The sequence below is a fragment of the Clavibacter sp. GW821-FHT01D01 genome, assembly GCF_059422605.1.
This window is the reverse complement of sequence record NZ_JBWKXC010000001.1, coordinates 440,291-662,428: the sequence shown is the minus strand read 5'-3', so window position 1 is coordinate 662,428 and position 222,138 is coordinate 440,291. Positions and strand designations below refer to the sequence as shown.

Here is a 222,138-nt window from a genome sequence, read left to right as displayed (position 1 = left end):
GCGCGACGACTTCTGGTTCGCCTGCTCGCGAGCGAGATCCTTGTTGGTGATGTCGCCCTTGTAGACCCAGACCTTCACGCCGATGCGGCCGAAGGAGGTGCGGGCCTCGTAGAAGCCGTAGTCGATGTTCGCGCGGAGGGTGTGCAGCGGCACGCGTCCCTCGCGGTAGAACTCCGACCGGCTCATCTCGGCGCCGCCGAGGCGGCCCGACACCTGGATGCGGACGCCCTTGGCGCCGGCGCGCTGCGCGCCCTGCAGGCCCTTGCGCATCGCACGGCGGAATGCCACGCGACCCGCGAGCTGCTCGGCGATGCCCTGGGCGACCAGCTGCGCCTCGGCCTCGGGGTTCTTCACCTCGAGGATGTTCAGCTGGATCTGCTTGCCCGTGAGCTTCTCGAGGTCGGCGCGGATGCGCTCGGCCTCGACGCCGCGGCGGCCGATGACGATGCCCGGGCGGGCCGTGTAGATGTCCACGCGGACACGGTCACGGGTGCGCTCGATCTCGATGCGCGCCACGCCGGCGCGGTCGAGGCTCGTCTTGAGCATGGTGCGGATGCGCACGTCCTCGGCGACGTAGTCGCTGTAACGCTGCCCCTTCTTCGTGCTGTCCGAGAACCAACGCGACACGTGGTCGGTGGTGATCCCGAGACGGAACCCGTACGGGTTGACCTTCTGTCCCATTACTTGCTCGCCTTCTTCGTGGTCGACGCCACGTCCGCCTCGTCCGGCGTCGCGAGGACGACCGTGATGTGGCTGGTGCGCTTGTTGATACGGAATGCGCGACCCTGTGCGCGCGGCTGGAACCGCTTGAGGGTGGTGCCCTCGTCCACGAACGCCTTGGCGATGTAGAGGTCCTGCTCCGCGAGGAAGCTGTTGGACGCGTCGGCCTTGACCCGCGCGTTCGCCATGGCCGAGGCCACCAGCTTGTAGATCGGCTCGCTCGCGCCCTGCGGCGCGAACTTCAGGATGGCCAGGGCCTCCTCGGCCTGCTTCCCGCGGATCATGTCCACGACGCGACGGGCCTTCTGGGGGGTGACGCGGATGTGACGCACGCGTGCGATCGACTCCACCATTTCTCTCCTCCTTCTCGTCGCCGCGCTAGCGGCGACGACCCTTCTTGTCGTCCTTCACGTGGCCGCGGAAGGTGCGCGTGAGAGCGAACTCGCCGAGCTTGTGGCCCACCATCGACTCGGTGACGAACACCGGGACGTGCTTGCGACCGTCGTGCACCGCGATGGTGTGACCCAGCATCGCCGGGATGATCATCGAGCGGCGCGACCAGGTCTTGATCACGTTCTTGCTGCTGGCCTCGTTCGCCGAGATCACCTTGCGGAGCAGGTGGTCGTCGACGAAGGGGCCCTTCTTCAGACTGCGTGGCATCTTCTACAACTCCTACTTGCGCTTCTTGCCGGCGTTGCGGCGGCGAACGATGAGCTTGTCGCTGGGCTTGTTGATGTGGCGCGTGCGGCCTTCCTTCTGGCCCCACGGGCTGACCGGGTGGCGTCCACCGGAGGTCTTGCCCTCACCACCACCGTGCGGGTGGTCGACGGGGTTCATCGCGACACCGCGGACGGTCGGGCGGACGCCCTTCCAGCGCATGCGGCCGGCCTTGCCCCAGTTGATGTTCGACTGCTCGGCGTTGCCGACCTCGCCGATGGTCGCGCGGCAGCGCGCATCGACGTTGCGGATCTCGCCGGAGGGCAGGCGCAGCTGGGCGTAGGGGCCGTCCTTCGCCACGAGGCGAACGGAGGCGCCGGCGGAGCGGGCCATCTTCGCGCCGCCGCCGGGGCGGAGCTCGATGGCGTGGATGACGGTACCCGTCGGGATGTTGCGCAGCGGCAGGTTGTTGCCGGGCTTGATGTCGGCCGTGGCGCCCGACTCGATCTTGTCGCCCTGCTTCAGCTTGTTCGGCGCGAGGATGTAGCGCTTCGTGCCGTCGATGAAGTGCAGGAGCGCGATGCGCGCCGTGCGGTTGGGGTCGTACTCGATGTGGGCGACGGTCGCGATGACGCCGTCCTTGTCGTTGCGCTTGAAGTCGATCACGCGGTACTGGCGCTTGTGGCCACCACCGATGTGACGGGTCGTGATGCGACCCTGGTTGTTGCGGCCACCGGTCTTGGAGAGCGGGCGGAGCAGCGACTTCTCGGGCGTCGAGCGCGTGATCTCCACGAAGTCGGCGACGGACGAACCGCGACGACCCGGGGTCGTGGGCTTGTACTTGCGAATAGCCATTGGTGTTTTCCTAGTCCCGGTCTCAGCCGACAGTCGTGAAGATGTCGATGGAGCCCGACTTGAGGGAGACGATGGCGCGCTTGGTGTCCTTGCGCTTGCCCATCCCGAACTTGGTCCGGCGGGTCTTGCCCTGCTTGTTGAGCGTGTTGACCGACGCGACCTGCACGCCGAAGATCTTCTCGATCGCGAGCTTGATCTCGGTCTTGTTCGAGCGGGGGTCCACGATGAACGTGTACTTGCCCTGGTCGATCAGGCCGTAGCTCTTCTCGGAGACGACCGGCGCGATGATGATGTCGCGGGGGTCCTTCTGGGTGGCGCTCATGCGGCAACCTCTTCCTTGGCCGTCTTCGACTCGACGAACGCGTCGAACGCGCCCTTCGTGAAGACGATGTCGTCGCTCACGAGCACGTCGTACGCGTTGAGCTGGTCGTAGGACAGCACGTGGACCGTCGGGATGTTGCGCACGCTGCGGAGGCTGACCTCGTCGGTGCGCTCCAGGACGATGAGGACGTGCTTGCTCGTGGCGATGCCCTCGAGCAGCGCGACCACGGTCTTCGTCGAGGGGACGTCTCCGGCGGAGAGGCTCTCGATGACGTGGAGGCGGGCGCCGCGCGCGCGGTCGGAGAGGGCGCCGAGCAGGGCTGCGGCGATCATCTTCTTGGGGGTGCGCTGCGAGTAGTTGCGGGGCGTGGGCCCGTGGACGATGCCACCGCCGGTCATCTGGGGTGCGCGGATCGAGCCCTGACGAGCGCGACCGGTGCCCTTCTGCTTGAACGGCTTGCGGCCGGCGCCGGAGACCTCGCCGCGGCCCTTGGTCTTGTGCGTTCCCTGGCGCGCCGCGGCGAGCTGGGCGACGACGACCTGGTGGATGAGCGGGACGTTGGTCTGCACGTCGAAGAGCGACGCGGGCAGGTCGACGGAGCCGGTGACTGCACCGGTCGCGTCGAGGACGTCGAGCTGGGTGTCGGTAGCCATGACTACTTCCCCTTCACTGCGTTGCGGACGAAGACGATGCGGCCACGCGCGCCGGGCACTGCGCCCTTGACGAGCAGGAGGCCCTTCTCGGCGTCCACGCTGTGGACGACGAGGTTCAGCACGGTGACGCGCTCGCCGCCCATGCGACCGGCCATGCGCATGCCCTTGAAGACGCGGCTGGGGGTCGAGGAGGCGCCGATGGAGCCGGGCTTGCGGTGGTTGCGGTGCGAACCGTGCGAGGCGGAGACGCCCTTGAAGTTGTGGCGCTTCATGACGCCCGCGAAGCCCTTGCCCTTGCTGGTGCCGACGACGTCGACCTTGGTGCCGGCCTCGAAGGCGCCGACCGTGATCTCCTGGCCGAGCGAGTACTCGGCGAAGTCGGCGGTGCGGACCTCGGTGAGGTGGCGGCGCGGCGTGACGCCGGCCTTGTCGAAGTGGCCGGTGCTCGGCTTGTCGGCCTTGCGGGGGTCGATCTGGCCGTAGGCGATCTGGATGGCGCCGTAGCCGTCCACCTCGGGCGTGCGCACCTGGGTGACAACGTTCGGGGTGATCTGCACGACGGTCACGGGGATGAGCTTGTTGTTCTCGTCCCACACCTGCGTCATGCCCAGCTTCGTGCCGAGCAGACCGGTGAAAGTCCTGTTAGCGGTAGACATGGGTTCCCTTAGAGCTTGATCTCGATGTTGACGTCGGCCGGGAGGTCGAGTCGCATGAGCGAGTCGACCGCCTTCGGCGTCGGGTCGACGATGTCGATCAGACGCTTGTGCGTGCGCATCTCGAAGTGCTCGCGGCTGTCCTTGTACTTGTGAGGGGAGCGGATCACGCAGATCACGTTCTTCTCGGTGGGCAGCGGCACCGGGCCGACGACCGTGGCGCCCGCGCGGGTCACCGTGTCGACGATCTTCCGGGCCGAGGAGTCGATGACCGAGTGGTCGTACGACTTAAGTCGGATGCGGATCTTCTGTCCCGCCATGTGTGACTCTCTCTCTTTCGTGCGTCATGCGGCCTCGGACCGTATTGGACGCGTGTGTCCCTCGCTCGGACCGGGCGCCTCGTGGCGCCGTGATCCGTGGTGCACCCGGGCGCGCATCGTGGGACGCGGCCTCGGGCAGCTCGTGCACCCGCCCGCATGCGGGCGCGGACGAGCGGTGCTCATCCGGTGGGTGTCGTGTGCCTCTGCTCTGCTGCCCGCGGCCTAACCTGCTCCGGGAGCGACGTGCGCTCCGGGCGGCTATGCACTGCCTGGCAGTGATCCGGTGTCTCGCGCGCAGGGCGGCGTGCACCGGAATGTTGAACTAGACGAGTTTGTCATAGTCCGGGCATGCGTGCAACCCGGGCGTGTCGCGCCCGCTCCCCTGTGTTTCCGGGCCTCTCGGCGGCTCCCGCGGGCTCCTCGGAAGGCGCCGGATCACCGGAAGAGGAGGTTGCGGAGCTCCGTCTCGCCGGACGCCAGGCGCTGCGGGTCGATGGTGCGACCGTGCAGGTACTCGTCGACGAGGCGCGGGTCCACGTAGCTGGTCTTCGCGATCGTCGGGGTGTTGCTCAGCACCTCCGCGGCGTCGCGGTACGCCTGGGCGAGCGCCTTCTGCCGCTTGCCCTTGGTCTCCTCCGGGCCGTGCTTGGCGAGGCTGATCGCCGCGGCGACGGTGCCGTGCAGCGTGCGGAAGTCCTTCGCGGTGAAGTCGCCGCCCGTGCGCTCGCGCACGTAGTCGTTGATGTCGGCCGCCCCCAGGGGATGCCAGTCGCTCCCGTCCCGGTAGGCGAGGAGCCGCGCGTTGGGCCCGCGGCGCGTCAGGCCGCGGATGGCCTTGACCAGGTCCGCGTCCCGGATGTCGCTCGACCACTCCTGCCCGCTCTTCGCGGGGAACTCGAGGTGGACCGTGTCGTCGTGGATCGTGACGTGCGAGCACAGCAGCGTCGACAGCCCGTGGCTGCCGTTCGACTCGGTGTACCGCTCGCTGCCGACGCGGAGGCTGCCCGTGTCGAGCATCCGGAAGCCGGCGGCGAGGGCCCGCTCGCGCGTGAACCCGTCCTGACGGAGGTGCATGGTGACCTGGCGACGGGCAGCCGGCAGCGACTCCGCCAGCTGCAGGGCGCGGTCGAACTTGATGCGGTCCTTCTGCTCCCGCCAGGTCGGGTGGTAGATGTACTGCCGGCGCCCGGCGCTGTCCACGCCCGTCGCCTGCACGTGCCCGTTGTCGTAGGGGGCGATCCAGACGTCGGTCCACGCGGGCGGGATTCCGAGTCCCTCCATCCGCGCGCGGAGCTGCCGGTCGACGACCCGGTTCCCGTCGGAGTCGAGGTACGTCCAGCCCCTGCCGGACCTCTTCCGCGTGTAGCCCTTGCCGTTGGCGTCGCTGCGCCGGAGTCTGACCATCCCTCGAACCTACGCGCCGCGGCGCGAACCGTTCGCCCACTACCGATCCGGGGACGCCATCCGCAGGCAGCCGTGAGACGGATGCGCCGGTTAACGGCCGACAGGGCCGGGCCATGACGGCCCGACCCTGTCGGAGGTGGTGCTGGTGGAGCTGGTGCTACTTGACGATCTTCGTGACCGTGCCGGCGCCGACGGTGCGGCCACCCTCACGGATGGCGAAGCCGAGGCCCTCCTCCATGGCGATCGGCTGGATCAGCGCGACGTTCATGTCGGTGGTGTCGCCGGGCATGACCATCTCGGTGCCCTCGGGCAGCGTGATGACGCCGGTGACGTCGGTGGTGCGGAAGTAGAACTGCGGACGGTAGTTCGCGTAGAACGGGTTGTGACGCCCGCCCTCCTCCTTGGAGAGGATGTACGCGGTGCCCTCGAAGTCCGTGTGCGGCGTGACCGAACCCGGCTTGACGATGACCTGGCCGCGCTCGACGTCCTCGCGCTTCGTGCCGCGGAGCAGGAGCCCGCAGTTCTCGCCGGCCCAGGCCTCGTCGAGCTGCTTGTGGAACATCTCGATGCCCGTGACGGTGGTCTTGACGGTGGGACGGATGCCCACGATCTCGACGTCCGAGTTGATGGCGAGGGTGCCGCGCTCGGCGCGACCCGTGACGACGGTTCCACGACCGGTGATCGTGAACACGTCCTCGACGGGCATGAGGAACGGCTTGTCCTTGTCGCGGACGGGCTCGGGGATGGACTCGTCGACCGCCTCCATGAGCTTGACGATCTGCTCGACCCACTTCTCGTCGCCCTCGAGCGCCTTGAGGCCGGAGACCTGGACGACGGGGGCGTTGTCGCCGTCGAAGTCCTGGCTGGAGAGCAGCTCGCGGACCTCGAGCTCGACGAGCTCGAGGATCTCCTCGTCGTCGACCATGTCGGACTTGTTGAGCGCGACGAGCAGGTACGGCACGCCGACCTGCTTCGCGAGCAGCACGTGCTCGCGCGTCTGGGCCATGGGGCCGTCGGTGGCGGCGACCACGAGGATCGCGCCGTCCATCTGGGCCGCGCCGGTGATCATGTTCTTGATGTAGTCAGCGTGACCCGGGGCGTCGACGTGAGCGTAGTGACGCTTGGGCGTCTCGTACTCGACGTGCGAGATGTTGATCGTGATGCCGCGCTGGCGCTCCTCGGGAGCGGAGTCGATGGACGCGAAGTCGCGCTGCACGTTGGTCGCCGACGGGTACTTGTCCGCCAGGACCTTGGAGATCGCTGCCGTCAGCGTCGTCTTGCCGTGGTCGACGTGACCGATCGTTCCGATGTTGACGTGCGGCTTGGTCCGCTCGAACTTGGCCTTACCCACTGTGGGTCCTCCTCAGGACTCGGTGGCAGGGCGTCCGGTTGTTCCTCGGACGCCCTGCGGATTGGAGATGGTGCTTATGTTACTGAAACGGCGGATGCCGCTCGAACTGGAGGGCTACTCGCCCTTGTTCTTCTGGACGATCTCGTCGGCGACAGCCTTCGGGACCTCGGCGTAGCTGCCGAAGCTCATCGAGTACACCGCGCGGCCCGAGGTCTTGCTCCTCAGGTCGCCGACGTAGCCGAACATCTCCGACAGGGGGACGTTCGCCGTGATGACCTTGACGCCGCTGGCGTCCTCCATGGCCTGGATCTGGCCGCGGCGGGAGTTCAGGTCGCCGATGACGTCGCCCATGTACTCCTCGGGCGTGCGGACCTCGACGGCCATGAGCGGCTCGAGCAGCACGGGCTTCGCCTTGCGCGCGGCCTCCTTGAAGGCCATCGAGCCGGCGATCTTGAACGCCATCTCCGAGGAGTCGACGTCGTGCGCGGCGCCGTCGAGCAGCGTCGCCTTCACGCCCACCATGGGGTAGCCCGCGAGGACGCCGACCTGGAGCGCGTCCTGGATGCCCGCGTCGACCGAGGGGATGTACTCCCGCGGGACGCGACCACCGGTGACCTTGTTGTCGAACTCGTAGGTCTTCTCCGCGGTCACCTCCATGGGCTCGATCTTGATCTGGATCTTGGCGAACTGGCCCGATCCACCCGTCTGCTTCTTGTGGGTGAAGTCGTGCTTGTCGACGGTGCCGCGGATGGTCTCGCGGTACGCGACCTGCGGCTTGCCGACGTTCGCCTCGACGTTGAACTCGCGCTTCATGCGGTCGACCAGGATGTCGAGGTGGAGCTCGCCCATGCCCTTGATGACCGTCTGACCGGTCTCCTGGTTCTGCTCCGTGCGGAAGGTCGGGTCCTCCTCGGCGAGCTTCTGGATGGCGACACCCAGCTTCTCCTGGTCGGCCTTCGTCTTCGGCTCGATCGCGACCTCGATGACGGGCTCGGGGAACGTCATCGACTCGAGGACGATCTGGTCCGTCGGGTCGCAGAGCGTGTCGCCCGTGGTCGTGTCCTTGAGGCCGATGACCGCGTAGATGTGACCGGCGGTGACCGAGTCGACCGGGTTCTCCTTGTTGGAGTGCATCTGGAAGATCTTGCCGATGCGCTCCTTCTTGCCCTTGGTCGAGTTGATGACCTGGGAGCCGCCCGCGATGGTGCCCGAGTAGACCCGGACGTACGTGAGGCGACCGAAGAACGGGTGCACCGCGACCTTGAACGCGAGAGCCGAGAACGGCTCGGTCGCGTCGGGCTTGCGGATGATGATCTTCTCCTCGTCGCGCACGTCGTGGCCCTCCATGGGGGGCACGTCGAGCGGGCTGGGGAGGTAGTCGATGACCGCGTCGAGCATGGGCTGGACACCGCGGTTCTTGAACGCGGAGCCGCACAGCACGGGGTAGATCTCGCTGTTGACGGTGAGCTTGCGGATGGCGGCCTTGATCTCCGCCACCGTCAGCTCCTCGCCGCCGAAGTACTTCTCGAGCAGCGCGTCGTCGGTCTCGGCGACGGTCTCGAGCAGCTTGGCCCGGTACTCGTCCGCCTTGTCCTGCAGATCCGCGGGGATCTCCTCGATCTCGTACTTCGCACCGAGCTCGACGTCTCCCTTGGAGTCGCCGCGCCAGGTGAGCGCGCGCATCTCGACGAGGTCGATGACGCCCTCGAAGCCGCCCTCGGCGCCGATGGGCAGCTGGATGACCAGCGGCTTGGCGCCGAGGCGGTTGACGATCGTGTCGACCGTGAAGTAGAAGTCGGCGCCGAGCTTGTCCATCTTGTTGACGAAGCAGATGCGCGGCACGTCGTACTTGTCGGCCTGGCGCCACACCGTCTCGGACTGGGGCTCGACGCCCTCCTTGCCGTCGAACACGGCGACCGCGCCGTCGAGGACGCGGAGCGAGCGCTCCACCTCGACGGTGAAGTCGACGTGCCCGGGGGTGTCGATGATGTTGATCTGGTTCTTGTTCCAGAAGCACGTCGTCGCGGCGGACGTGATGGTGATGCCGCGCTCCTGCTCCTGGGCCATCCAGTCCATCGTGGCGGCGCCGTCGTGGACCTCGCCGATCTTGTGAGTGATGCCCGTGTAGAACAGGATGCGCTCGGTGGTGGTGGTCTTGCCGGCATCGATGTGAGCCATGATGCCGATGTTGCGGACCTTGTTCAGGTCGGTGAGCACGTCCTGTGCCACAGGTTCCTCCGAAAGGGGTTGGTGGTGCTGTCGAACGAGGTGGTCGACTACCAGCGGTAGTGCGCGAACGCCTTGTTCGACTCGGCCATCTTGTGGGTGTCCTCGCGGCGCTTGACCGCGGCACCGAGGCCGTTGGATGCGTCGAGGATCTCGTTGGTGAGACGCTCGGTCATGGTCTTCTCGCGACGCGACTTGGCGTACGTCGTGAGCCAGCGGAGCGCGAGCGTGTTCGCGCGGTGCGGCTTGACCTCGATGGGCACCTGGTAGGTGGAGCCACCCACGCGGCGCGAGCGGACCTCGAGGGCCGGGCGGACGTTGTCGAGCGCCTTCTTCAGCGTGACGACGGCGTCCTGGCCGTTCTTCGCGGCGACGCCGGCGAGGGCGTCGTAGACGATCTTCTCGGCGAGGCCCTTCTTGCCGTCGAGCAGGATCTTGTTGACGAGCTGGCTGACGATCGGCGCACCGTAGACGGGATCTGCGACGACAGGGCGCTTGGGGGCGGGACCCTTGCGAGGCATTACTTCTTCTCCATCTTCGCGCCGTACCGGCTGCGAGCCTGCTTGCGGTTCTTCACGGCCTGGGTGTCGAGCGCGCCGCGGACGATCTTGTAGCGCACGCCGGGGAGGTCCTTCACGCGACCGCCGCGGACGAGCACCATGGAGTGCTCCTGGAGGTTGTGGCCCTCACCGGGGATGTAGGCCGTGACCTCCTGGCCGTTGCTGAGCTTGACGCGGGCGACCTTGCGGAGAGCCGAGTTCGGCTTCTTCGGGGTGGTCGTGTAGACGCGGGTGCAGACGCCGCGCTGCTGGGGGTTGGCCTTCAGGGCGGGCGCCTTGGTCTTGACGACCTTGGGCGTGCGGCCCTTGCGGACCAGCTGCTGGATGGTTGGCACTACGGGACTCCTCGATGCTGCACGGTGACAGCGGGTTGATGGTCAGCATTCGATGCCCGCGGACGGGATCGAGTTCAACTGGACCCGCGCATCCGCCGACCACGGGAGTGGGAGGCGCCGGCGGGTATGCCGTGGGGGCCGGCCGAATGGCCGAACCCTGGTCGGTGCTCTCGTGGCCGGCTCGCGCGCCCCGACTTCACGGCACGACACGAGCGCACGACGAAGCGCACACCCCCGTTACGATACAGTTCCGCGACTCGCCGGTCAAACGGTGGACGAGGGCCCCCGGGCGGCCAGCGCGACGGCGCCGAGGCCGAGGAGCGCCGAGACGCCGAGCACGGCGATCCCGAACGGGTCCACCAGGTGCCGCAGGGCGAAGGCGAGGCTCGCGAATACGTCCGCGCCGCTGAGCAGGTAGACCACGGCTCCTACCAGGCCGTAGGCGAGCCAGGCCGCGGCGCCCCATGCGACCACCGGCAGGACCGGGATCCTCCGGTCGCGGTCCGCCTCCCGGGCCGTGCGCACGAGCCCGCCGGCGAAGACCAGCGTGGAGCTCACGACCATGAGCGGCCCGAGCAGCACGCCCGCGTCCCGCTCCGGGATGACGTCGTCGCCGCCGAGGAGGGCGACGAAGCCGAAGATGCAGACGACGAGCGCGACGTGCATCACCGCGGCCAGGAGGGGGATCACTCCCCCAGCCTGACACGCGTCAGCGGTGGTCCGGCTGCTCTGCCAGCTTGCGGTCGTACTCGGCCCGCGCCTCGACGTTCCTCGCCTTGACCCGGCGGCCGCGGGCGCTGATGCCGGCGCCGAGCCATGTGACGAGCTCGCGGGCGAGGAAGGCGGCCAGGATCCCGTCGGGGAACGTCACCGTGCGCTGGAGGAGCAGCGCCTGCTCCGACGGGGCGAGGTCCATGACGCCGCCCTGCAGCAGGCGCGTGCCGATGTACGCCGCGTACACGAGGATCGCGACGGGCAGGCCGCCGAGCACGAACGCCCACCACCTGCCGCGGTTCACCAGGAGCGCGAGCAGGACGAAGAAGACGAGGAAGGCGAGGGTCGGCACGTAGAAGACCGGCGACAGCAGGTACCGGCCGAACACGTCGCCGAACGCGTCCGGGTTCCGGACCGAGGCGAGGAGGGCGGTGCCCAGCGAGTAGAGCAGGGCGAAGAGGATGGCGGCGACGACGGCGATCAGCACGCCGAACCCGCGGTTGCCGCGCTTCTGCGGCGGCGTGGGCGCCTGCACGTAGATGGGCTGCGACGACGACTGACGGGCACCCTCCTCGTCGCGGGCACGGCGGTCGCGCTCGTCGCGCTCGCGGGCGTCGGCCTCGCGGGCCTCGCGCTCGCGGCGCTCCCGGTCCTCGACGTCGCGGCGGCGCGCGTCGGCCTCACGGGCCTCCGCCTCGCGGGCGTCGCGCTCCCGCGTCCCCGCCTCACGGGCCTCCACCTCACGCGCCTCGGCGTCGCGGGCGTCGCGCTCGCGGGCCTCGCGCTCGCGGACATCCGCCTCGCGGGCCTCGCGCTCGCGGGCGTCGCGGTCGTCGTCGACGGGAGCGGCGAACGCGGTCTCGTCGAAGGCGGACGTGTCCGCGTCGGACCGGTCCGCGGGGCCGTCGTCGAAGGCGGCGGCGGCGCGCTCGTCCGGGGTGCGGGGGTCCCGCGGCTGGTCGGCCTCGTCGGGCTGTCGGTGCGGGGCGGGCCTGTCGTCGGTCATGGCACGAACCTACCTCCGGGGGCCTCCGCCGCCGGGGCGCCGTGCCGGTGAGCGGCTAGAAGGGCTCGAGGAGCCGCTGGAGGAACCGGCGGGTGCGCTCCTCGGCCGGGTGCTGCAGCACCTGGGAGGGATGGCCGCGCTCCACGACGACGCCGCCGTCCATGAAGACGACCTCGTCGGCCACCTGGCGGGCGAAGGCCAGCTCGTGCGTGACGATCACCATGGTCCACGCCTCGTCGGCGAGCTCCTTGATGACGCTCAGCACCTCGCCCACGAGCTCCGGGTCCAGGGCCGAGGTCGGCTCGTCGAAGAGCAGGACCTGCGGCCGCAGCGCCAGCGCGCGCACGATGCCCACGCGCTGCTGCTGCCCGCCCGAGAGCTGGAACGGGTGCTGGTCGCGCTTGTCGGCGAGGCCCACGCGGGCGAGGAGCTCCTCGGCCTCGCGGGTCGCCTCGGCCACGGGCCGCCGCTGCACCTGCACGGGGCCCTCGATCACGTTCTCCAGCACCGTGCGGTGCGGGAACAGGTTGTACTGCTGGAAGACCATGGCGCTGCGGTCGCGCAGGGCCAGCAGCTCCCGGGAGCGCGGCTTCGCGCCGAAGTCGACGCGGAGCGCCCCGGTGGTGCCCGCCCGCGAGTCGGCGTCGGCCGCGGCGACCTCCACGACGCCGGCCTCCGGCACCTCGAGCCCGTTGAGGGACCGCAGGACGGTGGTCTTGCCGGACCCGCTGGGGCCGATGAGCGCGGTCACGCCGCCGCGTCGGACCTCCAGGTCGATGGAGCGGAGGACCTCGTTGTCGCCGAACGACTTCCGGAGTCCCCGGACGGTGAGGACGGGCTCGCCGGGCGTGCGCGGGGCGACGGGTGCGGGATCAGTGGGCGACATACCGGTCGAGCCTCCTCTCGAGGCGGGTCTGCGCGAAGGAGAGCACGAGGCAGACGAGCCAGTAGATCAGCGCCGCCTCCAGGTACAGGAGCATGTACTCGAAGGTCGACGACGCGATGAGCTGCGCCTGCTTGAAGAGCTCCGTCACGAGGATCACCGAGGCGAGGGAGGTGTCCTTCACCAGGCTGATGAACGTGTTGGACAGCGGCGGGACGGAGACGCGCGCCGCCTGCGGGACGATGATGCGCCGGAGCGTCATCGCCCGCGACATGCCGATGGTGTGCCCCGCCTCCCACTGCCCGCGCGGGACGGAGAGGATCGACGCCCGGATGATCTCGGCCGCGTACCCGCCCACGTTCACCGACAGGGCGATGACGGCGCTCGGCCACGGCGGCAGCACGATCCCGATGGACGGCAGCCCGTAGAAGATCACGAACAGCTGCACCAGGAGCGGGGTGCCGCGCACCACCGAGATGTAGGCCCGCGCGATGCCCGAGACCAGGCGGTTGCCGTACAGCCGCATGAGCGCGAGGCCGAGGGCGAGGGCGAGGCCGAGCGCGAAGGTGACGAGGGCGAGCGGGATGGTGCCGCGGATCGTCTCGAGCGCGAGCGGCCCGATGGACGACCAGAACAGGTCCCACTCCCTCGACATGCGATCCCCTCGTCCGGCTCTACGTCAGCGTACGCGGAGGACTACTGCGAGACGTCCGCGCCGAAGTACCGGTCGGAGATCTCGGCCAGCGTGCCGTCGGCGCGGAGATCGGCGAGGGCCTGGTCGACCGCGGCCACGAGGTCGTCGCTGCCCTTGCGGAAGACGAACGCGTTGAGCGACGGGTCGTCGGTCTCGGCCGCGACCCGCAGGTCGGAGTCGCCCTGCTGCTTCTGGTAGTCGAGGAGCGTGAGGCGGTCGTTGATGGTCGCGTCCACGCGGCCCTGCTGCAGGAGCGTCACGGCCTGCGCGAAGCCCTCGACGGCCTCCACGCGGGCGCCGCTCTCGGTGGCGAGCTCGTTCCAGTTGCTGGTGAGCGACTGGGCCGTGGTCTTGCCGGCGAGGTCGTCGAACGAGGAGATGCCCGAGTCCGCGCCCTTGACGATGATCACGCCGGGCGACACGGTGTACGGCTCGGAGAAGTCGTAGACGGCCTCGCGCTCGTCCGTGATGGAGATCTGGTTCGCGATGACGTCCCAGCGGCCCGCCTCGAGGCCGGCGAAGATCCCGTCGAACTGGGTCTCCTCGAAGACGGGCTCGACGCCGAGCTCGCCCGCGACGGCGGTGGCGATGTCGACGTCGTAGCCGGTGAGGGCGCCCGAGCCCGATCCCTCGTGGAAGGAGAACGGCGAGTAGGTGCCCTCGGTGCCGATGACGAGCTCGCCCGCGGCCTGGACGTCGGAGAGGCTCGTCGCGGCGGCCGGCGAGGCCGACGCGCCGTCGGTGGACCCGGCGGTGCCCGCGTCGCCCGAGGCGCAGCCCGCGAGGCCGAGGGCCGCGACGGCGACGAGGCCCGTGAGGGCGAGGGAGGGGCGGATGCGGGACAGGCGGCTCATGGGGGTCCTTGCGGTCACGGCGGATCCTCGTGCGCGGGATCGCCTCGTGCGGTGCTGTGGGGGTGCGGGATGCGTCGGTGCGGGATCCGTCCGGGATCGCCGACCGCCATGGTCTCAACGCCCGCCGGGGACCGGTATTCCCATGTCGCCGGATGACGGCGACGACGCGGGCGGCCGCGCGCGACGCGGCTAGAAGAGGGGCTCGGGACCCGTGCCGTCGCGGCCGTCGGCCATCGGCCCGATCTCGCCCTCGAGCTCGAGGAGCCGGAGGTTCACGAAGCGGTCGAGGGCCTGCCGGATGACGGGGGCCAGCGGCGCCAGCTCGCGCGCGAGGGCCTGGTCCACGACGTGCTGGATCTCCTCGCCGCGCTCCCCGTAGTCCACGAAGGCGGGCATGCCGAACGGGTGGTCCCGGTACACGGGGCCGCGCGTCTCGCGATAGAGGCGCTCCCGCGCGTCGAGCCCGGCCTCCTCGCGCGCCGTCTCGAGCGCGGCGATGAGCGGGTGGATGGCCGTGTGGGGCGCATCCCGGGGGATGGCCTCCTGGTCCGTGAAGAACGAGGCGTCGCAGGCGGGGCACGATCCCGAGCCGCTGCCCGGGGAGGACGGCGACTCCGTGGCGTAGCGCAGCGCGTGCGCCCGCCAGGCCAGGACCACGTCCTCCAGCATCCGCACGTCGACGCCTCCTCGGGTCCCGGCGAGGACCGCCGTCGGGATCCCCACTGTATCGCCGCACCGCCCCCGGATCGGGAGCACGCGGCGGCGAGGAGCCGGAGCGGCATCCGCGGGGCGCACGCGCCGGGGACGAGGAAGGGCCCCGCCGGAGCGGGGCCCTTCTCATCGTGCGCTCGCGCGCCGGTCGACCTAGTTGTAGGTGCCGGGCGTGTAGTCGTCCGAGCTGAAGCTGTCGAAGTCGACGAAGCTCAGGTCGGACTCGTTGAACACCGACTCATCCGTGAAGATGCGGTTCGGGTAGCGCTCGGCCTTGGCCTCCTCCGTCGCGGTGACGGTGACGTCGCGGTACTTCGCGAGCCCCGTCCCGGCCGGGATCAGCTTGCCGATGATGACGTTCTCCTTGAGGCCCATCAGCGGGTCGGACTTGCCCTCCATGGCGGCCTGCGTGAGCACGCGGGTCGTCTCCTGGAAGGACGCGGCCGACAGCCACGACTCGGTCGCGAGCGAGGCCTTGGTGATGCCCATGACCTCCTGGCGGGCGGAGGCGGTCTTCTTGCCCTCCGTCAGCGTGGCGCGGTTGACCTCGTTGTAGCGGGCCCGGTCGACCAGCTCACCGGGGAGGAGGTCCGTGTCGCCGTGCTCGACGACCGTGACCTTGCGCAGCATCTGCCGCACGATGACCTCGATGTGCTTGTCGTGGATCGGGACGCCCTGCGAGCGGTAGACGCCCTGGACGCCGCCCACGAGGTGCTTCTGCACCTCGCGCACGCCCTTGACCCGGAGGACCTCCTTGGGGTCGATGGCGCCGACGTGCAGCTGCTGCCCGAGCTCGACGTGCTGGCCGTCCTCCACGAGGAGGGTGGCCCGCTTGAGCACCGGGTAGATGTGCGGCTCGTCGCCGTTGTCCGGGGTCAGGATCACCTTGCGGCTGCGATCCGTGTCCTCGATCGTGATGCGGCCGGCGGCCTCCGCGATGGGCGACGCGCCCTTGGGGGTGCGCGCCTCGAAGAGCTCCTGCACGCGGGGGAGACCCTGCGTGATGTCGTCCGCCGATGCCACGCCACCGGTGTGGAAGGTGCGCATCGTGAGCTGCGTGCCGGGCTCGCCGATCGACTGGGCCGCGATGATGCCGACGGCCTCGCCGATGTCGACGAGCTTGCCGGTGGCGAGCGAGCGGCCGTAGCAGGCCGCGCACACGCCGACGGCGGACTCGCAGGTCAGGACCGAGCGCACCTTGATCTCGTGCACGCCGGCAGCGATCAGGTGGTCGATCATGACGTCGCCGACGTCGCTGCCCGCGGGGGCGACGACCTCGCCGGCCTCGTTGACCGCGTCGGCGGCCAGCGAGCGGGCGTACACGGAGTTCTCCACGTTGGAGTCGCGGACCGACGTGCCGTCCGCCGCCTGCGTGGCGATGGGCAGGTCGAGGCCGCGGCCGGTGCCGCAGTCGTCCTCGCGGATGATGACGTCCTGCGACACGTCCACCAGACGACGGGTGAGGTACCCGGAGTCGGCGGTGCGCAGCGCGGTGTCGGCCAGTCCCTTGCGGGCGCCGTGGGTGGAGATGAAGTACTCCGCCACCGTCAGGCCCTCGCGGTACGAGTGGACGATCGGGCGGGGGATGATCTCGCCCTTCGGGTTCGACACGAGGCCGCGCATGCCGGCGATCTGGCGGACCTGCATCCAGTTGCCTCGTGCCCCGGAGGACACCATGCGGTTGATGTTGTTGTCGGCGGGGAGGTTGTCCTCCATCGCCTTCGCGACCTCGGCGGTGGCCTTGTTCCAGATCTCGATGAGCTCCTGACGACGCTCGGCGTTCGTCGTGAGGCCCTTCTCGAACTGGCCCTGGACCTTCGCGGCCTGCTTCTCGTAGCCCGACAGGATGGCCGCCTTGGTGGGCGGGGTCAGCACGTCGGAGAGGGCGACCGTGACGCCGGAGCGCGTGGCCCAGTAGAAGCCCGCGTCCTTGATCCGGTCGAGCGCCGCGGCGACCTCCACCTTGGGGTAGCGCTCGGCGAGGTCGTTGACGATCTCGGAGAGCTTGCCCTTGTCGGCGACGGCCTCGATGTAGGGGTAGTCGACCGGCAGGGTCTCGTTGAACAGCGCGCGACCGAGGGTGGTCTCGAGCAGCACGGGACCGACCGTCTTGCCCTTCTCGTCGAGCTCGACGCCCTCGGGCGTCTCGCCCTCGGCGAAGTAGAGGTCGTGCAGGCGGATGCGCACCTTGGCGTTGAGGTCCAGCGAGAGCTGGTCCTTCGCCAGGATGGCCTCGGCCACCGAGCTGAACGCGCGACCCTCACCGGCGACGCCCTCCTTGAGGGTGGTCAGGTGGTGCAGGCCGATGATCATGTCCTGCGTGGGCAGGGTGACCGGGCGTCCGTCCGACGGCTTGAGGATGTTGTTCGAGGCGAGCATCAGGATGCGCGCCTCGGCCTGGGCCTCGACCGACAGGGGCAGGTGGACGGCCATCTGGTCGCCGTCGAAGTCCGCGTTGAACGCGGCGCAGACGAGCGGGTGCAGCTGGATGGCCTTGCCCTCCACGAGCTGGGGCTCGAACGCCTGGATGCCCAGGCGGTGGAGCGTGGGCGCGCGGTTGAGCAGCACGGGGCGCTCGCGGATGATCTCCTCGAGCACGTCCCAGACCTGTCCGCGGCTGCGCTCGACCATGCGCTTGGCGGCCTTGATGTTCTGGGCGTGGCTCAGGTCGATCAGGCGCTTGATGACGAACGGCTTGAACAGCTCGAGCGCCATCTGCTTGGGCAGACCGCACTGGTGCAGCTTGAGCTGCGGTCCGACGATGATGACCGAGCGGCCCGAGTAGTCCACGCGCTTGCCGAGCAGGTTCTGGCGGAACCGGCCCTGCTTGCCCTTCAGCATGTCGCTGAGGGACTTGAGCGCGCGGTTGCCGGTGCCCGTGACGGGACGACCGCGGCGGCCGTTGTCGAACAGCGCGTCGACGGCCTCCTGCAGCATGCGCTTCTCGTTGTTGACGATGATCTCGGGGGCACCGAGGTCGAGCAGGCGACGGAGGCGGTTGTTGCGGTTGATGACGCGGCGGTACAGGTCGTTCAGGTCGCTGGTCGCGAAGCGGCCGCCGTCGAGCTGCACCATGGGGCGCAGCTCCGGCGGGATGACCGGGACGACCTGCAGCACCATCGCGGCCGGCGAGTTGCCGGTCGCGAGGAAGGAGCTGACGACGCGCAGGCGCTTGATGGCGCGGATCTTCTTCTGGCCCTTGCCGGTGGCGATCTGCTCACGGAGCAGCTCCCCCTCGGCCTCGAGGTCGAAGGCCTCCAGGCGCTTCTGGATCGCCTCGGCGCCCATGTGGGCCTCGAAGTAGATGCCGAAGCGGTCCTGCAGCTCGTGGAAGACGGCGTCCTCGGGCTTGAGCTCGCCGACCTTGAGGCTGCGGAACTCCTCCCAGACGCGCTCGAGGCGGGAGATGTCCTCGTCGAACGCCTTGCGCGTCTGACCCATCTCCTTCTCGGCGCCGTCCTTCGCGCGACGCTTCTGGTCGCTCTTGGCGCCCTCGGCCTCCAGCGCGGCCAGGTCGGTCTCCAGGCGCCCGAGGCGCTCGGCGATCTGGGAGTCGCGCTGGTCCTGCAGGGTCTTGATCTCGAGCCGGAGCTCGTTCTCGAGGCCCGGCATGTCCTCGTGACGGGCGTCCTCGTCCACGCTGATCACCATGTAGGCGGCGAAGTAGATGACCTTCTCGAGGTCCTTCGGCGCCATGTCGAGCAGGTAGCCGAGGCGCGAGGGCACGCCCTTGAAGTACCAGATGTGCGTGACGGGCGCGGCGAGCTCGATGTGGCCCATGCGCTCGCGGCGGACCGCGGACTTGGTGACCTCGACGCCGCAGCGCTCGCAGACGATGCCCTTGAAGCGCACCCGCTTGTACTTGCCGCAGGAGCACTCCCAGTCGCGGCTGGGTCCGAAGATCTGCTCTCCGAAGAGGCCGTCCTTCTCGGGCTTCAGCGTGCGGTAGTTGATGGTCTCGGGCTTCTTGACCTCACCGTGCGACCAGCGGCGGATGTCGTCGGCCGTCGCGAGGCCGATCCGCAGCTCATCGAAAGTTGTTACGTCGAGCAATTTTCCTTCTCTCCTTGGAAAGCTTCGAGTCGAAAGTCTTGAGCGGGCTTAGATGTCGTCGATGCTGGACGACTCGAAGCGGGTGGAGATGTTGATGCCGAGCTCCTCCGCAGCGCGGAAGACCTCGTCATCCGTGTCGCGCAGGCTGACCGCCTGGCCGTCCGCCGAGAGGACCTCGACGTTCAGGCAGAGGGACTGCATCTCCTTGATCAGGACCTTGAAGGACTCGGGGATACCCGGTTCCTGGATGTTCTCGCCCTTGACGATGGCCTCGTACACCTTCACGCGGCCGAGGATGTCGTCCGACTTGATGGTGAGGAGCTCCTGGAGCGCATAGGCCGCTCCGTACGCCTCGAGCGCCCACACCTCCATCTCGCCGAACCGCTGGCCGCCGAACTGGGCCTTACCGCCCAGGGGCTGCTGCGTGATCATCGAGTAGGGACCCGTCGAGCGCGCGTGGATCTTGTCGTCCACCAGGTGGTGCAGCTTCAGGATGTACATGTAGCCGACCGAGACGGGCTCGGGGAACGGCTCGCCGGAGCGGCCGTCGAACAGGCGCGTCTTGCCGCTGGACCCGATGAGGCGGTCGCCGTCGCGGGTGACCGTCGTCGAGTCGAGCAGGCCGGCGATCTCCTCCTCGAGCGCTCCGTCGAACACCGGGGTGGCGACCTTCGTGCCGGGCGCGGCCTGGCGGGCGTGGTCCGGAAGGCGCTCGGCCCACTTGGGCTTGCCCTCGACCTCCCAGCCCTGCTTGGCGATCCACCCGAGGTGGGTCTCCAGGACCTGGCCGAAGTTCATGCGGCCGGGGATTCCGAGCGGGTTGAGGATGACGTCGACCGGGGTCCCGTCGGCGAGGAACGGCATGTCCTCGACCGGCAGGATCTTGGAGATGACGCCCTTGTTGCCGTGACGGCCGGCGAGCTTGTCGCCCTCGGTGATCTTGCGCTTCTGGGCGATGAACACCACGACGCGCTGGTTGACGCCCGAGCCGAGCTCGTCGTCGCCGTCCTGCGAGTCGAAGACCTTGACGCCGATGATCGTGCCCTGCTCGCCGTGGGGCACCTTCAGGGACGTGTCGCGGACCTCGCGGCTCTTCTCGTTGAAGATCGCGCGCAGCAGGCGCTCCTCGGCGCTGAGCTCGGTCTCGCCCTTCGGCGTGACCTTGCCCACGAGGATGTCGCCGGGGCGGACCTCGGCGCCGATGCGGATGATGCCGCGCTCGTCGAGGTCGGCGAGCAGCTCCGGGCTGACGTTGGGGAGGTCGCGGGTGATCTCCTCCTTGCCGAGCTTGGTGTCGCGCGCGTCGACCTCGTACTCCTCGATGTGGATGGAGGAGAGGGTGTCGTCCTTGACCAGGTTCTGGCTCAGGATGATCGCGTCCTCGAAGTTGTGGCCCTCCCACGGCATGAACGCGACGAGCAGGTTCTTGCCGAGCGCGAGCTCGCCGTTCTCCGTGGCGGGGCCGTCGGCGATGACCTCGCCGGCCTCGATGCGGTCGCCGGCCGAGACCAGGACGCGGTGGTTGTAGCTCGTGCCCTGGTTCGAGCGGTCGAACTTGCGCAGGTAGTAGGTCTGCGTGCCGCCCTCGTCGAGCTGGATGGTGACGACCTCGGCCGACACCTCCTGCACGACGCCCGAGGCGTCGGCCGTGAGGACGTCGCCGGCGTCGACCGCCGCGTAGCCCTCCATGCCGGTGCCGACGAGCGGGCTCTCGCTGCGCAGCAGCGGGACGGCCTGACGCTGCATGTTCGCGCCCATGAGGGCCCGGTTCGCGTCGTCGTGCTCGAGGAAGGGGATGAGCGAGGTCGCGACCGACACCATCTGGCGCGGGGAGACGTCCATGTAGTGGACGTTCTCCTTCGCGACGAGCTCCACCTCACCGCCCTTGGGGCGGACGAGGACGCGGTCCTCCGCGAAGCGGAAGTCCTTCGTGAGGGGCGCGTTGGCCTGGGCGACGAGGAACTCGTCCTCCTCGCTGGCCGTGAGGTAGTCGATCTGGTCGGTGACCACGCCGTCGACGACGCGACGGTACGGGGTCTCGATGAAGCCGAAGGAGTTGATGCGGGCGAACGACGCCAGCGAGCCGATCAGGCCGATGTTCGGGCCTTCCGGGGTCTCGATGGGGCACATGCGGCCGTAGTGCGACGGGTGGACGTCGCGGACCTCGACGCCGGCGCGCTCACGGGACAGACCACCCGGGCCGAGCGCCGAGAGGCGGCGCTTGTGGGTGAGGCCCGCGAGCGGGTTGTTCTGGTCCATGAACTGCGACAGCTGGCTCGTGCCGAAGAACTCCTTGATCGCGGCGACGACCGGGCGCACGTTGATCAGGGTCTGGGGCGTGATGGCCTCGATGTCCTGCGTGGTCATGCGCTCGCGGACGACGCGCTCCATGCGGGACAGGCCGGTGCGCACCTGGTTCTGGATGAGCTCGCCGACCGCGCGGATGCGGCGGTTGCCGAAGTGGTCGATGTCGTCCACGTCGAGGCGGAGCTCGACGGGCTTGCCGTCGCGCGTGCCGCCCATCTTCGTCTCGTTGGCGTGCAGCGAGACGAGGTACTTGATGGTCGCGAGGATGTCCTCGACCGTCAGCACCGAGTCGGTGAGCTGCTTGTCGATGCCGAGCTTGCGGTTGATCTTGTAGCGACCCACCTTGGCCAGGTCGTAGCGCTTCGGGTTGAAGTAGAAGTTGTCCAGCAGCGCGCGGGCGGCCTCGGCGGCGACCTGCTCGCCCGGACGGAGCTTGCGGTAGATGTCCTTGAGGGCCTCCTCCTTGGTGAGGATGGAGTCCTTCTCGAGCGTGAGCTCGATGGACGCGACGCCCTTGAACTCCTCGAGGATCTGCTCGCTGGTGAGCCCGAGGGCCTTCAGGAAGACCGTGACCGACTGCTTGCGCTTGCGGTCGATGCGGACGCCGACCTGGTCGCGCTTGTCGATCTCGAACTCGAGCCAGGCGCCACGGGAGGGGATGACGCGGGCGGAGTAGATGTCCTTGTCGGACGTCTTCTCCTGCTGGCGCTCGAAGTACACGCCCGGGGAGCGGACGAGCTGGGACACGACGACACGCTCGGTGCCGTTGATGATGAACGTGCCCTTCTCCGTCATGAGGGGGAAGTCGCCCATGAACACCGTCTGGGTCTTGATCTCGCCCGTGAGGTGGTTCATGAACTCGGCCTCGACGTACAGGGGGGCGGAGTAGGTCTTGCCGCGCTCCTTGCACTCGTCGATGGAGTACTTCTGCTCCTCGAGGTACGGGTTCGTGAACCCGAGCTGCATGGTCTCGCCCAGGTCCTCGATGGGGGAGATCTCCTCGAAGATCTCCTCGAGGCCGGAGTTGAGGGCCAGGTCGGTGCGGCCCTGTGCGGTGCCCTCCTCGACGCGCCGCTTCCACACGTCCGAGCCGACGAGCCAGTCGAAGCTCTCGGTCTGCAGGGCGAGCAGGTCGGGGACGGTGAGGGTGTCAGTGATCTTCGCGAACGAGAGCCGCGATGCGTCGCGACCGTTCTGGGGAGTGGGAGTTGCGTTGCGCGCAGCAGCCAAGGAAATTACCTCCGTGGGCCCCGTCGGGCTCCGATGTCGTCGATACGCCGAGACCGACCCGGGTTGTCACCCGTGCCGATCCTGATGGAAGTTGCTCGCCACACCTCGCGGGATGGGCTCGGGACGGACCCGAGCGCACACGAATGACCGACCGCAATATGAAGGCAAAGGGAGTGGGAGCGCAAAGGATCACCATACGGGTCGCGACGCGCCATGTCCAGCGGAATCTTGCATCCTCGGCGTGTCTCGGTGTATAACGTCCGGTTGCCCGGATCCGGACCGTCCCGCCGCGGGTAGCGTCGGAGCATGAGCGCTCCCTGGCACGTGACCCCCGGCGGCCCCTCCCACGTGCACCGGGCGGGCGACGTGGAGATCCGGAAGGCGTCCGTCGGCCCCATGGACAACGCCGCGTACCTGCTCACCGACCTCGACTCCGGCGAGCGCCTGCTCGTCGACGCGGCGGCCGACGTCGACCGGCTGCTCGCCCTCGTGGCGGAGCCGGATCCCGTCGGCCGGCTGGCCGTCGTCGTCACCACGCATGGCCACCTGGACCACCACGGAGCGCTGGCGGCCGTGCTCGACGCGACCGACGCGGTCGCGGCCGTGGGCGACGCCGACGCGGGCGACCTGCCCGTCGACCCCGAGCGGCGCCTCGTCGACGGCGACGAGGTGGCCTTCGGCGGCGTGACGGCGCAGGTGGTCGCGCTCCGCGGGCACACCCCGGGCGGCGTGGCCCTGGTGCTGCAGCCGGGCGACGGGAGCACGCACCTCTTCACGGGCGACTCGCTCTTCCCGGGAGGGGTCGGGAACACGGGCGGCGACGCGGCGCGCTTCCGGCAACTCATGGACGACGTGGAGGAGCGCCTCTTCGCCCGCTTCCCCGACGAGGCGCACGTCCACCCCGGCCACGGCGACTCGACCACGCTCGGCGCTGAGCGCGGCTCCCTCGGCGGGTGGCGCGAGCGCGGCTGGTGACGGGACGCCGGGCACCCTGCCGCGACCGGGCCGTGCGCGCGGGGCTCGCCTAGGCTGAGGAGATGCCCGAGCACCCGTCGACCGTCCTCGCCCTGAGCGGGCACCGGGCCGTCATCGAGCCCGACCGCTTCGTGCCGGGCGCGTACCAGCTCGTGGTCGACGGCACCCCGCAGTCGCACGTCAACATGGACGACCCGGGCGAGCTGTTCTTCGAGTACGTCCAGCGCATGGGGCACGTCATCGACCTCGTCGGGGAGCCCGGCGAGGCCATCACCGCGCTCCACCTCGGCGCCGGGGCGCTCACCATCCCCCGGTACGTCGAGGCGACGCGGCCCGGATCGCGCCAGCAGGTGATCGAGCTCGAGCAGGACCTCGTGGACCTCGTGCGGGAGCACCTGCCGTGGTCGCGCCGCGCCTCCATCCGGCTGCGCTACGGCGACGCGCGCGAGGTGCTGGGGCGCCTCCCGCAGGGGCTCCGCGGATCCGTGGACCTCGTGGTCGTGGACGTCTTCAGCGGCGCGCGCACGCCCGCCCACATCACGAGCCGCGAGTTCCACGCGGAGGCCGCGGCGTTCCTCGCGCCCGGGGGCATCCTGACGGTCAACGTCGCCGACGGCCACGGCCTGGCCTTCGCCCGCGGGCAGGCCGCCACCATCCAGGACGTGCTGCCGCACGTGGCCGCGCTCGCGGAGACGCAGGTGCTGAAGGGCCGCCGGTTCGGCAACGTCGTGCTCGCCGCGTCCGCCACGCCGCTCCCGCTGGACTTCGTGCCGCGGCTGCTGGCGGGCGGCCCCCACCCCGCCAAGGTCGTCGAGGGCCGCGAGCTCGCCGACTTCATCGCGGGCGCCTCCGTCGTCACCGACGCCACCGCCGTGCCCTCGCCCTCCCCCGCCCGCAGCATCTTCCAGACGAGGCCCTGACCGGCCCGCCGGTCGCCGACGCCCGCCGATCCACCGGAGTCACCATGAACCGCCGCTCCCGCACCCGCCCCGCGCGCCTCGCCGTGCTCGGGATCGCCGCCCTGGTCGCGCTCACGGGCTGCACGAACGACGACGGCTCCCCCGTCGACGTCCGCGCGACCGAGCCGCCCGCGCCCTCCCCCACCAGCACCGACGCCGCGCCGGCGGGCGTGGCGCCCTCGGGGACGCCGACCGCCGTCACGACGGGCCTCGTCTCGCCGTGGTCCGTCGCCCAGCTGCCCGCCGGACCCCTGCTCGTCAGCGAGCGGGACACCTCGCGCATCGTCGAGGTGCTCGACGACGGCACCACCCGGGTCGCGGGCACCGTGGCCGGGGTGGGCCCGCAGGGCGAGGGCGGCCTGCTCGGCATCGCGACGCGCGAGGCGGACGGGCGCACGCAGCTGTACGCGTACTTCACGAGCGCCATGGACAACCGCATCGTGCGCATGGACGTCACCGGCGCCCCGGGGTCGCTGGGGCTCGGCGCGCCCGAGGAGATCGTGACGGGCATCCCGCGCGACAGCAACCACAACGGCGGGCGCATCGCGTTCGGGCCGGACGGGATGCTCTACGCGACCACGGGCGACGCGAACCTCCGCGACGCCGCGCAGGACCCGATCTCGCTGGCGGGCAAGATCCTCCGCCTCACCCCCGACGGTCAGGGCCCCGAGGACAACCCCACGCCGGGATCGCCCGTCTACTCGATGGGCCACCGGAACCCGCAGGGCATCGCGTGGGACGCCGAGGGCAACATGTGGTCGGCGGAGTTCGGGCAGGACACCTGGGACGAGCTGAACCTCATCGAGCCCGGCGGGAACTACGGTTGGCCGGTCGTGGAGGGCGCGACGGACGACGCCGCGGACGACATGTACATCGACCCGGTCCGGCAGTGGGCCACCGACGACGCCAGCCCGAGCGGCATCGCCGTCTCCGGCGACACCATCTTCATGGCGGGCCTCGGCGGCGAGCGCCTCTGGGTGATCCGCCCGGGCGCCGTGCCCACCGACCCCATCCCGGACGACCGCGTGACGGAGTTCTACACCCGCGAGTTCGGGCGGATCCGGGACGTGCAGGCCGCCCCGGACGGCACGCTGCGCATGCTCACGAACAACACCGACGGGCGCGGGACGCCGCGCGAGGGCGACGACAAGCTGCTCCGGGTCGAGCTCATGCCGATCCAGGCGGGATAATCTCTTCCTCGTGACAGGCACCGCGATCATCATCGGCTACGACAGGGACACCCTCCGGGAGAAGGTGGACCTGCGGGCTGCCGGCGATCGGCTGGACGAGCTCGAGAACCTCCGCAGCCTCTCCGCCATCACCGAGAAGGTCGCGCTGCTGCGCATGCTCGGCCGCCTCGACGAGGCGTGGGACATGGCGAACGCGGCCGTGCGTCAGGCGCGCTTCACCGGCGACCGGGAGACGCTGCTCGCGTGCCGCATCCGTCGCGCGCAGGTGCAGCAGTACCAGGGCAAGCTCGACATCGCCCTGCAGGACCTCGGCGGCTGCGTCGACGAGGCCCGCGCGCACGAGTGGTTCGCGCTGGAGGCGTTCGCCCTGCAGCACCGCGGCAAGGTGCACTTCGACCGCGGCGACTACCGCCACGCGCTCAGCGACTTCGAGGACGCCTACACGCTGCGCACGCGCGAGGGCCTGCCGAGCGACCAGCTCGAGAGCTCGGCGCTCGCGATCGACGTCGCCAAGGAGCGCATCGCCGCCCAGCCCGCGTGATGGGCCCGAACCCTCCCCGGCCGCGGACGGCCGGCCGTGGCTGACCTCGCCCGCGTGCGGATCTGGGCCGACGCCCTGATCGCGCTGCACCTCGACCCGTCGTGGTCGTTCGACTTCGACCACGCGCGCACGCGCGCGGGCGCCTGCCACTACGGCGACCGGCGCATCACCGTCTCCCGGCACCTGGCCGGGCGCTTCGCGGACGACGAGATCCACCAGGTGCTGCTGCACGAGGTCGCGCACGCGCTCGCCGGGTCCCGTGCCGGCCACGGCCCGCGGTGGAAGGCCCAGGCGGCGGAGCTCGGCTACGAGGGGTCGCGGCTGCACTCCGGCCAGGTGGCCGAGGAGCTCGCGCCCTGGGTGGGCGCGTGCCCCGCCGGGCACGCGCACTTCCGCTACCGGAAGCCCACCCGCCCGCTCGCCTGCGGGGTGTGCTCGCGCCGCTTCGAGGCCGCGCACCTCATCGCCTGGACTAGGCGCGCGGTGCCGTCCGGCGCCGCCGCGTCGTCCGCGCGGGAGGGCGCCGCGTGAGCCGGGCGCCGGGATCGGAGCGGCCGACCGGCCAGTGGATCACCGACCCCGACGGCCTGCGCTGGTTCCTCGACACGGGCGCCGTGAGCCTCGACCTCGCCTACACGGGGGCGCTCGGGGATCCCGCGCCGCGCGAGGCGCTGCCGGACGCCGCGGCCCTCGGCGCGTGGCTCGGCGAGCACCTCGCGGCCGTCTCCGAGCCGACCGAGCGCGACCTCGCGGACGCCCGCACGCTCCGGCAGGCCGTCGGCGACATCGCGTCCGCCCTGGCCGACGGCGGCGAGCCGGCGCCCCGGGACGTGGACGTCCTGAACCTGTACGCGGCCACGCCCGACCTGCCGCCCGCGCTCGGGGGCGGATCCCGCCAGGCCGGCCGCGCGCTCGCCCGGCCCGCGCAGGCCCTGGCTACCGCGGCACGCGACGCGGTCGCGGTCTTCGGGGCGGGATCCGAGCGGATCCACCGCTGCTCGGCGGAGGACTGCACCGTCCTCTACCTCGACACGACGCGCTCGGGGACGCGGCGCTGGTGCTCGATGCGGCGCTGCGGGAACCGCGCGAAGGTGCGCGCCCACCGCGCACGGCAGCTTCGGGAGCGGCGCACGGGGATCCCGGCGCGCGTGGTGCCGCAGCGATCCACCGACCCCGCCGCCCCCCGCCCGGCAGCGCCCGCGGACGGCGACGGCCCGGGAGCCTGAGCCCCCGGGCCGTCGCGGCCGATCCGCGTCACTCGCCGACGCGGACCTCCTTCCAGAACGCGACGTAGCCGCTGTAGTCGCGGCCGACGCGGTCGAACGACGACGGGATGGGCGTCGGGTACGACCAGGCGCGGTCCTGCAGCAGGGTGTCGCCGTCCTTCACGGAGTAGTACTGCGTGTCGCCCTTCCACGGGCAGTGGTAGGGCGTGGAGCTCTCGGTGAGGAGCGACATGTCCACGCTCTGCGGCGGGAAGTACCAGTTGCCCTCGATCTCGATGAGCTCGTCCTTCGGGGCCTCGGCGACGGTGACGCCGTTGAGCTGTGCCTTCATGTGATGACCTTCCGGTTCCGGTTCCGGGCGTCGTGACGGTGCGGCGCCTGCTGCACAGGGGAACACACGCTCCTGGGCGCCCATTCCGCGACGACCGCGAGCGGATGCCGACGCCGGGCGCGGCGCGGCCCTCCGCGGCCCGCGACCGCTCAGGCGTCGCGGTGGAGGCGGTGCACGACGACGTCGGCGGGTCCGGCGGCGAGGGACGCGGACACCAGCTCGCCGTGCCCGGCCGCCTCGAGGCGGCGGGCGGAGACGCCCGCGGTCACGAGGTGCCCGACGGCCGGGCGCAGCTGCTGGTACGCGGCGCACGCCACGGCCGCCTCCGGGGACGACGCGTCGAGGCCGAGGGCGGCGAGCGCGTCGACCACGGCGCCGGCCGCGAGCTGGTCCTCGGCGCACGCGCGCCACGACCCGTCGGCCTCGACCGCTCCCGCGGGGACGACGGCCACGTACGCACGCCGGCCGAGCGCCTCCTGGAGCGCGAGGATCCACGCGGCGACGGGGGCCGCGTCGGCGAGCCCCGCGCTCACCACGGCCGGACGCGCCGGCATGGTCGCGAGCACCTCGTCGCGGCGGGCCGCGGTGGGCGGCGGGACGGAGGGCAGGGCGTCGACCCAGACGATGACGTCGGCGCCGCCGGCAATGCGGCGGGCGCCGGCCACGCCGCCGTCGAGCCGGACCTGGTAGCGGGCCTGCGTCGACGGGTCGGGGTGCGCGGCGTCAGCGGAGGAGGTCACGATCCGATGCTACGGGCGTCCACGGGCCCGCACCTCCGCGGATGACGCGGCGGGACGGCTCGGGCGTCCCGCGGCGCATGGCCTGGCGGATCACCTCGAAGTCGTCGCGGGAGATCTCGAGGAGCCCGGGCGCGAGCTTCCGGCCCCACTCGAGGGCGTCGCGCGTGAAGTCGAGCACGGGGACGAGCGGGCGGATGGGGGCGTCGACCGCGCCGAGGTCCCAGTCCATCCGCCGCCGCCACGGGCGCCACTCGCCCACGCGGCCCTGGTACGGGGCGGCGTCGGCGACGCGGCCGATGGCGGTGAAGGAGCGGAGGAGCTGCCCGTCCGGGTAGGACTCTCGCGGCGAGTAGTAGACGAAGCCGTCGGCCTCGCCGAGCCGCTCGACGGGCTCGCGCGCCCCGCGGTTGACCTGCGCGATGCCGAGGTCCAGGCCGTCGAGCACGCGGTCGCGCGAGACGACGCCCACCCAGTACCTGATCATGTCCGTCCCATCCTGTCCCACGGCGGCCGGCCGTCGGGCACGCCCAGCCGCGCGGAGCACACTGGGGTCATGCGCGTGCTGCTGAAGACCATCCTCGACTGCGATCCCGACGCCGCCTGGCGCGCGCTCCACTCGCCGACCGTCATGCGGGAGGTCGCGGGCCCGCTCGTCGACTTCGTCCCCCTCGAGGACGGCGGGTTCCCCTCCAGCTGGGACGGCCGCGAGCACGTCGCCGCCATGCAGGCGGGCCCGGTCACCGCGGGACGTCAGAGCATCCGGCTGCGCGACATGAAGCCGCGCGTCGAGGGCGTCCGCATCGTGCGGGACGACGGGCACGGGCTCTCCGGCCTCATGGCGATCCCCACGAGCATGCGGCACAGCATGGCCGTCTCCGCGGATCCCGCCGGCCCCGACGCCGACGGCCGCCTCAAGACGCTCTTCCGCGACCAGCTCGAGTTCGAGGCGGGCCTCCTCGGCCCCGCGATGTGGCCCACCTTCTGGGCGTTCTGGCAGTGGCGCGCGTTCCGCCTGCGGCAGCTCGCGCCCACGTGGGCGTACGACTGGGAGCCCGAGGCCGGGCCCGACGGCGACGCCTCCCCCGCCGCGGACGTGTCCGCGGGCTGACGTCCCGCGCCGCCGGATCCGAGGCGGACCGCCCGTCCGCGTACGGTGGCCCCATGCCCTCCGCCGCCACCGCCCTCCACGTCGCCGACTGGCGCCGCCGCACGCACGAGATGTACGCGGAGGTGCGCTGGCTCGCGCAGACGGATCCCGCCGGCGCCCACGCGCTCTGGCGCCGCACGCGCGACGACATGTTCCGCAGCCACCCCGCGACGCCGCTCCTGCCCGAGCACCGCGCCGACTTCGAGCGGCTCGACGTGGCCGCCTACGACCCGGCCTGGCGGTTCGAGCTGGAGGTCCACGACGACCGGGGCGACGAGCGCCACGAGGTCGAGACCGGCACGGACGGCGTCGTGCCGTTCGAGCTGCTCGGCTCCGTGCACCTGCCGGCGGCCGACGGCCGTGACGGCGGGAGCCTCGACGTGTGGCGCCTCGCGAGCTACGGCGGCGGCCTGCACCTGCCCGTGAAGGACGCGTCGCACCGGCGCGAGGGCGGCACCTACGGGGGCGGCCGCTACCTGCTCGACACCGTGAAGGGGTCGGACCTCGGTTCCGCCGCGCCCGGCGCGATCGTCGTCGACCTGAACTTCGCGTACAACCCGTCGTGCGCCTACGACCCGGCCTGGGCCTGCCCGCTGGCGCCGCCCGGGAACGTCCTCGACTTCGAGGTGCCCGTGGGCGAGATGGCGTTCTCCCAGGACTGACGCTAGGGTGGGGGTACTTGCGAGCACATCATCGTGCTCCCTGCGTCGAGAGAACGCGTTCCCTCCTCGCCCCGATCAGATCGCCGACACCGGCCGACGGGTGCGGGTGACATCTTTCTTTTGGCGAACGGATGCGCCCATCGGCGCCTTCGCCATCCTCCGCTTCCGTGCGTGTCCGCCCACCGGCTGACCCGCACGCCGGGGCGGACCCCTGCCTGGAAGGCAACTCCCCCGCATGTCCACTGACACCTTCGGCGCGCTCGGCGTGCCCGCTCCCCTCGTCTCGGCCCTCACGGCGAACGGCATCACCACGCCGTTCCCCATCCAGGTCGACACCCTCCCCGACACCCTGAACGGCCGCGACGTGCTCGGCCGCGGGAAGACGGGCTCCGGCAAGACGCTGGCGTTCGCCATCCCGATGATCGCCCGCCTCGGCGGCGGGCTCGCCGGCGGCCGTCGCCGCCCGGGCCGCCCGCTCGGCCTCATCCTCGCGCCGACCCGCGAGCTCGCCACGCAGATCACGGCCGCCATGGCGCCGCTGGCCGAGGCGTACGACCTGACGACCACCACGATCTTCGGCGGCGTCTCGCAGCAGCGCCAGGTCGCGGCCCTCAAGGCCGGCGTCGACGTGGTCGTGGCGTGCCCCGGCCGCCTCGAGGACCTCATGAAGCAGGGCTTCGTGAACCTCGACGCCGTGGAGATCACGGTCCTCGACGAGGCCGACCACATGGCCGACCTGGGCTTCCTGCCCGTCGTCACGCGGATCCTCGACAAGACCCCGAACACCGGCCAGCGCATGCTGTTCTCCGCCACGCTCGACAACGGCGTGGACAAGCTCGTCCGCCGCTACCTGCACGACCAGGTGCTGCACTCCGTGGACGAGGCGAACTCGCCCGTCGCCGCCATGACGCACCACGTCTTCGAGGCGTCCGACGTGGAGGCCAAGCGCCTCCTCGTGCAGAAGCTCGCGGGCGGTACCGGCCGCCGCATCCTCTTCATGCGCACCAAGCACCACGCCAAGAAGCTCGCGAAGCAGCTCACCGACGCGGGCATCCCGTCGGTGGACCTGCACGGCAACCTCTCGCAGGTCGCCCGCGACCGCAACCTCGCCGCGTTCGCCGCGGGCGACGTCAAGGTCCTCGTGGCCACCGACGTCGCGGCGCGCGGCGTGCACGTCGACGACATCGAGCTCGTGATCCACGTCGACCCGCCGGCCGAGCACAAGGCGTACCTGCACCGCTCGGGCCGCACGGCGCGCGCGGGGTCCGCGGGCGACGTCGTCACGATCATGCTGCCGGCGCAGCGCAAGGACGTGCAGCTCCTCATGCGCAAGGCCGACATCCACGTCACCCCGCAGCAGGTCACCCAGACCTCGCCCGCCGTGGCCGAGCTGACGGGCGCCGTCGCGGCGTACGTGAAGCCCGCGTCGCGCGAGACGAAGTCGGTGCGCGAGGCCACCCAGCGCCAGTCGCAGGGCGGCCGCGCCAACGGCGGCGGACGCTCGCAGGGCGCCAACGCGCAGCGCAAGCGCGCGGCCCGCGACGGTGCGCCCGTCGGCGGCCGCCGCGAGGGCGCCGCGTCGGGTCGCCGCGACGGCGCCTCGGGCGGACAGCGCGGCGGTACGCCCCGCACCTTCAGCACCTCGTCCGAGGGCTTCGGCGGCGGCTCGTCCGCCGCTCCCTCGCGTCCCCGCCAGGACCGCCCCGCGGCCGCCGGCGGCGCAGCGGCCGGCGGCCGGGCGCGCACCCACCGCCGCGTCTCCAGCGGACGCTAGACCGCACGACGCGCAGCGCGCGTCGGCATGAGGCCGAGGGCCCCCGTCACCGACGGGGGCCCTCGGTCGTGTCGAGCCGGGCCGTCCCGACGCGGGCGCGCCCCGGCCCCGCGGGCCTGCCTGGGGACGGTCGCCGGGGCCCGCGGCGGCATCCGGATATCTTGTGCGGATGACACGCGCCGCCCTCGCCACCCGTGGCCCCTACCGCAAGGGCCTGGAGCGCAGGGAGCTCCTCATCCGCACCGCCATCGAGGTGTTCGCGGAGCAGGGGTACCGCGGCAGCTCCCTCCGGGAGATCGCCGCGCGGGCGCAGATCACGCCGGCCGGCCTCCTGCACCACTTCACGGGCAAGGAGGAGCTGCTGCTCGCCGTGCTGGAGCGCCGCGAGGAGCGCCTCGCGTCCGCCGTCGAGACCCACCGGCCGCGCAGCGTCGCCGAGCACGCGGCCGTCGTCATCGCCGACGGGGAGCAGAGCGCGTGCCTCACGCGCGTCATCGCCGTCGTCTCCTCGGAGGCCTCCGCATCGGGCCACCCGCTGCACGACCTGTTCCGGGAGCGCCGGTCGCGCGAGCTCGAGCGCATCACGGCGGGCGTGGTCGTCGACCAGGCACGCGGGCTCATCGACCCGGAGCTCGACCCGGGATCCGCCGCGGCCGTCGTGCTGTCCGCCATGGACGGCCTGCACGTGCAGCGCTGCTACGGCGTGGGCGCGGGGGCGAGCGCGGCCTTCGAGGACCTGCGCCGCCACTACCTCGAGCCGCCGTCCGCGACGCGGGCCGCCGCGGTCTGAGCGGCTGGAGCGGCCGGATCGGGCGGATCGGGCGGATCGGGCTAGGGCAGCACGCCCACGGAGGCGAGGGCCGCGCGGAGCAGGGCGCCGCGGCCGCCCTCCATGTCGGCCGAGACGGCGTCGGAGGCCGCCTCCTCCGGGGTCATCCAGGTGATCTCGAGGGCGTCCTGGCGGGGATCGCACGTGCCCGTGACCGGCACCACGTACGCCAGCGAGACGGCGTGCTGCCGCTCGTCCGTGAACGGGCTCGCACCGGGGAACGGGAAGTACTCGGCCACCGAGAACGGCGTCGGGCTCGCGGGCAGCTGCGGGAACGCCATCGGCCCGAGGTCCTTCTCGAGGTGGCGGAAGAGCGCGTCGCGCAGGGTCTCGCCGTACATCACGCGGCCCGAGACGAGCATGCGCGTCATCTGGCCGGTCGCCGTCGCGCGCAGCAGCACGCCGATGTCCTTCACGCGGCCCACGCCGTCGACCCGCACGGGGACGGCCTCGACGTAGAGCAGGGGCAGGCGCTGCCGGATCTGCGCCAGCTCCACGTCCGACAGCCAGCCGGAGTTCGGGTCGGGGATGTTCGGGTCCGGGGTGCGAACGGTCATGGTCCATTGTCACCCACCGCCGGAGCGCGGCGGCCACCCGGCGCGCGGACCGGATCCACGGGGGCGGATGCGAGGATGGGCGCGCCGGACGACCCCGCGTCCGCCCATCCGCCGCCGCCCCCGAGGACACCGTGACCGCACTGCCGCTGGATCCCGACGCCGTCCTCTGGTCGGCCTCCACCGCCGAGCTCGCCGACCGGCCGCTGCTCGTGCTGCTGCACGGGTACGGGTCGCACGAGGGCGACCTCTTCGGGCTCTCGCCGTACCTGCCGCTCGGGCCGGTGGTCGCGTCGCTGCGGGCGCCGATCGCCCTGCAGGGCGGCCACGCGTGGTTCCCGATCGTGCCGGGATCGACCGGCGACCCGGATCCGGCCGCCGCCGACGCCGCCGCGCAGGGGGTGCTCGACTGGCTCGACGGGCTGCCCGCGACGCCGCGCTCGGTCGGCCTCCTCGGCTTCAGCCAGGGCGGCGCGACCGCGCTCCAGCTCCTGCGGAACGCGCCCGGGCGCTTCTCCTACGCCGTGCAGCTCAGCGGCTTCTCCGTACGCGGCGAGCACGCGGGCGACGTCGCGCTGGCGGCCGACCGCACGCCCGTCTTCTGGGGCCGTGGCACCGCCGACGCGGTGATCCCCGACTCCGCCGTCGCCCGCACGCGCGCCTGGATCGGCGGCCACACGGACCTCACCGAGCGCATCTACGAGGACCTGCCGCACTCGGTGTCCGCGCCGGAGCTCCGGGACGTGTCCGCGTTCATCCGGGAGCACGCGGGCTGATCGGCCCGTCGGGCGCGCGGCGGTGGCGCCGCGCGCCCCGGCGTCCGGCCCCATCCGCCGAGTCCGGCCCCGTCCGCCGAGCGCAGGCTCGTCCGCCGAGCGCGGGCCCGCGGTGGATGTCGGTGGCACGGAGGAGGATGAGCGGATGGATGACGTCCTCGCGCGCTTCTCGCCGGCCACCCGGGAGTGGTTCCAGGGCGCGTTCCCCGGCCCGACCGCCGCGCAGACCGGTGCGTGGGACGCGGTGCAGAAGGGGTCGCACGCGCTCGTCGTGGCGCCCACCGGATCCGGCAAGACGCTCGCGGCGTTCCTCTGGTCCATCGACCGGCTCGCCTCGCGACCCGCGCCGGAGGATCCGATGCGGCGCACGCGCGTCCTCTACATCTCGCCCCTGAAGGCGCTCGCGGTCGACGTGGAGCGCAACCTCCGCTCGCCGCTCGTGGGCATCGTGCAGACCGCGAAGCGGCTGGGGGCCGAGCCGCCCGAGGTCACCGTGGGCGTGCGCTCGGGCGACACCCCGGCCGGCGACCGCCGCGCGCTCGCGAGGACGCCGCCGGACATCCTCATCACCACGCCCGAGTCGCTGTTCCTCATGCTCACCTCGGCCGCGCGGGAGACGCTCGCGGGGGTCGAGACGGTCATCGTCGACGAGGTGCACGCGGTCGCCGCCACCAAGCGCGGCAGCCACCTCGCGCTGTCGCTGGAGCGGCTCGACGCGCTGCTCGAGAAGCCCGCCCAGCGGATCGGGCTGTCGGCCACGGTGCGGCCGCCCGAGGAGGTGGCGCGGTTCCTGGGCGGGCGCTCGCCCGTCACCATCGTGTCGCCGAGGAACACCAAGGAGTTCGACCTCCGCGTCGTCGTGCCGGTCGACGACATGACCGAGCTCGGCACCACCGCGCCGCTCGAGGGATCGGCGGCGCAGGGCGAGCCGCAGCAGGGGTCCATCTGGCCGCACGTGGAGGAGGGCATCGTCGACCTCGTGCTCCAGCACACGTCGTCCATCGTCTTCACGAACAGCCGGCGGCTCGCGGAGCGGCTCACGGCCCGCCTCAACGAGATCTACGCGGGGCGCATCGAGGACGGGCGGATCGACGCCCAGGGACGCGCGATCGTCGCCGGGTCCGCGGGCGCCGAGGCCGACGCCGTGCCCGTGCTGGCGGGTGCGGCGGCCGCGTCCGGGGCGTCCCGGCCCGTCGACGCCACCGCCTCCTCCGCAACCCGGCGCGCACCTGCCCGTCCGCCCGCGGAGGTCATGGCGCAGGCCGGGAGCACCGAGGGCGCGGATCCCGTGCTCGCCAAGGCGCACCACGGGTCCGTCTCGAAGGAGCAGCGCGCCCTCATCGAGGACGACCTGAAGTCGGGGCGGCTGCGGTGCGTGGTCGCCACCTCGAGCCTGGAGCTCGGCATCGACATGGGCGACGTCGACCTCGTCGTGCAGGTGGAGGCCCCGCCGTCGGTCGCGAGCGGCCTGCAGCGCGTCGGCCGCGCCGGGCACCAGGTGGGCGAGGTCTCCCGCGGCGTCATCTTCCCCAAGCACCGGGCCGACCTCATCCACTCGGCCGTCGCCGCGGAGCGCATGGCGAGCGGGCAGATCGAGTCGCTGCGCGTGCCCGCGAACCCCCTCGACGTGCTCGCGCAGCAGACCGTCGCGGCCGTCGCGCTCGAGTCGGTGGGCGTCGAGGAGTGGTTCGACACCGTCCGGCGCAGCGCGCCGTTCGCGACGCTGCCGCGCTCGGCCTACGAGGCCACGCTCGACCTGCTGAGCGGCCGCTACCCGTCGGACGAGTTCGCCGAGCTGCGGCCCCGCATCGTCTGGGACCGCGACGAGGGCACCATCGAGGGGAGGCCGGGCGCGCAGCGGCTCGCCGTCACCTCCGGCGGCACCATCCCCGACCGCGGCCTGTTCGGCGTGTTCATGGTGGGCGAGAAGGCGTCGCGCGTGGGCGAGCTCGACGAGGAGATGGTCTACGAGTCGCGCGTCGGCGACGTGTTCGCGCTCGGTGCCACGAGCTGGCGGATCCAGGAGATCACGCACGACCGCGTGCTCGTCACGCCCGCGTTCGGCGAGCCCGGCAAGCTGCCGTTCTGGAAGGGCGACGGCCTCGGCCGGCCGCTGGAGCTCGGCCGGGCCATCGGCGCGTTCGTGCGGGAGCTCTCGGGATCCGCGGTGGACGACGCCCGGGCGCGCGCCGGCCGCGTCGGCCTCGACGACCGCGCCGTGAACAACCTCCTCGCGTTCCTCGACGACCAGAAGAAGGCCACCGGCCACGTGCCGAACGACCGCACGCTCGTGGTCGAGCGCTTCCGCGACGAGCTGGGCGACTGGCGCGTGGTGCTGCACTCCCCCTACGGCATGCAGGTGCACGCGCCGTGGGCGCTCGCGGTGGGCGCGCGCGTCACCGAGCTGTACGGGATCGACGGCGCGACCATGGCCAACGACGACGGCATCGTGGTGCGCATCCCCGAGACCGACGGCGAGCCGCCGGGGGCCGACCTGTTCGTGTTCGAGCCGGACGAGCTCGACGCCATCGTCACGCGCGAGGTCGGCGGATCCGCCCTCTTCGCGTCCCGGTTCCGCGAGTGCGCCGCCCGCGCCCTGCTGCTGCCCCGCTACAACCCCGGCCGCCGGTCGCCGCTCTGGCAGCAGCGCCAGCGCGCGTCCCAGCTGCTCGACGTCGCGCGGAAGTACCCCGCGTTCCCCATCGTGCTCGAGACCGTGCGCGAGGTGCTGCAGGACGTCTACGACCTGCCCGCGCTCACGTCGCTCGCGAAGGACATCGAGGCGCGGCGCATCCGCATCGTCGAGACCACCACGGAGGACGCGTCGCCGTTCGCGCGCAGCCTCCTGTTCAGCTACGTGGGCGCGTTCATGTACGAGGGCGACAGCCCGCTCGCCGAGCGCCGGGCCGCCGCGCTCTCGCTCGACGCGGGCCTCCTGTCGGAGCTGCTCGGCCGCGCGGAGCTGCGCGAGCTGCTGGATCCGGGCGTCATCGAGCGCACCGAGCTGGAGCTGCAGCGCCTCGCGGCCGACCGCCGCGCGAAGGGCGTCGAGGGCGTGGCCGACCTGCTGCGCATCCTCGGGCCGCTCGACGCCGAGGAGGTCGCGGCGCGCCTGGAGCCCGAGGAGTCCGCGTCCGCCGGCGACCACCTCGACGCGCTCGTCGACGGCAAGCGCGCGCTCCGCGTCTCGTTCGGCGGGCGTCCGCGCGTCGCCGCCATCGAGGACGCGAGCCGCCTGCGCGACGCCCTCGGGGTGCCGCTGCCCATCGGCACGCCGCTCGCGTTCGTCGAGCCCGTGGCCGATCCCCTGGGCGACCTCGTGGGCCGCTACGCCCGCACGCACGGCCCCTTCACCATCGCCGACGCGGCCACGGCCATCGGGCTGGGGTCCGCGGTCATCGCCGACACCCTCGCGCGGCTCGGCGCCCAGCGGCGCGTGGTGGAGGGCGAGTTCCGGCCGGGGGCGTCCGGCAGCGAGTGGTGCGACGTGGAGGTGCTCCGGCGCCTCCGCAGCCGGTCGCTCGCGGCGCTCCGCAGCGAGGTCGAGCCCGTCGAGCGGGCCGCCTTCGCGCGCTTCCTGCCGGCGTGGCAGCACGTGGCCGGCGCCGACCGCGAGCGCGGGCTCCGCGGCGTCGACGGCGTGCTCCAGGTCATCGAGCAGCTGGCCGGCGCGCCCGTGCCCGCCTCCGCGTGGGAGACGCTCGTGCTGCCGGCCCGGGTGCGCGACTACACGCCCGCCTTCCTCGACGAGCTCACGTCCACGGGCGAGGTCATCTGGTCGGGCGCCGGCACGCTCGCGGGCGCCGACGGCTGGGTCAGCCTGCACCTCGCCGACCAGGTCGCCCTGACGCTCCCGGAGCCCGACGTGCACGACACCGACGAGCTGCAGCGCGAGATCCTCACGACGCTCGGCACCGGCGGCGGCTACTTCTTCCGGCAGCTGAGCGACGCCGTGGGGTCCACGGACGACAAGGCCCTCGTCACCGCCCTCTGGGACCTGGTGTGGGCGGGGCTCGTCACCAACGACACGCTGTCGCCGCTGCGGGCGCTGCTCGCGGGCGGATCCACGGCGCACAAGACGCCGCAGCGCGCGCCCCGCGGCCGCATGTACCGGGGCGGGCGCATGCCGCGCGCCGAGATGCCCACGCGCACCGGCCCGTCGACGGCGGCCGGGCGCTGGTCGATCGTGCCGCTCGCCGAGACCGACGCCACCGTGCGCGCGGCGGGCACCGCCGAGCTGCTCCTCGAGCGGTACGGCGTGGTCACGCGCGGCTCCGTCATGACCGAGCGCGTGCCCGGCGGCTTCGCGCTCACCTACAAGGTGCTCGCGGGCTTCGAGGACACCGGGCGCGCCCGGCGCGGCTACTTCATCGAGACGCTCGGCGCGGCGCAGTTCTCCACGGGCGGCACGGTCGACCGGCTGCGTGGCTTCACCCGCGACCCCGACGCGGGCGAGCCGCCGCGGAACGCGCTGACGCTGGCGGCGACGGATCCGGCGAACGCGTACGGCGCGGCGCTGCCGTGGCCGCGGCTCGACGGCTCGGCACCCGACTCGGGCGACGACGCGGACCCGACGGCGGGCCCGGGCGCGGGCGGCGGGACGGGTGCGACGCCCTCGGGGACGACCGCGAGCGCGACCGCGGTCGCCGCCGCCGGGAGCGTCGACGCGCGCGGCGAGCGTCCCACCGGCCACCGCGCGGGACGCAAGGCCGGGGCGCTCGTGGTGCTGGTGGACGGCGAGCTGGTGCTCTACGTCGAGCGCGGCGGCAAGACCGTGCTGCTGTTCGACGGCGACGAGGCCGTGCTGCGCGCCGCTGCGGAGTCGCTCGGCCAGGTCGTGCGGCGCGGCGGCGTCGCGAAGCTCGCGATCGAGAAGGTCAACGGCGCCTTCATCCTCGGCACGCCGCTCGGCACGGCGCTGCAGGAGCACGGGTTCTCCGCCACCCCGCGCGGGCTCCGGATGCGCTCGTGACGGGGGCAGCGCGTGCCTGAGGGCGACACGGTCCACCGGACCGCCGCCCACCTGCAGGAGGCGATCGGGGGGCAGGTGCTGACGCGCACCGACTTCCGCGTGCCGGCCTTCGCGACGCTCGACCTCACCGGCCGGGAGGTCGACGAGGTCGTGAGCGTGGGGAAGCACATCCTGCACCGCATCGGCGACCTGACCGTCCACAGCCACCTCAAGATGGAGGGGTCCTGGCACATCTACCAGCACGGCACCGCGTGGCGCCGGCCGGCGTTCGAGGCTCGGGTGGTGCTCGAGACGGCGGAGCGGGTGACGGTGGGGTTCGCGCTCGGGGTGCTGGAGGTGATCCCGCGCGACCAGGAGCACACGGTCGTGGGGCACCTGGGTCCCGACATCCTCGGGCCCGGCTGGGACGGCGCGCAGGCCGAGGAGGTCGTGCGCCGGATCTCGGCCCAGCCCGACCGCGCCATCGGCCTCGCCCTGCTCGACCAGCGGAACGCGGCCGGCATCGGCAACGTGTACCGCGCCGAGCTCTGCTTCCTGCGCGGCGTGCTGCCCACGCGTCCCGTGCGCGAGGTACCGGACCTGCCCGCCATGGTCGCGCTCGCCCGCCGCACCATGCGCGCCAACCGCGACCGCATCGAGCGCACCACCACGGGCGACCTGCGCCGCGGCCGCACCGACTGGGTCTACGGCCGCACGGGCAAGCCGTGCCTGCGGTGCGGCACGCGCATCCAGCAGGGCCAGCTCGGCGATCCCGTGCGCCCCGGCATGGGCGCGCAGGACCGGGTCACCTACTGGTGCCCGCGCTGCCAGACCTGATGCGGATCGCGGGTCCCGGCGCCCGACCGGGCCCGGGGCCGGACCGACGCGGGACGAACCCCAGCGCCGGACCGGCCCCAGGCGCAGGGCCGACCGCGCCGGCCGGGCCTCAATCCCGCGGCGTGGACGCCGAGGGCAGCTCGGGCGCCGGGTCGCCGCCCGCCCGGAGGCGCGCCTCCTCCTGGCCGAGCACCGAGTGGCGGCGTCCGTAGAGGAAGTAGACCGCGAAGCCGAGCGCGAGCCACACGAGGAACCGGACCCAGGTGAGGGTCGTGAGGTTCAGCATCAGCCAGATGCAGAGCACCGCCGAGAGGATCGGCAGCCACGGCATGAAGGGCACCCGGAAGGACGCGCGGATGTCGGGGCGCTTGCGGCGCAGCACGATCACGCCGATGCTCACGAGCACGAACGCGGACAGCGTGCCGATGTTGATCATCTCCTCCAGCACGCCCACGTCGGTGAAGCCGGCGAGGGCCGCGACGACGACGCCCGCGATGATCTGCACCCGCACGGGCGTGCGGCGCTTGGCGCTCGTGCGGCTGAGGCCGCGGGGCAGCAGCCCGTCGCGGCTCATCGCGAAGACGACGCGGGCGAGGCCGAGCAGCAGCACCATGAGCACGGTGGTGAGGCCGAGGAGCGTGCCGATGGAGATGACCTGCGCCGCCCATCCGGCGCCCACGGCGGTGAAGGCGGTGGTGAGCGACGGGTCCTCCGCGTCGGCGAGCACGGTGTACGGCACCATGCCGGTGAGCACGAGGGTCACCAGCACGTAGAGGACCGTGACGACCGCGAGGCCGGCGAAGATGCCGCGCGGGAGGGTGCGCTGCGGGTCCTTCACCTCCTCGGCGCTGGTGGCGACGACGTCGAAGCCGATGAAGGCGAAGAAGACGAGCGAGGCGCCGGCGAGCAGGCCGTAGAGGCCGTACTGCGTGGGCTCCTGCCCGCTCGCCCAGGAGAAGAGGGACTGGGTCCACACGTCCGCGGAGGCGCCCTCGGCGGGACGCTGCGGCGGGATGAAGGGCGAGTAGTTCTCCGCCTTCACGTAGAACGCGCCGACGACGATGACGAACAGGACGACCGCGACCTTGAGCACTGTGAAGACGCTCGAGACCCGGCTGGAGAGCTTGGTGCCGAGCACGAGCAGCACGGTGAAGACGGCGGTGATGAGCACGGCGCCCCAGCTGATGCCGAGGCCGAACACGGTGATGGTGGAGGGGATGTCGAGCCCGGCGAGCTGCAGAGCCGACTCGAGGTAGATGCCCCAGTACTTGGCGATGACGGCCGCCGCGGTGAGCATCTCGAGGATGAGGTCCCAGCCGATGATCCAGGCGAGCAGCTCGCCCATGGTGGCGTAGGTGAACGTGTACGCGCTGCCCGCCACGGGCACGGCGGAGGCGAACTCGGCGTAGCACATGATGGCGAGGCCGCACGTGACCGCGGCGAGCACGAACGCGAGCGTGACCGACGGACCGGCGTAGTTCCCGGCGGCCTTCGCGCCGACGGAGAAGATGCCGGCGCCGACCGCGACCGCCACGCCCATCAGCATGAGGTCCCAGGTGCCGAGGGAGCGCGTGAGGCTGCGCTCGCCTCCCGCGGCGTCGGCGAGCGACGACTCGATGCTCTTCGTGCGGAACAGGCTCATGGGGCGTCCGTTCGATCGGGTTGGCGGCGGGGAACGGGGACCGAGCCTACCGGCGGTCCGGTGGCGCCCCCGCCCGGGGGCGCCGCACCCCGCGGATCCGCAGGCCCGCGCATGCCGACACGCCCGGGGCGACGGAGGAGCAGGAGAAGCAGGAGGAGAAGTGCTCCCCCGACCTAGGCACCTCGGAGAAGCAGTGCTTCTCTGGAGGAGCGGTCAAGCAGCGTGCCGCATCCGTCTCGTCCGGAGGGTCCCCAGTGACCGAAACGCTGCGCTCGCGCGCCCGCGCCGCCGTCCCGCCCGTGCCCCTCGGCCGGGCCGCCCACGGCACCGCCCCGGCCGTCCGCCCGCCGGTCGCCCTCTCCCGCACGGCGGAGCCGCCGACGGGGCTCGCCGCCGTCCGGGACGAGAAGCGCCGGGTGACGCAGGACCGCTTCGAGCGGGCCGCGGCCGCCGCGGAGGGCCCCGCGGGGGACGCGGAGCGCCGGCGCCTCCACGAGCGGATCGTGCTCGACCACCTCGAGCTCGCCGACCGGATCGCCCGCCAGCACTCGGGCCGCGCGCACGACTGGAGCGACCTCCGCCAGGTCGGGTACCTCGGGCTCGTCAAGGCCGCGCGCCGCTACGACCCGGGGTTCGGCGCGCCGTTCGTGTCGTTCGCGATCCCGACGATCTCCGGTGAGATCAAGCGGCACCTGCGCGACAACGGCTGGGTCGTGCGGCCGCCGCGCCAGGTCCAGGAGCTGCGGCACGCACTGCTGGCCGTGGTGCCCGCGCTCACCCAGCGCCTCGGCCGCACCCCGACCGACCAGGAGCTCGCGACGCACACCGGCCACCCGCGGGAGGCCGTCGTCGAGGCGCTGGCCGCCCACACGAGCCTGCGGCCCGTGTCGCTCGACTTCACCGTGCAGGAGGAGGAGGGCACGTCGCTCGCCGACACCCTCGGGGCGGAGGACCCGGGCTACGTGCGCGCCGAGCGCACCCTGCTGCTGGACGCGGCGCGCGGGATCCTCAGTGACCGCGACCGGCGGATCCTGCACCTGCGCTTCGTCGACGAGTGCAGCCAGAGCGAGATCGCGGCCGAGCTGGGCGTGACGCAGATGCAGGTCTCGCGGCTGCTCGCGCGGATCCTCGGCCAGCTGCGCACCGAGCTGACCCGCGGCGAGCCGGCCGCCCTGCCGGAGGTCGCGCCGCTCGCAGCGGTGTCGCCCATCCACCCGAGCGGGGTCGCCCGGCGGTCCGCGTAGGGCGGGACGCGCAGCGCGCCCGTGCGGCGCGGTCCCTGCACGGCGGGCGGCGTGACTCGGGCCGCCCGACCGGTCAGACGGTCGGCAGCGCGCCCGTCTGCACGACCCGGCGCGCGACCTCGACGAGCTTCACGTTGCCGTCCTGCGAGTAGCGGCGGAGCACCTGGAACGCGCGTTCGGCGTCGAGCGAGAAGCGCTCCATGAGGATGCCCTGCGCCTGGCCGATGAGCGTCCGGGACGCGAGGCCGCGCTCGAGCTCCTCGGCGGTGTCCCATGCGGCGAGCGCGATTCGCGCGTGCAGGGCGATCTCCTCCGCGGCGTCCCGGTCGCGCGCGTCGAGCGGTCCGGAGGCGCGGTGCAGCGCGACCGCACCGGCGCGGTCGCGCCGCGCGTCGGACGGCTCGGCCAGGGGGATGCGGATGACGTCGGCCTCCTCGGAGTCGACGCCGGCCGGATCCGCCGTCGCGAGCAGGGCGCCGAGCACGGGCCCGCTCTCCCCCGCGACGACGACCCCCGCGGCGCGCGGCAGCACGACCGCCGCTCCCGTGGCCGACGAGGCGGACAGGAGCGCGGCGAGCACGCGGTCGAGGCAGGCGGTGCGGTCGCGCGCGGCGTGCAGCGCGGCGACGACGTCGGCGGTCAGCGCCGATCGATGCGGGTCCATGGGCTCCTCCCGGTCTCCGGGGGCTCCGACGGCGTCGCAGCACGGAGCCGCCCGTGATCCGCGGCACCGCGGGCACACGCCGAGCCCCGGCTCGTCCCCTCGAGTATCGCACCATGGGTTTGGGCCCAAAGTCTCCATCACGGACTCTCGGGAAGCCGTCGGATTCGACCGGGGGACGGCGCCGCGGAGCGCCCACGGCCAGACCGCAGCCCCAGCCCACGGCTCGGCAGGCGATCCCGACCGGCGACCCGGATCAGGCGGCGACGGTCGTGCTGCGCCAGGCGAGCGAGTCCGGACCGACCTGCCAGACCACGGTGACCGCGTCGCGGCCGTCGTCCTCGTCGCTCCACCCGGACGTATCGAGCACGAGCTCCCGGCTCGCCGACCGGCCCACCACCTCGACGGGTACCTCCGCGCCGTCGACCCAGGCCCATGCCGCCTCCGGGAAGCCGACGAGCCCGCCGTCGCCCTCGGGGACGGCGAACGACAGGGTGATCGGCTGGGAGACGTCGACGGGCGGGGTCGGGCCGCTCGACTCCTCGGGCCCGGCGGCGGGGTTCCGCCACTCGTAGGGCGTCGCCCCGGTCGCGGGGACCACGTGGTCGTCGAGCCGGAGGCCCTGGTCGGTGTCGCGCACGATCCACGCGTCGGCGATGTCGCGGTCGACGGCGGAGACCAGGGTGAACGCCCCCTCGGGGCCCTCCGCCACGGACGGCTCGACGGCGCGCAGCCGCTCCGCCTCCTCCGGCGACACGGTGCCCTGCCGCCCGAACGCCCCGGAGTACGACGCGAAGGACGCGGCGGACTCCTGCGCCTCCGGCGTGAGCATCTCCCACGCGGCGGCCGCGTCGCCCGCCGCGACGGCCGCGAGGTAGTCGGCGACGAGCGCGGTCTCCGCGGAGGACGCGTCGGCATCGGCGCCGGCCGGCTCCGTGGACGCCGTGGGCTCCGTCGTCGTGACCGCCGTCGGGGCCGGCAACGGGACGGCATCGCCCCCGTCCGACGCCGTGCACGAGCTCAGCACCACGGTGGACGAGGCGATCAGGACGAGGGGCAGGCTTCGGATCCTCATCCATCGACGCTAATTCCGGCATGCGAGGAATCGCACGCATTCCCACGGAGCGCCCAGGTGGCGTGCGGCGACGAGCCGATCCGCGCACGGACCGCCACCACGGGGGCGCGCGCCCGGCATCGTCGCAGCCGCCCCTGGCATGCTCGGTGCATGGCCACCCTCATGCGTCCCCGCAACGGCAAGATCATCGCCGGCGTCTGCGCCGCCCTCGCGAACCGCTTCGGCATCAGCGCGTTCCTCGTGCGGTTGATCTTCGTCCTCTCCATCGTGCTGCCCGGTCCGCAGGTGCTGCTGTACCTGATCCTCTGGATCGTCTTCCCCAAGCAGCGCTGACCCGGCGGATGGGGCTCCTGCCCGCCGCCGCGCGGCACCCGGACGCGGGATCGTCCCGCGCCCGAAACGCCCTCGCAACACCCGGTTTCCAGACTGGGGAGACACCTCTCCCCCACCTGGAGGACCCCGCATGGCCGCTGGCCGACGCCGTCCTGCGCACGTCCGCGACCGTTCCGGCCTCCGCCGCGCGCGCGGCGGCATCGGGCGCGCGGTCGCGGCGTCCTCCGTGGCCCTCGCCCTCCTGGTCGGCGCCGACGCCCTCGGCGCATCCGCGGCCCGGGCCCTCGCGGACCGCCCCGCGGCGGACGCGGCCGTGACGACCCCCGCGGTCGTCGACCTCGGGGTGGCCGACGCCGTGGCGCTCCTCGACTCGGGAGCCACCACGTCCGTCGCGCTGACCCGCGCCTACCTCGCGCGCATCGACGCCTACGACGACCGGCGCGACGACCGCCCCGGGCTCCAGGCAGTCATCACGACGAACGACGCCGCGCTGGCGACCGCCGCCGAGCGCGACGCGGAGCGGGCGGCGGGCACGATCCGCGGACCGCTCCACGGCGTCCCGATCGTCGTCAAGGACAACCTCGCCACGTCCGACATGCCCACCACGGCCGGCAGCGCGGCCCTCCGGGACTACCGGACCCGGGACGACGCGACGGTCGTCGCACGGCTGCGCGCCGCCGGCGCGATAATCCTCGCGAAGACCAACATGTCCGAGTTCGCCTGGCACGGCACGTACACGCTGAGCTCCGCGCGCGGGCGCACCGCGAACGCGTACGACCTCTCCTGGAGCGCGAGCGGATCCAGCGGGGGCACGGGGGCGGCGGTGGCGGCGGCGTACGCGCCGGCCGGGATCGGCACCGACTCGTGCGGATCCGTGCTCGGGCCCGCCGCGCACCAGGGCCTCGTGGGCCTCCGGCCGACGATGGGCCTCACGAGCACCGCCGGCGTCGTGCCGCTCTCGCCGCGGCAGGACGTGGTCGGCCCGCTCACCACCACCGTCGCCGACGCCGCCCTCCTCCTCGAGGTGCTCGCGGGGCGGGACCCCGCGGATCCGCTCACGGTCGCCGCCGACGCCCAGGACACCGGCGCCTACGTGGCCGGGCTCCGCCCCGACGCGCTCGCGGGGAAGCGGATCGGCGTGGTGCGCTGGTCGTTCGAGGAGGACCCCGGGAAGCCCGGCCTCGCCGAGACGACCGCGCTCATCGAGCAGGCCGTGCACGACCTCGAGGCGCAGGGCGCCGAGGTCGTGGAGGTGCCGCTGACGCGCGGGTTCGTGGAGGGGACGCTCCGCAGCGGCGGCTGGATGGACATGCGCCCGTCCATCGACCGCTTCCTCGCCGAGACCCCGGCCACCTGGCCGGCGCGCGTCGCCGCCCGCACGGAGCCGGCGGACGTGCTCTCGTTCGCCGACGCGATGGCCGACCGCCCGAGCGCGCTCACCGACGACGACATCGCCCACTTCCTCGGCCAGCCCGACGTGCCGAACGCCGAATACGACGCGCGCGTCGCCGCCCAGGACGCGGGGAAGGCGGCGATGGACGCGTTCTTCGTCGAGCACGCCGTCGACGCCCTCGCGATGCCCGTGAGCGCCACGAGCGCGACCGCGGAGTGGGCGGGGACCACCTTCTGCGACGTCGGCGCGAACACCGGGATCCCCACGATCTCCGTGCCCGCCGGGTTCACGTCGCGGGGCGCGCCCGTCGGGCTCGAGCTCGCCGCTCCCCGGCACCGGGACGGCGAACTCCTGGCGATGGCGTACGCCTACGAGCAGGCGACGCGGCACCGGGTCGCGCCCGCGTCGACCCCGGAGCTGCCGGCGCTGCCGGACGACGCGGCCGCGGTCGACCCGTCCGCGGAGGACGCGGCGTCGCCGGCCGCGGCCGCGTCGTCCGCCCCGGGATCCGTGCCGCAGGCCCTCGGCGCCGCGCGCGTCGCGGGGGTGGGCACCAACAGCGGCGCGCAGAACCTGCGCATCTCCTCCGGCCTGGCGCTCGCCGGCGGAGTGGTCGCCGCCTGCGCGATCGGCCTCCTCCGCGGGCGCCGCCGTGCGTCCGCCGTGCGCCCGGGCTGATCCTCGGGGAGTCGCCCGGGCGATTCCGGACGTGTCGGCTCGCGTGACCGCGGACCCTGGGCGCGGACGCACCGCACGACGCGACGGGCCTCGTCATGGCGCACTGCACGCCCGACGCGTGGGCGGACACGGTGGGCGCGGCGCAGGCCGCGCGTGCACTGCCCAGGAAGGGGCGGGCGGTCATCGACCGCCCGCCCCCTCGCTCCTCGCGCCTGCGGACGCGCGTCAGCGGATCGGCTTGGCCGCGCTCGTCGACGTCGCCGGGACGTACCCGGCCTTGGTGCCCGTGACGGAGACGGATACCGACCGGCCCCGGTCGGCGGACGTGGGGACGTAGCCGCTGGCGGTGGCACCGGCTATGGCGACACCGTCCCGCATCCACGCATAGCGGTAGGCGACGGGTGCGGGCCCCCAGGCGCCCGGGACGGCGACGAGCCTCTGCCCGACGACGCCGGATCCGGTGATGGTCGGGGTTACGCCGATCACGGCCTTCGAGACGACCTTCGCGAGAGGGGCGCTCGTGCGCGTGACGGCTGCGTAGCCCGCCTTGGAACCGCTGACCGAGAGGGTCAGCTGCGTGCCCGCGTCAGCCGCCGAGATGACGTAGGTCGCACCCGTGGCACCCGCGATGGGGGATCCGCCGCGGTTCCACTGGTAGGCGAGGGCCACGGGCGCGGGCTGCCACGTGCCCGCCCGGGCCGTCAGGGTCTGGCCGACCGTCGGCGTCCCGAGGATCGTCGGCGTCGGCGTCGAGGACAGCGGACGGGTGGCGGCGGGGACCGGGACGGTGGCGGTCGCCGGGCTGGAGCGGGAGACCGGCGCGTAGCCCGCCTTCGATCCCGTCACCGTCAGGGTGATCTTCCGGCCCGCGTCCGCCGCGGTCACCGCATAGGTCGACGACGTCGCACCCGGGATGGCGACGCCGCCGGAGAACCACCGGAACGCGAAGGAGACCGGGGACGGCGCCCAGGCGCCGGTCACCGCCGCCAGCGTCGCGCCCACCGTGGCGGGGCCGCTGATGGCGGGAGCCGGGCTCGCGGTGAGCGGGAGCAGGACCGTCGAGGGGACGGGGACCGTCGCCGTGGCCGGGCTGGAACGGGCCAGGGACGTGTATCCGCTGCGCGAGCCGACGACGGTGAGCGTGATCTTCGCCCCGGCGTCGACCGGGCGGACGACGTAGGTCGACGCGGTCTGCCCGACGACCGGGACACCGTTCGAGTACCACGTGTACGCGAACGAGATCGGGGCAGGCGCCCATGCGCCGGGGACCGCCGTCAGGGTCGAGCCGACCGCGGCGGTCCCGTCGATGGTCGGGGCGACACCGGTGACGGCCGCCGCCCCTGGGGCGTGCAGGAGGCGGTTGACCGACCCCTGCGGGTCGATGACCGCATCGCGGGTGGCATCCGCCGCGAGTCGCGCGTCGATGGCGGCAGGGGTCGCGGCCGGCTGCTCCTGCAGGATGCGCGCCACGACACCCGCCACATGCGGCGCGGCCATCGACGTCCCGCTCATCAGGGTGGTGGCGGTGTCCGAGGTCGGGTACGCCGACAGGACCCCGGCGCCCGGCGCGAAGAGGTCGACGCACGAGCCGGAGTTCGAGAACGCGGCACGCGAGTCGCCCTGCGCGGTGGCGCCGACCGTGATGGCGGACGGCGCGGCAGCCGGTGTGCGCGTGCACGCGTCCGTCGTCTCGTTGCCGGCGGAGACCACGACCGGGATGCCGGCTGCGGTCACACGCGCCACCGCGTCGACGTAGAGCCGGTTGTACGCGCTGCCGAGGCTCATGTTGACGACGGAGGGACCGGCGGGCTCGTTGGCGATCACCCAGTCCATCGCCGCGATGATGTCGCTGGACCAGCCGCGGTTGTCGCAGCCCAGCACCCGGAGCGAAACGAGTCGGACGTCGCTGGCGACGCCGAAGGTCGATCCGCCTACTGTTCCGGCGACGTGCGTCCCGTGACCGGCGCAGTCGTCGGCATCCGTGTCGTAGTCCACGAAGTCGTATCCGCTCACCGCACGACCACCGAACTGCGCGTGGGTCGTCCGGATCCCGGAGTCGATGATGAAGGCGGTGACGCCTGCGCCGGTCGTCGAGTACCGGTAGACGCCGTCGCCGACGGCCGCCCGCTGGTCGATGCGGTCGAGGCCCCACGGCGGCGAGGTGCGCTCGGCATCCGCCGTCACGATCGTGTCCGCCGTGACGCTCTTCACGCGCGACGAGGCGCGCAGCTGCGCGACCTGGGATCCGTCGAGCTCGGCGGCGAAGCCGTTCAGCGCGAAGTCGTACTCGCGGATCGTGTCGATCGGCGCCACCCGGGCCGAGGAGAGGTCGTCGGCGTCGACGCCGTCCTGCAGCTCGACGATGTAGCGGCCCGACGGCGCGTCCGCCGCGGCCGGCGCGGACGCGGGAGCGGCGGCAGGCGCGGGCGCCGCGTGAGCCGGGATGGTCGTCGCCGTGCTCGTGACGACCAGGACGGCCAGGAGGCCGAGGAGGCGGGACGCGCGTCGGCCCCGACCATCGGCCGTGCTCGAGGAGGCAGCGGTTCGGGTGCTCGCGGGTACGAGGGACGGCATGGATGGACCTCACGGGTGTGGGCGCCGCCGTCGGGTCGGCAGGACGCGGATGGGCATCGCATCGGGCCGCGCCCGACCCCCGAAAGCTATCCAGCCGGCGCCCGCGCCGCTATCACCCGTCCAGGGGGCGATGGCGGCGCGGGGACGCGCAGAGGTCCGGCGTCCGCCCGCGTTGCGGTGCGGATCCGGTCAGCGCCTCCCGGTCGCGACCAGCGACACCGTGCCGTCGGCCGTGACGACGACCTGCGCGGCCATGGCCGCCGCGAGGTCGATGCGCTGCCAGCTGCCCTCGGTGCCCGCGTCGAGCGGCTCGCCCGAGTCGATGGCGGTGAGTGCGAGCACCTGGCGGCGCTGCTCCGTGGTGAGGTCCGGGTGGCTGGAGATGAGCAGCGACTCGGCGCCGGTGGGCACCGTCATCGGCTCGCCGCGGTTGCCGACGACCGGGAAGCCGTAGCTCATGCGCTGCTCGTAGACCGCGAGCGCCTGCGGGGTGGGCAGGTACGGCTTGTCCTTCGCGATGCAGACCGCGAGGGCGGCGCCGCACTTGGCCTCCAGCACGGTCCGCAGCTCGGTGGACGCCTGCTCGAACAGGGTGCGGAACTCGGGGTCCGACCAGCGGCGCTCCACGATCTTCTGCCCCATCATGCGGCCGGCCATCACGTCGAGCGGGTAGTGGGCGCCCATGATGATGCGGTTGTTGCTCGCGTCGGACGCGCGGGCGAGGATCTGCGGCGCGAGCTCCGGCAGCATCGTCGCGAGCGACGTGCCCTGCCAGAACGCCTGCGACGTGTGGCCGCTGGGGTACGAGCCGTCCTGGCCGTTCCAGGCGTTGCCGCCGACCTTGTCCCGGTACTTGAGCATCAGCGGGAACGCGACGTAGGGCCGCGGGTTGTCGAAGTGCTGCTTCGGCGGGTTCGACGAGGAGTACCTGCCGACCAGGCCGCCGCTCTTGGCGAGGAGCGCCGCCGTCTTGGGGAGCTGGCCCGCCTCGCGCGCCGTGCGGTAGATCGCGCCGAGGTCGCGGCCGAGGCCGTCCGACATGGTGATCGACATGTCGGCGTACTGGTCGACGATGGCCCGGGCCGACTGCGCCTTGGTGGCGGCCTGGTTGATCGTGATGGTCTTCCTGTCGTTCATCTTCATGATGTCCGGACGGGTCGCCTTCAGCGCGGTGAACGCGTCGAGCATCGGCACGAAGTCGTAGACCGCGTTCGACGGGTAGGGCGCGTCGAGGACGGCCGGGTCGAAGGGCGCGATGGGCGCGGGGACGACCGGCGACGCGGACGCGGCCGGTGCGTCGGCGGCGGTCGCGGCGGTGGCGCCGGTGCCGGTCAGCAGGAGGCCGAGGACGGTCGTGGTCGACAGCAGGGTCGCGGTGCGGGTGCGGGTGCGGGGACGCCGGAGCGGGGTGCGGATGATGGTGCCTCTCGTCGGTGCGGGCGGCCGGGCGGCCTCCGGAACCGTAGGCACCGCGCGTGACGCGGACGCCGCCGGGAGGTGGATCGGAGGTGTCCGGGCGGTGCGTGCGGCGGTACGCGCGCCGGTGCGAGCGCCGGTGCTCGCGCCGGTGCTCAGCCGCGCGACCTCGGTCCCCATGCCCGCGTCCACGGCTCCAGCGTCATGCCGCCGCCCGCGCGGATCCGGTCGACCGATCCATCGGCGGCGCGGTCCGCCGTGACCTCCTCGCCGACGGATCCGAACCCGTCGCCCGCGACGACGCGCGCCGAGGACTCCCCCGTGCGCTCGAGCACGTCCACGGCGTCGAGGGGGTGCTCGGCCGCCGGGTCGATGCGGAGCAGCCGGTCGCCGACGACCTGGATGTCCTGCATCCCCCACATGTTCGCGAAGCGCCCGGTGAAGGGCGCGGCGACCGCGGCGCGCTCGGCGCCGGTCGCGGCGGAGTCGGCGAGCAGGAGCTCGAGCACGCCCGTGCTGAGGGCGGCGGCCGGCCCGTCGATGGCGTTCGTGAGGACGCTGACCGCCCAGCCGCTCGCCGGGTCCACCGCCGTGCGCGTGATGTGGCCGGGGTACCCGCCGGAGTGGCCGAGCACGGTGGTCTCGGGGGCGCCGGAGGAGACGCGGTCGAGGATGAGGCCGTAGCCGTAGCGGCGGGTGACGCCCGGATCCGCGCTGGTCGCGTAGCGCGGCCGCTGCTGGATCCGCTTCGACGCGGCCGACAGCAGCCGCTCGTCGTCGGGCAGCACGAGCGCGGAGAAGAAGGCGACGAGCTCCGCGGCGGTGCTGGTGACGCCGGTGGCCGCGGCCATCGCCCGGGTGTCCACGTGCGTCAGCACGGCGCGCTCGCGGGAGGTGCGCAACGACGTCGACGCCGCCGCGTACTCGTCCGCGCGCTCGGGCAGGTACTCGGCCGCGGTGTCCCGGAGGCCGAGCGGGCCGACGATCCGCTCCGCGAGGTAGGCGGCGTAGGAGAGGCCCGACGCGGCCTCGACCACGAGGCCGAGCAGCGCGTAGCCGACGTTGGAGTAGGCGAAGGCGGTGTCGGGCGCGGCCTTCGCGACGCCCGGCGTGGACGCGATCGCGACGAGGTGGCGCCGGTCGGGGAACGGGCCCGCGTGCTGCCAGTGGTCGCCGTCGGGTCCGTCGCGGAGCACGCCCGCGCCGTGCTCGAGGAGCGCGGCGAGCGTGACCTCGGCCAGCTCGGATCCCCCCTCCCGGAGCTCCGGCACGTGCCGGCCGAGCGGGTCGTCGAGCCGCAGGGCGCCCTGCTCGGCGAGCTGCAGGATCGCGGTGGCGGTGAAGGACTTCGAGTGCGACGCCACCCGGAACAGGTGCGCCGGGGTGAGGGGCGCCCCGGTGGTCGGATCGGCGACGCCGTACGCCTCGGACAGCACGAGCTCGCCGTGCCGGGCGACGGCGACCTGCGCGCCGGGCACGCGGGTCTGCCAGACGCGGTGGTCGAGCCAGGTGCGGACGTACTCGAGGATGTCGCTCACCTGCCGGAGCCTACGCGCGCGGGCACAGCGACCTGCGACCGCTCAGCGCGCGTGCCACCCGCGGTAGTACTCGTAGGTCCAGCCGACGAGCGCGATGACGAGCAGGATCCCGCCGAACAGCGCCACCCAGATGCCGACGGCGAGGCCGAGGAACACCAGGGCGCCGCCGCCCGCGAGGGTGATCGGCCACCAGCTGTGCGGGGAGAAGAAGCCGAGCTCGGGGTCGCCGTCGTCGATGTCGGCGCTCTCGATGTCCTGCGGCAGCTCGCCCGCCTGGGCCGTGTGGACGCGCTGGAGGAAGAAGCCGATGAGCCCGGCGAACGCGGCCGCGAGGAACAGGGCCGTGGTGCCCACCCACTCGACGACGGAGGCGCCCTGACCGCTGTTCGGGTCGGTGGCCAGGCCCTGCGCCTCGTAGGCGATGTTCCAGACCACGTAGGCGATGCCGGCGACCACGAAGAACGCGGCCAGGACGAACATCAGTCGGACGTTGGCGCGCATGGTCCCCCTCGGAACGGTCGGTGTGGATCGAGCGCACACCCGCCGTCGGCGAGCGCCCAGGTGGTTGACCGGCGTCGCCCGGCTGCGCTAGCGGGGGCGCGACCGGGTCGACCGACCTCGGGCCGCCGCCTCGGGCCGCCGCCTCGATCGCGCCCCGCTCCGGCGTCCGGCATGTCCGGCGGGCGAAGCGCGCGGCCCGCCCGCTGAGGACCAGCTGGACCGGGAGGACACCCGGCGCCCGGGTCTCGTCCACTGGATGACGCGCTCGCGTTCCGGAGGCCCCTGGCACCGGAGCGCCGGCGCCGCAACCGCATCCGCACGACCCGCAGGAGGAGCAGCCATGAGCGAGACGACCCGAGCATCCCGGACCGGGGCCCGACCATGAGCGCGCGCGTGAACGGCGCTCGACGCCGCCGGCCGCGGGCCGTCTGGGCCGCGACCGTCACGGGCGCCGTGATGAGCGGGATCGTCGTGATCGGCGTGCTGCTCCCGGCGCTCGGCCTCGTCGGCGCCGCGGACGCCACCACCGTCGGCCAGCTGGACGTGCCCGCCGGCCTCATCGCCCTGGGCATCGTGATCTCGTTCGCCGTCGGGCTGGCCATGCTGGCGGTCGCCGCCCTCACGCGCAACGGGGTCGTCGCCTGGGTGGCGGCGGTCGCGGCCGTGGTCGCGACGCTCGTCGGATCCGTCTGGCCGCTCGTCGCGACCACCATCGCGAGCGTCGACCAGGCGCAGGACGCGATCCCGTTCGTGCAGGACCTCATCGGCCGGGTCCTCGGGGGCTGACGCGGCGCACGACCGACCCCGCGCACGACGGAGGCCGCCGACCCGAGGGTCGGCGGCCTCCGTCGTGCGCGGCGGGACTACGCGCGGGCGAGCACCAGCTCGGACAGCGGCAGGCGCGTGCGCGGAGCGGTCTCGCGCTCCGCGAGCGGCCCCTCGAGCGCGTCGGCCGGGGCGACGACGCCGACGGCCGTGACGGTGAGGGGCTCCTGGTTCTCCGGCAGGTCGAAGGCGGCGGAGAGCTCGCCGAACTCGACGCCCGCCATCTGGTGCGTGTGCAGGCCCTCGGCCTGCGCCTGCACGGAGAGGTGGGCGACGGCCTGGCCGAGGTCGTAGGCGGCGTACGGGCGCTTGTCGCCCTCGACCGTGGACGTCTCGGCGATCGCGACGACGAGCGCCGACGCACTCGCGGCCCAGGCGGCGTTGAAGCCCACGAGCGTGCCGACGATGGTGTCGAACACGTGCGTGCCGCGGCGGCCGACGATGAAGCGGCGCGGCTGGTGGTTGCTGGCGGACGGCGCCCAGCGGGCGGCCTCGAGGAGCGCGTCGAGCTGCGCGTCGGAGACGGTGGCGGACGCGTCGAAGGAGCGCGGGCTCCATCGGGCGTCGAGCTCGCGGACGATCGGCACGGCCGTGTCGGCGGTGCGCTCGGTGGTCGCAGGCGTGGTGGTGTCCTCGGTGAGGGTCATGGTCGTTCCTCCGGTCGATGGCGGTGGGTCGGCACGACGTCGGGCCTCGCGGATCACAATGCGGCACGGCGCCCGGCTATTCCTGCATGACGGCGCACCGGGACGACCGGCACCTGTGCGGTGCGGGCCCGCCGGCACGCGAGCGCGGATACCGTCTGCCTCCATCAGCACGCACGCACCGTGCGGCGTCCACGGCCGGTCGGCCGGCTCCTCCCGGGCGCACGATGCCGGATCCCGGCGCTCCCTCCCTGCTCCTCTCCTCCCCCTTCAGAACGGACTCCCCCATGCCTGCCCTCCTCCCGCCGCACCACCCCGTCGCGTCCGCTCCGTCCCGCAGGGGAGGTCGGCTCCGCCGGGCGCCTGTCGCCGGGATCCTCACGACCGCGGCCGTGCTCGCCGCCCTCACCGCCACCCCCGCCCAGGCCGCCGAACGGCAGACGCCCCCCACCGTCGCCGCCTCGACGCAGCAGGGCACCCTCCTCCCGGACATCGTCACCGGACGCATCACCATCGACCAGCTGGTCGACGCGGACATCGAGGCCCACCTCATCGCCGACCCCACCGCGCCGGCACCCACCCGGGCCGAGGCGACCCGGCTGATCACCGCCGAGGTGCAGGCCCTCCGCGACGAGACGACGGCGGCGGGCTTCACCGCGTCCGACATCGCCGCGTCGACCGGCCCCGAGGGCTCCCTCAGCGCGATCGGCCGGTGGTTCAAGCGGCACTTCACCAACTGGACGACCCTCCAGGTGTCCCGGCTGTCGGGCGCCGTCATCGGCGGTGCCGGCGCGTTCGCGCAGACGGTGCTCTTCGGGGTCTGCACGCACTACGCGCAGATCGTCTGCGCGGCGCTCGCGGCCGCGTTCGCGGTGTCCGCCGCGTACATCTTCGCCACGGCCCTCAAGTGCATCAAGCTCGGCAGGCCGACGCTCTACGTGACGATCCCGAACGTGTCCAGCAGCTACTGCGGCTAGAGCCGTCGTCCGGGCCGCCCGAGCCCGGACGACGGGGCCCCGTGCGGTGCGGGCTCGCCGGGATCGGAGCGCGGCTGGCCTCGGGCTCGGCGGAGCCGCGACCGGCCCCGCCGGGACGGGGGCGGTCATCTGCCTGGCCATCGGCAGCGTCGCGTGCGCGGCCGTGTTCGCCGCCGGCGCCGCGATCCTCGCCGGTCTCGCCTCCACGGCCGGGCTGTGCGTCACGCAGCGTCACCGGTACCTGTACGTCAAGATCCGCGACTTCGGGAACAGCCACTGCGGCGACCAGCCGCTGCGATGGCCATCCCTCGACCGGTCAGCGTGGGAGTCGGACCGACCTACCCCGCCAGCGGGTGCCGGACGTCCTCGAAGGCCCCCGACTCGGCCGAGCGCCCCGCCGCCTCCATGAGCGCCAGGCTGCCGAGGTTGTCGCGGCCGCTGGTCTCCGGGGGCGTCCCACCGAGGATCGACAGGGCGAAGGCCCGGAGGCCCGCGGCGCGGCCGATCAGCGGCAGCGTCTCGAGGTCGAGGTCGCGCTCGGATCCGGCGGCGTCGCGGATCCCGACCCGGTCGGCCGATGCGCCGTCGCCGCCGCGGCTGGTGAAGGTCAGCTCGCCGTCGGCGCCCGCGATGCGCCACTCGCCCGCCCACGGCGTCGCCGGCCCGCGGTGCAGCCAGCTGCCGCGGTAGTCCACGATCAGCCCGCCCTCCAGCTCGATGACCATGGAGGCCACCGCGGGATCGCGGTAGTGGCTGAACGACGGCCGGCTCGTGCGGGCGAACACGCGCACGGCCTCCCGTCCGGTGACCATGCGGATCAGGTCGAAGTGGTGGATCGCCATGTCGTTGATGATCGGCTGGGGGAACGTGTAGTGCGGGTAGCCCTCGGGCTGGTCGTTGTCCCACTGGCGGAAGTCGATCTCGATCGTGGCGACCTCGCCCACGGCGTCGGCGGCGAGCAGCTCGCGCACGCGACGCGGCGCCGGGTACCAGCGGTAGTTCTGGCTGACCTGCACGAGGAGCCCGAGCTCCTCCCCGCGGCGCACGACCTCCGCCGCGTCGGCGGTGGAGTTCGCGAAGGGCTTCTCCACGATCACGTGCTTGCCCGCGGCGAGCGCCTCCAGCGCGAGCGGGGCGTGCGTGACGGCCGGCGCGGTGATGATGACGGCGTCCGCCTCGACGGCGGCGAGCGCGTCGGCCAGCGAGGCGAACGCGATCCCCGCCGGCAGGCCGAGCAGCGTCCGCACCCGCTCACGGGTCGGCTCGCTCGGGTCGACGATGGCGGCGACCTCGATCTCGTCCACGGGCGGGACGGCGTTGCGGGCCCAGTCCCCGCCCCAGCCGCCGAGGCCGACGTGGATCACGCGGACGCGGGGGCCGTCGTAGGCCTTCGTGGTCGGGGCCGCGGCGGTCGCGGTGGGCTCGGCAGCGGGTGCCGCCGGCATGGCGGGCGCGGCGGGGGTGGCGGGCGCGGCGGGCTCCGCGGGCACGGCGGGCGTCGCCTTCGCGGCGCTCATCGGGCGAGGAACCAGTCGCGCGGGTGCTGGTCGGCCGTGAGGTCGGCGCGGCCGGCGGTGGGGGCGACCCAGCGGGCGGCGTTCGCGAGCACGCGGCGGATGTCGGGGTGGTGGTACACGGGGTACTCCTGGTCTCCGGGCGAGAAGTAGAAGACGCGGCCGCGTCCGCGGTGGTACGCGACGCCGGAGCGGAACACCTCGCCGCCCGCGAAGGTGGAGAGGAACACCTCCTCGTCGGGGCGCGGGATGTCGAACTGCTCCCCGTACATCTCCTGGCGGTCGATGACGATGGGGTGCGGCACGCCCTCGGCGATGGGGTGCTGCGGCGCGATGGTCCAGACGAGCTCTCGCTCTCCGTCGTTCCGCCACTTCAGCGAGCACGTGGTGCCCATCAGGCGCGTGAACACCTTCGAGTAGTGGCCGGAGTGCAGGACCACGAGGCCCATGCCGGCGTGCACGTGGCGGATCACGCGCTCGACGACCGCGTCGTCCACCTCGCCGTGGGCGACGTGGCCCCACCAGTAGAGGACGTCGGTGGCCGCGAGGCGCTCCTCGCTGAGGCCGTGCTCGGGGTCCTGCAGCGTCGCGGTGCCCACGCTCGCGTCGTCGCCGAGGAGCTCGCGGAGCCCGTCGGCGACGACCTGGTGGATCCCGTCCGGGTAGTGCGACAGGACCGTCGCGTCCCCTCTGCTCTCGTGCACGTTCTCGTTCCAGACGACGATGTCCATGGCGCTCCTCGTTCGGCGGTGATCGCGGGGTGGGGGATGCGGGCGATCCGTCCGCGTCGGACCGGACCGGACGGGGTCGGCCGTGACGCGGCGGCATGCCCGCCCGTACGATCGTACGCATGCCCCGCGCCGATGCGGGCGACACGGGAGGCCCGCATGACCGTCGACGACCACGCCACCGGACCGGCCGGAACGACCGGCAGCACCCGCCCGACCGACAAGGCCGTCCACGCCTGGTCGCTCGACGGGACGCTCGGGCATCCGCGCGTCGCCGGGCCGGACGGATCCGGTCCCGTCACCCCCGGGGGCCGCGCCGCCGAGGCCCTCGACCTCCTCGACCTCCCCGCCGAGCTCGCGCGCCGCGGCTACGCGGCCGTGCAGCTCGCGCACTTCCAGCTGCCCACGCGCGACGCCTCCTACCTGGAGGAGCTGCGGGCCTCGCTCGAGTCGTCCGGGATCGTGCTCGACGCGTTCCTCGTCGACGACGGCGACCTCGTGCACCCCACCGAGGCCGACCTGCACGAGCGGTGGATCTCCGGCCTCCTCGACGACGCCCTCACCCTCGGCGCCCACCACGCGCGCGTGGGCGCGGGCCGGAGCGCGCCCACGCCGGAGCTGCTCGCGGCGAGCGCCCGGCGGCTGTCGCGGCTCGCGGACGGGCACCCGGGGATCCAGGTGGTCGTCGAGAACTGGCGCGAGATGATGCCCGACGCGGATGCCGTGCTCGCGCTCCTGGCCGACGCGGGCGACGTGCGCCTCCTCATCGACCTCGGCAACTGGACCATGCCCGACAAGCACGAGCAGCTGGCCCGCATCGCCGAGCACGCGGTGACGTGCCACGCGAAGGCGCACCGCCACGACGACGGCAGCCTCGACGACGTCGACTACGCCCGGTCCCTCCGGGTGCTGCAGGACGCCGGGTACGGGGGCGCGCTCGCGATGGTCAACGAGTCGGCGCGCCCCGACGGATCCGACGAGTGGGACGGCCTCGAGGAGGAGCACGAGGTGGTGCGCCGCGTCTTCGGGTGACGCGCGGCGTGGTCCGCGGGTCGGACGACGCTGCATCGCGCGGGCGATCCTCGCGCGCGGGGATGCGGCCTCGGGCTCGCGCACGTCACCCTGCCGACGGGCGAGGCCGGAGGGCGCCCGCTCCTAGCGTCGGGCCATGACCTCGATCACGCGCACGACGAATCGACCCCAGCCGGGCCTCGCCCGCACGCCCCGCATGGCGACCGCGGCGGACTGGATCGCCCACTTCCAGCGGAACGCCGACGGGCACCTGACGCCGGAGGAGTTGATCCCCGCCGGTGCGCCCTCCCCGATGGACGCCCGCACCCGGCGCGCCTTCGTGCGCTCGTTCCAGCGATTCGCGCTCGGCGAGAGCGGCGACGGCGCGCACCTGCTGCGGATGGCCACGGACGCGGGCGACCCCGTCTACACGCACGCGCTGGCGCTGCTCGTGCAGGAGGAGCGGAAGCACGCGGCCCTGTTCCTGCGGGCGCTCGACCACCTCGACGCGCCCGCGCTGCCCGAGCACTGGACGGACGCGGCGTTCACCCGGCTCCGGCACCTCATCGGGCTGCGGACGGAGATCAGCCTGTTCCTCATCGCGGAGACGGTCGCGACGGGGTACTTCCACGCGCTCGCCGACCACGCGCCGGATCCCGCGCTCCGCGCCCTCGGGCAGCGCATCGCCTCCGACGAGCGCGACCACGTGCGCTTCCAGGTCGACCGCCTCCTCACCGGCTTCCGCGACACCCCCGCTCCCCTGCGCGCGCTCGTCGGGGCGGCCTGGACGGTCGTCGCCGCGGGTGCCGCGACCGTGATCGTCGTCGACCACCGCGCGGCGCTGCGCGCGTGCGGCATCGCACCCGGCGCCTACTGGCGGGAGGCGATGCAGGGCTTCGCGGCCGCCGCCCGCTCGGCGCTCCGGGATCCACGGGCGCCGCTGCTGGGCCCGACCGTCCCCGGCCATCGCGCGACCGGCGGGTGATCCCCGCGCACGACGGAGGGGCGGGTGGCCTCCTCGGCCGCCCGCCCCTCGTCGTCTCCGCTACCGGCTGTCGTCAGGTGCGCGCCAGCGCATCGACGGGTCGCCCGGCCGTGTTCAGCGGCGCACGGACTTGCGGCCGCCGACCTTCACGTAGACGAGCAGCACGATGATCGCGCCGATGATGGAGCCGATGATGCCGGCGGGCTGGAAGAAGCCGTCCATCGCGTCGCGCTGGAACAGCAGGAAGGCGAGGAACCCGCCGACGAACGAGCCGACGATGCCGAGCACGATCGTCATGAGGATCGACAGGTGCTGGCGGCCGGGGACGACCGCGCGGGCGATGAAGCCGGCGATCAGGCCGATGACGATGAGGCTGATGATGAGTCCGAGCATGGGGTTCCCTCTTCTGTGCGAGCACGTCCAGGAGACGCACGGTGGATGCCCGTATCGGGCGATGGATCCAACGTCCCACCCCGCAGGGTGTGGCGGCACACCCCTGGGGGTGGGATGGTGATCCCATGCCCGCCACCCGCACCCGTCCCGTCACGATCGCGCTCGTCGACGACTACGACGTGGTGCTGAAGGGCCTCGCCCACATGTTCGACGACTACCGCGACCGGGTGGTCGTGGCCGAGATCGACGCGAACGCGGCCCTCTCCGACGAGATCGACATCGTGCTCTACGACTCGTTCGCGCAGCCGGAGTCGGACCACCACGAGATCGCGGAGCTGGTGCGGAACCCGCGGGCGACCCACGTCGTCGTCTACACCTGGAACTTCCAGCCCGAGCTCATCGCCGACGCGCGCCGGCAGGGCGTGCACGGCTACCTCTCCAAGGCGCTGCCGGCGCGGGAGCTGGTGGAGGCGCTGGAGCGGATCCACGCCGGGGAGGAGCAGTTCTCCACGGCACCGCTGCGGGCCGCGAGCGCGCCCTCGCTCGACTGGCCCGGCAAGCGGGAGGGGATCACGGACCGCGAGTCGGAGATCCTCGCCCTCATCACGCAGGGCAAGAGCAACCAGGAGGTGGCGGCGCTCACGTACCTCTCCCCCAACACGGTGAAGAGCTACATCCGCTCCATCTACCGGAAGATCCAGGTGCAGAGCCGCACCCAGGCGGTCATCTGGGGCGTCGGGAACGGCTTCAGCCCCGACCACCACCGCATCGACCACTGGCTGGGCGGGCCGTAGGGCGGGACGCCAGCCGCACCTGCTTGCATGAGCGCATGATCCCCTCCACCTCCTCCCGGTTCCGCAAGGCCGTGCCCAAGGCGGAGGCGGGTGACCGGGTCGCCGTGCTGTCGCCCGCGTCCGCCGCCCCCGGCGTCGCACCCGAGATCCACGAGCAGGCGATGCGCCGGCTCCAGGAGGCGACCGGGCTGGTCCCCGTCGAGTACCCGACCACCCGGCGGGTCGGGGCGAGCGCGGAGGACCGCGCCGCCGACATCACGGCCGCGTTCGCCGACGACTCCATCCGCGCGGTGCTCGCCACCATCGGCGGGGACGACCAGGTCACGGTCATCCCCCACGTCGACATCGAGGAGCTGGCCCGGAACCCCAAGCCGTTCCTCGGGTACAGCGACAACACGAACCTGCACAACCTGCTCGCGGGCCTCGGCATCCCTTCCTTCCACGGCGGATCCACCCAGGTGCACCTCGGCGCCGGCGCCGGCATCGACGACGTGCACCTGCGGTCGCTCCGTGCGGCGCTGATCGAGGGCGGGGAGCTGGAGATCACCGAGCCCGGGGAGTCGGAGGACTTCGGGGTCGACTGGGCGGATCCTCGCGCGCTCACCGAGCACGGGCAGCGCGACGCGACCGAGCCGTGGATGTGGGCCGGACCCGCGGCCACGGTGGAGGGACCCACCTGGGGCGGCTGCATCGAGGTCATCGACCAGATCGCGATGGCCGGGCGCATGCCCGAGGTCGCGCGGCTGGAGGGCGGGATCCTGCTGCTCGAGACGAGCGAGGAGGTGCCGTCGGCCGCCAGCGTGAGGCGGTGGGTGCGGGCGCTCGGCGAGCGCGGGATCCTCGACGTCGTCGCCGGCGTGCTCGTGGCCCGCCCGCCGACTTCCGTGCTCGGCGCGCCCGTGCCGTCCGCCGGGGAGCGGGCCCGGCTCCGCGCCGAGCAGCGCGACACCGTCATCGAGCAGATCGCCCGCTACAACCCGCGCGCGGTCGTGTGCGTGGGCGTGCCGTTCGGGCACACGCGGCCGCAGTGGATCCTGCCGCACGGCGGCACCATGCGGCTCGACGGGGCGGCGAGGACGGTGTTCGCGGACTACAGCTGACCTACGCCGGCCCGCACCGGGTCGGCGCCGATCCGCCCGCTGGCTAGGCTGCGGGCGTGACGCTGCAGAACCACCCCGGCGAGACCGAGTTCCCCGTGCGCGCGCGGTTGCGCCACGCCCGCATGCTCGACGCGCAGCGGTCGAGGCCCGGCGGCGGGAAGGAGAGGCGCGCGCTCCTCGTCACCGCCCTGGCGCTGCCCTTCGGAGCGGCCGGCGTGGCGCTGGGGATCGTGGTGGCGACGTCCGGCGAGCCGGAGGGCGGCCCGGCCATGCCCATCGTCCTGTTCGCCCTCGGGATGGGCGTCGGCCTGCTCGTCGCGGCGGTCGTCTTCCAGCAGATCGACGCGCGGGCTCCGCGACGCGACCAGCTGGCGTACGTGGCCGAGGCGCGGATCCGGCCGCTGCTCCTCGAGGAGCAGCAGCTGCTCGCGCTCGACGCGGTGAGCGACCACTCCTTCGGCGGCTGGAACTCGTCGCTCGCGTTCCAGCCGACGTGGGCCGAGATGCCCGCGGATCTGCGTGCGGAGCATGCCGACGGGGCGACCGGGTACGAGTGGGCGGGCCTGCCGATGACGACGCTCGCCCAGCACCGCGCCGCCCTCGACACGCAGTTCCGCATCGCGTCGCGCGACGACATCGAGCTGTTCGTGGCGGATGCGCGGACGCTCGGGCCGATGTCGGCGCGCTTCGCGGAGGCGGCCGCGTCCGACGACGCGGAGCGCATGGTGTCGCGCATGGCGGCGCTCACCGGCCGGAGCGAGTTCGAGATCATCGACCTGACGAGGCCGCACGACGGCCGGCCGCCCGTGCTGCTGCTCGCGGGCGACAGCGAGCGCACGATCGGGGCCATCCGCTACGCCTACGTCGCCGGGTACCTCCCCGCGGACGACGCGTGGGCGCTCATCCGGCAGGTCGGCGCGCGGGTCCTCGCGACCTACGACGGCTGGGACGCGTACTGGGCGGACGTGTCGCTCGCGCTCGCCTTCCGCACCGACAGCCTCGACGCGGTGCAGTCGCAGCGCCGGGTGCGGGATGCGCTCGTCGCGTCCGCGTGGCCGGCGGCGACGGTGCCGTGGCCGGGGGTGCAGCCGGCCACGGGCGCAGCTGTCAGCTGATCCGGGCGGGAGCGGGCGCCTCGTCCTCGGCTGCGCCGTCCTTGTGGGCGGATCCCGCCACGCGCTCCGCCGCACGCTGCTCCCTCCGGCGCTGACGACGGGTGCGGGTGCTGCGCGACAGCGGGTAGCGCGCATCCAGCCGGGGCTCGAGGAGGAGCCGGCGCAGGGCGACCGCGATGAGGGTGCCGCCCAGCCAGTAGGCGAGGAACAGGGCCAGCCCGTTCGGGATGGTGAAGGCCACGAGGGTCAGCACGACCCCGATGCCGACGTAGAGCAGCAGCCAGGCGCGCGTGGTGCGGTCGCGGGCCGCCTGCTGCTCGCTCGCGCGGGCCTCGAGGGAGTCGACGCGGCTGGTGAGGTCGGCGTCGTCGATGGTGGAGAAGAGGTCGCGGACGGGGACGCGCAGCGCCTCCGCCACGAGGGAGAGCGTCTCGAGGCTCGCGTCCTCCCCGGCCTCCAGCCGCTGGACGGTGCGGACGCCCACGCCGCTCTCGGTGGCGAGGCGCTCCTGGGTCCAGCCCTGCGCCTGACGTAGTTCGATGATCCGTGTCGTGTTCATGCGTCCCATGCTCGATGCGCCCCTCCCGACGGCACCACGCCAGCGACCCGCCGGTGACCCGCCAGCCGGCCGCCACCGACCCGCCAGCCCATGCTCGCAGGGATCGGCGGTCGCGTCGGGCCCCGGTTCGGGGCGGGCGGATCAGTCCGGAGGATCAGTCGCGCGGCTCGCCGGTGAGCGGCCGTACCACCCGGTGCCCGTCGAGGGAGCGGGCCGCCTCGAGGACGTGGGCGGGCGTGATCGCGAGGAGGGCCGGATCCGGGATGGCGGAGAAGGTGTCGCCGAGACGCTGGGACGCGTCGGTGAGCACGATGTGCGGGCCGGTCGCGGGCGGGCCCCACTCCTCGGGCGGGGCCGGGCCGAAGATCACGACCGAGGGGATGCCGTAGGCGCTCGCGAGGTGCGCGGCGCCCGTGTCGGCGGAGATGACGAGGTCGGCCGCGGCGATGATCCCGGCGAACGCGTCGAGGGCGAGCTCGCCCGCGAGCACGGTCTCCGCGGGCATGCCCGCGAGGGCGGCGACCTCCAGGGCGCGCTCGCGCTCCTTGTCGCTGCCGGTGAAGACGACCGTGCGGCCCTCGTCGGCGAGCGCGCGGGCGACCTCGGCGAAGCGGTCGACGGGCCACTGGCGGGATCCGTAGGCGGCGCCCACGTGGATCACGACCGCGTGCTCCGCGACGGGCGGCTCGGCGGGCACGAGGATGCCGACGTCGTCCGGATCCGCGGGCATGCCGTGCCACGACACGAGCCGCGCCCAGCGGTACCGCTCGAGGACGTGGTCCTCCCACGCGGGGCCGTCGGCGGCGGGCATGCCGTCGAGCTCGGGTGCGGCGTGCCCGAGCGTCCGGTGCGCGCGCAGCTCGTGGAGCAGGGTGCGGCTCTCGATGCCCGCGCCATGCAGGTTGATCGCGAGGTCGACCGTGCCGGGCTCGCGGGCGATGGGGTGGTCGAAGCCCTGCTGCGGGAGGTGCTCGTCGACCATGCCGAGCAGGCGCACGACGGGGGCGAGCCAGCCGGTCGTGGCGAGCAGGATGCGCGCGTCCGGGTGCGCCCGGCGGATCGCCCGGAGCGCGGGCACGGCCACGAGGATGTCGCCGAGCTTGATGGCGCGGAGGACGAGGATCTCGGCCGGATGCGCCGACCCCTCCGGGGACTCGGCGCGGGCGTCGTCGGGGAGGGCGGCGCGGTCGCCGGGGGTCTGCATGGTTCCCAGCCTGGCAGAGGGGAGGCGCGGCGGTGGGGGCCGACGGCGCGAGGCGCGGGGCGCGGGCTACCGCACCCATCCGTCCGCGCCGAGGTCCTCGCTCCGGAGCACGTCGCCGACGAGGTCGAGCCTGGTCGCGAGGCGGCGCCGGGTGTCGACCGTGAGGGATCCGCGCAGGTGCGGGTCGCCGGTGCTCGCCAGCTCCACGACGATCTCGTCCCCGAGGCGGACGGCGCCGGTCATCCGGTGCTCCCCGGAGCGCCCCCACACGGGCAGGCGCTCGGGGAACGCGAGCCGGGCGGGCAGGGGGACGGACGGCACCTGGTGGGCGGCGATCTCCTCCGGCTCGCCCCCGACGAGGCGCACCCGCGAGACCCCGTCGGAGGAGTCCACGCGGCCGGTGGCGAGGTCGGTGCAGACGTAGGAGCCGGTGAGGGGGCGCACGACGACGTCGTGCTGCGTCACGGCGCCGCCGAAGACGCTGACGACGCGGCACCGGCACGGCGGGCGCCGCACCTGGTCCAGGAGGATCGCGACGGCCTCCATCACCAGGTCGAACGGGGCGACGGCCGGATCCGGGCGAGGCGGCGTGCCGGATCCGGCCACGTAGGCGAAGTCCGTGCCGCGGGAGTCGGGGTCGGGCACCTCAGGCCGTCCGCACCCGCCGGATCAGCCGCGTGACCACGAACCACAGCACCAGCAGCGCGATGACGCCGACGGCCGCGTAGGAGATGAGGCCGCTCCACTCCTCCAGCACCGGGCGGATGGCGGGGCCGAACGCGAAGCCGAGGCCCACCCAGATGCCGTTCCAGGCGGCGGATCCGGCGACCGTGTAGAGCGAGAAGCGCCACAGCGGCATGCGCTCGATCCCCGCCGGGATGGAGATGAACGAGCGCACGAGCGGCACGCAGCGGCCGACGAGCACCGCGGTGCCGCCCCAGCGGAGGAAGAACGCCTCGGCCTTGTCGAAGTCGGCGTGGTCGAGCAGCGGGATCCGGCCGACGAGGCGGCGGGTGCGGTCCCGGCCGAGCGCGGCGCCGATCGCGTACCAGATGAGGGCGCCGACGAGCGCGCCGACCGTGGCGGCGGCCCACGCGCCCCAGGCGCTCATGCGGCCCTCGTAGGCGAGGAAGCCGGCGACGGGGAGGATCGCCTCGGAGGGGATCGGCGGCACGAAGGTCTCGATGAGGACGGCGAGGCCGACCCCCACCTCCCCCAGCACCTCGATGAGCGAGAGGACCCAGCCGACGAAGCCGTCGTATCCCTCGCTCGGGTGGATCTCGCCGGGGGTCACTGCTCGGATGGCGCTCATGCGGCCTCTCGTTCTGTCGGGGGGTCGGGCGTCAGGATCCGTCGGGCGCCGGCCGCGCGGGCCGCGCGATGCCCGGTGCGGACCCCGCGAGTGTAGGGAACGGAATTCGGCATCCGCTGAATCGCCGGTGCGGCGGGGTACCGGGCGCCGGGCGGGGCGCTGGGAGCGCGCGGATCGGGCGCCGGCGCGCCGTGATCCGCGCGGCGGACCGCCGTCGCCCGAGCGGAGGACGCCCGGAGCCCGCCCGCGCGGGAGGCTGGAGGCACGGCCGCCGGCCGTCCCGCTCCCGCACGACGTCCCGGAGGATCCCCGTGAGCCGCCCGCCCCTCGCCCGCGCCCTGGTCCTGCCCCTGGTCTCGGCCCTCGCCGCCGCCCTCCTCGCCGGATGCGCGACGCCCGCCGCCGATCCCGCGCCCCCGACGGCGGGGACGCCCGCGGCGAGCGCCGCCCCCGCCGCCCCCGCCGTCGACCGGGCCGCCGCCGACGCCGCGTTCGCCGCCCTCGAGGAGCGGTTCGACGCGCGCCTCGGCGTGCACCTGGTCGACACGGGCACGGGCGCCGAGGTCTCCTGGCGGGCGGACGAGCGATTCGCGTACGCATCCACGATCAAGGCGCCGCTCGCCGCCGCGCTCCTCGACCGCGTGGGCATCGCGGGCCTCGACCGCGCGGTGCCGATCGAGGCGGCGGACGTCCTCGCGTACGCGCCCGTCACCGCGACGCGCGTCGGCGGCACCATGACCCTGCGCGAGCTGTCGGACGCCGCCATGACCCGCAGCGACAACACCGCGGCGAACCTGCTGCTCGAGGCCCTCGGCGGTCCGGCGGAGCTCGACGCGGCGCTCACGGCGCTCGGTGACGACACCACCGTCGTCTCCCGCACGGAGCCCGACCTCAACGAGGCGACGCCCGGCGACGACCGCGACACGACGACGCCGCGCGCCGCGGCCGCGCAGCTCCGGGCCTACGCGGTCGGGGATCCGGGTGCCCTCGCGGATCCGCTCGACGCCGACGAGCGCGCCCTGTTCACCGGCTGGCTGCGGGCGACGCGGACGGGCGACACGCTCGTGCGCGCCGAGCTGCCCACGGGCTGGACCGTCGGCGACAAGTCCGGCTCGGGCGCCTACGCGAGCCGCGGCGACGTCGCCGTGGTGTGGCGGCCGGACGCGGCGCCGCTCGTGATCGCGATCCACTCGTCGCGGGACGCGCCGGACGCCGAGGCCGACGACGCGCTCGTCTCGGGCGCCGCGAGGGCCGCGGTGCAGGCGCTCGGCGCGCTCGGCTGACGGGGGCGATGCGAGGGCGGACGGGGCGGATCAGCGCCCGTCGTCCTCCGCGAGCAGGACGAGCGCGCGGGCCAGGTCGGCGACCGCCTGCTCCGCCGCGCGGTCGGCGGCGTCGTCGCGGCGCGCGAGCCAGCCCGCGATGATCCCCTGCATGCCCGCCACCGCGAGCGCCGCGCACCGACCGGCGCGCGCGTCGTCGAGGCCGGCCGCGATGAAGCGTCGGCCCGTCTCCTCCACGTAGCGGCCGTGCTCCCAGGCGGGCAGGTCGGCGAGCGCCGGGATCCGCTGCACGGTCGCGGCGAGGTCGAGCAGCACGCGCTGGCGGTCGGGCTCGCGGCGGACCCGGTCGAGCTCGGCGCGGAGGGTGGCGGCGACGACCTCGCCGAGCGGCGCGCCCGTGGGATCCTCGGCGGCTTCCAGCTGCGCGACGACCGCGTCGACCTCCTGCCGGAGCAGCGCGCCGAGCAGCTCCGACCGCACGCCGAAGCAGTAGTGGAAGGCGCCGTGCGCGAGCCCGGCCTCCGCGGTGATGGCCCGCGTGCTCGCCCCGGCGACGCCCGTGACGGCCATCACGCGCACGGCGGCGTCGAGGAGCTCGGCCCGCCGGGCGGCCCGTGATCCGTACGCGCGGGTGCTCACGGAGGCGGCCTTCATGGGAAGAAGCTACCAAGAGCGGGAGATTGGGCCACTTGGCCGAATCCCTCGCCTAGCGTCGGGTCATGCGCACCGACCCCGCCGCCCCGACCATCCGCACCGCTCGAGCGGCCGACCTCGACGACGTGACCCGCGTGCTCGCGGAGGCCTTCGCCGAGGATCCCGTGCTGGCCGGCTTCGTCCCCGCCGGCCCTCGGCACCTCGACCGCCTGGCCCTCCTCTTCACCGCGCTCCTGCGCAGCGGCCCGCTCCCCGAGGGGACCGTCGACGTCGCGGTCGACGCCCGCGGCGGGGTCCTCGGCGCGGCCGTCTGGGAGGCGCGCGGCGGAATCGCCGCGCACCGGACCCTCCGGCAGGCGCCGACGTTCCTGCGCGCCCTCGGCGTCGCGGGCACCATCCGCGCCGCCGTCCGGCTCCGCACCCTGGACCGCGCGCGTCCGGGCCTCCCGCACTGGCGGCTCGCCGAGGTGGGCGTGGGCGCGGCGGCGCGGGGCCTCGGCGTCGGATCCGCGCTCCTCGCCCACGGCCTCGCCCGCGTCGACGGCGACGGATCCGCGGCGTACCTGGAGTCCTCGACCGCGCGGAACCGCGCGCTCTACCTCCGGAACGGCTTCGCCGAGCTGGGGCCGCTGACGGGGCTCGGCGGGTCGTGCCCGGTGGCGATGTGGCGGCCCGCGCGCGGGGACGCGCGGACGCGGGTACGCGCTCCCCGCACGCCGTAGGACCATCCGGCCACCCCGGACTCCGGGGACGCTCGTCCGTTGCGGTCGCGAACAGGGGCACCCGCCCGTGACGGCTCGCCGCCAGCCGTGCCACGCGCGGTCCCGGGTGGGGGACGATGGATCCATGACCCTCAGCGCCGACGGCACCCTGCAGGACGGCCGGGTGCTCGTCGGCCCGGTCGACGCACCGGAGCTGCACGTGATGACGTACAACATCCGGCGCCTGTTCTCCCGGTACCGGCCGGGGAGCCCCGACCGGTGGGCGAACCGGGAGCCGCTGATCGCGGAGCTCCTGCAGCGGGAGCAGCCGGCCCTCCTCGGCACGCAGGAGGCGATGCCCACGCAGGGCCGCGCCCTGTCGCACGCGCTCGGACGGCACTACCGGCGGATCGGGCACGGGCGGAACGCCGACGGCCACGGCGAGGGCTGCCCCACGTTCTACGACACCCGCCGCCTGGAGCTCACCAGCTGGCGGCAGGTCGCCCTCTCGGACACGCCCGCGGTCGCCGGATCCCGCAGCTGGGGCAACATGGTGCCCCGCATCGCCGTGGTCGCCGACTTCACCGACCGGGCCACGGGCCTGCCGCTGCGGCACGTGAACACCCACTTCGACCACCTCTCCCGGCGCTCGCGCGAGGCGAGCGCGCGGATGATGCTCGAGATCGTCGCCGAGGTGCAGGTCCCCACGATCGTCGCGGGAGACACCAACGCGGGCATCGGCACGGAGCCGCACCGGCTGCTGGTCGAGTCGGGCGCCCTGGTGGACGCGTGGCCGGCCGCGCGCGAGCGCCTCACGCCCGAGTGGGGCACGTGGTCGAACTACAAGGCGCCGAAGCGCACGACCCGCCGCATCGACTGGATGCTCGTCACGCCCGACATCGACGTGCAGCGCGTCGGCATCAACACGACGCGCGTCGACGGGAGCGCCCCCAGCGACCACGAGGCACTGCAGGCGGTGGTGCGGTGCTGACGGACCCCGCCGCGCCGACCCCGCCGGGCTCCCCGGCCGACTCCCCGCCCCCGCCCGAGGACGTCGCGGCCTTCGCCGGGCTGGCCGGGCTCACGTTCCTGCAGCCGCCGCGCGGGGTCACCGCGATCCTCGCCGACGCCGTCCGCGTGATCGGGCTGCTCACCTTCCTGTTCTCCGTGTTCGCCTGGTCGGGCGTCACCTCCGCGATGTTCGCGCTGGCGCTGCTCGGGCTCGTGGCGCCGCGCTCCCTCGGGGCGCGGCCGGGGCTCGACCTCGCCATCGGGATCACGACGCTCGTCTCCGCGGCGAGCAACCGGCTCGACCTCTACGAGCTGCTGCCGTGGTGGGACATCCCCGCGCACCTCGTGACGACGGCGGCCCTCGCCGCGCTCGTCATCCTGCTGGCCGACCGCGCGGGCGTCGTCGTCGACCGGCGGCCGCTGCCCCTCGGCATCCTCAGCCTCACGGTGGGCCTCGCGCTCTCCGCGCTGTGGGAGCTCGGCGAGTGGGCCGGGCAGGCGTGGCTCGACCCCCAGATCCTCACCGGGTACTCGGACACCATCGGCGACATGGCCGTCGGCGGGCTCGGGGCGCTCCTCATCGCGCCGCTGATGCCGATGCTGCTGGCGCGGTCGCGCTGGATCCCGGAGGCGCCCGCGCGCTGACGCGGGGGCGCCGCTCCGCCGCGCGCCCGCCTCCCTGAGGGGAGGAGGAGAAGTGCCCGGCGCGGGGTTTGGGACGAGGAGCGGTCGGGTACGTGTCGGTCATGCGCTCGCCCGGGAACGACCTCCAGGCCGTCCTGTTCGACCGGGACGGGACGCTCGTCGTCGACGTCCCGTACAACGGCGACCCGGCCCTCGTCACGCTCATGCCCGGCGCCCGCGAGGCCGTCGACGCCGTGCGCGCCGCGGGGCTCCGCATCGGGATGGTCACCAACCAGTCGGGCATCGCGCGGGGGCTCATCACCCGGGAGCAGGCCGACGCGGTCAACGCGCGCGTGCAGGAGCTGCTCGGCGCGTTCGACCTCGTGCTGCTCTGCCCGCACGGATCCGACGACGGCTGCGACTGCCGGAAGCCCGCCCCCGGCATGGTGCTCGAGGCCTGCCGGACGTGGGGCCTCGACCCCTCCGCCGTCGCGGTCGTCGGCGACATCGCCGCCGACACGGGCGCCGCCCGGGCCGCGGGCGCGCGCGGCGTGCTCGTGCCCACGCCCGTCACGCGCGAGGAGGAGGTGGCCGAGGCCGACGTCGTGGCCCCGACGATCCTCGACGCGGTGCACCTGCTCCTCCCCGACGAGGCGCCCCGCCGCGTGCTGGTCGTGCGGCTCGACAGCGTCGGCGACGTGCTCGTCTCCGGGCCGGCCGTGCGCGCGGTCGCCGCCGACCCCCGCGTCGAGGTGCACCTGCTCTGCGGGCCGCGCGGCGCGTCCGCCGGCCGGCTGCTGCCCGGCGTGCACGCCGTCCACGTCTGGGACTGCCCGTGGATCTCCTCCCCCGCGCCCGCCGCCGACGCCGCCTCCGTGGACGCGCTGCACGCGATCCTCGCGGAGGTCGAGCCCGACGAGGCCGTCATCCTCACCTCCTTCCACCAGTCGCCCCTCCCGCTCGCGCTGCTGCTGCGGCTCGCGGGCGTCCGGCGCATCACGGGCGCGAGCGTCGACCACGCCGGATCCCTGCTCGACGTGCGCCTGAAGCCCGGCGAGGACCTCGAGGAGGACCAGCCGGAGCCCGAGCGCGCCCGCGCGATCGCGGCCGCGGCCGGCCACGCGCTGCCCGCCGACGACGACGGCCGCCTCGCCGTGACGGAGGCCGCCCTGCCGGGGGACGTCGCCGCGCTCCTGCCCGACGGCCCGTTCGCGCTCGTGCACCCGGGCGCCGCCGTCGGCGCGCGCGCCTACCCGGCCGAGCAGCACCGCGACGCCGTCGCGCTCCTCGCCGCCCGCGGGATCCCCGTCGTCGTCACGGGCGGCCCCGACGAGCGGGACCTCACGGCGCTCGTGGCCGGATCCGCCGCCCTCGACCTCGGCGGCCGCACCGACCTCGCGGGCCTCGGCGCGCTCATGCGCCGCGCGGCCGTGCTCGTGAGCGGCAACACCGGTCCCGCGCACCTCGCCGCCGCGCTCGGCCTGCCCGTGGTCAGCCTGTTCTCCCCCGTCGTGCCGCCGATCCGCTGGGCTCCGTACGGCGTGCCCGTGATCCTGCTCGGCGACCAGGACGCGCCGTGCCGCCTGAGCCGCGCGCGCGACTGCCCGGTCCCCGGCCACCCCTGCCTGTCCGGCGTCTCCCCCGCCGAGGTCGCCGACGCGGTGGAGCGCCTGCTCGCCACGACCGGCGGCACGGGCGGCACCGGGTCGCGCCCGACCGCGGAGGTGCCCGCATGAGGATCCTGATGTGGCACGTCCACGGCGGATGGACCGACTCGTTCGTCCTCGGCGGGCACGAGGTCCTGCTCCCCGCCACGCCCGCCCGCGACGCGTGGGGCCTCGGCCGCGGCGGCCGCGACTGGCCCGCGAGCGCCCGCGAGGTGGATCCCGCCCTGCTGCACGAGACGGCCGTCGACCTGGTGCTCCTCCAGCGCGTCGCCGAGGTCGACGAGGCGGAGCGGCTCCTCGGCCGCCGCCTCGGTACCGACGTGGCCGCCGTGTTCCTCGAGCACAACACCCCGCGCGGCGCCCCGACCGAGACGGTGCACCCGCTCGCCGGTCGCGCCGACATCCCGGTGGTCCACGTCACGCGCTTCAACGCGCTCATGTGGGACACGGGGATAGCGCCCGCCGCGGTCGTCGAGCACGGCGTCCCGGATCCCGGCGCCCTCTACACGGGCGAGGTCGCGTCGCTCGGCGCCGTCATCAACGAGCCCGTCCGCCGCGGCCGCATCACCGGCACCGACCTGCTGCCCGCGTTCGCGGCGGCCGCGCCCGTCGAGGTGTTCGGCATGGGCACCGACCTGCTGCCGGCCGCCTTCCCCGGCGAGCGCGGACCCGGCCTCGACGGCCGGCTCGTGCCCCGCGGCGACGTGCCGACCGCCCGCATGCACCCGGAGCTCGCGCGGCTCCGCGCCTACGTGCACCCGCACCGGTGGACCTCGCTCGGGCTGTCGCTCCTCGAGGCGATGCACATGGCGATGCCCGTGCTGGTGCTCGACGCGACGGAGGCCTCGCGCGCGGTGCCGCCGGACGCGGGCGCGATCTCCGCGGACCCGGCCGACCTGGTGCGCGCCGCGCGGCTGCTGGTCGCGGATCCGGACGAGGCCGCCCGCCGCGGACGCGTCGCCCGCGAGGCCGCGCTCGCCCGCTACTCCCTCGGCCGGTTCCTGCACGACATGGACGTCGTGCTGCACGACGCGGTCGACGCCGCGGCCGGGCGGCGCGCCCGCCGCACGGCCGTCGGACCCGCCGCCGCCGGCTCCCCCGACCCGCACCACCCGCACCCGCAGCTCGACGAGAGGACGACACGATGAGGATCGCGATGATCTCCGAGCACGCCAGCCCCCTGGCCACCATCGGCGGGGTCGACGCCGGCGGCCAGAACGTGCACGTCGCGGCGCTGTCCGCGGCGCTCGCGGACGAGGGCCACACCGTCACCGTCTACACGCGCCGCGACGACCCGGCGCTGCCCGCCCGCGTCGCCTTCGCGCCCGGCGTGGAGGTCGTGCACCTCGACGCCGGACCCCCGCGCGCCGTGCCGAAGGACGACCTCCTCCCCCACATGGGCGAGCTCGCCGACGGCCTCCTCGCCGACTGGCGCACCGCCCGCCCCGACGTGGTGCACAGCCACTTCTGGATGTCCGGCGTCGCCGCCCTCGACGCGGCCGCGCGCCTCGCGTCCTCGCCCGTCGGCGCCGCCCCCGCGCCGCCCGTGCTGCACACCTTCCACGCGCTCGGATCCGTGAAGCGCCGGCACCTGGGCGCCGAGGACACGAGCCCCGCCGAGCGCGCCGCCCTGGAGCCCGGGGTCGGCCGCCGCGCCGACGCGGTCATCGCGACGTGCTCCGACGAGGCCGCCGAGCTGGTGCGCTCCGGCGTGGACGCTGCCCGCATCACCGTGATCCCGTGCGGCGTGGACATCGAGCACTTCACCCCGCGCGCGGCGGCCCCCGCCGAGCGCGACGATCCGGGCCGCCCGATGCGCGTCATGGTGATCGGCCGCCTGGTCCCGCGCAAGGGCGTCGACCTCGCGATCGAGGCCCTCGGGATCCTCGACCGCCGCGGCCGCCGGGACCTAGAGCTCGTGATCGTCGGCGGATCCGGCGACGCCGCGAGCGCCGGCGAGGACGCCGAGGCCCGCCGCCTGATGGACGCCGCCCGCGCCGCCGGGGTCGCCGACCGCGTGCGCCTGCACGGCCGCGTCTCGCAGGCGGACATGCCCGCCGTGATGCGCACCGCCGACGTGGTCGTCTGCGCGCCCTGGTACGAGCCCTTCGGCATCGTGCCGCTCGAGGCGATGGCCTCGGGCGTGCCCGTGGTCGCGTCCGCCGTCGGCGGCCTCACCGACAGCGTGGTCGACGGCGTCACGGGGATCCTCGTGCCGCCGCGCGACCCCGCCGCCATCGCCGACGCCCTCGAGGCCCTGCACGCCGATCCCGAGCGCCGCCGCCGCCTCGGCCGGGCCGGCCGCGACCGCATGGAGCACGGCTACTCGTGGGCGACCGTCGCCGCCCGCACCGCGGAGGCGTACCGCTCGGCCATGCAGGACGCCGCCGTCGACGGGCTCCCCGCCGACCCGACCGTGGTGGACGCGCACCTCGACGCGCTCGGCCCGGTGCTCGACGCCCTCCGCGCGCACGCGCCGCGCCTCACCGCGTGGGGCAGCGAGATGGCCGACCGCCTCAGCCACGGCGCCCGCCTCCTCGCGGCCGGCAACGGCGGATCCGCGGCCGAGGCCCAGCACCTCACGAGCGAGCTGGTGGGCCGCTTCGACGGCGACCGGCGCCCGTTCTCCGCGATCGCCCTGCACTCCGAGTCGTCCGCGGTCACCGCGATCGGCAACGACTACGGCTTCGACGAGGTCTTCGCCCGCCAGGTGCACGCGCACGCGCGCTCGGGCGACATCGTCGTGCTGCTCTCCACGAGCGGCCGGAGCGCCAACCTCCTGAAGGCCGCCGCCGCCGCGCGCGCCGCGGGGGCCACCACCTGGGCGATGACGGGCCCCGGCCCGAACCCGCTCGTGGAGGCCTGCGACGACCACATCGCGCTCGACGGGCCGTCGGCGAACGTGCAGGAGGCGCAGCTCGTCGCCGTGCACGCCATCTGCCGCTCCTTCGAGAGCCGCCTGACGGCGAACGACCGGGCCGCGGCGCTCGCGTCGGCGATCGCGGACGCGGCGCCCGCCTCGCCCGCCGGGTCGCGCACCGCCGCCGTCGCCGCATCCGCCGCCCCCGCCCCCGCGCCGGCCGCCGCCGCGACCGCCGCGGAGGTGTCGGCATGAGGATCGTCGTGGTCGGCGACGTGCTCCTCGACGTCGACATGCAGGGGTCCGCCCACCGCCTCAGCCCCGACGCGCCCGTGCCCGTCATCGAGGTCGAGGAGTCGCTGCCGCGTGCCGGCGGCGCGGGCCTCGTCGCCACCATGCTCGCCCGCGACGGCCACGAGGTGCGCCTCGTCACCGTGCTCTCCGACGACCGGCACGCCGAGACGCTCCGCGAGCGGCTCGCGCGCGTCGAGGTGGTCGCCGGCCCGTCCGGCGCGCCCACGCCCGTCAAGACCCGCGTCCGCGCCGACGGGCACGCGATCGCCCGCATCGACGAGGGCTGCGCGCCGCCGCCGACGCCCGTCGCCACCGACGCGATGCTCGAGGCGATCGCCACCGCCGACGCCATCGTGGTCGCCGACTACGGCCGCGGCGTCACGCGCGACCCGCGTCTCCGCGCCGCCCTCGACGCGCGCGCGGCCGTCGTGCCGCTGGTGTGGGATCCGCACCCCGCGGGCGAGCCGCCGGTCCCGAACACGGCGCTCGCCACCCCGAACCTCGCCGAGGCGCGCGCCTTCTCCGGCGTCGCCGGGCGCGACGTGTCCGCGGCGGCCGACGCCGCCCGGCTCCTCCGCGAGCGCTGGGGGGTCCGCACGGTCGCGGTCACCATGAGCGAGCGCGGCGCGCTGCTGGTGTCGGCCCCCGCGGCGCCCGGCGCCGAGCGCGGACGGCAGGGCGCGGGCATGCCCGTCGTCGTCCCCGCGCCGCTCGTCGCGACGGGCGACCCGTGCGGCGCCGGGGACCGCCTCGCCGCCACCGCCCTCGCGGCGCTTGCCGCGGGATCCGCCGTCGAGGACGCCGTGCGCGACGCGGTCGCCGCGGCCGCGGAGTACGTCGACGCCGGCGGGGTCGCGACCCTCACGGCCCCGCCCGCGGCCCGCCCCATCGGCGGCCACGCGGCGGGCGCCCTGCAGGTGATCCGGGACACGCGCGCCGCCGGCGGCACCGTCGTCGCGACCGGGGGCTGCTTCGACCTCGTCCACGCCGGCCACGCGCGCACGCTCGCCGCGGCCCGCGCGCTCGGCGACTGCCTGGTCGTGCTCCTCAACTCCGACGACTCGGTGCGCCGCCTCAAGGGCCCCGAGCGGCCGATCATGACCGAGGAGGACCGCGTCGACCTCCTCATGTCGCTCGGCGTGGTGGACGCGGTGGTGCTGTTCTCCGAGGACACCCCCGAGGAGGCGCTCCGCACCCTCAAGCCCGACCTGTGGGTGAAGGGCGGCGACTACCGCGCCGAGGACCTGCCCGAGTCGGCCGTCATCGCCGAGTGGGGCGGCCAGGCCGTGACCGTGCCGTACCACCCGGGCCGCTCGACCACGAAGCTCGCCGGCGCGCTCGCCCGCGTCGGCTGACCGACCACCCGCCCATCACCGCACCGCACCGCCCGCGCCGCTCGACCCGCGCGGGATCCGCACCACGAGAGGAACACCCATGACCGACTCCCCCCAGACCGACGCCGCACCCGCCGCTCCCCGCACCCCGCGCACGGGCCGCGTCCTCATCACCGGCGGCGCGTCCGGCCTCGGCGCGGCGGTCGCGCAGGCGGTCCTCGCGGCCGGCGGCGAGCCCATCGTCCTCGACCTCGACACCTCGAGCGTCACCGGCATGGAGGCGCACCGCGTCGACGTCTCCGACACCCGCGCCACCGAGGCGCTCGTCACCGAGATCGCCCAGGCGCACGGCGGCCTCGACGCCGTCGTCACCGCGGCCGGCATCGACCGCTGCGGCCGCCTCGTCGACGTCGCGCCGACCGAGTGGGAGAAGGTGATCGGCGTGAACCTCATGGGCACCGTCGCCGTCGTCCGCGCGGCCCTGCCGTTCCTCACCGAGTCGCACGGCCGCGTCGTCACCGTCGCGTCGTCGCTCGCCATCAAGGCCGTCTCCGACGCCACCGCCTACTGCGCCTCCAAGTTCGGCGTGCTCGGCTTCACCCGGGCCCTCGCCGCCGAGACGAAGGGCGAGGTCGGCGTGACCACGCTGATCCCCTCCGGCATGAGGACGCGCTTCTTCGACGACCGCGACCCGAAGTACAAGCCCGGCTCCGACGCGAACCTCAACGACCCGGCCGCCGTGGCCGACTCGGTCATGTTCGTCCTCGGCCAGCCCCGCGGCTGCGAGATCCGCGAGCTCGTCATCACCCACGAGCTCGAGGACAGCTGGCCCTGATCCGCCGCTGACCCGCGCCCGCTGCGCCCCGCACACGACACGAGCCCGGCCCCGCATCGCGCGGGTGCCGGGCTCGTCGCGTGCCCGCTGCGCGCCGCTAGTCCACGGAGTACAGGAAGCTCTCCAGGAACTCGGCGGCCGCGCGCCGCGTGACGGGGTTCGAGGAGGACGCGCGGCCGGTGCCCGGGCCGCCCGACTGGCAGGACCCGTCACCGGACAGGCACCAGGAGCGGATCATCGGGACGGGGAGGGAGTCGAGCGTCGACGACGCGACCCAGCCGTCGAACGCGCCGGCGGGGCGGACGAGGATCCCGTCGCGGGTCCCGTTCCCCTCCGCGTCCCACGGCTCCGCGTGCCGGTACGCGGGATCGCCGAACAGGACGACGCCCGCCATCAGGGAGCGGGCCTCCGCGGAGAGCGCGGCGCCGTCCGCGAGCACGTCGCCGACGACCTGCGCGCCCTGCCCCTGGCCGGCCAGCTGGATGGTGGTCGTCGGGCAGTCGTGGGCGAGCGACTCGATCTCCGTGCGGAGCGCGACGACGCCCGCGCGCCGGCTGGCGGCGTAGACCGGGTCGGTCGCGCTCGGGAGGCCGGTCGCCGGGTAGCGGAGCGCCTCGCGGTGGATCGGGAGGTTCGGCTCCTGCGCGAGGAGCCGCATGACGCCCGCGAGCCGCGGCCCGAAGCCCCCCGTCCCCTGCGCGTAGACGGACGGCGTCGCCCCGGTGCCGCTCCCCGCGCGCTCGCCGGAGCCGCGCACCCCGATGATCGTCGCGAAGCCGCACCGGTCGGCGGAGTCGGCCGCGGTGGCGGGGGCCGTCCCCAGCGACCCTGCGGCCAGGAGCGCCAGGCACGCGACCACCGCCGTGCGCGCCCGGTGCCGCGGTGACGAACGCGGGGGCCTCGACCCGGTGGACGGCGATCTCCGGACAGGCGACATGGTGGATCCTCCTCGGCTCGACCGCGCTCGACGGCGGCGGTCCGCCCGCGGGCGGGCAGGCAGATCGTGGGGCCCGGGGCACGCGATGGTAGGCCGCCTCCGGGACGCGACGTCGCGACTGCGCGCAGGCCCGGCCGCCGGACCCCGACCGCCGGACCCCGGCCCCGGTCCCCGTCCCGGCCCCGGCTCCGGTCCCGGTCCCTCAGCGGACTGCGGCCTCCCCCGTGCGGGGCACGTCGCCTAGCCTCGGATCAGCGGGCCTCCGCGGGGAGCAGGACACCATGCATCATCACGACCGCCGTCGCCTCCGACGCGCGAGCGCGGTCATCCTGGGCGCGGCCCTCGCCGCCGGGCTCCTCGGGATCGCCTCCCCGGCGAGCGCCGCCGGCACGGCCCCGTCCGACGGCACCGGCACCGGTACCGGGACCGGCAGCGCCGGATCGCCGCCGCCCGTCTCCGATGCCCGCCTCCGCTTCGGCGTCGCGACGCCCGGCGGCCCCACCGCGACGGCCGAGCTCGACCAGGTGGCGGCCCTGGTCGGCGAGAGCCCCAGCATCGTGCTCTCCTACGCCGACGGCACGCAGGCGCCCCCGATCGCCGCGCTCGACGCGGTCGCCGCGCGCGGGGCCGAGTCCCTCCTCACGTGGGAGCCGTGGGTGGCCGGATCCGGCGTCGACCAGCCCGCCGTCGCGAACGCGGCCATCGCGCGCGGCGACCACGACGCGTACCTCCGCGACTGGGGCACGCAGCTGGCCCGCTGGGGCGGCCCGGTCTTCCTCCGGTACGCGCACGAGATGAACGGCGACTGGTATCCGTGGGCCGAGGGCGTCAACGGCAACGCGCACGGCTCGTACGCCGCGGCCTGGCGGCACGTCCACGACGTCGTCGTCGCGCAGGGCGCCACGAACGTGCGGTGGGTGTGGACCCCGAACGTGCCCTACCCCGGATCCACCGACCTCGCGGCCCTCTACCCGGGCGACGCGTACGTCGACGTCGTCGGGCTCGACGGCTACAACTGGGGCACGGGCGTCGCCGGCCACGCGTGGACCGCGCCGGCCGACCTGCTCGCCCCGGGCCTCGCGGAGCTGCGGCGCATCGCGCCGGGGAAGCCGGTCATCATCGCCGAGACGGCGTCGTCCGAGGTCGGCGGATCCAAGGCCGCCTGGATCCGGGACCTCGTCGCGTACCTGCAGGCGCAGCCGGACGTCCACGCCGTCGTCTGGTTCGACTACGCGAAGGAGGCGGACTGGCGCATCGACAGCTCGGCCGCGTCCGCCGACGCCCTCCGCGACGCGCTGGCGCTCCGCCGCCGCTGACCCCGCGGCGCCGTCGGGCAGGCACGGTCGAGCCCGTGCCGCGAGCGCCGGGCCGTCAGCGCCGCGCCGCCTCGCGTCGCGTCCACCGGGTGCGCACGGCCGCCACCCGGCCCGCACCCAGGCCGCGCACGGCGACCACCCGACCGCCGCGCCCTAGCATCTGACCGACGGCGCCGACCCGAGGGGCGCCGCGCACGCGGAGGAGGCGGCGGTGACCCGAGCCCACCGGCGGCGCGAGACGGCGCTCGCCGTCGCCGCCGTGCTCGTCGGCCTCCTCATCCTCCCGGCACCGCCCGGGTCCGGCGTCGACGCGGGGTTCGCGCAGCTCGACCGGTACGCCGCCCTCAGCCCGTCCGCGGCCGCGCGCATGATCGCCGCCCACCCGTCGCTCGAGCTGCAGGTGATGGACGCGTCCCCGGCGCGCGTGGTGTCGTGGTGGGCGGCGAAGGACCGGAGGCGCCAGCGCGCGCTGATCCGGAGCTCGCCCGGGCTCATCGGCGACCTCGACGGCGTCGACTACGCCTCCCGCGACGCGGCCAACCGGCGGCAGCTGCGCGCCGAGCTGCGCGAGGAGCGGGCCGCGGTCGCCGCCCACCCGGACGACGCGGACGCCCGGAACCGGCTGACCGCCCTCACGGCGATCCGCGACGCGCTCCGCCCGGAGGCCCGCGCCGACGGGACCGCGGCGCCGGAGCGCACGCTCGTGTCGCTGACGCACCGGGACCCGCCGCTCGCCGCCATCGCCGTGGGCGACCTCGACACGGCCCGCCAGGTCACCTTCACCGTGCCGGGCATGGGCACGTACACCGACGACATGCAGCTCTGGACCGAGACCGCGCAGAACGTCTACGACGCGCAGGCCGCGGTCGGCGCCCCGGCGGCGCACGCCGTCGTCGCCTGGATCGGCTACCGCACGCCGCCGCCGGGCGTGGACGCGACCCTCGGCGCCTACGCGGAGCGGGGCGCGCCGCTGCTCGCGAGCGAGATCGCCGGCCTGCACGCGGCCCGGCGCGGGGGCGACCTGTCGGCGGTGAGCGTCATCGCGCACTCCTACGGATCCACGATGGCCGCCGACGCCCTCGCCGCCCGCGACCTCGACGTCCACGCATTCGTCATGCTCGGATCCGCGGGCGTGGAGGACGGCATCGAGGACGCCCGCGACCTGCACGCGCGCCACGTCTACGCGGGCGAGGCCGCCGACGACGACGAGGCGTCGTGGGGGCGGCTGTCGCGGCAGGATCCCCGCGCCCCGGGCTTCGGCGCCACGGTGATCGCCGTCGACGGGGACCCCGCGCACGGCCTCCTGCCCGTGACCGGCCACGCACCCGTGCTGCACTCGCCCTGGAACGACGACCCGGACTCGCGTGCCTGGTCGACGATCAGCGACCCGGCTGAGCGGGCCGCCGAGTTCCAGGCCCACGAGGAGACGTACGGCTACCTCGACGCCGGCACCGAGTCGCTGCGGAACGCGGCCATCGCGACCACCCCGCACGCGACCGCGGCGCTGGACCGGGCCGGCGGCTGAGCCTCAGCGCTGCCACTCCGGGCGGTGCGCGAACACGAATCGGTGGTAGTCGGCGAGCGCGAGCCCCGCGGCGGCGGCCGCCGACCACGACGCGGGCGGGGTCGAGCACCACGGCGAGGGCTCCTGACTCGCAGCCGTGACCTCGCCCACCGCATGACGCCGGACGGGGCGCCCGTGCGCGCATCCGGTCAGGCCGGGACGCGCTCCGCGAGCGACGCGCGGCGCAGCTGCTCCACGTCGGCGTGCACGTCGTCGACGCGCACGTCGGCCACGTACGACGGGTCGTGCGCGCAGCGCTCCGCGGTCCAGCCGACCTGGGTGACGTCGACGCCGCAGACGGGGCAGCGGGTGGTCCAGGCCATGTGGATCCGGTGCCGCGCGCGCCCCACGGGCGCCGCGTTCACGACGTTGCCGAACCAGAACACGCCCACCGTGCGCGCGCCGACCGCCTGCGCCAGGTGCCGGGGGCCGCTGTCGTTGCCGAGCACGACGTCCGCGTGCGTGAGGAGTCCCGCCAGCTCGCCGAGCGTCAGGGCGTCGGCGAGCGAGGTCACGCGCGACGCCTGCTCCGCCGGCAGCCCGTCCCGCGCGAGCGACACGATGCGGTCGGCTTCGGCCGCGTCCGACGCGTCGCCCACCACGACGACCTGCGCGTCGTCGGCCGCCGCGCGCCGGGCGACCTCCGCGAACGACCCGACCGGCCAGCGTCGGCGCGGGTCGGTGGCCCCCGGGTGGATCACGACCAGCCCACCCTGCGCGCCGGTCACGTGCGTCGCGGCGGCGTCCCGCTCGGCGTCGGTGACCTCGACAACGGGCTCCAGGTCGGCGACCTGCGCGCCCGCGAGGCCCGCGACCTCGAGCCCGCGCATCACCTCGTGCTGGTAGTAGACGTACGGGATCACGCGCTCGAGGCGCTCGGCGTCGTCGGTCGCGGTGCCGACCGTGTGCCGGGCGCCGAGCCGCAGCAGGAACGGGTTGGAGTTGCGGCCGCCGCCGTGCACCTGCACCGCGAGGTCGAACCGGCGCGCGCGCATGCGGGCGGCGAACTCCTCGATCTCCTCGGGGTCGGGATCCGTGCCCGGCACGTCCCGCACGCCGTGCGCCACGGGCAGCACCTCGATCGCATCCGGCGCTCCCGGCCGGCCCTCGAGGAGCGCCCGGTGCAGCGGCGTGCCGAGCAGCGTCACGTGCGCGCCCGGGTAGGCGGCCCGCAGCGCGGCGATCGCGGGCAGCGCGAAGATCAGGTCGCCGAGCCCGCCACCGCGGAGCACGGCGATGGAGCGGACGTCGGGGAAGGTCTCATCGAGCGGGGCGACGACGGGCACGGGCGGCCTCCAGGGTCAGCGGGCGGGTCCCCCTCCCCGTTCCCCCGCGCCGCCGCATCGAAACGGGCGGGGCCGCGCGCCGGCAGCGTTCGCCGCGGCGTCGGCCTGGTCAACTCGGCCCAGACGGCTCAGCCCCGCGGCGGCGCCGCGCTCTCGCGCACCACGAGCCGGGTCGGCACGATGCGGTCGTGCGACGGCTCGCCGCCCTCGAGCATCTCGAGCAGCACCTGCATCGAGCGACGGCCGATCTCGGTGAAGTCCTGGTGCACGGTCGTGAGCGGCGGCCAGAACGAGCTCGACTCCTCCGTGTCGTCGAAGCCGACGACGCTGATGTCGCCCGGCACGTCGCGGCCGAGCTCGTGCAGCGCGTGCATGATCCCGAGGGCCATCTGGTCGTTCGCGGCGACGATGCCGGTGATGTCGGTGCGCTTCCCGAGCTCCTGGCCGATGCGGTAGCCGGATCGCGTGGTCCAGTCGCCCTGCGCGGGCGGCTCGGGGTCCAGGCCCGCGTCGAGCATGGTGGCGCGCCACTCCGCCGCGCGCCGGGCGGCCGAGTACGAGGTGTGCGGGCCCGCGACGTGCACGATCGCGGTGTGCCCGAGGTCGAGCAGGTGCTGCGTGACGAGGCGCGTGCCCTGCTCCTGATCCGTGTCGACGACCACGAACGGGTCGCCCGCGTCGGAGTCGATGATGACGACAGGCAGGCCCACGGGGATGATCACGTCGGCCCGGTCGAGCATGTGCGCCTCGATGATGATGACGACCCCGTCGACCGCCTCCTCCTGCAGCCGGCTGAACGCGCCGGCCACCTCCCCCTCGGTGGGGTGCGGCACGGGCATGAGCGTGATCGTGTACCCGGCGCCGGACGCCGCGGTCACGATCGCGTCGAGCGTCTTCATGTTGCCGAGGGTGGAGAGCGTGAACATGATGATGCCGATGCTCCGGAAGCGCCCCGTCTTCAGGGCGCGCGCCGCGCTGTTCGGCCGGTAGCCGAGCTCCGCCATCGCGTCCATCACGCGCTGCCGGGTCGTGGCCTCCACGTTCTGCGCGCCGTTGGACACCCGGGAGACGGTCTGCGACGACACCCCCGCGTGCGCGGCGACGTCCGCCATGGACACGGTGCGGCCGCCGGGTGAGCGCCGGCCACTCGACTTGACGACCGACGGTGGAGATGTCATGGTTGCGAGCATCACAGATGTTTACGCAAACACCCAATCGTCCCGAACGGGATGACGGCGTGGACATCCCCCGACGAAGTGGAAGCACATGACGACGATGTCGACTCCGGCCACCCGGCCGAAGGCGCCCGACGCGGCCCGCCCGAGCGGTCCCCCGATGCGACGCGACAAGCGGCGCTGGACCGGCCTGGGCTTCGTGGCCCCGTTCCTGGTCGTGTTCCTGGTCGTCCTCATCGCGCCCGTCGGCTACTCGATCTACCTCAGCCTGTTCCAGGAGCGGATGATCGGCGGCAACTCGTTCGTCGGCATCGCCAACTACACGCAGGCCCTCGGCGACCCGAACTTCTGGGACGCGCTCGGCCGCGTCGCGCTGTTCCTCGTGGTGCAGGTGCCGATCATGCTGTTCATCGCCCTCTTCGCGGCGCTGGCGCTCGACTCGGCCCGCCTGCACTTCACGGCGTTCTTCCGCATCTCGATCTTCCTGCCCTACGCGGTCCCCGCGGTCGTCGCGGCCCTCATGTGGGGCTTCATCTACGGCAACCGCTTCGGCCTCGTCGGCAACGTCGAGCAGGCCACCGGCTGGGACCTCCCCGACCTGCTCTCGCAGAGCTGGATCCTCGCGTCGATCGGCAACATCGTCACGTGGGAGTTCGTCGGCTACAACATGCTGCTGTTCTACGCGGCCCTCCGGGTCATCTCGCCGGACCTCTACGAGGCCGCCGAGCTCGACGGCGCGGGCCCGTTCCGCATCGTCACCGGCATCAAGCTGCCCGCCATCCGCGGCGCGCTCGTCATCGGCGTGATCTTCTCCATCATCGGCAGCTTCCAGCTCTTCAACGAGCCGAACATCCTGCAGACGCTGGCGCCCAACTCGATCAGCTCGTACTTCACGCCGAACATGTACGCCTACAACCTGTCCTTCGCGGGACAGCAGTTCAACTACTCCGCCGCCATCGCGATCATCATGGGCGTCCTGACGATGGTGGTCGCCTACGTGGTGCAGCTCGTCGGCACCCGGAAGGACAGCTGACCGTGTCGACCCTCACAGGTACCCCCCTCGCCGCGCCCGACGCCGGCACGCCCACCCGCGACACCCCCGCGGACCGCACCCCCAAGCGCCGCAGGAGCGCCGGGGCGCCCCGCGAGCGCCGCAGCATCGTGCTCACGCTGGTCATGGCGCTGCTGCTCATCTACTCCGTGCTCCCCCTGTTCTGGCTCCTGGTCAACTCGACCAAGACGCAGGACGCGCTGTTCAGCTCGTTCGGCCTCTGGTTCTCGGGCGACTTCGCGCTCTTCGACAACATCCAGGGCGTCCTGACCTACGGGAACGGCGAGTTCGTCCGCTGGCTCGGCAACACCCTGGTCTACGTGGTCGTCGGAGCGGGCGGCGCGACGCTGCTCGCGACCCTCGCCGGCTACGGCCTGGCGAAGTTCGACTTCCCCGGCAAGAAGATCGTGTTCGCCGTCGTGCTCGGCGCGGTCGCGATCCCGGGCACCGCCCTCGCCGTGCCGACCTTCCTGCTCTTCAGCCAGATGGGCCTCACGAACACCCCGTGGGCGATCATCCTGCCGTCGCTCATCAGCCCCTTCGGGCTGTACCTCATCTGGACCTACGCGGTCGACTCGGTGCCCACCGAGATCCTCGAGGCCGCCCGCATGGACGGCTCGAGCGAGATCCGCACCTTCTTCACGATCAGCCTGCGGCTCCTCAGCCCCGGCCTCATCACGGTGCTGCTGTTCTCGATCGTCGCGACCTGGAACAACTACTTCCTGCCCCTGATCATGCTGAGCGACTCCACCTGGTACCCCCTCACGGTGGGTCTCAACCAGTGGAACGCGCAGTCGACCACGGTGGGCGGCGAGCCGATCTACAACCTCGTGATCACCGGCTCGTTCCTCGCGATCATCCCGATCGTCATCGCGTTCCTCTTCCTCCAGCGCTACTGGCAGTCCGGCCTCTCGGCCGGCGGCGTCAAGGCGTAGCGCCCTCCGACAGCACCTCCCGCACCACAGCACCTCCCTCCCGCACCACCACGAAGAAGTGAAAGGCACCACCATGTCCATCTCGTTCCCCCGCAGGGCGAAGCGCGTCGTCGCGCTCGGCCTCGGCATCGTCCTCGCGGGCTCCCTCGCGGCCTGCTCCTCCGGATCCAGCGGCGGCGCCAGCGCCGACAGCGCCACGGCCGACGAGCTCGCAGCGGCGCTCGACACGAAGTCGACCATCACGGTCTGGGCCTGGGCCCCCGCGGTCGAGCCCATCGCCGAGGCCTTCGAGAAGAAGCACCCGAACATCACGGTCGACGTGCAGAACGTCGGCACCGGCGCCGACCAGTACACGAAGCTCCAGAACGCCATCAAGGCGGGCAAGGGCGCGCCCGACGTGGCGCAGGTCGAGTACTTCGCGATCCCGCAGTTCGCGCTCGGCGAGTCGCTCGCGGACCTCTCGGGCTACGGCTACACCGACCTCGAGGACCAGTTCACGGCCTCCACCTGGAACGCCGTCACCGAGGGCGACGCCCTCTACGCGCTGCCGCAGGACTCGGGCCCCATGGCGATGTTCTACCGCCAGGACGTCTTCGACAAGTACGGCATCTCCGTCCCCACCACGTGGGACGAGTACGTGGCCGCCGCGGAGACCATGCACGCCGCCGACCCGAACCAGTACATCACCAGCGACTCCGGCGACGCCGGCTTCACCACGAGCATGATCTGGCAGGCCGGCGGCCAGCCCTACAAGGTCGACGGCGACAAGGTCACCATCGACATGCAGGACGAGGGCGCCAAGAAGTACACCGCCATGTGGAACCAGCTCGTCGAGAACGGCTCGCTGGCCCAGACCCCCGGCTGGACCGACGAGTGGTTCCGCGGCCTCGGCGACGGCTCCATCGCCACGCTGATCACCGGCGCCTGGATGCCCGGCAACCTCATCGCCCAGGCGGCCGAGGGCTCCGGCCAGTGGCGCGTCGCCCCCATGCCGCAGTACACCGCGGGCGACACCGCGACTGCGGAGAGCGGCGGATCCTCCATCGCCGTCATGCAGCAGTCCGAGAACAAGCTCGTCGCGGCGGAGTTCGCGAAGTTCACGACCGCCGAGGAGGAGGGTCGTCAGATCTCCTTCGACGCCGGCGGGTTCCCGTCGACCACGGCCGACCTGGACAGCCCCGAGTTCCTCGCGGACGCCCCCGAGTACTTCGGCGGCCAGAAGATCAACGAGGTGCTCAGCGAGGCCTCGAAGAACGTCGTCCCGGACTGGCAGTACCTGCCCTTCCAGGTCTACACGAACAGCATCTTCAGCGACTCGGCCTCGGCCGCGTACTCCAACGGCACCTCGCTCGACCCCGTCCTCGAGGCGTGGGGCAAGGCCGCTGCCGAGTACGGCGAGCAGCAGGGCTTCACCGTCGAGGTGAAGTAGCCGGCACGACCTGAACGACGAGGGGAGGTGCGACGCGAGTCGCGCCTCCCCTCTCCCATGCCCCGCCCTCACGCAAGGACACGACCATGCCCGGCCTCCCCGCCACCAGCACCCGCTTCCGCATCGGCGCCGACGACTTCGAGCTCGACGGCAGCCCGCACCGCGTCATCGCGGGCGCCCTCCACTACTTCCGCGTGCACCCCGACCAGTGGGCCGACCGGATCCGCAAGGCCCGCCTCATGGGCCTCGACACCATCGAGACGTACGTCGCCTGGAACGCCCACTCCCCCGAGCGCGGCGCCTTCGACACGAGCGCCGGCCTCGACCTCGGCCGCTTCCTCGACCTCGTCCACGCCGAGGGCATGCACGCGATCGTGCGCCCCGGCCCGTACATCTGCGCCGAGTGGGACGGCGGCGGCCTGCCCGGCTGGCTGTTCGAGGACCCCGCCGTGGGCGTCCGCCGCAGCGAGCCGCTGTACCTCGCCGCGGTCGACGAGTTCCTCCGCCGCGTGTACGAGATCGTCGCGCCGCGCCAGATCGACATGGGCGGGCCCGTGATCCTCGTGCAGATCGAGAACGAGTACGGCGCGTACGGCGACGACGCCGAGTACCTGCGCCACCTCGTCGACCTCACGCGCGACTCCGGCATCATCGTGCCGCTCACCACGGTCGACCAGCCGACCGACGGGATGCTCTCCCGCGGCAGCCTCGACGAGCTGCACCGCACCGGGTCCTTCGGCTCGCGCGCGACCGAGCGCCTCGCCACCCTCCGCCGCCACCAGCCGACCGGGCCGCTCATGTGCAGCGAGTTCTGGGACGGCTGGTTCGACCACTGGGGCGAGCACCACCACACGACCTCCGCGGCCGACGCCGCCGCGGAGCTCGACGCGCTGCTCGCCGCGGGCGCGTCCGTGAACATCTACATGTTCCACGGCGGCACGAACTTCGGCTTCACCAACGGCGCCAACCACAAGGGCACGTACCAGTCGCACGTCACCTCGTACGACTACGACGCCCCGCTGGACGAGACCGGATCGCCGACGGAGAAGTACCTCGCGTTCCGCGACGTGATAGCCCGCTACCGGACCGTGCCCGACGAGCTCCCGGAGCGCCGCGGCGACGCGCCCGCGTTCACGGTGGCGTTCGACGCCGCCGTCCCGCTCGCCGACCTGGTGGGCGAGGCGGCGGACGGGGCGGGCAGCGCGGCCGACGCGAGCGCGGCGACCGCGTGGCGCGCGACCGACGAGGTGCCGGCCATGGACGCGCTCGGCGTCTTCCGCGGCTTCGCGCTGCACCGGGTGGCGCTGCCCGCGTCCGACCGCACGCGCGTGCTGTCGTTCGCGGAGGTGCGCGACCGGGCGGTCGTCTCCGTGGACGGGGTGCGCGTCGGCGTGATCCAGCGCGACCAGCACGAGACCGCCATCGCCGTGCCGCCGGGCCGCGTGCTCGAGGTCCTGGTGGAGGACCAGGGACGCGTCAACTACGGCGTGTGCATCGGCGAGGCGAAGGGCCTCATCGGGCCGGCGACGCTCGACGGCGCCGCGCTCACCGGGTGGGAGAGCCTGCCGCTCGACCTCGGCGCGATGGCCGCCTCGGTGACCTCGGCCGCCGCACTCGCGGGCGAGCCCGACGCACCGGTGCGCTTCCTCGACGGCCCGGTGCTCGCGCACGCGTCCTTCGAGGTGGACGCGCCCGCCGACCTGTTCCTCGACACGCGCTCGTGGGGCAAGGGCGTCGCGTTCGTGAACGGGTTCGCGCTCGGCCGCTACTGGACCCGCGGGCCCCAGCACACGCTCTACGTGCCGGGCGCGCAGCTGCGGGCCGGCCGCAACGACCTCGTCGTGTTCGAGACGGGCGCGGCGGCGGATCCGGTCGTGGCGTTCCTCGCGCAGCCGGAGCTCGGGCACCGGGAGCCGTAGGCCGGCGTCCCCGCCCCGTGTGAGCGGGCGGGGAAGTGGGTACGGGCCGGGTGGGCGCGCGAGCGCCGCCCGCCCGTGCGCACGCCGTGCGGGCCGCCGACCCGCACGAGGAGAACGATGACCACGGACACCGCACTCGACCTGGATGCCCTGATCGACCCCGAGGACACCGAGGCCGGACCCGGGACCCTGACGATCACGGATCCGCGCGACGGCTCGCTCGTGGGCTCCATCGACGCGTCGAGCCCCGCGGAGGTGGACGCCGCGGTGCGCCGGTCGGTGGCCGCGTCGGCCCCGTGGGCCGCGATGCCGCCCGCCCAGCGCGGGCAGGCCGTCCGCCGGGCCGCCCACGCGCTGGCCGAGCACGCCGAGGAGCTCGCGGAGCTCAACGTGCGCGAGACCGGCAAGCCGCACGGCGACGCCCTCGGCGGCGTCGGCGCGGGCGTCGACACCCTGCTGCAGTACTCCGAGCTCGGGCCCGTCCACCGCGGGAAGGCCCTCCTCGGCACGCTCCCCGCCGTCGACTACTCCGTGCCGCGGCCCCGCGGAGTCACGGTCGCGCTCACGCCGTGGAACGACCCGGTGGCGGTCGCCGCGGGCATCATCGGCGCGGCGCTCGTGATGGGCAACACCGTGGTCCACAAGCCCAGCGAGCGCTGCCCGCACCTCGGCGAGCTGCTCGGGAAGGTGCTCGCGGACGCCCTGCCCGAGGGCGTGCTCGTCTCCGTGGTCGGCGGCGGCGACGTCGGCGACCGGCTCGTGGCGCACGCGGACACGCGCGTCGTCGGGCACGTCGGGTCCACCGCCGCCGGCGAGGCCATCGCGCGCCGCGCGGCGGGCACCCCCACCCACGTCATCCGCGAGAACGGCGGCAACGACCCCCTCCTCGTGGACGCGGGCGTCGACCCCGCCTGGGCCGCCGCGCAGGCCGCCCTCGGCTCCTTCGCCAACGCCGGCCAGATCTGCACCTCGGTGGAGCGGATCTACGTGCACCGCGCCATCGCCGAGCGCTTCACCGCCGCGCTCGTCGCGGAGGCCGAGCGCTGGAACTCCTCGGGCGACCTCGGGCCGCTGGTCGACGAGCGCATGCGCGACGCCGTCCACGAGCAGGTCGCCCAGGCGCTCACGGAGGGCGCCCGCGCGCTCGTCGGCGGGCACGTGCCCGACGGACCCGGATCCCGCTACCCCGCGACCGTGCTGGTCGACTGCACCGACGACATGACCGTCATGACGCACGAGACCTTCGGCCCCGTCGCGGCCGTCCGCGTCGTCGAGGACTTCGACGAGGCGCTCGCCCGGGCGTCCGACGACCGGTACGGCCTCGCCGCGAGCGTCCTCACCGCGTCGATGGAGCACGCGCAGCGCGCCGCGGCCGAGCTGCCGGTCGGCACGATCAAGGTCAACGGCGTCTTCGGCGGCGCACCCGGCGGGGCCGCGCAGCCCCGCGGCCGCAGCGGATCCGGCTTCGGCTACGGCCCCGAGCTCCTCGACGAGATGAGCACCACCACGGTCGTGCACCTCGGGCTGCCCGTGCTCGACGCCGGCGACGCGCCGGCCGTCACCACCCCGGCCGAGGACGCGACCGGCTCCGTCAGCACCGACGCGGGCGACGCCCGATGACCAGCGAGCTGCGCGGCATCATCGGCCTCCTCGCCGAGCGGCGCCCCACCGTCACCGTCATCGGCGACGTCATCCTCGACGAGTGGTGGCGCGGCCACAGCGACCGCATGACCCGCGAGGCGCCCGCGCCCGTCGTGGACGTGACCGAGCGGATCCAGTCGCTCGGCGGCGCCGCGAACACGGCCGTGAACCTCGCGAGCCTCGGCGGCACCGTGCGGATGGTCGGCCTCGTCGGCCAGGACGCCGCGGGCGACCGGGTGCGCGACCTGCTCGCGGCCGCGGGCGTCGACGTCACGGGCCTCGTGCACTCGCCGCGCCTGCGGACCACCACGAAGACGCGCATCGTGGGCGACGACCAGGTCATCGTGCGGGTCGACGACGTGCACCGCGGATCCGTGCACCGCGACGACGCCCGCGCCCTCGCGCGCGCCGCCCTCGAGGCCTCCGCGGGGGCCGACGCCGAGATCGTGTCCGACTACGGCACCGGCACCCTGCACGGCGTGGTGCTCGAGTCGCTCGCCGCCCGCGAGCGCCGCCCCGCCCTCACGGTGGTCGACGCCCACGACCCCGCCGTCTGGGCGCCGCTGCGCCCCGACCTCATCACCCCCAACGCGGGCGAGGCCGGCCGGCTCGTCGACCGGCCGCTCGCGCGCGACGAGGACCGGGCCGCCGTGGTCGCGGGGCTCGGCGACGCGATCCTCGCGGCGTCCTCCTCCGCCACCGCGGTCGTGACCCTCGACCGCGACGGCACCGTGGTGCTCGGCGCGGGCGAGCCGTACCGGACGCGCGCGCACCCGGTGCCCGAGAAGCAGGCGTCGGGCGCCGGCGACACGTTCGTCGCCGCCCTGACCCTCGCCCGCGCCGTGGGCCTGACGCTCGCCGTGAGCGCCGACTTCGCGCAAGCCGCGGCCGACGTGGTCGTGCGCCTCCCCGGCACCTCCGTCTGCTCGGCCGCGGCCCTCGCCGACCACCTCGGCGAGACCCGGTCCCGCACGGTGTCCCAGGCGGAGCTCGTCGACCTGGTGGCCGCCGAGCGCGCCGCCGGCCGGCGCATCGTCTTCACCAACGGCTGCTTCGACGTGCTCCACCGCGGGCACACCACGTACCTCCGGCAGGCGGCCCGCCTCGGCGACGTGCTCGTGGTGGCGCTCAACAGCGACGACTCGGTGCGGCGGCTGAAGGGATCCGACCGGCCGGTGAACACCGCCGAGGACCGCGCCGGCGTGCTCGCCGAGCTGTCGTGCGTCGACGTGATCACCGTGTTCGACACGGACACGCCCATCCCGCTGCTGGAGGCGGTGCAGCCCGACGTCTACGCGAAGGGCGGCGACTACACGCCCGAGATGCTCGACGAGACCGACGTGGTGCGCGCGTACGGGGGCGAGGTGTCGATCCTCGGCTACGTGCCGTCGCAGTCGACGAGCTCGATGGTGGACCGGATCCGCGCCTCGGCGCCGACCGCCGGGTTCGTGCGCCCGGCGGGGACGGCGACCTCCGCGCCGGTCGCCGGCGACGACCGGGCGGCCGCGAGCGGTGCGGCGACCTCGAGCGGCGCGCCCGCCGCCGATCCCGCATCCGATGCCGGAGCGGAGCCCGCGCCGGGAGCATCCCGGTGAGCGGCAGGCGCAGCCGGCGCTGGTCCGGCGAGTGGGGCGCCGACCGCGCGCCCGACGCGCCGCGCATCGACGTGCTCGTGCCGAGCGCGGGCCGCACCGCCGAGCTGGCCGTGACGCTCTCGGGCCTCGCCGGGCAGGACGATCCGCCGTTCCGCGTGATCGTGAGCGACCAGTCCGACGGCTTCGACGCCGACGCGGAGCCGAGCGTGCAGGGCATGGCGCGGGTGCTGCGCGCGCAGGGCCGCGAGGTGGAGATCGTCTCGCACCTGCCGCGCCGCGGGATCGCCGAGCACCGGGCGTCGCTGCTCGCGCGCGCGACCGCCGACTCCGTGCTCTTCCTCGACGACGACGTGTGGCTGGAGCCCGGCATGCTGCGCCGGATGCACGACGCGCTCGAGTCGCTCGACATCGGCTTCGTGGGCGCCGCGGTGCAGGGCCTCAGCTACCTCGACGACCGTCGGGCGCACGAGGCCGCCGCCTTCGCGCCGTGGGGCGACGCGGTCGAGCCCGAGCGGATCCGCCGCGGAGAGCCCGGGTTCGACCGCTGGCCGCTCCACAACGCCGCGAACCTCGCCCACGTCGCCGCCGACCTCGGCCTCGAGACCGACACCTGGCTCGCCTACCGGATCGCGTGGGTGGGCGGCTGCGTGCTCTACCGGCGCCGGGCGCTCGTGGAGACCGGCGGGTTCGACTTCTGGGACCGCCTGCCCGAGCGGCACTCCGGCGAGGACGTCGCCGCGCAGTGGCGGGTGATGGAGCGCTTCGGCGGCGCCGGCATCGTGCCGAGCGGCGCGGTCCACCTCGAGGCGCCGACCACCATCCCCGTGCGGGAGGTCGACGCCTTCGACGTGCTCTTCGCCGAGGAGTCGCCGGATCCCCAGGAAGCGCCCCTAGGCGACGGCCCCGCCGAGGAGTCGACTCGGAACGTGGGCGACGCGGACGACCGCGCCGACCGCTCCTGATCACCGACGAGAGGACATCCCATGGCCATCAACCCCATCGAGCTCCAGAAGCACCTCAGCGGCCTCGACTACCCGGCGTCGAAGGACGACATCGTGAAGAAGGCGGAGGACTCGGGCGCCGACTCCGACACGCTCGACGCGCTCAAGTCGATCGAGGACACGGAGTACGACGCCCCCACGGCGATCAACTCCGCGGTCTCCGACGCGAGCTGATCCGCTCGCACCGCCCGCGTCGCGGCCCCCGTCCTCCGCGTGAGGACGGGGGCCGCGGTCCGTGCTGGCCGATGCGGCAGCGTGGTCATCCGCGAGGGGGCCCGTCGTCAGCCGGCCGCAGCACTCCGTCGGTCGCGGGAGCGCCCGTCGTGCGGCAGCTCGCCCTCGATCGCGGCCAGTGCGTCCGCCAGGCAGCCGAACCAGTCGCAGAGCCCCGGCACCGGCTGCATGCGCATGAGCTCCACCCGCTCGCCCTGCACCTGGAGGTAGCCGAGCAGCCTCTGCGCGTCGTCCTCGTGCAGGCGCGCGTCGCACACCCGCCATTCCGTCTCGGTGAGCGCGATGACCTCGAGGCGCTCGTCGGCCTGCTGCATGGTGCCGCTCTTCCCGGGCGTCTCCGCCATCCCCTCGACGGTAGGAGGGGAACGGGGCGGCGCCGACGGGGTTGACAGCTCCCGGGGACGGATGCGGGGCGGAAGCGGCCGGGAGGGGAGGCCCGGGGTCAGGGGCGGCGGGGCGGCCGGGAAGGCGCACGTCCGGACGGGGCGCGGACGCGGGCGGGACGGGCACCGCCCGGACGCGGCACCGCCCGGCCCTCCAGGGGAGGTCCGGGCGGTGCGGTCTCGATGTGCGGGACTACTGGCCGAGCTTCTGGTCGGCGACGTCGCCGGCCTTCTCCGCGGCGCCGTCGGCCTTGCCGCCGGTCGCGGTGCTGGCGGCGTCCTGGCCCTTGTCGATGGCCCCGTCCGTCGCCTGCTCGCCCTTGTCGCTGTCGATGAGCCCCTTGGCCTTGTCAGCGAGATCTGCCATGTCGTCCTCCTCCTCGTCTGCGGAAGCGCCCCGGTCGGGGCGCACCTCCACCCTGCTCCGATCCGGCGCGAGCGGCATCCCCCGTCGCGGATGCGAGGCTGGATCCATGGACCCGATCGACCCCCGCCGCCTCGCCGGCGTGCTCGCCGACCCCGAGCTGCGGTCCGCCTACGCGCGCATCGTGCTCGGATCCGACCTCGACGACGCCGTGGCGCACCTCTCGCCGGCCCGCGCGAGGAAGGCGCGCGCCTCGCTCGTGGGATCCGGGCTCGTCGCCGTGGGCGCCGACGGCCGGGCATCCGCGCCCGACGCGGTCTTCCGCGCGATCCTCGCCCAGCAGCCCGCGGCCCCGCCCGCGCAGGGCGTCGAGCGCTTCCTCCGCGACGGCCGCATCGCGGCGTGGCCGGCCGGCCCCGCCGACCTCGACGCGCTGCTCCGCCACGTCGTGGAGGGGGTCCTGCGCCCGGACGAGGTGGTGGACGAGCGGACCCTCACCGGGCGCCTCGTGCGTGTGACCGACGACCACGCGCTGCTGCGCCGCCACCTCGTGGACGCCGGGCTCGTGCTGCGCACCCGCTCGGGCTCCGAGTACGCGCGCGCCGTCGACGCCGACGGCACAGGCACCGGCACAGGCACCGGCACCGGCACCGCCGCAGCGGGGGCGGACTAGCGGGTCAGCCCGCCGCACCGCCCGCGTACCGCACGCACACCGCCGACACGTCGTCGCCCATGGCGCCGCGGCCCGTGGCGGCCGCCGCGGCGTCCGCGATGCGGCCCACGGTCTCGGCCGCGTCCGTCGCGGAGCGCACCAGGTCGACGAGCGGCCCCACCGAGTCGAGCGACCCGTCGAAGAGGTCGAGGGCGCCGTCGGTGAAGGTGATCAGGCGGTCGCCGGGGGCGAGGCTCCCGCTGCCCGTCGCCCACTCCGCGTCGGGCACGACGCCGAGCGGCAGGCCGAGGGCGGGCACGGTCTCGTGCGTCCCGTCCGCGCGCAGCACCACCGTGAGCCCGTGGCCGCCGTCCGCGTAGGAGAAGGCGCCGGTGGATCCGTCGATGCGGCAGTGCAGGAACGTCGCGAACGTCTCGGTGACGTCGAGGTCCCCCTGCAGCTGCCCCTGGACGGCGAGCACGGTCGCCTCCGCGTCGGGCCCGCGGTGCGCCTGGAACGCCGAGCGCACGGCGGAGGCGAGGATCGCGGCGCCCGCGCCCTTGCCCATGACGTCGGCGATGGTGACGTGCAGCCCGTCGGCGTCCTCGCCCCAGGAGTAGAAGTCGCCGCCCACGCCGCGGGCGGGCAGGCTGACGCCCGCGAGGTCGTAGTCCGGCCAGAGCGGGCGGTCGACGGGGAGCAGGCGCCGCTGGACCTCGCCGGCCAGCTCGTCGTCCTGGCTGTCGCGGAGCTCGCGCTCCACCCACGCGCCCATCTCGTCGAGGAGCCGCTCCTCGGCCGGTGCGAGCTCGCGGGGGACGGTGTCGACGAGGCACAGCGTGCCGACCGTCTGCCCGCCGGAGCGCAGCGGACGCCCGGCGTAGAAGCGGATGTGACGGGGCCCGGTGACGGTCGTGCGGTAGGAGAACCGCGGGTCGGCGGTCGCATCCGGCACCACCATGATCTCGGACGCCCGGATGGTCACGTCGCAGAACGACTGCGTACGGTCGGACACGAGCGAGACGCCCGCCGGTTGCGGCGACTTGGTGAACTGCTCCCGCTCGCCGAGCAGGTTGATCTCGGCCACGGGCACGTGGAACAGCTCGCGCGCGATGCGGGTGACGCGGTCGAAGCGCTCCTCCGCGGTGGATCCCACGAGCCGCAGGTCGCTCACAGCCCGCAGCCGGGCCTGCTCGGCGGTGGCCGCCTCGACGGTCGAGCGGCCGGCCGGATCGGATCCGCCTGCCCGCGCGACGGGTTCCTGCATGGCCATGTCGTACCCCCTGTGCATCGGCGGGCGCCGGCCGCGCGGACGGGTGACCCGCCTCGCGCACGATCCCCCCTGGATCGCCGCGCCCGGTGCCGAGTGTACGGGCGCGCCCTGCACGCGACCCGGGGCCGGGGCAGCCGTCACACCTCGACGGTCGCGGGTCAGCCCTTCTCAGCACCTTCCGTCGTGTTCATGATCCGGCGCTGGAACACGAAGAACAGCACAGCCACGGGGATCGACATGAGCACGGCCGCCGCGAGCTGCAGCGGGTACTGGTTGCCGGCCCCGAGCTGACCCGAGACGAGCGAGGCGACGCCCGTCGTCAGCGTGTTGAGGTCCGGGCTCTGCCGTGAGACGACGAAGTGCGAGAACTCGTTCCACGACCCCTGGAAGGAGAGGATCAGCAGGGTGATGACGGCGGGCCGGGCCATCGGCAGCACGATGGAGCGGAACGTGCGGAAGATGCCGGCCCCGTCGATCCGCGCCGCCTCCTCGATCGAGGCGGGGATCGAGTCGAAGAACTGCTTCATGATGAAGATGCCGGCGGCGTCCGCGAGCAGCGGGATGATCATGCCCGCGTAGCTGTCGTAGAGCCCCAGCTGCTTGAGGATGAGGAAGCGCGGGATCAGGAGCACCACCGCGGGCACGCTCATCACGCCGATGAACCCGGCGAACAGCAGGTTCCGGCCGCGGAACCGCAGGCGCGACAGGGCGTACCCGGCGAGCGAGTCGAAGAACACTCGGCCGAAGGTGACGCACAGCGTGACGAGGGTGGAGTTCAGCGCCCACAGCGGCAGCGGGACGTCGGTGAAGAGGCGCTCGTAGGCGGCGAACGACCACGTGGCGGGGATGAGCGAGAGCGGGTCGCCCGTCGCGTCCGCGTCGGTCTTCATCGACGAGGCGATGGAGATGAGGAACGGGTAGACGTACACGAGCGCGAGGCCGACGAGCAGCAGGTAGCCGCCCGCGACCGACAGGCGCGCCCGCGGCGTCAGCACGCGCCGTCGCTGCGGCGGCGTGCCCTCCGGCTGGACCTCCGCCATGGTGGCCGGGGTGGTGCCCACGGCGGTCTGCTGGATCGCGCTCATCGCGCCTCCCCCGTCCTCGCGGCGCGCCGCGTCCGGCGCGGACGCTCGCCGCGGTCCGCGAGCAGCGCCCGCTGCATGAGGGTGAGCGCCACGATGATGAAGAAGAGGATGAACGCGATCGCCGCGCCCTGCCCCCACTGCAGGTCGGTGAACGACGTCGAGTAGGCGAGGTACGCCGGGGTGAGCAGCGACTTGCCGGGAGCGCCGCCGCCGGTGAGGTAGATCTGGTCGAACACCTGCCAGGTGCCGATGAGCCCCAGCGTGAGGACCGTGAAGAGGGTGGGCTTCAGCATCGGCAGCGTCACGGAGAAGAACTTCCGGAAGACGCCGGCGCCGTCCATCATCGCGGCCTCCTCGATCTCGCCGCCGATGCTCTGCAGCGCCGCGAGGAACAGGAGCATGAAGGTGCCGGAGGTGGTGAAGACCGCCATGGCGATCAGCACGCACATCGCCACGGACGGGCCCGACAGCCAGTCCCACCAGGTGAGGCCGAGCGGCGCGGCGCCCGTGAGCGCGGCGGGCGCCTGGTCGACGCCCGCGAGCCCGAGGAGGGCGTGGAGCACGCCGGTGGAGTCGGCCATCCAGGTCGGCCCGGAGGCGCCGAACCAGCCGAGCACCGCGTTGACGACGCCCGACGCGGAGAACAGGAACAGGAAGATCACGGTGATGGCGATGGAGGAGGTCACCGACGGGAAGTAGAACGCGGTGCGGAAGAAGCCGCGGCCGCGGAGCACCCTCCGGTTGACCTGCACCGCGAGGAACAGGGCGAGCGCGGTCTGCAGCGGCACGACGAGGAGCACGTAGTAGACGTTGTTCCGGATCGCCGTGCCGAAGTCCTTCTGCGCGAGGCCCGGGTCGGTGAGCACCGCCTGGTAGTTGTCGGCGCCGACGAAGCGCGCGGTGTCGCCGAGCGGCGAGCCGAGGCCGTTCCAGTCGCTCATGCTCACCCAGAGCGCGAGGCCGATGGGGAGCACGAGGAACACGCCGACGATGACGATGGCCGGGAGGGTGAACAGCCAGGCGTAGCGGGTCTCCCGGCCCCGGATCCCGGGACCGCGCGTGCGGCCCCGGGGTGCACGGCCGCCGGACGCGGCGCCGCGGGCGGCGGGACGGTCCGCCACGACCTGACTGCTCATCGCCGGCTCCTAGCCCTGCTTGGCGTTCGCGGTGTCGAGCGCCGCCTGCAGGTTGGTCTGGAAGGCCTGGAGGATCTCCTCCGGGTCGCCCGTCGCGATGCCCTCGAGCTCGGAGTTGAAGTCCGTGATGACCGTGGCGGCGCCCGCGAAGGCGACCGGGTTCACCGCGTAGTCCACGCCCGCGACGAACGCCTGGTTCTCCGGGTACTTCGCGGCGTACGCCTCGGCGCCCGACTCGGTGGAGGGGATCACGCCGAACGCGTCGGCGAAGGCCATCTGCTGGTCGTCGGTGGTGAGGGCGGCCACGAGCGACTCGGCGGACTCGGTGGTGTCGCTCCCGGCCGGGATGCCCCAGCAGTTGCTGAAGGAGAAGGTCGACCTGCCGCCGGGGCCCGCGGGGAGCTCCGCGACGCGGTACGCCACGTCGGGGTAGTCGGCTGAGAGCGCGCCGTCGATCCAGGGCCCCTCGATGACCATCGCGGCCCGGCCCTCGCCGAACGCCTCGCCGGCCCAGCCGGAGTCGAGGGCGGACGGGAACTGCAGCACGCCCGCGCCCAGGAGGTCCTTGACCTCCTGGAGGCCCGCGACGTTCTCCGGGCTGTCGGCCGTGACGGTCCTCCCGTCGTCGGACACGAGCTGCCCGCCGGCCTGGTTCATGAACAGGCCCATGCGCGCGTACTCCGGCCCGAAGGAGAGGCCCGTGACGCCGTCGGTCGTCAGCTTCTCCGCGACGGTCCGCAGGCTCGCCCAGTCGGTGGGGATGTCGGCGTCGGTGAGGCCGGCGGCCGCCCACAGGTCGGTGTTGATCACGAGGCCGAGCGTGGAGAAGTCCTTCGGCTCGCAGTAGAACCGCCCGTCGTAGGTGAAGGCGTCTCGGAGCGCCGGGTAGAAGGCGTCCGCGTCGCCCGCGTCCTCGGCGTACGGCTCGAGGTAGCGGTTGCTGGCGTAGGTCTGGAACTGGTCCCAGCTCATGTAGAAGAGGTCCGGCGGGTTCCCGCCGGAGAAGCCCTGGCCGAGCTGCTGCGTGAGGTCGCTGGCGATGACGGTGTCGACCGTGGTGCCGTTCTCCTGTGCCCAGGCGTCGTTGGCGGCCTTCACCGCGGCGCCCTCGGCGTCGCTCGACGAGGCGATGAGGACCGTCAGGCCGGCAGCCTCGCCGGATCCGGATCCGGAGCCGCTCGAGCACGCCGACATGCCGACGACGAGCCCGGTGGCGAGGATCGCGGCACTCCATCGTGCCGTCCGTGTGGTGTTCATTGCTGGCCTTCCATGGGGGATGCGCGCCGCGGGGGCGGCGGGGTGGGGGGTGCGCCGCGGACGCGGCGAGGGGATCAGGGAGCGGGGGCGCCGGCCGGGTCGGCCGGGGGCGAGGCGGCGGGGGCAGGGGCGTGGTCGAGGTGCAGGGGCGAGCGCACGACGAGGCGGGGCGTGATGAGGCGGTGGGCCTCCCCCGCGGCGAGGCCGCCGCGGGGGACGACGTCGGATCCGGTGCTGCCGAGGAGCAGGTCGAGCGCTCCCGCCGCGACGGCGGCCATGTCCTGCTCCACGCTGGAGATGCCGAGGGCCGCGGCGACCGGGGTGTTGTCGAACCCGATGACGGCCACGTCCGACCGGTCGAGGGCCGTGGCGGCCATGGAGGCGCCGAGGGCCGCGGAGTCCGAGACGCAGACGACCGCCTGGATGCCCGGCTGGGCGAGGAGCAGGTCGCGCGCGGCGGCGCGGGCGAGGTGCACGTCGTTCGGGGTCTCCACGTCGAGGAGGTCGAGCTCGTCGGCGCTGAGGCCGGAGCGCGCGGTCATGGCGTCCCACCAGCCGGTGCGGCGGTCGTCGCCCGTGCCCGCGTCGCTCGGCCAGCCGAGGAAGGCGATGCGCGTGAGGCCCCGGTCGAGCAGGTGGTCGGCGGCCTGGCGGACGCCCGCGGCGCCGTCGACGTCGACCCACAGGTGCTCCGGGCTGTTGACGTCGTCGACGCCCCACGGCCGGCCGAACGCGATGAACGGGAGGCCGTTCTCGGTGAGCCAGCGGCTGCGGGTATCGCCGGCGAAGGTGGCGGTGAGCACGATCGCGTCCACGTCGGCGCCGTCGCGCAGGCGGGCGAGCTCGGCGATCTCCTCCTCCGGTCCGGACGCCGTGTAGAGCAGCACGCGCAGCCCGCGGGTGGCGGCGAGCTCGGTGACCGCATGCAGGAACCGGTCGAGGAGGGTGCCGGAGATCCCGTCGAGCACCGGCTCCAGCCGCACGCCGATGGTGGCGGACTTGCGGGTGCGGAGGCGCCGGGCGGAGGCGTCCGGGCGGTAGCCGAGCTCCCGGATCGCGGCGGCGACCCGCTCGCGGGTGGCGGGGCGGACGATGTCCGGCGAGTTGATGACGTTGGACACGGTCTGGCGCGAGACGCCGGCGCGCTCGGCGACGTCGGACACGGTGGGCAGACCGGCCATGCGCTCCTCCTCGGTCGTGGCTGCGGGCCGGGCGGGTGCGCTCGACGGTGGGCAGCGGATCCGACGCCCGGACCCGACGCGACGCGGACGCCGGCGGATCTTTTTTTGGAACGATCAAATCGTGGGTGCTACGTTACATCGCGAGCCGGTCCTGTCAACCATCCCGACGCCGGACGGCCTCCCGCACCGCCTGCCCGCCCTCCTCGCGGGGGCAGCCGTCCCGACCCGACGAGGAGTCGACCGTGAACGACCGCCCTGCCGCATCCGATCCGCTCGCGGCCGTCCGCCGCGACGAGACCCTGCAGCCGCTGCTGCACGCCGAGACCGTGCTGCTGCGCGCACCCGTGCAGGCGTGGTCGGCACCGGACGGGGACATGGGCGGCGCGCCCGTCCACGGCCTCTACCTGGGCGACGCGCGGATCCTCTCCCACGTCGCCCTGACGGTCGGAGGGCAGCGCGGCGAGCCGATCGCGCACGGCCGCCGCTCCGCCTCCGCGGGCGAGCACGTCGCGCTCCTCCGCCACCTCGACGACGCCGACGCCGACCCGCGGGTGCGGCTCGTGCGGCGCCGGGAGGTCGACGGCACGTCCCTGCGGGAGACGGTGACGCTCGAGTCGGCCCGGACGTCGGCCGTGACCACGATCGTCGAGGTCCGGCTGCGCGCCGACGCGTCGGTGATGCACGTGATCAAGGCGGGTCTCGTCGACGACGTCGAGCCGCGTCCCGCCATCACCGACGACGGCGTGGCGTGGGAGACCGACGGCACCGACGCCCGCCTGCTCGCCCCGGGGGCCGAGGTCGCGGTGGACGGTCGCGCCGTCGCGCTCCGCTGGTCCGTCGTGATCCCGGCGCGCGGCCGCGTCGCGGTGTCCTGGTCGGTGACGGCGGCGAGCCGCACGGCCGTCGTCGGGCCGGCGACGTCGGAGCCCGAATGGGCCGGCGTCCGCGTCGAGAGCGGCGACTCGCGCCTCGGGCGCTGGGTCGCGACCGCGCTCGACGACCTCTCGGGGCTCCGCATGGTGACCACCGCGCGCCCCGACGAGCCGTTCCTCGCGGCCGGTGCGCCCTGGTTCTTCACGCTCTTCGGGCGGGACTCCCTGTGGGCGGCGCGCATGATGCTGCCGCTCGGCACGGGGATCGCCGCCTCCACGCTGCGGGTGCTGGCGGGCCTGCAGGGCGCGCACGAGGACGCGGCGACCGCCGAGCAGCCGGGGAAGATCATGCACGAGCTCCGGCCGGGCGTGCTCACCATCCCCGGGGAGGACGTCTCCCTGCCGCCGCTCTACTACGGCACGGTCGACGCGACGCCGCTCTGGATCACGCTGCTGCACGACGCGTGGCGCGCCGGCATGCCCGAGGACGAGGTGGAGGCGCTGCTCCCCCACCTCGAGGCGGCGCTCGGCTGGCTCCGCGACCACGCCGACCAGGACGGCGACGGGTTCCTCGAGTACCGCGACGAGAGCGGGCACGGCCTCGCGAACCAGGGCTGGAAGGACTCCGGCGACAGCATCCAGTGGCAGGACGGCACGCTCGCGGAGGGCCCCATCGCGCTCTGCGAGGTGCAGGCGTACGCGCACGAGGCGGCGGTCGGAGCCGCCGCGCTGCTGGAGCGCTTCGGCCGGCCGGCCGACGAGTGGCGGGCGTACGCGTCCGCCATGCGGGAGCGGTTCGCGCGGGCGTTCTGGATCGACGACGGCGAGGGCGGCTACCCGGCCATCGCGCTCGACGCGGCCAAGCGGCCGGTGGACACGCTCACCAGCAACATCGGGCACCTGCTCGGCACCGGGATCCTGTCGCCCGAGCACGCGGCGCGGGTCGCCGAGCTGCTCGTCTCGCCGCGCCTCGACTCCGGCTTCGGCCTGCGCACCCTCGCGACCGACGCGGCCGGGTACTGGCCGCTGTCGTACCACGGCGGATCCGTCTGGACGCACGACACCGCCATCGCGATCACCGGCCTCGCCCGGGAGGGCTTCGCGGGCGAGGCGGCCACGCTCGCCCGCGGGCTCCTCGCGGCCGCCGAGGACTTCGACCACCGCGTGCCGGAGCTGCACTCGGGCGACGCCGCCGCGGACGTGCCGACGGCCGTGCCCTACCCCGCCGCGTGCCGGCCTCAGGCGTGGTCGGCCGCGTCGGCGATCGCCGTGCTCGGGGTCGCGACGGGCGGCGGGCCCGCGGGGGCCGCGCCGAATGCCGCGGTGGCGGGTGCGGTCGCGGTGCACGGCCGGGCCTGACGCGGTCGGGGACCCGGACCTCGATCCGGGCACATGCCGGGGCGGCCGTCACACCTCGCGGCGGAGCACCACCACGGTCACGTCGTCCGGGTTGGACTGGCCGGCCGCCAGCATGGTGATCCGGCGCACGAGGTCGTCCGCCGAGGTCGACGCGCGCGCGAGCTCCGCGACCCGGTCGACCGCGCGGAGCGTGCCGTCGTAGAGGTCGAGCACGCCGTCGCTGAAGGTCACGATGAGGTCGCCCGGGCCCATCGCGATCTCGTGCGTGGTCCAGCCGGCCGCGCCCGGCACGCCGACGGGCAGGTCGGTCGACTCGAGGCGCTCGTGCGTGCCGTCGGCGCGCACGAGGGCGGAGAGCCCGTGGCCCGCGTCCGCGTAGAGGACGGTGTCGTCGGCGGCCCGCACCCGCGCGTGGAAGACCGTCGCGAACGACGCGGCCTCGCTGAGCTCCGCGGTGAAGCAGTCGGCGGTGCGCTCGATGGCGGCGACCGGGTCCGGCACGTTCTTCGCGCTCCGGACGACGGCGCGTGCGGTGGCCGCGATGATCCCGGCGCCGACGCCCTTCCCCATCACGTCGCCGAGGGTGAAGGCGAGCCCCTCGGGAACCGGGTACCAGTCGAAGAAGTCGCCGCCCACGGCCTTCGACGGCAGGCACGCGCCCGCGACCTGGTAGCCGGGCAGCGGCACGACGGTCTTCGGGAGGAGCGCCTGCTGCACGACGGAGGCCCGGGTCAGCTCGTCCTCGCTCACGCGCTCGCGTGCGCGGGACGCCTCGAGGCTCGACCGGGTGCGCCGGGACAGCTCGTTGACGACGAGCGCGGCCACCCCGAAGGCCAGGGCGCTGAACAGCCCGCGCCACAGCTCGTTGGCGTTCTGCCCGTCGAGGCCGAGGAGGAGCGGCAGGCCGAGGGTCACGTAGACGCCGACGAAGGCCACCAGCACGTTCCAGCGCCCGGGGTCGAGGCTGAACCAGACGACGGGGAGGATCACGAGGGAGGTGAAGACGGAGGTGTTCTCGCCGGTCGCGATGCGCAGCATGCCGACCGCGAGGAAGTCCAGCAGGGGCACCACGACGGTGAGGCGCCCGAGGGACGGGCGCACGGACACGGCGACGGCGACGGCCGTGGCGACCCCGAGGATCCCGCAGGCGATCAGGAGCGAGCGCGGCGCCGTGACGGCGAGGGACGGCACGGTGAGGCTCGCGATCACGGCGAGCACGAAGAGCACCAGCAGGGGCAGCTGCTTCAGCAGGGGCGTCGGCCCGGCCGGCCCGGCCGTGCCGGTACGCGCGGCGGACTCCGGGACCCAGGTGGCACGCGCGAGCCACGGCGGCAGGGCGGGCAGGGCGATCGCGGCGAGCCGGCCGGGCACCTCGGGCCGGAGCGGGCGGGGCAGGCGGGGCAGGCGGAAGCGCCCGGGATGCCGGGCGTGCGTGCTCATCAGGACGCCTCGGGCTCGCTCCGGGTCCTGCGCACGCTCCACACGTTCTCCTCGCCGACCCGCTCGTAGGTCAGCTCGTCGCAGAGCAGCTGCACCATCGCGAGGCCGCGGCCGGACTCCGCGTCCACCCCTGGCATCTCCCGCGGGGCGAGGCGGAAGTCGCCCGGCTCGGATCCGTCGCGCAGCCGCGCGCTCATGGTGCCGCCGTCGACGGTGACGCTCACGACGCACGTGACGCCCTGGCCGCCGCCGGCGTGCTCGATGACGTTGGAGGCGAGCTCCACGAGCGCCGTCTCGAAGGCCATCCGGTCGAGCTCGCCCACGTCGGGGCGGTCGTCCCAGAGGCCGGCGACGAGCTCGTGGACCGCGTCCACGTCGTCCGGCGGGGACTGCAGGGTGAGCGTCCGGGTGGTCTCAGTCACGGTAGGCCGCCGCGACGGTCGGCGTGGAGACGAGCACGCGGTCGAGGTTGGAGAGCTGCAGCACCATCCGCACCTGCGGGCCGGGTGCCGCGATGCGGAGGTCGCCGCCGGCGTCCCGCGCGGCGCGGAGGCCGGCGATCAGGGCGCCGAGGCCGGAGGAGTCGATGAACTCCACCGCCGCGAGGTCCACGACGATGCGCGGCGGGGCGGGCTCCAGCGCGTCGTGGATCGCCTGCCGGAGGTCGGGGGCCGCGGCCATGTTCAGCAGGCCCGTGGCCGTGACGACGGTGACGTCGTCCTCGCGTCGTGCGGTGGCGGTCGTGAGCGCCATGGGTCCCCCTCGGGTGGTCCGCCGGCGTCGTCATCCCCCGATGCGGCCGTCGGACGGTGCCGGTCCCGTGCGGTCCCCCGCGCGGATCCCGAGCGTCCGTCGCGCTCATCATCTCATCCAACGCACGAGGAAATACGATGGGCTCGAGGGTCCTCGCCTGTCCGCGCGACGCATCCGGCTGGAGACGGGACCGTCGCCGGGTCAGGATGCGACCGACCCCGCACGAGCACGGCCGCACCGGCCGCACGAGGAGACACCGTGTCGACCGCACCCGAGCACGTCCCGACCGGGCGGCGCATCACGCGCGAGGGGATCGAGACCTCCGTGGCCCTGGCCTGGAACGCGGAGGGCGCGCTCCGCGGGCTGCCGCCGCTCGCCTGGCGGCTGGGCGGCCCGTGGGAGGGCGTGCACTTCTCCGGCGACGCCGACGCGTACGCGCCCGAGGTGCGGCGCGAGGTCGTCGAGGCGTGGATCGCGGGGCTCGGCCTCGCCGACGCCATCGACCTCACCGACGGCCCGCTCGCGCGCCGCGGCGACGACATGGTCTGGACGGGCGCGCTCGACGACGTCGTGTTCGAGCTGCACTACCCGGCGAGCGCCGCGGATCCCACGGGCGCCGACGACTAGCCGCGGGCGTCCCGCGGGGCGTCCGGCGAGCCGTCCGAGACGGCGTCCGGCGCGGTCTCCCGCCACCCGCCGTCGTGGTCGCGCTCCAGCTGGATGAGCTGCCCGTTCGCCCACACCAGCGAGCGCGTGAGCGCCGGCGAGCGCCCGAGGGCCGTGAGGTAGAGGACGCGCAGCAGGTAGCCGTGGGCGACCACGAGCGTGGTGCGCGGATCCGCCGCCACGTCGTCGAGCACGGCCCGCGCGCGCACGGCCGCGGACGCCCACGTCTCGCCCCCGGGAGCCGCCGGCTCGCCGTCCTCGCCCGTGAGCCAGGCCGCGAATGCCGCGCCGTGCACGGGCCCGCGGAGCTCGTCGCGCGTGATGCCCTCGAAGCCGCCGAAGTCGAGCTCCACCAGCTCGGCCCGCGCCTCGGGGACGACGCCCGGCGCCACGCCCTGCTCCTGGAGGATGCGCGCCGTGCTGCGGGCGCGGACGAGCGTGCTGGTGAGGATCCGCTCCACGCCCTCCCCGCGCAGCCGGGCCGCGAGGGGCGCCAGCTGGTCCGCCGCGTCGTCGCCGACGTCGACGTCGGTGCGTGAGTTGTAGCGGTACTCCCGGTTCCACGGCGTCTGCGCGTGGCGGGTGAGGAGCAGGCGCGCGGGCGCGGGTGTGGGCATGCGTCCATCCAACCGGAGCGGCGGGAGCGCCGACGCCCGGGGCTGCCGGCGGATCTTGCCCGCTCCTGAGCGCCTCCGCCGCCGCCGCCCGGCCGCGTGCCGCGACCCCGGACTAGCGTCGAAGGGGTCCGCGGGCGACCGCCCGGACGCCGGACGCACCGGGAGCACGGAGCCACGATCGCCACTCGAGACCGCCGCCGGACCGGCCACGGGAGCCCCGCGATCCGCGCCGCCTTCGCCGCCGCGGGGGCCGCGTACCTCGTGAGCTGCGGCATCGGGACCGCCGCGGCCGCGCGCATCCTCCCGCCGCGGCCCGAGCTCCGCCTCCACCACCGGGCCTACGTGCTCACGTGCGCGCTCACCGCCGTCGCGCTCGCCGCGCCGCTCTGGGCGGGCCCGGCCGCCCGGCCCGCCGCGCGCCGCTGCGCCGTCGCGCTCGCGCCCGCCCTGCTCACCCTCGCCGCGCTCCCCCGCGCGGGCACCCGCACCCGGCGCCATCCCGCCCTCGCCCTGACCGCCGCTCCCTGGTTCGCCGCGAGCACCCTCACCGCCTGGAGTTGACCCATGGAGTTCCTCGACGTCCTGCGCGCCCGGAAGACCACCAACGGCGCCTTCCTGCCCGACCCCGTGAGCGAGGAGCACCAGCGGCTCCTGATGGAGGTCGCCGGCCGCGCGCCCTCGCAGCTCAACAGCCAGCCATGGCGGTTCGTGCTCATCGAGGAGCGGGACACCATCGAGCGCATCGCCGACATCAGCGGCGCGAGCATGACGGAGACGATGTCGAACGGCACCTTCTTCGAGCGCTACAAGCACTACTTCCGCTTCTCGCAGGAGGAGATGGACCGCCGCCGCGACGGCATGCTCTTCGACCGGCTGCCCGCGCCGCTGCGCCCCTTCACGCGGCAGGCGTTCACCCGCCGGGGCCAGCTGCTGATGAACTCGCTCCAGGTCCCGCGCACCCTCGGCCGCGAGAACCGGCGCCTCGTCGCCGGCAGCCCGCTGCTCCTCGGCGTGATGCTCGACCGCGCCGAGGAGCGCCCCGAGTCCCTCGCGTCGTTCTACTCCGTGTTCTCGATGGGCGCGGCCATGGAGAACGTGTGGCTGACCACGGGCGAGATCGGGATGGGGATCCAGTTCGTGTCGTTCCCGATGGAGATCCGGGAGCAGTGGTCGCGCGTCGAGGAGCTGCTCCGCGTGCCGCCGGAGCTGCAGCTCATGGCCGTGTACCGGCTCGGCTACCTGCCGCCGGAGGCCCGCCGCCCCGCGATCGACTGGTCGAGCCGCGAGCGCAAGCTGCCGTCGCAGTACGTGTTCCGCGGCACCTGCGACACCCCGCAGCAGGGCTGGGACGAGCCCGCCGCGGGGTGACCGGCGGTCCGTCGCGACCCGTCCACCGCCCTAGGGTCGGAGCATGAGCAGCGGCGCCTGGGTGCGCATCCCGTCCCCGACCGCGCGGCACCGGTGGCTGATCGCCGTGGCATCGCTCGCCATCTCCGGGGTCGTCCTCTGGACGCCCATCGGCACCGTCACGCGGCACCTGGACCGCGCCTTCGGCCCGTCGCCGGTCATCTCCTTCGGGGTGCCCGTCCTGCTGCCCCTGATCGTCGGGGGGATCGCCTACCTGATCTCGGCCGAGCGCACGCAGCCCCTCGAGGTCGACGCCGCTCGGAGCCGGCTGCGCGTCGGCCGGCGGGAGTGGGGGTTCTCCGAGGTGACGGGTGCCCGCATCGAGCTGGCCGGAGGAGACGGCGACGACACGCTCGTCCTGCGCCTGACGACGACCGGAGGCGAGAGCTGCGGCCTCCTCGTGTCGACGCGCACGGGCGAGCGCATCGACGACCCGCAGCGCGACGCCCTCCTCGCCCTCGTCGCCGGATCCCGCATCGCGCCGCCCCGCTCGAAGGACGACCCGCACGGCCGGTTCGCGCACGTCGAGTTCCCCGGCCACCTGACGCGCGAGGACACCGCGGCGCTCATCGACGGCAGCGGCACCGCGGAGGCTTCGGCGGCCGCCGGGCAGCGGGGGCTCGGCACGGGAGCCCGGAACGTCCGCCCTACGGGCACGGCCGCCCGCGATCACGTCTCCGTCCGGGGGCAGTACGTCCTCGCCGGGCTCGCCACCGCGATGGGCCTGGGCGCGTCCGTCATCGCCGTGCAGGATCCGACCGCGCTCTTCGGGCGGGTGGGCGTCCCGGTGCTCGGGGTCGCGCTCGTCATGCTCCCCTGCGGCATCGTCACGTTCCTCGTGACCCGTCGCGACGCCCGCCGTGCTGCCCACCAGCGCGCGGCCTCCGCAGCCGCGGCGGTCGCGGGAGCCGAGGACGACGCGCCCACCCGCCCTGCGGACGGGAGCTGACGCGTGGCCGACGACGGGTGGGTGCGGATCCCGCCGCCCACGTACCGGCAGCGGCTCGTCATCGGCACGATCTGGATCTTCGTGGCCTCCTACGTCGGCTGGCGCCCGTCCGCCTGGCTCGGCGCGCGGCTCGAGGAGCGCATCGGCGGCGGCTGGCTCACGGTCGCCTCGGTCACGGTGCTCGGCGTCCTCGCCCTCTGCGCGCTCGTCCTCCTGTTCATCACCCGCGTGACGCCCGGCCTCGACGTCGACGCGGGCCGCGGCGTCCTCCGTCTCCGCGGGCAGGAGCGTCCCTTCGCCGACCTCGTCGGCGCGCGCGTCGAGCAGCCGCAGGAGCCGCCGGAGTCGCGGTACGACCGCCCGCGCAAGCGTCCGCGCCGGGATCCCCTCGTGCTCCGCCTCGACCTCGCGGACGGCGGCCGCTTCCGCATCGTGCTCGCGATCGGGCCGACCACGACGATCACGCCGGAGCGCGCCGCGGCCCTGATCCAGGCGGTGCGCGGATCCCGGATCACGGCGCCCACCGCCTCCTACGACCCCGACGGCCGCTTCACGCACCTGAACTTCCCCGGCAGCCTCGACGTCGACGGCGCCGTCCGCCTCCTCGAGGACCCGCAGAGGGCCCGCACCCTGCCGCGCTGACGGCCCGCGGGTCCGTCACCCCGGCGAGCGCCCGCCGCCACCGCCGCCCCCTGCCCCTTGCCCCGCGCCGCCCCGGACGCGTACGGTCGTCGGGTACCCCGTCGCGACCCGACGCCTCCGGTGCGGCCGACACACCGGCCGGTCGGTCCGGTCGCGGACACGGGGGCCCGCCGCATGGAAGTCCGGACGTTGCGCCTCATCCCCGGTACTGCGCCGCACGCGCAGCAGCTGCTCACGCACTGACGACCCCTGCGCCCGCCCGCCGTCGCGGGCCGCGCCGTCCGCCTCCGCGGACCGGTGGTCGTCGTGCACCCGCATCGACCACCGGGGAGGGCCCATGCCCACCGCACCATCCATCACGCTCGACCGCTGCTCGTTCTCCTGGCCCGACGGCGACGTCGTGCTCGACTCCGCCACCGCCGCGTTCGGCCGCGGCACGACCGGGCTCGTCGGCCGCAACGGCGCCGGGAAGTCCACGCTCGTCCGGCTCGTCGTCGGCGACCTCGTGCCCGCGTCCGGATCCGTCGCCACCAGCGGCCCGGTCGACCACCTGCCGCAGCGCCTCCGCACGGGGCCCGACGACACCGTCGCCGACCTGCTGGGGGTGCGCGCCCGCATCCGGGCGCTCCACGCGATCCTCGACGGCGATCCCGACCCCGCCCACTTCGCGGCGCTCGGCGACGAGTGGGACGTCGAGGCGCGCGCGGCCTCCGCGCTCCGGGACGTCGGCCTGGCCGAGGACGACCTCGACCGGCCGGTCGCGACGCTCTCCGGCGGCCAGGCCGTGCTCGTCGCCATCAGCGGGGTGCGCCTGCGCGGGCGTCCCGTCGCGATCCTCGACGAGCCGACCAACAGCCTCGACGGCCGGGCGTGCGGCATCCTCCTCGACCTGGTCGACGGCTGGCGCGGCGCGCTCGTGGTCGTCAGCCACGACCGGGAGCTCCTGGAGCACGTGGACGAGGTCGCCGAGCTCCGCGACGGCCGGATCACCGTGACCGGCGGCACCTACCGGGCGCACGAGGAGCGCGTGGCCGGCGAGCGGGCCGTGGCCGAGCGGCGGATCCGGGCGGCCGAGCAGGCGCACCGCGCCGAGCGGCGCCAGCGGATCGAGGCGGAGACCTCCATCGCCCGCCGCGCGAAGGCGGGGGCGCGAGCCGGCGAGTCGATGCCGCGCATCGTCGCGAACCAGCGGCGGCAGCACGCGGAGGCGACCGCCGGCCGCTTGCGGCGCGCCCACGCGGACGCGGAGCGCCAGGCCGCGGATGCGGTCGCGGATGCCGCGGTGCATCTGCGGCAGGACGCACCCCTGCGGCTCGACCTGCCGGATCCGGCGCTCCCCGCCTCGCGGCGCCTCGCCGAGATCACGGTCCGCGGGCGCACGCGCGTGGTGCAGGGTCCGGAGCGCATCGCCGTCACGGGGGCGAACGGCGTCGGGAAGTCGACCCTGCTGGCACTGCTCGTCGGCTCGCCCGACGCGCGCCCGCACCCGCTGCCCGGCACGGGCGCCCGTGCCCTCACGGACCGGGTCGGCTACCTGCCGCAGGGTCGCGACGGCCTCGACGACGCCCTCAGCGTGCTCGCGAACGTGCGACGGGACGCGCCCGACGTGCCGCCGCGGGAGCTCCGGAACCGCCTGGCGCGCTTCCAGCTCCGGGGCGCCGCCGTCGACCGGGCCGCGGCGACGCTGTCCGGCGGGGAGCGGTTCCGCGTGGCCCTCGCGGGACTGCTGCTGGCGGATCCGCCGCCGCAGCTCCTCGTGCTCGACGAGCCGACCAACGACCTCGACATGGCGGGCGCCGACCGCCTCGTCGAGGCGCTGCGGGCCTACCGGGGCGCGCTGGTGATCGTCAGCCACGACTCCGCGCTGCTCGACCGGATCGACCTCGACGACCGGATCGACCTCGCGTGATCGGGGGCGGGGGCGGCAGCGGCAGCGGGGGCGGCAGGCGCGCCCTCAGACCCGCCGCGAGAAGGCCGCGAGCCCCTGCTCCTCGTGCGGCGCGAACCCGAGCGCCCGGTAGAAGGGGTGCGAGCGGTCGCCGTCCTCGGTGCCGCCGGCGTCGGTGGTGAGCACGAGGAGGACGCCCGCGGCCGCCCGGTCGCGCACGTGCTCCACGAGCGCGCGGCCGATGCCGCCGCGCTGGGATCCGGGGTGCACGAGGAGGTCCTGGAGGTAGCAGATCGACACCCCGTCGCCCACCGTGCGCACGAGCCCGACGAGGCGTCCGCCGTCGTCGCGCGCGGTGGCGACGAGGTCGGATCCGGCGAGCGCCCGCGCGAGCCGCTCCGGGTCCCGGGTGTACGCGCTCCACCCGACGGCGCCGTAGAGGTCGAGCAGCTCGTCGCGCGCGGGGGCCTCCTCGGCGATGCGGACCATCCCGCCATCATGCCCGGGCCTACGCCGGGCCGGCGCCGGGGCGGGCGTCGGCCTACGGTGATCCCATGCGCCCGCGCCTGCCTCCCGTCCCCGACGAGTCGCTCGATGCCTTCGACGGCGGCGTGGGCGTCCTGTCGCGCGACGGCGTGCGGGCGGGCCACGTCGCGACCGTGCGTTGGCAGTACCACGGGCTGCTCGGGCAGCAGCTGCACTGGTGGATCTGGTACCTCGTCGTCTGGGAGGACGGCACCCGCGAGCGGTCGCAGGAGGACTACGCGCCGTACCTCGCCGTGCAGGAGATGCGCGCGGGCTACCTCGACGTCGACGTCGCCCGCGACCCGACGCGGGCGGGGCGCTACGACTTCGCGTGGCTCCCGCCCGCGGAGGCCGCGGCGACCCGGGAGCGCCTGGGCATCCAGGACAGCGACTTCTGACGCCGGCGCGGGGATCGTCCCGCCCGGTCGTCGAGGAGGAGCGGAGGTAGGGTCGGCAGTAGGAGCGGTGCCGCTCCGATCCCCAGTCGACGAGGACCACCATGACGACGACGAGCCGCCCTCCGCGCAGCAGCACCGCCGACCGGCCGCCGCGTCCCCGCCGCTCCCGCATGGCCCGTCGCGAGGCCATCGCCGGCTACCTCTTCATCAGCCCGTGGATCGTCGGCTTCCTCGTCTTCACGCTCGGCGCGATGGTCTACAGCCTCGTGGTCTCGTTCAGCGACTACAACCTCGCCACCGACGTGGCGACGCCCGTCGGCACCGAGAACTACGAGCGGCTCTTCACGGATCCGCGGGTGGCCCTCTCCCTCGGCAACACGCTCTTCTACGCGATCCTCGCGGTGCCGTTCGAGGTCTGCCTCGCGCTCCTGCTCGCGATCCTCCTGGCCCGCCTCGGCCGCGGCGCCGGCCTGTTCCGCACGCTCTACTACCTGCCCAAGATGACCCCCACGGTCGCGACCGCGAGCGTCTTCCTGCTGCTCCTCAACGGCAACACGGGCGCCGTGAACGAGGGCCTCGAGGCCATCGGCATCGACGGCCCGCAGTGGCTCATCGACCCCGACTGGGTGAAGCCGTCCATCGTGCTCATGACGCTCTGGGGCGTCAGCGGCACCATGGTGATCTTCCTCGCCGCCCTCAAGGACGTGCCGCGCGAGCTCTACGAGGTCTCCTCGCTCGACGGCGCCGGTCCCGTGCGGCAGTTCTTCTCCATCACCGTGCCGATGATCTCCGGTGCGATCTTCTTCAACGTCGTCGTGCTCACCATCGCGGCCCTGCAGGTGTTCGACCAGGCGTACCTGCTGTTCTGGCGCGACCAGACGAACGCCTCCCCCGACTCGTCGCTCTTCTACGGCGTGTACCTGTTCCAGCAGGCGTTCCGCTCGTTCGACTTCGGGTTCGCCGCCGCGATGGCGTGGCTGCTGTTCGTGATCGTCCTCGTCATCACGCTCGTGCAGGTGAAGCTGAGCAACCGGTTCGTCTACTACGAGGGGGACCGCTGATGGCCGTCACCGACCGCACGCCGGCCCAGCCCGCGTCCGCCGAGCCCGCGCCGCCCGCGGCCGCCACGGGGGATCCGCGCCTCGCCGCCGCCCTCACCCCGATGCCGTCCCGGGACGTCCGGCCGACCCGCCGCGACCCCGACCGGGGACGCCGCGTGCGCTCCCGGATCTCCCGTGCGCTCATCGCCGTGGTGCTCGTGGGGTTCGCGCTGCTGTTCCTGTACCCGTTCGTCTGGCTGCTCGCCGCGAGCCTCAAGCCGCGCGGCGAGGTGTTCGACAACGCGCTCTGGCCGCGCACCTTCACGCCGCAGAACTACGTCGAGGTGTGGGAGCAGCTGCCGCTGCTCGGCTGGATGGGGAACAGCCTCGCGATCGCCCTCATCGCCGCCGCTCTGGTGTCGTTGTCGAGCGCGCTCGTCGCGTTCGGGTTCGCGTACTTCCGCTTCCCGGGGCGGAAGCTGCTCTTCGGCCTGGTGCTCGCGACGATGATGCTGCCCGGCGCGGTGACGATGGTGCCGCAGTTCCTCATCTGGAAGAACCTCGGGCTCATCGGCACCTGGATCCCGCTGTTCGGCATGAACCTGTTCGGCTCGGCCTTCTACATCTTCCTGCAGCGCCAGTTCTTCCTCGGGCTGCCGAAGGAGCTGTTCGAGGCGGCCCGGCTCGACGGGGCGAGCTACTTCGGGATGTTCCGGAGGATCGCGCTGCCGCTGTCGATCCCGTCGTTCGTCATCATCTTCATCTTCGAGTTCCAGGCGAGCTGGAACAACCTGCAGGCGTCGCTCATCTACCTCAACGCCGGCAGCGTGGAGGGCTTCACCGTGCCGCTCGGCCTCTCGTACGCGATGACGGCGTTCAGCCCGACGAACGGCGGGCAGGGCGACTACCAGCTGGTCATGGTCGCGGCGCTGCTCGTGACGCTGCCGATGCTGCTGCTGTTCGCGTTCGGGCAGCGGTACTTCGTGGAGGGCATCGCGACGCAGGGCCGCAAGGGCTGACGCCCGGCCGTGCCGCCCCCCGTCGCGGCGCGGGTCAGTGGCCGGTGTCGACGAGCTTCAGGCCGATCACGCAGCCGACGAGGCCGAGCAGCAGCAGGATCTTGACGACGCTGGCGGGCTCGGCACCGGTGACGATCGCGTACGTCACGGTCAGCGACGCGCCGATGCCCACCCACACGGCGTAGGCGGTGCCCGTGCTGATCTCCCGCATGGCGTAGGCGAGGCCCACCATGCTCAGCACGACGGTCACGGCGAACACGATCGTCGGCCCGAGCTTCGTGAGGCCGGCGGACTTCCCGAGGGCGGTGGCCCAGACGGCCTCCAGGACCCCGGACACGATGAGGACGATCCACGACATGGCTGTTCCCTACGGCCAGTCTTGTCGCGTTCCGGGTACTGATCCGTCGTCCGGGAGCGCGGTCGGGCGCCCGGTCACAGCGTAGCCGGGCGCCCTGATCACGCCATGTGCACGTCGGCGCCGGGTCAGCGCGCCGCCTGCTCGTAGGCCCGCATGGCCGCGGTCTGCGCGTCGCCGAGCGCCTGCTCGGGCGTCTTGTCGCCGAGGAGGGTCGAGGCGACGGCGTTCTGCAGCTCGCTCTGGATCTGCTGGCCGGCCGGCGACCCGCCGATGGAGCGCCCCTCCGCCACCACGTCGTAGAACGTGCCGATGGCCTGGTCGATCCCATCGTCGCCGCTCGGCACCACGTGGGCCTCGCGGATCGCCTGGTCGGCGGCCGGGGACCCGGTGAACAGGCCCGTGTTGATGCCGCCGTTCTCCGTCACGGTCGCGGCGCGCACGTCGCCCGCGGCCTCCCAGCCCTCCTGGCTGGTCAGGTCGAGCATCCACGCGCACGCGGCGTCCTTGTTCGCGGCGCCCGCGGGGATCACGAACGCGGATCCGCCGGCGACCGAGAACGGCTCGCCGTCCTGGTCGCGGAACGGCACCGCGGAGATGTCGATGTCGTCGCGGTACGGCGCGATCACGTTGAGGTACCACTGCGCCGCCACCTGCGACCCGACCTGGTCGGCCACGAACTGGTTGCCGTCGCCGAAGGTGTCGAAGGCGTCGGTGAAGCTCTTGCCCTTCGCGTAGCCGCCCTGCGCGTCGGACAGCTCCTTCAGGAACTCCAGGCCCGGCAGGTTGGACGGGTCGTCGAGGGTGGGCTGGCCGTCGTCGCCGACGAGCTGGCCGCCGAAGCCGAGCATCCAGAGCGCGGCCTGGCTGGTGGGCACGGCGTCGAGGCCGAGCACCGCGGGGTCGCCGCCGGACTCCTGGTAGACCTTCCCGACGGCGTCGAGCAGCTGGTCGGGCTTCGAGGTGTCGAACTGGTCGGCCGTGACGCCGGCCGCGGAGAGCACGCGCTCGTTGAGGATGATCGCCGGCGGCTGGAAGAACTGCGGCACCGCCCAGATCGCGTCGTCGTACCGGATGTCGTTCGTGACGGACTCGTAGAAGCGCTCCTCCGGGTCGACGTCGTTCACGGCGTAGCACTCGTCGAGCGGGAGGATCAGGTCCTGCGCCGCGTAGGTCGCCACGAACTGGCGGTCCATCTGCACGACGTCCGGGGTCTGGCCGCTCGCGACGCGCGTGGTGAACTTCTGCGCGTCGAAGGCGGTGGCGTCGAGGTCGATGGTGACGCCGTCGAGCGCCTCCGCCGCGTGCGCCATGCGGGCCTCGCCCACGTCGTCGGCGCCGTCGAACGCCCAGGCCCTCAGCGTGCCCGTCGCCTCCGTGGTGAAGGAGGCGTCGGCGGCTCCCGAGCCGCCGGATCCGCAGCCTGCCAGCAGCGTGGCCGTGGCCGCCGCCGCGATGACCGCGAGCGTCCGGTGTGTCCTGGTCATGTGGTTCCCTCCGAGAGCACGGCGGGCGTCATCGCCCCCGGTCTCGAACGTACGCCGCTTCTCCTCCGGCGATCCGGGCGGCGGGTCCGCGGCTCAGCTGGCCGAGCTGTACCACTTCGAGACCAGGTGGTCGGCCTCCACTCGGCGGATGGTGCCGGAGTGCGAGCGGAGCACGATGCTCGAGGTGCGGATCATGCCGCGGTGGCGGGTGACGCCCGCGACGAGCGCGCCGTCGGTGACGCCCGTGGCGACGAAGTACGCGTTGTCGCCCGTGACGAGGTCGTCCTGGTCGAGGATGCGCTCGAGGTCGTGGCCCGCGTCGACGGCGCGCTGCCGCTCCGCGTCGTCCTTCGGCGCGAGGCGGGAGAGGAGCACGCCGCCGAGCGCCTTGATGGCGCACGCGGTGATGATGCCCTCGGGGGTGCCGCCGATGCCGACGCACATGTCGATGCGGGAGTCGGGGCGGGCCGCGTTGATGCCGCCGGCCACGTCGCCGTCGAGCAGGAGCCGGGTCGAGGCGCCCGCCGCGCGGATCTGCGCGATGAGGTCCGCGTGCCGCGGCCGGTCGAGGACGGCGACCTGCATGTCCTCCACCGCGAGGCCCTTCGCGTCGGCGAGCGCGCGGATGTTCTCGCCGATGGGGCGGTCGAGGTCGACGACGCCGCGGCCCTCGGGGCCGGTGACGAGCTTGTCCATGTAGAAGACCGCGGACGGGTCGAACATGCTGCCGCGGTCGCTCACCGCGATGACGGAGAGGGCGTTCATGCGGCCGGCGGCGGTGAGGCTCGTGCCGTCGATGGGATCGACCGCGATGTCGCAGGCGGGGCCGAAGCCGTTGCCGACGTGCTCGCCGTTGAAGAGCATGGGCGCCTCGTCCTTCTCGCCCTCGCCGATGACGACGAGCCCGTCGAACGCGACGGTGCCGAGGAACTTGCGCATGGCGTCGACGGCGGCGCCGTCGGCGGCGTTCTTGTCGCCCTTGCCGATGAAGGGGGCGGAGCGGATGGCGGCGGCCTCGGTGGCCCGCACGAGCTCCATCCCGAGGTTGCGATCCGGGTTCGAGTAGTTCTCCTCGGTCATGGTGGGGTTCCTCCCGGTAGAGACGTGCGCGGGCGGCTCCGTCGACTCCGCAGGTGCGTCAGACCGATCCTACGGCGGGGGTGCTGGCCTTCCCGCTGCCGCGGGCGATGTGCCGGATCATCACGTTGAGCGTCGCGACGAACGGCACGGCGAAGAGCGCGCCGGCCACGCCGCCGACGTAGGAGCCGGCCGCGACCGCGAGCACCACCGCGAGCGGGTGGACGTGGACGGCCCCGCCCATGACGAGGGGCTGCAGCACGTGGGACTCCAGCAGGTGCACGCCGATGACGGCGGCCAGCATGATGACGGCCTGCAGCGGCCCCACGAACACCAGCGCGATGACGACGGCGAACGCGCCCGACACGATGGCGCCCACGACGGGGATGAACGAGGCGAGGAACACGACCACGGCGATGGGGACGGCGAGCGGCAGGCCGAGGAGCCAGGCGGCGAGGCCGATGCCGACCGCGTTGCCGGCCGCGACGAACATCTGCACGCGCGTGAAGGCGGAGAGCGTGACCCAGCCCGCGCGGCCGGCGCCGTCGATGGCGGGACGCGCGCGGCGCGGGAAGACGGAGACGGCGAAGCGCCAGATGCCCCGGCCGTCGACGAGCACGATGACGATGGTGAAGAAGGCGAGGAGCGCGCCCGTGACGAGGTGGCCGACCCCGAGCCCGGCGTCGAGCGCCCCGGTGAGCAGGGCCTCGCGGCTGCTCTCGAGCGCCGTCCCCGCGGACGCGACCAGCGCGTCGTAGTCGGACGGCACCACGTTGAACGGCGGCTGCGCGAGCAGGTCGCGGGCCGCGTCGAACCGGTCCATCGCCTCCCGCTGCAGCGTGGGGATGCCCGTGCGGATCTCGGTGACGAGCAGCAGCACCAGCGCCGAGATGATGACCGCGGTGCCGAGGAGCATCGCCGTGATGGCCGCCCAGGCGGGCCACCTGCGCCTCCGGAGCCCGGCCACGAGCGGCTCGAGCAGCGCGCAGACGAGGAGGCCGACGAGGAACGGGATGACCACCTCCTTCACGGCGAGGAGGAGCCAGACGGCCGCGGCGATCGCGATGCCGATGACGAGCAGGCGCCACGACCACTCGGCCGCGAGCAGCACGCCCGGGGTGACGCCTCGGGCGGGCGCCTCGGGCGGGGGCTCGACGGGGTGGGACATGGCGGTGCTCCGATCTCGGTGCGCGGGAGGAGGATCCCCGCGGGAGGAGGAGAGCCGGCGCCCATCATGGCGGGACGCGGAGGCCGACGGCCGGCGGTGTCCCGGATGCGCGAGCACGAGCATCCTCCGCGGTTCTGTGCGGGAGGCGAGCACGCACGCGGGGATCAGAGCGGGGCGGCGTCGGGCGGCGCACCGACGACGAAGGGCCCCGGTCTCCCGGGGCCCTTCGCGCGGATCGGGGGCTGCGCGCGAGGCGCGGTGCCGGATCCTGCTGGCGGTGGCGGTGGGATTTGAACCCACGGTGGAGTCTCCCCCACACACGCTTTCGAGGCGTGCTCCTTAGGCCGCTCGGACACGCCACCGGGATCGAGTGTAGTACAGCACGGGGCCGCGGCCGCACGGGCGGACGGCGGCGGATCAGCGCGCGGACGCCAGCGCGCGCACGGGGACGGACACGTCACCGCGCGCCGGGACGGCCGGGACGCGGGCCGCGCGCGGGAGGGCGACGGGCGTCGCGGCGTCGACCACGCGGATCCCCCGCACCTCGACCGCGGCCGGCACGGGCACGACGACGAGGTCGCCGGCCGCGAGGTCGGCGGGGAGGCGGACGGCCTGGCCGCCGACCTCCGCGGGGCGTGCCGGGGCGGTGGACGCACGGCCGATGAGCCGCGCCTCCGCCCACGCGCAGGCGAGGCCGGCGACGTCCGCGTCGACGAGGAGGGCGCGCGGGGAGCTGTCGGTCGCGGGGGCGACCGCGAGGATCCGCAGCACGACCGCCGAGGCCGACGCCGTGCGCGACGCCCGCGCGCCGCTGCCGGGCTCGACCGCGGCCCTCGTGGTCGCGCAGGGCGTGCCGCGCTCCGCGGCGAGCGAGACGAGGGAGTCGTCGCCGACCCGGAGGTCGGTGGTGGTGGCGACGGTGCCCGCGGGCCAGAGGGCGGCGGCGAGCGGATCCGGGATGCTGCGGCGGAGCGACGGGAGGATCGCGGTGAGGGTCATGGCAGCAGGTCTACCGCCGCGGCCGGCCGCGGGAGCCGGCCCTGACGGAAGCCACGCGCCGGGCCGGGCGACCCTCACGGGATCCGCACGGCCGTGGACCCCGCGGGCGCCCCGGGCCCGGAGCGGGCATGCTCGAGGGATCCCGTCCGCTCGTCCCGAAGGAGACCCGTGCCCGAGAATCGCGACCCCGCCCTCCCGTGGCTCCTCTTCGACATCGGCGGGGTCCTCATCACCCGGCCCGACGACATCGGCGCGATCAGCCGCGCGCTCGATCCCGACGCCCCCGGTTGCGAGGACGCGGAGGCCCGCGTCCGCGGCGCGTTCGACGCGCACCGCGAACCGTACGACCGCGGCGGCAGCGCGCGGGAGTTCTGGGAGGCCGTCGCCCGGGACCTCGGCCTGCCCGCGCCCGGCGAGGACGACCTGGCGGAGCTGATCGCGATCGAGCAGCGCCGCTGGGGAGCGCCGGACGACCAGACGCTCGCCGCCCTGGATCGCGCCGTCGCCGCGGGATACCCGCTCGCCATCCTCTCCAACGCCCCGCACGAGCTCGCCGACGTGCTCGAGGATCCCGCGGGCTGGGGCGCGCGCTTCCAGGTCGTGCTGGTGAGCGCGCGGATGGGGAAGGCCAAGCCCGACACGGACGTGTGGCAGCACGCGGTGGAGCGCCTCGGCAGCCCGGCCGAGCGGATCGTGTTCGTCGATGACAAGCCCGCGAACGTCGACGCCGCCCGCGCGGCCGGCATCCACGCGCACGTCTGGGAGGGCCTCGGCACGCTCGACCGGATCCTCGACGGCACGCTCGCCTGACGCCGCCGGTGCGGCGATGACGCCTAGGGCCGCGCGGCCGCCGGGATCGTCACGCGACCCTCCACAATGCCCGCCGCTACCGCCGGCATGGCGGTGCTGCTGCTGCGGGCCTCCCGGCGGATCAGCCGGAACGCCTCGTCCATGTCGACGCCGAGGGTGTGCGCGATGACGCCCTTGGCCTGCTCGATGACCACCCGGCTGTCGAGCGCGTGGCGGAGCTGGTCGTGCACGACGGTGCTGTCGCGGATGGTGCGCTCCTGCAGCACGCTGATGGTCGCCACGTCGGCGAGCGCCTGGGCGGCGACCGCGTCGGCCTCGTTGAGCACGCCCTCGTGCTCGCGGAAGAGGTTGAGGGAGCCGATGACCTCCCCGCGCAGCCGGAGCGGGATCGCGTGCACCGACACGTACCCGGCGCCCGCCGCCTCCGTCGCGAAGGCCGGCCAGCGGTGGGAGATCTCGCGCACGTCGGCGACGGACACGACCCGGCCGGTGGTCACGGCCTCGACGCACGGGCCCTCGCCGACCTCGAGCTGCATCAGCCCGACGAGGCGGCTCTTCTCGCTCGTGGACGCGACGACCTCGAGGTGCGCGGGATCCGGCCCGATGATGATGCCCGCCGCGCTCGCGTCGAACAGGAGCGTCACCTGGTCGACGAGCGTCTGGAGCAGGTCGACGACGTCGAAGTCGCCCACGAGCGAGTCGGCGAGGCTCACGAAGGTGTGGACGAGCTGCGCTTCCCGGGTATCCGGCATCGTCGTGGTTCCTCTGGGTCGATCGGGCATTCGGTGGTGGTGCGGGTCAGCGGTCGGGGCTGAAGTCGAGGGCGCGGCCCACGACGTCCTCGGCGACGTCGCGCAGCGAGCGGCCGGTGGCGAACGCGTGCCCGCGGAGGACGAGGAGCGCGTCGGCCGGAGGGATCCCCATCTGCGCCACCACCATCCCGGTGGCCTGGTGCACCTCGCGGCGCGAGAACCGGCCTCCCCAGGATCCAGTGTCCTCCTGCGGGCCCTCGGCGGCCAGGAGCGCGCGGCGGAGGACCTGCCGAGCGACGATTCGGGACAGGGTGGTGGCGTCGGCGACCTCCTGCTCGGAGATGTCGCGCGCGGTGCGGGAGTAGAGGTCCACCGCGCCGAGGCGGAGGCCCGCGACCACGAGCGGGAACGCGAAGACCGCGCCGAGCCCGGTCGCGTGCATGGCCTCGCGGGCGAGCGGCCAGGACGTGCCGTCGGATCCCTGCACGTCCGGCTCCAGCACGGGCCGGCGCGTGGTCATCGCCTCCCAGCACGGGCCCTCGCCGAGGTCGATCTGGATCTCGTCGAGCCGGGCCGCCCGCACGTCCGACGCGCAGACGGTCTCGCTGCCGAGCGGATCCCCGAGCGTGGAGACCGCGGCGCCGCTCACGCCGATGGCGGCGACGAGGGGGCCGCAGAGGTCGGCGTCGGTCGACGTCGCGTGCTCGAGCGCCTCCGCGGCGTCGGCGACGAGACCGCGCCTAGGCACGCGTCCCCGCGCACGGGGCGATGGCTGTGATCACGAGATCCTCCGTGGCCCGTCGGGTCCGCGCAGGGCGACGCGGAACGCAGGGACCGGGTACCGACCGCACGTCAGCCTAGCGTCGCGACGCCGCCGCCGGCAGGGCGGGCCGGGACCGGCGGGTCCGCCGGGGCGGACCCGCCATCAGCGGGGTCTGGGCTGACTTCATGAGGCCTCGTCGCCCGGTCGGTGACGCATGGCCGCGGCTGGGCGCCCGGGCGGGTACCGGAGCCAGGATCGCCGTCGGATCGAGGTTCGGATGGGTCCCGCCCGTCCCCGCGTCGTGATGCCGCAGGGCCGAGGATCACGCTAGGACAGCTCCGGCGCCGTGGTCGAGCGACGGGCGGCACTCCGCGGAGAATGGATGCATGACGCTGCGCGACGACCCCTCCGCCCGACCCGACGCCCACCGGTCGGAGGAGGCCCGGCCCGTCACCGTCGGGATCCTCGGCGCCGGTGAGGTCGGCACCGTGCTCGCCCGCCGCGCGATCGCCGCGGGGCACCCCGTGCTCATCTCCGGGTCCGGGGATCCGTCGCGCATCGCCCTCATCGTCGACGTGCTCGCGCCCGGCGCCGTCGCCACCACCTCGGCGGACGCTGCGGCTCGCGCCGACGTCGTGATCCTCGCGCTCCCCCTCGGCAAGCTGCCCTCCGTGCCCGTCGCGGAGCTGGCCGGGAAGCTCGTGGTCGACTCCATGAACTACTGGTGGGAGGTGGACGGCCACCGCGACGACCTCGCGAACCCCGCCTCCTCCACGAGCGAGCTCGTGCAGGACTCCCTCCCCGACTCCACCGTCGTCAAGGCCTTCAACCACATGGGCTACCACGACCTCGACGAGGGGGCCCGGCCCGCCGGCGAGCCCGGCCGCAAGGGCATCGCGGTCGCGGGCGATGACGAGCGGACGCGCGCCAGGGTCGCGGCGCTCGTGGACGCGTTCGGCTTCGACCCCGTCGACATCGGCCCGCTCGCGGCCGGCCGCGTGCTCGAGCCCGGCCGCTCGCTCTTCGGCGTGAACGTCGACGCGGACGAGATCCGCCGCCTGGTGGCGCTCGAGTCGGCGGACGCGCGCACCGGCTCCGGCGCCGACGCCGAGTAGCCGGCGCCCCGGTGGACATCGGCGGCTCCCTCGGCGAGATCACCCTGACGGTCGCGCTCCTCATGCTGCTGGCCGCGCTCGCCGCCGGCTGGATCGACGCGGTCGTGGGCGGCGGCGGCCTGCTGCAGCTGCCGGCGCTGCTGCTCGTGCCGGGGATCACGCCGGTGGAGGCGCTCGCGACCAACAAGCTCGCGTCCCTGTTCGGCACGACGACGAGCGCGGTCACCTGGTACCGGCGGACGCACCCGGACCTCCGCACGGCCCTGCCCATGGCCGCGGTCGCGCTGGCGGGCAGCTACGGCGGCGCGAGCCTCGCGGCGCTCCTGCCCACGTCGGTGTTCAAGCCGCTCGTGGTGGTCGCGCTCATCATCGTGGCCGTCGTGACCATCGCCCGCCCGCGGCTCGGCGACGTCGCCGCGCTCCGCCACACGGGTCGGAAGCACCACGGGATCGCGGCGCTGCTCGGCATCGTGATCGGCTTCTACGACGGGCTCATCGGCCCGGGCACGGGGACGTTCCTGATCATCGCGCTGATCACCGCGCTGGGCTACGACTTCGTGCTCGCGAGCGCCAAGGCGAAGATCGTGAACGTCGCGACGAACCTCGGCGCGCTCGCCTTCTTCATCCCGCAGGGCCACGTGCTCTGGGCGCTCGCGCTCGGCATGGGCGTCGCCAACATGGTGGGCGGCTACGCCGGATCCCGCATGGCCGTCGCCCGCGGCAGCCGCTTCATCCGCATCGCGTTCATCGTGGTGGTGGCGGTGCTGATCGTGAAGGTCGGGTCGGACGTAGTGGCGGAGTGGGCGGCGTGACCACCTGATCCCGGGCCTGGCGCCGGCATCGGGGCGCGTGGGAGGGTCGGGCATGACCCGATCCGCGCGTCCGTCCCCCGGCCTCGGCGCGCTCGCCGTCGGCCTGCTCGCCGCGGGGCTGGCCGCGTGCTCGTCGCCGGCGCCCCTCGCGTGCAGCGACGTCGGCTACTCGAACACGCTGGACGTGCAGGTGGTCGGACCGGAGGAGACGGTCGCGCAGGTGGCGCTCGTCCGGCTCTGCGACGCGGACGGCTGCTCGGGGACGCTCGAGCAGTCGGATCCGTCCCCGGATCCGGACGCGGCGCTGCCCGAGTACTCGGCGACCGCGTCAGGGCCGGGTCGGTGGACGATCGCGCGCGGCATGACCACCCCGGCGCAGGGCACGCTGACCGCGCTGGCCGCCGACGGCACGGTGCTCGGCGAGGCGACCCCCGACCTGTCGTGGACGCTCGCCGACCCCGACGACCGCTGCGACACGGTGAGGACCGCCGGCACGGTCGAGCTCCCGCTCGCCGGCTGACGGCTCGGGGCTCGGGCCCCGACGGCCCGCCGACCCCGGAGCCGAGCGCGTCCGGAGTCGTCCGCGTAGGAGTGTCGTGAGGTTCCCCGCCGCCCCGTGAGGGAATCGTATGGATGCGCGAGGGCGTCCGCGCGCCAGGTGTCTAGTGGTGCCTCGTGCCCCGCCGGGCACCCGCGTCCGACCGGGCGCGGCACCCCTCACCGGAGGATCCCCGTGCTCGACCTCGTGTACATCGCAGGCGCCATCGTCCTGTTCGCCCTCGTCGGCCTCGTCGGCCGGGGGGTGGAGAAGCTGTGATCACCTCGTTCGCCGACGCGGCCGGCCTCGCCGCCGCCGTGCTCGGCATCGCCGCGGTGGTGTACCTCGTGTACGCCCTGATCCGCCCCGAGAGGTTCTGATGGACGCGCTCGCCGGCGTCCTCCAGGTCACCTCCGTCGTCCTGGTCCTCGTGCTCGTCCACCGCCCCCTCGGCGACCTGATGGCGCGCATGTACGAGTCGCGCCACGAGACCCGCGTGGAGCGCGGCATCTACCGCCTCATCGGCGTCGACCCCCGCTCCGAGCAGACCTGGCCCGCCTACCTCCGCGCGGTGCTCGCGTTCTCGCTCACCGGCGTCCTCGTCGTCTACGGGATGCAGCGCCTGCAGTCGTCCCTCCCCTACGCGCTCGGCCTCCCCGCCGTGCCCGAGGGCCTCTCCTTCAACACCGCCGTCTCGTTCGTCACCAACACGAACTGGCAGTCGTACTCGCCCGAGGCGACCCTGGGCTACACGGTGCAGCTGGCCGGGCTCGCCGTGCAGAACTTCGTGTCGGCGGCGGTCGGGATCGCGGTGGCCGTCGCGCTCGTCCGCGGCTTCGCCCGCACGCGCAGCGGCACCATCGGCAACATGTGGGTCGACCTGATCCGCGGATCCCTCCGCCTGCTGCTCCCCCTCTCGCTCGTCACCGCGGTGGTCCTCATCGCCGGCGGCGTGATCCAGGACCTCCAGGGGTTCCAGGACGTGGCGACCATCACCGGCGGGACGCAGACGCTCCCGGGCGGGCCGGTGGCCTCGCAGGAGGCGATCAAGATGCTCGGCACGAACGGCGGCGGGTTCTTCAACGCGAACTCCGCGCACCCGTTCGAGGACCCGACCGCGTGGACCAGCGCGTTCCAGGTGCTGCTGATGCTCCTGATCCCGTTCTCGCTCCCCCGCACCTTCGGGAAGCTAGTGGGCGACACCCGCCAGGGCGCCGCGATCACCGCCGTGATGGCGACGATCTTCCTGGCCTCCTTGACGCTCCTGACGCTCTTCGAGCTGCAGGGCGCCGGCTCCGCGCCGACGGCGGCGGGCGGCGCGATGGAGGGCAAGGAGCAGCGGTTCGGCATCGTGCTCTCGACGCTGTTCGGATCCACCTCGACTCTCACCTCGACCGGCGCCGTCAACTCGATGCACGACTCGTACACGGCGCTCGGCGGCATGATGCCGATGCTGAACATGATGCTCGGCGAGGTCGCCCCCGGCGGCGTCGGATCCGGCCTCTACGGCATGCTCGTGCTCGCCGTCATCTCCGTGTTCGTCGCGGGCCTCCTCGTCGGCCGGACGCCCGAGTACCTCGGCAAGAAGATCGGGCCGCGGGAGATCAAGCTCGCGAGCCTCTACATCCTCGTCACGCCGGTCCTCGTGCTCACCGGCACGGCGCTGAGCTTCGCGATCCCGGCGGTCCGCGCCGACGTCGAGGGCACCAGCATCTGGAACCCGGGCCTCCACGGCCTGTCGGAGGTGGTCTACGCGTTCACCTCGGCGGCCAACAACAACGGATCCGCGTTCGCCGGCCTCACCGCGAACACGCCCTGGTTGAACACCGCCCTCGGCGTCGCGATGCTGCTCGGCAGGTTCCTGCCGATCGTGCTCGTGCTGGCGCTCGCCGGGTCCCTCGCGGCGCAGGACCGCATCCCCTCCACGGCGGGGACCCTGCCCACCCACCGGCCGCAGTTCGTCGGCCTCCTCATCGGGGTGACGGTCATCGTGACCGCTCTCACCTACTTCCCCGTTCTCGCGCTGGGTCCCCTGGCGGAAGGGCTGCAGTCATGACCACCATCACCCCCGAGGCCGAACCGCGCGAGGCCGCGTCGCCCGCGGCCGACCACAAGCCGTCGCGCGCCCGCGCCGTCGACGCCCGCCAGCTCGCCGAGGCTCTCCCCGGCGCGTTCCGGAAGCTCGACCCGCGGCTGATGCGGCGGAACCCCGTGATGCTCATCGTCGAGGTCGGCGCCGCGTTCACCACGGTCCTCGCGATCGCCGAGCCCTTCACCGGCGGCCCCGGCAGCTCCGGCGGCAGCGAGGTGCCCGCGACCTTCACCGCCGGGATCGCCCTGTGGCTCTGGCTCACCGTCCTCTTCGCGAACCTCGCGGAGTCGGTGGCCGAGGGCCGCGGGAAGGCGCAGGCCGACAGCCTGCGGAGGACCCGCACCAGCACCATGGCGCACGTCGTCGCGACCTACGACGCCTCCGGGGATCCAGGCGCCCAGCGCAGCGAGGTCCGCGACGTCTCGAGCGCCGACCTCACGCTCGGCGACATGGTCGTCGTGGTCGCCGGGGAGTCGATCCCGGGCGACGGCGACGTCGTGTGGGGCATCGCGTCCATCGACGAGTCGGCCATCACGGGCGAGTCCGCGCCGGTGGTCCGCGAGTCCGGCGGCGACCGGAGCGCCGTCACGGGCGGCACGCGGGTGCTGAGCGACCGGATCGTCGTGCGCATCACCTCGAAGCCCGGCGAGACCTTCGTCGACCGCATGATCGGCCTCGTCGAGGGCGCGTCGCGCCAGCGCACGCCGAACGAGATCGCGCTCAACATCCTGCTCGCGAGCCTCACCATCGTGTTCGTCGTCGTGGCGCTCACGCTCAACCCGATCGCCTCGTACTCGGCGGCGACCGTCAGCGTGCCCGTGCTCATCGCGCTGCTCGTCTGCCTGATCCCCACCACCATCGGCGCGCTCCTCTCCGCCATCGGCATCGCCGGCATGGACCGGCTCGTGCAGCGGAACGTGCTGGCCATGTCCGGCCGCGCCGTCGAGGCCGCCGGCGACGTGACGACCCTGCTGCTCGACAAGACCGGCACCATCACGTACGGCAACCGCCGGGCGAGCGCGCTGATCCGCGTCGACGGCGTGGGCGACGACGAGCTCGCCCGGGCGGCGGCCATGTCGTCGCTCGCCGACCCGACGCCGGAGGGTTCCAGCGTCGTCGACCTGGCGGTCGCGCAGGGCCTCGACACGTCGACGCTGCCGCGCGGCGTGGACGTGCCCTTCACCGCCCAGACCCGCATGTCGGGCGTGGACCTGCCCGACGGCACGGTGGTCCGGAAGGGCGCGTCGTCCGCGGTCATCGCGTGGCTCGAGGAGGGCGGCCGTCCGCTGCCGTCGTCGCTGCACGCCGAGCTGATGGAGACCGTCGAGGCCGTCTCGAACGGCGGCGGCACCCCGCTCGTCGTCGCGACGAGGGACGCCGACGGATCCGGCCGCGTGCTCGGCGTCGTGCACCTCAAGGACGTCGTGAAGGACGGCCTGAAGGAGCGGTTCGCGGAGCTGCGGGCGATGGGGATCCGCACGGTGATGATCACGGGCGACAACCCGCTCACCGCCCGCGCGATCGCGGCCGAGGCCGGGGTGGACGACCACCTCGCCGAGGCGACGCCCGAGGACAAGCTGGCGCTCATCCGGAAGGAGCAGGAGGGCGGCCGCCTCGTCGCCATGACCGGCGACGGCACCAACGACGCGCCCGCGCTCGCGCAGGCCGACGTCGGCGTCGCGATGAACACGGGCACGTCGGCCGCGAAGGAGGCCGGCAACATGGTCGACCTCGACTCGGACCCGACGAAGCTCATCGACATCGTGCGGATCGGCAAGCAGCTGCTCATCACCCGCGGCGCGCTCACCACGTTCTCCATCGCGAACGACGTCGCGAAGTACTTCGCGATCATCCCCGCGATGTTCACGGGCGTCTTCCCGCAGCTCGCGGTGCTGAACGTGATGCAGCTGCACTCGCCGGCGTCCGCGATCCTCTCCGCGATCGTCTTCAACGCGCTCGTCATCGTGGCGCTCATCCCGCTGGCGCTGAAGGGCGTCGCCTACCGGCCGCTCAGCGCCTCGAAGGTGCTCAGCCGGAACCTGCTGGTCTACGGGGTCGGCGGCGTCGTCGCGCCGTTCCTCGGCATCAAGCTCGTCGACCTCGTCGTCAGCCTGATCCCCGGCTTCTGATCCCCGCGCCCCCCCCCCCCCAAAACAGAAGGAGCACCATGCCCTCCCCCCGCCAGTCCCTCCGCACCGCCGGCGTCGCCGTCCGCGCGATGGCCGTCCTCACCGTCGTCCTCGGCGTCGGCTACGCGGCCGTCGTCACGGGCGTCGGCCAGCTCGCCCTGCCCGCGAAGGCCGACGGCTCGCTCGTGTCCGTCGACGGCCAGGTCGTCGGCTCGTCGCTGATCGGCCAGTCCTTCCAGGACGCCGACGGCGCCGCCCTCCCGGAGTGGTTCCAGTCCCGGCCCTCCGCCGCGGGCGACGGCTACGACGCGTCCGCCTCCAGCGGCAGCAACCTCGGGCCCGAGAACCCCGACCTCGTGGCCGCGATCGAGGAGCGCAGGGCGGCCATCGCGGCGTCCGACGGCGTGGATCCGGCCGACGTCCCGGCCGACGCGCTCACGGCGTCGGCCTCCGGGCTCGACCCGCACATCAGCCCGGAATACGCTCGCCTGCAGGTGGCCCGCGTCGCCGAGGCCCGGGGCGTCCCCGAGCAGGAGGTCGCGGACCTCGTCGAGGGGCACGTCCAGGGACGCGACCTCGGCTACCTCGGGGAGCCGACCGTGAACGTGCTCGAGCTCAACATCGCGCTCGCCGGCCTCGGCGGCTGAGGCCCGCACCACGCGGGCGAGGAAGAGGATCCATGAAGCGCGGGCGACTGCGGGTGCTGCTGGGCGCGGCGCCCGGCGTGGGCAAGACCTACGCGATGCTCGAGGAGGGCCGGCGGCTCCGCGACGAGGGCGCCGACGTGGTGGTCGCGGTCGTGGAGACCCACGGCCGCGTCGCCACGGCCGCGATGCTCGAGGGCCTGGAGATCCTGCCCCGGCGCGAGGTGTCGCACCGCGGCGTGGAGATCACCGACCTCGACGTGGACGCCGTCATCGCCCGCCGTCCCGCCATCGCGCTGGTCGACGAGCTCGCCCACACGAACGCGCCCGGCGGCCGCAGCGAGAAGCGCTGGCAGGACGTCGACCTGCTCCGCGACGCCGGCATCGACGTGATCTCCACCGTCAACATCCAGCACATCGCCTCGCTCAACGACGTGGTGGAGAAGATCACGGGCGTGCCGCAGCGCGAGACGATCCCCGACCGGGTGCTCCGCGAGGCGCACCAGATCGAGGTCGTCGACCTCGCGCCCGAGGCCCTGCGCGACCGGCTCGCCGGCGGGCGCGTGTACCCGGCCGAGCGGATCGACGCGGCCCTCTCCCACTACTTCCGGCTCGGCAACCTCACGGCCCTCCGCGAGCTCGCGCTGCTCTGGCTCGCCGACGAGGTCGACACCGCGCTCTCCGCGTACCGCGACGAGAAGGGCATCGACGCCCGCTGGGAGGCCCGCGAGCGCGTGGTCGTCGCCCTCACCGGCGGGGCGGAGGGCGAGACCCTGCTCCGCCGTGGCGCCCGGATCGCGGCCCGCTCCGCCGGCGGGGAGCTGATGGCGGTCCACGTCTCGAGCCAGGACGGCCTCCGCTCCGGCAACCCCGAGGCCCTCGCCCGCCAGCGCGCGCTCGTCGACTCGCTCGGCGGCAGCTACCACCAGGTCGTCGGCGACGACATCCCGCGGGCGCTCGTGGAGTTCGCCCGGGCGTCGAACGCGACGCAGCTCGTGCTCGGCGTGAGCCGCCGCAGCCGCCTCGCCGCCGCCGCGACCGGTCCCGGCATCGGCGCCACCGTGATCCGGGAGTCCGGCGACATCGACGTGCACATCGTCACGCACGCGGCCGCGGGCGGGCGCTTCCGGCTGCCGCGCATCCGCGGCGGCGCGCTCAGCATGCGGCGCCGGGTCCTCGGGGCGCTCCTCGCGCTCGTCGGCGGCCCGCTGCTCACCTGGCTGCTCTCGGCGACCCGCTCGGACGACTCCATCACGAGCGACGTGCTCTCGTACCAGCTGCTCGTGGTGCTCGTGGCGCTCGTCGGCGGCATCTGGCCGGCCCTGTTCGCGGCGGTCCTCTCGGGCGTCACGCTCGACTTCTACTTCATCGACCCGCTGTACACGATCACCGTCGACGAGCCGCTGCACCTGCTCGCGCTCGTGCTCTACGTGGTCATCGCGCTGCTGGTCAGCTGGATCGTCGACCAGGCCGCCCGCCGCACGCGCCTCGCCCGCCGCGCGGCCGCCGAGGCGGAGCTGCTGGCGACCGTGTCCGGGTCCGTGCTCCGCGGCGACGGCGCCGTGCACGCGCTCGTCAGTCGCACGCGCGAGGCGTTCGGCCTGCAGGGCGTGCGGCTCGTGGACCGCGGCGAGGCCATCGCGTGGGACGGCGTCGTGACGGGGGCCGCGTCGACCGACGTCCCCGTGGGATCCCGCGGCGTGCTCACCCTCTTCGGCGGCGACCTCGAGGCGTCCGGCCGGCGGCTCCTCCGGGTCATCGCCACGCAGCTCGACGCCGCGCTCGAGCACCGCGACCTCTCCGACACCGCCCGCGAGGTGGGCCCGCTCGCGCAGACGGACCGCGTCCGCACGGCCCTCCTCTCGGCGGTCAGCCACGACCTGCGCCGCCCGCTGAGCGCCGCGACCGCCGCCGTCACCGCGCTCCGCTCGCCCGGCGTGCACTGGGCCGACGGCGACCGCGAGGAGCTGCTCGCCACCGCGGAGGAGAGCCTCGGCACGCTCGCCGACCTCGTGACCGACCTCCTCGACGTGAGCCGCGTGCAGGCCGGCGTGCTCGGCGTGCGGCTGATGGACGTCGACCTCGACGACGTCGTGCTCGCGGCCCTCGACGAGCTCGACCTCGGGCCCGCGGACGTGGTGCTCGACCTCGCGCCCGACCTGCCCGGCGCCGTCGCGGATCCGGGCCTCCTGCAGCGCGTCGTCGTGAACCTGCTGAGCAACGCCGTCCGGCACGCGCCCGACGGGGTGCCCGTCCGCCTCGGCACGAGCGCGTTCGCGGAGGCGGTCGAGATCCGCGTCGTCGACCACGGCCCCGGCGTCGCCCCCGAGCGGCGCGACGACATGTTCGTGCCGTTCCAGCGGCTCGGCGACACCGACAACGCGTCCGGCCTGGGGCTCGGCCTCGCGCTCTCCAAGGGCTTCACCGAGGGCATGGGCGGCACGCTCACCGCCGAGGACACCCCGGGCGGCGGGCTCACGATGGTGGTCGCGCTGCCGGAGTGCCGGGCGGGATCCGCGCCCGACGCGCCCCAGGTCGGCGCCGCCGCCGCGACGCCCGGGTCGGAGGTGCCCGCGTGAGGATCCTCATCGCCGACGACGACCAGCAGATCCTCCGGGCGCTGCGCATCACCCTCACGAGCCTCGGCTACGAGATCCTCACGGCCGACGACGGCGCCGCCGCCATCCGCGTCGCGGTCGCCGAGAAGCCGGACCTCTACATGATCGACCTCGGCATGCCGCGGCTCGACGGCGTCGAGGTGATCCAGGCGCTGCGGCTCTGGTCGACCGCGCCGATCCTCGTGGTCTCCGGCCGCTCGGGCGCCGCCGACAAGGTCGAGGCGCTCGACGCGGGCGCCGACGACTACGTCACCAAGCCGTTCTCCATCGACGAGCTGCTCGCCCGCATCCGCGCGCTCGGCCGCCGCGCCGCGCCCGACGAGGACCGCTCGGCCGTCGTCGCGTTCGCGGACGTGACCGTCGACCTCGCCGCCCGCGTCGTCACGCGCGGCGACCAGCGGGTGCGCCTCACGCCCACGGAGTGGCAGGTGCTCGAGCTGCTCGTGCGGGCCCCCGACCGGCTGGTGTCCCGGCAGACCCTCCTCACCGAGATCTGGGGTCCGACCCACGTGAACGACAGCGGGTACCTCCGCCTCTACGTCGCGCAGCTCCGCAAGAAGCTCGAGCCGGATCCGTCGCACCCGCGGCACCTGCTCACGGACCCGGGCATGGGGTACCGCTTCGTGCCCGCGGGGGCGGGGCGGGCGCCGGGGGACGCGTAGCCGATCCCGTCCGCCTGCGCGAGGCAGCACGATCACCTGCGTGTTCCCCGTCGAGGGACGGGTCAGCGGGCGGCCCGGGAGAGTCGCGGCGTCGGGATGTCGAGCTGCCGGGCCGTGCCCAGCGCATCGTCGAGGACAGCGCGGTGCTCGGCGGCGTCCGGATCGGTGTGCGCGGCGAGGCTCACCCGCGCGATCGGCACGAGGACGGTCGCGGCCGCCAGCACCCCGGCGGTCAGCCCGGGCAGCCGCCACGGGAGCGCGGTACCGGCGTGCCTGCGGAGGTCCACGCCGCGTGCTCCCAGGACGGGGATCAGCTCCCGGCTGGCCAGGAAGGCCTCCCGGAGCGCTCGCGGGTCCCCGACCATGCGCGCGAGACCTCCCATGGCCAGCGCCTGGGAGAACATGCCGGCGTCCATGGCGAAGTGCAGCAGCAGCCATCCCCGCATGTCCTCCTCCTCCCGGGTGCCGAGCCCCGCCTGCCGGAACGCCGCGCGCACCAGCTGCCCGCGCCTCCCGGCATGCCCGGAGGCTTCGAGGGTGATCGATCGGAAGAGAGCACCGTGGAGGACCCCGTCCGGACCGAAGCCCCCGCCGGCCTGCGGGAACCCGAACACCACCTGGTCGGCGGGAAGCGGTGCGATCGCCGCGAGGGGCTCGGCCCACACGTTGCCGAGGACCAGCACGGTGGCATCGCCGATGCGCGGCGCGAGGTACGCGGCGGCCTCCCCGAGACGGTGGTGCCCGACGCTGAGGACGACGAGGTCGAACTCGTCCGCGGACCCGAGGGTCTCCCGCAGTCGCGTCGCGAGGGACGCACGGACACGGCGGCCCAGCGGCGAGCGCCTCGCGTCCACGACGTCCGTCCGCACCTCGTCCCCGTACTCGGCGGCGCGGCCCGGGCGCACGAGGAACTCGACCCGGTGCCCGGCCCCCTGGAGCGCCTGGCCGTAGATGGTCGCGATGACCCCGCGTCCGAACATGAGGATCCTCATGGCACTCCTCCCGCTAAAGTGGAGACGATCTCCACCCCTTGAGTATGTGGAGATTGTCTCCGTATGTCAACGGGAGGGTGCATGGCCGAGGACAAGCCGCTGCGTGCCGACGCACGCCGCAACCGCGAGGCGATCATCGCCGCCGCGCGCGCGGTGTTCGAGCGCGACGAGCCGCTGAGGTTCGACGACTTCGCCGCACGCGCGGGAGTGGGCGTCGGGACCCTGTACCGCCACTTCCCCACGCGGGAGGCGCTGGCTGCGGCGGTCTACCGCGGCGAGGTGGCCGCGCTCTGCGAGCGGGGCCGCGCCTCGTCGCTCCCGCCCGCGGAGGCCCTGGACGAGTTCCTGCGCGCGTTCGTCGACTACGTCCTCGAGCACGCCGCGCTCGCGCGGACGCTGGCCGGCATCGTCGACGCCGCGGACCGCGCCGAGGGGGGGAGCGAGCTCGAACGCACCCTCACCGACCTGATGGCGCGAGGGGTCTCCGACGGCACCATCCGCGACGACGCGGGCGCGGGGGCCGTGATGATGGCGCTGCACGGGATCGGAGCCGCAGCCGACGGGCCCCGCCGCACTTCCGAGGCACGGCAGGTCGCCTCGCTCCTCGCACGAGGCCTCCGCGTCGCCTGATCCGGCGACGGGGCGACCAGCCGGCACCCGGATCCACGCGCGTATGCTCCCGTAGTGCCCCAGAGATCCACCCGCTCCGCCCGTCCCGCCGCCGTCCTCGCCTCCACCGCCGCGGCCCTCGGCGGCCTCACCGCCGCCGCCCTCGTCGTCCCCCGCCGCTTCGAGGCCGGCCGCCGGGCGCGCGCCGTGGTCCTCAACGAGACCCTCCCCGTGAACTCCGCCTGGTGGCGCGAGCAGGCGAAGGTCGACGGCGACCTCCTCTACGTCGCGCTCGGCGACTCGACCGCGCAGGGCATCGGCGCGAGCCGGCCCGTGAACGGCTACGTCGGGATCCTCGCCGACCGCATCCGGGCCCTCAGCGGCCGCACGGTCCGCACCGTGAACCTCAGCGTCTCGGGCGCCCGCGTCGCCGACCTCATCGACTACCAGCTCCCCCGCCTCGCGAAGCTGAAGCCGGACGTGGTGACCCTCGCCATCGGCGCCAACGACATCGCCGCCTTCGAGCCCGTCGCCTTCGAGCGCGACCTCGGCCGGATCCTCGACGCCGTCCCGCCCACCACCGTCGTGGCCGACCTGCCGTGCTTCCACTTCCCGGCCAGCGAGCGGAAGGTGCGGGTCGCCAACGAGATCGTCCGCCGCCTCGCGACCGACCGCCGCCTCCGCATCGCGCCGCTGCACCGCACCACGCGCCGCCAGACCGCGGTCCTCGCCCTCACCCAGGCCGCGGGGGACCTCTTCCACCCCAACGACCGCGGGTACCGCGTGTGGGCGAGCGCGTTCCTGCCGTTCCTGCCCGCCACCGTCCGCGCGCTGGAGGTCGCGGGGCGCTGACCGCTGGCACCCCGCGGACCCGCCTCCGTAGGGTGGAGGCATGGTCGACGACACCCGCGACGCCCGCCCCACCGGCACCCTCTGGCTGGTGGTCGGCCTGGTCTCGGGCGCGCTGCTGGTGACGGGGGCCGTCCGCCCCGCGTGGATCCCCGCCGTCGCGTTCGCCGTCTCCGTGCTCCTCTACGTGCGCACGACGGGTCGCCGCGCCCGGTCCTGACCCCGTCCGGCCGTGTCGGTGCCCGCCGGTAGAGTCCCCCGCATGGCCCGCACCCACTCCACGTACCGCTGCTCGGAGTGCGGGTGGACGACCCCGAAGTGGGTCGGCCGGTGCGCTGAGTGCCAGAGCTGGAACACCGTCGCGGAGGTGTCGCAGACGCCCGCCGCAGCCGGCCGCGTCACCACGCTCACGCCCGCCGGCTCCAGCCAGGCGCGGTCCATCATGCACGTCGGCACCGCCTCCGCCAGCCACATGCCGAGCGGCGTGGGCGAGCTCGACCGCGTGCTCGGGGGCGGCATCGTCCCGGGCGCGGCCATCCTCATGAGCGGCGAGCCCGGCGTCGGCAAGTCCACGCTGCTGCTCGAGGTCGCGGCCCGCGCCGCCGCGAAGGGCGCGAAGGTCCTCTACGTCACGGCCGAGGAGTCGGTCGCGCAGGTGCGCATGCGCGCCGAGCGCACGGGCGGGCTGCAGGAGTCGCTCCTCATCGCCGCCGAGACCGACCTCGGCACCATCCTCGGCCACATCGAGCAGGTGTCCCCCGACCTCCTCATCGTCGACTCGGTGCAGACCGTCTCCAGCAGCACCTCGGACGGCCTGCCCGGCCACCCCGGCCAGGTGCGCGAGGTCGCCGTCACGCTCATCCGCGTCTGCAAGGAGCGCGACCTGCCGCTGCTCCTCGTCGGCCACGTCACGAAGGACGGCTCCATCGCGGGCCCCCGGCTCCTCGAGCACCTGGTCGACGTGGTGTGCCAGTTCGAGGGCGACCGGCAGACGTCGCTGCGCTTCATCCGCGCCCTCAAGAACCGCTTCGGGCCCACCGACGAGGTCGGCTGCTTCGAGATGGCCGGCGACGGCATCGTCGAGGTGCCGGATCCGAGCGGCATGTTCCTCTCGCGCGGCATCCACTCCGTCTCGGGCACCTGCGTCACCGTCGCGATGGAGGGCCGCCGCGCCCTCCCCGTGGAGGTCCAGGCCCTCGTGGTCGACACGAAGGCGCCGCAGCCACGCCGGGTCGTCAACGGGGTGGACGCGTCGCGCGTCGCCATGCTGCTCGCGGTGCTGGAGAAGCGCGCCAACGTGCGGCTCTCGGACCGCGACGTGTACGTCTCCACCGTGGGCGGCGTGCGGCTCACCGAGCCCGCGGCCGACCTCGCCATCGCCGTGGCGCTCGTCTCCGCCGTCAACGGCAAGGCCATGCCGCACGACCTCGCCGCGTTCGGCGAGATCAGCCTGGCGGGCGAGATCCGCGGCGTCACGTCCGCCCCGCAGCGCGCGGCGGAGGCCCGCCGGCTCGGCTTCACGCAGATCGTCGACGCCGAGTGGGGGCCGCTGTTCTCCGCCCTCGGCCGCGCGTTCTCCCTCGCGAGGAGCGAGCGGGAGAAGGAGCTCGACGAGGCGTTCTGAGCCCCGCGCCGCTGGGCGCGAGGTCCCTGCGCGCGGCGTCCCTGCGCGCGGCGTGACCGGCCGGCCTGCCGGTCGGCGTGGCGCCGGCGGTCAGACCTGCACGGCGGATCCGGCGGCGTGCTCGCGCACGTGCGCCACGGCGTCGTCGACCACGTGCGTCACGTGCGTGTCGGTCACCTCGTAGCGGGCGAGCCGCCCCGCGCGCTCCACCGTCACCAGGCCCGACGCCCGCAGCACGCGCAGGTGCTGCGAGACGAGCGGCTGCGACAGCCCCGACTCCTCGACGAGCTCCGACACGGTCATCTGCCGCGCTGCGAGGAGCCCCAGGAGGCCGAGCCGCGACGACGACGACAGCACCTTGAAGAGGTCTGCTGCCTGCTCGAAGCCGGCGGGTGGGTAGGTCATCTGGTCGATCCTATGACGACGAGGACCCCGCCTCGCGGCCGGGTCCTCGTCGATCGTCGCGCGCTGCGGCGCGTCGGATCAGTGCTCGTCGTAGTGGTCGCCGTGCTCGGCGTGCTTGTGGCCGTCGTGGACGAAGTCGACGTGGTCGTCGTGCGTGACCGTCTCGTGGCCGCAGTCGGCGCCGTGCTGGTGCTCGGCGACGGTGTGCTCGGCGTGCGTCTCGGTGGTGTCGGTCATGGTGCGTCCTTCCGTAGGGGGAGCACCAGGTTGACAGACGCATGCATGGATTGCAATGCGTGCATCCAATCGAGAACCGTGGTCAGGTGCGCACTGCGGCCGCGCGTCAGCACAGCGGCCGCGCGTCAGTACAGCAGGAAGGACTTCGGCTCCGCGCTCTCCACGCCCGCGACCTCGACCGAGAGCGTGTAGGTCGCGCCGCCCGCCGGCACGGCCGGGCGCTCCTCCTCCTGGCAGGTGGTGGTGGACGAGCGCTGGCGCGACCACTCGAACGGCGACGACGTCTGCGGCGTGCGCGCCGCGAGCTCGACCTCGGCGTCCTCCGCGCCCGTCTGGCAGTCCGTCGACCTCCAGTAGACGTCGGATCCGCTGGAGATCGTGAACACCTGCGTGGTGGTGCCGAGGTTCGCGGTGCAGGGCTCCATGCCCGTGTTGGTCACCGTGAACGACAGCTTCGGCAGCACGCCCGCCTGGTAGGACGCCGCGTCGGTGACGGGCGTGACCGTCAGCTGGCCGACGGCGCAGGAGCCGTCGGCGTTGGTCTCCGTGCCGGCGCTCGCGCTCGGGGTCGGCGTGGGCGGGGCCTCCGCGGCGGGGTCGCCCGAGTCGCCGTCGGCGTCCGCCCCCGCGCTCGGGGTCGCTCCCGGGGCCGCGGTGTCGGCTGCACCGCGGCCGAGGTTCGAGACGATGATCACGACGACCGCGATCACGGCCACCACGACGAGCAGCGCGACGAGACGGCGGCGGCGGTACACGGCCGCGGACGGGCGGCCTCCGGGCGAGGTCGAGGACATGACGCCAGGGTACGGTCGAGCGCCCGCGCGGCCCGGTCGGCGCGCCCGCCGCTCACGTCCCTCCGGGCCCCGGGTCCGGGCTCCGGGCGTTCCGCGGCCATCCGCGGCCGTGCGTGGACGTCCGCGGCCATCCGCGGGACGGGTCAGAGCGCCTTGAGCATCCGCGTGTTGCCGAGGGTGTTCGGCTTCACGCGCGAGAGGTCGAGGAACTCGGCGATGCCCTCGTCGTGGGAGCGGAGCATCTCGTAGTAGATCTCCTGCGCGATGATCGACTCCGCCACCTCGTGGTAGCCGTGCCGGGTGAAGAACCCCACCTCGAAGGTCAGGCAGAACAGGCGGCTGAGGCCGAGCTCGCGGGCGTCGTCCTCCAGGCGCTCGAGCAGCGCGTGCCCGACGCCGGTGCCGCGCGTCTCCGGCGCCGCGGCCAGGGTGCGGATCTCGCCGAGGTCCTCCCACATGACGTGCAGCGCGCCGCAGCCGACGACCTCGCCGGACACGTCGACCGCGACCCGGAACTCCTGCACGTTCTCGTAGAGGACGACGAGGTCCTTGCCGAGGAGGATGCCCTCCATCACGAGCGGCTCGACGAGCTGCTGGATCCGGGGCACGTCCCCCGTGCGCGCGCGTCGCACGCGGATGCCGCCCGTGGGCTCCGCGGACTCGACGACGACTGGCTCTGCGCTCACGATGACGACCCTCTCGGACCGCGGCTCGGGCGCGCGGATCCGGGGTCCAGCCTATCGACGGGCGGTTCCCGCGTCCGGGGCGGGCGGCTCGGCGCCGCTGCCGCTGCCGTCGCCGCTGCCGCTGCCGCTGCCGAGCCGCGCGATCATCCGCGGCGCGATCCACGCGATCGCCACCACGCCGACCACGGCCCGCAGCCCCGCGAACACGAGCACCCACCAGCCGACCCCGTCGCCGCCGACGAGCAGCGCGATCCCGATCACCACGAGGGCCGCATCCGCGACGAACGGCACGCGCAGCCAGAACAGGAGGCGGCGGACGGGATCCACGTCAGCCCGCCGCGGTCGGGCCCGGACGGCCCGTCACGGGCGCACCGGAGGGCGGCGCCCAGCCGGCGGCGCCGGGGACCGATGCGTCGCGCGGCGGCGTCGTCCGGCGCTCGAGCGGCAGCCGCACGCCGAAGACGGTGCGGCCGGGCTCCGACTCGACCCACAGCGCGCCGTGGTGCGCGGCCACGATGGCCTGCGCGATGGCGAGGCCGAGGCCTGTGCCGCCGGTGGCGCGCGCCCGCGATCCGTCGCCGCGCACGAAGCGCTCGAACAGGCTCTCCTGCAGGGCCGGGGGGATGCCGGGGCCGTCGTCGGTGACGCGGATGACGGCGTGGGCGTCCGGACCGCCGCCCTCGACCGCGAGCGACGCGACGACGCGCGTGCCCGGCGGCGTGTGGGTGCGGGCGTTCGCGAGCAGGTTGACGACCACCTGCCGGAGCCGGGCGTCGTCGCCGGGCACGGTGACCGGCTCCTCCGGGAGGTCGAGGCCCCAGTCGTGGTCGGGGCCTGCCGCGCTCGCGTCGCCGACCGTGTCGAGGAGGATCCGCGTGACGTCCACCGGATCCGACTCCAGCTCCCGGCCCTCGTCGAGGCGGGCGAGCAGGAGGAGGTCCTCGACGATCGTGGTCATCCGCACCGACTCCGACTCGATGCGCGACAGCGAGTGCGTCACGTCCTCGGGCAGCAGGTGCGGGCCACGGCGCGTGAGCTCGGCGTATCCGCGGATGGAGGCGAGCGGCGTGCGCAGCTCGTGGCTCGCGTCCGAGACGAACCGCCGCACCTTCGCCTCGCTCGCCTGGCGCGACGACAGCGCCGCGGAGACGTGGCCGAGGAGCCCGTTGAGCGCCGCGCCGACGCGGCCCACCTCGGTGCGCTCGTCGGTGTCGGATGCGGGGACGCGGGCCTCGAGGGCGACGTCGCCGCGGTCGAGCTCCAGCGCGGCCACGTGCGTCGCGGTCGCGACGACCCGGTCGAGCGGGCGCAGGGCGCGTCGCACGATGAGCGCGCCCACGAACGCGGCGAGCGCCAGCGTGATGGCGGCGACCACGGAGATCACGACGATGAGCTGCTCCACGACGTCGTCCGCGGGCTTCAGCGGCAGGCCCGTGACGAGGGTGGCGCCGGTCGAGGAGGTGTCCCCCACCAGGCGGTAGCGGCCGAGCGCACCGCCGAGGTCGACCGTGCGGGGCACGCCGTCGGTCGGCACGCTGCGCAGCTGCTGGCTCTGCCGCTCGGTCAGCTCGACGGTGCCGGCGCCTCCGGGCTCGCCCTCCGCAGCGTCGCGGTCGGCGATGTAGCCGCCCGAGACGACGCCGCCCACGATGGTGGCGCTGATCGTCCCGACCTGCTGGCCGAAGGCGCCGAGGCCGCCGGGAGGGGCGCCGGGGAAGCTGCCGTACCCGTCGGAGTCCCGGTCGACGAGGTCCTGCGAGCGCGACGCGGTGCCCCGCAGCTGCTCGTCGACCTGCCGCTCGAGCGAGGCCTGGAGGGCGAGGATGCTGACCGCCCCGATGATGATGCTCGCGAGCGCCAGGAGGCCCACCACGCTGAGGACCAGGCGGCGGCGCAGGGTCATGCCGCCCGCCGCGCCCGCCAGCCGGGCCCGCCACGGCTCGCTCACTCCGCGGCCTTGAGCATGTAGCCGCTGCCGCGCACCGTGTGGATCATGGGGTTCCGGCCGGCGTCGATCTTGCGGCGCAGATACGAGATGTAGATCTCCACCACGCTCGACTTCCCGCCGAAGTCGTAGCTCCACACCCGGTCGAGGATCTGCAGCTTGCTGAGCACGCGGCGCGGGTTCCGCATCAGGTAGCGCAGCAGCTCGAACTCGGTCGCCGTGAGCTCGACGGGGTCGCCTCCGCGCGCGACCTCGTGGCTGTCCTCGTCGAGGGTGAGGTCGCCCACCCGGATCACCGGGTCGACGCTGTCGCTCACCACGAGCGTGGAGCGGCGGATGAGGCCGCGGAGCCGGGCGACGACCTCCTCGAGGCTGAACGGCTTCGTCACGTAGTCGTCGCCGCCCGCGGTGAGCCCCGCGAGCCGGTCGTCGAGGGAGTCCTTCGCGGTGAGGAAGAGCACGGGGATGTCCTGCGCCTCGGCCCGCAGCCGCGACAGCACCTGGAGGCCGTCGAGGTCGGGGAGCATGATGTCGAGCACCACGGCGTCCGGCTTGGACTCCCGGGCCGCGGCGAGCGCCTGCTGCCCGTCGGCCGCCGTGCGCACCTGCCAGCCCTCGTAGCGCAGCGCCATCTGCAGCAGGTCGGTGAGGGACGCCTCGTCGTCGACGACGAGCACCCGGATGGGCGACCCGTCGGCACGGGTGAGGCGGGGCTGCGGGGCGGCGGCGGGCTGGAAGCCGGAGGGCGGTGTCGTGGTCACGTCGACCATCCTCCACAGGATCCTATGAGCCGGCCATGAGGCGGCCATGACGCCGATGAGGAGGGCCCGCTGCAGGACGACCGGCCCGCCGGACGACGACGGGCCCGGCGCGTGATGCGCCGGGCCCGTGGTCGTGCCGAGGTTCCGGAGGGCTAGTGCTTGTCCTCCGTGGCGCGGGTGACGGTCTCGCCCTCGACCGTCTTCCGGTCGCCCTTCTGCTTGTCGCCGCGGGTCTTCGCGAGGCTGGCGACGGTGGCGACCGTGATGGTCGCGCCGATGAAGAGCAGCGAGAACCAGATCGGGATCTCGGGCGCCCACAGCATCGGCTCGCCGCCGTTGATGAAGGGCAGCTCGTTGACGTGCATGGCGTGCAGGACCAGCTTGAGGCCGATGAACGCGAGGATGACCGCGAGGCCCTGCGACAGGTACACGAGGCGCTCGAGCAGGCCGCCGATGAGGAAGTACAGCTGGCGGAGGCCCATCAGCGCGAAGGCGTTCGCGGTGAACACGATGTACGCCTCGTTCGTGAGGCCGTAGATGGCGGGGATCGAGTCGAGCGCGAACACCAGGTCGACGAAGCCGATCGCGATGACGCACAGCAGCAGCGGGGTGACGAAGCGCTTGCCGTCGATCTTCGTGGTGAAGCGGTCGCCGACGAACTCGTCGTGCACCGGGAGGATGCGGCGGGCGACGCGCACGAACATGTTGTCCGCCGCGTTGCCGCCGTGGTCGCCCTTCAGCTGCTGGTACGCGAGCACGAACAGGAGCGCGCCGAAGATGTAGAACACCCAGGAGAAGTTCTCGATGAGCGCGGCACCCAGCGCGATGAAGCCAGCGCGCATGATGAGCGCGATGACGATGCCGATCATCAGCACCTTCTGCTGGTACTTCCGCGGCACGGCGAACCCGGTCATGATCAGCAGGAACACGAACAGGTTGTCGATCGACAGGGCCTTCTCGGTGAGGTACCCGGCGAAGTACTCGCCGCCGTAGCCCCACCCGCTCGTGAAGCCGATGCCGACGCCGAAGATCAGCGCGAGGCCGATGTAGAACGCCGACCAGCGGGCGGACTCGCCGATGGTGGGCTCGTGCGGCTTGCGCACGTGGGTGAAGAACTCGTAGACGAAGAACGCGATGGTGACCGCGATCGTGATGAGCCAGGTGGTCGTGGTGATGTTCACGGGGGTCTCCGGGATGAGGCCGACGGGATATCGGGACGGCGGGTGGCGCGAGGAAGCCCCATGTTCCCATGCGGGACGCCCCCCAACCCGGGGAAATGCCTGCGCCTACGCTCGACGGCTCCTGCGCATCGGCGCGCCCGGCCCGCGCGGGCCCGGCCCGGGTGTCGCCCCCGAGGGGTCGCCGTCGAGGTCGAGCTCGGCCCGAGGCGACCTGCCCGGCTCGCCCCGGCCGGCCCCGGAAGGCGCCATCAGGTGAGGCTGGGAGCCTCGAAGGGGTACGCCACGTACGCGAACCGGCGCGAGTCCGGTGCCCAGCTCGTGACGTTTAGGGTGCCCTGACCGCCCGGGAACGCCGCGATGTCCCGCGTGCGGTGGCTCTGCCGGTCGATGAGGCGGAGGATCACGTCGCGGTCGGCGGGATGCCCGAGCGTGCCCGGCGGGAAGCTCACGTAGACGATGTGCTCGCCGTCGGGCGACGGGTGGGGGAACCAGTTGACGCGCTCGTCGGAGGTGAAGCGGTGCGCGTCGGTGCCGTCGATGCGCATCGTGAACAGCTGGGCGTGGCCCGGCAGGTCGGATCCGCGCTCGGAGTTGTAGTACAGCCACTCGCCGTCGGGCGAGAACTCGGCGCCGTCGTCGGGGAAGCCGTCGTCGGTGAGCTGCGTGGTGGGACCGCCGTCGACGGGCACGAGGTGGATGTTCGTGGTCCACTCGCCGCGGGCGTCGACCTGGCCGCCGATGACGCTGAGCAGGGTGCCGTCGGGCGAGACGCCGTGCAGGTAGTTCTTGAAGCCGAGGGCCGGGTCCCGGTCCGCCGTGATGCCCCGCCCCGCGCCTCCCGCGCCGCCGTTCCACGGGACGTCGTAGAGGTGGCCGTCGCGCCCGGAGACGTAGACGTGCTCGCCGTCGGGCGAGATGACGTGGTCGTTGTTGATGGGCGGGACGCCGCCGAGGTCGACCGCCTGGAAGTCGACCGCGGGCTCGGGCAGGTCCGGATCCGGCTCCTCGGCCGCGGGCGCCGGCAGCCGCCAGAGGCCGCCCTCCGCGTTGACGACGAGCCACCGCCCGTCCGGCGTCCAGTTGGGGGCCTCGATGTGCAGCACGGCCGACTCGGCGACCATGCGCTCGGCGCCGGTCTCCACGTCGACCACGAGGAGGCGGGCCAGCTGGCCGTCGCGGAGCGTCACGCGGCCGATCCGGTGCCGTCGGGCCGCCCGGCCGCCGCGCCCGCCGCGCCCTCCGCGTCGTCGCGGTTCGCGGCGAAGGCGGAGTCGAAGAGGCTGTCGGGCGTCGGCCAGAGGAGGGAGCGGACCTTCGCGAGGGCGTCGGGGGCTCCGTGCAGTCGGTCCATGCCCGCATCCTCCCACTCCACCGAGATGGGGCCGTCGTACCCGATGCTGCGCAGCGCCCGGAACGCCCGCTCGAAGGGCACGTCGCCGTGGCCGACGGAGACGAAGTCCCACCCACGCCGCGGGTTCCCCCAGCTGAGGTGCGATCCCAGCCGGCCGCCCCGGCCGTCGTCGGTGACGCGGGTGTCCTTCGCGTGCACGTGGTAGATGCGGTCGGCGAAGTCGAGGAGGAAGCCGACGGGGTCGATGCCCTGCCACATCATGTGGCTCGGGTCCCAGTTGAGACCGAAGCCCGGCCGGTGGCCGATGGCCTCGAGCGTGCGCCGAGTGGTCCAGTAGTCGTACGCGATCTCGCTCGGGTGCACCTCGAGCGCGTACCGCACGCCCTCGTCGTCGAAGACGTCGATGATCGGGTTCCACCGATCGGCGAAGTCCTGGTAGCCGGCGTCGATCACCGACTCCGGCACGGGCGGGAACATCGCCACGTACGGCCAGATGCGGGACCCGGTGAAGCCGGTGACGCGCGTGACGCCGAGGCCGGCGGCCGCCTTCGCGGTGAGCTTCAGCTCCTCGGCGGCGCGCTGGCGCACACCCTCGGCCTCGCCGTCGCCCCACACCTTCGAGCGCAGGATGGCCTGGTGCCGGAAGTCGATGGGCTCGTCGCACACGGCCTGGCCGGTGAGGTGCTGCGACAGCGCGTGCACCTGCAGGCCGTGCCGCTCGAGGATCTCGAGGCGACCCCGGAGGTAGGCCGGGTCCTCGGCGGCCCGCCACACGTCGAGGTGCTCGGCGGAGCAGGCGATCTCGAGGGCGTCGAAGCCCCAGCCGCTCGCCAGGCGGGCGACCTCCTCCAGCGGCAGGTCGGCCCACTGGCCGGTGAACAGCGCTACGGGGGTGGTGATCTGGGGCATGGCTCCCTCTCGTCGGCGGTGACGGTGGCGGTGACGCGGATCCGGTGACGGCGCGTGGGATCCACGGTACACACCGGGCCGCGCGCCGCCACGGGTCGGGTTCAGCGAAAGTTCGCCGACTGCGTGCGCTGGTAGCCGGCCAGCGTGATGCCGCCGAGGAGCAGCGCCCACGCCGCGAGGAGGAGCAGCGGGACGCCGCTCGCGGCCGTGTCCTGACGGGCGGCGGCGCTCGTCAGCGCGCTCCAGGCACCCGTCGGCAGCAGGACCGTGAGGGAGGCCCAGGGCGTGCCGCTCGTGTCGCCGCCCGTGAACAGGCCGCCCGCGAACGACAGCGGCAGGTACACGAGGTTCGCGAGCCCGAGGGCTCCGCGGGCCGGGAACCAGTAGCCCATCGCGAGCCCGAGCAGCGCCATCGGCACCGCGCCGGCCAGGACGGCGAGCGCGACGGCCGCGAGCGTCGCCGCGTCGACGCGCACGCCCCCGGCGGTGAGGCCGAGCGCCAGCACCGGGATCACGAACACGATGCCGAAGACGCACGCCACCGTGAGCTTCGCGGCCAGGCGGATCCACGCGGGCACCGGCGCCGTGAACAGCCACCGCTCCCAGGGCGACTCCCGGGCCGACGCGACCCCGACGCCGAACTGGAACGTGACCGTGCCGAGCACGGAGAAGAGGACGTAGCCGAGCAGGACGCTGAGCCGCGCGCTCGGGGAACCGCCCTGCGGCAGTCCGACGACCGCGTAGATGAGCACGGGATACGCGAGCAGCGGGAGGACGAAGGCGGGCATCCGCGCGTTCTGGGCGAGCTCGCTCACCACGTGCGCGCGGTAGACGGCGAGGCGCCGGCGCGCGGTGGGGCGTGCGGGCGAGGGCTGCTCCGCCGCGGAGGCGGAGGCGGACGCGGACGCGGTCATCGGGCGCATCCCGCGGGATCGGCGGCGCCCGGGAGGACGGCACCGCAGCCCTCCTCCGAGGATGTCGGCACCCGCGGCGGCGAGGACGTGACCGACCCGGCAGCGCCGCCCGCCAGCACGCGCTCGACGATCTCGCCGAGCCCCGGCTCGACGATCGTGAGGGAGGGCCGCGCGACGGCGGCGAGCACGAGACCGGCGACCGCGTCCGACCGGTCCGTGTCGACGACCCACCGGATCCGCTCGCCCTCGCGCGGCTCCTCCCCGGGCGCGGGGACCGCACCCGCCGACCGGAGCTCGCGCGCCTCGGACGGCGTCGCGTCGAAGGAGACGCGGTGCATGCCCGCGAGCCCCCGGAAGTCGGCGGCGGTCCAATGGCCCACCACGCGCCCGTGGTCGAGGCACACCACGGTGTCGGCGAGCGCCGCCACCTCCTCCATGTCGTGCGAGGCGAGCAGCACCGTGCGCCCGGAGTCGCGGACGGCGGCGATGGCCTCGCGCACGGCGGCACGGCCGGGGATGTCGAGCGCGGCCGAGGGCTCGTCGAGCACCACGACCGGGGTGCCCGCCCCGACGACGCACGCCAGCGCGACCCGCCGACGCTCGCCGCCGCTGAGGCCGCCCGTCTGCCGGCCCGCGAGCGCCTCGAGGCCGAAGCGGTCGACCGCCGCCGCCGGCGCGAGGGCGTCCGCGTGCGGCACGAGGGCGAGCGCCAGCACCTCCCGCACCGTCAGGTACTCGGGGAACGCGAGCGCCTGCGGCATCACCGCGACCAGCGCCGCCGTGGGCCCGCCGCGGCGCACGGCGTGGCCGAGCACGCGCGCCCGCCCGGCGTCCGGGCGACGCGTGGCGGTGAGCACGTCGATGGCCGTCGTCTTGCCGGATCCGTTCGGCCCGAGCAGCGCGTGCACGAGGCCGGGCGCGAGCGCGAAGGACGCGTCGTCGAGCGCGCGCGTGCGCCCGAAGGTCCGGGTGATCCCGTCGAGCTCCACCGCATCAGTCATGTGCTGCCTCCTCCAGGGCGAAGTGTCGCGCACCGGCGGTCGCCGCGTGCGGGTCCTCGGGGTGCGCGGGCACGTCGGGCCCTGGGCGCCCACCCATCGAGATCGCGTAGAGCGACGACTGCGTCACCCCGTCGAGCCCGAGCACGGCGTCGAGCTCGTGGTCGACGAAGCCGACCCACCCGATCGAGGGCAGCCCGAGCGCGGTCGCCACGAGCAGCGCGTTCTGCGCGACGTGACCGGCCTCCAGCAGGGTGAGCCGGTAGCCCCGCAGGCCGTACTTCGTGCGGGATCGCTCGAAGCTGCCGGTGATCACGATGGTCGCGGCCGCCTGCTCGGCGAGTGGCGCCATGGCCGTCGGCGCGGCCGTCCGGAAGCGGGCGAGCCGCCCGGCGCGGTCGAGCCCGGACACGTCGACGAGCGTCTCCTCGAGTGGATCGAGCTGGTGGATTCCCGGCGCCAGCCCCTCCGCCGCGCGCACCACGACGTGCAGGTCGAGCGGGTAGAGACCGCCGGCCGAGGGGACGAACCTCCCGGATCCGCCGGCCGCGCGCGGCCCGTACGCCAGGCGCAGCACCGTCGCGAGCTCCGCGAGCGGGACGGATGCGGCGAGCGACTCGGGATCCGCCGAGCGCCGCGCCGCCATCGTCGCGCCGAGCGCGTGCGGGAGCGGGAGCGCGGGCGGGAGGGCGAGCGCCGGGAGCAGGCGGGGCGCGCTCGTGGCGCCGCCCGGACCCGCGTCGATGCCCTGCGCCTCCTGCGCCAGCTGCTGCGCGTAGCGCACGTCGGTCCAGCCGGGGTGGGTGATGCGCGTGATCTTGGACGCCTCGTGGAAGTCCTCGGCGAGATCGCCCGCTGGGCGCTCGACGGCGCCGCCGACGCTGAAGATCGGGCCGACGCTGCCGGCGGACGCGGACGCGGGCGCAGGCGCAGGCGCAGGCTCGTGCGCGTCCACCGCAGCGGAAGCGGGTTCGGGCGCGGCGCCGGGGCGCCCCGACGCATCGACTTCCCGCCCGTCCCCCGGGGCGCTCGCGGGCGCCGTGCCGATGCCGATGATGCTCATGGGGTCCTCCTGGTGGTGCCGGCGGTGTGCGCCGCAGGCGCGCGGACGGGGATGCGGGACGGGGATGCGGGCGGGGACCGCCCTCACGGGAACGGGTGCGGGACGTCGACGAGGTGCTCCGGGCCGTCGAGCGCGGGCCCGTCGCGCCACCGCCGGTACAGCCGCGGATGGCCGAGGAACCGCGCGTCGTGCCGCACGTCGAGCGCCACGAGGTCCGGGCTCAGCGCGCGGACCACGTGGTAGCCGGCGGCGCGCACCTCGGGCGCGGTGATCCCGGCGAGCAGCACCTCGATGCCGTCCCGATGCAGCCCCTCCACGACCTCGCCCCAGGTCGACGGCCCGCCCAGGGACGCGGTGCGCACACCCGACGCGTCGAGGGCGGCGGACAGCGGCCGGGCGGAGGGCGGGCAGTGCAGCCGCACGTGGTCCTCGAACTCGACCACCTCGGCGGGCCCGATGGGCGGCCGGGGCAGGAGCCGCAGGCACCAGTTGTGCGTGTGCACCGCCTCGCGCACGGCGTTGAGGGCGGCGCGGTCGAGGTGGAAGTCGGCCGCGCATCCCACCGCGACGCCGAGGCGGTCGCTGCGCATGACCGCGAGGAGCACGGGCACGTCCGCGGCCGCATCGAGCACCCGCAGCGAAAACGCTGCGCCGAATCGGCCGCACAGCTCCTCCAGCCGGTCGAGCTCGCGTCGCGTGGCGTCGGCGAGACGTGGGCTCGCACGCCAGTCGAAGGCCGGCGGCGCGGATCCCCGCAGCCACGCCCGCTGGAAGGCGTCGCGCTCGATGAGCTCGAGGATGGCCCGGCCCGCGGCGAAGCCGAACGTGGGCCCGGCCGCGACGCCCGACGACGTGGTCGCCTCCAGGTGCGGCTCGCGGTGCCCGTCGGACGCGTGCGGGTCCTGGAACACCGCCATCTGGGCGGGCACGTGCACCCGGCGGCCGCCGTGCAGCGACCGCGCCGGCAGCCAGCTCATGAGCCGCCCGCGCTCCGGCTCCTCGAACGCGAACGCCGGGTCCGCGCGCTGCGTCGAGTGGAACCGCCGGAAGGCAGCGGGCGCCACCTGCCGGGGATCCGATCCGAGGGGTGCGCGGAACGCCCCGCGGGCACCCGCCAGCGAGAGCCGCTCCACGGCCTCGCCCACGCACGACCTCCGGGCGTCGGCGGAGCTCCCGCCGGGACCCATGCTGAAGCCCTCCGACACCACGCCCGTGAGGAAGCCCGTGTCGGCCGTCCGCGCCGAGTGCAGGGCGTCGGGGATGGCGTCCGGCGTGAAGGCCATGGGATGCGAGTAGGCGACGAGCCCGGTGAAGGGGCTGACCACGTCGCCCACCACGGCCCTCACGCCCGCCACGGCCCTCACGCCCGCCACGGCCCTCACGCCCGCCACGGCGAGACCACCCCAGCGTACGGACGCGGACCGCACGTGCCGCAGCGGGCGACGCGGAACACCGGATGCGCCTCCGCCGACAGCACCTTCGGCTCGACCACGAGGACCGTGCTCGCGACCAGCCAGTCGCGCGCGAAGATCCATCGGGCCGCGTAGCGCGCGGCGAACCCCGCCGCGATGGCGTCGAGCCCCGGATCCCGCGGGAGGGGCGCGACCGCGTCGGCGGCCGCCGCGTGGTCGCCGGCGAAGGGCGTGGTCGAGGCCCAGCGGAGGGCGACGCACTCGAGGCACGGCCCCTCGTCGGGCACGACCACCGGGCCGACGAGCTGGAAGCGGCCGTCGAACGGGTGGACGGGGAGCCACGCCCGCCCGGCCGCGTGCATCCTCGCCCCCACCTCGCGGAGGAGCCGCCGGCTGCCGGCCGCGATGACCAGGTCGGCATCGGACTCGTCGGTCAGCTCCGCCGAGGGCAGGGCATCGGCGAGGGAGGCGAGCAGGGCGGGGATGTCGTCGCCGACGAGCGCGACCCGGGCGGGGGTGCGCGGATCCCGCAGGGGCCCGAGCCCCGTGCGGTCGCCGCCGTTGCGCCGGGCCTCGTCGAGGATGTGCGCGAGCTCGGCCTGGTCGGGGTCGTCGAGCCGGCCGACCGGGTGGAGCGACGGGACGTCGTCCGCCGCGGACCGGGTGGGCGCGCCCACGACGACGTCCCGGAGGACCAGCTCGTCGACGAGCTCGGCCACGACCGGGGCGTGCTCGGCGAAGGCGCGATCGACGTCCGCGCGCGTGAAGGGCCGGGAGAGGAGGCGCGACACCGCGGAGACGGCGTCGCCCGAGGGCAGCTGCAGGGAGACCAGCTCGCGACCGCCGAGGAGGTGAAGGGTGTCCTCCACCTCCCCGGCGGCGTAGCGGGGACTCACCGAGTAGGTCGTCGACGGGTCCATGGCGGACCCGTCAGCGAGGCTGCTGCTTGCTGCTGCACGAGCAGCACGTGCTGCAGCAGAGGGTGACGTCGGCCATGACGACCTCGGCCTCCCGTCCACGGTGCGTGATGGTGAAGCCGAACGCCTCGGCGAGGAGGGCGTCGGCGCGCGCGGCATCGACCTCCTCGACGCGCCTGTTCGCCTCCGCGAGCGCCGACGCTCCCGTCGACACCGGTCCTTCCATGAGCATGGTCATGCCGTTTCCTCTCTCCGAGCGGTGATGCGGTGATGGTGGGTGGGACGACGTCTTTCTAGCACGATCCTCCGTGCCCTGGGCGAGAACGCCTGCCCTGTGGACAACCCGTCCGCCCGACCGGCCGATCCACCCGCGTCGAGGCCGCCCGCGTCGGATCCGGCGCGTACCCTGGAGCCCGTGACGGACGAGATGCTGGCCTTCCCCTGGGAGGACGACCTCGCCCCCGCGGCACCCGCGCCGCCGCCGCCCCCGCCGCACCTCACGCGCATCGTCGCCCACTCGTCCGACCGGGTCGCATGGCTGCGGGCGCGCAGCTTCGGCATCACCGCCACCGACGTCGCCCGGCTCGCGACGGACGCCTCGCTGCAGGCCGTCGCGCTCGAGAAGCTCTACGGCTCGGGCTTCGGCGGCAACCGGTACACCGACCACGGCCGGGAGCGCGAGCCGGAGATCGCGCGCTGGGTCGAGGCCGAGCACGGGATCGTCCCGAGCGCGCACCTCTTCCACGCGGAGGGCCAGCGCCGCCACCTCGCGACGCCCGACGGCGTGGGCCTCCGGTCCGACGGCCGGCTCGAGCTCGCGGAGATCAAGACCACCGCCAAGCCGTGGCGCAGCGTGCCCCGCAACTACCTGCGCCAGATCTGGTGGCAGCAGTACGTGCTGGGTGCCGAGCGCTCGCTCATCGTGTGGGAGCAGCACGTCGACTTCGTGCCGGTCCACGAGATCCCGAGGTGGAAGTGGATCGACCGGGACGAGGCCGAGATCGCGGCGCTCGTCGCGCGCGCGAACGACCTCATCGCCCTCATCGTCCGCATGGCCAACGCGCCGGCCGGAGCCCGCGGCCTGGCCTGACCCGGCCTCAGCGGATGCGCGCGATCCGCACCCGCATCCGCTCGACCGCGCGCCGGGTCGGCGCCGTCCGGTCCGGCCCGATGCGCACGCCCGGGACCCGCGCCACCGCCTCGACCCCCGCGAGCCCGCCAGCCGTGAGGCCCCTCCGCATTCTTCTCACCCGGGGAACACCGTGGAAACACGCCCGACTCACGCGCCGACTTCACTGGACGAGCGGGGGCCGAGGTGGGACCCACCACGCCGCCGGGTCCGAGGAGGGGTCGCACGATGAGCCAGGTCGTCCAGTCCAGAGCCGGCGCCGCAGCCGCCGAGGCCGAGCGGGACCGCGCGGCCGCGGCCGTCGCCCTCGCACCGCGCGGGGAGACCATGCGGGCGGTCGTCGTCACCGAGACGGGCGGGCCCGAGGTGCTGCACCTGGCGGACGTGCCCGTGCCGCACCGCCTCGACTCGGAGGTGCTCGTGAAGGTCGTCGCCGCCGGGGTGAACCCCCTCGACCTGCGGCTGCGCGCGGGCGGGCCCGGCGGTCCGGGCCTCGGCGCGCTGCCCGCGGTGCTCGGCCGCGACTTCAGCGGGGTCGTCGTGGAGTCCCCCTACGAGGACCACGCGCTGCATCCCGGCGACGAGGTGTTCGGGCTCGCCATGGTGCCGCGCATGCCGGGCAGCTACGCCCCGTACATCGCCGTCCCGAGCGTCAGCCTCGCCCGGAAGCCCGCCCGGCTCTCGCACGTCGAGGCGGCGGCCACGCCGGTCAGCGCGCTCACGGCGTGGGGCATGGTGGTCGACATCGGCCGGGCCCACGAGGGCCAGGTCGTCCTGGTGCACGCGGGCGCGGGCGGGGTCGGCCACTTCGCCGTGCAGTTCGCGCGCCACTTCGGCGCCCGGGTCGTCGCGACCGGATCGCCCCGGAACGTCGACTGGCTGGCGGAGCTCGGCGCCGACGAGGTCATCGACCGCACGCAGGTGCGCTTCGAGGACGTGCTCGCCGACGTCGACGTGGTGATCGACCTGGTCGGCAACTGCACGGACGACACCGGCACGCGGTCCCTCCAGGTCCTCCGGCGCGGGGGCCTGCTGGTCAGCGCGCCCGTGCAGGGGTGGCCGACCCTCGTGCAGGACGCCGCCGCGGTGGGCGTGCGCGCCACCCACTACGAGGTCGCGCCCGACGGTCAGACGCTGGCGGTCATCGCCCGGCTCCTCGAGTCGGGCGACATCAAGGTGTACGTCGACGAGGTGTTCGACCTGGAGGACGCGGCGGAGGCGCACCGCCACATGGAGAGCGGACACGCGCGCGGCAAGGTCGTGCTGAACGTGTCGCGCGGCTGACCCGCCCGGGGCTCAGCCGCGGACGGTCGCGGCGAGCGGCTGCTCCATCACGTGGTCGGTCTCGACGGCGTCCGACAGGCGGAACGAGCGCGTGCCGACGATGCGGAAGCCGCTGCGCTCGTAGAAGCGGATGGCCCGCGCGTTGTGCTCGTTGACCCCGAGCCAGATGCCGGCCCGGGCGTCGCGACCCCGCTCCCCCGCCAGCTCGCGCGCGATCCGCAGCGTCTCTGCCATGAGCGGCCGGGCGACCCCGACCCCGTGCATCCCGGCCTCCACGTACACCTTGCTGAGCTCGACCTCGGGCCGGAGCCGGAGCGCGCCGGCCACGTCGGGGTCGGCGGGAGGCGCGGCGACGAGCATCGTGTAGCCCACCGGGCGGCCGTCCACCTCCGCGAGGAGGACGCGGTGGGCCGCGTCCTCGAGGTGCGCCCGGAAGCGCGCGGGCGAGAGCACGGAGCGGATGTGCGCCGCGATCGCCTCGGCCGTCGTCGTGGGCGGGCACGCGAGGGCGAAGGTGCGCGCGGCGAGGGCCGCGACCTCCTCCGCGTCGGCGGGCGTCGCGACGCGGAACGCGGGGGCGGAGGAGACGGCGGGGTCGTCCGCGGCGGCGGTCGCGATGTCGGGGGTGCTCACCCTGAGAGCCTAGGCACCGGCACGGCCCGGAGACGACGGAAGGGCCCGCCGAGGCGGGCCCTTCCTGTGCTGCGGTCGTGCGGGCGCTCGCGCGCCGTGGGACTAGATGGAGTTGACGTCCACCGGGATGCCGGGGCCGAAGGTCGTGGAGACCGTGGCCTTCTGCACGTAGCGGCCCTTCGAGGAGGACGGCTTGAGGCGGACGATCTCCTCGAGCGCGGCGCCCACGTTCTCGGAGAGCTGCTCGGGCGAGAAGCTCGCCTTGCCGACCACGAAGTGGACGTTGGCGTGCTTGTCGACGCGGAACTCGATCTTGCCGCCCTTGATGTCGGACACCGCGCGCGCGACGTCCGGGGTGACCGTGCCGGTCTTGGGGTTGGGCATGAGGCCACGCGGTCCGAGGACCTTGCCGAGGCGTCCGACCTTGCCCATGAGCTCGGGCGTGGACACGGCGGAGTCGAACGACGTGTAGCCGCCCGCCACCTTCTCGATGAGCTCGTCGCCGCCGACCTCGTCGGCTCCTGCGGCGATGGCCGCCTCGGCCGCGGGGCCCGTCGCGAAGACGATGACGCGGGCGGTCTTGCCGGTACCGTGAGGAAGGATGACGGTGCCGCGGACCATCTGGTCTGCCTTGCGGGGGTCGACGCCGAGCTTGAGCGCGACCTCGACGGTGCTGTCGAACTTGCTGGAACCGGTCTCGCGCGCGAGCTCGACGGCCTCCGCGGCGGTGTACGCCTTGGCGGGATCGATCTTCTCGGCTGCGGCCCGGTAGGCCTTGGACTTCGCCATGTTCTTCTCCTGTTTCGAGAGTGCGGTGGATGTGAGCCTGGCTGGCTCTCCCGCGTGATGCTGGAGCGGACCCCGGTCGGGCTCCGCGGGTGGTGGAGGCTAGGCCTCGACCGTGATGCCCATGGAGCGGGCGGTGCCGGCGATGATCTTCGCCGCGGCGTCGATGTCGTTGGCGTTGAGGTCGGCCTGCTTCTGCTCGGCGATCTCGCGGACCTGGTCCATCGTGAGCTTCGCGACCTTGACCGTGTGCGGCGTGCCCGAGCCCTTGGCGACTCCGGCGGCCTTCTTGATGAGCTCCGCGGCCGGGGGCGTCTTCAGGATGAACGTGAACGTCCGGTCCTCGTAGACGGTGATCTCGACGGGGATGACGTTCCCGCGCTGAGCCTCGGTCTGGGCGTTGTACGCCTTGCAGAACTCCATGATGTTGACGCCGTGCTGTCCCAGCGCCGGCCCGATGGGCGGTGCGGGGTTGGCGGCGCCGGCCTTGATCTGCAGCTTGATCAGACCCGTGACCTTCTTCTTCGGTGCCATTTCTCTTCCTTCTTCTTGATTGCTAGATCGAGCGGGCCGCGCGGCCCGACCGCCTAGAGCTTGGTGACCTGGTCGAAGCTGAGCTCGACCGGGGTCTCGCGCTCGAACAGGGAGACGAGGACCGTGAGCTTGCCGCTCTCGGGCTTGATCTCGCTGATGGAGCCGGGGAGGCCCGCGAACGAGCCCTCCTTGATCGTGATCGTCTCGCCGATCTCGAAGTCGACCTCGGCGGCGACGACGCGCTGCGCCTGTCCGCCCTTGGTGGGCTGGCCCTTGACCTGCGCCACCTCCTTGATCTCGACGAGGCTCTTCAGCATGGAGAAGGCCTCCTCGAAGCGCAGCGGCGTGGGGTTGTGGGCGTTGCCCACGAAGCCCGTGACGCCGGGGGTGTGGCGGACGACCGACCAGCTGTCCTCGTTGAGGCTCATGCGCACCAGCACGTAGCCGGGGATGCGCACGCGGTTGACCATCTTGCGCTGGCCGTTCTTGATCTCGACGACGTCCTCCATCGGGACCTCGATCTGGTAGATGTCGTCCTCCATGTTGAGCGACACCATGCGGTTCTCGATGTTGCTCTTCACACGGCGCTCGAAGCCCGCGTAGGAGTGGATGACGTACCACTTGCCCGGCTTGGAGCGGAGCTCCTTGCGGAAGTCCTCGTAGGGGTCGACCTCGGGCGCGTCCTCGTCGGGCACCAGGTCGGCCTCGGCCTCCGCGACGTCCTCGGCGGTGGCGGGCGTGACCTCGGCGGGCTCGAGTGCCTCCTCGGCCGCCTCCTCCTCCGCCTCGTCGTCGGTCGCCTCGACGGCGGCCTCGGCCTCGTCGGCGGAGTCGATGTCGAGCGCGTCCTCGACGATCGCGTCGGCCTCGGGGTCGTCCACCGACTCCATGGCGTCGAGCGCGGCCGTCAGGTCGGTCTCGACGTCGTCGCCCTCGACGTGCAGGGCGGTGTGCTCCGCCGCGTCCGAGCTGCCCTCGGATGCGGTGGTGACGGAACCCTCCTGGGCCTCGTCCACCTCGGAGGACTGCTCCGCCGCGGGGGCGAGGTCGACGTCGTCGCGCTTGCTCTCAGCCAATGGATCTACTTCCCTCGTTCTTCGTAGTGCATGTACGTCTCGTGCCGTGCGACTCCCGCACGCGCGGAGGCGGATCGATGCGACCCGCCGCGCTCCCGGCCCTCGTGCGCCGCGGCGCGAGGGTCCGTGGACCCCGTGCGACCGCCGTCCGGTCCGTGCCGCCTCCGTGCGGAGGCCCCGGTGCTAGGCGCCGTTGCCGAACACCACGATGGCGAGGTACCCGAACAGCTGGTCGAGGAGCGAGACGATCACCATCATCACGATGACGAAGGCCAGGACCACTCCCGTGAACGTGAGCAGCTCCTTGCGGGTGGGGGTGACCACCTTCTTGAGCTCCTGCACGACCTGCTTGATGAAGAGCACCAGCCGGGCGAAGGGGTTGCGCCGCGCGTCCCGCTGCTCGCGAGCCTGCGCGACGATCTCCTCGCTCGGCTCGTCGACGATCTTCCGCGCCACGCGTGGGTCCCTTCCTGCATTGCTCGGCGCCTCCCGGAGCTCGGGCGAGCCGCGATGGGCCGCGTCCGTGGACGCGGATCATCTAGCAGGGCGGACAGGACTCGAACCTGCAACCTGCGGTTTTGGAGACCGCTGCTCTACCAATTGAGCCACCACCCTCTGCGTCGGCGCCCGCCTGCCCCTGCACCCCACCACCGTGCGAGCACGGACGGAAGAGGGCGCGGAAGAGCATGGCGGAGATACCGACCCGGACGAGTGTACCAGCATCCGCGCCCGCGCGGTCCGGACCCCCGTCCGACAGGCGTCGGCGCCCGCGTGGCGCGCCGTCCGGATCCCTATGCTCGCAGGTATGTCCGAACCGCAGAGCACCGTCCCCCTCAGCCGCGTCTCCACCCGCATCGGATCCATCGCCGAGTCCGCGACCCTCAAGGTCGACGGCAAGGCCAAGGCCCTGCAGGCCGCCGGGCGTCCCGTCATCAGCTTCGCGGCGGGCGAGCCCGACTTCCCGACGCCCGACTACGTGGTCGAGGCCGCGGTCGAGGCCGCCCGGGATCCCCGCAACCACCGCTACACCGCGGCCGCCGGCCTCCCCGACCTCCGCGAGGCGATCGCCGACAGGACGCGCGCCTCCTCCGGCCTCGACGTGGGGATCGACCGGATCATCGTCACCAACGGCGGCAAGCAGGCCGTCTACCAGGCGTTCCAGACGCTGCTCGACCAGGGCGACGAGGTCCTCGTCCCCACGCCGTACTGGACCACCTACCCCGAGGCCATCCGGCTCGCGGGCGGCGTCCCCGTCGACGTGTTCGCGGGCGCCGACCAGGGCTACCTCGTCACCGTCGAGCAGCTCGAGGCCGCATGGACCCCGCGCACGAAGGTGCTGCTGTTCGTCTCGCCCTCCAACCCCACGGGTGCCGTCCACTCGCGGGAGCAGACCCGCGAGATCGGCGAGTGGGCCGACGCCAAGGGCCTGTGGGTCATCAGCGACGAGATCTACCAGGACCTCGTATACGACGGGGCCGAGGCCGCGAGCATCGTCGACGTCGTGCCGGCGCTGGCCGACCGCACGATCCTCGTCAACGGCGTCGCGAAGACCTACGCGATGACCGGCTGGCGGGTCGGGTGGATGGTCGGCCCCGCGGACGCCATCAAGGCCGCCGGCAACCTGCAGTCGCACCTCTCCTCCAACGTCTCCAACGTCTCGCAGCGCGCGGCGATCGCGGCGCTCCGCGGCCCGCGGGACACCGTCGACCGCATGCGGGAGGCGTTCGACCGCCGCCGCCGCACGATCGTCGCCGAGCTCGACGCCATCCCGGGCTTCGTCACGCCCACTCCGCAGGGCGCGTTCTACGTCTACCCCGACGTCACGGGCCTGTTCGGCCGCGAGATCGACGGCGTGACCCCCACGAGCTCGCTCGAGGTCGCCGACCTCCTGCTGGAGAAGGCCGAGGTCGCGGCGGTGCCCGGCGAGGCGTTCGGCCCGAGCGGGTTCCTGCGCTTCAGCTACGCGCTCGGCGACGAGGCGCTGCTCGAGGGCGTGCGGCGGATCCGCGACCTCCTCGCTTGATCCGCTGCGCGTTCCGTGCGGGTCGGCCTCGCTCGGGGAAGGGCTCTGATCATCGTCCTATGACGACAACAGTCGAGGCATTCGTCTCGGCTCGGAAGCGCCCGATCCCCCTCACACGGACCACCCCGGCCTGATCGCGACCCACGCGGCCCGATGATCTTCGATCGGATCCACACTCTCATCACGAGAGATCGCTGGCGGCTTTCCGCACCAGCCCGATCGATACGTCCCGGGGCGACCGGGCGGTGGCCTGGCGCCGGCCTACGTCGCCCGGGTCGGCTCGCTTCGGTGCTCATGCACCTCCCGAGCGAGGCCACGCCCTCCGGCGTGCGCTCCTGGGACCCCGCGCCCCGGCCGGTACCACCCCTGCACACATCCGCAACGCGCCCTGTGAAATACGCGAGCAGCACGGACTGCGCGAGCACTACGTTGCCCGTCATCGCCCCGCATCGACAGAGGACGCACGGCGAGGACGAACGCGACCTGCATCTCGTTCCACAGATCGATGCAGATCTGGCCCGCGACATCGGAAAGCCATCCCCGATCACGGGCGACACACGGCTGCTCATTCTTGCCGCCTTCTCACACGACGCATCGAGCGGTTTCCGCGACGCTCCTCCCGAACCGTCTCCGCAGAGCCTGCTGCGCGAACGGCGCCATGCGAACTTCCTTCCGGCACCTCCCCTGACCGCGCGGCGCCGGAAGGAAGCCGCGTCGAGAATCAGCAGTGCATGCCCCAAGCGAAGCGAAGCGAAGCGAAGCGAAGCGAAGCGAAGCGAAGTCCTTTGCGCGACCAGACGACCGTGGCCGTCCAGTCAAACAATCGAACAAAGAGGTTGCCCATGAAGAATGAGCCAATGTCCCCTTCAGCGGCAATGCCGTTGGGTGCGCTCGGGGTGTCCTTGGTTCTCGTCCTGGCACCGGCGCTTCCCGCCGATGCTGGCACGGATCCATCGTCGCCCCATACGGGCAGATCTAGCCCCACCCAGGCAGAAGTGCAGGACTTCGCGCTGAAGAGCCAGACGGAGCAGGAGGCGTGGACGAGGCTCACCGATCGCGATGCGGAGGAGTTCGAGGCCGTCTACGACCAGGCAGGACTACAGGCGCAAAGCGGACTTCGCTTCACCATCGAGAGCGCGACCGCGTGGCGCGTCACCCCTGACCTCCGCATGCTGCGCATCCCCGTCGCGTCAGGACAAGATGTCGAACAGCAGACCAGCATCTCCGTCTTCTTCGACGACGCGGGCAAGCTCATCGACACTACTGAGTTCCTGTTCAAGGCCACCTCCCCCACTTCCGGAACCGTTCACGCTTGGGCTGGAAGCAAGACTGTGTCGAATCACGACGTGAGCGCTCCTGGAGCCCGTTCCTCGATGGCGCTCTCTTCCCAGGGCGGATCGATCTCCACCATGGACTACCAGAGAGGAGACTGGTGGGGGAACTTCAACCAGTGCCTCTCCAACGCCGGGATCGCCGCGTGGGTCATGACCGGCATCAGCATCGCCTGTGCCGCGATCTGCGTCGCCACACTAGGAGCCGGATGTCTCGTCTGCCTAGGGGCCGCATCAGCGGGATCCAGCGGCACAGTGACTTCTTGCATCGGCATGGCCAACCACTACAGCTGAGATGATGATGCAGAACAGCAAGAGAATAGCCGAGTCCATTCCCAGCGTTGCGGTGATGCTGGCGATCCCCGGACTGGTCTTGAGCCAGATCGCACCGTTCAGCAGCTACGCCGCGGTGTTCTGGCTCACGTCGGGCGCGTTCATGCTCGTCGCATTGACATTCGCCATCCGCAATCGGCGGAACAGCAAAGGGAAGTGAGACGGCCAGGGGCCCCCGTCCCTCGGGGTTCGGCGCGGTGGACCCTTATCTGTCCTCATTCGTGCGCCGGATCCGCGACCTGCTGGCCTGACCCGCCGCCCGGCCCGTGCCGGCCTACCCGCCCCTAGAGGGAGAGGCCGACCAGCACGGGCTCGGGCTGCAGGATCACGCCGTGCTCGCTCATCACGCGGCCCTGCACGTAGCGCGCGAGGGCGGCGACGTCCTCGGCGGTCGCGGTGCCGCGGTTCGTGAGCGCGAGCGTGTGCTTCGAGGAGACCGCGGCGCCCGATCCGGGAAGCTGGAAGCCGCGCTGCACGCCCGAGCGCTCGATGAGCCACGCGGCGCTGAGCTTCACGCCCGCGGGCTCGCGACGGCGGCGCGCGACGGCCTCGCGCTCGATCGCCTCCGCGACCTCCCACTGGTCGCCGAGGGGGACGACGAGGTCCTCGGGCGGGTCCTCCTGCGGCCAGCGCGGGGCGTCGGCCGGCAGCGTGCGGGCGAAGGCGGCGCTGACGATCGGGTTGGTGAAGAAGGACCCGGCGCTCCAGGTGTCGGGATCCGCGTCGTCGAGCACCATGCCCTTGGACGCCCGGAGCGCCAGCACGGTCTCGCGCACGCGGGCGACGGGCACGCGGTCGCCGAGCTCGACGCCGAGGGCGCCCGCCAGCTGCTGGTAGGCGATCGGCAGGCCGAGCGCGTCGGGTCCGTCGCCCGGGGTGAGCGCGAAGTCCACCGAGAGCACGACGCCCACGCGGCCGCGCTTCAGCGACGACGTGCGGTAGCCGAGGCCGAGGTCGGCGGTGCTGAGCCGTTCCACCGTCCCCGACTCGTAGTCGAGGAAGTCGACGGCCTCGAGGACGTTGGCGACCTCCTGGCCGTACGCGCCGATGTTCTGCACCGGGGAGGCGCCGGTCGACCCGGGGATCCCGGAGAGCGCCTCGAGGCCCGCGAGGCCGTCGGCCACGGTGCGCGCCACGAGCGCGTCCCACGGCTCGCCGGCCTGCACGCGCACGAGCACGGTCCCGTCGGGGCGCACCTCGCCGACCTCGACGCCACGCGTCGCGATGCGGACGACCGTGCCGGCGATCCCCTCGTCGGAGACCAGGGTGTTGGAGCCGCCGCCGAGGACCACCCAGTCTTCGCCGACGGACCACAGGCCGAGCAGCGTGTCGACGAGCTCGTCGCGCTCGCTCACGGTCACGAGCTCCTCCGCGGGGCCGCCGACGCGGAGCGTCGTGAGGTCGGCGAGCGGGGCGTCGCGGTGGGTCTGGATCGTCACGGGTGCCCTACGCCAGCCGGACCTGCGCCTGCGCGCGGCCCAGCACCGTCTTGCCGTCGACCGAGGCCGCGATGTCGATGCGGACGGTCCCCGCCTCCGCGTCGATCGCGCCGACCTTGGCGACGATGGTCATGTCCTGCCCGGCGGCGGGATCCACGACCACGGGCCGCGTGAAGCGCACGCCGTACGCGACGATGCGGGCCGGGTCGCCCGCCCAGTCGGCGACGGGCTGCACTGCCTGGCCCATGGTGAGCATGCCGTGCGCCAGCACGCCCGGGAGCCCGACCGACGCGGCGACGTCGTCGCGGTAGTGGATGGGGTTGAAGTCGCCCGACGCGCCCGCGTAGCGGACGAGGGAGTCGCGCGTGAGGTGGAGGGAGCGCTCGGCCACGACGTCGCCCACCGCGAGGTCGGCCAGCACGGGCACGGGCACGGCGGATGCGGCGCTCACGCGTCGTCCCCCCGCACCACGAGGGTCGAGACGGCCGTGACGACGTGCGCGCCGGACGCGTCGACCATGGCGGACTCGGCCGTCACCATGGAGTTGCCGCCGAGCGACGCCACCTTGGTGACGGTCAGCGTGGCGGTGAGCTCGTCGCCCGCGACCACGGGGCGCGTGTACGTGAACGCCTGCTCGCCGTGCACGACGCGGCTGAAGTCGATGCCCGCGTCGGGCTCCGCGAGGAGCTGCGCGAGCGTCGCCTCCTGCACCACGACGGGGAAGGTGCTCGGCGCGACCACGTCCGCGTGGCCGGCGGCGCGCGCGGCCTCGGGGTCGAGGTGGACGGGGTGGGTGGCGCCGACGGCACGGGCGAACTCGCGCACCTTCTCGCGTCCCACCAGGTACGGGGCGGCGGCGGGGAGCACGCGACCCTGGATCTCTGGATTCACTGGCACCGGACGATCCTACGCGGCGGGCCCGTCGGCGCCCTCGGGGGCGCCGGCCGGCGAGCGCCCCCGGGCATGCGAGAGCCCCGGCCCCCACTTCTCGTGGGGACCGGGGCCCGGGTCGCGATGCCGCCGGAGCGGATCAGCTGCCTACTGGCAGGAGTCGCACTGCAGGAGCTCCATGGGGTCGACGGGGATCGCGTAGCCGCCGACGGAGTCGTTGTTGTCGTAGTCCATGTGTTCCTCCTGGTGCGTCGTGTCGGGAGCCGCCGGTCGCGGTTCCTCAGGTCTCGGTGCTCGCAGCTCCGTGCCCTCCCGGGACCGCGTCGATGCGGGTCCCGGGTTGCTCGGCCACCTGGTGGGGCGGCGAGGTCTCCACTATATAACCCGAACTACAGACCTGTCATTCCACTACATCTAGTGTTTCGGCGTGTCGCGGCGCCTTCCGCACGATCATGCGGATCTGCGCTCGCCGACCGGATCTGGAGCCCGCGCGACCCCGGCGTGTCGCCCGCGGAGGCGCCCCACGACGGGTGCCGCGGCCCCGGGCCGACCCGCTCCCGGGCGGCCGCGCAGACCGTCGCGGCACGCACGAGGGCCGCCGCGAACGCGTCGCGGCGGCCCTCGTGCGCTCGGTGCGCGGGAGGCGGATCAGGCGCCGCCCTCGCGCGCCTCCTTCTCCGCCTCGGACTCGCTGGCGGTGTAGTCGCCGCCGGCGGACGCCTCGCGGCGCTCCTCGTCGTGCGCGTCGGGGACGGGGTTGCCCTGGGTCTTGTAGAGCACGTCGTCGTGCTCGGCGCCCGAGGCGTGGTCGGGGTGGTCGGGGGATTCGTGGTGGGTCATGCCCGGAGGCTACGCCCGGCACCTGTCCGATCGGAAGCACGGGATCCGGTGGGGCATGAGGAAAGGCCCCGGAACCTGGCGAGAGGTGTCCGGGGCCTATCGAGGAGGACGGACCGCGGAGGATCCGTGCTTCCGTAGCGGGAGCGGGACTTGAACCCGCGACACCACGATTATGAGCCGTGTGCTCTAACCACCTGAGCTACCCCGCCATGACCCCCGCCGGCGGCCGTGGCCGCTCGTGGAGGATCGAGCCCCCAGTGAGGATTGAACTCACTACCTCTTCCTTACCAAGGAAGTGCTCTACCAATGAGCTATGGGGGCGTGCCTGGGCGCGTCGGAGACGCGCTGGAACCCTACGACGATAGCAGGTCCGGGACCGCCCGCGAGACGCGCGACGGCCCCGGACCGGGGCACGGCCGGCCCGGACGGGTCGGGTCGGCCGGCAGGGGATCAGACGGCGGACAGGTCCCGGACCTCGTCGGCCGTCAGCTCGAGCTCGACGGAGGCCAGGAGGTCCGGGAGCTGCGTGAGGTCGCGCGCGCTCGCGATCGGCGCCGTGACCGACGGCTGCGCCCGGAGCCAGGCGAGGGAGACGGTCGTGACGCTGACGCCGTGGTCCGCGGCGACGCGGTCGAGCACCTCGAGGAGGGCGCGGCCGTGGTCGTCGTAGTACTGGGAGGCGGCGCCGGCGCGCGGGCTGTCGACGTCCGCGCCACGGTACTTCCCGGTGAGGAAGCCGCTCGCGAGGCCCGAGTACGGCGCCGAGGCGATGCCCTCGCGGATCAGGAGGTCGGCGAGCTCGCCCTCGTAGTCGTCGCGGGCGACGAGGTTGTAGCGGTTCTGGAGCACCTCGAAGCGGGCGATGCCCTCGCGGGCCGAGATGTCGAGGGCGGCCTGCAGGCGCTCCGCGGTGAAGTTGGAGGCGCCGATCGCGCGCACCTTCCCCTCCGTCACCAGCTCGGCGAGCGCGGTCACGGTCTCCTCGAGCGGGGTGTCCTGGTCGTCGACGTGCGCGTAGTAGAGGTCGATCGCGTCCACGCCCAGGCGGCGGAGGCTGGCCTCCACGCCGCGACGGACGCTGTCGCGGGAGGTGCCCTTCGCGGCCTCGAGCGAACCCACCTTGGTGGCGATGACGAGGTCGTCGGGGCGGCCGCGCGACGCGAGCCAGCGGCCGATGATCTCCTCCGACTCGCCGCCGGAGTTGCCGGGCTTCCACGCGGAGTACACGTCCGCCGTGTCGATGAAGTTGCCGCCGGCCGCCGTGTAGGCGTCGAGGAGCCGGAACGAGGTCTCCTCGTCGGCGGTCCACCCGAAGACGTTGCCGCCGAAGGACAGGGGCAGCACCTCCAGGCCGCTGGATCCGAGGGGCACGCGTGCGGGGTTCGTCATGACTGATCTCCTTCGTCCGGTGATGACGGCGGTGGCCGCCTCCAGGGTCAAGCCGCCGCGGGCGCCCGGCTATTCCGCGGCCGCGCGCCCGGCGGTCCCGCGGGGCCCGCGCGCCCGACCCCGACGCGGGGAGGCCCACCGCCCGTCGCCTAGGCTCGTCGCATGACTCCGCCTGCCCCCACAGCCCTGTCCCCGGCTGCCCGGGACGACATCCTGACCCGCCCCGACGGCGACGACGCGCACGGCACCGGATCCGAGTGGTGGCGCACCGCCGTGATCTACCAGATCTACCCCCGCTCGTTCGCGGACTCCGACGGCGACGGCATCGGCGACCTACCCGGCATCACCGAGCGGCTCCCCGCGCTCCGCGAGCTCGGGGTCGACGCCGTCTGGCTCTCCCCGTTCTTCCTCTCCCCGCAGAACGACGCCGGCTACGACGTGGCCGACTACTGCGACGTGGACCCGCTGTTCGGAACCCTCGACGACTTCGACCGGATGCAGCGCCGCGCGCACGAGCTCGGCCTCCGCGTGATCGTCGACATCGTCCCCAACCACACCTCCTCCGAGCACCGCTGGTTCCAGGAGGCCATCGCGACCCCCGCCGGCAGCGAGGAGCGCGCCCGCTACATGCTCCGCGACGGGAAGGGCGCCGACGGCGAGCTCCCGCCCAACAACTGGGAGTCGATCTTCGGCGGACCCGCCTGGACGCGCCTCACGGAGCCCGACGGCACGCCCGGCCAGTGGTACCTGCACCTGTTCGACTCGTCGCAGCCCGACCTCGACTGGACGAACCCGTGGGTGCGCGCCCGGTTCCGCGAGATCCTCCGCTTCTGGCTCGACCGCGGGGTCGACGGATTCCGCGTGGACGTCGCGCACGGCATGGTCAAGGCCCCCGGCCTCCCGGACTACACGCCGCCCGAGGGCCAGGGCAGCATGGGCGGCGGCGCCGGCGGCGTGGACGACGAGCCCGCCGCGTCCGCTCCCCCGCCGCCGTACTTCGCACAGGAGGGCGTCCACGAGATCTACCGCGAGTGGCGCGAGATCTTCGACTCCTACGACGGCGACCGCGCCATGGTCGCCGAGGCGTGGGTGGAGCCGCTCGCGAAGCTCGCCGACTGGGTCCGCCCCGACGAGATGCACCAGGCCTTCAACTTCAGCTACCTCGAGACGCCGTGGGACGCGACCGCGCTCCGGCACACCATCGACGCGTCGCTGGCGACCTTCTCCTCCGTCGGCGCGCCCAGCACGTGGGTGCTGTCTAACCACGACGTGGTGCGGCACGCCAGCCGCCTCGCGCTCTCGGGCGAGAACCCGCAGGGCGTCGGCATCGGCCCGCGCTCGACCGTGACGGTGGACGAGGAGCTCGGCCTCCGCCGGGCCCGCGCCGCCAGCGCGCTCATGCTCGCGCTGCCCGGCAGCGCCTACATCTACCAGGGCGAGGAGCTCGGGCTGCCGGAGGACATCCGCCTGCCCGACCAGGCGCGCCAGGACCCGACGTTCCACCGCACCGCGGGCGAGCGCTACGGGCGCGACGGGTGCCGCGTGCCGATCCCGTGGGAGGCGGGCGCCCCGTCGTACGGCTTCAGCACCGGCGACGCCAGCTGGCTGCCGCAGCCCGACGACTGGGACCGGTTCGCCCGCGACACCGAGCAGGCGGATCCCGCCTCGACGCTGTCGCTCTACACGGAGGCGCTGCTGCTCCGCCGCGAGCACGGCCTCGCGCTCGGCGACATGGAGTGGATCACGGCGGAGGGCGACGACGTCCTCGCCTTCCGCAGCTCGGGCGTCACGGTCGTCGCGAACCTCGGTGCCGCGCCCGTGCCGCTGCCCGAGGGCCGCGTGCTGCTCGCCAGCCGCGCGCTCGACGGGGACGCCGTGCCGTCCGACACGACGGTGTGGCTCATCGCCGACTGACCCGGTCGGCGCCGACCGCACGACGGAGCCCCCTCGCCTTCGGGCGAGGGGGCTCCGTCGTGCGGGCGCGATGCGCGCCGCCGATGCTGCTAGTTCGCGTGCTCCTGCAGCCAGGCGAAGGGATCGACCGCGGTGCCGTCGGCCATGCGGATCTCGAGGTGGAGGTGGGGGCCGGTGGACGCGCCCGTGTTGCCGACCTGGCCGATCTGCTGGCCGACCGTGACGGGATCGCCCGCCTGGACGCGCATGGACCCCGGCAGCATGTGGCCGTAGACGCTCGTGACGAGCTGCCCGTCGATGACGTGGTCGATGACGAGGTGGACGCCGAGGCCGGAGTCGCTGCTGACGGACTCCCGCACGACGCCGTCGGCGATCGACTGGATGGGCGCGCCCATGCCGGGGGCGAAGTCCACGCCCTGGTGGTTGCTCGAGCAGCCGTTGGAGCAGGGCGCGATGCGGTTGCCGAAGACCCCGCTGATGGGCACGCCCGAGGCGAAGGGCCACTGGATGGTGCCGTTGATGTCGTTCGTGAAGGCCCCGGCGCCCTTCGACGTCTGCGCCAGCATGATCTGCTGCGGGGTCGTGGCCGTGAACGCGTCGTCGGTCCCGCCGACGACGCTGGCCTCGGGAGCGGCGGAGAGCGCGATGCTCTGGCTGGGGATGGAGCTCGCCGGCGCGTCCGTGACCACGTTCGCCTGGGCGATGTCCTGCCCCGTCAGGAACGCGGAGGACGGCAGCGAGGTGGCGATGGTCACGGTGGCGACGAACGCCATGGTGAGGAGCGTGAGGCCGCGCGAGGCGTTGGCGCGACGACGGCCGGCGGCGGCCTCGGGCGCGGGCGCCGCGAGGGCGGGGCGCGAGGAGACGGGGACGCGTCGGCCGCGGGAGCGCACGTGGGGGGCGGCGGCCGGGACGCTGGCGCGCTTCGCGTGCACGAACGAGGACCGGCGGGTCTCGGGGGCGGCGGCGGACGCGGCGCGGATGCGGCGGGCGCGGGTCTCGAGCGGCACGGACTCGGCGGCGGCCAGGACGGCGGGCTCGGCGTCCGCGGGGAGGTGCGTGGTGGGGACGGCGGGGGCCTCGACGGCGACGGGGAGGAGGCGGGGTGCGGGCGCCTCCGTCTCGACGGGCGACTCGGGCGCCTCGGTGCGGACGGCCGACCCCGCGGATCCGCTCGTGGCCCCGGCCGCTCGACGCTCGGCCTCACGGCGCTCGCGTCGCGTCGGGTACGTGGTCCCCGTGGTCTCGTCGGGGGTCAGCACGAGGGCCGCCGGACGGAGGGCTGGGGGGCACGCGAGGCGTGGAGGACGGACAGGATCGGAGGACTCCTAGTGCGAGGGACAGGTGCTGCGCGGTGCCGGCCGACGGGGGTCGGGGCGTGCGCGTGCGACCGGTTCGAGCCCGGTCGCAATGTAACGGATCGGTAAAGGCTAACCGGCGGAAGGGATTCGCGCCACCCGGGGGATGCGCCGGGAGGGTCGGAGGGGCTATGCGCGCGGGCGCTCGAGCCGCTCCTCGAGGGCGCGCGCGAGCTCGGGAGCCGCCGCGATCAGGAGCTCGGCGGACGCCGGGCCGCCGCCTGCGCCCGTCACGCGGGCGCCCGCCTCGGCCGCGATGAGGGCCCCCGCCGCGTGGTCCCAGGGCTTCAGCCCGCGCTCGAAGCACGCGTCCGTGCGGCCCGCCGCGACGTCGCAGAGGTCGAGCGACGCGGCGCCGATGCGGCGGATGTCGCGCACCTCGCCGAGGAGGTCGGTGACCACCCGGCCCTGCCGCATCCGCGTCTCCGCCGCGTACGAGAAGCCCGTCCCGACGAGCGCGAGGGAGAGCGGCACGCCCGTGTTCACGGCGAGAGGCCGGCCGTCGAGCGCCGATCCCCCTCCCGCCGTGGCCGTGTAGACCTCCCCGCGGGTGGGGTTCACCACGCAGCCGGCGCGCGCGGACCAGGTGAGCGGATCCGGCTCGCCCTCGACCACGGCGATGCTCACCGCCCAGACGGGGATGCCGTACAGGAAGTTGACGGTGCCGTCGATGGGGTCGACCACCCAGGTGAGCCCCGAGGTGCCCGTCGTGCCCGCGGACTCCTCGCCGAGGAAGCCGTCGTCGGGGCGCACGTCCTGCAGCGCCCGCCGGATGAGGTCCTCGGTCTCGCGGTCCACGTGCGTGACGATGTCCTCCGGGCTGGACTTCGACGCCGCCACCTCCACGCCCTCGCGGCGGCGGCGGAGCGCGAGCTCCCCGGCACGCACGGCGATGTCGCGGGCGATGGTCAGGAGCGCGGTGTCACCGGGGTTGGTCATGCTCCCACCCTGCCAGAGGGGCCCCGACGCCTGCGGGGCGGGCGCCAGGGGCCGCGGTCGCCGCCGGGCGCCGGGTCCGGCTCAGGCCGGGGCCGCGCCGAGCCGCTCGTCCACTACCGGCGCGGCGTCCGCCCCCTCGCGGAGGCGCCTCCGCTCGACGCGACGCGCGTTCCAGAGCAGCGCGACGCCGAGGACCATGAGCCCGCCGGCCGCGAGCAGCGCCCACGCGCCCCCGACCCGGGTCGTGATGAGCGCCGCCACGAGGGCGCCGAGGCCCATGCAGACGATCGCGCCGATGCGGCGGGCCCAGGCGGCGCCCGTCCCGCCCGCGACCCGGCTGTCGGAGGAGAGGTTCACCATCGTCATGGTCACGACCACCGTGGAGAGGTCCCGCAGGCCGATGCTCTTCACGGCGGCCGCCTGCGCGCCGAGCAGCAGCGCGAGGAACCCGGTGATGGCGATCATCACGGTCGTGTCGAGCGCGCCGACCGCGAGCCACACCACGGCGAGCGCCAGGGTCAGGAGGGTGCCGGCCACGAGGATCCACACCGACGAGCGCGGCAGGTGCACGTCCGTGGGCGCCCGGCGGGTGATGCGGGACGCCACGACGGCGCCGAGCATGAACGCGAGGAGCGCGACGAGGTTGTTGAGCACGGGGATGTCGGCGACCCCCACCAGGCCGAAGCCGATGAAGAGCACGTTCCCGGTCATGTTCCCGGTGAAGACGCGGTCGAGGGCGAGGTAGCTCACGCCGTCGATGGCGCCGGTCGCGGTGGTCATCACGAGCAGGGCGGCGATGTAGGAGCCCTCGGGCCAGGGACGGGACACGGGCGGATCTCCTCGTGATGCGGTCGGTCGTCGGTCGCCCCAGGATACGGGCGGCGCGTCAGGCGGTCCGGTCGCGCGTCGCCCGCGCGGCGGCGGCCGCGAGGCGGGACACCTCGTCGTCGTCGAGCCGGAGCTGCGCCGCGGGCATCAGCTGGCGGATCTGCCGGGCCGTGCGCGCGCCCACGAGCGCGCTCGCGACGCCGCGTCGGCCGAGCACCCAGGCGATGGCGACCTCGGCGACCGTCACCCCGCGGAGCCGGGCGACGTCCTCGGCCGCCCGGACGGTCGCGTGCCCGCCCGGCGACATGTACTGCTCGGCGTCGAGGGCGCGCGCCGACGGGACCGCGGGCGCCCCGGGCAGGTACTTGCCCGTGAGGAACCCCTTGGCGAGCACGCTGTGCGCGACGAGCCCGAGGCCCTCCTGCCGGACGACCGCCTGCATCCGCCCCTCGGCGTGGTCGCGGGCCAGCAGGCTGTACTCCTCCTGGACGACGCCGACGGGCACCGCGCCGGATCCGTGCGCGAGCGCGAGCGCCCGCTCGATGCGCTCCGGGGTGAAGCCGGAGACGCCCACGACACGGGCCTTGCCGCCCGTCACGAGGTCGGACAGGGCGGCGACGGTCTCCTCGAGCGGCGTGCGGGTGTCGTCGAGGTGCGCGTGCACGATGTCGACCCGGTCCGTGCGGAGGCGACGGAGGGACGCGTCGACGCCCCGGCGGATCGAGCCCGCCGAGGTGCCCGGCGCGTCGCGGCTCTTGCCGACCTTCGTGCCGACGACCACCTCGTCGCGGCAGCCGCGCGCGGCCAGCCAGCCGCCGATGATCGCCTCGGACTCGCCGCCCGCGTGCCCCGGGACCCACTGCGAGTACGACGAGGCGGTGTCGACGAAGGTGCCGCCCTCCTCGCGGTAGGCGTCGAGGATCGCCCACGCCTCCGCGCGGTCGGCGGTCCAGCCGAAGCCGCTGGTGCCGAGTCCGAGGGTCGAGACGACGAGGCCGGAGGTGCCGAGGGCGCGCGTCGAGGGGCCGGGGGCGGCGGGGAACATGTGCGGGTCCAGGTGTCGGGCGCGTCCGCGGCGATGCGGGCACGGGCGGGCCGGCGACGAGAGCGTCGTGGCAGACGGACGGCCCCGCGTCGCGGGGCCGTCCTCATGGGGTGGCGAGTGAGGGATTCGAACCCCCGAAGGCTGAGCCGTCTGATTTACAGTCAGATCCCTTTGGCCGCTAGGGTAACTCGCCATGCGCACCCGACCTGTGTGATCACGGACCGGAGACGCTCGTCGATGATAGCGGGAGCCGGCCCGCGAACCGAAATCGCGCCGGCCGCGTCCCCGGCCGCGCACCGGCCGCTCCCCCGCCGCCGTCCCTTAACATGGTCGGCATGGCAGATTCCTCGTTCGACGTCGTCAGCAAGGTCGACCGCATGGAGGCGGACAACGCCGTCCACCAGACCCAGAAGGAGGTGGAGCAGCGCTACGACTTCAAGAACGTCGGCGCCTCCATCGAGTGGAGCGGCGACACCATCCTCATGAAGGCCTCCAGCGAGGAGCGCGTGAAGGCCATCCTCGACGTCCTCCAGTCGAAGATGATCAAGCGCGGCATCGGCCTCAAGAGCCTCGAGGAGGGCGACCCCTTCGCCTCCGGCAAGGAGTACCGCATCGAGGTCACCCTGAAGCAGGGCATCGACCAGGCGAACGCGAAGAAGCTCGGCAAGATCATCCGCGACGAGGGCCCGAAGAGCATCAAGAGCCGCGTCGAGGGCGACGAGCTCCGCGTCTCCAGCAAGAGCCGCGACGACCTCCAGCAGACCATCGCGCTGCTGAAGGGCGCGGACGTCGACCTCGACCTCCAGTTCGTCAACTTCCGCTGACCCGCGGGGGCTCCGGGCGCGTGTCCGTCGAGCCCCCCGCCCGGTCGGCCCGAGGGCGCCCCGGTTAGACTCCGCCTGATGGATGCCTCGATGACCACCCTCATCCTCGCGGGGCTCGCGCTCGTCGTCGACTTCATCGTCCGCGTCACGGCCCTGCTGGTCATCCCGCGGAACCGCCGGCCGTCGACCGCCATGGCGTGGCTCATGGCCATCTTCTTCCTGCCGTACATCGGCATCCTGCTGTTCCTGCTCATCGGCTCCACCCGGCTGCCGCGGCGCCGGCGCGAGAAGCAGCAGGAGATCAACCGCTTCATCATCGAGTCGACCGAGGGCATCGAGCGGGTGACGCGGGAGCACTCCTGGCCGTCGTGGCTCGACTCCGTCGTCGAGCTCAACCGGACCCTCGGCGCCATGCCGCTCGTGGGCGGCAACCGGGCGAGGCTCTACAGCCAGTACGACGAGTCGATCGCGGCGATGACCGCGGAGGTCGAGAAGGCGACGCGCTACGTGCACGTCGAGTTCTACATCCTCGCCTGGGACGTGACGAGCGCCCCGTTCTTCGACGCCCTGGAGCGCGCCGTCGCGCGCGGCGTCACCGTGCGCGTGCTCCTCGACCACATCGCCTCGCTGCGAGCACCCGGCTACCGGCGCACCACGCGGAAGCTCACGGCGATCGGCGCCGACTGGCACCTCATGCTCCCGGTGCAGCCGCTGCGCGGGCGCTACCAGCGGCCCGACCTCCGCAACCACCGCAAGGTGCTGGTGGTCGACGGCCACGTCGGGTTCATGGGCTCGCAGAACATGGTGCACCGCAGCTACAACAAGGTCGTCAACCGCAAGCGCGGGCTCAAGTGGCAGGACCTCATGACGCGCCTCGAGGGGCCCATCGTCAGCGGGCTGAACGCGATCTTCATCACCGACTGGTACGCCGAGACCGACCAGCTGCTCGTGCGCGAGACGGAGCCGATCGAGATCGCGGCGACCCCGGACGACGAGGACCTCGACTGCCAGGTCGTCCCGTCCGGCCCCGGGTTCCCGGGCGAGAACAACCTGCGGCTCTTCAACGCGCTGCTGTACTACGCGCAGGAGCGCATCGTCATCACGTCGCCGTACTTCGTGCCGGACGACTCCATGCGGTACGCGATCACCACCGCGGTGCAGCGGGGGCTCTCCGTGGAGCTGTTCGTGAGCGAGATCGGCGACCAGCCCGTGGTCTACCACGCGCAGCGCTCCTACTACGAGGAGCTGCTCAACGCCGGCGTGCGGATCTGGATGTACCGGGCCCCGTACATCCTGCACAGCAAGCACTTCACGATCGACGACGACGTGGCCGTCATCGGCTCGAGCAACATGGACATGCGCTCGTTCAGCCTCAACATGGAGGTCTCGCTGATGGTGCGCGGCCCCGGGTTCGTGCGCGAGATGCGCCGCGTCGAGGACGGCTACCGGGCGCGCAGCCGCGAGCTCACGCTCGACGAGTGGAGCCGCCGCACGCGCACCAGCACCGTGCTGGACAACCTCGCCCGCCTGACCTCGGGCGTGCAGTAGGCCCGAGGGGCGCGCGGGTCAGGCGATGACGCCGGAGCCGTCGGCACCCGTGCGCGCATCGCCCACCTCGTGGGCGATGGCCCGGTCGAGCACGCCCTGCAGGAGGTCGCGCAGCTGCGAGTCGCCCTCCTCCTCGCCCGCGATGTCGCGGCGGACCTGGTCGCCGACCCGCCAGATGACGGGCAGCATGTCGCGCCCGGCATCGGTGAGGCCGACGGAGAGCCGGCGCTCGTCGGACGTGTCGCGGAACCGGGTCACGTAGCCGAACACCTCGAGGCGCTTGAGCAGCGGGGAGAGGGTGCCGGGGGTGAGGTGCAGCTTCTCGGCGAGGTCGACGACCGCCTGCGGCTCCTCCTCGTCGAGGGCCAGCAGCACGAGGTACTGCGGGTGGGTCAGGTTGAGCGGCTGCAGCAGCGGCCGGTAGAGCGAGACGACGGCCCGCGATGCCGCGGCCAGCAGCACTCCGGTCTCGTCCTGCAGCAGTGTGAGCGATCTATCCGCCATGTCATTTCCTCTGGCTCGTCAGTACGTCGATGCCGGGGTCTTGGACACTGACTCCACCGTACGCCTGTCCGAGCACGACGATGCCGACGTACAGGCAACCATCGGCCGGGGTCGTCCGCACGCTCACGCGATCGTAGTGGGCGATGCGGCCACCAGGAGCGCGCCGAGCAGGAGCCACGGCCCGAACGGGATCGCCGCCGGCGCCCGTCGGCGGTCGACCACGAGCAGCGCGAGCGCCGCGACGCCGCCGAGGAGCGTCCCCGCGGCGAGCCCCAGGGCGACCTGCGCCGCGCCGAGCTGGCCGAGGACCAGGCCGATGACGCCCGCGAGCTTCACGTCCCCGGATCCGAGGCCCCCGGCCGTCGCGGCCTGGAGGAGCGCGAGGACGAGGACGGCGCCGAGGCCGCCCATGAGGGCCTGCACGAGGAGGCCGGGACCTCCCGCGGCCAGGGCGACGGCCGCGGCGGCGACGGCGGCGGGACCCGTGGCGCGGTCGGGCAGGCGGTGCGCCGCGAGGTCCGCGACCACGAGCACGGGGCCGACCGCGAGGAGCAGGAGCGCGAGCGGGAGGCGCGCGGTCGGGGTCCCGGCCACCACGGCGGCCGTGAGCGCGCCCGTCGCGAGCGCGGCGACGGCGGCGGAGCGGCGGCCGCGGCCGGTGGGCGGATCGGCGGCGGGAGGACGGGCGGCGGACGGGTCCGCGGCGGGTGGGACGAGGTCCGGGCCCCGGCCTCCCGCGAGCGCCCACCGCGCGAGGGCCGGCGCGACGGCGCCGACCGCGGCGCCCCACAGGCCCCCGACGCCGACGAGCGCAGCGGAGAGCGGGGGCGCGGCGACGGGGATCACCCGGCGACCCTAGGGGCCAGCGGCGGGCGACCGGGGTGCCGGTCGCCCGCCTGGGGACGGACGGAGGACGGGCGCCCGCGGGAGGACCGCGGACGCCCGTCGGCGTGGATCAGGCGGGGCGGGTCAGGCGGACTGCCGCGCGCGCGACGCCTCGAGCATCTCGTCGCGCTCGACGACCTTGATGCGGGCGCGGCCGTGCGGCGCGCCCAGCGCGATCTCGTGCTCGTCGAGCGCGTGCCAGCCGGAGAGGTCGGTGAACTCGATGCCGCGGTCGGCGAGCAGGTCGACGATCGCCTGCTCCTCCGGGGCCTCCGGGGTCCACCAGTCGCCCTGGTCGTTGAGGACGTGCGAGACGGTCTCCATCGCGTCCGACTTCGTGTGCCCGATGAGGCCGATGGGCCCGCGCTTGATCCAGCCCGTGGCGTAGACGCCCGGCACGCGGGTGTTGTCCGCGTCGAGGACCTGGCCCTCGTGGTTCGGGATGACGCCGCGGCGCTCGTCGAACGGGATCCCGTCGACGGGCGAGCCGAAGTAGCCCACCGCGCGGTACACCGCCTGCACGGGCACGTCGCGGAACTCGCCCGTGCCCTCGACGCCGCCCGTGCCGTCCGGCCGCGTGCGCTCGATGCGCAGGGCCGCCACGCGGGGCTCGGCGTCGTCGGACGCGAGCACCTCGGCGGGGCGCGAGTAGAAGTGCAGGTGGAGGCGGCGCGAGGCGGTGCCGGCCTCGCGGGTGCGCCACTTCTCCAGCACGCGGCTGATGACCATGACCTGCTTGTTCGTCTTCGCGGCCTCCTCGGCGGCGGGATCCACGCCGAAGTCCTCGTCGTACACGATCACGTCGACGTCGGGCACCTCGCCGAGCTCGCGCAGCTCCAGCGGCGTGAACTTCACCTGCGCGGGGCCGCGGCGGCCGAAGACGTGCACGTCGGTGACGGGCGAGTGCTTGAGGCCCGTGTAGACGTTGTCGGGGATCTCGGTGGGCAGCAGGTCGTCCGCGTGCTTCGCGAGCATGCGCGCGACGTCGAGCGCCACGTTGCCGTTGCCGATGACGGCGACCTCGCGGGCTTCGAGGGGCCAGTCGCGCGGGAAGTCGGGGTGCCCGTCGAACCAGTTCACGAAGTCCGCGGCGCCGTAGGACCCGGGCAGGTCGATGCCGGGGATGTCGAGCTCCGCGTCGCGGATCGCGCCCGTGGAGAAGATGACCGCGTTGTAGTGCCGCTGGAGGTCGGCGAGGGTGATGTCGCGGCCGTAGTCGACGTTGCCGAAGATGCGGATGTCGCCGCGGTCGAGCACGTCGCGGAGCGCGCCGATGATGCCCTTGATGCGGGGGTGGTCGGGCGCGACGCCGTAGCGGACCAGGCCGTAGGGCGCGGGGAGGCGCTCGAACAGGTCGATGGAGACGTCGAACTGCTTCTCGGCCTTCAGGATGATGTCTGCCGCGTAGATCCCCGCGGGCCCTGCGCCCACGATGGCCAGCCTGAGCTTGGTCACTGATGTCCTTTTGTTCGTCGGCGTCCCCGTGCCGGCCGTCGGGGGCGTGGTGGTGCGGATCCCCGCGAGAGCCGGCGGGGCCGAGCGGCAGCTAGCGCGTGCGCTCGACGATGGTGTCGGCGAAGCGCGTGAGCGCCTTCCGGACCGGGCCCTCCGGGAGCGGGGCGAGCGCCTCGACCGCATCGGCGGCCCAGCGGTGGGCCTCGGCGATGGTGCGCGCGGTGACCTCGTGGTCGCGGAGCTCGGCGATGGCCGCCGTGAGGTCGGCCTCCGACTCGGGCGTCTCCTCGTGCTCCACGTCGCGCTGGATGCGGGCGAGCAGCGCCGCCGCCTCCTGGTCGGTGGCCGCGAGCCGGGTCAGGTACAGCAGCGGCAGCGTGGAGACGCCGGCGCGGAGGTCGGTGCCGGCGAGCTTGCCGGTCTCCTCGGGCTGGTCGGCGAGGTCGAGCACGTCGTCGACGAGCTGGAAGGCCACGCCGGTGCGCTCGCCGAACGCGAGGACGGCGGACTCGAGCTCGGGATCCGCGCCCGAGTAGATGACGCCCATCTGCGCCGCGCAGGCGATGAGGGAGCCGGTCTTGTCGGCCAGGACGTCGAGGTAGTGCTCGATGGGGTCCTGGTCCTCGCGCGGGCCGATGGTCTCGTGGAGCTGGCCGAGCACCAGGCGCTCGAAGGTGGCGGCCTGCAGGCGGATGGCGCGGGGGCCGAGGTCCGCGACGATCTTGCTGGCACGGGCGAACAGGAGGTCGCCCGCGAGGATGGCGATGGAGTTGCCCCACACGGCCTGCGCGCTCGGGACGCCGCGGCGCATGTCCGCCTCGTCCATGACGTCGTCGTGGTACAGCGACGCGAGGTGCGTGATCTCGATGGCGACGGCCGCGTCGACGACCTGCTGGGTGTTGCCCTCGCCGAGCTGGGCGATGAGCAGGGCCAGCATGGGACGCACCCGCTTGCCGCCCGCGTCGAGCAGGTAGCGCGTGGTGACGTCGGCCACGTCGTCGGCGAAGCGCACCTCGCGGAGGAGCTGCTCCTCCACGAGCGCGAGCCCGTCGTCGATGCTGCGGGCCATGCGGCGGTCGTCGGAGGACGAGAACAGCCGCTCGGTGAGGCTGGCGTGGGACGCGACGGAGCCGCGGCGGGCGAGCGGGATGCTCGGACTCATGATCGGCGTCCTTGTCTCTGGGGGTTCACGCGCGGTCAGGACGCGGCGGGACGGGGAGCGGCGTGGCGGCCGACGGGCTTGACGCCGCGGTGCAGCGCCACGATCCCCGCGGTGAGGTTCCGGTGCTCGACGGCCTCGAAGCCGGCCGTGCGGAGCCACGAGCTCAGCGTCTCCTGGTCGGGCCAGGCCTGGATCGACTCGTTCAGGTACTCGTACGCGCTGGCGTTCGAGCTCACGAGCTTCACGAGGGAGGGCGCGACGGCCTTCATGTAGAGGTCGTAGCCGCGGCGCACGAGCGGCACGGGCGGCGTGCTGAACTCGCAGATGACGATGCGGCCGCCGGGCTTCAGCACGCGGAGGAGCTCGTCGAGGCCCGTGCGCGGCTCGACCACGTTGCGGAGGCCGAAGGAGATGGTGACCGCGTCGAACGAGTCGTCCTCGAAGGGGAGGTCGGTGGCGTCGGCGTGCACGAACTCGATGCGCGGGTTGCCCGCGTGCCGGCGGCGGCCGACCTCGAGCATCCCCTCGGAGAAGTCGGCGGCGACGACGTGGGCGCCGGAGGCGGCGAGCGCGGCGCTCGAGGTGCCCGTGCCCGCGGCGAGGTCGAGGATCCGCTCGCCGGCGACGGGGGCGACCGCCCGGGTGGTCGCGACGCGCCACAGCTGGTCGTTGCCGACCGACAGCAGGGCGTTCGTCCGGTCGTAGGCGCTCGATACCTCGTCGAACATCGCCGACACCTGGCCGGGCTTCTTGCTGAGGTCTGCACGCATCACCCCGTCAGTCTATTCGGGAGCGCTGGGCGCACGGTGGGCGGCGGCCGGATGCCCAGGGGCCGATCAGAGGACGGGGGCGACCGGCCCCGGAGAGGTCCGGCCAGGGCCCTCCGCGCGCCCGGGGAGGCCCGTATCCCCGGCGGTAGGCTGGCATCCGTGACCGCATCCCGCGTCCGAGCGCTCCTCGTCGACACCACCCCCGTCGACTCCATCGCCCGGCTCGTCCCCCTCCTCGACGCCCGGCACCCGCTCCTGTGGCTGCGGCACGGATCGGGGATGGGCGGCATCGGCGAGGCGCTCCGGCTGGAGTTCCGCGGCCCCGACCGCGTGCGGGACGCCGCCGCCGCGTGGCGCGAGGTCGCCGCCGCCGCGACCGTCGTCGATCCGCTCGGGATCCCCGGCACCGGGCTCATCGCGATCGGCGCCTTCGCGTTCGCCGACGACTCGGAGGCCGCGAGCGTGCTCGTCGTGCCGCGCGTCGTCGTCGGCCGGCGCGACGGGGTGTCGTGGGTGACCCGCATCCGGCTCGCCGAGGCGGAGCCGTCCGACCCCGCGTCGCCGTTCGACGCGCTGACGGCCGGGGCGGTCCCCGTGCCCGAGCGCTCCGGTGCCGAGTACCGGCTCCACCTCCGCCCCGGCGCCATGGGCCCGGACGCCTACCAGGAGGCCGTCGCGCGCGCGGTCGCCGCGATCGGCGCCGGCGACCTCGAGAAGGTCGTCATCGCGCGTGACCTCGTGGGGCGCCTGCCCCTGGGCGGCGACCTGCGCCTCGCCCTCAGCCGCTTCGCGCTCGGCTACCCGGACTGCTGGACCTACGCGGTCGACGGTCTCATCGGCGCGAGCCCCGAGACGCTCGTGCGCGTCGGCGGCGGCACGGTCGGCGCACGCGTGCTCGCGGGCACGGTGTCGCGCGGCGCGGACGCACGGGAGGACGCCGCTGCTGCCGCCGGCCTCGCCGCCTCCCCGAAGGACAACGAGGAGCACGCCTTCGCGCGCGACAGCGTCCTCGACGCGCTCCGCCCGCACAGCCGCGACCTCGCCACCACCGACGCCCCCTTCACCCTGAAGCTCCCGAACCTGTGGCACCTGGCGAGCGACGTCACGGGCACGCTCGGCGACGGATCCTCGTCGCTCGACCTCGTGGGCGCCCTGCACCCGACGGCCGCCGTCGCCGGGCACCCCACCGCCGCCGCGCTCGCGTTGATCGCCGAGCTGGAGCCCGCCGACCGCGGCCGCTACGCCGGACCGGTCGGCTGGGTCGCCGCCGACGGCGACGGCGAGTGGGCCATCGCGCTGCGCGGCGCCCAGGTGGACCCGTCGGGCGCCATCGTCGCGCACGCGGGCGCGGGCATCGTCGCGGGATCCGACCCGGAGCGCGAGCGCGCCGAGACCGCGATGAAGTTCCGCCCGGTCGTGGAGGCGCTGGGCTAGGTCCCTGCCCGTCCGGCCGCCGTCGGCGTCGAGGGCTCCGGCGCCCTCCGTCGTCGCAGCAGCGCCGGCGTCGCGAGCCCCGCGAGGACCAGAGCCGCGAGCGCGCCCGCCAGCATGCCGGCGACCGGACCGGCCTCGTCCACGATCGCGCCGACCGCGGCCGCGGCGAGCGCGACGCCCGTGTTGACGGCCGTGTTCACCCAGGCGGACGCCTCGGTCCGCACCGCCGGCTCGGTCTGCGCATCGGCCAGGAGGTATCCCGACACCATCGCGGGCGCGAGGAACAGGCCGACCGGGACGAGCGCGGCCCCGAGGACGACGAGGGCGAGCGCGCCCGGCTCCACGGGGATCCGGGCAGCGACCGCGACGAGCAGGGCCGTCGCGGCGAGCATGGCGGCGACCAGTGCGACCAGTCGGACGCGCACGGGCGCGCGCCACGCGCGGGTCCCGTACGCGAGTCCGCCGACCGCGCTCCCCGCCGCGAAGGCGGCCAGCAGCGGCCCCGCCAGCGCGACGCCTCCCGCGCGCTCGGCCAGCGCCGTGACCGCGACCTCCACCGCGCCGAGCACGGCGCCGACGCCGACGAGGGTCACGAGGAGGGGGACCATGAGCGGCTGGCGGAGCGGAGCCGCGGGACGGGCGCGGGCGCGGCGGTCCGTCCGCGCGCCCCGCACGGGTCGTCGCGGGCCCTGCGCCCGGGACAGGGGTGACGACGTCATGCCGAGCGTGCCGATCACGCTCGCGGCGGCGGACGCGAGCACCGCGACCTCGGGATCCGCTGCGGCGACGAGCGCGGCCACGATCAGCGGACCGACGGTGAACACGACCTCCTCGCCGACGGCGTCCAGGCTGTACGCGCGCGTGCGCATGCGCTGGTCGGGGACGAGCGCGGCCCACACGACGCGCATCGCGGCGCCGAGCGGCGGCATCGCGAGACCGGCGAGCGCGGCGGCCGCCACGACAGCCCCGACGGGCGCGTCGATCCGCACCACGAGCAGCACCGCGAGCAGTCCCAGGGCGTGCGCCAGCGCGAGGGCGACGAGCACCGGACGCTGGCCGAGCCGATCGACGAGCCGCGCCCGTGCCGGCGATGCGAGCACGTTCGCGAGACCGAACGCGCCGGTCGCGAGGCCCGCCGCGGCGAAGGACCCGGTCCGGCCCTGCACCAGGAGCAGCAGCGCGAGCGCGACCATCGCGAACGAGAGGCGTCCGAGCATCGCGGGGACGAATGCCCGGAGCGCGCCGGGCAGTGCCAGCACAGCCCGGTAGCCGGTGCGGGCGGGCGGGGGCGTCCCGTCCGTCACGGCGCGGGATCCATGGGCGCGGTGCTCGGCCCGGACGCCGCCCCGGACCCGGACGCCGCCATGGCGAAGAGCGCGACCGTAGCGCTGACCGTCAGGTCGGCGTCGCCCGTCCGGCGTCCGGAGTCGTCGTGGAGCACCGCGCCGAGCTCGCGGGCGAGGTCCTGCGCCCGGAGCCACGTGCCGGCGGCGACGGTGAGCTCGGCGTCGGTGACGACCGGCCGCGTGCCCGCCGCGTGCATCGTCGATCGGCGGGTCAGCTCCGCGGCGAGCGCGGCAGCCACGAGAGGGAGCCCGCCGTCGGCCGCCGTCGCGAGCCGCTCCCCGCTCTCCGGCGCGTGCCGGTAGCGCTTCGCCCGTCCACCGCGGATCAGCTCCGTACCCGCCTCCTCGAGGAGTCCCGCCTCCCGGAGGCGCCGCAGGTGGTAGCTCACGTTGGCCTGCGTCTCGCCGAGCTCGCGCGCGGCCTCGGAGGCGCTGTGCGGCGACCGCGTGCAGAGCGAGAGCAGCCGCAGGCGCAGCGGGTGGGCGATGACGCGGAGGTCGCGGAGGTCGGTCTTGTCGGTGGGCACGCGCCATCCCACCATGTCCCCGCACCGACCGTCAAACACTCGCTTGAGGGTCGCGAGGATGACGACCCCCGGCCGTCCTCGTGATCGGATCGAGCGATGACCGCATCCGACCGCGCCCTCCCGATCGACGGCCTCGTGAACGCCCGCGACCTCGGGGGCATCCGCCTCCGCGGCGGCGGCGTCACCCCGACCGGTGCCCTCGCGCGGTGCGAGAGCGCCGACCTCATCGCCGACACCGGATGGGAGCGGCTGCGCGAGCTCGGCTACCGCACCGTGCTCGACCTCCGGCAGCCCGCCGAGCGCGCCCGCGACGCGCATGCGCGCCCCGCATGGGTCCACGTCGTGGGAGTCGACCTCGACGACCTCGACGACCATCCGTCCTTCTGGGTCCCCTACTGGGACACGGGGCTCGTGGGCACCCCGCTGTACTACCTGCCGCACCTCGCGGAGCTGCCGGCCCGGGCGGGATCCGCCCTGCGGGCGATCCTCGACGCCCCCGCGGGAGGCGTGCTGTTCCACTGCGGCGCCGGTCGCGACCGCACCGGTCTCGTCGCCCTCCTGCTGCTGCTCGCGGTCGACGCCGAGCCCGAGGACATCGTGGACGACTACCTCGCGACCGTCCGCCTCGGCCCTGAGCGGGCGGCGAACTCGGGCGAGCGCGACCTGGAGCCGGCGCTCGAGTCGCTCCTCGCCGAGCGCGGGACCACGAGCGAGGCCGCGTTCCGGGATGCGCTCACCGGGGTCGACCTCGACCGGTTCCTCGATGCGGCCGGGTTCACCGTCGCCGAACGGCGGGCCCTGCGCACCTGGCGGGGCGCCGTCGCGGACTGAGCCGGCGCACGGCTCCGCCGACGCCCGCGGCACCTACCGGACCAGCGGCACCTCGATGAGGAGGGGCGCCGTGGACGCGGTCGTGAGGGCCGCCTCCAGCTCGCCGCGGGTGGAGGCGCGCAGGTGGGTCCAGCCGTAGGCGGCGGCGAGGGCGGCGAGGTCCACGCGCTGCGGGGTGAACATGACGCGGTCGATCGCCGCGGGCGCCGCGGTGCGGGACACCTCGAGGCCGTCGAAGATGGTGCCCCCGCCGTCGTTGCCCACGATCACCTGGATGCGCGGGACCCGCTCGCCCGTGCCGAGGAGCAGCGAGCCGACGTCGTGCAGGAGCGTGAGGTCGCCGAGGAGCACCCGGGTGACGCCCGCGGCGGACGTGCCGGATCCCGCCTGCGAGGCGAGGGCGATGCCGAGGCCCGTCGAGACGGTGCCGTCGATGCCGGCGAGCCCGCGGTTCGCGTGCACGCGCACGCGCTTGCCGCGGAGCGCCCGGTCGGCCTCGCGGATGAGCCGCGACGCGCCGAGGACGAGCCGGTCGTGCGGCCACGTGGCCTGCCAGACGGCGCGGACCAGGTGCCGGCGGGTGACGTCGGCGCGCACGGCGGCGAGCTCGGAGCGGGCGAACTCGCGGCGCTCGGCGGGCGTGGTGCCGACGGGCACGAGCGGGGCGGTCTCGGCGGCGGTCGCCGCGTCGAGGATCGCGCGGCTCTCCTGCACCCAGGTGCCGAGCCAGCGCCGCGCCTCCGCCGGATCCGCGGGCTCCCCGACCACGCGCACGGCGGCCGGCCGGGCGGTGACGCGGTGGCGGGGGTCGTAGTCCTCGCCGCCCGTGGACCCGACGACGATCGCCTCCACGTCGTCCCGTCCGACGAGCAGCGGGACCTCCCGGGTGAGGGTGGGGTGGCCGAACACGACGACGCGCTCGACGCGGTCGCCGAAGCCGGGGCGCGCGAGCAGCTCGCGGAAGGAGACGACGACGTTGGGGCCGAAGTGGGACCCGCTGGAGATCTCCGCGGCGAGCGGCCAGCCCGCGGCGCGCGCGAGCTCCTCGGCGGCCTCACCCGCGGCGTGGCCGGCGATGACGAGGGTGCGCGGGCCGTGGGCCAGGTCGAGGACGTCGCCGTCGGGCGCGGGACGGGCCGCCGCTGCCCGGGCGGCCGCGTCCGCCGCGGCGCGGGCCTCGAGGACCGCCGGAGCCAGGTCGGGCACGGCGACGGAGAGCGGATCCCGGAAGGCCACGTTCACGTGCACGGGCGTCCGCTCGTCCCGGGCGAGGCGGTACGCGTCGCGCGCGAGGGCGGCGTCCCGGGCCAGGTCGTCGTCGGTCCCCTCCGGCGCGGGCACGTCCACGCAGGCGACCCGGTCGCCGAACATGCCGGGCTGGCGGGTGGTCTGGTTGCTCGCGATGCCGCGGAGCTCCGCGGGGCGGTCGCCCGTGAGGACCAGCATCGGCACGCCGGAGTGCCACGCCTCGAGCACGGCCGGGTGCAGGTTCGCGACGGCCGTGCCGGACGTCGTGATGACGGGGGCGGGCCCACCGGACTCGACGCCGAGGCCGAGCGCGAGGAAGCCGGCCGCGCGCTCGTCGATGCGCACGTGCAGGCGGACGCCGTCGACGCGCTCCAGCTCCGCGGCGACGAGCGCGAGGGCCTGCGATCGGGATCCGGGGCAGAGCACCACGTCGGTGACGCCCTCGGCGACGAGCGCCAGCAGCATGGCCAGGGCGCGGTCGGTGGACGGGTTGCCGGTGCGCGGGGAGGAGGGAGGGACGGGGCGGGAGTCGGTCGCGGTCACCGGAGGTCAGGCGTCCCGGCGGCCCGGTGCGCGGTCGTCGTCGTCGCGGCCGGGGCGCGGGGTGCCGCCCGGAGCCGGCGGCGCGGGCGGATCGTCGGGACCCGCGCCGTCGCTGTCGAGGTCGGCGAGCTCCTGCTCGAGGCGGCGGATCCGCTCCTCCTCCGACCGGGTGCGGCCGAGGCCGGAGAGGAAGTCCGGGTCGTCGTCGGGACCCAGGCGGCGGCCGGAGGCGCGTGCCAGGTCGGTGCGGTCCTTGCCGATGGTGAGCCAGAGGATGCCGCCGATGAGGGGCACCAGGACGACGACCGCGATCCACGCGGGCTTCGGGAGGCCGCGCATGCGGGTCCGCGGCGTCAACGCGGTGTCCACGATGACGAAGACCGTGAAGAACACGATCACGACGGCGAGACCGATCAGCAGGCGGGGCATCTCGTCATGGTAGCTCCGCCGCCGGGGAAACAGCCGGGCGTCCGATGTGCGCGCGGGGAGCGCGCGCCGGGCGACCGGGATGGGGGCGCCGGGCCCCTCGTCCAGGTGCCCGACCTATGCTTGCCCGGTGAGTTCCCGTCGCTACTGGCTCGTCTACACCGTCCTCCGCGTGCTCATGTTCGCGATCCCGTTCGGCCTGGTCGTCGCGGTGAACCCGGACCTCTGGCCCCTGGCCGCCGTCATCGGCGCGGTCGTGTCGTTCTGCGGCTCCTACATCTTCCTGCGCCGGCAGCGCGAGGCCATGGCCGCGGACCTCGCGGCCGTCGCGGCGGGCCGCCGCAAGCCCGTGGAGGACGACGACTCCGAGGACGCCGCGGTCGACGCCGCCGAGCGCCGTGCCCGGGCCGCGGGCGCGCCCGACGTCGCCGCGCAGGACGCGGGCGCCCCGGGCGCCGGCACGCCGGACACCGCGGCCGCCACCCCGCGCGCCGACGGCGAGGCCGAGCGCAGCTGACCCGCCGGACGCGCGAGGCAGGACGGGATCCATGGGATCGGGCATAGGACCCCTCGACATCGCCTTCACCGCGCCCATCGGCGTCACCGTGAAGGGCGACCTCTGGCCGTGCGTCGAGGTCCCGGGCTCCGCGGAGCTGCTCGGGACGGGCAGGGCCGTGAAGGTGGTGGCCGCCGTCGACGGCGAGCCGCTCACGATCGGCCTCCTGCCGACCGGATCCGGCGGGCACATGCTGTCCCTCAGCGCGAGGCTGCGGAAGCGGCTCGGCAAGGACCTGGGCGACGAGGTCGACGTCCGGATCACCGAGCGCCTGACCTGACGCCCTCCCGGCTCAGAACGCGAACGCGGCGCCGAGCCCCAAGCCGAACGTGAGCGCCGCCATGCTCGTCAGCTGCAGCGAGAGGATCAGCTCCTTCGGGGTGCGGCCGGTGCACGCGATGATGGCCGCCGGCAGCGCCAGGACCAGCGTGAACAGCACCAGCAGCGCCTTCGGGTAGAAGAGGCTGAAGAAGACGAGCACGCCGTACGCCACCGCGACCATGAGGCAGTAGACGATGCGCGACCAGCGCGGGCCGAGGCGCACCGCGAGGGTGCGCTTGCCGACCTTCCCGTCCTGGTCGATGTCGCGGATGTTGTTCACCATCAGCACCGCGCAGGCGAAGCCGCCCGCCGCGACGCCGCCCAGCCAGCCCTCGCCCGTGATCCGGCCGATGAGGATGAACTGCGTGCCCGCCGTCGCGACCAGGCCGAAGAACACGAAGACGACCACGTCGCCGAGGCCCGCGTAGCCGTAGGGGCGCTTGCCGCCGGTGTAGAAGTAGGCCGCGACGATGGCGACGGCGCCGACCGCGAGCAGCCACCAGTGGCCGGTGATCAGCACGATCACGAGGCCGGCGACCGCGGCGAGGCCGAAGAACGCGAGCGCGACGGTGAGGACGGTGCGGGGCCTCGCGGCGCCGGATCCGGTGAGGCGGGCGGGGCCGACGCGCACCGCATCGGTGCCGCGGATCCCGTCGGAGTAGTCGTTGGCGTAGTTCACGCCGATCTGCAGCAGCACCGCGACGGCGAGGCAGAGGAGCGCGAGGCCGAGGTCGGGGCCGTCCGGGCCCATCGCGCGGGCGGCGCCCGCGCCGATGGCGACGGGCGCGACGGCGAGCGGCAGGGTGCGGATGCGGGCGCCGGAGATCCAGTCGCGCGCGGTGGCCTTCCGGGCCTTCGCCGGGTTCCCGGAGCGCGCCGTCGCGGGCGATCCCGGACGGGTGCGGGCTGCGGACGAGGGGGCCTGCCGGGTGCGCTTCTTCTTCTGTGCCACGAGGGGCGATCCTACGCGGCGGCGGAGCGGCCGACCGCGGCGACGGCTAGCGGCTGCCGCCCACGGGCGACGGGGCCCAGCCGGTGGCCGGGCAGTTCCAGCGCATGATCGCGTGGCGGCCGTGCTCGAAGCCGAGCTCGCTGAGCGTGGAGGTCGAGAGCGTGAGGATCCCGCCGGCCTCGGCGGGGAGGCCCACCCAGGCCACGGCGAGCGCGCGGATCACGTGGGCGTGGGCGACGAGCAGCACGTCCTGCCCGGACTCGAGCACCGGCAGCACGCGCGCGAGCACCTCGAGGACGCGCGCGCGGACCTGCCCGGACGTCTCGCCGGGGGTGTCGCCCGCGGGGACGCCGTCGGTCCAGAGGTCCCAGTGGCCGCGCTCGGACTGGATGTCCGCCGTGGTGCGCCCCTCGTACGCGCCGTAGTCGAACTCGACCAGGCGATCGTCGACCTCAGCCTGATCGCGGTAGCCGATGAGCTCGGCGGTGCGGAGCGCGCGCGACCGCGGGCTCGCGAGCACCAGGCCGAACTCCGTGCCCGCGAGCACCTCGCCGACCGCGCGCGCCTGCTCCTCGCCGGTCTCCGTGAGGGGGATGTCGGTCGTGCCGGTGTGGCGGCCGTTGACGCTCCACTCGGTCTGCCCGTGGCGCACCATGACGATGCGGCCGCGGACCTTCTCCTGCCACTCCGGGGTGCCGGGGATCTCCGCGCGGGCGATCGCCGCGTCGACCTCGGCGTGCATCGGCGACACGTCGTCGCGGGCGAGGCGCTTGGCGGTGGCGGGGTTCATGCCGGTCATGCGGGGCTCTCCTCCGTCGCCCGGGAGGGTGGCGGGCGACATCCGACTCTACGCCCGGGCGGATCCGGCGTCCCGGTGCACGTGCTCCAGGAGGTCGAGCCCGACCACGCCCAGGGCGTCGCGCACGGCCAGCCGGGCGCGGAGCCCGGCGTCGTCGAAGTGCACCATCACGGCGTAGGCGACGGCGCCGCGCGGGCCGCGCAGCACGCCCGCCTCCGCCCGCACGCCCGCATCGACGCCCGTGCAGTCGACCAGGGCCATGCCGTGCGCGCCGCCGCGGCTCGCGGGCGCGTCCATCCCGAAGGAGGCCGCGACCATCGACCGGTCGGTGTTGAGGGCGAGCCAGCCGACGACGCGCGTGCTCGTCTCCTCGTCGACCACCTCGCCGTGCACGAGCGAGGCGAAGAGCGACGCGAGCTCGCGGGCGGATCCCACGGAGAGCTGCGGGGCGTCGTCCGGCCCGCGCGTGCCGCGGGCCACGTCGAGGAGCGCCGTCCGGCGGAGGCCGAGCGACTCGGCGCGGGCGCGCACGGCGTCGAGGCCGACGAGGCCGAGCAGCGCGTTGGTCGCGGCCGCGTCGCCGGTGGCGCCGACGAGCGACGCGAGGTCGGTGACGGGCAGCGACGGGACCACGAGGTGGCGCCAGAGGCCCGCCGTGCCGCCCTCGTCGCCGTCGCCGCGGTCGACGAGGTGCAGCGGCGAGAGGTCGCCCGAGGTCATGCGGGCCGACAGCTCCGCGAGCAGCAGCACGCGGCCGAGCCCCGCGGCCGGCAGGGCCACGTGGTCGTCGACCGCGAGCACCACGGCGCCCGAGTCGAGGTCGGTGGCGCGGGCCGCCACGCTCATCCCGTCGAGGGCGAGGACGCCGAGCGCGCGGAAGGCGGAGCGGAAGCCGTCGGTGGGCTCCTGCCCGCGGTGGCGCGCCGGGCCGCCCCCGGCGTGCCGGGGGCGGTGGGGCGGATCCTCCTCGGTCGCGCTCATCGTGCGGCCCGCGCCCCGCGCGTCACCAGATGGTGACGCGGGCCTCCTCGTCGAGCCAGAGGCCGTCGCCCGGCCGCACGTCGAACGCCGCGTAGAAGGCGTCGATGTTGCGGACGATCTGGTTGCAGCGGAACTCGTTCGGCGCGTGCGGGTCGATGGCGAGCAGGCGCGTGACCTCCGCGTCGCGGCCCTTCTGCTGCCAGGCCTGCGCCCAGGAGAGGAAGAAGCGCTCCGCGCCGGTGAGCCCGTCGATCACGGGCGGCTCGGCGCCGTCGAGCGAGATCAGGTAGGCCTTCCACGCGATGGACAGGCCGCCCAGGTCGCCGATGTTCTCGCCGATGGTCAGCGCGCCGTTCACGTGCGGGGCGTCGTCGGCCGTGAGCTGCGCCGGGACGAGGGCGTCGTACTGCTGGATGAGCGACGCCGTGCGCTGCTCGAACGCGGCCCGGTCGGCCGGGGTCCACCAGTCGGTGAGCCGGCCGTCGCCGTCGTAGCGCGAGCCCTGGTCGTCGAAGCCGTGGCCGATCTCGTGGCCGATGACCGCGCCGATCGCGCCGTAGTTGGCGGCCGGGTCGCGCTCCTCGTCGAAGAACGGGAACTGCAGGATGGCCGCCGGGAACACGATCTCGTTGAAGCCGGGGTTGTAGTACGCGTTGATGGTCTGCGGCGTCATGAACCACTCGTCGCGGTCGAGCGGGGCGCCGATCTTCGCGAGCTCGCGGCGGGTCTCGAACCGGGCGGTCGCGCGGACGTTGCCCACGAGGTCGGTCGGGTCGATCTCGAGGGCCGAGTAGTCGCGCCACCGGTCGGGGAAGCCGATCTTCGGGGTGAACGCGTCGAGCTTCTCGAGCGCCCGGCCGCGGGTCTCCGCGGTCATCCAGTCGAGGCCGGAGATGGAGTCGCGGTACGCCTCCACGAGGTGGCCGACCAGCACGTCCATCTCCGCCTTGGCGGTGCGGGAGAAGTGGCGGTCGACGTAGATCCGGCCGATGGCCTCGCCCATGGCGCCCTCGACGAGCGCGACGCCGCGCTTCCAGCGGGCGCGCTGCTCAGGGGCGCCGGTGAGGGTGCGGCCGTAGAAGTCGAAGCTCGCCTCGGAGAAGGCCCTCGGGAGGAGCGCCGCGTTCGAGCGGACGACCTGCCAGGTGAGCCAGTCGCGGAGCGCGGGGACCTCGTCGGCGGTGAGGAGCGCGCCGAGTCCCTCGGCGAAGCTCGGCTCGCGGAGGACGACCTCGTCGAGCGCGCCCTCGGGCGCCTCCAGCGCGTCGCGCCAGACGTCGAGGTCGGCGCCGGCGGCGCGCGCGACCAGGTCGCGGAGCTCGGCCCAGGTCGTGAGGTTGTAGGTGGCCTGGCTGTCGCGCGTGCGGACGTTGTCCCAGTGGGCGGCCGCGATGCGGGTCTCGAGGTCGAGGATGCGGTCGGCGCGGGCCGCGGGCTCGTCGAGCAGTGCGAGGCCGAGCATGCGCTCGACGAAGGCGCGGTACGCGTCGCGGATGGCCGCGTGGCCCTCCTCGCGGTAGTAGCTCTCGTCGGGCAGGCCGATGCCGCCCTGCTCGATCTGCACGACGTAGCGCTCGGGGTCGCCCGGGTCGTTGTCGACGAAGAGGCCGAGGAGCCCGCTCACGTTGGTCTGCTCGAGACGGCCGAGCGTGGCGAGGAAGGACGGGACGTCGGCGACGGCGGCGGCCTGGTCGAGCTGGTCGCGGATCGGCTCGACGCCGAGCGCCTCCACCCGCTCCTCGTCCATGAAGCTCGTGAGGAGGTCGCCGGTCTTGCGCTCCTCGGTGCCGGGCGCGGCGTCGACGGCCTCCTCGATGATGACCCGCACGGCCTCCTCGGCCGCCTCCGCGAGCTGGTGGAACGAGCCCCAGCGGGCCTTGTCGTCGGGGATCGCGGTGCGGTCGAGCCAGCGGCCGTTCACGTGGAGGTAGAGGTCGTCCTGCGGGCGCACCCCCGCGTCCAGCTCGTCGGTGCGGATCCCGGTCGGCGGTGTCTCGGCGCTCATGCGGCCAGCCTAGGCGCCCCGGCTGCCGCCCTCCCGGACGATGTGTAAAGCGCGCTTGACACGTTCCCGGTGTAAAGCTAGCTTGTCATCCATGCGCAGCGAGGTGAAGGGGCTCCGGACGGCCGCCGGGCTCTCCCAGCAGGCCCTCGCCACCGCGCTCGGCGTCTCCCGCCAGACCGTGAACGCCATCGAGACGGGCCGCTACGACCCGTCGCTCGCCCTGGCCGTCCGGACGGCCCGCTTCTTCCACCGATCCGTCGAGGAGGTCTTCCATGTCGAGGACGAATGAACGCCGCGGGATCTCCCGCGTGAACGTGCTGCTCGTGTCCGTGTTCGGCGTCGGCGCGCTGGTCGCGCTGATCGCGGGGAACCCCGGGTCCGCCTTCGTGCTCGCCTTCATGGGCGCGATCGGGTTCGGCGGCGCCCTGCAGGCGTCCCGGCCGGGCGCGAGCGACGTGACGCGCATCAACGGGCTCGAGTACCGCGACGAGCGCGACGGCCGGCTGGCGCAGCAGGGGTTCGCCGTGGTCGGCGTCGCGGCGCTCGTCATCTCCGTCGTGGCGTTCGTCGTCACCACGCTGCAGGGCGAGATCCACTGGTTCATCTGGGGGCAGATGCTCGCGCTCGCCTCCGTGTGGGCCGTCGCGAACGCCGTGGTCGTCCGGCGGAGCTGAGCCGCGCGGATCCGCGCGCGGAAACGCCACCGCAACACGGCGTCGGTACGCTCGCGGATCGGGGCGTCTCCCCACACACCCGCGCGAGAGCAGGCGAGCATGGCCCGACAGATCTGGACCCTCCACGGCGACGGCAAGGCGGTGGACGCCTCCGCGGTCGTCGGCCCCGGCGAGCGCCTCACCTGGCCGCGCACCATCGGCCTCGGCATGCAGCACGTCGTCGCGATGTTCGGCGCGACCTTCCTGGTGCCCGTGCTCACGGGCTTCCCGCCCACGACCACCCTGTTCTTCTCCGGGATCGGGACGCTGCTGTTCCTCCTCATCACGCGGAACCGGCTCCCCAGCTACCTCGGCTCGTCGTTCGCGTTCATCGCGCCGATCCTCGCCGCCAACGCGGCGACCGCCTCGGGCGGCGGCGGCATCGGGGCGGCGCTCGCGGGCATCGTCGCGGTCGGGATCCTGCTGGCCGTCGTCGGCGGCATCGTGCAGCTCACCGGCACCGGCTGGATCGACGCGCTCCTGCCGCCCGTGGTCGCCGGCGCGATCGTGGCGCTGATCGGGTTCAACCTCGCCTCCGCGGCGCGCGACAACTTCGTGGTGGCGCCCGTGACGGCCACCATCACGCTCGCCGTCGTGATCCTCTCCACCGTGCTGTTCCGCGGGATCCTCGGCCGGCTCTCCATCGTGCTCGGCGTCGTCGTCGGGTACGTGGTGGCGGTCATCCGATCGGAGGTCGACTTCTCGGCCATCGCGGACGCCGCGTGGATCGGGCTGCCGGAGTTCCACTCGCCGGAGATCACGCCGCAGTTCTGGGCGCTGCTGCCCGCGTTCCTGCCCGTCGTGCTCGTGCTCGTCGCGGAGAACGTGGGGCACATCCGCGGCGTCGCGCAGATGACCGACGGCTCGGTCAACAGGCTGACCGGCCGGGCGCTCCTCGCGGACGGCATCGCGACGGTGCTCGCGGGCCTCGGCGGCGGATCCGGAACCACGACCTACGGCGAGAACATCGGCGTGATGGCGGCCACGCGCGTCTACTCGACCGCCGCGTACTGGGTCGCGGGCGCCTTCGCGGTGCTGCTCGGGCTCTCCCCCAAGGTCGGCGCGGTCATCAACACGATCCCCGCGGGCGTGCTCGGCGGCGTGACCACCGCGCTCTACGGGCTCATCGGGATCATCGGCGTGAAGATCTGGATGGACAACCGGGTCGACTTCGCCAAGCCCGTCAACCAGCTCACCGCCGCGACCGCGCTCATCGTCGCGATCGCGCCCTTCACCTTCACGCTCGGCACGGTTTCGTTCAACGGCATCGCGCTCGGCACGGTCGCGGCGATCGTCGTCTACCACGTGATGAGCACGGTCGCGCGGCTGCGCGGGACCGACTAGCGCAGGCGGCGCAGGTCGGCGGCGCAGGCCGGCCTCGCGGGCCGGCGGGGGCGCGGGCCCGGGCTCAGAGGCCGAGCAGGCGCTCGAGCGCCGGGTCCTCCAGCGACTCGAGCACGAGGTCCGCGCCCGCGTCCCGCAGCTCGTCGGCCGAGTAGTGGCCGCTCGCGACGCCGACCGCCGTGGCACCCGCGTCGTGCGCGGAGGTGATGTCGTTCGGGGTGTCGCCGACGACGAGCACCTCGTCGTGGCCGGGCGCGGCACCGCGCAGGGTCCCGGCGGTCGCGATCGCGCGGCGCACCACGTCGACCCGGTCGGGCGAGTCCGACCCGTAGGCGCCGAACACGAAGAAGCGGCCGAGGCGGGCGGGCTCCATCTTCGTGCGGGCCGCGCCCTCCATCGCGCCGGAGACGACGCCGAGCACGACGCCCGCGTCGGCGAGCCGGTCGAGCAGGGCCTCGGCGCCGTCGAGCACGCGGTAGCCCTCGGAGACGCGGATGTCGTCGGCGAGGTGCCGGAGGTAGGAGGCGTAGAGGCGCGCGAGCTCGGCGGGCTGCGGATCGCGGCCCAGGACGCCGCGGAACGTCGCCGTGCCCACCTGGGGATCGGTCTCCCCGGCGGAGGAGTGCTCGCCGATGTCGGCGTCGACGTCGTGCACGTCCCGGAACGCCATCGCCCAGCTGCGGGTGCCGGAGCCGCCCGTGTGGATGAGGGTCTCGTCGATGTCGAAGAGGACGGCGGGCGGGATGCGATCGGTGTCGGCCATGCGTCCATCGTGCTCCGGCGCACCTCCGTGCGACCCGCACGGATGCCCGCTCGGGATGCCCGGAGGATCAGGAGCGGCGCGCGCGGACCCGCTCGGTGGTGCGCGCGATCACGCGGAGGCTGTCGATGAGGGTCGCGACCTGCTCGCGGCTGAGGTCGGCGAGCACCTCGTCCTCGTCGGCGACGAGCCGGCGCATCGCCCGGTCGACCCGCTCGATGCCGAAGGGGGTGAGCACGACGAGCCGGCTGCGGCCGCCCGCCGGATCCTCCTCGCGCGTGATGAAGGAGCGCGCCGTCAGCCGGTTCACCCGGTGCACGAGGCTGCCGGTGTCGGTGCCGAGGCGCTCGGCGAGGCCCGCGCGCGTGAGGCCCGCGTCGCCCTGCTGGCGGAGCACGGACAGGAACTCGAACTCGCTCGTCGTCAGGCCCTCGGCGGCGAAGGCGCCCTCGCGGATCCGCTGCATCTGCGGCAGCAGGCGCCGCAGCCGCGACACCACGTCGAGCGGCGCGAAGTCGACGTCGGGCATGGCCGCGCCCCACGCGTCGATCACCAGGTCGACGTCGTCGTCATCCTTCATCGGGACTCCCACCGTCGCCTCCACGGTACCCGGCACGGACGCGGGGCGGGACGCGGGGCGGGCCCGCGGGCGCGTGGCGGATGCGCGGCGTCGCGCGGCGTCACCGGCCGGATCCGCCGACGCGCTCCGGCAGGATGTCGGCATGGCCCGCCCGCTCCCCCTCCCCGACCGCCCGCTGGTGCTCGACGGCGGCCTCGGCACGCTGCTGGAGGCGCGCGGGCACGACCTGACGGATCCGCTCTGGAGCGCGCGCGTGCTCGCCGAGGAGCCCGACGCGATCCGGTCCGCGCACGCGGAGTACAACCGCGCCGGGGCGGACGTGGCGATCACGGCGTCGTACCAGGTGGGCTTCGAGGCCTTCGCGCGCCGCGGCCTGGACGCCGCCGCCACCGAGGCGCTGCTCCGCGCGAGCGTGCGGCTCGCCGCCGAGGCGCGCGACGGCGCCGCGCGGGAGGACGCGGCGGGCGACGCGGCCGCGGGACGACCGCCCCGCGCCCCGCGCGACCGCTGGATCGCCGCGTCCGTGGGCCCCTACGGCGCCACGCTCGGCGACGGGTCGGAGTACCGCGGGTCCTCGGGCCTCACCCGCGACGAGTTGCGCCGCTGGCACGCCCCGCGGTTCGCCGTGCTCGCCGACGCGGGCGCCGACCTCCTCGCCTGCGAGACGATCCCGAGCCTCGACGAGGGCCGGGCGCTGGTGGACCTCGCGCGCGGCTCGGGCGCGCGGGTGTGGCTCGCGTTCACGGTCGCGGACGGGCGGCTGCGGTCCGGCCAGCCGATGCGCGAGGGGTTCGCACTGGTGGAGGAGGCCGACGAGGTCGCGGCCGTCGGGATCAACTGCGCGCACCCGGACGAGGTGCCGGGCGCGATCGCCGCTGCCCGCGCGGTGACCGACCGGCCCGTGGTGGTCTATCCGAACTCCGGGGAGCGCTGGGACGCGGTCGCCCGGGGCTGGGGCGGCGACCCGGCCCTGCCGTCCGTCGACGCGTGGATCGCGGCGGGCGCGTCGCTGGTCGGCGGCTGCTGCCGGGTGGGGCCGGCCGAGGTGCGGCGCATGCGCGACGCGCTCGGCTGACGCCGCGCGACGACGGCCCGCCCCGAGGGAGGCGGGCCGTCGTCGCGTGCGGATCCGGCTCGGGTCCGGATCCGTCCGCGGCTCAGGCGCTCGCGACCGCCTGGCGCAGGCCCTCGGCGAGCGAGGTGGTGGGGCGGCCGAGGAGGCGGGCGAGGTCGCCCGTCCGGTCGTCGAGTTGACCGGCGGCCGTGGCGGCGTCGAGGCCCACCAGGAAGCCGATGGTGCCCTCGTCGAGGCCGGCGCCGCCGAGGATGCTCGCGTGCTCCTCCGACGAGACCCGCGACACGGGGACGGGCTGGCCGACGATGCCGGAGATCGCGGCGGCGAGGTCGTCCTGCGTCCAGCGCTCGTCGCCCGCGAGCTCGAGCGTCCGCCCGGCGAGCGAGTCGTCGAGGGCCGCGACGGCGATCCCCTCGGCGAAGTCGGCGATGGTGGCGCTCGCGACGATGCCGTCGCCCGCGCTCGTGAGGAGGCCCCCGGACTGCCGCACGGCGTCGACGGTGGCCGCGTAGTTCTCGGTGTACCAGCCGTTGCGGAGGAGCGTGACGGGCACGCCCGAGGCGGCGAGGACCTCCTCGGTGGCCTTGTGCTCGCCCGCGATGAACAGCTCGGTGGTGGTGGCGCGGAGGACGCTCGTGTAGAGGATCCGGCCGACGCCCGCGGCCTTCGCGGCCTGGATGACGGTGGTGTGCTGCGGGACGCGCTGGCCCACCTCGCTGCCGGAGACGAGCACGAGGGTGTCGCCGGGCTGGATGGCCGCGGTCACGCTGTCGGCGTCGGTGTACTCCAGGCGCGCGGTGCGCACGCCCTGGGCGGCGAGGTCCGCGAGGGCCTCGGGACGGCGCGCGGTGGCGAGCACGTCGGACGCGGCGGCGCCGCGGGCGAGGAGGGACGCGACGATGCGCGATCCGAGGCGGCCGGTGGCGGCGGTGACGACGATGGTCATGGGGTGCCTTTCGAGTCGTGGGAGGTGCGGTACGCCCGGGACAACCGGGTCGACGGCGAAGAGCTTCCCACAGGGAGGTACCCACTTTCAGGTAAGTTGGTCGCATGCACGACATGAGCTTCCGGGTGACCCGCGACCGGCCCGGCGTGACCGAGGGCCGCTACCCCGCGAACTGCCCGTCGCGGACTCTCCTCGACCACGTCACGAGCAAGTGGGGCGTCCTCGTCCTGCTCGCCCTCGGGCAGGGATCCCGCCGCTGGGGCGAGCTCCGCCGGGAGATCGAGGGCATCAGCGAGAAGATGCTCGCCTCGACCCTCCGCACGCTCGCAGAAGACGGGTTCGTCATCCGCGACGCCCAGGCGACCATCCCGCCGCGCGTCGACTACCGGCTCACCGAGCTCGGCCACGAGGCGTCCGCGCGGCTCATCCCCCTCATGGACCTCGTGGCCGACATGGCCGAGCAGGCGGGCGAGCGGTCGTCGGAGGCCCCCGCGCGTCCCTAGGCTGGAGACCTGCATCGCCGCCGGGCGAGGCCAGAGAGAGATCACGCCCCATGCCCTCCCCGTCCGCGCCGACGCTGTCGCGCACGCCCGCTCCCACCCGTGACGTCCGCCGCGCGCGCGTCGCCGTCGGCATCCTGTTCTTCACCAACGGCGCGATCTTCGCGAACCTGCTGCCGCGCTACCCCGCGCTCAAGGCGGAGCTGGGGCTCGCCGACGTCGAGTTCGGGGCCGCCGTCGCCGCGTCGCCGCTCGGGGCGCTCATCGCGGGGCTCGCCGCGGGCGTCCTCATCCGCCGGTACCGGTCGGCGCGCGTCGCCGTGGCCGCCACGGTGCTGGCCTCCGTCGGGATCCTGCTGGCCGGCCTCGCCCCCGGGTGGCTGGTGCTCGCGGGCGCCCTGTTCCTCGCCGGCGCCATGGACTCCATCACCGACGTCGCGCAGAACTCGCACGCGCTGCGAGTGCAGCGGCTGTACGGGCGCTCGATCATCAACTCGTTCCACGCGGTCTGGTCCATCGGCGCGGTCACCGGCGGGATCATGGGCGCGGCCGCCGCGCAGGTGCGGCTGCCGATCCTCGTGCACCTCTCCCTCACCGCGGTCCTCTTCAGCGCGTTCGCCGTGGTGTCGCTCGCCTGGCTCCTGAAGGGCCCCGAGCCGGAGCCCGGCGAGGGCGGCGCGGCGCACGCGCACGCTCCCGCCGCGGATCCGGAGGACGGCGTCGTGCGCGCCGCCTCCCCGCGCGCGCTCGGCCTCGTGGCCCGGTACGGCGTGCTCCTCGCGCTCGTCATCATCGCCTCCGGCGGCGCGATCGTGGAGGACGCGGGCAGCACCTGGTCGGCCATCTACCTCTCGCGCGACCTCGAGGCCTCGGCCTTCGTCGCGGGCCTCGGCTTCATCTCCCTCCAGGGCATGCAGTTCATCGGCCGGATGCTCGGGGACCGCATGGTGGACCGCTTCGGCCAGCGCGCCATCGCCCGCCTCGGCGGCGTGCTGGTGCTCGCCGGGATGGGCGGCGCGCTCGCGTTCCCCAGCGTCGTCGGCACCATCGTCGGGTTCGGCGTCGCGGGCTTCGGCGTCGCGACCCTCATCCCGGCCGCCATGCAGGCCGCCGACGAGCTGCCCGGGTTCAAGCCCGGCACGGGGCTCACCATCGTCGGCTGGCTGCTGCGGGTCGGGTTCCTGGTGTCTCCGCCGATCGTCGGCGCCATCGCGGACGCGTCGTCGCTGCGCCTCGGGCTCATCTTCATCCCGGCCGCCGGGCTCCTCGTGCTGGTCTTCTCGCGCGTGCTGGCGACCCGGCGCGCGCATCCGGCGGCGCAGGCCGCGCCGGGCGCCTCCTAGGCCGCCCGGCCGCGGGCCGCTCCGCGCGGATCCGCTCACGGGCTCCTGCGAGTGCGGCCGGCCGCGCGTCCGCCCGCGGGAGAGTGGGCGGACGCCCGCGACCCGAGAGGATCCCATGTCCACCGACCTGCCCGGAGGGCTCTTCCCCCTCGCCGACGACCTCACCGTCACGCGCTTCGGCTACGGCGCCATGCAGCTCGCCGGGCCGCGCGTGTTCGGCCCGCCCGCCGATCCGGACGCCGCCCGCGCCGTGCTGCGCGAGGCCGTGGCGCTCGGGATCACCCACATCGACACGGCCGACTTCTACGGCCCCGGGCACACCAACGCCGTCATCGAGGAGGCGCTGTTCCCGTACCCGGAGCACCTGCACATCGTGACGAAGGTCGGGTCGCTCCGCGACGCGAAGGGCCGCTGGCCGCAGGCGCTCTCCGCGGACGAGCTCCGCCAGGTGGTCTACGACAACCTCACCCACCTGACGCTCGACGTGCTCGACGTCGTGAACCTCCGCGTGGGCGCGTTCGACAGCCCCACCGACGGGTCGATCGAGGAGCCGTTCACGGCGTTGGCGGAGCTGCAGCGGGAGGGGCTCGTCCGCCACCTGGGCGTGAGCAACGTGACGCCCGCGCAGGTGGCCGAGGCCCGCGCGATCGCGCCGATCGTGTCGGTGCAGAACCACTACAACCTGGCCCGCCGCGACGACGACGCGCTCATCGACGAGCTGGCCGCGGACGGCATCGCGTACGTGCCCTACTTCCCGCTCGGCGGGTTCTCGCCGCTGCAGTCGGAGACGCTGTCGCGGGTGGCCGCGTCGCTCGGATCCGCGCCGCTGCCGGTCGCGCTCGCGTGGCTCCTGCAGCGGTCGCCGAACGTGCTGGTCATCGCCGGCACGTCGTCCGTCGAGCACCTGCGGGAGAACGTGCAGGGCGCGCGGATCCGCCTGCCCGAGGACGCGCTCGCGGAGCTGGAGGGGATCGGCGGCTGATCCGCGGGAGGATGGCCGCATGACCGCCCCCGACCGCCGCTTCCCGCGCCGCGTCTACCGCGAGGGGACCGAGCCCGACGTGCGGTTCACGCTCGCCAACGAGCGGACGTTCCTCGCCTGGATCCGCACCTCGCTCGCCCTGCTGGCCGGCGGGGTCGCGCTCGAGGCGCTGGGGCTCGGGCTGCAGCCCGGGTTCCGGCTCGCGGCGTCGGTCGTGCTCATCGTGACCGGCATCGCGGCGCCAGCGCAGGCGTGGACCGGCTGGATGCGCACCGAACGGGCCCTCCGCCGCGACCGCCCGCTGCCGTCGTCCGTCCTGTCGCTGCCGCTCGGGATCGCGGTGGCGGTCGCCGGGGTGCTCGTGCTGCTCGGGGTCCTCACGGCGTGAGCGGTCCCGACGCCGCGCGCCACGACAGGCCGTACGACCCGGGGCTCCAGCCCGAGCGCACGGCCCTCGCGTGGCGGCGCACCGCGCTCGCGCTCGTCGTCGGATCCCTGCTCGGGCTGCGCACCCTCCCCGCGGTGCTCGGCGTGCCCGGCCTCGCGCTGGCGTTCGCCGGGGTGGCGCTCGCGCTGGGCGTGCTCGTCACCGCGCACCGGCGCTACCGGCGGGTGCACCGGATCCTCACGACGGAGGCCGCCGACCCGGCCGCGCCGGCCGAGGCCGCGCTCCCCGACGGCGGGCTGCCCGCGCTCGTCGCGGCGCTCACGGCGGTCGCGGGGCTCGCCGCGCTGGCCGTCGCGCTCGTGCGCTGACGGGACAGCAGATCTGACGGGCGCATCCGAGGATCCACGATGCCCCCCGGCCGGGGTATCGAATGGCATGACACCGCATGGCGTCCGCCGCGCGCCCCTGCGCACCCCTCGGAAAGGCCCCCATGGAACTCGACCGCCGCCGCTTCCTCACCGCCACCGGAGCCGTCTCGCTGACCGCGCTCCTCGCGAGCTGCGCGGGCTTCAGCAAGCCCGCCACCTCCGCCGCGGCCGGCACGCTCGCCTTCACCACCTGGGGGACGGACTCCGAGCTCGCCGGCTTCCGCGACCAGATCGCCCGGTTCCAGGAGGCGAACCCGGGATCCACGGTGGAGCTGAACGCCGTGCCGTACGAGCAGATGTTCACCAACATCGACGCGCAGCTGCAGGCCGGCAACCCGCCGGACGTCTTCCGCGTGCCGTACTACACGTTCGGCAGCTACGCCGGGCGCGACCAGCTGCTCGACCTCTCCGACCACCTGCCCGCCGACTTCGGCGACCGCTTCACGCGGGGCGCGTGGGCGGCCGTGCAGAACGGCGACGCCCCCTTCGGCGTGCCGCACCACACCGACACCACGGCGATCCTCTACAACACGGCCCTCATGGACGCCGCCGGCGTCACCGACATCCCGACGACGCTCGAGGACGCCTGGACCTGGGAGGAGTTCGACGCCGTCGCCGCGCAGCTGCGCGCCGCACTCCCCGCCGACCAGTACCCGTTCGCGTACAACTGGCAGGGCAACGGCGTGACCCGCTGGCTCACCTGGCTGTTCGAGGCCGACGGCCGCTTCCTCACCGAGGACCTCGCGGACGCCGCCATCGACTCCGACGCGGCGCGGAAGGCCGTGGACTTCACCCGCTCGTTCTTCGAGAAGGGCTACGTGCCCGACAACGACACGATCAAGTCCTCCACCTACGCGCAGGACAGCTGGTACGCGCAGACCACGGCGATGGTCTTCTCCGGCGCGTTCTCCATCCCCGATGCCACCGACACCCTCGACTTCGAGTGGGGCGCGACCTTCGCCCCCCGGGACGTGCGCGCCGCCAGCGACTTCGGCGGCAACGCGCTGGTGGTCACGAAGGACGTGGCGGATCCCGCGCTGGCCGCCGCCTTCCTCGACTTCGTCACGCAGGAGGACGCCATGCGCGCGTTCTGCGAGGGCGCGTCGCTGCTGCCCACGCGGCAGGACCTCATCGACTCCGGCATCGAGTTCGCGGTGCGCCCCGAGCTCGCTCCCGTCTACGTCGGCCAGGCGAGCACCGTGCAGGCCTCCGACTCGGGGCAGGTCGCCTCGCCGTCGATGTCGCGCATCATCACGGTGCTGCAGGACGAGCTGGAGAAGGCGTTCACGAGCGACGCGTCGACGGACGACGTGGTCGCCGCGCTCTCCGCGGGCATCGCGTCCGCCGTCCAGGCGGGCTGATGACCGCGGCACCCGGGGTGCGGACGGGCGCCCCCGCCCGCACCCCGGGCACGACGCCCGCGGGTGCGGGACGCGCGGACCGTCCGCCGCACCGCCGCCGCACGCGCTCGCGCGGCGAGGCGGCGGTCGCGTGGATGCTCCTCACGCCGAACCTCCTCCTGCTGGGCCTCTTCGTGCTCGTGCCGCTCGTGTGGGCGGTCTTCGTGAGCCTCCAGCGCACCGACGGCTTCGGCGGTGGCACCTTCACCGGGCTCGACAACTACCAGCGCCTGGTCTCCGACCCGGTCTTCTGGCGGTCCGCCGCCAACACGGTGCTCTTCACGCTGATCGTCACGCCGCTGTCGATGGGCCTCGGCCTCGGCGCCGCCGTGCTGCTGGACTCGGTGCTGCCGGCGCGCGGGCTGTTCCGCTCGATCCTCATCCTCCCCATGGCCATCTCGGGGGTCGCGACCGCGCTCATCGGCGTGCTCCTCTTCGACGAGAACAGCGGCCTCATCGACAAGCTCGTGCGCGCCGTGGGGCTGCCGGGCGTCCCGTGGCAGTCGGACGGCACGGCCGCGTTCGTCTCGATCGTGCTCATCACGCTGTGGTGGCGCGTCGGGTTCAACATGCTCATCTACCTGGCGGGGCTGCAGTCGGTCGACGCGGGCGTGTACGAGGCCGGCCGCCTCGACGGCGCGAACGGCTGGCAGCGCTTCCGGTACCTCACGGTGCCGCTCGTGGGGCCGTCGTCGTTCTTCCTGCTGATCCTCAACGTCATCTACTCGTTCCAGGTCTTCGACCTCGTCTTCGTGATGACCGGCGGCGGCCCCGGCAATGCCACCTCGGTCATCGTGACGTACGCCTACGACCAGGGGTTCGTCACCCGCGACCAGGGCTACGCGGCCGCCATCGGCGTCGTGCTGCTCCTCGTCATGCTCGCCTTCACCGTGGTGCGCTGGTACTCCAGCCGCTCCCGGGACCTCGTGGACTGAGAGCCGCCCCATGACCACCGCACCCGTCGCGCCCGTGGGCTCCGAGGTCCGCCCGGCCCGCACCGCGTCCCCCGACCGGCTGACCCGGCCGGGCGCCCGCCGCAGCCGCGAGCGCCGCCTCGTCGCGCTGCGCGTCGTCGCCGCGAGCGTCGTCGCGCTCATCATCCTGTTCCCGCTGTACTGGATGGTCGTCGTCGCGTTCTCGACCCGCGCCGACCTCCTCGGCGGCGCGCTGCGCATCTTCCCGACGACGCTCACGCTGTCGAACTTCGAGCGCGTCCTCGACTCCTTCCCCGTGGCCACCTGGTTCGGGAACTCCACCGCCATCGCCCTCGTGGTCGCGCTCATCACCGTGAGCGTCAACGTGCTCGGCGGGTACGCGTTCGCGCGGCTGAGGTTCCGCGGCTCGAACGCGCTCTTCCTCGTGGCGCTCGCGACGCTGATGATCCCCGTGCAGGTCATCATGGTGCCGCTGTTCACCCTCGTCACCGGGCTCGACCTCTACGGCACGTACTGGGCCGTGATCCTGCCCACGGCGGCGAGCGCGTTCGGCCTGTTCCTCGCGCGGCAGTTCATCCTCGGCATCCCCACCGAGCTCATCGAGGCGGCGCGGATCGACGGCGCGAGCCATCTGCGGATCCTCCGCAGCATCGTGCTCCCGCTGTCGAAGCCGCTGCTCGCGGTGCTGTTCTTCATGAGCCTGCTGTCGACCTGGAACGACTTCTCCTGGCCGCTCATCGCGCTGAAGCAGAACGAGCTGTTCACGCTCCCCATCGGCCTGCTGTACCTGCAGGGCCAGTTCGGCTCCGACTACGGCGGCACGATGGCCTTCGCCCTGATCAACGTGACGCCGATGGTGGTGCTGTTCCTCGTCTTCCAGCGCTACTTCGTGCAGGGCTTCGCGCGCAGCGGCATCCGCTGACCGGAGCCGGTCCGGGGCCGGCACCCCACGACCGGCGCCGGCCCGACGCGTCAGCGCGCCGAGTAGCCGCCGTCCACGAGGTGGTAGCTGCCCGAGATGAAGGACGCGTCGTCGCTCAGGAGGAAGAGGACGAGCGCCGCGACCTCCTGGTCGGTACCCAGGCGGCCGGTCGCGTGCTGGCTCTCCAGGTACGCGAGGGCGTCCGGGGTGAGCGACGCGCGCACCAGCGGGGTGTCGATGAAGCCCGGGCCGACCGCGTTGGTGCGCACGCCGCGCGCCGTGTACTCGAGCGCTGCCACCTTCGTGAGGCCGACGAGGGCGTGCTTGCTGGCGACGTAGGCGGCGTTCTGGGCGAACCCCACGGACCCGAGCACCGAGCTCATGTTGACGACCGCGCCGCCGCCCGCCTCCACCATCGCGGGCAGCTGGTAGCGGAGGCCGTAGAAGACGCCGTCGAGGTCGACCGCGCGCGTGCGGTCCCAGGCGGCGATGTCGTACTCGCCGATGTCGGCGGCCGGGGCGCTGATGCCGGCGTTGTTCACGGCGAGGTGCAGCGCGCCGTAGGTCGCGACCGCGTGCGCGACGGCGGACTCGGAGTCCTCGGCCTTCGAGGTGTCCTGGCGGAACGCGGTGGCGGTGCCGCCCGCGGCCTCGATCTCGGCGACGACGCGCTCGGCCGCCTCCAGCTGGATGTCGGTGACGACGACCGACGCGCCCTCCGCGGCGAGCGCACGCGAGATGGCGGCGCCGATGCCGCTGCCGCCGCCGGTGACGAGCGCGGTCTTCGTGTCGAACCTGGCCATGGGAGTCCTCCTCGGATCGGGCGGCGCGGATCCGCGCCGCACCTCGACGGTACGCCCGCACGATCCGGACACCCCCGGTTCACCCGGCGTCCACCGTCACGTCGGAGGGCTGCCCGGGGGCGGCAATAGCTTGCGAGCGTGATGCGTCCGCCGGCACCCGGAGCAGACGCCCGAGATCGATGGAGACCCCACATGACCCTCACCCGTGAGACCCACCACCGGCTGCTGCCGATCCTGTCGCGCGATCCCCACGCCCGCGGCAAGCGCAGCACCGTCACCTGCCACCTCAAGTGCGACGACGCGTGCACGAAGCCCGTCCCCAACGTCAGCGACAACTCCTACTTCCGCGACATCGCGGGCCGCGCCCTCTCGCGCCGCACGCTGCTCGGCGGCGCCGGAGCGGGAGCCCTCGCGATCCTCGTGGCGCAGAACGCCGCGGCGCCCGGCGCCGAGGCCGCCGCCGCGCAGGCCGCGTCGAACCTGCCCTTCACGGCGATCACGCCCGTCGACGCATCGGTCGACCAGTTCACCGTGCCGACCGGCTACCGCTGGGCGCCGATCATCCGCTGGGGCGACCCGATCTTCAGCTACGCCGACGACTTCGACGCCGACAACCAGACCGCGCGCCTCGCCGCGCGCCAGTTCGGCTACAACAACGACTACCTCGACATCATCCCGATCAACTCGCGGAACAAGGAGGCGCTCCTCGTCGCCAACCACGAGTACACGAACGAGAACATCATGTTCCCGCCCGCAGCCGACGCCGCCGAGCTCGACGAGCAGCGCCGCATCGGCAAGGCCTCGCACGGCATGTCCGTCGTCGCGCTCCGCCGCAAGACGGTCGGGCAGCCGTGGACGTACACGGTCGGCCACCACCGCAACCGCCGCATCACCGCGGACACTCCCTTCACCGTGACCGGGCCCGTCGCCGGATCCGCCGCGCTCCGCACGAAGGCCGACCCGAAGGGCACCACGATCCTCGGCACGCTCGGCAACTGCGCCGGCGGCACCACCCCCTGGGGCACCGTGCTCTCCGGCGAGGAGAACTTCAACGGCTACTTCCGCACCGCCGGCACCTCGGCGGCCGACAAGCGCTACGGCCTCGGCGACAAGGCGACGAGCCGCGGCTGGGAGTCCATCGACCCCCGCTTCGACGCCCGCACACCCGGCTACGAGAACGAGCCGAACCGCTTCGGCTACATCGTCGAGGTCGACCCGTTCGAGCCCGGCGAGGCGCCCGTCAAGCACACCGCGCTCGGCCGCTTCAAGCACGAGGGCGCGAACGTCATCGCCGGGAAGAGCGGCCACGTCGCCGCCTACATGGGCGACGACGAGCGCTTCGACTACCTCTACAAGTTCGTCTCGCACGACACGATGGTCACCGGCACGACGCGCCAGGACCGCCGGAGGAACAAGCAGCTCCTCACGCGCGGCTCGCTCTACGTGGCCCGCTTCACGGGCGACTCGCCCGTCGCGGAGATCACCGGCACCGGCCAGCTGCCCTCCGACGGGCAGTTCGACGGCATCGGCGAGTGGATCGCGATCGCGGTCGACGGCGTCTGCCCCGTCCCCGGCTTCACCATCGAGGACGCGCTCATCCGCACCCGCCTCGTGGCGGACGCCGTGGGCGCGACCAAGATGGACCGCTGCGAGGACGTGCAGCCGAGCCCCGTCACGGGCAAGGTCTACGTCGCGTGCACCAACAACACCGACCGCGGCAAGGCCGGCAAGGAGGGCGCCACGGAGATGAACCCGCGGACCACCAACCGCGACGGCCACATCGTCGAGGTCGTCGAGGACGGCGGCGACCTCCGCTCGACCACCTTCACCTGGAACCTGCTCCTCGTCGCGGGCGACCCGGCGAAGAACGAGTCGACGTACTTCGCGGGCTTCCCGAAGGACAAGGTCTCGCCCATCAGCTGCCCGGACAACGTCGCGTTCGACTCCGCGGGCGACCTCTGGATCTCCACCGACGGCGCGCCGAGCACCATCGGCCTCAACGACGGCCTGTTCAAGGTCCCGCTGGAGGGCGCCGAGCGCGGCCACGTGCAGCAGTTCCTCTCCGTGCCCACCGAGGCGGAGACCTGCGGCCCGGTCGTGCACGACACCGAGGGCATGGTGTTCGTCGCGGTGCAGCACCCGGGCGAGGACGGCTCGTTCGCCGAGCAGCACTCGTTCTTCCCCGACTACGTGCCGGCCGGCGCCACCCCGCCGAAGGGCGCCTGGCGCGGACCGCGTCCGTCGGTCATCCAGGTGTGGCGGGGCTGATCCGCAGGACCGATCCGGCCGCCGACGGCGGCGGATCACGAGGGCCGGGGCGTGCGTGCGCCCCGGCCCTCGGGCGTCCGGGGCGCCGTGCGCTCCGGCGGGCTCGCGCGCGTCGCCGGGGGACGCGGGCTAGCGTCGAGGGGTGACCGAGCCCCAGGATCCCGACGGCCCGACCGACGACGAGCGCTGGCTGGTCGTGGGCGGGCGGCGGTGGCCGCGCACGGATCCGTCGCTGCCGGCCGAGGTCGTGGAGGCGCTGACGTCGCACCTCGGACGCGGGCGCTCGGGCGTGGGCGCCGCGAAGCGCCGGGGCGACGACGACGCGGTCGCCGCCGCCCGCACGCGCGTCGGACTCGCGAAGCACGGCCTCGGCGAGCGCGGACCGCGCTGGTGGGACGAGCCCGAGCACGCGCGCCTCGAGCGGGCGCACGCGGCGCTGCGGGAGCTCGACGCGCTCGACCGCCCCGCCGGCTGACGCCGGGCACGCGCGCCACCTGACGCCCGGCAGGCCCGCGGCGCAGACTGGGCGCATGAGCACCGAGGCCGACGTCCGCGAGCTGGCGCTGTCGCTGCCGGGCGTCGAGGAGCGCACCGCCTACGGGACCCCCGCCTTCTACGCCGGACCGCGCATGATCGCCCGCCTGGTGGAGGAGCCCGGCGTGCTGCTGGTGTGGCGCGCCGACCTGGGCGAGCGCGAGGCGCTGCTGCAGGAGGATCCCGCCGCGTTCACGACGACCCCGCACTACGACGGTCACCCGAGCGTGCTCGTCCGGCTGGACCGCGTCCCCGCCGCACGACTCGCCGAGCTGCTCCGGGAGGCGTGGGACGCCCGCGCGCCGCGGCGCCTCCACGACGGGTGACGCCCGCAGGCCAGGCTGGTCCCATGCAGCTCTACTCCGCGCTCCCCCTCGTCCGCGCCCGACAGATCGCGGCCGACACGGCGGCCCTCGTCGGCGTCGTCGTCTCCGTGCTGGTGGGGGTCGCGGTGGCGGCGCTCATCCGCCCGCTCGGCGACCTCGGCCGCAGCATGGAGAGCTCGGGCACGCAGCTGAGCGGATCCATGACCGACGCCGCCGACGCCCTCGGCCGACTGCCGCTCGTGGGCGACGCCGCACGCGGGCCGTTCGAGGACGCGAGCGGCATCGGAGCGGGCCTCGTGCAGGCGGGCCGCGACCAGCAGGCGCTGGTGGGGACGGTCGCGCTCGTGGTCGGGATCCTCGTCGCGCTCGTGCCGATCGCGCTCATCGTGCGGCACTGGCTGCTCCGGCGGATCTCGTTCGTGCGGCGCGCGGCCGCGGCCCGCGCCCTCGCGGGGACGCCCGGGGGCACGGAGCTCCTGGCGCTGCGGGCGCTCTCCACCCGGAAGCCGGCGGCGCTGCTCGCGGCGCACCCGGATCCGGTCGCCGCCTGGCGCGCCGGGGACCCGCGGGTCGTGCGGCAGCTCGCCGACCTCGCGCTCCGCGACGCGGGGGTGTCCGGGCGCTGATCGGGCCCCGGCGGGCGGGTCAGGTCCGCGCCCGGTCCCGCGCGCGCAGGATCCCCTCGGTGACCGGCACCGCGGCGACGGCCGACAGGGCGGCCACCGGCATGCCGACCACGAGCCCGAGCGCGGCGTCACCCGCCGCCGCGAGCGCCACCGCCGCGGCCACGGCCGCGACGACGAGGACGCCGGCGATCGAGGCGGCCCAGAGCGCCGGCCAGGGGGCGCGCCCGCGCCACAGCGGGTAGGGCGCCGCCCCGAGCGCGGCCAGCGCCGCCGCGCACAGCGCCGCGGCCGCCGCGGCGGGCACGGGCAGCCGATCCCCCGGGGCGGCGTCCGGCGGGGTGCCGGTGGACGCCAGGAGCGCGAGGACGACCAGGCCGAGGCCGGCGGTCACGGCCGAGGTGGACACCAGGACGGTGCCCGTGCGGAGGCGCTGCCTCCCGCCCGAGGACCTCGCGCGCGCATCCCCCACCCGTCGCCGTCGCATGGGTCCAGTGGATCGATCCCGGGAGCCGCTCGCAAGCGGCCGCACCGACGGAGCGCCGTCCGGGCGGACGCGCGCTCCGGGAGGGAGCATCCTCGGAGGCATGTCGCCTCTCCTCCTCGCCGGGCTCGCCGGTCTGCTCTCCGGGCTGTCGCTGGTCGTCGGTTCCCTCGTCGCGTGGTTCGCGAGGGTGCCGCGGGAGGTCGTCGCGCTCGTCATGGCGTTCGGCGCCGGCGTGCTGATCTCGGCGCTCGCGTTCGACCTCGTCGACGAGGCCGCGGCGAGCGGCGGATTCCTGCCCACCATCGCCGGCTTCGTCGCCGGCGCCGTCGTGTACGTGGTGCTCGACCAGGTCCTCGAGCACGGCGGGTTCCGGCGGAAGCCGCACCGGCGGAAGGGCGGCGGGGGCGGCACGGGCGTGGGGATCGCGCTCGGCGCCCTGCTCGACGGCGTCCCCGAGACGTCCGTGCAGGGCCTCAGCCTCACGGGCGGCGGGACGCTGAGCGTCGGCGTGCTCGTGGCCGTCGTCATCTCGAACCTCCCGGAGGGGATGTCGAGCACGGCCGACCTCAAGGAGGACGGCCGCGGCCCGCGCTACGTCTTCGGGCTCTGGACCTCGATCGCCGTGGTCTGCGCCCTCTCCTCCCTCGGCGGCTACGCGCTGCTCGGCGGGCTCCCGGAGAGCGGCCAGTCGGTGGTGATGGCGTTCGCGGCCGGGGCGATCCTCGCGATGATCTGCGACACCATGATCCCCGAGGCGTTCCGCAAGGCGCAGGCGCTCACGGGCCTCGTGACGGTCCTCGGGTTCGTGGCCAGCTACGCGGTGCACCAGGCGGGCTGAGCCGGGCGGGGCGGCGGCCGATCGGCCGGTAGGCCGATCAGTCGTCGGCGGGCCGGTCCCGGGGCGAGACGTTGAAGCGGTGCAGCAGGCCCGCGAGCTGCTCGACCTCGGTCGTGTCCCACGCGGAGAGCCGGTTCTGCAGGCGCTCGCGCGTGCCGGAGCGCACGTCCGCGAGGCGCTCCTCCGCCAGCGGCGTGAGCGTGAGGATGGTGGAGCGGCGGTCCTCGGGATCCGGCTCGTCCTGCACGTAGCCGGCCTCGCGCAGCACGCGGAGGTGGCGGCTGACCGAGCTCTTGTCCATGAGCAGGCCCGCCGCGACGGCGCCCGCGGAGGACGGGCCGGCGGTGCGGATCCAGCGCGCGACCGCGAAGGCGCCGGGCTGCAGGCCGGGGTGGAACGTCGCGGCCTCCTCGATGCGCAGGGAGCGGATCGACATGAGCAGCGCCCCGAGCTCGGACGCCACCGACGAGACGGCGGCCGCGCGCCCGTCGACCGGGGCGTCGGCGGGGCGGTCGGGTGTCGGCTCCGGGATCACGTGGAGACCCTAACCGACGCCGATCAGGGCGCCCGGTACGCGTTGCGGCCGGCGGTGGAGGTGGCGAGCTCGACCGCCGACAGCCCCAGCGCGGGCGCCGCCGAGTCGAGCAGGCCGATCCGCAGCGCGGTCACCGACCGCTCGGGGCTCGTGTCCCGCCCGATGCCCGGGACCACGACGCTGCCCGGAGGCGCCCCCGGGCGGTCGGGCTGCACGTTCACCATGACGGACAGGACGCTCGGGAGCGGGTTCACGACGGCCGCGACCGCCGTCACGAGACGTCCCGAGAGCGTGGAGAGCGTCGCTCCCAGGGTCGTCACGGGCGTGACGAGCAGGGAGCCCAGCGTGGTCGTGAGGGTGGAGACGAGGGAGGAGCCGAGCCCCCGGACGAGCGCCGAGAGGAGGTCGATGTTCCCCAGCCCGAGCCCGGCCAGGATCGGGTTGAGGGTCGCGCCGAGCCCGAGGGCGTCGGCCGTGACCGCCAGCTGACGAGCTCCCGACGCGAGGTCGCCGAGGGTGCCCTCGTAGCCCACGCCGACCTTCAGCACCCTGATGCCGAGCAGGGTGTTCGAGGTCCTCACCTCGGTCGTCAAGGCGATGCTCACCTTGACGGCCTGGAGCGCGGTCGTGAGGGCCGTCTGGATCTCCGCGGTCCGGGTGTCCATCAGGACCCCGACCCGGGCGCTGATCGCGTTCACGACCGGGGCCGACAGCACCAGCTCGGTGTTCGGCGGCAGGCCGTTCAGCCCTCCGGGCCCGCGGCCGGTGAGGGCGGCGAGGTCGACCAGCACCGTGCCGGTGGCGAGGTCGATCGCCACGCTGCCGTCGGGACTGCGCAGGGGCTTGGTGAGCAGCGGCGTGACGGCGGCGGTCGCCGCCTCCACCCCGGTGAGCGTGACCGAGCCGGTGAGCCCCGTGGTGACGAGCCCGCCGATGAGGGCGTCGAGGGCGGAGCCGACGGAGGTCGCGATGGTCCCGGTCGGTCCCGACAGGGCCGCCACCGCGGCGGGCAGGACGGTCGTGGTCGTGTTCCCCACGGCGGTGGCCACGCCTCCGACGACGGGGCTCGCCACCCGGAGCTCGAGGCCCGCGATGCCGTACTCGCGGATCACGCCGTCGACGGAGCCGTCCCCCCAGAGGGCGCTGCGGCGCGCGGAGCACCAGTCGAGGGTCGCGCGGGAGGCCACGGCGCCCACCGCCAGCTCCGCGCGGGCGATGTCCGTGGTGGCCGGGAGGACGCGGGCAAGGCTGATGGTCGCCCGCCCGGGCAGGGACGCCGACGTGCCGGAGGTCACGCCGACCCCGCCGGAGTCGGACACGAGCCCGCTGGCCGCCGTGGAGGTCCCCGTCTCGGTCACGCGCACGTACTGGTTGAGGGCTCCCGCGGATCCGGCGGGCAACCCCGCCGACAGGCCCGTGAGGTCCAGGGCGGCCGCGCCGGAGACCGCCGTGATGGCGAGCGGGTTCGCATAGGCGCCGGATCCGAGGCTGGGGGCGGTCGCCGGGGTGCGCCGCGAGCCGGGCGCGGCGTCGTCGACGGCCGAGAGGCCGGACACGCCCGCGACGGTGTCGAGCGGGAGGGAGAGGAGGCTCCCGCGCAGGAAGCGCGCGGACGCCGTGGTCGTGAAGCCCGTGGAGGTGCCGCAGTCGAGGTCCTCCGTGCCGATGGCGCCCTTCGCCCACTCGCGGTCGGTCCACGCGGCGGCGACCGGCACGATGCCCGGGGTCACCGCGCCGGCGACCAGCGCGACGGCGACGCCGGCGGCGACGAGCGACGGGGCGCGGCCGGCGAGGCGGGGCAGGCGGAAGCCGGCCAGCACGCGGCCGAGGCCGACGATCCGCGGCTCGGCGCGGCGCTGGGGCGGCCGGCCGACGAGGTCCTCGCGGCCCGCGCGTCCCTCACGGCCCGCCCGCCCCGCACTGCGGCGCCCGCGGGTCCCCGTGCCCCCGCTCACGCGCCGCCCCCGTCCGGCGATCCGTCGACGAGGCCCGGACGTCGGCCCGTCCCCGGTCGCCGCAGCAGCAGGCCCAGCGCGAGGGCGCCCGCTCCGGCCAGCGCGACGGCGACCACGTCGATGGCGGAGCCCGTGCGCGGCAGGATCCCGCCGACCGCGGGCGGCACGGCAGCGGCCACGGGATCCGACCCCGCCGCCGTGAGGCCGACCGCGAGCGATCCGGTGCGGCCCATCACGCGGGAGTCGCCCGACAGCGCGGGGTCGACGGACGCCGTGAGGAGGAGGTGCTCGCCCGCGGCGGCGGTGATGTCGGGGAGGCCCGTCCGCGGACCCTCGCCCCGGAACGCGCTCAGCGGGGTCGCGGCGAGCACGGGCGCGGATCCCCCGGCGCACGCGGGCGCGGCGTGCGGACCCTCGGCGGCGGGCGCGGGGATCCAGGCGTCGTCGCAGCGGTCGAGCCGCAGGAGCACGCCCGCGTCGACCTCGGCCAGCTCGCCGCCCGAGCGGATCTCCACGGCGAGGCGCGCGACGTCCGCGTCGCGCAGCCGTGCGGAGATCAGCCAGTGCCCGGGGGCGCCGGGCGAGACGTCCAGCATGGCGGTGCTCCAATCGGAGGAGAGGGAGAGGTACCCGGGCGTGCCGTTCTCCGGCACGTCGAGGAGGACGGCGGAGGCCCGGGTGCCGATGAGGCTCAGGCCGCCCACGAGCGCGAGCGCGGCGACGGCGGTGAGCGCGGAGCGGAGCGGGGACCGGCGCGGGATCGGCGCGGCGGCCGACCCCGCCTCAGCGCGCATGGCGGGCCGGGCGGCGGGGCGGTCCGCCCGCCGAGCGGCGGCCGGTCGCCCGGTCGCCGCTCGGGCTCCCGCGGCGCTCCCCCGTCGGCCACGACGTGCCCACGAGCAGCAGCACCAGCGCGCCCGCGAGCCCCGCGATCACGAGCGGCGTGTGCAGCAGGCGGTTCGCGTAGCCGAGGTAGGGCGCGCCGCCGAGCACGCGGTCGGCCTCCGTCACCACGTACGGCGACGGGTCGACGGTGGCGTTCGCGTCGCCCTGCAGCACGAGCTGGCGGGCCGCGGGATCCGCGGGATCCACTCCCGCCGACAGCTGCTCCACCTCGCCCGTGACGGGTCCGACGGAGACGACGCGGTGCGTGACCGGCAGGTCGTAGCCCGGTCGCGGCACCTTCACGACGTCGCCCGGCCGCAGGTCCGCGGCCGGCACGCCGTCGAGCGTCACGGCGGCGGATCCGGTCGGCAGCGTCGGCGCCATGGACCCCGTCATGAGCACCACGAGCGACAGCCCGAGGATGCGCGAGAGGAGCGTCCACGCGATGACGAGCGCCCCCGCGATCCCCGTGAGGGTGAGCACGGCGTCGCGCACCCGGAGCCCGGCGGTCCGCCGCGGACGCGCCCCGGCGCTGCCGCGCGCACCGCCGCGTGCGCGGGCGCGGGACGCCGCGACGGCATCACGGCGGGCAGCCGCGAGCGCGTCCCGGTCCCCCGCGCGCGTCGCCGCGGCCTGCGCTGACATGATGCGGTCCCTCCGCGGTCTAGACCGACGTGGAGAGGAACTCCCACGCCGGCGTCACCGTGCGGCCCTGGAGGTCGTCGAGGGTCACCCCGGTCGGCAGGGTGGGCGCCGCGGGGAGCGTGATCTCGAAGCAGTAGAACTGCGTGTTGCCGCCGGACGCGTCGAGCGTCTGCGCGCCGGTGCCCGCGGCGGTGGCCAGGGGGCCGCTCGTCACGAGCGCGCCGGTCGCGAACGCCGCGGCGTCGCACGTGGTCGCCGTGGTGGAGACCGCGACGCGGAGCGTGAGGGCGCCGAGGAGCGCGTCGTCGGCGTCGTCGGCCTCGAGGCCGACGCCCACCGCGGGCTCGGAGTCCTGCAGGACCACGGTGCCGGCGACGGATCCCGCGACCGTGCGGAGCGCGACGGGCGCGTAGACGCTCGTGCCGGGCGTCAGCGCGAGCGCGCCGGCGGTGAAGGTGAGGTCCTGACCGGGGTTCGTCTCGTCCTGCTCGAACTCGGCGGGGAGGTACGGCGACGATGCGTTCTGCTCGACCTCGAAGGTCGACGTGCCGAGACCCGGGCCGGTGCCGTCCGCGTTGCCGCCGAACACCCACTCGGAGTCGGTCCACGCGGCGAGCGTGGCGGTGATGCCGAGCCCGAGGACGAGTCCCCCGGACAGGAAGGCCATCGTCTTGGTGCGCCGCGTCATGCGCGGGCGGTCTGCGTGCAGTGCCATGGTCGTGCTCCCCTTGTCGCGCGGGTCCCGCGTCCGATGCCGGACCGTCCCGCCCCCCTGTGCGTCGGCCCCAGCGGCCGACAGGGCGAAGCTAGGGGCGACGCGGGCCCGCTCGGGATGCCGTGCGGGCGACGCCGGTAGCCGCGACCCGATATGCCAGTGGTCGCGCGCGCCGGCCGGTCGGACTACCGAGACAGGGACTGTGCCCCGGTCGAGGGCCCGGGGGGCAGATACCGAGCCTCACCGCACTGCGCTTTGGAAATTTGAAGGAGCCGCGGTACAGACAGCAAGACGCACTTTCGTTAGACTGCAATAAGCGTGTTTAAATCAAAGGAAACCATGCCTAAGTTACAAGCTTTTGTATTGATGTCGTTCAGCGGCGACTTCGAGGCCGTCTACGACAGTTTGATTGTACCTGGTCTCACCTCAAACAATTTTGACGTTTCTCGTGCAGACCTATCCGATAATCAGCAGCAAATACTAAAGGATATTATCACAAGATTGCATGCAGCTGATCTTGTCATAGTTGATGTTACAGGCCTAAACGGCAATGTGATGTACGAATTGGGACTTGCTCATGGGATGGGCAAACGCACCATGATGATCACCCAGCACATCGCGGAGTTGCCTTTCGACCTGAGGCCGTACCGGGCAACCGAGTACACCGTCAACTTTAGTGGAGCTGCCAAGTTGACAGACGCCATCTCGGCGGTTGCCCGTGCTATTCAGGACGGCACCGCGGAATTTAGCAATCCCATTCAGGACTTCGCGCCTGATTCACTCGCAAAGGCAACTCAGGTCGCTCGAATTCCCGTTGCGCCACAAGATAGGCCAAAAACGCAGAACAAGCCCGCAGAGATCCTCAAGGAACCAGAAGACGAAGATTCTGATCGACCCGGCGGCGTCTTTTACGAGCCCGCGCTCGCACTAGTCGAGAACGAAACTGCAACCGACGCAAGCTCTACCCCAACCACAGAAGAGCACAGCCCACTCGGTTTCCTTGATTACGCAATCGCTTTATCGGAAAGCAGCGAGACAGTCGCGGGCGTTGCCGAGAAGCTAAATGACGCTACGGAGACGGTGGGCCATAAGCTCGAGAATCGTACTGAGCAGATAAATAAAGCGAATACAAATCTTGGGTCGAAGGCCGCGCCCGTGCTGCGAGCTTTAATGCGCCAAGTTGCCGCCGATTTTGACGAATATTCTATGGAAATGGAGGCGTTAAACCCTGAACTTCGTAGTGCGCTAACTCAGCTAGGGGATAGCACAAACGGCGTTTCCCGCACTCGACTCATGAACGACTCCGCCGCCCGAGAGCAGGTCCAGCAAGAAATTGAAACACTGAAGCAGGCAGAAAACACTTTTGGGCAAGCGCGTATTAGTATCATGGAGTTCGCCAACGTTATTGTAAATCTTCCTGAAATGGAGCGCAATTTGACCGCGTCCGGCCGACGGGCGTATCGGGCCGTTGCCGAAGCCGCAGATGCCATCGATCTGGGAGTATCGGAATTTCGGCGCGCACGGCTACTTTTAGAAGAGCGTCTGGCGGAATGACGTAAAGGGGCAGGACATAGCTGCAGCGCGGAATAATTAGATTAAATATGGTTGCGCTTGCCCAAGCGCCGCGGCGCCTGGTATCTGGCGGGCTGGTAGCCTCGTCCGCGCAGGCGGGGAAGACGAAGGCGAGCAACATGACCGACGACACGACCGACACCGGCCACCGAGACGGCGGGGCGTCGGAGCCTCCCCTCCTCAGCCGGCGCGAGCTGCGCCGCCGCCAGCAGGAGATGGAGCAGGGCTCCTCCGACGCGTCGGGCGACGCGCACCGCTGGGTGGATCCGTTCCCCGCGGTCCCGCGCACCTCCGAGGGCGGCCTGTTCGGGCCCGACCGGGTGCGCCCGGGCGCGGCGCCGGCCGACGCCGATCACGATGCCGCCCACGACGCCGATGCCGCGGATGAGGACGCCACCGTCGACGACGCCGCGGAGGACGACGACGCCGAGGTCGTCGGCACCCACGCGTTCGACGAGCTGTTCGACGACGCGGACGAGGACGACGTGGATCCCGAGGACCGCGTGCCCGACGACGCCCCGGCCGAGGCCGACGCGGACGACGCGCCGCGCCCCGCCTCCGCCCCCGGCTCCTTCGACGCGGTGGTCTCCCCGGAGGCCGGATCCGCGTGGACGGTCCCCGCCCCGCACGTCGTCAACGCGCACCCCTTCCGCATGCCGCTGCGCCCGAGCGTCGAGGAGCCGCGCGCCGCCCGGTCCGACGGCCCGGACGACCACGCCGCCGACCCGGCCACGGCCGAGGCCGGGACCGAGACGCGGACCGAGGCCGCGTCGGCCGACGACGCCCCGGTCGCCGTCCCCGTCGACGACGCGCCCGTGCCCGCCTCCGCCCGGCCCGCATCCGCCCGCCCCGCGCCCGCGCCCCTGCTCCCGCCGGTCCCGGTCGCGACCCCCGTCGCCTCCCTCCCCGCCGCGCCCGACGACGCCCCCGAGGAGGATGCCGCGGAGTCCCGCCGCCCCGGCACCGACCTCACGGCGTTCCCCGACGCGGATCCGCAGCGCTACGCCATGCGCACCCCGCGCGCCGACGCCGCGGCGAGCGCCCTCACCCTCTTCCCCGAGCAGACCGGCCAGCGCCCCCCGCGCGGCCCCGTCGTCGCGCGCACCGGGTTCCGCGGGTTCCTCAACACGGTCACGGGCGGCCTGCTCAAGATCGGCCCGGGCCCCGAGGAGGCCGCCGCGAACGCGGAGGCAACCCGGCGCGAGGGCGACGAGCGGGTCATCCGCCAGGCCACCTGGTCCCGCGCGGTCAGCGTGCTGGTCGCCAACCGCAAGGGCGGCGTGGGCAAGACCCCGACGAGCCTCATCCTGGGCGGCGTGCTGGGCTCCATCCGCGGCGGATCCGTCGCCGTGGTCGAGGTCACCGACGACCCCGGCGCGCTCGGCTACCGCGCGGAGGGCCAGCCCCAGCGCGGCCTCGGCGAGCTGGTGCGCGACCGCGACGAGATCCACAGCGCCGGGCAGCTCGCCGGCTACACGGCGCCGCAGACGAGCTTCGCCTCGGTCGTCGCGTCCGTGGGGCCGCGCCGCGAGCTCACGGGCGAGGACGTCGTGGGCGTCTCCCGCCTCATCGACGAGTACTACGCCGTGCGCGTGATGGACTCCGGCAACCAGCCGTCCTCCTCCGCCTTCCGCGGCGCGATCGAGGTCACCGACGTGCTCGTCGTCCCGGTGCTCAACGCGGGCGACGCGGTGCTCGAGGCCGTCGCGCTGCTCGACTTCCTGCGCGAGCTCGGCGGCCACGCCGCGATGCTCGCCGACAACGCCGTGATCATCCGCCTGCACGACGGGCGCCCGGAGGACCCCGCGGTCGTCGCGCGCATCGACCGCATCCTCGACGACGCCCGCCCGGCCCAGATCTTCACGGTGCCGTACGACGCGCACATCGCGGAGCGCGGGCCGATCTCGCTCGGCTCGCTCGGCCCCGAGGTCCTCCGTGCCTTCACGGCCGCGACGGCCGGGGTCGTGCAGCGCCTGGCGCACGCGGTCCGCTGACGGGCGCCTCCACGGGCGGATCCGGGTCCGCCGGGGGCGAGCCCGGGTCCGTCGTGCGCACCCGGCGCCCCCGGCGCCCGCTCGACCGCGAGATCCTCGCGCTGGCGGTGCCGGCGCTCGGCGCGCTCGTGGCCGAGCCGCTGTTCCTCCTCACCGACACGGCGCTCGTCGGGCACCTCGGCAGCGCGCCGCTCGCGGGCCTCGGCATCGCGAGCGTGATCCTGCAGACGATCGTCGGCCTCCTCGTGTTCCTCGCCTACGCGACCACGCCCACGGTCGCCCGGCGGCTCGGCGCGGGCGACCGTCCCGGCGCGATCCGCGCGGGCATCGACGGCCTGTGGCTCGCCCTGGTGCTCGGCGCGGTGGTGCTGGTCGTCGGCTCCCTCGTCGCGGATCCGCTCGTGCGCGCCCTCGCGGGCACCGGCGGCGCCGACGCGGATCCCGCGGCGACCGCGGCCGTGGTCGACGCGGCGAGCACCTACCTCGGCATCTCGCTCCTCGGGATCCCCGCCATGCTCCTCGCCATCGCGGCGACCGGCCTCCTCCGCGGCCTGCAGGACACCCGCACCCCGCTCGTCGTCGCGGTCGCGGGCTTCGCGGCGAACGCGGCGCTCAACGCCGTGCTCATCTACGGGCTCGGCCTCGGCATCGCCGGTTCCGCGTGGGGGACCGTGGTCGCGCAGTGGGGCATGGCCGCGGTCTTCGTCGTGATCGCCGTGCGCGCCGCCCGTGACACGGGCACCACCCTGCGCCCCGGCCTCCGCGGGGTCGCGCGCTCGGCGGCGTCCGGCGGCTGGCTGCTCGTGCGCACGGCGTCGCTGCGCGCCGCGATGCTCGCCACGGTGGCCGTCGGCGCGGGGCTCGGCGTCACGGGGCTCGCGACCCTGCAGATCGCCCTCACCCTGTTCTCGACGGTCGCGTTCGTGCTCGACGCGCTGGCGATCGCCGGGCAGGCGCTGGTCGGCCACGGGCTCGGCGCCGACGACGTTCCGCGCGTCCGCGCCGTCGCCCACCGGCTCGTGCAGTGGGGCGTCGGCCTCGGCGCGATCCTCGGCCTCGTCCTCGCGGCCGTGTCGCCGCTGCTCGGCCCGGTGTTCACGGGCGACCCGGCGATCCACCGCATGCTGACGGCCGTGACCCTGGTGCTGGCCGTGGGCCTGCCCGTCGCGGGCTACGTGTTCATGCTCGACGGCGTGCTCATCGGCGCGGGGGACGCGCGCTACCTCGCCCTCGCGGGACTCGTGAACCTGGTGCTCTACGCGCCCGCGCTGATCCTCGTGGCGTGGCTCACGGAGACCGGCCGCGTCGCCGGGACCCCCGCGCTGCTCGCGCTGTGGGCGGCCTTCGGCCTCGTGTACATCGGCGCCCGCGCGCTCACGCTCGGCCTGCGCGCCCGCGGCGACCGCTGGATCGTGACGGGCGCCGCGCGCGCCTGAGCCGTCAGTACATCGCGAGCGGCGCGCCGCCCCGCGGCCCCGGGAACGCCCGGTCGAGCGCGGCGAGCGTCTCCTCCGGGATCACGAGGTCGAGCGCGGCGCGGTTCTCGGCGACGTGCGCGCGCGTCGCGGCCTTCGCGGTCGCGAACACGTGCGGCGCCTGGCGGACGACCCATGCGAGCGCGAGCTGGCCCGCGCTCACGCCGAGGGGCGCGGCGAGGTCGGCGAGCGCCGGATCCGTCGCGAGCCTCCCCTGGTCGAGCGGCGAGTACGCCATGACCGGCATGCGGCGCTCCGCCGCCCACGGGATCACGTCGTGCTCCGGCCCGCGCTGGGCGAGGTTGTAGAGCACCTGGTCCGTCTGCGCGGCGTCGCCGCACGGGATGGCGGCCAGCTCGTCGAGGTCGTCGGCGTCGAGGTTGCTGACGCCCCAGGCGCGCACGAGGCCCTCCTCCACGAGCTCCTGCATCGCGGCGACCGTGTCGGCGAGCGGGTGCGATCCCCGCCAGTGGAGCAGGTACAGGTCGAGCCGGTCGGTGCCGAGGCGCGCGAGGCTGCGGCGCGCGGCCTCGCCGGTGCCGCGGCGGGACGCGTTCGACGGCAGCACCTTGCTGATGAGGAACACGTCGTCACGGCGGCCCCCGATGGCCTCGCCGACGAGCTCCTCGGAGCGCCCGCTGCCGTACATCTCGGCCGTGTCGATGGCCGTGAGGCCCTCGTCGATCCCGGCGCGCAGCGCGTCGAGCTCGGTCGCGCGGGCGCCGGCGTCGTCGCCCATGTTCCAGGTGCCCTGGGCGAGCGCGACCGCGCTGCGGCCGTCGGGGAAGGTGGTCGTGGGGATCCCGGTGTCCGTCATCTCCCCATCCTGCGCCGGTCGGGTGGGCGCGGCCCGGGAGGGAGGAGGACGCGACGCCCGTCCCTCAGCTCCGCGGCGTCGCCGGCACGCCCGGGAACGTGGGCACCCAGCAGCGCACGGCGTCGCGGTAGCGGCGGAACGGATCCCCGAAGCGCGCCTCGAGGTCGGCCTCCTCGCCCGGCCGCACGACGTGGTTCCAGAGCGACGAGCCGATGACGGCGTAGGCGACCACCATCCACGACCCGAGCACGAGCCCGACGGCCGCGGCCTGCGTGACGCCCGCGAGCGCCATGGGGTTCCGCACGAACCGGTACGGCCCGGCGATCACGAGCCGCGTCGCGGTCGCCGCCGGGAGCGGGGTGCCGCCGCCGCGGGTCGACATGGCCGCCGCCGACCAGATCCCGAGCGCGCTCGCGAGCACCAGCACGACGACCCCCGCCGCGGGCACCGCGACGACCAGCACCCCGTCCGGCAGCGGGACGGCGACCCGCCACCGCAGCTCGAGCCAGCGGATCGCGAGGGGCGCCACAACGAGGAAGGCGCCCCAGAAGACGACGATCTGCGCGGCCGTCGCGGCCACGTGGCGGGAGGTGGCGGCGCTCGCGTCCGCGGGCCGGGCCGCGAACGGGCCGACGAGCGCCCACCGGCTCGGCAGCCGGCCGAGGAGCAGGAGGGCGCAGGCGACGAGCGATCCGAGCGCGGCGACCGCCATGACCACGACGCCCACGCCCGCCTCCCGGGTGACGGTCGCGAACCCGGCGAGCGCGACGGCGACCACGAGGGTCCAGGCGGCGGCGACGAGGGCGGCCCACCGGATCCCGGCGGCGGCGAGCGCCGACCCGACCACGAACAGGGGGACGTCGAGGAGGGCGACCAGCAGCGGGTCCAGCGACCCGAGCGTCGCGGCGCGCACCGCGGGCACGGTCGGCACGGCGACCCACCACGCGGCCCCGCCGAGCGCCTGCGCGGCGAACCAGGCGCGCGCCCACGTGCGCGCCCCGCCGCGGGCGGCCGGTCCGCGCGACGCGCCGGATGCCGCGGCCGTCACCGGGCGTCCGCGTGCTCCGGCGGCCACACCACGGCGAAGCGCTCGAAGACGATGTCCTCGTCCTCCGACCACACGGCGCCGCGGGCCGCGCTCACCCGCTGCCAGTAGATCCGGTGCTGGATGCGCCAGCTGTCGAGCGAGAGGTCGTCCTCCCCCTCGTCGTGCGCGAAGGCGGCGTCGGCGCTCGCGAAGGGGCCGACGCGGAGCTCGGTGCTGCGGATCACGATGCGCGGCCTCCCGGCGCCGTCGCACGCGATCCAGTGCGATCCGATGCGCGGCACCTGCTCGCCGCGGGCGAGGAAGTCGGCGACGAGCTCGGCGGTGGCGCGCTTCCGGCCGTCGAGCACGATCCCGAGCAGCTCGTCCGCGAGGCGCGCGGTGTCCCCGAAGCGCTCGACCGTGTGCTCGGGTCCCGCGGCCACCGCCTGCGGGTGCGCCTCCGCGTACGCCGCCCACATCCGCGCCGCGGCGGGGAGGTCGGGCGGGGAGGCGGGCGCGGTCGCATCGCTCATGGACCCGATGCTCCCATGCGGGCGGGCCCCGGCCCGATCCGGCGCCGCGGCGCCCGTAGCCTGATCCGGTGGAAGACCCGACGCCGCCGCCCGCCCGCCGATCCCGTCCCGAGCGCGCCGCCGGCCGGACCGCCGGCCGCCCCGCCCCCGACGCCGAGGCCCGCTCGGAGGCGCTGAAGGAGCGGATCTACGTCACCTTCACCGCGCTCGCGGTCACCATCGCGACCGAGCGCGAGGCCGACCACGCGACCGTCGGGACGGCCGCCCTCACCCTCCTGCTCACGGTGGTCGGCACGCTGCTCGCGGTGTCCGTGGCCGAGTGCATCGCCCAGATGGTCCGCGACGGCGAGGTGCCGGACCGCCGCGACGTGGCCCACATCCTCTACGTGTGCGGCAGCTCGCTCGGTGTCCTGCCCGCGCCGCTCGCGATCCTCGGGCTCTCCGCGCTCGGGGCGCTCGACCTGGCGACGGCCCTGCGGATCATCTCGATCGTGCTGGTGGCGACGCTCGTGCTCGTGACCCTCATCGCCGTCCGCCGGCTCCGCGTCGCGCTGGGCGTGAAGCTCCTGGTGCTCGGGGGCGTCGCGGCGCTCGGCGTCCTGGTCCTCGCGGTGGAGCTTGCAGTCCACTGAGCGTCGGCGGCCGGCGGGGGCGCGGATCCCCGCGGGAGCGGGCGCGCCCGTAGCGTGACCCCATGACCGCCGCCCCGCTGCCCGCGCGCATCGAGACCGCGCGCCTCCTGCTGCGGCCGCTCGGCCCGGGGGACGCGGACGTCGTCCACCGCCTCTGGACCGAGCGCGACCCCCGCGTCCCGCCGGAGCGCCGCGTCGACGGGGACGGGCACCCGACGCGCGACGAGGTCCGCGCCCGCCTGGCCGTGCAGGCCGAGGAGTCGCTGCGCACCGGCGTCGGCCAGCTGGCGATCGAACGCCGGGACGCGCCGGGGGTCGTGGGCTACTGCGGGCTGGTCGTCGGCCGCGCGTCCGCGGAGGAGCCGGAGATCGTCGTCGAGCTGCTGCACGAGGCGCAGGGGCAGGGCATCGCGACGGAGGCCGTCCGCGCCGTGGTCGACGCAGCGCGCGCCACGGGCCGCGTCCGGCTCTGGGCCACGGAGCGCCGCTGGAACGCGGCCTCGCTCCGCGTGCTCGCCGAGGCCGGCTTCACGGAGAGCGGCCGGGTGATGCCGGACCCCGACCACGGCGACCTCGTCTGGATGACGCGCGACCTCACGGCCTGACCTCGGGCCGCGCCATCGGACCCCGCGCCGGTGCCTCCCAGCGCACCTCGCCGTCCACCACCACGTCCGTCGGCACCAGCGCGAGCCGTCGCGCGACGGCCTGCGACGCCGCGTGATCGGGGTGGATGCGCGCCCGCACGGTCCCCACGCCGTCCTCCCGCAGCCACCGGAGCATCGCAGCCGCGCACTCCGCGGCGGCGCCGGCCCCCTGGGCCCCGGTCCCGATCAGCCATGCGACCTCCGCCGCGCGCGCCTCCCCCTCGCCGGTCACGGTCGCCTGCACGAACCCGACGGCGCGCCCGGAGGCGCGCTCCCGGATCACCCAGACGAGCCACAGCTCCGATCCGTCCGGCGAGCGCCCCGCCGCCTGGCGGGCGAACCGGGTCCGCAGCGCGTCGAGCGTCGGCGGCACGCCGCCCGTGAAGCGGTACAGCGCCGGATCCTGGAGCACCCCGACCATCTCGCCCGCGTGCCCGACCACCAGCGGCTCGAGCGCATACCGCTCCGTGACGAGCACGGGAGCGGGCGACGTCGTCATCGCCCGATGCTCCCACGCGCCACGTTCGGCGGGCAGGCCGGCCGGCGTCCTCGAGCGCCGTGTCGGGCCCCGGGAGGGGAGCCGGAGGACGGCGTGTGATCTGATCGACGCATGAGCTCCGAGCGCGGCCTCGAACGGCTCGTCGCCTTCAGCGACGCGGTCGTCGCCATCGCCATCACCCTGGTCGTCCTGCCGCTCGTGGACACCGCCCGCGACGGGGCGTCCGACAGCGTCGCGGGCTTCGTGCGGGAGAACGCGGCGCCCCTCGGCGCGGCGGCCCTGAGCTTCGTCGTGATCGCCGCGCTCTGGCAGGCCCACCACGCCGTCCTCGGGCGGATCCGGGCGCTCACCCGGGGCATGATGCGCGCGAACTGGCTGTGGCTGGCCGCCATCGTGTTCCTGCCGCTGCCCACCGTCCTCATCGTCGGGGCCGCGGAGGAGGACCGGCTGGGCGTCGTGATCTACATCGCGACCATGCTGGTCGCGTCCACCTCCCTCGCCGTGCTCGCCGAGCTCGGGATCCGCGCCGGCGTCGCCCTCGACGACGACGACCACCACGACGACCCCGGCGCTCCGAGCCACGCCGCCCTCCGCCGCAGCCGCTGGATCCCCACCGGCCTGATGGCGCTCGCCCTCGTCCTCGCCGCGGCCGTGCCCGGCGTCGGCACCTGGGCGCTCCTCGTGCTGCTCATCACGATCCCCCTCGAGCGCCTCGGCCGCCCCCGCCGTCGCCCGCGCCGCACCCCGCCGATACGCTGACGACGTGACACCCCGCGGCGCCCCGACGCCCTCCGCATCCGCCGCCCCGAGCACCTCCGCCGCCGCGCTCACCGCTCCCGGCGGCCGCCGGATCGCCGTGCAGTTCGTCGCGATGGGCACGGTGTGGGGCGCCAGCTTCCTGTTCATGAAGGTCGCGCTGGAGGGCGTCTCGTTCGGCCAGGTGTCCTGGACCCGGCTCGTGCTCGGCGCCGTCGCGCTCGGCCTCATCGT

General features: G+C 74.1%; 224 protein-coding genes, 5 tRNA genes, 1 pseudogene and 1 riboswitch (2 of these 231 only partly in view). Of the genes and pseudogenes, 104 read left to right on the top strand and 126 right to left on the bottom strand.

The features are described from left to right. The 21 genes from rpsC to rpoB form a co-directional block, all read right to left on the bottom strand. A protein-coding gene (rpsC, locus tag AC07VC_RS03365) for a 30S ribosomal protein S3 (protein WP_012039300.1) crosses the window boundary here: on the bottom strand, positions 1-681 show its 5' portion. 117 nt of this gene lie to the left of the window's left edge; the window shows 681 of its 798 coding nt (coding positions 1-681); the start codon lies at positions 679-681; its stop codon lies beyond the left edge, outside the window. Next, positions 681-1,073 (bottom strand): 50S ribosomal protein L22, encoded by a 393-nt coding sequence (gene rplV, locus AC07VC_RS03360; RefSeq protein ID WP_116054425.1) that lies wholly within the window; start codon positions 1,071-1,073, stop codon positions 681-683. Before rplV ends, rpsC begins: the two co-directional genes overlap by 1 nt. 25 nt (positions 1,074-1,098) lie before the next feature. Then, positions 1,099-1,380, bottom strand: coding sequence for a 30S ribosomal protein S19 (gene rpsS / locus AC07VC_RS03355; protein ID WP_012039302.1), 282 nt, complete (start codon positions 1,378-1,380; stop codon positions 1,099-1,101). Positions 1,381-1,392: 12 nt separating this feature from the next. Beyond that, positions 1,393-2,232: a 50S ribosomal protein L2 gene (rplB, locus tag AC07VC_RS03350; protein ID WP_043668798.1), complete on the bottom strand. Its 840-nt coding sequence runs from the start codon at positions 2,230-2,232 to the stop codon at positions 1,393-1,395. Between the two features lie 22 nt (positions 2,233-2,254). After that, complete coding sequence (gene rplW, locus AC07VC_RS03345; RefSeq protein WP_012039304.1) at positions 2,255-2,554, bottom strand: 50S ribosomal protein L23; 300 nt, start codon at positions 2,552-2,554, stop codon at positions 2,255-2,257. Continuing rightward, positions 2,551-3,207 (bottom strand): 50S ribosomal protein L4, encoded by a 657-nt coding sequence (rplD, locus tag AC07VC_RS03340; protein WP_043584322.1) that lies wholly within the window; start codon positions 3,205-3,207, stop codon positions 2,551-2,553. The genes rplW and rplD overlap by 4 nt, the downstream gene beginning before the upstream one ends. A 2-nt stretch (positions 3,208-3,209) precedes the next feature. After that, positions 3,210-3,863, bottom strand: a complete 654-nt coding sequence (gene rplC, locus AC07VC_RS03335; RefSeq protein WP_094116588.1) for a 50S ribosomal protein L3 — start codon at positions 3,861-3,863, stop codon at positions 3,210-3,212. A gap of 8 nt (positions 3,864-3,871) precedes the next feature. Next, the gene (rpsJ, locus tag AC07VC_RS03330) at positions 3,872-4,180 is read right to left on the bottom strand and encodes a 30S ribosomal protein S10 (protein ID WP_012039307.1); all 309 of its coding nucleotides are present in this window, start codon (positions 4,178-4,180) and stop codon (positions 3,872-3,874) included. A gap of 435 nt (positions 4,181-4,615) precedes the next feature. Further along, a complete protein-coding gene (locus AC07VC_RS03325) occupies positions 4,616-5,584 on the bottom strand; it encodes a DNA topoisomerase IB (RefSeq protein WP_317229369.1) in 969 nt (322 codons plus the stop codon). Between the two features lie 157 nt (positions 5,585-5,741). After that, on the bottom strand, positions 5,742-6,935 hold the full coding sequence (gene tuf, locus AC07VC_RS03320) for an elongation factor Tu (protein WP_043584326.1): 1,194 nt from the start codon (positions 6,933-6,935) through the stop codon (positions 5,742-5,744). A gap of 114 nt (positions 6,936-7,049) precedes the next feature. Then, the gene (gene fusA, locus AC07VC_RS03315; RefSeq protein ID WP_094116590.1) at positions 7,050-9,164 is read right to left on the bottom strand and encodes an elongation factor G; all 2,115 of its coding nucleotides are present in this window, start codon (positions 9,162-9,164) and stop codon (positions 7,050-7,052) included. Between the two features lie 47 nt (positions 9,165-9,211). Then, the gene (gene rpsG, locus AC07VC_RS03310; RefSeq protein ID WP_012039311.1) at positions 9,212-9,682 is read right to left on the bottom strand and encodes a 30S ribosomal protein S7; all 471 of its coding nucleotides are present in this window, start codon (positions 9,680-9,682) and stop codon (positions 9,212-9,214) included. Next, positions 9,682-10,056, bottom strand: coding sequence for a 30S ribosomal protein S12 (gene rpsL / locus AC07VC_RS03305; RefSeq protein ID WP_012039312.1), 375 nt, complete (start codon positions 10,054-10,056; stop codon positions 9,682-9,684). Before rpsL ends, rpsG begins: the two co-directional genes overlap by 1 nt. Before the next feature lie 264 nt (positions 10,057-10,320). Beyond that, positions 10,321-10,746 (bottom strand): DUF6121 family protein, encoded by a 426-nt coding sequence (locus AC07VC_RS03300; protein ID WP_494674438.1) that lies wholly within the window; start codon positions 10,744-10,746, stop codon positions 10,321-10,323. Positions 10,747-10,765: 19 nt separating this feature from the next. Continuing rightward, the gene (locus tag AC07VC_RS03295; RefSeq protein WP_494674439.1) at positions 10,766-11,776 is read right to left on the bottom strand and encodes a DMT family transporter; all 1,011 of its coding nucleotides are present in this window, start codon (positions 11,774-11,776) and stop codon (positions 10,766-10,768) included. Between the two features lie 55 nt (positions 11,777-11,831). After that, positions 11,832-12,662 (bottom strand): amino acid ABC transporter ATP-binding protein, encoded by an 831-nt coding sequence (locus tag AC07VC_RS03290; RefSeq protein WP_317229709.1) that lies wholly within the window; start codon positions 12,660-12,662, stop codon positions 11,832-11,834. After that, a complete protein-coding gene (locus AC07VC_RS03285) occupies positions 12,649-13,314 on the bottom strand; it encodes an amino acid ABC transporter permease (protein ID WP_317229710.1) in 666 nt (221 codons plus the stop codon). Before AC07VC_RS03285 ends, AC07VC_RS03290 begins: the two co-directional genes overlap by 14 nt. 41 nt (positions 13,315-13,355) lie before the next feature. Beyond that, positions 13,356-14,207: an amino acid ABC transporter substrate-binding protein gene (locus AC07VC_RS03280; RefSeq protein ID WP_317229714.1), complete on the bottom strand. Its 852-nt coding sequence runs from the start codon at positions 14,205-14,207 to the stop codon at positions 13,356-13,358. A 189-nt stretch (positions 14,208-14,396) separates the two neighbouring features. Further along, on the bottom strand, positions 14,397-14,876 hold the full coding sequence (locus AC07VC_RS03275) for a hypothetical protein (RefSeq protein ID WP_494676527.1): 480 nt from the start codon (positions 14,874-14,876) through the stop codon (positions 14,397-14,399). Positions 14,877-15,071: 195 nt separating this feature from the next. Beyond that, complete coding sequence (locus tag AC07VC_RS03270; protein WP_094116596.1) at positions 15,072-18,971, bottom strand: DNA-directed RNA polymerase subunit beta'; 3,900 nt, start codon at positions 18,969-18,971, stop codon at positions 15,072-15,074. 48 nt (positions 18,972-19,019) lie between these two features. Then, positions 19,020-22,508 (bottom strand): DNA-directed RNA polymerase subunit beta, encoded by a 3,489-nt coding sequence (gene rpoB / locus AC07VC_RS03265; protein ID WP_104289923.1) that lies wholly within the window; start codon positions 22,506-22,508, stop codon positions 19,020-19,022. Between the two features lie 306 nt (positions 22,509-22,814). On the opposite strand from rpoB, the gene AC07VC_RS03260 reads away from it, so the two are divergent. The 6 genes from AC07VC_RS03260 to AC07VC_RS03235 all read left to right on the top strand — a co-directional run bounded on the left by AC07VC_RS03260 (position 22,815) and on the right by AC07VC_RS03235 (position 27,399). Further along, a complete protein-coding gene (locus AC07VC_RS03260) occupies positions 22,815-23,483 on the top strand; it encodes an MBL fold metallo-hydrolase (protein ID WP_494674440.1) in 669 nt (222 codons plus the stop codon). A 62-nt stretch (positions 23,484-23,545) separates the two neighbouring features. After that, positions 23,546-24,403, top strand: a complete 858-nt coding sequence (locus tag AC07VC_RS03255; RefSeq protein WP_317229712.1) for a spermidine synthase — start codon at positions 23,546-23,548, stop codon at positions 24,401-24,403. 44 nt (positions 24,404-24,447) lie between these two features. Next, the gene (locus AC07VC_RS03250; RefSeq protein WP_494674441.1) at positions 24,448-25,632 is read left to right on the top strand and encodes a PQQ-dependent sugar dehydrogenase; all 1,185 of its coding nucleotides are present in this window, start codon (positions 24,448-24,450) and stop codon (positions 25,630-25,632) included. A 10-nt stretch (positions 25,633-25,642) separates the two neighbouring features. Beyond that, positions 25,643-26,173, top strand: a complete 531-nt coding sequence (locus AC07VC_RS03245; protein ID WP_104289920.1) for a hypothetical protein — start codon at positions 25,643-25,645, stop codon at positions 26,171-26,173. Positions 26,174-26,209: 36 nt separating this feature from the next. Continuing rightward, a complete protein-coding gene (locus AC07VC_RS03240) occupies positions 26,210-26,704 on the top strand; it encodes a SprT-like domain-containing protein (RefSeq protein WP_494674442.1) in 495 nt (164 codons plus the stop codon). Further along, on the top strand, positions 26,701-27,399 hold the full coding sequence (locus AC07VC_RS03235) for a CGNR zinc finger domain-containing protein (protein WP_494674443.1): 699 nt from the start codon (positions 26,701-26,703) through the stop codon (positions 27,397-27,399). Before AC07VC_RS03240 ends, AC07VC_RS03235 begins: the two co-directional genes overlap by 4 nt. A gap of 28 nt (positions 27,400-27,427) precedes the next feature. Here AC07VC_RS03235 and AC07VC_RS03230 read toward each other — a convergent pair whose 3' ends face one another. From AC07VC_RS03230 to AC07VC_RS03220, 3 genes are all read right to left on the bottom strand, one after another. After that, positions 27,428-27,814 carry a DUF427 domain-containing protein gene (locus AC07VC_RS03230; RefSeq protein ID WP_494674444.1) on the bottom strand — a complete coding sequence of 129 codons (387 nt, stop codon included), beginning with the start codon at positions 27,812-27,814 and terminating at the stop codon, positions 27,428-27,430. A gap of 65 nt (positions 27,815-27,879) precedes the next feature. Further along, positions 27,880-28,470, bottom strand: a complete 591-nt coding sequence (locus tag AC07VC_RS03225; RefSeq protein ID WP_494674445.1) for a 2-phosphosulfolactate phosphatase — start codon at positions 28,468-28,470, stop codon at positions 27,880-27,882. Beyond that, positions 28,454-28,954: an EVE domain-containing protein gene (locus tag AC07VC_RS03220; protein ID WP_494674446.1), complete on the bottom strand. Its 501-nt coding sequence runs from the start codon at positions 28,952-28,954 to the stop codon at positions 28,454-28,456. The genes AC07VC_RS03225 and AC07VC_RS03220 overlap by 17 nt, the downstream gene beginning before the upstream one ends. Positions 28,955-29,023: 69 nt before the next feature. On the opposite strand from AC07VC_RS03220, the gene AC07VC_RS03215 reads away from it, so the two are divergent. From AC07VC_RS03215 to AC07VC_RS03200, 4 genes are all read left to right on the top strand, one after another. After that, positions 29,024-29,578, top strand: a complete 555-nt coding sequence (locus AC07VC_RS03215; RefSeq protein WP_317231035.1) for a hypothetical protein — start codon at positions 29,024-29,026, stop codon at positions 29,576-29,578. 53 nt (positions 29,579-29,631) lie between these two features. Then, positions 29,632-30,279 carry a DUF1684 domain-containing protein gene (locus tag AC07VC_RS03210; protein WP_494674447.1) on the top strand — a complete coding sequence of 216 codons (648 nt, stop codon included), beginning with the start codon at positions 29,632-29,634 and terminating at the stop codon, positions 30,277-30,279. A 235-nt stretch (positions 30,280-30,514) separates the two neighbouring features. Continuing rightward, on the top strand, positions 30,515-32,053 hold the full coding sequence (locus AC07VC_RS03205) for a DEAD/DEAH box helicase (RefSeq protein WP_494674448.1): 1,539 nt from the start codon (positions 30,515-30,517) through the stop codon (positions 32,051-32,053). Positions 32,054-32,222: 169 nt separating this feature from the next. Continuing rightward, complete coding sequence (locus AC07VC_RS03200) at positions 32,223-32,843, top strand: TetR/AcrR family transcriptional regulator (RefSeq protein ID WP_317230586.1); 621 nt, start codon at positions 32,223-32,225, stop codon at positions 32,841-32,843. Positions 32,844-32,884: 41 nt separating this feature from the next. On the opposite strand, the gene AC07VC_RS03195 is transcribed toward AC07VC_RS03200, so the two are convergent. Then, on the bottom strand, positions 32,885-33,439 hold the full coding sequence (locus AC07VC_RS03195; protein ID WP_094116608.1) for an NUDIX hydrolase family protein: 555 nt from the start codon (positions 33,437-33,439) through the stop codon (positions 32,885-32,887). 131 nt (positions 33,440-33,570) lie between these two features. Here AC07VC_RS03195 and AC07VC_RS03190 point away from each other — a divergent pair, with 131 nt between their 5' ends. The 3 genes from AC07VC_RS03190 (at position 33,571) to AC07VC_RS03180 (ending at position 40,000) form a co-directional block, all read left to right on the top strand. Next, complete coding sequence (locus AC07VC_RS03190; RefSeq protein WP_317230587.1) at positions 33,571-34,212, top strand: alpha/beta hydrolase; 642 nt, start codon at positions 33,571-33,573, stop codon at positions 34,210-34,212. A 145-nt stretch (positions 34,213-34,357) separates the two neighbouring features. Next, a complete protein-coding gene (locus tag AC07VC_RS03185; RefSeq protein WP_494674449.1) occupies positions 34,358-39,184 on the top strand; it encodes an Lhr family ATP-dependent helicase in 4,827 nt (1,608 codons plus the stop codon). A 12-nt stretch (positions 39,185-39,196) separates the two neighbouring features. Next, positions 39,197-40,000, top strand: coding sequence for an Fpg/Nei family DNA glycosylase (locus AC07VC_RS03180; RefSeq protein WP_494674450.1), 804 nt, complete (start codon positions 39,197-39,199; stop codon positions 39,998-40,000). A gap of 109 nt (positions 40,001-40,109) precedes the next feature. Here the strand turns inward: AC07VC_RS03180 and AC07VC_RS03175 are convergent, their stop codons facing one another. After that, positions 40,110-41,642, bottom strand: coding sequence for an amino acid permease (locus AC07VC_RS03175; protein ID WP_494674451.1), 1,533 nt, complete (start codon positions 41,640-41,642; stop codon positions 40,110-40,112). A 254-nt stretch (positions 41,643-41,896) separates the two neighbouring features. On the opposite strand from AC07VC_RS03175, the gene AC07VC_RS03170 reads away from it, so the two are divergent. Continuing rightward, entirely contained in the window at positions 41,897-42,886 is a 990-nt protein-coding gene (locus tag AC07VC_RS03170) for a sigma-70 family RNA polymerase sigma factor (protein ID WP_317230863.1), read from the top strand. 73 nt (positions 42,887-42,959) lie between these two features. On the opposite strand, the gene AC07VC_RS03165 is transcribed toward AC07VC_RS03170, so the two are convergent. Then, entirely contained in the window at positions 42,960-43,550 is a 591-nt protein-coding gene (locus tag AC07VC_RS03165) for an ANTAR domain-containing protein (protein WP_494674452.1), read from the bottom strand. Between the two features lie 253 nt (positions 43,551-43,803). Next, entirely contained in the window at positions 43,804-44,622 is an 819-nt protein-coding gene (locus tag AC07VC_RS03160; protein WP_494674453.1) for a hypothetical protein, read from the bottom strand. A gap of 150 nt (positions 44,623-44,772) precedes the next feature. On the opposite strand from AC07VC_RS03160, the gene AC07VC_RS03155 reads away from it, so the two are divergent. Next, on the top strand, positions 44,773-44,955 hold the full coding sequence (locus AC07VC_RS03155; protein ID WP_094116614.1) for a PspC domain-containing protein: 183 nt from the start codon (positions 44,773-44,775) through the stop codon (positions 44,953-44,955). A gap of 130 nt (positions 44,956-45,085) precedes the next feature. Further along, positions 45,086-47,026: an amidase gene (locus AC07VC_RS03150; RefSeq protein WP_494674454.1), complete on the top strand. Its 1,941-nt coding sequence runs from the start codon at positions 45,086-45,088 to the stop codon at positions 47,024-47,026. Between the two features lie 225 nt (positions 47,027-47,251). Here AC07VC_RS03150 and AC07VC_RS03145 read toward each other — a convergent pair whose 3' ends face one another. The 4 genes from AC07VC_RS03145 to ctaF all read right to left on the bottom strand — a co-directional run bounded on the left by AC07VC_RS03145 (position 47,252) and on the right by ctaF (position 53,055). Then, complete coding sequence (locus AC07VC_RS03145; protein ID WP_494674455.1) at positions 47,252-49,600, bottom strand: S8 family serine peptidase; 2,349 nt, start codon at positions 49,598-49,600, stop codon at positions 47,252-47,254. 189 nt (positions 49,601-49,789) lie between these two features. Next, entirely contained in the window at positions 49,790-51,070 is a 1,281-nt protein-coding gene (locus AC07VC_RS03140) for an acid phosphatase (RefSeq protein ID WP_494674456.1), read from the bottom strand. Positions 51,071-51,171: 101 nt separating this feature from the next. Then, positions 51,172-52,554, bottom strand: coding sequence for a serine hydrolase domain-containing protein (locus AC07VC_RS03135; RefSeq protein WP_494674457.1), 1,383 nt, complete (start codon positions 52,552-52,554; stop codon positions 51,172-51,174). Positions 52,555-52,596: 42 nt separating this feature from the next. Next, positions 52,597-53,055, bottom strand: coding sequence for an aa3-type cytochrome oxidase subunit IV (gene ctaF, locus AC07VC_RS03130; RefSeq protein WP_494674458.1), 459 nt, complete (start codon positions 53,053-53,055; stop codon positions 52,597-52,599). Positions 53,056-53,448: 393 nt separating this feature from the next. Here ctaF and AC07VC_RS03125 point away from each other — a divergent pair, with 393 nt between their 5' ends. Then, positions 53,449-53,841 (top strand): hypothetical protein, encoded by a 393-nt coding sequence (locus AC07VC_RS03125; RefSeq protein WP_494674459.1) that lies wholly within the window; start codon positions 53,449-53,451, stop codon positions 53,839-53,841. A 77-nt stretch (positions 53,842-53,918) separates the two neighbouring features. On the opposite strand, the gene AC07VC_RS03120 is transcribed toward AC07VC_RS03125, so the two are convergent. Beyond that, a complete protein-coding gene (locus tag AC07VC_RS03120) occupies positions 53,919-54,527 on the bottom strand; it encodes a nitroreductase family protein (RefSeq protein WP_094116618.1) in 609 nt (202 codons plus the stop codon). 284 nt (positions 54,528-54,811) lie between these two features. Here AC07VC_RS03120 and AC07VC_RS03115 point away from each other — a divergent pair, with 284 nt between their 5' ends. Then, on the top strand, positions 54,812-55,501 hold the full coding sequence (locus AC07VC_RS03115) for a hypothetical protein (protein WP_494674460.1): 690 nt from the start codon (positions 54,812-54,814) through the stop codon (positions 55,499-55,501). A gap of 338 nt (positions 55,502-55,839) precedes the next feature. On the opposite strand, the gene AC07VC_RS03110 is transcribed toward AC07VC_RS03115, so the two are convergent. Both AC07VC_RS03110 and AC07VC_RS03105 read right to left on the bottom strand, forming a co-directional pair. Then, positions 55,840-57,018, bottom strand: coding sequence for a Gfo/Idh/MocA family protein (locus AC07VC_RS03110; RefSeq protein ID WP_494674461.1), 1,179 nt, complete (start codon positions 57,016-57,018; stop codon positions 55,840-55,842). Continuing rightward, positions 57,015-57,746, bottom strand: coding sequence for a ThuA domain-containing protein (locus AC07VC_RS03105; RefSeq protein ID WP_094116622.1), 732 nt, complete (start codon positions 57,744-57,746; stop codon positions 57,015-57,017). Before AC07VC_RS03105 ends, AC07VC_RS03110 begins: the two co-directional genes overlap by 4 nt. Positions 57,747-57,902: 156 nt before the next feature. Here AC07VC_RS03105 and AC07VC_RS03100 point away from each other — a divergent pair, with 156 nt between their 5' ends. After that, positions 57,903-58,775, top strand: coding sequence for a sugar phosphate isomerase/epimerase family protein (locus AC07VC_RS03100; RefSeq protein WP_494674462.1), 873 nt, complete (start codon positions 57,903-57,905; stop codon positions 58,773-58,775). A gap of 136 nt (positions 58,776-58,911) precedes the next feature. Further along, entirely contained in the window at positions 58,912-59,739 is an 828-nt protein-coding gene (locus tag AC07VC_RS03095) for a ferritin-like domain-containing protein (protein WP_494674463.1), read from the top strand. 114 nt (positions 59,740-59,853) lie between these two features. Here the strand turns inward: AC07VC_RS03095 and AC07VC_RS03090 are convergent, their stop codons facing one another. Beyond that, positions 59,854-60,132, bottom strand: a complete 279-nt coding sequence (locus AC07VC_RS03090; protein ID WP_494674464.1) for a GlsB/YeaQ/YmgE family stress response membrane protein — start codon at positions 60,130-60,132, stop codon at positions 59,854-59,856. Between the two features lie 125 nt (positions 60,133-60,257). On the opposite strand from AC07VC_RS03090, the gene AC07VC_RS03085 reads away from it, so the two are divergent. The 3 genes from AC07VC_RS03085 to AC07VC_RS03075 are packed head-to-tail and all read left to right on the top strand — an operon-like array spanning position 60,258 to position 63,141. Beyond that, positions 60,258-60,926: a response regulator transcription factor gene (locus AC07VC_RS03085; protein WP_317230219.1), complete on the top strand. Its 669-nt coding sequence runs from the start codon at positions 60,258-60,260 to the stop codon at positions 60,924-60,926. A 35-nt stretch (positions 60,927-60,961) separates the two neighbouring features. Continuing rightward, on the top strand, positions 60,962-62,026 hold the full coding sequence (locus AC07VC_RS03080; protein WP_494674465.1) for a S66 family peptidase: 1,065 nt from the start codon (positions 60,962-60,964) through the stop codon (positions 62,024-62,026). Between the two features lie 56 nt (positions 62,027-62,082). Continuing rightward, positions 62,083-63,141 (top strand): DUF1266 domain-containing protein, encoded by a 1,059-nt coding sequence (locus AC07VC_RS03075; protein ID WP_494674466.1) that lies wholly within the window; start codon positions 62,083-62,085, stop codon positions 63,139-63,141. Here AC07VC_RS03075 and AC07VC_RS03070 read toward each other — a convergent pair. From AC07VC_RS03070 to AC07VC_RS03055, 4 genes are all read right to left on the bottom strand, one after another. Further along, a complete protein-coding gene (locus AC07VC_RS03070; RefSeq protein ID WP_494674467.1) occupies positions 63,134-63,700 on the bottom strand; it encodes a helix-turn-helix domain-containing protein in 567 nt (188 codons plus the stop codon). The genes AC07VC_RS03075 and AC07VC_RS03070 overlap by 8 nt on opposite strands. A gap of 154 nt (positions 63,701-63,854) precedes the next feature. Next, entirely contained in the window at positions 63,855-64,904 is a 1,050-nt protein-coding gene (locus AC07VC_RS03065) for a glycosyltransferase family 9 protein (RefSeq protein WP_494674468.1), read from the bottom strand. A 66-nt stretch (positions 64,905-64,970) separates the two neighbouring features. Then, positions 64,971-65,549: a hypothetical protein gene (locus tag AC07VC_RS03060; protein WP_494674469.1), complete on the bottom strand. Its 579-nt coding sequence runs from the start codon at positions 65,547-65,549 to the stop codon at positions 64,971-64,973. A gap of 1 nt (position 65,550) precedes the next feature. Beyond that, positions 65,551-66,216, bottom strand: a complete 666-nt coding sequence (locus AC07VC_RS03055) for a DedA family protein (RefSeq protein ID WP_494674470.1) — start codon at positions 66,214-66,216, stop codon at positions 65,551-65,553. A 311-nt stretch (positions 66,217-66,527) separates the two neighbouring features. On the opposite strand from AC07VC_RS03055, the gene bla reads away from it, so the two are divergent. Beyond that, entirely contained in the window at positions 66,528-67,499 is a 972-nt protein-coding gene (gene bla / locus AC07VC_RS03050; RefSeq protein WP_494674471.1) for a class A beta-lactamase, read from the top strand. 30 nt (positions 67,500-67,529) lie between these two features. On the opposite strand, the gene AC07VC_RS03045 is transcribed toward bla, so the two are convergent. Beyond that, positions 67,530-68,153 carry a TetR/AcrR family transcriptional regulator gene (locus AC07VC_RS03045; protein ID WP_494674472.1) on the bottom strand — a complete coding sequence of 208 codons (624 nt, stop codon included), beginning with the start codon at positions 68,151-68,153 and terminating at the stop codon, positions 67,530-67,532. Between the two features lie 65 nt (positions 68,154-68,218). Between AC07VC_RS03045 and AC07VC_RS03040 the strand changes: the two genes are divergently transcribed. The 9 genes and pseudogenes from AC07VC_RS03040 to AC07VC_RS03000 all read left to right on the top strand — a co-directional run bounded on the left by AC07VC_RS03040 (position 68,219) and on the right by AC07VC_RS03000 (position 77,479). Beyond that, on the top strand, positions 68,219-68,875 hold the full coding sequence (locus AC07VC_RS03040) for a GNAT family N-acetyltransferase (RefSeq protein ID WP_494674473.1): 657 nt from the start codon (positions 68,219-68,221) through the stop codon (positions 68,873-68,875). A 124-nt stretch (positions 68,876-68,999) separates the two neighbouring features. Next, on the top strand, positions 69,000-69,845 hold the full coding sequence (locus AC07VC_RS03035; RefSeq protein ID WP_494674474.1) for an endonuclease/exonuclease/phosphatase family protein: 846 nt from the start codon (positions 69,000-69,002) through the stop codon (positions 69,843-69,845). Beyond that, positions 69,839-70,510, top strand: coding sequence for a DUF2238 domain-containing protein (locus AC07VC_RS03030; protein ID WP_494674475.1), 672 nt, complete (start codon positions 69,839-69,841; stop codon positions 70,508-70,510). Before AC07VC_RS03035 ends, AC07VC_RS03030 begins: the two co-directional genes overlap by 7 nt. 101 nt (positions 70,511-70,611) lie before the next feature. Next, positions 70,612-71,103, top strand: a pseudogene (locus tag AC07VC_RS03025) (D-glycero-alpha-D-manno-heptose-1,7-bisphosphate 7-phosphatase); the annotation flags it as partial. Between the two features lie 21 nt (positions 71,104-71,124). Next, positions 71,125-72,225 carry a glycosyltransferase family 9 protein gene (locus AC07VC_RS03020; protein WP_494676528.1) on the top strand — a complete coding sequence of 367 codons (1,101 nt, stop codon included), beginning with the start codon at positions 71,125-71,127 and terminating at the stop codon, positions 72,223-72,225. Beyond that, on the top strand, positions 72,222-73,304 hold the full coding sequence (locus AC07VC_RS03015) for a glycosyltransferase (protein ID WP_494674476.1): 1,083 nt from the start codon (positions 72,222-72,224) through the stop codon (positions 73,302-73,304). The genes AC07VC_RS03020 and AC07VC_RS03015 overlap by 4 nt, the downstream gene beginning before the upstream one ends. Further along, positions 73,301-75,271, top strand: a complete 1,971-nt coding sequence (locus tag AC07VC_RS03010; protein WP_494674477.1) for a glycosyltransferase — start codon at positions 73,301-73,303, stop codon at positions 75,269-75,271. The genes AC07VC_RS03015 and AC07VC_RS03010 overlap by 4 nt, the downstream gene beginning before the upstream one ends. Continuing rightward, the gene (locus AC07VC_RS03005; protein WP_494674478.1) at positions 75,268-76,665 is read left to right on the top strand and encodes a PfkB family carbohydrate kinase; all 1,398 of its coding nucleotides are present in this window, start codon (positions 75,268-75,270) and stop codon (positions 76,663-76,665) included. Before AC07VC_RS03010 ends, AC07VC_RS03005 begins: the two co-directional genes overlap by 4 nt. A gap of 79 nt (positions 76,666-76,744) precedes the next feature. Then, the gene (locus AC07VC_RS03000) at positions 76,745-77,479 is read left to right on the top strand and encodes an SDR family oxidoreductase (RefSeq protein ID WP_317230845.1); all 735 of its coding nucleotides are present in this window, start codon (positions 76,745-76,747) and stop codon (positions 77,477-77,479) included. Between the two features lie 97 nt (positions 77,480-77,576). Here AC07VC_RS03000 and AC07VC_RS02995 read toward each other — a convergent pair whose 3' ends face one another. Continuing rightward, the gene (locus AC07VC_RS02995) at positions 77,577-78,416 is read right to left on the bottom strand and encodes a cutinase family protein (protein WP_494674479.1); all 840 of its coding nucleotides are present in this window, start codon (positions 78,414-78,416) and stop codon (positions 77,577-77,579) included. Positions 78,417-78,697: 281 nt separating this feature from the next. Here AC07VC_RS02995 and AC07VC_RS02990 point away from each other — a divergent pair, with 281 nt between their 5' ends. Together AC07VC_RS02990 and AC07VC_RS02985 are read left to right on the top strand one after the other, a co-directional pair. Then, positions 78,698-79,732 (top strand): glycoside hydrolase family 26 protein, encoded by a 1,035-nt coding sequence (locus tag AC07VC_RS02990; protein WP_494674480.1) that lies wholly within the window; start codon positions 78,698-78,700, stop codon positions 79,730-79,732. Between the two features lie 211 nt (positions 79,733-79,943). After that, positions 79,944-81,257, top strand: a complete 1,314-nt coding sequence (locus AC07VC_RS02985) for an alpha/beta hydrolase (protein WP_494674481.1) — start codon at positions 79,944-79,946, stop codon at positions 81,255-81,257. Between the two features lie 188 nt (positions 81,258-81,445). Here the strand turns inward: AC07VC_RS02985 and AC07VC_RS02980 are convergent, their stop codons facing one another. Both AC07VC_RS02980 and AC07VC_RS02975 read right to left on the bottom strand, forming a co-directional pair. Continuing rightward, positions 81,446-82,582: a glycosyltransferase family 9 protein gene (locus tag AC07VC_RS02980; protein ID WP_494674483.1), complete on the bottom strand. Its 1,137-nt coding sequence runs from the start codon at positions 82,580-82,582 to the stop codon at positions 81,446-81,448. Between the two features lie 128 nt (positions 82,583-82,710). Further along, entirely contained in the window at positions 82,711-83,760 is a 1,050-nt protein-coding gene (locus AC07VC_RS02975) for a LacI family DNA-binding transcriptional regulator (RefSeq protein ID WP_181034799.1), read from the bottom strand. 88 nt (positions 83,761-83,848) lie between these two features. Between AC07VC_RS02975 and AC07VC_RS02970 the strand changes: the two genes are divergently transcribed. The 8 genes from AC07VC_RS02970 (at position 83,849) to AC07VC_RS02935 (ending at position 93,502) form a co-directional block, all read left to right on the top strand. Continuing rightward, positions 83,849-84,790, top strand: coding sequence for a carbohydrate ABC transporter permease (locus AC07VC_RS02970; protein ID WP_317229897.1), 942 nt, complete (start codon positions 83,849-83,851; stop codon positions 84,788-84,790). A 2-nt stretch (positions 84,791-84,792) separates the two neighbouring features. After that, entirely contained in the window at positions 84,793-85,743 is a 951-nt protein-coding gene (locus tag AC07VC_RS02965) for a carbohydrate ABC transporter permease (protein WP_494674484.1), read from the top strand. A gap of 73 nt (positions 85,744-85,816) precedes the next feature. Beyond that, positions 85,817-87,172 carry an ABC transporter substrate-binding protein gene (locus AC07VC_RS02960; protein ID WP_317229900.1) on the top strand — a complete coding sequence of 452 codons (1,356 nt, stop codon included), beginning with the start codon at positions 85,817-85,819 and terminating at the stop codon, positions 87,170-87,172. Between the two features lie 86 nt (positions 87,173-87,258). Beyond that, a complete protein-coding gene (locus tag AC07VC_RS02955; protein ID WP_494674485.1) occupies positions 87,259-89,091 on the top strand; it encodes a glycoside hydrolase family 35 protein in 1,833 nt (610 codons plus the stop codon). A 117-nt stretch (positions 89,092-89,208) separates the two neighbouring features. Beyond that, positions 89,209-90,711 (top strand): aldehyde dehydrogenase family protein, encoded by a 1,503-nt coding sequence (locus AC07VC_RS02950; RefSeq protein WP_494674486.1) that lies wholly within the window; start codon positions 89,209-89,211, stop codon positions 90,709-90,711. After that, on the top strand, positions 90,708-92,327 hold the full coding sequence (gene rfaE2, locus AC07VC_RS02945) for a D-glycero-beta-D-manno-heptose 1-phosphate adenylyltransferase (protein ID WP_494674487.1): 1,620 nt from the start codon (positions 90,708-90,710) through the stop codon (positions 92,325-92,327). The genes AC07VC_RS02950 and rfaE2 overlap by 4 nt, the downstream gene beginning before the upstream one ends. Further along, positions 92,324-93,289, top strand: a complete 966-nt coding sequence (locus AC07VC_RS02940; RefSeq protein ID WP_494674488.1) for a glycosyltransferase — start codon at positions 92,324-92,326, stop codon at positions 93,287-93,289. Before rfaE2 ends, AC07VC_RS02940 begins: the two co-directional genes overlap by 4 nt. 21 nt (positions 93,290-93,310) lie before the next feature. Beyond that, a complete protein-coding gene (locus tag AC07VC_RS02935) occupies positions 93,311-93,502 on the top strand; it encodes a DUF2795 domain-containing protein (RefSeq protein ID WP_317231248.1) in 192 nt (63 codons plus the stop codon). 107 nt (positions 93,503-93,609) lie between these two features. Here the strand turns inward: AC07VC_RS02935 and AC07VC_RS02930 are convergent, their stop codons facing one another. After that, positions 93,610-93,906: a hypothetical protein gene (locus AC07VC_RS02930; RefSeq protein ID WP_494674489.1), complete on the bottom strand. Its 297-nt coding sequence runs from the start codon at positions 93,904-93,906 to the stop codon at positions 93,610-93,612. A gap of 232 nt (positions 93,907-94,138) precedes the next feature. Continuing rightward, on the bottom strand, positions 94,139-94,312 hold the full coding sequence (locus AC07VC_RS02925) for an antitoxin protein (protein WP_104290235.1): 174 nt from the start codon (positions 94,310-94,312) through the stop codon (positions 94,139-94,141). Positions 94,313-94,418: 106 nt separating this feature from the next. Here AC07VC_RS02925 and AC07VC_RS02920 point away from each other — a divergent pair, with 106 nt between their 5' ends. Beyond that, positions 94,419-94,982 (top strand): DUF2087 domain-containing protein, encoded by a 564-nt coding sequence (locus tag AC07VC_RS02920; protein WP_494674490.1) that lies wholly within the window; start codon positions 94,419-94,421, stop codon positions 94,980-94,982. Positions 94,983-94,986: 4 nt separating this feature from the next. Here AC07VC_RS02920 and AC07VC_RS02915 read toward each other — a convergent pair whose 3' ends face one another. From AC07VC_RS02915 to AC07VC_RS02895, 5 genes are all read right to left on the bottom strand, one after another. Beyond that, entirely contained in the window at positions 94,987-96,228 is a 1,242-nt protein-coding gene (locus AC07VC_RS02915) for a PP2C family protein-serine/threonine phosphatase (protein WP_494674491.1), read from the bottom strand. Positions 96,229-96,392: 164 nt separating this feature from the next. Then, on the bottom strand, positions 96,393-97,274 hold the full coding sequence (locus tag AC07VC_RS02910) for a carbohydrate ABC transporter permease (RefSeq protein WP_494676529.1): 882 nt from the start codon (positions 97,272-97,274) through the stop codon (positions 96,393-96,395). 41 nt (positions 97,275-97,315) lie between these two features. After that, positions 97,316-98,455 carry a carbohydrate ABC transporter permease gene (locus AC07VC_RS02905; RefSeq protein ID WP_094116663.1) on the bottom strand — a complete coding sequence of 380 codons (1,140 nt, stop codon included), beginning with the start codon at positions 98,453-98,455 and terminating at the stop codon, positions 97,316-97,318. 9 nt (positions 98,456-98,464) lie between these two features. After that, positions 98,465-99,712, bottom strand: coding sequence for a sugar ABC transporter substrate-binding protein (locus tag AC07VC_RS02900; protein ID WP_317229829.1), 1,248 nt, complete (start codon positions 99,710-99,712; stop codon positions 98,465-98,467). A 74-nt stretch (positions 99,713-99,786) separates the two neighbouring features. Then, on the bottom strand, positions 99,787-100,893 hold the full coding sequence (locus tag AC07VC_RS02895) for a LacI family DNA-binding transcriptional regulator (RefSeq protein WP_494674492.1): 1,107 nt from the start codon (positions 100,891-100,893) through the stop codon (positions 99,787-99,789). Between the two features lie 242 nt (positions 100,894-101,135). Between AC07VC_RS02895 and AC07VC_RS02890 the strand changes: the two genes are divergently transcribed. Further along, on the top strand, positions 101,136-103,124 hold the full coding sequence (locus AC07VC_RS02890) for a glycogen debranching N-terminal domain-containing protein (RefSeq protein WP_494674493.1): 1,989 nt from the start codon (positions 101,136-101,138) through the stop codon (positions 103,122-103,124). 48 nt (positions 103,125-103,172) lie between these two features. Here the strand turns inward: AC07VC_RS02890 and AC07VC_RS02885 are convergent, their stop codons facing one another. The 3 genes from AC07VC_RS02885 to AC07VC_RS02875 are packed head-to-tail and all read right to left on the bottom strand — an operon-like array spanning position 103,173 to position 105,317. Beyond that, positions 103,173-104,564: a PP2C family protein-serine/threonine phosphatase gene (locus tag AC07VC_RS02885; RefSeq protein WP_494674494.1), complete on the bottom strand. Its 1,392-nt coding sequence runs from the start codon at positions 104,562-104,564 to the stop codon at positions 103,173-103,175. Further along, positions 104,564-104,986, bottom strand: a complete 423-nt coding sequence (locus tag AC07VC_RS02880; protein WP_317229833.1) for an ATP-binding protein — start codon at positions 104,984-104,986, stop codon at positions 104,564-104,566. Before AC07VC_RS02880 ends, AC07VC_RS02885 begins: the two co-directional genes overlap by 1 nt. Next, a complete protein-coding gene (locus AC07VC_RS02875; RefSeq protein WP_317229834.1) occupies positions 104,979-105,317 on the bottom strand; it encodes an STAS domain-containing protein in 339 nt (112 codons plus the stop codon). Before AC07VC_RS02875 ends, AC07VC_RS02880 begins: the two co-directional genes overlap by 8 nt. 258 nt (positions 105,318-105,575) lie before the next feature. Between AC07VC_RS02875 and AC07VC_RS02870 the strand changes: the two genes are divergently transcribed. Further along, positions 105,576-105,944: a hypothetical protein gene (locus tag AC07VC_RS02870; protein ID WP_494674495.1), complete on the top strand. Its 369-nt coding sequence runs from the start codon at positions 105,576-105,578 to the stop codon at positions 105,942-105,944. Here AC07VC_RS02870 and AC07VC_RS02865 read toward each other — a convergent pair. Next, a complete protein-coding gene (locus AC07VC_RS02865) occupies positions 105,941-106,600 on the bottom strand; it encodes a histidine phosphatase family protein (RefSeq protein WP_494674496.1) in 660 nt (219 codons plus the stop codon). The two genes, AC07VC_RS02870 and AC07VC_RS02865, sit on opposite strands and share 4 nt — an antisense overlap. Before the next feature lie 261 nt (positions 106,601-106,861). On the opposite strand from AC07VC_RS02865, the gene AC07VC_RS02860 reads away from it, so the two are divergent. From AC07VC_RS02860 to AC07VC_RS02840, 5 genes are all read left to right on the top strand, one after another. Next, positions 106,862-107,161: a hypothetical protein gene (locus AC07VC_RS02860; protein ID WP_494674497.1), complete on the top strand. Its 300-nt coding sequence runs from the start codon at positions 106,862-106,864 to the stop codon at positions 107,159-107,161. Positions 107,162-107,164: 3 nt separating this feature from the next. After that, a complete protein-coding gene (locus AC07VC_RS02855; RefSeq protein WP_494674498.1) occupies positions 107,165-107,968 on the top strand; it encodes a nitroreductase family protein in 804 nt (267 codons plus the stop codon). Positions 107,969-108,011: 43 nt separating this feature from the next. Next, on the top strand, positions 108,012-108,956 hold the full coding sequence (locus tag AC07VC_RS02850) for a hypothetical protein (protein WP_494674499.1): 945 nt from the start codon (positions 108,012-108,014) through the stop codon (positions 108,954-108,956). Between the two features lie 3 nt (positions 108,957-108,959). Beyond that, positions 108,960-109,598: a hypothetical protein gene (locus AC07VC_RS02845; RefSeq protein WP_494674500.1), complete on the top strand. Its 639-nt coding sequence runs from the start codon at positions 108,960-108,962 to the stop codon at positions 109,596-109,598. 337 nt (positions 109,599-109,935) lie between these two features. After that, the gene (locus tag AC07VC_RS02840; protein ID WP_494674501.1) at positions 109,936-111,507 is read left to right on the top strand and encodes an ABC-F family ATP-binding cassette domain-containing protein; all 1,572 of its coding nucleotides are present in this window, start codon (positions 109,936-109,938) and stop codon (positions 111,505-111,507) included. A gap of 45 nt (positions 111,508-111,552) precedes the next feature. On the opposite strand, the gene AC07VC_RS02835 is transcribed toward AC07VC_RS02840, so the two are convergent. Further along, a complete protein-coding gene (locus tag AC07VC_RS02835; RefSeq protein ID WP_494674502.1) occupies positions 111,553-111,975 on the bottom strand; it encodes a GNAT family N-acetyltransferase in 423 nt (140 codons plus the stop codon). A gap of 65 nt (positions 111,976-112,040) precedes the next feature. Here AC07VC_RS02835 and AC07VC_RS02830 point away from each other — a divergent pair, with 65 nt between their 5' ends. The 3 genes from AC07VC_RS02830 (at position 112,041) to AC07VC_RS02820 (ending at position 114,468) form a co-directional block, all read left to right on the top strand. Next, positions 112,041-112,409: a hypothetical protein gene (locus AC07VC_RS02830; RefSeq protein ID WP_494674503.1), complete on the top strand. Its 369-nt coding sequence runs from the start codon at positions 112,041-112,043 to the stop codon at positions 112,407-112,409. 101 nt (positions 112,410-112,510) lie between these two features. Beyond that, a complete protein-coding gene (locus AC07VC_RS02825) occupies positions 112,511-113,470 on the top strand; it encodes a carbohydrate ABC transporter permease (protein WP_494674504.1) in 960 nt (319 codons plus the stop codon). Further along, positions 113,470-114,468, top strand: coding sequence for a carbohydrate ABC transporter permease (locus AC07VC_RS02820; protein WP_317229606.1), 999 nt, complete (start codon positions 113,470-113,472; stop codon positions 114,466-114,468). Before AC07VC_RS02825 ends, AC07VC_RS02820 begins: the two co-directional genes overlap by 1 nt. 34 nt (positions 114,469-114,502) lie before the next feature. Here the strand turns inward: AC07VC_RS02820 and AC07VC_RS02815 are convergent, their stop codons facing one another. From AC07VC_RS02815 to AC07VC_RS02790, 6 genes are all read right to left on the bottom strand, one after another. Further along, positions 114,503-114,826: a DMT family transporter gene (locus AC07VC_RS02815; RefSeq protein WP_094116675.1), complete on the bottom strand. Its 324-nt coding sequence runs from the start codon at positions 114,824-114,826 to the stop codon at positions 114,503-114,505. A 10-nt stretch (positions 114,827-114,836) separates the two neighbouring features. Beyond that, positions 114,837-114,901, bottom strand: a riboswitch (guanidine-III (ykkC-III) riboswitch). A gap of 50 nt (positions 114,902-114,951) precedes the next feature. Beyond that, a complete protein-coding gene (locus AC07VC_RS02810) occupies positions 114,952-116,310 on the bottom strand; it encodes an ABC transporter substrate-binding protein (protein WP_494674505.1) in 1,359 nt (452 codons plus the stop codon). Between the two features lie 93 nt (positions 116,311-116,403). After that, complete coding sequence (glpX, locus tag AC07VC_RS02805; protein ID WP_317229608.1) at positions 116,404-117,390, bottom strand: class II fructose-bisphosphatase; 987 nt, start codon at positions 117,388-117,390, stop codon at positions 116,404-116,406. A 58-nt stretch (positions 117,391-117,448) separates the two neighbouring features. Further along, the gene (locus AC07VC_RS02800; RefSeq protein ID WP_494674506.1) at positions 117,449-118,555 is read right to left on the bottom strand and encodes an AI-2E family transporter; all 1,107 of its coding nucleotides are present in this window, start codon (positions 118,553-118,555) and stop codon (positions 117,449-117,451) included. A 272-nt stretch (positions 118,556-118,827) separates the two neighbouring features. Next, positions 118,828-118,917 (bottom strand) — tRNA-Ser (locus AC07VC_RS02795). Between the two features lie 55 nt (positions 118,918-118,972). Next, complete coding sequence (locus AC07VC_RS02790; RefSeq protein ID WP_494674507.1) at positions 118,973-119,554, bottom strand: hypothetical protein; 582 nt, start codon at positions 119,552-119,554, stop codon at positions 118,973-118,975. A gap of 168 nt (positions 119,555-119,722) precedes the next feature. On the opposite strand from AC07VC_RS02790, the gene AC07VC_RS02785 reads away from it, so the two are divergent. Then, the gene (locus tag AC07VC_RS02785) at positions 119,723-120,364 is read left to right on the top strand and encodes an HAD family hydrolase (RefSeq protein WP_494674508.1); all 642 of its coding nucleotides are present in this window, start codon (positions 119,723-119,725) and stop codon (positions 120,362-120,364) included. A gap of 23 nt (positions 120,365-120,387) precedes the next feature. Here the strand turns inward: AC07VC_RS02785 and AC07VC_RS02780 are convergent, their stop codons facing one another. Together AC07VC_RS02780 and AC07VC_RS02775 are read right to left on the bottom strand one after the other, a co-directional pair. Further along, positions 120,388-121,116, bottom strand: coding sequence for a GAF and ANTAR domain-containing protein (locus AC07VC_RS02780; RefSeq protein ID WP_494674509.1), 729 nt, complete (start codon positions 121,114-121,116; stop codon positions 120,388-120,390). A gap of 46 nt (positions 121,117-121,162) precedes the next feature. Next, a complete protein-coding gene (locus AC07VC_RS02775) occupies positions 121,163-121,864 on the bottom strand; it encodes a GAF and ANTAR domain-containing protein (RefSeq protein ID WP_494674510.1) in 702 nt (233 codons plus the stop codon). A gap of 401 nt (positions 121,865-122,265) precedes the next feature. Between AC07VC_RS02775 and AC07VC_RS02770 the strand changes: the two genes are divergently transcribed. The 9 genes from AC07VC_RS02770 to AC07VC_RS02730 all read left to right on the top strand — a co-directional run bounded on the left by AC07VC_RS02770 (position 122,266) and on the right by AC07VC_RS02730 (position 132,489). Next, entirely contained in the window at positions 122,266-122,994 is a 729-nt protein-coding gene (locus AC07VC_RS02770) for an NADPH-dependent F420 reductase (protein WP_494674511.1), read from the top strand. Between the two features lie 11 nt (positions 122,995-123,005). After that, the gene (locus AC07VC_RS02765) at positions 123,006-123,806 is read left to right on the top strand and encodes a sulfite exporter TauE/SafE family protein (protein WP_494674512.1); all 801 of its coding nucleotides are present in this window, start codon (positions 123,006-123,008) and stop codon (positions 123,804-123,806) included. 52 nt (positions 123,807-123,858) lie between these two features. Next, a complete protein-coding gene (locus AC07VC_RS02760; protein WP_494674513.1) occupies positions 123,859-124,326 on the top strand; it encodes a hypothetical protein in 468 nt (155 codons plus the stop codon). A gap of 293 nt (positions 124,327-124,619) precedes the next feature. Next, positions 124,620-124,724: a K(+)-transporting ATPase subunit F gene (gene kdpF, locus AC07VC_RS02755; RefSeq protein ID WP_317229615.1), complete on the top strand. Its 105-nt coding sequence runs from the start codon at positions 124,620-124,622 to the stop codon at positions 124,722-124,724. Further along, positions 124,724-126,400, top strand: coding sequence for a potassium-transporting ATPase subunit KdpA (kdpA, locus tag AC07VC_RS02750; protein ID WP_494674514.1), 1,677 nt, complete (start codon positions 124,724-124,726; stop codon positions 126,398-126,400). Before kdpF ends, kdpA begins: the two co-directional genes overlap by 1 nt. Further along, on the top strand, positions 126,397-128,565 hold the full coding sequence (gene kdpB / locus AC07VC_RS02745; RefSeq protein ID WP_494674515.1) for a potassium-transporting ATPase subunit KdpB: 2,169 nt from the start codon (positions 126,397-126,399) through the stop codon (positions 128,563-128,565). The genes kdpA and kdpB overlap by 4 nt, the downstream gene beginning before the upstream one ends. 38 nt (positions 128,566-128,603) lie before the next feature. Next, on the top strand, positions 128,604-129,212 hold the full coding sequence (gene kdpC / locus AC07VC_RS02740) for a potassium-transporting ATPase subunit KdpC (RefSeq protein ID WP_494674516.1): 609 nt from the start codon (positions 128,604-128,606) through the stop codon (positions 129,210-129,212). Between the two features lie 32 nt (positions 129,213-129,244). Continuing rightward, on the top strand, positions 129,245-131,788 hold the full coding sequence (locus AC07VC_RS02735) for a DUF4118 domain-containing protein (protein ID WP_494674517.1): 2,544 nt from the start codon (positions 129,245-129,247) through the stop codon (positions 131,786-131,788). After that, the gene (locus tag AC07VC_RS02730; protein WP_317230053.1) at positions 131,785-132,489 is read left to right on the top strand and encodes a response regulator; all 705 of its coding nucleotides are present in this window, start codon (positions 131,785-131,787) and stop codon (positions 132,487-132,489) included. The genes AC07VC_RS02735 and AC07VC_RS02730 overlap by 4 nt, the downstream gene beginning before the upstream one ends. Before the next feature lie 62 nt (positions 132,490-132,551). On the opposite strand, the gene AC07VC_RS02725 is transcribed toward AC07VC_RS02730, so the two are convergent. After that, positions 132,552-133,481: a ketopantoate reductase family protein gene (locus AC07VC_RS02725; protein ID WP_494674518.1), complete on the bottom strand. Its 930-nt coding sequence runs from the start codon at positions 133,479-133,481 to the stop codon at positions 132,552-132,554. Positions 133,482-133,562: 81 nt separating this feature from the next. Here AC07VC_RS02725 and AC07VC_RS02720 point away from each other — a divergent pair, with 81 nt between their 5' ends. From AC07VC_RS02720 to radA, 4 genes are read left to right on the top strand one after another with little or no spacing between them, the layout of a single operon-like run. Next, positions 133,563-134,111, top strand: a complete 549-nt coding sequence (locus AC07VC_RS02720) for a TetR/AcrR family transcriptional regulator (RefSeq protein WP_317230051.1) — start codon at positions 133,563-133,565, stop codon at positions 134,109-134,111. A gap of 54 nt (positions 134,112-134,165) precedes the next feature. Beyond that, complete coding sequence (locus tag AC07VC_RS02715) at positions 134,166-134,942, top strand: SGNH/GDSL hydrolase family protein (RefSeq protein ID WP_494674519.1); 777 nt, start codon at positions 134,166-134,168, stop codon at positions 134,940-134,942. A gap of 40 nt (positions 134,943-134,982) precedes the next feature. Further along, positions 134,983-135,159 (top strand): hypothetical protein, encoded by a 177-nt coding sequence (locus AC07VC_RS02710; protein ID WP_494674520.1) that lies wholly within the window; start codon positions 134,983-134,985, stop codon positions 135,157-135,159. A gap of 42 nt (positions 135,160-135,201) precedes the next feature. Next, positions 135,202-136,563: a DNA repair protein RadA gene (gene radA / locus AC07VC_RS02705; RefSeq protein ID WP_094116690.1), complete on the top strand. Its 1,362-nt coding sequence runs from the start codon at positions 135,202-135,204 to the stop codon at positions 136,561-136,563. Positions 136,564-136,653: 90 nt separating this feature from the next. Here the strand turns inward: radA and AC07VC_RS02700 are convergent, their stop codons facing one another. The 16 genes from AC07VC_RS02700 to AC07VC_RS02625 all read right to left on the bottom strand — a co-directional run bounded on the left by AC07VC_RS02700 (position 136,654) and on the right by AC07VC_RS02625 (position 150,374). Then, positions 136,654-136,968: an ArsR/SmtB family transcription factor gene (locus AC07VC_RS02700; protein ID WP_494674521.1), complete on the bottom strand. Its 315-nt coding sequence runs from the start codon at positions 136,966-136,968 to the stop codon at positions 136,654-136,656. Positions 136,969-137,046: 78 nt separating this feature from the next. After that, positions 137,047-137,205 carry a zinc transporter permease gene (locus tag AC07VC_RS02695; protein WP_094116692.1) on the bottom strand — a complete coding sequence of 53 codons (159 nt, stop codon included), beginning with the start codon at positions 137,203-137,205 and terminating at the stop codon, positions 137,047-137,049. A gap of 125 nt (positions 137,206-137,330) precedes the next feature. After that, on the bottom strand, positions 137,331-137,999 hold the full coding sequence (locus tag AC07VC_RS02690; RefSeq protein ID WP_494674522.1) for a hypothetical protein: 669 nt from the start codon (positions 137,997-137,999) through the stop codon (positions 137,331-137,333). A gap of 143 nt (positions 138,000-138,142) precedes the next feature. Next, positions 138,143-138,685 (bottom strand): amino-acid N-acetyltransferase, encoded by a 543-nt coding sequence (locus AC07VC_RS02685; RefSeq protein ID WP_494674523.1) that lies wholly within the window; start codon positions 138,683-138,685, stop codon positions 138,143-138,145. A 51-nt stretch (positions 138,686-138,736) separates the two neighbouring features. Continuing rightward, on the bottom strand, positions 138,737-139,012 hold the full coding sequence (locus tag AC07VC_RS02680) for a hypothetical protein (RefSeq protein ID WP_494674524.1): 276 nt from the start codon (positions 139,010-139,012) through the stop codon (positions 138,737-138,739). A 1-nt stretch (position 139,013) separates the two neighbouring features. Continuing rightward, positions 139,014-140,588: a sensor histidine kinase gene (locus AC07VC_RS02675; RefSeq protein WP_494676530.1), complete on the bottom strand. Its 1,575-nt coding sequence runs from the start codon at positions 140,586-140,588 to the stop codon at positions 139,014-139,016. A 41-nt stretch (positions 140,589-140,629) separates the two neighbouring features. Then, a complete protein-coding gene (locus tag AC07VC_RS02670) occupies positions 140,630-141,400 on the bottom strand; it encodes a response regulator transcription factor (protein ID WP_317231129.1) in 771 nt (256 codons plus the stop codon). 143 nt (positions 141,401-141,543) lie between these two features. After that, the gene (locus tag AC07VC_RS02665) at positions 141,544-142,572 is read right to left on the bottom strand and encodes a TerC family protein (RefSeq protein WP_494674525.1); all 1,029 of its coding nucleotides are present in this window, start codon (positions 142,570-142,572) and stop codon (positions 141,544-141,546) included. A gap of 248 nt (positions 142,573-142,820) precedes the next feature. Further along, positions 142,821-143,759 (bottom strand): TolB family protein, encoded by a 939-nt coding sequence (locus AC07VC_RS02660; RefSeq protein ID WP_494674526.1) that lies wholly within the window; start codon positions 143,757-143,759, stop codon positions 142,821-142,823. Next, positions 143,756-144,832, bottom strand: a complete 1,077-nt coding sequence (locus AC07VC_RS02655) for a sugar phosphate isomerase/epimerase family protein (protein WP_317230818.1) — start codon at positions 144,830-144,832, stop codon at positions 143,756-143,758. The genes AC07VC_RS02660 and AC07VC_RS02655 overlap by 4 nt, the downstream gene beginning before the upstream one ends. 101 nt (positions 144,833-144,933) lie before the next feature. Then, on the bottom strand, positions 144,934-145,746 hold the full coding sequence (locus AC07VC_RS02650) for an ABC transporter permease (protein ID WP_494674527.1): 813 nt from the start codon (positions 145,744-145,746) through the stop codon (positions 144,934-144,936). Next, positions 145,743-146,747 carry an ABC transporter ATP-binding protein gene (locus AC07VC_RS02645; RefSeq protein WP_494674528.1) on the bottom strand — a complete coding sequence of 335 codons (1,005 nt, stop codon included), beginning with the start codon at positions 146,745-146,747 and terminating at the stop codon, positions 145,743-145,745. Before AC07VC_RS02645 ends, AC07VC_RS02650 begins: the two co-directional genes overlap by 4 nt. Beyond that, entirely contained in the window at positions 146,740-147,807 is a 1,068-nt protein-coding gene (locus AC07VC_RS02640; protein ID WP_494674529.1) for a SagB family peptide dehydrogenase, read from the bottom strand. The genes AC07VC_RS02645 and AC07VC_RS02640 overlap by 8 nt, the downstream gene beginning before the upstream one ends. 83 nt (positions 147,808-147,890) lie before the next feature. Beyond that, entirely contained in the window at positions 147,891-149,198 is a 1,308-nt protein-coding gene (locus tag AC07VC_RS02635; protein ID WP_494674530.1) for a YcaO-like family protein, read from the bottom strand. Beyond that, positions 149,186-150,139 carry a TOMM precursor leader peptide-binding protein gene (locus AC07VC_RS02630; protein ID WP_494674531.1) on the bottom strand — a complete coding sequence of 318 codons (954 nt, stop codon included), beginning with the start codon at positions 150,137-150,139 and terminating at the stop codon, positions 149,186-149,188. Before AC07VC_RS02630 ends, AC07VC_RS02635 begins: the two co-directional genes overlap by 13 nt. A gap of 10 nt (positions 150,140-150,149) precedes the next feature. Continuing rightward, positions 150,150-150,374, bottom strand: coding sequence for a hypothetical protein (locus AC07VC_RS02625; protein ID WP_494674532.1), 225 nt, complete (start codon positions 150,372-150,374; stop codon positions 150,150-150,152). A 189-nt stretch (positions 150,375-150,563) separates the two neighbouring features. On the opposite strand from AC07VC_RS02625, the gene AC07VC_RS02620 reads away from it, so the two are divergent. Together AC07VC_RS02620 and AC07VC_RS02615 are read left to right on the top strand one after the other, a co-directional pair. Next, positions 150,564-151,226 carry a YqaJ viral recombinase family protein gene (locus AC07VC_RS02620; protein WP_494676531.1) on the top strand — a complete coding sequence of 221 codons (663 nt, stop codon included), beginning with the start codon at positions 150,564-150,566 and terminating at the stop codon, positions 151,224-151,226. Between the two features lie 366 nt (positions 151,227-151,592). Continuing rightward, the gene (locus AC07VC_RS02615) at positions 151,593-152,549 is read left to right on the top strand and encodes an NADP-dependent oxidoreductase (protein WP_094117072.1); all 957 of its coding nucleotides are present in this window, start codon (positions 151,593-151,595) and stop codon (positions 152,547-152,549) included. 12 nt (positions 152,550-152,561) lie between these two features. Here AC07VC_RS02615 and AC07VC_RS02610 read toward each other — a convergent pair whose 3' ends face one another. The 6 genes from AC07VC_RS02610 to AC07VC_RS02585 form a co-directional block, all read right to left on the bottom strand. Continuing rightward, positions 152,562-153,167, bottom strand: a complete 606-nt coding sequence (locus AC07VC_RS02610; protein WP_494676532.1) for a GNAT family N-acetyltransferase — start codon at positions 153,165-153,167, stop codon at positions 152,562-152,564. A 117-nt stretch (positions 153,168-153,284) separates the two neighbouring features. Then, positions 153,285-153,971 carry a 50S ribosomal protein L1 gene (gene rplA, locus AC07VC_RS02605; protein ID WP_015491347.1) on the bottom strand — a complete coding sequence of 229 codons (687 nt, stop codon included), beginning with the start codon at positions 153,969-153,971 and terminating at the stop codon, positions 153,285-153,287. Between the two features lie 99 nt (positions 153,972-154,070). Next, complete coding sequence (rplK, locus tag AC07VC_RS02600; protein ID WP_012039476.1) at positions 154,071-154,502, bottom strand: 50S ribosomal protein L11; 432 nt, start codon at positions 154,500-154,502, stop codon at positions 154,071-154,073. A gap of 53 nt (positions 154,503-154,555) precedes the next feature. Beyond that, positions 154,556-155,578: a transcription termination/antitermination protein NusG gene (gene nusG / locus AC07VC_RS02595; protein ID WP_317229436.1), complete on the bottom strand. Its 1,023-nt coding sequence runs from the start codon at positions 155,576-155,578 to the stop codon at positions 154,556-154,558. A 183-nt stretch (positions 155,579-155,761) separates the two neighbouring features. Further along, on the bottom strand, positions 155,762-156,034 hold the full coding sequence (secE, locus tag AC07VC_RS02590; RefSeq protein ID WP_012039478.1) for a preprotein translocase subunit SecE: 273 nt from the start codon (positions 156,032-156,034) through the stop codon (positions 155,762-155,764). 86 nt (positions 156,035-156,120) lie between these two features. After that, positions 156,121-156,193 (bottom strand) — tRNA-Trp (locus tag AC07VC_RS02585). A 178-nt stretch (positions 156,194-156,371) separates the two neighbouring features. On the opposite strand from AC07VC_RS02585, the gene AC07VC_RS02580 reads away from it, so the two are divergent. The 3 genes from AC07VC_RS02580 (at position 156,372) to AC07VC_RS02570 (ending at position 159,425) form a co-directional block, all read left to right on the top strand. After that, positions 156,372-157,601: a pyridoxal phosphate-dependent aminotransferase gene (locus tag AC07VC_RS02580; protein ID WP_396335514.1), complete on the top strand. Its 1,230-nt coding sequence runs from the start codon at positions 156,372-156,374 to the stop codon at positions 157,599-157,601. 857 nt (positions 157,602-158,458) lie between these two features. Beyond that, the gene (locus AC07VC_RS02575; RefSeq protein WP_494674533.1) at positions 158,459-159,226 is read left to right on the top strand and encodes a hypothetical protein; all 768 of its coding nucleotides are present in this window, start codon (positions 158,459-158,461) and stop codon (positions 159,224-159,226) included. A gap of 1 nt (position 159,227) precedes the next feature. Beyond that, on the top strand, positions 159,228-159,425 hold the full coding sequence (locus tag AC07VC_RS02570; protein WP_494674534.1) for a hypothetical protein: 198 nt from the start codon (positions 159,228-159,230) through the stop codon (positions 159,423-159,425). Between the two features lie 124 nt (positions 159,426-159,549). On the opposite strand, the gene AC07VC_RS02565 is transcribed toward AC07VC_RS02570, so the two are convergent. From AC07VC_RS02565 to AC07VC_RS02535, 7 genes are all read right to left on the bottom strand, one after another. Beyond that, on the bottom strand, positions 159,550-160,704 hold the full coding sequence (locus tag AC07VC_RS02565; protein WP_494674535.1) for a UDP-N-acetylmuramate dehydrogenase: 1,155 nt from the start codon (positions 160,702-160,704) through the stop codon (positions 159,550-159,552). A 7-nt stretch (positions 160,705-160,711) separates the two neighbouring features. Further along, positions 160,712-161,155: a MaoC/PaaZ C-terminal domain-containing protein gene (locus AC07VC_RS02560; protein WP_494674536.1), complete on the bottom strand. Its 444-nt coding sequence runs from the start codon at positions 161,153-161,155 to the stop codon at positions 160,712-160,714. Further along, positions 161,152-161,601: an FAS1-like dehydratase domain-containing protein gene (locus tag AC07VC_RS02555; RefSeq protein ID WP_494674537.1), complete on the bottom strand. Its 450-nt coding sequence runs from the start codon at positions 161,599-161,601 to the stop codon at positions 161,152-161,154. The genes AC07VC_RS02560 and AC07VC_RS02555 overlap by 4 nt, the downstream gene beginning before the upstream one ends. Positions 161,602-162,243: 642 nt before the next feature. Continuing rightward, positions 162,244-162,435 carry a hypothetical protein gene (locus AC07VC_RS02550; RefSeq protein WP_317229444.1) on the bottom strand — a complete coding sequence of 64 codons (192 nt, stop codon included), beginning with the start codon at positions 162,433-162,435 and terminating at the stop codon, positions 162,244-162,246. A 135-nt stretch (positions 162,436-162,570) separates the two neighbouring features. Then, positions 162,571-162,644, bottom strand: a tRNA-Met gene (locus AC07VC_RS02545). 40 nt (positions 162,645-162,684) lie between these two features. Further along, a tRNA-Thr gene (locus AC07VC_RS02540) sits at positions 162,685-162,756 on the bottom strand. Positions 162,757-162,885: 129 nt separating this feature from the next. Next, on the bottom strand, positions 162,886-163,824 hold the full coding sequence (locus tag AC07VC_RS02535) for an aldo/keto reductase (RefSeq protein WP_494674538.1): 939 nt from the start codon (positions 163,822-163,824) through the stop codon (positions 162,886-162,888). Between the two features lie 162 nt (positions 163,825-163,986). Between AC07VC_RS02535 and AC07VC_RS02530 the strand changes: the two genes are divergently transcribed. Continuing rightward, positions 163,987-165,738 (top strand): glycoside hydrolase family 13 protein, encoded by a 1,752-nt coding sequence (locus AC07VC_RS02530; RefSeq protein ID WP_494674539.1) that lies wholly within the window; start codon positions 163,987-163,989, stop codon positions 165,736-165,738. Between the two features lie 89 nt (positions 165,739-165,827). Here the strand turns inward: AC07VC_RS02530 and AC07VC_RS02525 are convergent, their stop codons facing one another. The 5 genes from AC07VC_RS02525 to AC07VC_RS02505 all read right to left on the bottom strand — a co-directional run bounded on the left by AC07VC_RS02525 (position 165,828) and on the right by AC07VC_RS02505 (position 170,101). Continuing rightward, positions 165,828-167,000 (bottom strand): M23 family metallopeptidase, encoded by a 1,173-nt coding sequence (locus AC07VC_RS02525; protein WP_494674540.1) that lies wholly within the window; start codon positions 166,998-167,000, stop codon positions 165,828-165,830. 225 nt (positions 167,001-167,225) lie between these two features. Further along, positions 167,226-168,035, bottom strand: a complete 810-nt coding sequence (locus AC07VC_RS02520) for an inositol monophosphatase family protein (protein WP_494674541.1) — start codon at positions 168,033-168,035, stop codon at positions 167,226-167,228. Positions 168,036-168,116: 81 nt separating this feature from the next. Then, on the bottom strand, positions 168,117-168,863 hold the full coding sequence (locus tag AC07VC_RS02515) for a YoaK family protein (RefSeq protein ID WP_494674542.1): 747 nt from the start codon (positions 168,861-168,863) through the stop codon (positions 168,117-168,119). Between the two features lie 58 nt (positions 168,864-168,921). After that, positions 168,922-169,908, bottom strand: a complete 987-nt coding sequence (locus AC07VC_RS02510) for an aldo/keto reductase (RefSeq protein ID WP_317230591.1) — start codon at positions 169,906-169,908, stop codon at positions 168,922-168,924. Positions 169,909-170,019: 111 nt separating this feature from the next. Further along, a tRNA-Tyr gene (locus tag AC07VC_RS02505) sits at positions 170,020-170,101 on the bottom strand. A 142-nt stretch (positions 170,102-170,243) separates the two neighbouring features. On the opposite strand from AC07VC_RS02505, the gene AC07VC_RS02500 reads away from it, so the two are divergent. Further along, positions 170,244-170,732: a YajQ family cyclic di-GMP-binding protein gene (locus tag AC07VC_RS02500; protein WP_094117076.1), complete on the top strand. Its 489-nt coding sequence runs from the start codon at positions 170,244-170,246 to the stop codon at positions 170,730-170,732. A gap of 78 nt (positions 170,733-170,810) precedes the next feature. After that, on the top strand, positions 170,811-172,280 hold the full coding sequence (gene cls / locus AC07VC_RS02495) for a cardiolipin synthase (RefSeq protein WP_494674543.1): 1,470 nt from the start codon (positions 170,811-170,813) through the stop codon (positions 172,278-172,280). An 18-nt stretch (positions 172,281-172,298) separates the two neighbouring features. Here cls and AC07VC_RS02490 read toward each other — a convergent pair whose 3' ends face one another. The 5 genes from AC07VC_RS02490 to ubiE all read right to left on the bottom strand — a co-directional run bounded on the left by AC07VC_RS02490 (position 172,299) and on the right by ubiE (position 177,056). Beyond that, positions 172,299-172,784: a MarR family winged helix-turn-helix transcriptional regulator gene (locus AC07VC_RS02490; RefSeq protein ID WP_317230593.1), complete on the bottom strand. Its 486-nt coding sequence runs from the start codon at positions 172,782-172,784 to the stop codon at positions 172,299-172,301. A gap of 123 nt (positions 172,785-172,907) precedes the next feature. Further along, on the bottom strand, positions 172,908-173,630 hold the full coding sequence (locus AC07VC_RS02485; RefSeq protein ID WP_494674544.1) for a prepilin peptidase: 723 nt from the start codon (positions 173,628-173,630) through the stop codon (positions 172,908-172,910). 123 nt (positions 173,631-173,753) lie between these two features. Next, a complete protein-coding gene (locus tag AC07VC_RS02480; protein ID WP_494674545.1) occupies positions 173,754-175,124 on the bottom strand; it encodes an FAD-dependent oxidoreductase in 1,371 nt (456 codons plus the stop codon). A gap of 91 nt (positions 175,125-175,215) precedes the next feature. Continuing rightward, positions 175,216-176,286, bottom strand: coding sequence for a polyprenyl synthetase family protein (locus AC07VC_RS02475; RefSeq protein ID WP_494674546.1), 1,071 nt, complete (start codon positions 176,284-176,286; stop codon positions 175,216-175,218). Between the two features lie 35 nt (positions 176,287-176,321). Then, positions 176,322-177,056 (bottom strand): bifunctional demethylmenaquinone methyltransferase/2-methoxy-6-polyprenyl-1,4-benzoquinol methylase UbiE, encoded by a 735-nt coding sequence (ubiE, locus tag AC07VC_RS02470; protein ID WP_104289381.1) that lies wholly within the window; start codon positions 177,054-177,056, stop codon positions 176,322-176,324. A 159-nt stretch (positions 177,057-177,215) separates the two neighbouring features. Here ubiE and AC07VC_RS02465 point away from each other — a divergent pair, with 159 nt between their 5' ends. Further along, positions 177,216-178,490: an isochorismate synthase gene (locus AC07VC_RS02465; RefSeq protein WP_494674547.1), complete on the top strand. Its 1,275-nt coding sequence runs from the start codon at positions 177,216-177,218 to the stop codon at positions 178,488-178,490. On the opposite strand, the gene AC07VC_RS02460 is transcribed toward AC07VC_RS02465, so the two are convergent. Beyond that, positions 178,487-179,794 carry an MFS transporter gene (locus AC07VC_RS02460; RefSeq protein WP_494674548.1) on the bottom strand — a complete coding sequence of 436 codons (1,308 nt, stop codon included), beginning with the start codon at positions 179,792-179,794 and terminating at the stop codon, positions 178,487-178,489. The genes AC07VC_RS02465 and AC07VC_RS02460 overlap by 4 nt on opposite strands. Continuing rightward, positions 179,791-180,363 carry an ArsR/SmtB family transcription factor gene (locus AC07VC_RS02455; protein WP_494674549.1) on the bottom strand — a complete coding sequence of 191 codons (573 nt, stop codon included), beginning with the start codon at positions 180,361-180,363 and terminating at the stop codon, positions 179,791-179,793. Before AC07VC_RS02455 ends, AC07VC_RS02460 begins: the two co-directional genes overlap by 4 nt. Before the next feature lie 96 nt (positions 180,364-180,459). On the opposite strand from AC07VC_RS02455, the gene AC07VC_RS02450 reads away from it, so the two are divergent. Beyond that, complete coding sequence (locus tag AC07VC_RS02450; RefSeq protein WP_494674550.1) at positions 180,460-181,194, top strand: tyrosine-protein phosphatase; 735 nt, start codon at positions 180,460-180,462, stop codon at positions 181,192-181,194. A gap of 33 nt (positions 181,195-181,227) precedes the next feature. Here AC07VC_RS02450 and menD read toward each other — a convergent pair whose 3' ends face one another. Both menD and AC07VC_RS02440 read right to left on the bottom strand, forming a co-directional pair. After that, entirely contained in the window at positions 181,228-182,985 is a 1,758-nt protein-coding gene (gene menD, locus AC07VC_RS02445; RefSeq protein ID WP_494674551.1) for a 2-succinyl-5-enolpyruvyl-6-hydroxy-3-cyclohexene-1-carboxylic-acid synthase, read from the bottom strand. A gap of 6 nt (positions 182,986-182,991) precedes the next feature. Next, complete coding sequence (locus AC07VC_RS02440) at positions 182,992-183,414, bottom strand: PLD nuclease N-terminal domain-containing protein (protein WP_494674552.1); 423 nt, start codon at positions 183,412-183,414, stop codon at positions 182,992-182,994. Positions 183,415-183,541: 127 nt separating this feature from the next. Here AC07VC_RS02440 and AC07VC_RS02435 point away from each other — a divergent pair, with 127 nt between their 5' ends. Continuing rightward, positions 183,542-183,928 carry a DUF4229 domain-containing protein gene (locus AC07VC_RS02435; RefSeq protein ID WP_494674553.1) on the top strand — a complete coding sequence of 129 codons (387 nt, stop codon included), beginning with the start codon at positions 183,542-183,544 and terminating at the stop codon, positions 183,926-183,928. A gap of 31 nt (positions 183,929-183,959) precedes the next feature. Next, a complete protein-coding gene (locus tag AC07VC_RS02430; RefSeq protein ID WP_494674554.1) occupies positions 183,960-184,247 on the top strand; it encodes a DUF1905 domain-containing protein in 288 nt (95 codons plus the stop codon). A gap of 12 nt (positions 184,248-184,259) precedes the next feature. Here the strand turns inward: AC07VC_RS02430 and AC07VC_RS02425 are convergent, their stop codons facing one another. From AC07VC_RS02425 to AC07VC_RS02410, 4 genes are read right to left on the bottom strand one after another with little or no spacing between them, the layout of a single operon-like run. Then, entirely contained in the window at positions 184,260-185,240 is a 981-nt protein-coding gene (locus tag AC07VC_RS02425; protein ID WP_317230313.1) for a 1,4-dihydroxy-2-naphthoate polyprenyltransferase, read from the bottom strand. Between the two features lie 46 nt (positions 185,241-185,286). Continuing rightward, entirely contained in the window at positions 185,287-186,039 is a 753-nt protein-coding gene (locus AC07VC_RS02420; protein WP_317230312.1) for a histidine phosphatase family protein, read from the bottom strand. Between the two features lie 48 nt (positions 186,040-186,087). Next, on the bottom strand, positions 186,088-187,020 hold the full coding sequence (locus AC07VC_RS02415; RefSeq protein ID WP_317230311.1) for a serine hydrolase: 933 nt from the start codon (positions 187,018-187,020) through the stop codon (positions 186,088-186,090). 22 nt (positions 187,021-187,042) lie between these two features. Next, positions 187,043-189,025, bottom strand: a complete 1,983-nt coding sequence (locus AC07VC_RS02410) for a M13 family metallopeptidase (protein ID WP_494674555.1) — start codon at positions 189,023-189,025, stop codon at positions 187,043-187,045. Positions 189,026-189,116: 91 nt separating this feature from the next. Between AC07VC_RS02410 and AC07VC_RS02405 the strand changes: the two genes are divergently transcribed. From AC07VC_RS02405 to AC07VC_RS02395, 3 genes are all read left to right on the top strand, one after another. Beyond that, positions 189,117-189,314 carry a helix-turn-helix transcriptional regulator gene (locus AC07VC_RS02405; RefSeq protein ID WP_317230309.1) on the top strand — a complete coding sequence of 66 codons (198 nt, stop codon included), beginning with the start codon at positions 189,117-189,119 and terminating at the stop codon, positions 189,312-189,314. Then, positions 189,298-189,699, top strand: coding sequence for a hypothetical protein (locus AC07VC_RS02400; RefSeq protein WP_317230308.1), 402 nt, complete (start codon positions 189,298-189,300; stop codon positions 189,697-189,699). The genes AC07VC_RS02405 and AC07VC_RS02400 overlap by 17 nt, the downstream gene beginning before the upstream one ends. Positions 189,700-189,798: 99 nt before the next feature. Next, positions 189,799-191,082: a uracil-xanthine permease family protein gene (locus tag AC07VC_RS02395; RefSeq protein ID WP_317230307.1), complete on the top strand. Its 1,284-nt coding sequence runs from the start codon at positions 189,799-189,801 to the stop codon at positions 191,080-191,082. Positions 191,083-191,146: 64 nt separating this feature from the next. Here AC07VC_RS02395 and AC07VC_RS02390 read toward each other — a convergent pair whose 3' ends face one another. Together AC07VC_RS02390 and AC07VC_RS02385 are read right to left on the bottom strand one after the other, a co-directional pair. Beyond that, positions 191,147-191,845, bottom strand: coding sequence for an HAD family hydrolase (locus AC07VC_RS02390; protein ID WP_494674556.1), 699 nt, complete (start codon positions 191,843-191,845; stop codon positions 191,147-191,149). Positions 191,846-191,912: 67 nt separating this feature from the next. Next, positions 191,913-192,422 carry a MarR family winged helix-turn-helix transcriptional regulator gene (locus AC07VC_RS02385; protein WP_094116732.1) on the bottom strand — a complete coding sequence of 170 codons (510 nt, stop codon included), beginning with the start codon at positions 192,420-192,422 and terminating at the stop codon, positions 191,913-191,915. Between the two features lie 142 nt (positions 192,423-192,564). Between AC07VC_RS02385 and mmuM the strand changes: the two genes are divergently transcribed. After that, positions 192,565-193,497, top strand: coding sequence for a homocysteine S-methyltransferase (gene mmuM / locus AC07VC_RS02380; RefSeq protein ID WP_494674557.1), 933 nt, complete (start codon positions 192,565-192,567; stop codon positions 193,495-193,497). 82 nt (positions 193,498-193,579) lie between these two features. On the opposite strand, the gene AC07VC_RS02375 is transcribed toward mmuM, so the two are convergent. Next, a complete protein-coding gene (locus tag AC07VC_RS02375) occupies positions 193,580-194,443 on the bottom strand; it encodes an NAD(P)H-binding protein (RefSeq protein WP_494674558.1) in 864 nt (287 codons plus the stop codon). Positions 194,444-194,547: 104 nt separating this feature from the next. Between AC07VC_RS02375 and AC07VC_RS02370 the strand changes: the two genes are divergently transcribed. From AC07VC_RS02370 to AC07VC_RS02335, 8 genes are all read left to right on the top strand, one after another. Further along, positions 194,548-194,946 carry a winged helix-turn-helix transcriptional regulator gene (locus tag AC07VC_RS02370; RefSeq protein ID WP_494674559.1) on the top strand — a complete coding sequence of 133 codons (399 nt, stop codon included), beginning with the start codon at positions 194,548-194,550 and terminating at the stop codon, positions 194,944-194,946. 50 nt (positions 194,947-194,996) lie between these two features. Further along, positions 194,997-196,286: an MFS transporter gene (locus tag AC07VC_RS02365; RefSeq protein ID WP_494674560.1), complete on the top strand. Its 1,290-nt coding sequence runs from the start codon at positions 194,997-194,999 to the stop codon at positions 196,284-196,286. Between the two features lie 115 nt (positions 196,287-196,401). Next, positions 196,402-197,268: an aldo/keto reductase family oxidoreductase gene (locus AC07VC_RS02360; RefSeq protein ID WP_494674561.1), complete on the top strand. Its 867-nt coding sequence runs from the start codon at positions 196,402-196,404 to the stop codon at positions 197,266-197,268. A gap of 19 nt (positions 197,269-197,287) precedes the next feature. Next, on the top strand, positions 197,288-197,656 hold the full coding sequence (locus AC07VC_RS02355) for a YidH family protein (protein ID WP_494674562.1): 369 nt from the start codon (positions 197,288-197,290) through the stop codon (positions 197,654-197,656). Continuing rightward, positions 197,653-198,024, top strand: coding sequence for a DUF202 domain-containing protein (locus AC07VC_RS02350; RefSeq protein WP_494674563.1), 372 nt, complete (start codon positions 197,653-197,655; stop codon positions 198,022-198,024). The genes AC07VC_RS02355 and AC07VC_RS02350 overlap by 4 nt, the downstream gene beginning before the upstream one ends. Positions 198,025-198,146: 122 nt before the next feature. Beyond that, the gene (locus tag AC07VC_RS02345; protein ID WP_494674564.1) at positions 198,147-199,445 is read left to right on the top strand and encodes an ABC transporter substrate-binding protein; all 1,299 of its coding nucleotides are present in this window, start codon (positions 198,147-198,149) and stop codon (positions 199,443-199,445) included. Further along, a complete protein-coding gene (locus tag AC07VC_RS02340; protein WP_494674565.1) occupies positions 199,445-200,419 on the top strand; it encodes a carbohydrate ABC transporter permease in 975 nt (324 codons plus the stop codon). The genes AC07VC_RS02345 and AC07VC_RS02340 overlap by 1 nt, the downstream gene beginning before the upstream one ends. Positions 200,420-200,429: 10 nt before the next feature. Continuing rightward, positions 200,430-201,341: a carbohydrate ABC transporter permease gene (locus AC07VC_RS02335; protein WP_494674566.1), complete on the top strand. Its 912-nt coding sequence runs from the start codon at positions 200,430-200,432 to the stop codon at positions 201,339-201,341. Positions 201,342-201,391: 50 nt separating this feature from the next. Here the strand turns inward: AC07VC_RS02335 and AC07VC_RS02330 are convergent, their stop codons facing one another. After that, positions 201,392-202,144 carry an SDR family NAD(P)-dependent oxidoreductase gene (locus AC07VC_RS02330; RefSeq protein ID WP_317229855.1) on the bottom strand — a complete coding sequence of 251 codons (753 nt, stop codon included), beginning with the start codon at positions 202,142-202,144 and terminating at the stop codon, positions 201,392-201,394. A 192-nt stretch (positions 202,145-202,336) separates the two neighbouring features. Between AC07VC_RS02330 and AC07VC_RS02325 the strand changes: the two genes are divergently transcribed. The 4 genes from AC07VC_RS02325 (at position 202,337) to AC07VC_RS02310 (ending at position 205,898) form a co-directional block, all read left to right on the top strand. Beyond that, entirely contained in the window at positions 202,337-204,412 is a 2,076-nt protein-coding gene (locus AC07VC_RS02325) for a PhoX family protein (RefSeq protein WP_494674567.1), read from the top strand. A gap of 142 nt (positions 204,413-204,554) precedes the next feature. Beyond that, on the top strand, positions 204,555-204,887 hold the full coding sequence (locus AC07VC_RS02320; protein WP_494674568.1) for a biopolymer transporter Tol: 333 nt from the start codon (positions 204,555-204,557) through the stop codon (positions 204,885-204,887). A 55-nt stretch (positions 204,888-204,942) separates the two neighbouring features. Then, positions 204,943-205,272 carry an MmcQ/YjbR family DNA-binding protein gene (locus AC07VC_RS02315; RefSeq protein ID WP_317229852.1) on the top strand — a complete coding sequence of 110 codons (330 nt, stop codon included), beginning with the start codon at positions 204,943-204,945 and terminating at the stop codon, positions 205,270-205,272. Between the two features lie 23 nt (positions 205,273-205,295). After that, entirely contained in the window at positions 205,296-205,898 is a 603-nt protein-coding gene (locus AC07VC_RS02310) for a hypothetical protein (protein WP_494674569.1), read from the top strand. Between the two features lie 19 nt (positions 205,899-205,917). Here AC07VC_RS02310 and AC07VC_RS02305 read toward each other — a convergent pair whose 3' ends face one another. Next, positions 205,918-206,382 carry a hypothetical protein gene (locus AC07VC_RS02305; RefSeq protein ID WP_494674570.1) on the bottom strand — a complete coding sequence of 155 codons (465 nt, stop codon included), beginning with the start codon at positions 206,380-206,382 and terminating at the stop codon, positions 205,918-205,920. 100 nt (positions 206,383-206,482) lie between these two features. On the opposite strand from AC07VC_RS02305, the gene AC07VC_RS02300 reads away from it, so the two are divergent. Next, the gene (locus tag AC07VC_RS02300; protein WP_494674571.1) at positions 206,483-207,220 is read left to right on the top strand and encodes a ZIP family metal transporter; all 738 of its coding nucleotides are present in this window, start codon (positions 206,483-206,485) and stop codon (positions 207,218-207,220) included. A 37-nt stretch (positions 207,221-207,257) separates the two neighbouring features. On the opposite strand, the gene AC07VC_RS02295 is transcribed toward AC07VC_RS02300, so the two are convergent. Genes AC07VC_RS02295 through AC07VC_RS02275 form a run of 5 tightly spaced genes read right to left on the bottom strand, consistent with a single transcriptional unit; the run spans position 207,258 to position 211,955 of the window. Then, complete coding sequence (locus AC07VC_RS02295; RefSeq protein WP_317231045.1) at positions 207,258-207,755, bottom strand: MarR family winged helix-turn-helix transcriptional regulator; 498 nt, start codon at positions 207,753-207,755, stop codon at positions 207,258-207,260. A gap of 23 nt (positions 207,756-207,778) precedes the next feature. Beyond that, complete coding sequence (locus AC07VC_RS02290; RefSeq protein WP_494674572.1) at positions 207,779-209,710, bottom strand: choice-of-anchor G family protein; 1,932 nt, start codon at positions 209,708-209,710, stop codon at positions 207,779-207,781. Further along, a complete protein-coding gene (locus AC07VC_RS02285) occupies positions 209,707-210,504 on the bottom strand; it encodes a hypothetical protein (protein WP_494674573.1) in 798 nt (265 codons plus the stop codon). The genes AC07VC_RS02290 and AC07VC_RS02285 overlap by 4 nt, the downstream gene beginning before the upstream one ends. Continuing rightward, positions 210,494-211,240, bottom strand: a complete 747-nt coding sequence (locus tag AC07VC_RS02280) for a S24/S26 family peptidase (RefSeq protein WP_494674574.1) — start codon at positions 211,238-211,240, stop codon at positions 210,494-210,496. The genes AC07VC_RS02285 and AC07VC_RS02280 overlap by 11 nt, the downstream gene beginning before the upstream one ends. 19 nt (positions 211,241-211,259) lie before the next feature. Next, positions 211,260-211,955: a SipW-dependent-type signal peptide-containing protein gene (locus AC07VC_RS02275; protein ID WP_494674575.1), complete on the bottom strand. Its 696-nt coding sequence runs from the start codon at positions 211,953-211,955 to the stop codon at positions 211,260-211,262. A gap of 318 nt (positions 211,956-212,273) precedes the next feature. Between AC07VC_RS02275 and AC07VC_RS02270 the strand changes: the two genes are divergently transcribed. The 3 genes from AC07VC_RS02270 (at position 212,274) to AC07VC_RS02260 (ending at position 216,957) form a co-directional block, all read left to right on the top strand. Beyond that, positions 212,274-213,509 carry a hypothetical protein gene (locus tag AC07VC_RS02270; protein ID WP_494674576.1) on the top strand — a complete coding sequence of 412 codons (1,236 nt, stop codon included), beginning with the start codon at positions 212,274-212,276 and terminating at the stop codon, positions 213,507-213,509. Positions 213,510-213,646: 137 nt separating this feature from the next. Beyond that, positions 213,647-215,521 carry a MinD/ParA family ATP-binding protein gene (locus tag AC07VC_RS02265; protein WP_494674577.1) on the top strand — a complete coding sequence of 625 codons (1,875 nt, stop codon included), beginning with the start codon at positions 213,647-213,649 and terminating at the stop codon, positions 215,519-215,521. Positions 215,522-215,574: 53 nt separating this feature from the next. Continuing rightward, positions 215,575-216,957: an MATE family efflux transporter gene (locus tag AC07VC_RS02260; protein WP_494674578.1), complete on the top strand. Its 1,383-nt coding sequence runs from the start codon at positions 215,575-215,577 to the stop codon at positions 216,955-216,957. A gap of 4 nt (positions 216,958-216,961) precedes the next feature. Here AC07VC_RS02260 and AC07VC_RS02255 read toward each other — a convergent pair whose 3' ends face one another. The 3 genes from AC07VC_RS02255 to AC07VC_RS02245 form a co-directional block, all read right to left on the bottom strand. Beyond that, complete coding sequence (locus AC07VC_RS02255) at positions 216,962-217,813, bottom strand: aldo/keto reductase (RefSeq protein ID WP_494674579.1); 852 nt, start codon at positions 217,811-217,813, stop codon at positions 216,962-216,964. Between the two features lie 64 nt (positions 217,814-217,877). After that, entirely contained in the window at positions 217,878-218,861 is a 984-nt protein-coding gene (locus AC07VC_RS02250) for a methyltransferase family protein (protein ID WP_494674580.1), read from the bottom strand. Continuing rightward, complete coding sequence (locus AC07VC_RS02245; protein WP_494674581.1) at positions 218,858-219,373, bottom strand: ASCH domain-containing protein; 516 nt, start codon at positions 219,371-219,373, stop codon at positions 218,858-218,860. Before AC07VC_RS02245 ends, AC07VC_RS02250 begins: the two co-directional genes overlap by 4 nt. Before the next feature lie 68 nt (positions 219,374-219,441). On the opposite strand from AC07VC_RS02245, the gene AC07VC_RS02240 reads away from it, so the two are divergent. Beyond that, on the top strand, positions 219,442-220,005 hold the full coding sequence (locus AC07VC_RS02240) for a hypothetical protein (protein ID WP_494674582.1): 564 nt from the start codon (positions 219,442-219,444) through the stop codon (positions 220,003-220,005). Positions 220,006-220,067: 62 nt separating this feature from the next. After that, positions 220,068-220,610: a GNAT family N-acetyltransferase gene (locus AC07VC_RS02235; protein ID WP_494674583.1), complete on the top strand. Its 543-nt coding sequence runs from the start codon at positions 220,068-220,070 to the stop codon at positions 220,608-220,610. Here AC07VC_RS02235 and AC07VC_RS02230 read toward each other — a convergent pair. Further along, positions 220,600-221,148 (bottom strand): GNAT family N-acetyltransferase, encoded by a 549-nt coding sequence (locus AC07VC_RS02230; RefSeq protein WP_494674584.1) that lies wholly within the window; start codon positions 221,146-221,148, stop codon positions 220,600-220,602. The genes AC07VC_RS02235 and AC07VC_RS02230 overlap by 11 nt on opposite strands. 111 nt (positions 221,149-221,259) lie before the next feature. Between AC07VC_RS02230 and AC07VC_RS02225 the strand changes: the two genes are divergently transcribed. Together AC07VC_RS02225 and AC07VC_RS02220 are read left to right on the top strand one after the other, a co-directional pair. Beyond that, a complete protein-coding gene (locus tag AC07VC_RS02225) occupies positions 221,260-221,907 on the top strand; it encodes a TMEM175 family protein (protein ID WP_494674585.1) in 648 nt (215 codons plus the stop codon). 112 nt (positions 221,908-222,019) lie between these two features. Further along, on the top strand, positions 222,020-222,138 hold the start of the coding sequence (locus AC07VC_RS02220; protein ID WP_494676533.1) for a DMT family transporter. 850 nt of this gene lie beyond the right edge of the window; the window shows 119 of its 969 coding nt (coding positions 1-119); it begins with the start codon at positions 222,020-222,022; its stop codon lies beyond the right edge, outside the window.

Coding starts and splice junctions, on each gene's coding strand:
- rplV (WP_116054425.1), bottom strand. CDS start 1,073: ATGGTGGAGTCGATCGCACGCGTGCGTCACATCCGCGTCACCCCCCAG.
- rpsS (WP_012039302.1), bottom strand. CDS start 1,380: ATGCCACGCAGTCTGAAGAAGGGCCCCTTCGTCGACGACCACCTGCTC.
- rplB (WP_043668798.1), bottom strand. CDS start 2,232: ATGGCTATTCGCAAGTACAAGCCCACGACCCCGGGTCGTCGCGGTTCG.
- rplW (WP_012039304.1), bottom strand. CDS start 2,554: ATGAGCGCCACCCAGAAGGACCCCCGCGACATCATCATCGCGCCGGTC.
- rplD (WP_043584322.1), bottom strand. CDS start 3,207: ATGGCTACCGACACCCAGCTCGACGTCCTCGACGCGACCGGTGCAGTC.
- rplC (WP_094116588.1), bottom strand. CDS start 3,863: ATGTCTACCGCTAACAGGACTTTCACCGGTCTGCTCGGCACGAAGCTG.
- rpsJ (WP_012039307.1), bottom strand. CDS start 4,180: ATGGCGGGACAGAAGATCCGCATCCGACTTAAGTCGTACGACCACTCG.
- AC07VC_RS03325 (WP_317229369.1), bottom strand. CDS start 5,584: ATGGTCAGACTCCGGCGCAGCGACGCCAACGGCAAGGGCTACACGCGG.
- rpsG (WP_012039311.1), bottom strand. CDS start 9,682: ATGCCTCGCAAGGGTCCCGCCCCCAAGCGCCCTGTCGTCGCAGATCCC.
- AC07VC_RS03295 (WP_494674439.1), bottom strand. CDS start 11,776: ATGACCGACGACAGGCCCGCCCCGCACCGACAGCCCGACGAGGCCGAC.
- AC07VC_RS03290 (WP_317229709.1), bottom strand. CDS start 12,662: ATGTCGCCCACTGATCCCGCACCCGTCGCCCCGCGCACGCCCGGCGAG.
- AC07VC_RS03285 (WP_317229710.1), bottom strand. CDS start 13,314: ATGTCGAGGGAGTGGGACCTGTTCTGGTCGTCCATCGGGCCGCTCGCG.
- AC07VC_RS03280 (WP_317229714.1), bottom strand. CDS start 14,207: ATGAGCCGCCTGTCCCGCATCCGCCCCTCCCTCGCCCTCACGGGCCTC.
- AC07VC_RS03275 (WP_494676527.1), bottom strand. CDS start 14,876: ATGCTGGAGGACGTGGTCCTGGCCTGGCGGGCGCACGCGCTGCGCTAC.
- AC07VC_RS03260 (WP_494674440.1), top strand. CDS start 22,815: ATGAGCGCTCCCTGGCACGTGACCCCCGGCGGCCCCTCCCACGTGCAC.
- AC07VC_RS03255 (WP_317229712.1), top strand. CDS start 23,546: ATGCCCGAGCACCCGTCGACCGTCCTCGCCCTGAGCGGGCACCGGGCC.
- AC07VC_RS03250 (WP_494674441.1), top strand. CDS start 24,448: ATGAACCGCCGCTCCCGCACCCGCCCCGCGCGCCTCGCCGTGCTCGGG.
- AC07VC_RS03230 (WP_494674444.1), bottom strand. CDS start 27,814: ATGGGCGCCCAGGAGCGTGTGTTCCCCTGTGCAGCAGGCGCCGCACCG.
- AC07VC_RS03220 (WP_494674446.1), bottom strand. CDS start 28,954: ATGATCAGGTACTGGGTGGGCGTCGTCTCGCGCGACCGCGTGCTCGAC.
- AC07VC_RS03215 (WP_317231035.1), top strand. CDS start 29,024: ATGCGCGTGCTGCTGAAGACCATCCTCGACTGCGATCCCGACGCCGCC.
- AC07VC_RS03210 (WP_494674447.1), top strand. CDS start 29,632: ATGCCCTCCGCCGCCACCGCCCTCCACGTCGCCGACTGGCGCCGCCGC.
- AC07VC_RS03205 (WP_494674448.1), top strand. CDS start 30,515: ATGTCCACTGACACCTTCGGCGCGCTCGGCGTGCCCGCTCCCCTCGTC.
- AC07VC_RS03200 (WP_317230586.1), top strand. CDS start 32,223: ATGACACGCGCCGCCCTCGCCACCCGTGGCCCCTACCGCAAGGGCCTG.
- AC07VC_RS03195 (WP_094116608.1), bottom strand. CDS start 33,439: ATGACCGTTCGCACCCCGGACCCGAACATCCCCGACCCGAACTCCGGC.
- AC07VC_RS03185 (WP_494674449.1), top strand. CDS start 34,358: ATGGATGACGTCCTCGCGCGCTTCTCGCCGGCCACCCGGGAGTGGTTC.
- AC07VC_RS03175 (WP_494674451.1), bottom strand. CDS start 41,642: ATGAGCCTGTTCCGCACGAAGAGCATCGAGTCGTCGCTCGCCGACGCC.
- AC07VC_RS03165 (WP_494674452.1), bottom strand. CDS start 43,550: ATGGACCCGCATCGATCGGCGCTGACCGCCGACGTCGTCGCCGCGCTG.
- AC07VC_RS03160 (WP_494674453.1), bottom strand. CDS start 44,622: ATGAGGATCCGAAGCCTGCCCCTCGTCCTGATCGCCTCGTCCACCGTG.
- AC07VC_RS03155 (WP_094116614.1), top strand. CDS start 44,773: ATGGCCACCCTCATGCGTCCCCGCAACGGCAAGATCATCGCCGGCGTC.
- AC07VC_RS03150 (WP_494674454.1), top strand. CDS start 45,086: ATGGCCGCTGGCCGACGCCGTCCTGCGCACGTCCGCGACCGTTCCGGC.
- AC07VC_RS03145 (WP_494674455.1), bottom strand. CDS start 49,600: ATGCCGTCCCTCGTACCCGCGAGCACCCGAACCGCTGCCTCCTCGAGC.
- ctaF (WP_494674458.1), bottom strand. CDS start 53,055: ATGCGCGCCAACGTCCGACTGATGTTCGTCCTGGCCGCGTTCTTCGTG.
- AC07VC_RS03120 (WP_094116618.1), bottom strand. CDS start 54,527: ATGACCCTCACCGAGGACACCACCACGCCTGCGACCACCGAGCGCACC.
- AC07VC_RS03115 (WP_494674460.1), top strand. CDS start 54,812: ATGCCTGCCCTCCTCCCGCCGCACCACCCCGTCGCGTCCGCTCCGTCC.
- AC07VC_RS03110 (WP_494674461.1), bottom strand. CDS start 57,018: ATGAGCGCCGCGAAGGCGACGCCCGCCGTGCCCGCGGAGCCCGCCGCG.
- AC07VC_RS03105 (WP_094116622.1), bottom strand. CDS start 57,746: ATGGACATCGTCGTCTGGAACGAGAACGTGCACGAGAGCAGAGGGGAC.
- AC07VC_RS03100 (WP_494674462.1), top strand. CDS start 57,903: ATGACCGTCGACGACCACGCCACCGGACCGGCCGGAACGACCGGCAGC.
- AC07VC_RS03095 (WP_494674463.1), top strand. CDS start 58,912: ATGACCTCGATCACGCGCACGACGAATCGACCCCAGCCGGGCCTCGCC.
- AC07VC_RS03090 (WP_494674464.1), bottom strand. CDS start 60,132: ATGCTCGGACTCATCATCAGCCTCATCGTCATCGGCCTGATCGCCGGC.
- AC07VC_RS03085 (WP_317230219.1), top strand. CDS start 60,258: ATGCCCGCCACCCGCACCCGTCCCGTCACGATCGCGCTCGTCGACGAC.
- AC07VC_RS03080 (WP_494674465.1), top strand. CDS start 60,962: ATGATCCCCTCCACCTCCTCCCGGTTCCGCAAGGCCGTGCCCAAGGCG.
- AC07VC_RS03070 (WP_494674467.1), bottom strand. CDS start 63,700: ATGAACACGACACGGATCATCGAACTACGTCAGGCGCAGGGCTGGACC.
- AC07VC_RS03065 (WP_494674468.1), bottom strand. CDS start 64,904: ATGCAGACCCCCGGCGACCGCGCCGCCCTCCCCGACGACGCCCGCGCC.
- AC07VC_RS03055 (WP_494674470.1), bottom strand. CDS start 66,216: ATGAGCGCCATCCGAGCAGTGACCCCCGGCGAGATCCACCCGAGCGAG.
- AC07VC_RS03045 (WP_494674472.1), bottom strand. CDS start 68,153: ATGAAGGCCGCCTCCGTGAGCACCCGCGCGTACGGATCACGGGCCGCC.
- AC07VC_RS03040 (WP_494674473.1), top strand. CDS start 68,219: ATGCGCACCGACCCCGCCGCCCCGACCATCCGCACCGCTCGAGCGGCC.
- AC07VC_RS03035 (WP_494674474.1), top strand. CDS start 69,000: ATGACCCTCAGCGCCGACGGCACCCTGCAGGACGGCCGGGTGCTCGTC.
- AC07VC_RS03015 (WP_494674476.1), top strand. CDS start 72,222: ATGAGGATCCTGATGTGGCACGTCCACGGCGGATGGACCGACTCGTTC.
- AC07VC_RS03010 (WP_494674477.1), top strand. CDS start 73,301: ATGAGGATCGCGATGATCTCCGAGCACGCCAGCCCCCTGGCCACCATC.
- AC07VC_RS03005 (WP_494674478.1), top strand. CDS start 75,268: ATGAGGATCGTCGTGGTCGGCGACGTGCTCCTCGACGTCGACATGCAG.
- AC07VC_RS03000 (WP_317230845.1), top strand. CDS start 76,745: ATGACCGACTCCCCCCAGACCGACGCCGCACCCGCCGCTCCCCGCACC.
- AC07VC_RS02995 (WP_494674479.1), bottom strand. CDS start 78,416: ATGTCGCCTGTCCGGAGATCGCCGTCCACCGGGTCGAGGCCCCCGCGT.
- AC07VC_RS02990 (WP_494674480.1), top strand. CDS start 78,698: ATGCATCATCACGACCGCCGTCGCCTCCGACGCGCGAGCGCGGTCATC.
- AC07VC_RS02975 (WP_181034799.1), bottom strand. CDS start 83,760: ATGACATCTCCACCGTCGGTCGTCAAGTCGAGTGGCCGGCGCTCACCC.
- AC07VC_RS02970 (WP_317229897.1), top strand. CDS start 83,849: ATGACGACGATGTCGACTCCGGCCACCCGGCCGAAGGCGCCCGACGCG.
- AC07VC_RS02960 (WP_317229900.1), top strand. CDS start 85,817: ATGTCCATCTCGTTCCCCCGCAGGGCGAAGCGCGTCGTCGCGCTCGGC.
- AC07VC_RS02955 (WP_494674485.1), top strand. CDS start 87,259: ATGCCCGGCCTCCCCGCCACCAGCACCCGCTTCCGCATCGGCGCCGAC.
- AC07VC_RS02950 (WP_494674486.1), top strand. CDS start 89,209: ATGACCACGGACACCGCACTCGACCTGGATGCCCTGATCGACCCCGAG.
- rfaE2 (WP_494674487.1), top strand. CDS start 90,708: ATGACCAGCGAGCTGCGCGGCATCATCGGCCTCCTCGCCGAGCGGCGC.
- AC07VC_RS02935 (WP_317231248.1), top strand. CDS start 93,311: ATGGCCATCAACCCCATCGAGCTCCAGAAGCACCTCAGCGGCCTCGAC.
- AC07VC_RS02930 (WP_494674489.1), bottom strand. CDS start 93,906: ATGGCGGAGACGCCCGGGAAGAGCGGCACCATGCAGCAGGCCGACGAG.
- AC07VC_RS02925 (WP_104290235.1), bottom strand. CDS start 94,312: ATGGCAGATCTCGCTGACAAGGCCAAGGGGCTCATCGACAGCGACAAG.
- AC07VC_RS02920 (WP_494674490.1), top strand. CDS start 94,419: ATGGACCCGATCGACCCCCGCCGCCTCGCCGGCGTGCTCGCCGACCCC.
- AC07VC_RS02915 (WP_494674491.1), bottom strand. CDS start 96,228: ATGCAGGAACCCGTCGCGCGGGCAGGCGGATCCGATCCGGCCGGCCGC.
- AC07VC_RS02910 (WP_494676529.1), bottom strand. CDS start 97,274: ATGGCGGAGGTCCAGCCGGAGGGCACGCCGCCGCAGCGACGGCGCGTG.
- AC07VC_RS02905 (WP_094116663.1), bottom strand. CDS start 98,455: ATGAGCAGTCAGGTCGTGGCGGACCGTCCCGCCGCCCGCGGCGCCGCG.
- AC07VC_RS02900 (WP_317229829.1), bottom strand. CDS start 99,712: ATGAACACCACACGGACGGCACGATGGAGTGCCGCGATCCTCGCCACC.
- AC07VC_RS02895 (WP_494674492.1), bottom strand. CDS start 100,893: ATGGCCGGTCTGCCCACCGTGTCCGACGTCGCCGAGCGCGCCGGCGTC.
- AC07VC_RS02885 (WP_494674494.1), bottom strand. CDS start 104,564: ATGAGCACGCACGCCCGGCATCCCGGGCGCTTCCGCCTGCCCCGCCTG.
- AC07VC_RS02875 (WP_317229834.1), bottom strand. CDS start 105,317: ATGGCGCTCACGACCGCCACCGCACGACGCGAGGACGACGTCACCGTC.
- AC07VC_RS02865 (WP_494674496.1), bottom strand. CDS start 106,600: ATGCCCACACCCGCGCCCGCGCGCCTGCTCCTCACCCGCCACGCGCAG.
- AC07VC_RS02855 (WP_494674498.1), top strand. CDS start 107,165: ATGGAGTTCCTCGACGTCCTGCGCGCCCGGAAGACCACCAACGGCGCC.
- AC07VC_RS02850 (WP_494674499.1), top strand. CDS start 108,012: ATGAGCAGCGGCGCCTGGGTGCGCATCCCGTCCCCGACCGCGCGGCAC.
- AC07VC_RS02840 (WP_494674501.1), top strand. CDS start 109,936: ATGCCCACCGCACCATCCATCACGCTCGACCGCTGCTCGTTCTCCTGG.
- AC07VC_RS02835 (WP_494674502.1), bottom strand. CDS start 111,975: ATGGTCCGCATCGCCGAGGAGGCCCCCGCGCGCGACGAGCTGCTCGAC.
- AC07VC_RS02830 (WP_494674503.1), top strand. CDS start 112,041: ATGCGCCCGCGCCTGCCTCCCGTCCCCGACGAGTCGCTCGATGCCTTC.
- AC07VC_RS02825 (WP_494674504.1), top strand. CDS start 112,511: ATGACGACGACGAGCCGCCCTCCGCGCAGCAGCACCGCCGACCGGCCG.
- AC07VC_RS02820 (WP_317229606.1), top strand. CDS start 113,470: ATGGCCGTCACCGACCGCACGCCGGCCCAGCCCGCGTCCGCCGAGCCC.
- AC07VC_RS02815 (WP_094116675.1), bottom strand. CDS start 114,826: ATGTCGTGGATCGTCCTCATCGTGTCCGGGGTCCTGGAGGCCGTCTGG.
- AC07VC_RS02810 (WP_494674505.1), bottom strand. CDS start 116,310: ATGACCAGGACACACCGGACGCTCGCGGTCATCGCGGCGGCGGCCACG.
- glpX (WP_317229608.1), bottom strand. CDS start 117,390: ATGACCGAGGAGAACTACTCGAACCCGGATCGCAACCTCGGGATGGAG.
- AC07VC_RS02800 (WP_494674506.1), bottom strand. CDS start 118,555: ATGTCCCACCCCGTCGAGCCCCCGCCCGAGGCGCCCGCCCGAGGCGTC.
- AC07VC_RS02790 (WP_494674507.1), bottom strand. CDS start 119,554: ATGACCCTCACCGCGATCCTCCCGTCGCTCCGCCGCAGCATCCCGGAT.
- AC07VC_RS02780 (WP_494674509.1), bottom strand. CDS start 121,116: ATGCCGGATACCCGGGAAGCGCAGCTCGTCCACACCTTCGTGAGCCTC.
- AC07VC_RS02770 (WP_494674511.1), top strand. CDS start 122,266: ATGACGCTGCGCGACGACCCCTCCGCCCGACCCGACGCCCACCGGTCG.
- AC07VC_RS02760 (WP_494674513.1), top strand. CDS start 123,859: ATGACCCGATCCGCGCGTCCGTCCCCCGGCCTCGGCGCGCTCGCCGTC.
- kdpA (WP_494674514.1), top strand. CDS start 124,724: ATGGACGCGCTCGCCGGCGTCCTCCAGGTCACCTCCGTCGTCCTGGTC.
- kdpB (WP_494674515.1), top strand. CDS start 126,397: ATGACCACCATCACCCCCGAGGCCGAACCGCGCGAGGCCGCGTCGCCC.
- kdpC (WP_494674516.1), top strand. CDS start 128,604: ATGCCCTCCCCCCGCCAGTCCCTCCGCACCGCCGGCGTCGCCGTCCGC.
- AC07VC_RS02735 (WP_494674517.1), top strand. CDS start 129,245: ATGAAGCGCGGGCGACTGCGGGTGCTGCTGGGCGCGGCGCCCGGCGTG.
- AC07VC_RS02725 (WP_494674518.1), bottom strand. CDS start 133,481: ATGAGGATCCTCATGTTCGGACGCGGGGTCATCGCGACCATCTACGGC.
- AC07VC_RS02720 (WP_317230051.1), top strand. CDS start 133,563: ATGGCCGAGGACAAGCCGCTGCGTGCCGACGCACGCCGCAACCGCGAG.
- AC07VC_RS02710 (WP_494674520.1), top strand. CDS start 134,983: ATGGTCGACGACACCCGCGACGCCCGCCCCACCGGCACCCTCTGGCTG.
- radA (WP_094116690.1), top strand. CDS start 135,202: ATGGCCCGCACCCACTCCACGTACCGCTGCTCGGAGTGCGGGTGGACG.
- AC07VC_RS02700 (WP_494674521.1), bottom strand. CDS start 136,968: ATGACCTACCCACCCGCCGGCTTCGAGCAGGCAGCAGACCTCTTCAAG.
- AC07VC_RS02695 (WP_094116692.1), bottom strand. CDS start 137,205: ATGACCGACACCACCGAGACGCACGCCGAGCACACCGTCGCCGAGCAC.
- AC07VC_RS02690 (WP_494674522.1), bottom strand. CDS start 137,999: ATGTCCTCGACCTCGCCCGGAGGCCGCCCGTCCGCGGCCGTGTACCGC.
- AC07VC_RS02675 (WP_494676530.1), bottom strand. CDS start 140,588: ATGACCCTGCGCCGCCGCCTGGTCCTCAGCGTGGTGGGCCTCCTGGCG.
- AC07VC_RS02670 (WP_317231129.1), bottom strand. CDS start 141,400: ATGGTCGACGTGACCACGACACCGCCCTCCGGCTTCCAGCCCGCCGCC.
- AC07VC_RS02655 (WP_317230818.1), bottom strand. CDS start 144,832: ATGCCCCAGATCACCACCCCCGTAGCGCTGTTCACCGGCCAGTGGGCC.
- AC07VC_RS02650 (WP_494674527.1), bottom strand. CDS start 145,746: ATGACCGCGTCCGCGTCCGCCTCCGCCTCCGCGGCGGAGCAGCCCTCG.
- AC07VC_RS02645 (WP_494674528.1), bottom strand. CDS start 146,747: ATGACTGATGCGGTGGAGCTCGACGGGATCACCCGGACCTTCGGGCGC.
- AC07VC_RS02640 (WP_494674529.1), bottom strand. CDS start 147,807: ATGAGCATCATCGGCATCGGCACGGCGCCCGCGAGCGCCCCGGGGGAC.
- AC07VC_RS02630 (WP_494674531.1), bottom strand. CDS start 150,139: ATGGACCCGTCGACGACCTACTCGGTGAGTCCCCGCTACGCCGCCGGG.
- AC07VC_RS02625 (WP_494674532.1), bottom strand. CDS start 150,374: ATGACCATGCTCATGGAAGGACCGGTGTCGACGGGAGCGTCGGCGCTC.
- AC07VC_RS02620 (WP_494676531.1), top strand. CDS start 150,564: ATGCTGGCCTTCCCCTGGGAGGACGACCTCGCCCCCGCGGCACCCGCG.
- AC07VC_RS02615 (WP_094117072.1), top strand. CDS start 151,593: ATGCGGGCGGTCGTCGTCACCGAGACGGGCGGGCCCGAGGTGCTGCAC.
- rplA (WP_015491347.1), bottom strand. CDS start 153,971: ATGGCGAAGTCCAAGGCCTACCGGGCCGCAGCCGAGAAGATCGATCCC.
- rplK (WP_012039476.1), bottom strand. CDS start 154,502: ATGGCACCGAAGAAGAAGGTCACGGGTCTGATCAAGCTGCAGATCAAG.
- AC07VC_RS02580 (WP_396335514.1), top strand. CDS start 156,372: ATGCTCGCAGGTATGTCCGAACCGCAGAGCACCGTCCCCCTCAGCCGC.
- AC07VC_RS02575 (WP_494674533.1), top strand. CDS start 158,459: ATGTCCCCTTCAGCGGCAATGCCGTTGGGTGCGCTCGGGGTGTCCTTG.
- AC07VC_RS02570 (WP_494674534.1), top strand. CDS start 159,228: ATGATGATGCAGAACAGCAAGAGAATAGCCGAGTCCATTCCCAGCGTT.
- AC07VC_RS02550 (WP_317229444.1), bottom strand. CDS start 162,435: ATGACCCACCACGAATCCCCCGACCACCCCGACCACGCCTCGGGCGCC.
- AC07VC_RS02535 (WP_494674538.1), bottom strand. CDS start 163,824: ATGACGAACCCCGCACGCGTGCCCCTCGGATCCAGCGGCCTGGAGGTG.
- AC07VC_RS02530 (WP_494674539.1), top strand. CDS start 163,987: ATGACTCCGCCTGCCCCCACAGCCCTGTCCCCGGCTGCCCGGGACGAC.
- AC07VC_RS02520 (WP_494674541.1), bottom strand. CDS start 168,035: ATGACCAACCCCGGTGACACCGCGCTCCTGACCATCGCCCGCGACATC.
- AC07VC_RS02510 (WP_317230591.1), bottom strand. CDS start 169,908: ATGTTCCCCGCCGCCCCCGGCCCCTCGACGCGCGCCCTCGGCACCTCC.
- AC07VC_RS02500 (WP_094117076.1), top strand. CDS start 170,244: ATGGCAGATTCCTCGTTCGACGTCGTCAGCAAGGTCGACCGCATGGAG.
- cls (WP_494674543.1), top strand. CDS start 170,811: ATGGATGCCTCGATGACCACCCTCATCCTCGCGGGGCTCGCGCTCGTC.
- AC07VC_RS02490 (WP_317230593.1), bottom strand. CDS start 172,784: ATGGCGGATAGATCGCTCACACTGCTGCAGGACGAGACCGGAGTGCTG.
- AC07VC_RS02475 (WP_494674546.1), bottom strand. CDS start 176,286: ATGAGTCCGAGCATCCCGCTCGCCCGCCGCGGCTCCGTCGCGTCCCAC.
- ubiE (WP_104289381.1), bottom strand. CDS start 177,056: ATGCGTGCAGACCTCAGCAAGAAGCCCGGCCAGGTGTCGGCGATGTTC.
- AC07VC_RS02450 (WP_494674550.1), top strand. CDS start 180,460: ATGACCGCATCCGACCGCGCCCTCCCGATCGACGGCCTCGTGAACGCC.
- AC07VC_RS02440 (WP_494674552.1), bottom strand. CDS start 183,414: ATGCCCCGCCTGCTGATCGGTCTCGCCGTCGTGATCGTGTTCTTCACG.
- AC07VC_RS02430 (WP_494674554.1), top strand. CDS start 183,960: ATGGGATCGGGCATAGGACCCCTCGACATCGCCTTCACCGCGCCCATC.
- AC07VC_RS02420 (WP_317230312.1), bottom strand. CDS start 186,039: ATGACCGGCATGAACCCCGCCACCGCCAAGCGCCTCGCCCGCGACGAC.
- AC07VC_RS02415 (WP_317230311.1), bottom strand. CDS start 187,020: ATGAGCGCGACCGAGGAGGATCCGCCCCACCGCCCCCGGCACGCCGGG.
- AC07VC_RS02410 (WP_494674555.1), bottom strand. CDS start 189,025: ATGAGCGCCGAGACACCGCCGACCGGGATCCGCACCGACGAGCTGGAC.
- AC07VC_RS02405 (WP_317230309.1), top strand. CDS start 189,117: ATGCGCAGCGAGGTGAAGGGGCTCCGGACGGCCGCCGGGCTCTCCCAG.
- AC07VC_RS02400 (WP_317230308.1), top strand. CDS start 189,298: ATGTCGAGGACGAATGAACGCCGCGGGATCTCCCGCGTGAACGTGCTG.
- AC07VC_RS02395 (WP_317230307.1), top strand. CDS start 189,799: ATGGCCCGACAGATCTGGACCCTCCACGGCGACGGCAAGGCGGTGGAC.
- AC07VC_RS02390 (WP_494674556.1), bottom strand. CDS start 191,845: ATGGCCGACACCGATCGCATCCCGCCCGCCGTCCTCTTCGACATCGAC.
- AC07VC_RS02385 (WP_094116732.1), bottom strand. CDS start 192,422: ATGAAGGATGACGACGACGTCGACCTGGTGATCGACGCGTGGGGCGCG.
- mmuM (WP_494674557.1), top strand. CDS start 192,565: ATGGCCCGCCCGCTCCCCCTCCCCGACCGCCCGCTGGTGCTCGACGGC.
- AC07VC_RS02375 (WP_494674558.1), bottom strand. CDS start 194,443: ATGACCATCGTCGTCACCGCCGCCACCGGCCGCCTCGGATCGCGCATC.
- AC07VC_RS02370 (WP_494674559.1), top strand. CDS start 194,548: ATGCACGACATGAGCTTCCGGGTGACCCGCGACCGGCCCGGCGTGACC.
- AC07VC_RS02365 (WP_494674560.1), top strand. CDS start 194,997: ATGCCCTCCCCGTCCGCGCCGACGCTGTCGCGCACGCCCGCTCCCACC.
- AC07VC_RS02360 (WP_494674561.1), top strand. CDS start 196,402: ATGTCCACCGACCTGCCCGGAGGGCTCTTCCCCCTCGCCGACGACCTC.
- AC07VC_RS02355 (WP_494674562.1), top strand. CDS start 197,288: ATGACCGCCCCCGACCGCCGCTTCCCGCGCCGCGTCTACCGCGAGGGG.
- AC07VC_RS02345 (WP_494674564.1), top strand. CDS start 198,147: ATGGAACTCGACCGCCGCCGCTTCCTCACCGCCACCGGAGCCGTCTCG.
- AC07VC_RS02340 (WP_494674565.1), top strand. CDS start 199,445: ATGACCGCGGCACCCGGGGTGCGGACGGGCGCCCCCGCCCGCACCCCG.
- AC07VC_RS02335 (WP_494674566.1), top strand. CDS start 200,430: ATGACCACCGCACCCGTCGCGCCCGTGGGCTCCGAGGTCCGCCCGGCC.
- AC07VC_RS02330 (WP_317229855.1), bottom strand. CDS start 202,144: ATGGCCAGGTTCGACACGAAGACCGCGCTCGTCACCGGCGGCGGCAGC.
- AC07VC_RS02325 (WP_494674567.1), top strand. CDS start 202,337: ATGACCCTCACCCGTGAGACCCACCACCGGCTGCTGCCGATCCTGTCG.
- AC07VC_RS02315 (WP_317229852.1), top strand. CDS start 204,943: ATGAGCACCGAGGCCGACGTCCGCGAGCTGGCGCTGTCGCTGCCGGGC.
- AC07VC_RS02310 (WP_494674569.1), top strand. CDS start 205,296: ATGCAGCTCTACTCCGCGCTCCCCCTCGTCCGCGCCCGACAGATCGCG.
- AC07VC_RS02305 (WP_494674570.1), bottom strand. CDS start 206,382: ATGCGACGGCGACGGGTGGGGGATGCGCGCGCGAGGTCCTCGGGCGGG.
- AC07VC_RS02300 (WP_494674571.1), top strand. CDS start 206,483: ATGTCGCCTCTCCTCCTCGCCGGGCTCGCCGGTCTGCTCTCCGGGCTG.
- AC07VC_RS02285 (WP_494674573.1), bottom strand. CDS start 210,504: ATGCGCGCTGAGGCGGGGTCGGCCGCCGCGCCGATCCCGCGCCGGTCC.
- AC07VC_RS02280 (WP_494674574.1), bottom strand. CDS start 211,240: ATGTCAGCGCAGGCCGCGGCGACGCGCGCGGGGGACCGGGACGCGCTC.
- AC07VC_RS02275 (WP_494674575.1), bottom strand. CDS start 211,955: ATGGCACTGCACGCAGACCGCCCGCGCATGACGCGGCGCACCAAGACG.
- AC07VC_RS02265 (WP_494674577.1), top strand. CDS start 213,647: ATGACCGACGACACGACCGACACCGGCCACCGAGACGGCGGGGCGTCG.
- AC07VC_RS02255 (WP_494674579.1), bottom strand. CDS start 217,813: ATGACGGACACCGGGATCCCCACGACCACCTTCCCCGACGGCCGCAGC.
- AC07VC_RS02245 (WP_494674581.1), bottom strand. CDS start 219,373: ATGAGCGATGCGACCGCGCCCGCCTCCCCGCCCGACCTCCCCGCCGCG.
- AC07VC_RS02235 (WP_494674583.1), top strand. CDS start 220,068: ATGACCGCCGCCCCGCTGCCCGCGCGCATCGAGACCGCGCGCCTCCTG.
- AC07VC_RS02230 (WP_494674584.1), bottom strand. CDS start 221,148: ATGACGACGTCGCCCGCTCCCGTGCTCGTCACGGAGCGGTATGCGCTC.
- AC07VC_RS02225 (WP_494674585.1), top strand. CDS start 221,260: ATGAGCTCCGAGCGCGGCCTCGAACGGCTCGTCGCCTTCAGCGACGCG.